Genomic DNA, 175,996 nt, shown 5'->3' on the forward strand with positions numbered 1-175,996 from the left:
TCACAGCAGCTGAGGACCGACCGCATCGTGCGCGCCATGCCCAATGCCGCCGCCGAAATCGGCCGGGCGTTTTATCCTTGGTGGGCAAGCGAAGCGGTGTCGCAAGCAGACCGCCGGGACGTGCAGCATCTGCTGTCCAGCTGTGGCAGGGCGCGTGAAGTGCCAACGCAAGCGGCCTTCAGTTATCTGGCAGCCTTGTCTGGCCCCGGTCCGGCGCTGCCGGCTTTGCTGGGCAGAGCCATGTTGGCTCACGCTAAAGCTCAGGGTTTGGCTGATGACCTCGCGCTCGATGCCGTCTTGCATACGCTGGCCGGTGGCAGTGAGCTGTTGTTGCATGAAGGCACCGACCCGACCGCCATGGTCGATGCGCTGATCGGTTATCAGGGCGTGAGTGCGGCGGCCTTGCAAAGCCTGACCGATAGCGGTTTTGAACAACAAGTGGCGCAAGCCCTGGAAGCCGCCCATCAGGTTGAGTTAAAACCGTTTTCGCAATAAGCCTCGGCCAACTGGAAAACGCCGCGCGCTCCCCCATTTGAACTATAGAGCTATCACCAGTAAGGGCATCAGGATGTACATCGGAGAACTCGCCAATCGCACCGGCACCACACCCAAGGCGCTGCGCCATTACGAAAGCTTGGGCATTTTGCCAACGCCAAAACGACGTGGCCGTTACCGCGACTACAGCGATGAGCATCGTCATTACGTTGAGCTGATCCAGTCGGCCAAGGCGCTGGGGCTGACATTGAAGGAAATTCGCAGCGCTGGGCCGGTCGATCCAAAAGCGCCGTATTCGACTGGCGTTGCCGCCTTGCTGCAGCGCAAACGTCAGGCCTTGCTCGATGACATCCAGCAACGCCAACAATCACTCAAGGCCATCAATCAATGCCTGAACGATTGGCAACGGTGTACTGAAGCTTGACTCTGCCCTTAGGGGCAGACGCCAGACTGACGGTTCATTGTTTGAGGAGTAATGATGATGAGTCGCAAAATACTGGTGTTAAATGGCAACCCGAAAACCGACAGTCTGAGCCGGGCCCTGACCGAGCGCTACGTCAGTGCTGCCAAAGCGCAGCACGACGTGCATCAACTGAATATCGGTGAGATGGATTTCGAGCCGGATCTGATGGAAGGCTATGATCGAGTCCAGCCTTTGGAGACCGATCTGGAAATATTCCAGACGGAATTACAGTGGGCCGATCATTGGGTTGTAGTCGCACCCATCTGGTGGGGTGGTCCTCCGGCGAAATTAAAAGGCTTATTCGACCGGGCACTGCACCCTGGCTTCGGCTTTAAATACCGTCCCAATTCGTTGCTACCTGATCGCCTGTTAACCGGCCGCAGTGCACGCTTGATTCTGACCATGGATACGCCCATCTGGTACGATCGTCTGGTGCTGAAAAAACCGGGTGTGCGGTTGTTGAAAACCGCGACCATGGAGTTTTGTGGTATCAAACCGGTGCGGGTAACCAGCTTTGGTCCGGTGGTGAAATCCACTGAGAAACAACGCCAGCGCTGGCTGGAAAAAGTGGCCCGCCTGGGCGCGGCAGGCCGATAATTTTCAGCCAACACTCAGGCTGGCGCCCAGTAAAGCGATGGCAGCGCCGGCCCAAGGCTCCAGTTTTCGACCCGCCAGTTTCTGGCTGAGTGCGCCACTGGCGAGGCCTGCCAGATGCAACAGGGCGGTGGCCAGAGCAAAGCCGACTGCGTAGCCAACGGCGCTGCCATGGGTAGGCATTTCCAGGCCATGCGCTAAGCCATGAAAGACGGCGAATAAACCACAGCCGGCGGCAGCTAGAACAGTCGGTACGCGTCCGGCCAGTGCCAACGCCAAACCGATGACAACGCTGGACGCGAGAATCATCGGTTCCATGGCCGGCAGGCTCAATCCTGCCATACCCAAAGCGCCGCCAAACAGCAACGCCACTACAAAGCTGGCCGGTACCCAGAAGCGTGCCGAACCACCTAAGTAAGCCGCCCAGATACCCACGGCGATCATTGCCAGCAGATGATCGTAACCACCGAGCGGATGCCCAAAACCGGACGCCAAACTGGCTTCACCATGGCCGCTGTGTGCCAGTGCCAGCGATGGCAAAACCGCGGCTAAAGTCAGACTGATTCGAAGCAGAGTTTTCATGATGTTTCTCCTGGATTTATACAACGGCCTGCGCCGGTGGCAGGGTTTTCGATTCGAGCATGCCTTCGCGCACGATGATGTCGATAACAGCGTCTAAACCTTCGGCTTTTTTGAGGTTGCAGAACACAAAGGGTTTGTCGCCGCGCATTTTTTTGGCATCGCGATCCATGACATCGAGGTCAGCCCCAACCAGCGGCGCCAGGTCGGTTTTATTGATGATCAACAAGTCGGATTTGGTGATGCCCGGTCCGCCTTTGCGCGGAATTTTGTCGCCGGCGGAAACGTCGATCACATAGACGGTGAAGTCGGATAATTCCGGGCTGAAGGTGGCGCTTAAATTGTCGCCGCCGCTTTCTACGAAAACGACATCGAGTGCTCCGTGTCGTGCCACCAGTTCGTCGATGGCCGCCAAATTCATCGACGCATCTTCACGAATGGCGGTGTGTGGGCAGCCGCCGGTTTCGACACCCAAAATGCGATCGGCATCGAGCGCTTCATGGCGCGTTAGAAAGTCGGCGTCTTCGCGGGTGTAGATGTCGTTGGTGACCACGGCGATGTCGTAGTGCTCGCGCAAGGCGGCGCAAAGCGAACGCAACAGAGCGGTTTTCCCGGAGCCGACCGGGCCGCCGACACCGACGCGTAAGGTTTGTTTGTTCTGGCTCATTTTTGTCTCCTTAAGATCGAAACAGTCGACTGTATTGATGTTCGTGTTGTGCACTGGCAATGGCGAGCGCAGGCAAGCCGGCGCCAATGGCGTCGTCGGCTATGCTCTCTGCTGTAGCCAGTGCGGCCGGTATTTCCTGCTGTAATTCGCCGAGTAATTTCTGCGCATCGGTCTGGCCCAAGGGCACCAGTTTTGTTGCTGCTGCGACCTGATTTTCCAGCCAGGCCCAGCTGTAGCCGAACGCGGCCGCCTGAGCGTTAATGCCCCAGCGCGATGCGGCGATGGCAAAGGCGGTGACAAAGCTCAGCTCGGCCGCCGGAGCAAAGGGCAGTGGCATATCCAGATGGCGCAGCAGCCTTGCCAGGGCAGCGCCCATGGCGGTATCGGTCAGCCGTAATTCTTTGGTTTCGCGGCACGCCAGCGCCAGGTCATTCCATTCACTGAGCTGGTCAAGATTGCCAGTTTCGTTGGCGCTCAAAGCGCGCAGCAATAAGGGCAAATCCAACCGCGCCAACGACAGTTTCATCTGCGCCGCGAGATAATCCCGCGTGCTGTCGCGGTCGGTCAGCCAGCCGTTTTCGATGGCGCTTTCCAGACCTTGCGAGAAGGAAAAACCGCCGACCGGTAAACTCAGGCTTGCCAACTGCAACAGTCGTAACAAACTGCCATCAGTGGTGGTGATGACCATGGCTGTAAGCTCCAGATTCAGGATTGAAAACCGCCATCTCTGCTTCGGTGGTTAAACCCAAGCCGTGCAACATGTCTTCCAGTACATGGTCGGGTTGAATGCGTAACCAGCGCTCGCCGACTTCTACCTTGGTGTGGCGATTGCCCAGGTGATAACAGGCGCGGGCGAAGGTTAGCCAGTCGTCGCAACGCGCAATAACGGTGGCTTCCAGTGCGCCTTTTACTTGCAGGTGTCGGCCGCATTCGCTTTTTAATATTTCGCCCACCGCTAAAGGCCGACCACGTTCTAAAAACAAACGCACTTCTTCGCCGCTATCGGCGAATACTCTGAGGCGTCCTTTCTCGCGTTGTTCGAAAGTCAGGGTGATACCGGCTTCTGAATCGACTGGGGTTTGGGTGCCTAAGCGTTCATGGATATTGAGCATTTTTTTGGTCCTGTGGTGATTGGTCCGCCCCGGGCTCGGGTGCGACTTCAGCGACACGCTGTAAATCCTTCCCTGGACGCTCGACGGCAGCATCCCTGCTGCCGACGGTCACTGAAGTCGCACCCGAACCCGTGGCTTTGCCTGTGCTAAAACAAACAATATCGCTGCGCCAATGGCAGCTCGGTCGCCGGTTCGCAGGTCAGCAATTCGCCGTCGGCGCGTACTTCATAGGTTTGCGGATCGACGCTGACATCCGGTTGCCAGTCGTTCAATTTCATATCGCTTTTGCTGATGTTGCGCGTGTTTTTGCAAGCCACTAACGGACGCGTTAAACCTAATTGCTTGCTAATGTCGGCATCGAGTGCTGCCTGGCTGACAAAGGTGATGGAGGTTTGTGCCGCTGCCTGACCATAAGCGCCAAACATCGGCCGGTAGTGCACCGGCTGGGGTGTAGGAATCGACGCATTGGGGTCGCCCATCGGCGCAGCGGCGATCATGCCGCCTTTTAAAATCATCGCCGGTTTAATGCCAAAAAAGGCCGGTTTCCAGAGCACCAGATCGGCCAGTTTTCCCGGTTCGATGGAGCCGACATCTGCGGAGATGCCGTGGGTAATGGCTGGGTTGATGGTGTACTTGGCGACGTAACGACGGGCACGAAAATTATCGCAGCCGAGGTCGAGATCTTCGGCCAGTAAACCGCGTTGTTTTTTCATCTTGTCGGCTGTTTGCCAGGTGCGGGTGATGACTTCACCGACCCGACCCATGGCCTGTGAATCGGACGCGATCATGCTGAAGGCGCCGAGGTCGTGAAACAGATCTTCGGCGGCGATGGTTTCTTTGCGAATGCGTGAATCGGCGAAGGCGACGTCTTCGGGAATGCGCGCATCCAAGTGGTGACACACCATCAACATGTCGAGATGTTCGTCGATGGTGTTGACGGTATAAGGTCGCGTCGGGTTGGTGGACGATGGCAACACATTAGCGCGCGCACAGGCTTTAATAATATCCGGTGCATGACCGCCGCCGGCGCCTTCGGTGTGGTAGGTGTGAATCACTCGGTCTTTGAAAGCGCCGAGGGTGTCATCGACAAAACCGGATTCATTCAGGGTGTCGGTATGAATGGCGACTTGCACGTCGTATTTTTCGGCGACGCTTAAACAGTTGTCGATGGCCGCTGGGGTGGTGCCCCAGTCCTCGTGCAGTTTTAAGCCGCAAGCGCCGGCAATAATTTGCTCTTCCAAAGCCTCCGGTTGGCTGCCGTTACCTTTGCCGAGAAAACCTAAATTCATCGGCATGGTATCGGTGCTTTGCAGCATCTTGCCGAGGTACCAGGGGCCGGGTGTGCAGGTGGTGGCTTTGGTGCCGGTAGCCGGGCCGGTGCCGCCGCCGATCATGGTGGTCACGCCCGACATCAGCGCTTCTTCAATTTGTTGCGGGCAAATAAAATGGATGTGCGCGTCGATGCCGCCAGCGGTGACAATATTGCCTTCACCGGCGATCACTTCGGTGCCGGGGCCGATGATGATATCGACGTCATCCATGATGTCGGGGTTACCGGCTTTGCCGAGCGTTTCGATGCGGCCGCCGCGAATACCGATGTCGGCTTTAACAATGCCCCAGTAATCGAGCACCAGTGCATTGGTGATCACTAGGTCGACCGCCGTGGCGTTGCTTTCCTGGCTCTGGCCCATGCCATCGCGTACGACTTTACCGCCGCCGAATTTTACTTCGTCGCCATAATGACTGTGATCGGCTTCCACCTGTATCCATAAATCGGTATCGCCCAGGCGAACTTTGTCACCCGTCGTCGGGCCAAACATCTGGGCGTAACTTTGACGATCGATCGAACTCATTATTGGGTCTCCTTCGGCAGCGCGCCCATCACTTCTGCGCGAAAACCATGGACAATGCGTTTGCCAACAAAGGGCACTAAAGTGACCGTGCGTGATTGCCCGGGTTCAAAACGCACGGCGGTGCCAGCGGCGATGTCGAGATGAAAACCAAGCGCAGCAGTGCGGTCGAATTGCAGCGCCGGGTTGGTTTCGGCGAAGTGGTAATGCGAGCCAACTTGCACCGGACGGTCGCCGCTGTTTTCGACGGTTAAGGTCAGCCGTTTGCGGCCAACATTCAGTTCGATGTCGCCCTCGGCGACCTGAATTTCTCCGGGAATCATCGGCGTCTCCTCAGGCTATGGGGTGGTGAACGGTGACCAGCTTGGTGCCGTCCGGGAAGGTGGCTTCAACCTGTACTTCATCGATCATCTCGGCGATGCCATCCATCACCTGATCGACACTGAGCAGTTCTTTGCCTTCGCTCATTAATTCGGCCACGGTTTTGCCATCGCGCGCGCCTTCAGCAATGGCTAAACTGATGTAGGCCACGGCTTCGGGGTAATTCAATTTCAGGCCGCGCGCCAGGCGTCGCTCGGCGAGTAAGCCGGCGGTAAAAACCAACAGTTTGTCTTTTTCTCTGGGCAACAATTCCATAACGATTTCCTCGACCTAAACGGTTATTCAGGTATTCCAGACGCGCGGCGGGCAAGCCGGCACGCCAACCAATGCCGGCCGCAAATGCGACCAGCAACGGGTAAATAATTCACGCACCGGTTCCGCCCGGTTTGCCAGGGCGCGCACCGTTATAAAACGGCCCACCTGACTGACACCGGCCAATGCTTCGCGCTGACATAAAGCGCGCAGTTCATCCAGTAATTCGCTGTCTTCGTGTGCAAAAGGGCCGGCGACCAGCAACCCATTGATCGCTTTTTCGCGCAGGCCGGCGCTGCCATAGACGGCATCGCGATTGGCTTGTTGCAAGGCAAAGTGTTCGCGTAAAACCACCTTGCCCGCCTGACGTATTTGCAGTCGTTGTTGCAGTTCGCCCGCTTCCAGATCACGCGCGCTGGCGGGCCAACCCAGGCTGGTGATTTCCCAACCGATAAAGCGTGATTCATTGTCGAGTTCGACGTCGGTATCCAGCCGTGCCCGCGCATTGGGGTAGATGATGTTTTCCTGCGGTAACCATTCCAGAACACCATCGGCGGCAACGCTTAACTGGTTGCGTTGGTATTGCAACGCGCCATCGCTGCGGGCGCGATAAGCGCGGCCGGCACCCGGCGTGGTAATCAACGCATGGGCTTGCGGTTCAACCTTAATGGCGATGCGCAAATCATCGCCCGAGACCAAACCGCCAGGTGGGTGCAGCAGGTAGACGTGAGCGCAGTCGGCGCCTTCCGGGTAGAAGGCTTTTTGTACATAGAGCGGGCCCTGATGCCGGCAGCGCACCAGACGCGTGCCGCGAGTACCACTGGCGAAAGCCAGGCTTAACCAGGCATCCCAATGGCTGGCGACGGCGGCGGTTGGCAAGTCGACACGGCTGTTCATGGTCACACCGCCAAGTGTTGGCGAATGAGCTCGTCGGTTAAATTCGCCATCTGGTCACTGGCGACAATGCGGCCTTTTTCCATCAAGCGAAATTCCTGACCGACGCGTCGGGCGAAGCCGAGTTTCTGCTCTACCAGAATGACCGTCAGGCCGTCCTCGCGTTGCAGGCGCTGAATAACATCACCGATCTGGGCGACGATGTTGGGTTGAATGCCTTCGTTGGGCTCATCGAGGATTAGCACTTTCGGATCGAGCACCAGGGCGCGACCTATCGCCAATTGCTGTTGCTGACCGCCGGATAAATCGCCACCACGGCGGTGCATCATTTCCGCCAGAACCGGAAACAGCTCGAAGATTTTTTCAGGAATTTTCTTGGCTTTATCCGGCCGCGCTTTCAAGCCGATGCGCAGATTTTCTTCCACGCTTAACAGCGGAAAAATATCCCGCCCTTGTGGCACATAACCGATGCCGGTACGTGCGCGGCTTTCAGCCGAACGGTGGTGAATGTATTCACCATTAAAGAGGATTTCGCCACTTTTGATCGGTAATAAACCCATCAGGCACTTCAGCAAGGTGGTTTTACCGACGCCGTTGCGGCCCATGATGCAAGTGCAGGCACCGGGTTTGATGTCGAGGTTCAGATCCCAAAGGATTTGCGTGCCGCCGTACAGTTGGTTGAGGTCGCGAATATCAATCATGCTTCTTCCCCCAGGTACACCTCGATGACATCCGGGTGATTCTGAATCTGGTCCATGGTGCCTTCGGCGAGCACCGAGCCTTGGTGCAACACCGTGACGGTGCGAGCGATGGAGCGCACAAAGGCCATATCGTGTTCGACCACGATGACGGTGCGTTCACCGGCCAGCGAGGTCAGTAGTTCAGCGGTGCGGTCGGTTTCTTCTGCGGTCATGCCAGCAACCGGTTCGTCGATCAGTAGCAGGCGCGGATCGGCCACCAGCAACATGCCGATTTCCAGCCATTGTTTTTGGCCGTGCGACAAGCTGCCCGCCAGCATCATCCGTTGCCCGGTGAGACCAATGGTTTTTAACACTGAGTCGATGCGATCGATGTCCGCAGACGACAGCCGGGCCATCAAGGTGGGCCATAAACCCTTTTGGCTCTTCATCGCCAGTTCGAGGTTGTCGAATACCGTCTGAGCTTCAAAGACGGTTGGCTTCTGGAATTTCCGACCAATACCGAGCTGGGCGACTTCGGCTTCGGAGTGCGCCAGCAAGTCGATGGTCTGGCCGAAAAAAGCGCGGCCGGAATCGCAGGCGGTCTTGCCGGTAATGACATCCATCAGGGTGGTTTTACCGGCGCCGTTCGCACCGATCAGGCAGCGCAATTCGCCGTCGTTTACGTAGAGATTCAAATCGTTCAGCGCTTTAAAACCATCGAAGCTCACGCTTAAACCTTCGACGTACAAAATAACTTGATGCGATACATCGACCGGTACCTGAGTCGGCGCTAAAAACGGCCAGACATGATTGTGGTCGAGCATAGGATGAGCAGTCATGCGGTTGGCTCCTCAGTCGGTTTCGATGGTTTAAAACGGGAGCGCAACTGGCCCACCAGTCCGACCAGACCTTTGGGCAGGAACAAGGTAACCAGCACAAAGAGGCCGCCGAGAATAAACAGCCAGCCGTCAGGCAGGATGGCGGTGAAACGCGTCTTGGCATAGTTGACCAGCAGCGCACCGACGACCGCACCGTACAGCGTGCCGCGACCACCAACGGCCACCCAGACCACCAACTCAATCGACTTCAGCGGTGCAAACTCGCCAGGGTTAATAATGCCGACCTGAGGCACATAGAGCGCCCCGGCGATGCCGGCAATAACGGCGGAATAAACGAATAGACCGACCTTGTAACGCTCGGTGCGATAACCCAGAAAACGCACCCGGTTTTCGCCATCGCGAATGGCTTCAATCACCTTGCCGAAACGCGATTTTAAAATCGCCTGACTGAGCACATAGACCAAACCCAGTATTAGTGCGGTGATGGCAAACAAAGCCACCCGAGTGGTATCGGACTGCAGATCAAAACCGAGCAGGTCTTTAAAGTCGGTCAGGCCATTATTGCCACCAAAGCCCATTTCGTTACGGAAGAAGGCGAGCATCAAGGCGTAGGTCAGTGCCTGGGTTATAATCGACAAATAGACGCCGGTCACGCGCGAATGAAACGCCAGCCAACCGAATACAAAGGCGAGCAGGCCGGGTACAAAAACGACCATCAGCATGGCGAACCAGAATTGATCCATACCCAGCCAGAACCAGGGCAGTTCATCCCAATTCAGGAACACCATAAAGTCGGGCAGGATGGGGTTGCCGTAAACACCACGGTCGCCAATCTGGCGCATTAAATACATGCCCATGGCGTAGCCACCGAGTGCGAAAAAGGCACCGTGGCCCAAACTTAAAATGCCGCAATAGCCCCAGATCACATCGACCGAAAGTGCGAGCAGAGCGTAGCTGAGGTACTTACCCAGTAAGGTGATGGTGTAAGTCGACACATGCAGCGCCGAGCTTTCGGGTATTAACAGATTGCCCAGTGATGCCAGCAAGGTGACGCCAAATAAGATCGCCACGAAGGGCAGGGTTTTACTGCCGGGCGCGCGCCCAAGCGAGAGAAAATGCGTGATGGCATTCATTCAGCAGCCCTCCCGCGTTGTGGGAACAAGCCTTTGGGCCGCTTCTGAATAAACAGAATAATAAACACCAGAACCAGCGTCGTGGCGAGCACCGTCCCGGTAATCGGCTCCAGGAATTTATTGGCAATACCAAGGCTGAACGCGGCCACCAAAGTGCCGTACAAATTGCCCACGCCACCGAACACCACCACCATAAAAGAATCGATGATGTACGACTGACCCAGGTTCGGCCCAACGTTGGTGAGCTGGCTTAATGCCACACCACCAACACCGGCCACACCAGAACCCAGCCCGAAGGTCAGCGCATCGACCCAATCGGTTTTAATGCCCATGGCTTTAGCCATGGCACGGTTTTGTGAGACGGCACGCACCTGCAAGCCGAGTGAGGTTTTTTTCATGATCAGTACCAGCAGCGCAAAGACAATCAGCGCGAAGATCAGGATGAAAAGTCGGTTATAGGTCAGCGATAACGCCGGGTTGATTTGCCAGGAACCACTGAGCCAATCCGGCGCAATCACGCGTCGGTTCAAGGGCGAGAAAACAGTGCGTACCAGTTGTTGCAAAATCAGGCTGATACCGAACGTAGCGAGCAGGGTTTCCAGTGGCCGGCCATGCAAAAAGCGAATGACGCAGCGTTCAATTAAAACGCCGACGCTGCCGGCGACTAAAAACGCCATCGGAATCGCTACCCAGATCGATTGATTAATCGCATTGGGCATCAGTTGTTGCACCACAAAGGTGGTGTAGGCGCCGAGCATCAGCATTTCACCATGCGCCATATTGATCACGCCCATAACGCCGAAAGTGATCGCCAGACCGAAGGCGGCGAGCAATAACACCGAGCCGAGGCTCAGGCCGAAAAACAGCTGGTCGACATAGCTGTAGAAGGTAAATTTCTGCTCGATGCTTTTTAATGATTGTGCTGCGGCGCTTTGCACCGCTGCCGGTGCGTCTTCATCTTCTGCCAAACGCGCCAGTTCATTGCGCACGGTGTTTTGCAAACTGTCGCTGAGTTCATCGATGGCTTGTACGCGCTCGCCCACCGCCTCGCTGCTTTGAGCGGTGTATAAATTCAGCGCGGTATTGAGCGCTTGCTGAACTTTGGCATTCTGTTCGTTGGCACGCAGCGCATCGAGTTGCGCAACGGTGTCGGCGTTGAGTTGGGTCAGTAATTCATAGACGGCGGCTTCGCGAATAGCCGGGTCGGGTGCGGTGAGTTTTAAGCGCGCCAAGGAGTCATTCAGGTAGCGGCGCAGACGATTATTAACGCGTACCTTGGTGACATCCTCTTCACTTAACGAGGCGATAACCTCGCCACTGAGAATGCCGGTAAAGGGCGCCGAGCCGGAAGCGGGATCGGCGGCAACCAGAGTTTGATCGGCATCGCTGTAATAGAGGTTGCCGTTAAACAAGGCATCGAACAATGGCAATAAACGCGGGTCGCCTTCGGCTTCCAACGTCTCCAATAACGACTGGGTTTCAGCCAGGCTGGCTTCGGTCAATTCACCGAGGCGTTGTTCAAACAGCGACTCGGCCAACGCCGAACTGGTCAACAACCAAAGTGCGACCCAAAGGCAAAAACGTCTCACGGCGAAACCTCCAAGTAGAGCAAAAAAGCGGGCGACTGAGTCGCCCGTAAACGAGAGAGTCGGGCTTAAAAACTCAGTAGTTCTGTCCCGAGCAGGTTTCGGTTTCGGTGTTGTAGTTGCCGCAGTGAATCGGGTTGGTCCAGTCGGCGATGAGCATTTTTGAATCCGGCAGGAAGTCGGACCAGGCATCACCGGCGACGACGCCATCGGTGCTCCATACCACTTCGAACTGGCCGTCATCCTGAATCTCACCAATCAATACTGGCTTGCTCAGGTGGTGGTTGGCGTTCATCACCGCCATGCCGCCAGTCAGGTTCGGTACTTCCTGGCCGATCATCGCCGCTTCTACCGCATCCACATCGGTGGTGCCGGCTTGTTCAACCGCTTGCACCCACATTTTGAAACCGATGTAGGTGGCTTCCATGGGGTCGTTGGTGACGCGGCTGTCGTCGCCGGTGAACTCATGCCAGGCGGCAATAAATTCATCGTTGGCATCGCTGTCGACGCTTTGGAAATAGTTCCAGGCAGCCAGGTGGCCGACCAACGGACCGGTGTCGATACCGGACAGTTCTTCTTCACCGACCGAGAAAGCAACCACCGGGATTTCGAAAGAATCGATATTCTGGTTACCCAGTTCGCGATAGAACGGCACGTTGGCATCACCGTTGATGGTAGAAACCACTGCGGTCGGTTTGCCGGCGCTGCCGAATTCTTTGATGTCAGACACAATCGACTGCCAATCGGAATGGCTGAACGGTGTGTAGTTGATCATGATGTCTTCTTCAGCAACGCCATGATCCATCAAATAAGCTTCGAGAATTTTGTTGGTGGTACGCGGATAAACGTAATCGGTACCGGCCAAAACCCAACGCTCAATACCCAGGTCGTTCATCAGATAATCGACCGCAGGAATGGCTTGCTGGTTTGGCGCTGCACCGGTGTAGAAAATGTTTTCGGAAGATTCTTCACCTTCGTACTGAACCGGGTAGAACATCAGGCCGTTCAGTTCTTCGACCACCGGCAATACCGATTTGCGTGATACCGAGGTCCAGGCACCGAAGATGACATCGACTTCTTCTTCGGTCAGCAGTTCGCGTGCTTTTTCGGCAAATAACGGCCAGTCGGATGCCGGGTCAACGACGACGGCTTCCAGCGGACGGCCGAGCAGGCCGCCGGCGGCGTTTTGTTGTTCCACCATCATCAGCACAGTGTCTTTTAAGGTGCTTTCACTGATGGCCATGGTGCCGGACAGTGAATGCAAAACGCCGACTTTAATCGGATCTTCGGCCAGGGCGTTGCCGCCAATGACCGCACTCAAACCCAGCGCCAGGCCGGGCAATAAATGCTTGGTATTCATGTTAGGACTCCCCTTGCTCTTTTTAGGTAGGAAACGGATCAGCGATTCGTTAGAACCCGAGCGTTTTTGTGAACGGGTTCACTGAAGGCATCAGCACAGCCGATGTTGGGCGAGCCGGGCAGGTCGGCCTAGTGGGTGATTGGCGGGGAGGGGTGGGGTATTTGACGTATTGATCTGATTGGACTCAGCATGCCAATGCATGATGCAGTTATAAAAAAACCGGGCATCGCCCGGTTTTATTGGTTTCGATCTCAGCTGTTACTCAGCTTCAGCCGCGGCTTTCTCTTCGGCCAACTGCTGGTAGTAACTGTCGTAATAATGCGAGTAAGGCCCGGGCGGTAACGGCGTATAACCGTAGTTAAATGCCTGCGCATTGGCTTCGCGCGTCAGCGGCAGATAATTGGGCGCGGCGCGTTCAACAGCAGCGTTGATGGCCGACGACAATAAACCGGCCATACCGCCACCGTTGTTTTCACTTTGCGGGGTGTAGCTGAGGTTTTCGCGAGCGGTCCAGAGTTCCACGCCGTTTTTATCGACGATGCGGTATTCAAAATCGACTTCGGTGGTGGTGGAAATCACCACATAACGCGAGGTCCATTCGTGAATGGTGACGTACAGAATGGCGTCGGCACCAAACATACTGGCTAAGTCACTCGAAGCCATTTGATGAATTTCCGCCGGCTCATAGAGGCCTTCGTATTCCAGAATGGTTTTCACCGTGTTCACCGGAAAGACGTAATAGCCTTTTTCGCCGAGCAGTTTTGGCAAGGTGGTGAGCACCGAACTGGGCGCCTGCACATCGACCGATTCATTAACCACCGGTACCACCAGAATGGAGGTGGGTTTGACCGCGTGGTAGGTCGCTAACGGATCGCTGTAGGGAAAGCTGACACAACCGGCAAGCAGGGTGACCAGACTGAGTGCCAATAACAGACGTATTGAACTCATTGGTTGCCTCCCAGATTTTCAATCAGCGAACCCATCAGCGTGCGGCTTTCCGGCCAGGTGTCGTACTCCAGTTGGTAGTACTCTAGCGCTTGCTCGGTGTTGCCCGCCTGCAAATAAAAAGTGCCGGCTTCGGCCAGTAGGCCTGGAGCAGGTGTCTGGCCGCGTGCCATCACTTTGTCGAGAAATTCGACGTGATCGGCGACCACCGCTTCCTGCTGGCTCGGTTCGGTGTAGTAGACGAAGAGGTCTTCTTCGTAGCTGCCCCAGTTGTACAACTGGGTGGATTCGCAGCCGGCCAACAGCAGTGCCGGCACCATTAACCAGAGCGCGCCTTTCATGGCGTGACCTTCAGAATGCGGGTGTCGCCGTCACTGAGAAAGACTTCGCGGTTCAGTTTGCGCTGACCGTTGTACCAGACTTCGACCACATGCCGACCGGTAATGACCCGCACCGCACTGGCCGAACGAGTGCCCGCCAGGTATTGGCTCATGTCGCCGTATTCGATGCCATCGATGACCACCTGATAGCCGTTGGCCGACGTGCCTTCGGGTAATTCAAAGGCGATGCGTGGGCGATCATCAACCGTGGTGGTGACTTGTGTTGGCGACTGAGCACAGGCGGCCAGCATGACAACCGTGACCAGAGCGAGCAGTGCTGCGTTGAATGCTTTCATCAGTTGGCCTCCCGGACTTCCAGTTGATTCAGATCCTGACCAGCGATGGAGCCGGAGATCAGACCGCCATAAGCGCCTTCTTCCAGTTCGCTGTCGCCGAAGGTGCCGTCGATGCGCAACTCGCCAATTTTGTTACCCGGCAAGGTGATGATGCCGCCGGTGGTTTGCGAAGTAACCTGGCGACCCCGGGTCATCACATCGAACACCATGCCCGGACGAATGCCCTGGCTGGCACCGCCGCTGATATAAACCAGACCGTCTTCCACCGCCAGCACATCAGCCGACCAGGGTTTTTCCAGCATCAGCAGGGTGAGTTTTTCCACCGCCGCATTCACTGCCGCGCCAATGGCCTGGTCGTTCAGGCTGCCGTCGTAACTGGCGACCGAACCAAAGCCCATGGTGCTGGCGGTTTCGGTAGACGATGAGCCGGTGCCGGTGACCGATTCGGTGACCTGGCCGGTGCGGGTGTCGACCAAACGCAGGTCAACAGTCGCGGTTGCTTCCTGGCGTTTGGAGGACGACAAAAAGCCGGATTCGCCGGTGGTGGAACGGCCGAATTCAGTCAATGAACCGATCACCAGCGTATCGACGCCAACGATGTTGACGCTCTGGCCAGACAGCTCGGATTCGCGCTCCAGCAAAGCGACATCCGGGCGTTCAAAAACCAGATAGTTGTTCGAGTTGATCAGCGACTGGACAAACATATCGGTGATCTTCTGATCGATGTTATTACCCGCATTGGTGCCGAGCAGGCTGCGGCCATAAGTCGTTTCGTTCGACAGTCGGCCGACGGCGATTTTACGCTTGAGCGCCAGCCGCGTGGGTGCCGCAGCGGCTTGCTGGGCGGCACGCTGTTGTGCGGCGGAAACCGGTGCTTCGACGTCCGTCAGGTTCGGGCTCTGGCTGGCGCAGGCAGCCAAAACCAGTGGCAGCGTCAGTAACAGAAGTTTTTTCATGGAACATTCCTTTCCCAAAAAAGCGCCGCCGGAATGGGGCGCAGAACAAGCGGTAAGCCGCGCCACAATAGCAAAAGCGAGGCGCTTGTGAAGTGACTTTTAGCTAAAGGTATTGGCCAATTGATGCCTCTTTCAACCAATCACCGCCTGGCCCTGCCGAGCCATATAACGGCTGGGCGAACAGCCCAGCAATTTGCGGAACATGGTAATGAAATTGCCCGCGCTTTCGTAACCGAGTTCCAGCGCCACCTGTTTAACGCTGGCGCCACAGGAAAGCTGGCGCAGCGCGATCATCACCATCCACTGTTGGCGCCAGCGGCCGAAGCTGAGCCCGGTATCAGCCTTGATGATGCGCGCCAGGCTGCGTTCGCTCAGGTTCAGCCGCTGCGCCCAAACCTTGATCGGACTGTGATCATCCGGGTGCTCCAGTAACTGGCTGACCAGCGGCTGCAAACGCGGATCACGTGGCATTGGTAAATTGAGCTGTTCGATGGTGGCACTGGAAATTTCGTCCTTGAGCACCGCCAGCAAACGCGCCGCCGCACCCTGGCGCGGATAGGGCACCGGAAAATGCGCCAGCCGGGCCACCACTTCACGCACCAGGGAGGTGATGGCCAGGGTGCAGGGGTGGGAAGGCAGCTCGGTAGTCAGCTTGGATTCCAGAAAGACGTTGTAACCCTCCAACGGGCCGCTGGCCTTGATCGAATGCAGCGCCTGAGGCGGCAGCCACAAGGCGGTGTGCGCCGGTACCAACCAGAGACCGTCTTCCACGTCACAGGTTAAGGCACCTTGCAGCGCGAACAGCAACTGGCCGCGCTCATGGCGATGCGGCTCAAGCTCGAAGCTGACGATGGGCTGCAGCAGCCGGGTACCGAAGACGACTGAGCCGTCAATGTCGTCCGGCGATTGCAGGGCGTCTTTTTGTTCAAAACTCTCGATAAAGGGCATCAGTGAATCGTTATGGCTGAATTGCAAATAATTATGGCTTTATTGCCCAATTTAGCCAGAGCGATATGGATATATAGTGCCTGTGACATTTTGATGATGGCGGTCTGGTGCACCCGGTGGCGCGCCGGATACGCACTTGGAGATGGCTATGACACAGCACAGCGAACCCGCACCAGCCGATAAAACCGAGGGGCGTTTTGCCCGACTGATCAAAGAATGGGTATTGGACCCGGTCACCGTTGAGCAGGTGGCGCCGGTGGCTGATGGTTTTCGTCTGCTCGATCTGAGCATCGACCCGAGCAAGGCGTCGCAGTGGACGCCGGGCGATAAAGTGCAGATCGCCATTGGCTCTGGCCTGGCGGCGCGCACCTACACACCCTTTAACTTGGATAGGGCAACGGGCCGCTTTCAGATTCTGGCGTATCTGCACGATAACGCTGGCCCCGGCTGCGATTGGCTGCGTAACGCCAAACCGGGCGAACAGTACCGTCTGCTCGGGCCGAGAAAATCGCTGAAGGCACCGACCAGCGAAGGCACCTTGCTGTTGATCGGTGACGAAACTTGTTTTGGTTTGGCTGCTGCGTTAACGCATCAGTCGCAATTGCGCTGTTTGTTTGAGGTCGGGCAGGTGGCGAACAGTGAGAAGGTTCTGGATCTGCTGGGTGTGCAATCGTCCGTGCTGGTGCAACGCGAACCGGGCGACAACCACTGGCAGCGAATGCAAAAAGAAATTCTGAAACTGGATCAGCACAGCGGGCATTTTATCTTGGCTGGCAAGGCGTCATCCATTCAGCGCGCTCGAAGCTGGCTGAAAATACATGGCGTCAGCAATCAACGCATGCATGCCAAGGCCTATTGGGCACCGGGTAAAAAGGGGCTGGATTGAACTCAGTTGCGTTGGGTTACAGCGCTGCCGCCAAGCGTTTTAGGTAGCTTTTGGCGAGTTCGGTCTGGCCACGGCTTAACCACTTGATGCAACTGAGCAGTTCCCAGATAAGTCCAGCGTCGCCCTTCTCATAGACTGCAAAATCCTCATGCGCCGGGGCGGGTTGATCGGTGAGGCGTTCGGCGACGATATTGGCTTTGTCGAACAGGACTTGATAAGGCTGGGCGATCTCGAACGGTTCACTTAAATCGGCGCAGTGAATTTCAGCGCTGGTGCAATCGTCGAAGATGTATTTCTTAAAACTGGCGCGTTCATTGTGATCGCCTTCCAGTCGATACAGGATGGTGAAAGCCTGTTCAAAGCGTTGATGGGCTGCGGCACTGCGGCGATGAAAACCGTTGCGGGTGAAGACCATCAGGTCGAGGTCGGAAAGGCGATCGCCAGTGCCTCCGGCCAATGAACCCAGCAGCACGGCCGCGACCACATCGGGTTCCGGTTCGAAGGTCTGCATAAAGTGGTTGAGCAAGCTTTGCTGGTGTGGCAGGTGGCTCAATCCATCGCTGACATCGGTCATTTTTTTGCCTCGGGTAATCACGCTTTCATGACTTTGGTGTAGGCTAACCCTATCAGTGAGTTTATTGCTGTTCCGCTCTGGAAATAACATCACGGCATTTTTATGGATAGACCCCTACAGCGATGGTTGATTGTTGACGACCATCAGATGTTCTCTGAGGCGTTGGCACTGACACTCGCCAGCCTCGATCCGCAATTGAAAGTGACCACGGTTGCTAATGGCGATGCTGCCCTGACCGAGCTGGCAACGAGCGCAGACATCACCCTGGTGCTGCTGGATCTGGACTTGCCGGACCTGCATGGCCAGAGCGTTTGTGAGTTATTGCTGCAGCGTAATCCGGGTTTGGCGGTGTTGGTCTGTTCGGCCAATCCCAGCCCTTTGAGCGCGCAACAATTACGCGCGGCCGGTGCGCGTGGTTACTTGACCAAAGATCAGCCAGCACAGGCATTATTGGCGGCGGCGCGTTCCATTCTCGATGGCGAAAGCTGGGTGACAACACCACAGTTGCGTCAGTTAACCGAACAGCACGATGCCGGCACAGATTTGCTGTCACCGCGTCAGCGTTCGATTTTGCGCTTGATGCAAAGTGGTCAGACGGTGGACGAGATGGCGCAGCAACTGCATCTGAGTGCCAACACCATAAAGACGCATATTCGCCTGATGTACGACAAACTCGATGCGCGCAACCGCAGCGATTGTCTGCGCATCGCCGAACGCCTGGGGCTGCTTTAGGCCGTCTTGGATAAGTTGGCGTCGGTGCGCGCCAGTGCCGACAAAACCTGAGCCAGCTTTTGCGGTTGCACCGGTTTGAATAACACCTCAACACCTTCCCGCTGACGCGTCCGACACTCCAGCGCCGTATTGCCCGACAGAATCACCACCGGTACGTCCGGCTGATGTTCGTGCACGCGGGCAATAACGTTATCGCTGTTGGTCTGGCTGTCGATTTCATCATCGGTGATCAGCAGATCAAAGGACTCACCCGTGGCCAGATGTTGCTCCAGTTCTTCGCCGCTGCGTGCCGTCCAGACATCGCAATCCCAACCCACCAACGTCGTCGACAGCGCATTGAGTACCGTAACTTCATCGTCTACCAGCAATATCCGCAACGCCGGTGGTGGTTGGTGGTTATCGGTCATAGGCTGGGTGGGTTTGATCGCGCTCTGCGATGCCAATGGCAGGTGCAGTTGGAAGCGGCTGCCAAAACCCAGCTGCGATTCCAGTTGCAAATGAATGCCCAGTCGCTGACACAGCCGGGTGACGATCGACAAACCCAGACCAAAACCCTGCACCTTTATTTCGCGGCCATCGGCGATGCGATAAAAGGCTTCAAAGACTCGCGCCTGTTGGTCGGCATCGATGCCCGGACCGCTGTCACCTACGCTCAGTAGACAAAAATGACCGCTTTGTTCGAGCTTAATTTCAACGCCACCCTCGGTGGTGTATTTGAGCGCGTTATCGAGCAGGTTGCTGACAATCTGGCTAAGCATCTGCGGGTTGGTTTCGACCCACATTTCGGTGTCGGTGGCCGTTAACGTCAGGCCTTTGCGTTCCGCCTGAGGTGTGAAGCGTTGCAGCAATGGTTGCATCCAGGCACCCAGATTAAAGGCGACCTTGTCCGGCTTTTGCGTCGGTGCATCCATGGCGGACAAATCGAACAGGTGACTGAGCAGGTCGTTCACGGTATGCAGGCTGTCATCCAGACGCTCGATGATATCCGGGTCGATCGGGCCGTTTTTGTGATCGTTCAGCAAACCGCTATACAGCGCCGCTGCCTGCAAGGGTTGACGTAAATCGTGACTGGCGGTGGCAATAAAACGGTTCTTTTCGGCCACCGCCTGTTCAGCCTCGCGATTGGCCATTTGCAGTTCCACCCGCAAGCGCATGTGTTCCATCTGTTTACGCTGGCTGATCAGGCTCGATAGCGTGAGTACAGCAATGGCTATCGGTCCGATCAGCCAATAACGCCCTTCACTGTTGAGGATAAATTGGGCGGTAAAAGACAATACGGTTGGCGCCAAAAATGCCAGGTAAATAATCGGGTAAGGATAGGCGCCCAGCGTGACCGACGGCATTGCCGAAAACAGCATTAAAATGGACAGCAGGACAAACACCTGGAACTGCGAAGCGGAGCCAAAAAATAACCAGGGCGCTGTCGCCCAGAACAGCCCCCACAGGATTGCCAGATAAAGGTTCTGGGTACGCCAGCGTTTCAACTGTGTCAGATCGGTTGGTGGAGAGCGCTGGAAATGTTGCAGAGCAACAAGGGTAATCACCGAGACAATACCCAGGCAAGCAAACCAGAACACCAATGCCCACAGCGGTGCACTCAGACCAAAGACCAGCACCGGAATCGCCGAAGCCGGGATGGACGACAGCGCTCGTGGTCGCAGTTCTTTGCTGAATTGCTGATAACGAAGCCACTGAATCTGATGTTCAACAGCGTGATTGTGCGACAAAGGCATATGCAGCATGGTTCTGGCCCGGCGAAGGCCCGGATGTTGCCATATCCCGGGCGGGGTTCAAGCGAAAATGACTCTTTATTAGGCGTCATTAGAAACGCTTGAGGCCGGTCCATCTTCACCTGAAAAGGTGATTTTTCCGGGCTTAGTCTGGCTGCAGATCCAGTCGATACAGATGCCAGCGCAACTGAGCGTCGCTGGCACCGGGTACATCGTTGACGCGTTTGACGATGGCGGTGCCGGACCAGATGTTCGTTGAACCATCGTTCGATTCAATATTCAGCTGGATAGGCAGATTGGCGTAAATAGAGCCGGCTGCCCCTTCCATAAAAGTGTCGTCGCCGACGCTTAATTCGATACTGCGGATATCCGCGAATTGTTCAGCAAAGGCGGCAACATTTTGTTGCGGTGGACCGTTTTCACCCCAGCGATCATAAGCACGGCGATAATCGCCACGATTCACATCGGCGTAATATTCACGCACCAGTTCGACGGCGCCGTTCAGGCTGCGGTCGATGACGTCGTTTTCTGTATTGAGGGTTGGCGATTGTGTACAGGCGCCCAGTACCAGTAACAGCGATAACACCAGGCAATAAAACCGCTTCATGGTCAGCTCCGTTATTGAGTCGGCATAACGCAGTGTTGCGGTGTTAGAGCCATAAAAAAAGCCCCGGTTTTTGAGTGACCGGGGCAAGCGTCAAGGGAGAGAGAACGGTTAGCGAATACTGGGGTAACTGAAGCTGATGATGCGGCCTTCGCTGGTGGCGTCATGACACCAGAGTCGCTCGCCATCATCGGTAATGCCATCGGCACAGCGGCTGGCTGCGGCGGCGTTAATTCTGGACGGTGTACCGCCACTGTTCAGTGCGGATTCGGACAGCCCGATCATGCCTTGATCGCTGCTGACCAGGTAAGCGCCCTGGCCTTCGACCCAGGCCATGCCGGCTACGTCGAAAGCAGACTGATCACCGGTAAAGGGATTGGTGGCCGAATCGAACAGTTTGGTGCGACCGTTTGCAGAGGTCGCCCGCTCAATAATGCTGTTGTTGGTGCCGCTGCCGCCTCGACTGGCAACAATCGCAAAGGGATCACCGCTATCGTCATAGGCGGTGGTAACGCTCTGCATGGCGCGGGATTCGTTAAAGTCTGCGACGTTGCTGGAGACGGTAAACCGATTGGCGCTGTTGCTGGTAAAGAGGTCGACGGTAATCAGGGAAACGCCGATCACCGGGCCGGTGCCGTTCCTGCCGACTACATACAAACGTGCGACATTGCTATTGTCGGCTGCATTCACTTGCGCGGCTAAGCCATTGCACTGTCTTAGGCTGGTGGTCGTTCTGATCGTTTCAGTGTCGCTGGCCAGGAACAATTGAATTTTGGCGCCACTGCTCGAGTTATTGGCACAGGCGGCGATCAGATAATCGGTTTTGGTCACTCCGCTCTGAGTCTGTTCGATCCGGAAAGCCTCCATGTCCTGATAACTGTCGAAGCTGGTGAAATCTGTGGTGCTGAATGTGCTGTCACCTCGTTTGGCCTGCAGCAGGCGTGCGTTGCTGGCGAATTGTTGCAGCGCGAAGATGGCATGGTCACTGTCGTTACGCGGTGCACTGATCGCGATCATTATGCCGTTTCCGGCCGACCATTTGGGTCGGTGATGGTTGATAAAACGGTATTGCCACCGTCACCACCAGCGGAATCGGTGGCACCACAGCCAGAGAGAATGGCTGACAGCAAGGCGATGCCGAGCCACAACGGAGTAGAAAATTTCATATTCAGAGTCATCGTTTTAGCCACTCGATTCGTTATTAAATTCCGTTAAGAAATCGCAGTCTTCACCTGAAAAGGTGAACGTTAAAAAGCCTTGAATTGTGATCAGACCTGTCTGGCGCTACGAACACTGTCCGATAACGCCAGTCAGGCTTTGACTGGAGAGCGTTAGCCTCCAGTTCGGCTTAGTTGATGGCCGGTGGGCTGAAGCGGATCAGCCGGCCTTCGCTGGTGGCGTCGTGGCACCAGAGTTTTTCGCCATCCCACGCCAGCGCATCGATGCAGCGATCACCGTCGCCACTGAGTTTTTGGGTGTCGCTAACGATATAGCCGCCGGAACTACTGATGGAGTTGCCAACCAGCCCCTGATCTTCGCTGACCATGTAGAGGCCTTGATCGGGTACCAGGACCAGGTCGGTGACGTTAAAGTTCTCTGTCGCGCCGGTAAACGGGTTGACGGCGCTGTTGTAGTAAAGTGACTTGTTGCCCATCGGCGGTTTTCTTATTTCAATGTAGTTATTGTTGTTGCTCTGTACCGCGTACAGCGGAGCTGTTTGGTAATCGTCGTAGAAATAGCCTTCGATGGCACGAATTGATTCACCGGATGAGCCGGCACTGTATGTATAGGTGTAAGAAGGTGAGACGATCCTGCCGGTTATGGTGCTGGCGAACAAATCGACATTGATATAAAGGTTAGTGATTTTAGGGCTGGTGGTTTCATAAGCCACGCGATATGAAAAACGGTCGTCGCCATTGCTGTAGTTAACCGGGTCAACGGCAACACTGGCGCAACGGGTAGCGTCCGTTGCCAAGGTTGTTCGAATCTGGTTTGGGTCACTGGCTAAGAACAGCGCTACAGCGCCGTCTTGTGCGCAGGCGGCAATGGCGTAATCGGTTCTGGTTTCACCGTCCTGGCTTTGGGTAATTCGCACGGCAGCGATGTCGTTGTACTTGGCGCTGGTCGTCAGTTGCGTCGAGGTAAAGGTACTGTCACCGCGCTGGCCGCTGAGCAGGCGTTGCACGTTGGTGGTGTCGTTGCGAACCAATGCAAAGATACTGGCTCTATTGTCAAAATCCGGAATGGCAATGGACGCCCAAGTATCGGCACCTGCGCTCCAGTTCGGGTCGTTGATGGTGGCGCTGCCGCCAGAACCGTCGGATGATGAATCACAGCCAGTTAATATCAGGGCCGTCAGGGCAGTACCTGCCCAGGCTATTTGAGGAAATTTCATGATCACTCCATCTGGGAAAAAGATGGTGCGATTAAACGAAGTGAAGTGGACAGCGTCTTCACCTGAAAGGGTGATTTAAAACGGGCGATTTTAAAGATGCGGGTTGCCGCACAGTGGCAGTCGAAAAATTGCTCCGGGTGCTGATCACCCGGAGCAAATGACTTGGTTGCAGAAAATCGTTGTGGGGAGCTGCGTCAGGCAGCAGCAACGCTCAACTGATTAATTTTCTCGCCGGCGCTTGTCAGCGCTTTGTCTTTAAACTCGTCACCCATCTTGACGCCTTCGGCGCGAATGTTGGTGATGTTGTCCAGGCCCAACAGAGTGAATACGGCGTGCAGATGGCTTTCGTGATAGTCCAGTCCGGGTGTCTGGCTGTTGCTGTACACGCCACCGCGAGACGATACCAATATCACTTTCTTGCCGGTCACCAGGCCAACCGGGCCGCTCTCGGTATAACTGAATGTACGACCCGCCACGGTGATGTGGTCAATCCAGGTTTTCAGTTGCGACGGCATGCCGAAGTTGTAGAACGGCATGCCGATGACGATGACGTCCGCGGCGAACAATTCATCGAGCAGTGTTTCGGTGAGTGCCAGCTGGGCTTTTTGCTCGGCGCTGAGTTGGTCGGCGGGCATCTGGCTGGCTGACAAGGCACCCAGATCAAGATGGTTGATCGGGTTGGCAACCAGGTCGCGATAGACCACTTTGGCGTTGGCATGGTCTTGCGTCAGCCGCGTCACTACCTGTTGTGACAGTTGGCGGGAAACGGACTGGTCGCCCAGGATGGACGAGTCGAGATGCAGAATGTTCATGGTGGCAAGCTCCTGATTAAGTTGAACGGAGCGCAGCATAACGGTGTTCTTGTTTTGCGATTAGTAGCCTAATATTGGCTTTATTGTTCAGTTTTTGGAACAAAATGGAGCGAGGCCATGTCCATGCAATCGATGCAAGATCTCACCAGCCTGGCGTTGTTCGCGCGGGTGGTGGAGCACGGCGGCTTTACCGCAGCGGCGCGTGCGCTGGGCATGCCGAAATCGACGTTGAGCCGGCGCATCAGCGAATTGGAGCGGCGTCAGGGGGTGCAGTTGTTGCGCCGTTCCACGCGCAAGCTGTCGCTCACTGATGTCGGTCGGGCCTTCTTAGTGCATTGCCAGGAATTGCTCGCTGCGGCCGAAGCGGCTGATCAGGTGACGCAGTTTGTGCAGGAGGTGCCGCGCGGCACCATTCGCGTCAGCGCGCCTTATCAGTTGTCGCATCTGTTGCTGACCCCGCTGGTGCCAGCCTTTATGAAACAGTTTCCAGAAGTGAGGGTGGAGCTGGTGGTCACCAATCAGCCGGTCGATTTGCTGGCCGAACAGATTGATGTGGCGTTCCGCGTGCGCATGCGCATGGAAGATTCAACCTTGGTCGCCCGGCCTTTGGCGTCGGATAAAAGCCACCTCTATGCCCATCCGGATTTAATTGCCCGCTTAGGCGCACCCAAAGATCCCGATGAATTACGCCATTGGCCAACCTTGTCGATGATGTATGGCAACGGCCGCTATCAATTCGACCTGACCGATGCCAATGGCAACCACCTGACAGTTCGCCATAACCCGGTGTTGGTGGGTGACGATATGGGTTTGCTGCGCGAAGCCGCTGGCCAGGGATTGGGTGTGGTGATGCTGCCCGAACAATTGGGTGAATCCTGGGTGCGGCGAGGGCATCTGCAAACTGTATTGCCGGAGTGGACTTTACCGTCGGGCAATCTGCATCTGGTGTATCCGTCGCGGCGTGGTTTGTTGCCAGCGGTGCGTGCTTTTATCGATTATGTGGTTGAACATTATCAGACCAATCCGGCCCTGCCAGAATGTGACTAAGGAGCGTGACTAAGAGGCATGACTAAGGAGTGCGATTAAACGCTCATCCGGTGTGTCGGAAAGTCGTCATTCGATGCATCGCTTTGCATGATTAGTCCTGGAGGCGTCAAAGACTGGTCAGTTTGATGCGCCGATAAAAACGCAGGCATTTTTTCAGCAGATTTTTAAGCCTTTGTTTTACAAGCTGTAATGCCGCTAGAGGTGTCGAAATTGTCCTGTTTCGAAGCCAGTTGGTTTGGACAAAAGACGGTGCGGTTGCGAAGCTGAAGCTTCCTATCCGTTGGTTTATCCGCAGTAAGGGATCTGAACATGCGATTATCTGCGCTGTTAATTGTCTGTATTGTCGTGGCGGGATGCCAAAGCATGCCACCTTTGCCACCACCGACTGAGGTCGATGCCGCAGCCAATGAGTTGCATCTCAACCCCGATCAATACGATGGCTGGCAAGGCCAGGTGGTGGCACTGGAACGGTTGATTCGGGCACAGCGTTATCGTGACGCCGAGGCGTTGTTAGCACCCTGTTTAGACTACGATGCCAGCGATGCCATTGCCGAAGGTGATTGCAGTTCGCTGTTCTTCGATGTGCCCACCACCGACGAAGCTTTTGTTCAGTCGATGCAGCGTTGGATTGAACTGGAACCCGACAATTACAGCGCCTTGCTGATTATGGGTGAGCTGGTTTCAACCCAGGCCTGGAATCTTCGCGGTCATAGTTTTTCCAATCGCGTTCATCCAGATTATTTGTATCAATTCAGACAATTTCAAAATCACAGTCGGCGTTATTTTGAGCGCGCCTTGCAGGTTCGTAGTGATCTGCCTTACGCCTATCGAAAGTTGATCGGCATCTATTCAACTCTGGGTGATGACGGCGACCGTCTGGTTGACGTGACCTACGCCCAGTCACAAAACGTTGTGCCCGGCAGTCTGATGATCGCCAAAGAAATCGTGCATGCCTACCAGCCACGTTGGGGTGGTTCCAACGAACAAATGGATGCCATCTATCAACGCTATGCTCAGCAACAGCCGCGCTTTGAACATCTGCAGGAACTGAGCGACTACATCACCCTGATTAAAGTCGAGGACCTGGACGATGGCGTTGGTGGCCCGGTAGACAGAGATCAGGCCAGGGCGATGTTGTTGTCGATCTACCCCCGCAACGCCCACGATTACAAAGCCAATTTATTAATGGCCAGCCTTGGCGGGCGCAGCGGCGATGAAAATGAACGGCCTTATTTAATAAGGATGTATCAGGATAATCCGTTCAGCGAGACGGCACTCAATATTGGGCATTGCCGGTGCTATGACATGACCCCGGCCGATTCGCTGGCGATTACTGAACGGCACCTGGAGCGCAATCCGGATATGTATTATGGCTGGGCACGACGCGGTGATTATCTGTATAACCACGGCCATTATGAAGAATCATTGCGTCACTACGAACGTGCCCTGGCACTGCGTCCCTGGGCTCCGGAAACGCTGTACGATATTGAGTGGGCGAAACGCAAACTCGGTATGCCGGTCGAGGATTTTGAAACATTTGAATACTTCAAAGAGCTGACGGTCTATACCGTCGGTGGCAGCCTCTATCTGAGCCATTTTATGGACAATGTTGAAGACAATATCCGGCCGCAGATTTCTGCAGCCCAATGGCAGGGTGTTACCCAATTGGCCGAGCAGGAATTGACGCTGGAACGTTTCCAAACCTTGCTGAGCGCTCAGTTGGATAACCTCGAGTGGGATCGCGATACTTGGTACGAGACCAGCCTGTATTTTGCCGATTTTTCCCATGTGGCCGGACATAAATCGAGTAAAGAGCGTGAACGGATCCGGGAGAAATTCAGCGACTTGAGTCAGCCCAGTTCGGTGCGCCAGGTCATGGCATTGAATCAGTTGGTGGTACGGCAGATGGCCATGGAATTTGCACCTAAGCTGGAAGCCTATTTACAAACGGGCGGCACCCTCTAGGTGACTATGAATGTGGGTTATCACCGTGGCCGGCTGATGTCGGCTGCGCTGATTCTGTGTTGCCTGACGGCCTGTCAAAGCAACCCGGTTAAGACCACGCTGACGCCCACCGATGCCTTTGGTCCGATCGACCTGATGGCTCAAACTCAAATGCTGCAAGACCAGATCCGTCAACATAATTATCAAGCCGCCAGCCAACAACTGGCACCTTGTCTGGCCAGTTCAGTCGATGATCCGGCGCTGGAGCTGCGCTGCGCTGAGCTCTACATTGCAATGGCCGTGCTCGATCAAGCTTTTCTGAGCGGTCTAGAACACTGGTTGCAAACAGAACCCACCAATTACCACGCGCGTTTGCTGATGGGTGAAGTTCAGGCGCACGCTGCCTGGGCCGAGCAGGGCCGGCATTACCCGCGCAATACGCCATCATTTTATCGCCAACGTGCGACCGCCTTGCGTTCTTTAGGGCAGTTGCATTTCGAAGTGGCCATGTCACTGCGTCCGGATTTGCCCTACGCCTATGCCGGTGCCATTCATCTGCTCAGCGATGAAGATGAAATGGACAGTGTGGAAAGCGTCTATCAGCGCGCCCGTTTTTGGGTGCCAGCCAGCCTGGTGGTGACCAAAGCCTACCTGGATGCCAACCAGGCCGGCGGTATGAGTGTTTATGGTCGGCTCGATGCGGTAGTGGCGGATTATCGCCACCAGGTCGACGAAAGCACCGCCAATCGGGTGGCCGACTACGCGACCTTTTTGCAGGCCTGGAATACGCCCATGAACGGGGCCTTATTTCAAAGCCCAGACCATGCACTCGGGCAACTGCAATCCTTAGCCGATCAAGGCTATAACTGGCCGCGTTTGCATTGGGCGCTGGCGGATGTGAAGGCGCGTCTGGGGCAGATGAGCGCCGCGCGCGATTCGATGTTAACCGCTGTTGAAGTTGCGCCGTACGACGAGTTTATTTTAGCGACCGCGGCCTGTACCTGCTTTGGTTTGAGTCTGGATGAAGCGATCGCTTTGAATGAACGTTACGTGGGGCGTTATCCAAGCGCATTTTATGGCTGGCGTAATCTGGCGCGCGATTATCTGAATCAGGGCAATTACCAGGCAACCTTAAAGGCTGCGCGACAGGCGCTGACACTACGGCCGCTCGATGCTGAAATGCAGCGTTATCAAGGTGGTGCGCTGACGATGCTGGAGCAACCCGAACCGAGCCAGCCTTCAGTCGATTTTTATCAATCGCTGGTGCTCGACGGCCTGCAATTGGAATTGCAGATGGCACAGGTGCGCAACAATGTTCGGCGCCAGGCCGAAGCGCGCTTGAGCGCCAGTGAATTGAAAGCCTTTGATCGCGCTTTGGTCGATCATCTTAACGGCGCCAGTCTGGCCCCCAGATTGAATGAACAACTGCAAGCCTTGCCGTGGGATCTTGAAACCTGGCATGCCGTCAGTACCTTTTTGTTCGATCAGGCGGGCATTGCTGATGATCTGGACATGGATTATCGCCAGCGGGTTCGATTGCGATTTCCGGTTGATCAGGACGGCCATGCAGTGGCCGACCTAGATCATCTGTTTCGCCAAACGGTGAATGCGCTGGTGCAGGAATTTATTTATCGGCAGAGTCAGGAATTGCCACTGACCAGTGGTGGGATGACCAGTTAATGTGGGCCAGTGGCATGCGCTCTTGTCGATCATTGTTAGCACTCGTTCGAGTTTCTTTTTATGCCGCAATGGCAACAAGTATCGGTACTTTCAGTGCCGATCTGGCTGGCTACTATTATGACGATCAGGCCAGCCTCAGCGAGGAAACCCGACACTTAACTGAGCTGCTTCGGGCTCGTAATTTAAGTGCCGTAGAATCGATGCTGGCGCCCTGTGTAGATCCAGCAGGAATCGATTATTCGACTGAAATTCGCTGTATTCGATGGTACGAGGACAGCGTTGTTCTCGATGAGGATTTTCGCACAGTCATAGAAAACTGGGTTCTGATTGAACCAGAGAACTATCACGCTTTAATGTTCAAATCCCAATTGCTTAATCTGTCGGTCAGCGCAGAGAAAGGATTAAAGTCTGATGAACAAACCCATCCATTACATATCTATCAGGCAGGATTGATTCGCGAGCAAAATCGTGACGTTCTCGAAGCCGCTGTGACTGTTAATCCAAGTCTTCCTTATGCTTATAAAAGGCTGCTACGTAACCTGCTTTGGACGGGTACCAATGAAGAGATTATTCAACTTCGTCATCGGGCGATCGAACAGGTGCCGGGCAGTTTTGCGGTGGCGATGGAGGTACTGACAACTTACCGGCTGCGTTTTGGTGGATCCTTGGAGACGCAGCGAGGTGTTATCCAGACCTACCTGAAAAATGTCGATCGCTATCCGTATCTTTCCAATCTCATCGACTATCACAGAATTATTCGCTCGCAGGATATCCGCGATACTTATGGTCTAGCAGCGGGCCCGGCGCAATCGCTTATCGTACTTAAACCTTTAGTGGAGGAGCGACCTCCCTGGCTGGAGCTGTACATCGAATTGGCCGATATCTACTACCATTTGGATCAGCCGGATAGAGCACGCACTGCGGTGTTGCAAGGGCTGGCGTTGGCACCGGACAACGAGCGCCTGTTGTCCATGTCATTATGTCCGTGTTATGGCTTTAAGATGTCGGAGACCTTGACCGCGGCGGAGCGTTATACCGAGCGCTACCCAACCTCTTTTGACGGCTGGGCGAAGCTGGGTCATATGTACTATGACACTGATGATTTTTTAGCAGCGGGTCGTGCCTATCGCCGTGCTTTGGCTATTCGTCCCTATGATCCTGAAGTTCGGCTGTATCGGTACTGGGCTGCGGAGCAAGCTTATCAGCAACCCCAAAGTTATCTCGACCGGCCGTTCTTTATAAATTTGCTGCTGTACAGCATTCCCAGTTATGAGTTTGCAGATGACCTGGCAGAGCAAGCGCGTTATGCCTTGAAAGATTCAATGACGGGTCGGCGTCTTGCTCAACTGGAGAGCGACATTGATCGCTATTTAAATCGCGAAACGTTCGATCGGCAAGTACGTCGCCAATTGCAAAGGCTGGATTGGAATATTCGGACCTGGGCTGATGTGGCCTATTACTTTGCTGAGCGTGCACACATCGCCGATTATCTGGATGACGATTTTTCGGCTGCGCTTAACGAACGTTTTTCAGCGACCGATACGGATCATGAGGTGCACCAAATTCATGAGATTTATCAGCAAGTCAGCCAGTCCATGTTGGCTGACTTTATTGATCGTTATTGACGCGCTTCAGGCTTCCGCCACCGCCAGCTTCTTCAACGCCATTCCCGCCGCCGCGGTGCGATTATCGACCCCGAGTTTGGTAAACACCTGTTCCAGATGTTTGTTCACCGTGCGCGGACTCAGTTCCAGAATCTGCGCTACTTCACGATTGGTTTTGCCGTTGGCAACCCAGTACAACACCTCCGCTTCACGATCGGTTAAGGGCAGCTCGGCTTTTAACACTTCGGCACCGGATGCTCGTTCGCCGTCGATCAGACGTAACAGTGCTTCGTCTTCTGCCGGGCGAGCGACAAAGCGCAACGACAATGGATAATCCGGGTGTTCCAGTAACAGGCTGTGACCGGGTTCGGGCTGGCGGTTGAGCCAGTCGCTCAGGCGCGGCGCCAGTTCATCGCTGAGCCAGTCTTCGTCAGCGCCGGCGCGCGCAAAGAGCGCGTGAGTCTGGGGTGTCGCCCACCGAATCTGGCCGTCTTTGCCGGCGGTCAGTAAGTTCTGGCCGGTGCGGTCGAGCGCGGTTTGGGCGCTGTTGGTCAGGCGGGCGTTGTTGAGATGGACGCGCATCCGCGCCAGTAATTCATTAGGGTTGATTGGCTTGGTCAGGTAGTCGACGCCACCGCTTTCCAGTCCGCGAACGATGTCGTCGGTGTCGGTCAGGCCGGTCATAAAAATGACCGGAATAGAAGCCAGCGCCGGGTCGGCCTTGAGCGCTTCGCAGGCGGTGAAACCATCCATGTTGGGCATCAGCGCATCCATTAAAATAATGTCCGGGCGGATCCGTTTGGCGATGCTCAGCGCCTGTTTGCCTTCCAGTGCCAGCAGCACTTCCAGGCCAGCATTCTCCAGAGCGTCGTGAATCAGCCCGAGCGCATCGGGTGAGTCGTCCACGACTAACACTATGTCGTTGCGATCGGTCATTTCGGTTCGAACTCCAGGTGTTGCGCCAGCTTATCGAATTGCAGCCGTCCGGCCAGCGTTTCGAACTGTTGTTGCGCTTCGGTTGGAATTAACGTTGCTTCGGCCAATCGTTCCAGGGTGGTCAAGACGCCTCGCCGATGACCGATTTCGGCGTAGGCTTTTAATTCCCGTAGCAGTGGATGGTCGGGTAATGGCATCGGTTTGGTTAACGTCGGTGTCGGGTCAGGCTGGTATTGCTGTACCGGGTCGTCATCCTGCTGGTAGGTCCAGTCGAGTTTCAGGTGCAAGGCGATCTTGTCGAGCAGTCGCTGATTGCTGACCGGCTTGACCAGATAGTCGTCGTAAGCGTTTTGATAGCTCGGGTCGCGCTGGTGTTCCTGTGCATCGGCCGAGAGCATAACGATGGGCGCTTCGATGTCGCGTTCGCGCAGCGCTCGTGCCAGTTCCAGTCCGTTCATGCCCGGCATGGAGACATCGAGCAAAAACAAATCGGGGCTGACTTTGTCGAGCATGGTCAGACAGCTTTCGGCGTCGTGTGCTTCCAGGGTGGTGAAGCCCAGCGGTATTAACAAGTCAGCGAGCAAACCGCGCAGTACCGGATCGTCATCGACCACACACAACGTACGTTGCAAGCCTTCGTAACCGACGATGCGGCGTGGTTGATTGGTGCTGTCGGCTTCGCTGGTGACCCAGGGCAGCATCAGGCTGACATTAAAGCGGCTGCCGGTACCCAGCTCGCTTTCTACGTTTAAATTACCACCCATAATTTCGGTGAGCAGTTTAACGATGGTGAGCCCCAAACCAGTGCCGGGCAGGTTCGGCGTGTCGGCATTTCGGACCCGCTCGAACGGATCGAAAATGCGTTCCAGGGCGGTATCGGGAATGCCGGCGCCGGTGTCGGTAATGGAGAAATCGGCGACCTGATTGCGGTAGTGAATATCCACAGTAACCGAACCCGACTGAGTGTATTTAACGGCGTTGGATAAGAGGTTGATCAAAATCTGCCGCAAGCGTTTTTCGTCGGTGATAACCGTTTTCGGCAGGGGGTCATGACGGATGCAAAAAAATTCGATGCCTTTGGCGTCGGCCTGCATGGCGAACATGGTTTCCAACTGATCAATCAGCTCCGGTAACTGCACTCGGTTGCGGTATAGATCGAGTCGGCCGGCTTCAATTTTTGATACATCGAGCAAGCCTTCGATCAAGTCCGTCAGGTACTGACCGCTGCGCCGGATCGTCGCCAGACCGTGTTGATGACTGGTCGGTGTGTCGTTGCGATCGGCCAGCAACTGGGCATAACCGAGGATGGATTGCAGCGGCGTGCGCAACTCATGACTGAGGCCGGTCAGGTATCGGCTTTTGGCGGCGTTGGCGCGTTCGGCCAGTTCTTTGGCGCGTTGCAACTCTAAATCTGTGCGTTGGTGCGCTTCAATTTCCCGGGTCAGTTTTTGCGTCTGCCGATTGGATTCTTTTTGTGCCACGACGCGACTTTCGTGGGCTAATAAAAACAACCAGGCGATGACACCGGAGACAATCAGCAAGGTGAAAAACAAAGTGCCCATGGTTTGATCAAGCAGCGCAATTTCACCAGGCGTGGTGGGTGACATGCGGCGATTAATCAGTGCCAATAGCGCAGCGGTTAATAAATTGATAATCAGCAGAATGGCGACAAACCGACCCAGGCGTGAGTTCACCCAACGTACCGCTTTGACCGGCAGTAAGACGCGCAGTGAATCGATTAATTGTTGCGACAAACGTGCTTGGGGCTTGCAGCTGTCGAGACAACGCACGTCGAGCGAACAGCACAACGAACAGATCGGTTGCTGGTAAGCCGAACAATAACTCATGTCTTCGACTTCGAAATCGTTCTCGCAAATGCCGCAGGTTAAAGTCTGATGCGTCGCCGTCGTTTTATGCCGCGCCAGCGGAATCAGTTCCGGTGATTGTCGCGCCAGGTAATAACGACCTTTGGTCAGCCACGCGATGGCGGGCACACAAACGAAACAGGTCGCCAGACTGATAAAGTGCGCCAGCGTTGCTGCGACCTCACCGAACAAACCTAAATAGGCCAGCATGCCGAGAGCGGTGGCAATCAACATCGAGCCGGTGCCGACCGGATTGATGTCGTACAGATGGGCGCGCTTGAACTCGACATGCGCCGGGCTTAAACCGAGCGGTTTGTTGATCAGCAAATCGGCCGACAGTGAACACAACCAACTGACCGCGACGATGGCGAAGACGCCGAGAATGGCTTCCAGCGATTGGTAAATACCCAGTTCCATCAGAATCAATGCGATGGTCACGTTGAACACCAACCAGACCACCCGGCCGGGATGGCTGTGCGTTAACCGTGAGAAAAAATTCGACCAGGCGATGGAACCGGCGTAAGCGTTGGTGACGTTAATTTTCATCTGACAGAGGATGACCATCAGCGCGGCCAGAATCAGCGCCATGGCATCGGATTGAGTCAGATAGAAAAACACCGTCTGATACATATGCGTCGGGTCGGATGCGGTTTCTGCCGGTATGCCCTGACGAATGGCAAGAAACGCCAGGAAGGAGCCGAGCAGCATTTTAATGACGCCGAAGAACACCCAGCCGGGACCGGCGAGGATCAACCAGAACCACCAGCGTTTGCGATTGGCGGTGGTTTTTTCCGGCAGAAAGCGCAGGTAATCGACCTGTTCGCCAATCTGTGCGACCAGCGCAAAAAATACCGAAGCGGCGGCGCCGAACAGCAGGATATTGAACTCGCCTGCCGCCGGTAAATCGGCCGGCGCGAACTGAGTCCAGTCGGGTATCGAATGAAAGTCGTGCACGATAACCACCGCCAGCGCCGCGCATTGCAACGCCAGCCAGATCCATTGCGAGCCGGCCTGAAATTTACTGATGGCACGAATGCCGTGGGTGACGATGGGGATTACCGCCACCGCGCAGAGCAAATAGCCAATCGCCAAAGGAATGCCGAGCAAGGCTTTGAGTGCCGACGCCAGAATGGCAGCTTCGATGGCGAAGAAAATAAAGGTGAAGGAGGCGTAGATCAGCGAAGTGATGGTTGAACCCAGGTAACCGAAGCCGGCACCGCGAGTCAGCAGATCGATATCCAGGCCGTGCTTGGCGGAATAGTAGGTGATCGGAAAACCGGTGATAAAGAACAGCGCACAGACCACCAGCATGGCGGCGACGGTGTTGATAAAACCGTAACTCAGGGTCACCGCAGCGGCGATGCCTTCCAGGGCCAAAAAGGCGGTGGCGCCGAGGGCGGTGTGACCGACGCGGTCGATGCTCATGCGCCGGCCTTTGTGGGCGGTAAAACGCAGGGCGTAGTCTTCCAGCGTCTGGTTGGCGACCCATTTGTTGTAGTGCCGGCGTACCTTGAAGATCTTCTGGGAGGCGGTCATGCCATCGGCTCGTTAGCGTTGTTAGGGGGCGCTCCTTGCCCTTTTTTGGTGCGTTATTGGTGGGTCGGCGTGCAAGCCTTTGCCTGGCAAGGCGTAGGCAATCGTTGCTAACAGCCTCTATACCAGTCTAAGACAGTCTTTAGCAGTCTTTGTGCCAGTGCTAAACTCGCCAGCCGTTTGCCCCAGCCCGACTGTTTTTATGCGCATCCTGATGCTCGATAACCACGACTCCTTCACCTACAACCTGGTGCATTACCTTCAGGAGCTGGGTGCGCAGGTGGTGGTGCGGCAAAGCGATGCCATTACCCTGGACGACATCGATGCGCTGGCACCTGATGCGCTGATGATTTCTCCCGGGCCGGGAACGCCCAGCGACGCCGGTATTTCAATGGCGGCCATTGAACATTGCGCTGGCCGTCTGCCGATTCTGGGTGTGTGCCTGGGGCACCAGTGCATCGCTCAACTCTATGGTGCCCGGGTGGTGCACGCGCCCAAGGTCATGCACGGTAAAACCTCAGCGGTTCGACATCAGCAGGCCGGCGTTTTTGCTGGCTTACCGATGCCTTTAACAGTGACGCGTTATCACTCTCTGGTGGTCGATGCCGCCAGCCTGCCGGCCGAACTGGAAGCCACCGCCTGGGTCGATGAAGGCGATAGCGCTATTTTGATGGGACTGCGCCATCGGCGGTGGCCGATCGAAGGCGTGCAGTTTCATCCCGAATCCATTCTGACTCAGGCCGGGCATGATCTGCTGGCCAATTTTCTGCGCCAGATCGAAGCCAAATCCGCCTCGGAGTGAACCTGGCGGATGCGATCTGATATAGTCGGTGGTTATCGATTCGAGCCAGCCAGGAGCCGTCGTCATGGACATCAAAGCCGCGTTAAAACGCATCTCGGAACACGGGCATTTCAGCCAGGATGAAATGCAGGCGGTCATGCGTCAGATCATGACCGGCGAATGCACCGATGCTCAGATCGGCGCCTTCCTGATGGGCTTGCGGATGAAGGGTGAAACCATCGAAGAGATCACCGGTGCGGCGATGGTGATGCGCGAACTCTCGGCCAAGGTTGAGGTCGATGGTGATCATCTGATCGATACCTGCGGCACCGGCGGTGACGGCCAGGATCTGTTTAATGTCTCGACGGCCGCCGCCTTTGTTGCTGCCGCTGCCGGCGTACGAGTCGCCAAACACGGTAATCGTGGTGTCTCGTCCAGTTCCGGCAGTTCCGATTTGCTGGAAGCGGCGGGCATTAATATCAGCCTCACACCGGAGCAGACTGCACGCGCTATCGATTCAGTCGGCGTCGGCTTTATGTTTGCCCCGGCGCACCACTCGGCGATGAAACACGCCATCGGCCCGCGCAAAGAATTGGGCATGCGCACCATCTTCAATTTGATCGGTCCTTTGACCAATCCGGCGGGCGTTAAGCGTCAGGTTATCGGTGTATTCAGCGCCAATCTGTGTGAGCCGCTGGCCAATGTGCTGCATCGTCTGGGCAGTGAGCATGTGTTGGTGGTGCACTCGCGCGATGGTCTCGATGAGTTCAGCATCGGCGGCGCTACCGAAGTGGCGGAGTTGAAAGACGGCACCGTGACCACCTACACCGTGCGCCCGGAAGATGTTGGTTTGGCGACTCAGGGTTTGTCGGGTCTGGCGGTCAGCTCGGCCGAACAAAGTTATCAATTGATTCGCGAAGCGCTGACCGGTGCTGACGATGAAGTCGCTGCCCGCGCTGCCGATTTAATCGCTTTTAATGCCGGCGCTGCCATCTACATTGCCGGTGTTGCGCAAAGCCTGGAAGCCGGTGTGTCGATGGCGCAGGATGCCATTTCCACCGGTTTGGCGTTTGAGAAAATGAAAGAACTGGCGGCCTTTACGGACGCTTTGGCAGGGGCCTGATGAACGACACTCCAACCATCTTAAAAAAGATTCTGGCGCGCAAAACCGAAGAAATTGCCGAGCGTTCGGCGCAGGTCTCAAGCCGCGATCTGGAACAACGCTTTGATGAGCAACCGGCGCCGCGTGGCTTTGCCCGGGCAATGACTGAGCGTGTGCAACGCGGTCAGTCGGCGGTGATTGCCGAGGTGAAAAAAGCCTCGCCATCGAAAGGCGTTTTGCGTGAAAATTTTGACCCGGCGGCCATTGCGCAAAGTTATGAAAAAGGCGGCGCGGCCTGTTTGTCGGTACTCACCGACCGCGATTTTTTCCAGGGTCATGAAGACTATTTAAAAGCCGCGCGCGCGGCCTGCTCACTGCCGGTGATCCGCAAGGATTTTCTGATCGATCCGTATCAAATCACCGAAGCGCGTGCCATCGGTGCCGACTGTGTTTTGCTGATTGTCGCCGCCTTGCAACCGGCGCAATTAAAAGCCCTGCACGACCAGGCGTTGGAGCTGGGTATGGATGTGTTGGTGGAAGTGCACAATGCCGAGGAAATGCGTCAGGCGTTAACTCTGTCGACACCGCTGATCGGTATCAACAACCGCGATCTGCACACCTTTAATTTAACGCTGGATACGACGCTGACGCTGAAAGAGTTGGTCGATGATGGCCGTACTCTGATCACTGAAAGCGGTATTCTCGAAGCCGCCGATGTGCAGTTGATGAAGTCGCACGGCATTCACGGTTTTCTGGTCGGTGAAGCCTTTATGCGCGCCGACGATCCCGGCGCCCGTTTGAACGAATTATTTGGAGTTGCCTGATGCCACCCATCGTTACCATTTTACTGGTTCTGTTTATCGTCATCGTTATCGTACTGAAAGTAACGTCGGCGCGAGGCTCGGAAGTGTCCGAAGAACAGATGGCGAAATACAGCAAGTGGTTGCGAATCTTGGTGCCCTTGGTGTTGATAGCAACGGCGATTCGATACTTTTTCTTTTAATCACGCCATTAAAAAAGGGACGCTGTTTAGCGTCCCTTTTTTTGTCTGCGCTATCAAGCGTCGCTTGGCTTACCTTTGCGATGCGGCGCTTTTGCACGTGGCTTACGCGGCGCGCCTTTTGGCTTATCGCTGCGTGGTTTATCACCGCGTGGCTTATCACTGCGTGGGCGATCAGCGCGCGGTGTTTCTTTGTCATCTTCATGCCAGATGCGCATGTTCAGCGGCCGGCCTTTGACGCGCGTTTTGCGCAGTTGCTCGAAAATTTCTTTCGGCATACCGCTTGGCAGATCAACCAGGGTGTAGTTGTCACGGATCGAAATGTTGTTGATAAAACGACCTTCGATGCCCGCTTCGTTGGCGATGGCGCCGACGATATTACCCGGCTCGGCGCCGTCTTTACGGCCCACATCGAGACGGTATTTCTGCGCATCGTAATCGAGCGGTTTGTCGCGTTTAGGTGCGCGTTCCCCACGTTCACCGCGCTCACGACGCGGACGATCACCACGGTCACCTCTGTCACCACGCTCGGCGCGTTCGCGTTGCGGACGCGGTTTCGGATCTTCAGGAATCTGCAGCGGACGATCTTCCTGCGCCATCATGGTTAAGGCAGCAGCGAGATCGCGCAGGTCGATGCCGTCGCTTTCGGTCCAGCCATCAACCAGGGCGCGGAAGAAACCCAGATCAGCGGTTTCGATGCGGTTTTCCAGATCGGCGCGGAACGCAGCGGCGCGATGTTCACCCAGCTCGGAAGCACTGGGCAGCGGATAAGGTTTGATCACGGCTTTGGTGACGCGTTCGATATCGCGCAGCAAACGACGCTCGCGCGGTTTGACGAACATGATCGCCTTGCCCGAACGGCCAGCACGACCGGTGCGGCCGATGCGGTGAATATAGGTCTGGACATCACCGGGAATATCCCAGTTGATGACGTGACTGATGCGATCAACGTCCAGACCGCGAGCGGCGACGTCGGTGGCAATCAACAAGTCCAGCTTGCCTTTCTTAAACTGGTTGATGATGTCTTCGCGTTGTTTCTGAGCGACATCGCCACTGATGGCAGTACAGGCATGGCCACGCGCCGCGAGTTTTTCGGCGAGGAACTGGCTTTCCACCTTGGTACGCACGAAGAGGATGACGGCGTTCCATTCTTCGACTTCGAGAATACGGGTCAGGGCATCCAGCTTGTCGATTCCGCCCACGTGCCAGACGTACTGGTCAATGTTGCCCAGTGAGGTCTCGTTGGCCTGAATTTCGATGCGCGTCGGGTTTTTCAGGTATTGCTGAGTCAGGCGTTTAACCTGCGGCATCATTGTGGCCGAGAACAAAGCGACCTGTTTTTCCGCCGGGGTGTGTTCGAGAATCCAGTCGATGTCTTCGACAAAACCCATGCGCAGCATTTCGTCGGCTTCGTCCAGCACCAAATGGCGCAGGCTCGACAGGTCGAGTGAATTGCGACGCAGGTGATCCATCACCCGGCCGGGGGTGCCGACAATCACTTGCGGGTTCTGTTTCAGGCCGCGCAGCTGATTGCGCATATCGGCACCGCCGTAAATCGGCAGCACGTGAAAATTGGGCAGGTCTTTGGCGTAAGCCTGGAAGGCTTCGGCAACCTGGATGGCCAGTTCGCGCGTCGGGCACAGCACCAGCGTTTGTGGTTCGCGGGTGTTGGTGTCCATGCGGCTGAGCAGCGGCAGTGCAAAGGCGGCGGTTTTACCGGTACCGGTCTGGGCTAAACCCAGCACATCCTGACCGGCCAAAACGGCGGGAATGGCTTGTTGCTGAATGGGAGTGGGGGTTTCGTAACCCAGGCGGCTCAGAGTTTCGAGCAACGCCGGAGCCAGGCCCAGTTCAGAGAAATGGGGGCTTTCAGTTGTCATGCTATTTTCCTCGAGGTCCGGCCTCGGCCGGATACAGACTGCGACAGGAGCCTGTGTTCGAGGGCGATACAAGGTGGAAACGTATCGGGCACAACCGCCGAAGCGGGATCGACTAACGGGCTCCTTACCAACCCCTGGCGCTGTGACGTTTCGTCGGGCCGGGGGCAAAGGGGCGCGGAGTATAGCGAAGCGCATCGCTGCTGTCTGTTTTTTTGTGCAGCGAGGTGTCAATCAGTGACTACAGGCGTTACAGCTCGCGAATCACATCCTGGTGCGCATCGTCGCGTTGGCGGCCGGTCAATTCTTCGGCCTGGCCGTGCTGCATACGAATCAGACGGTCGGCCTGGTCGAAATACTGATTGTCGTGGCTGATGGCGATGACGGTAATGCCCTCACGTTTCAGCTGCGGCAGGATGTCGCGATAAAAAGTGCGACGGAATTGCGGGTCCTGGTCGGCGGCCCATTCATCGAGCAGCAACACCGAGCGTTGTTCGGCCAGCGCCAGCATCAGTGCCAGGCGTTTTTTCTGGCCTTGTGACAGCTTCAGATGATCGAAGCGATGGTTGTTAAGCGTGACTTTATGGTCGATTTCCAGGCGGCGCAGCCATTCTTCGACCTGCGCTTCATCGGCGGCGGCATCGTCTTTGCCGGTCAGGCGGTGGAACAGATGGAAGTCGGTAAAGACCGAGGCAAAGTGGTGTCGGTAAGCCGCGCGGTTGCTGTCGTCGATAACCTCATCATCGAGCCGGATGGTGCCAGCGGCGGGCTGGTAGAGGCCGGTGATCAGCATCGCCAGCGTCGATTTACCACTGCCGTTACCGCCGATGATAAAAAGCGTTTCGCCGCGTTCGATATGCAGGTTCAGTGGGCCGACGGTAAAACTGCGGCTGTTGTTTTCGGCTGACGTGTCGGCTGAATAGTCGAAACGCACCTGGTCGAATTCAATGCGCTGCCAATCGGTTTTTGAGCGGGCGTCCAGGTCGAACGATTCGCGATATTCGGCCAGCGTCAGGCTGTCGATTTTGTTAAAGGCAACCTGAGCGCTGAGCAAGGTCGGAAAGGCGCCGACCGCTTGCAGCAGCGGTGTGCGCAGATACAGCAGCGTCAGTGAGAAGGTCGCAGCGACGGTGGTGTTGGCCCAACCCAGGCTGTTGGCGAGAAAGAACACCCAGCCGATGGCGGCGAGCATCATGATGTTCGACCAGTTCACCGCGCTCAGATGAAAGGTGTCGGCGCTGATGACGTGGTCGCGGTAGTCGCGCGCGTTGTTGTCGTAATCATCGCTGTAATGACGGTGCGCCCGATGCCGGTTGAGGCGTAATTCTTTGCGCCCGAGCACCAGGGTTTCGAAGTCCTGAAACAGTCGGTCTTCGCTGTGCCGCACCGCTTCCAGATGACGATAAACACGCGCCACCAGCCAACTGCCGGTGATGATGGTCAGCGCTATCCAGGCGGCAGCGGCCAGCAGCAGCGGTGGCGACAGATAGAACAGATAGGCCGAGGCGGCGAGCGTCAGCACCACGCCCTGAAACAGTTCCGGCAGGCGCACAAAAGCGAGCGTAATGGCGCGAATATCGGACGACAGGCTGGCGATGAGTTTCGGGCTGCCGAGGCGGTCGAGTTGCAACACAGAGGTATCGAGAATGCGTTTAACCAACTGGCCGCGAAAGTCGTAAACGAAGTGATGACCCAGGCGCGTCAGCGTCCATTGCGACGCCAGAGTCACTGCCATCAGCACCAGAATCAGCAGCAGAAATTGCGGCAGCAACCACAGGCTGGGTTCGGGGTGGTCGATCAGGCGGGTGTTGATAAAGGCGATAACGGCAACGCCCAGAGCGGCGCTGAGCAGGTTCAGCAAGAGGATGGCGCTGAACGCCAGACGGAAGTGTCGGAATACGATTGCCAATAACTGCATGGACGAGTCGGCCGTCAAAATAGGCGGCGCAGTGTACTCTTTTTGTGACACAGCGAAAATGATTTGCATCCGCGTTATTGTGGTTCGCTGCGTTGCCAAAGTGGTCATTTCCGCCGCGGATGAGTAAGCTACGGAGCCTTTGCAGCCACGGGCAGGGAAAGCCGGGGCCATCAGCGTTTCATCCCAATTCAACAACCGGTATGACCATGATTCCCGAGCATTATCCGACTCAGCCTGAACACCTCTGGCGTCATTTCTACGCCATTACCCAGATTCCCCGTCCGTCCGGCCGCGAAGAAGCGATTCGCGCGCATATTGTCTCTCTGGCCGAACAACACGGTTTTGAGCACGCCGGCGATGCTGCCGGCAATCTGGTGGTTTATGTGCCCGCGTCACCGGGCCACGAAGCCGCACCGACGGTGGTGATTCAAAATCACCTCGATATGGTGACGGTGAAAACCGGCGACAAAGAACACGATTTCGAGAACGATCCGCTGACGCTGCAGGTCGAAGACGGCTGGCTGAAAGCCGATCGTACAACGCTGGGCGCGGATAACGGCCTCGGCGCAGCTGCCGCTTTGGCGGTGATGACCGATGCCAGCGTCGTGCACCCGGCGCTGGAGCTGCTGTTTACCACCGAAGAAGAAACCGGCTTGCACGGTGCTCTTGGCCTGGATGCCGACTTACTGAAAGGCACCCGCCTGATTAACCTCGATACCGAAGAATGGCCGGAAATCTACATCGGCTGCGCCGGTGGTTATGGCTATGCCGCCGGTCGGCAGGTGATGATGAAACGGCCGCGTCCGGGTCTGGTCAGTTACCGCTTGCACCTGAAAGGGCTGACCGGAGGCCATTCCGGCATCCAGATTCATCAGCAACTGGGCAACGCCAACAAACTCCTGGCCGAACTGCTTAAAGACGCCGCTGAGTTGGACTGGCAACTGAGCCGGATGCGTGGCGGCGTGGCGCACAATGTCATCGCCCGCGAAGCCTCGGCCGATCTGTTTTTGAATACCGACCAACTCGATGACTGGCAACGCCTGGCCGATGCCGCCCGCGAACGCTGGCTGAGCTTTTTGCCGGCCAGCGATCATGGCCTGCAATGGAGCCTGGAACCGGTCGAAATCGATGAACCTCTGGTCGCCTCCAGTGCCGATACCCGCACCTTGCTGAACCTGATCAGCGTCATGCCGCACGGCGCCCAGCGTTATAACCTGAATCAGCCAGCTGATCTGGTGGATTTAAGCGTTAACCTGGCCACGGTGTCGCTGCGTGAAGATGAATTCAAAGTGCAAACCAGCCTGCGCTTTTTCAACGCCGACGAAGCCCGGCCGCTGAAACAACATCTGGAAGCGCTGTTTGAAACCTTCGGCATGGTGCCGCAGGTGATTCTGGATTACCCCGGCTGGAACCCGGATTTTGGCAGTGATCTGGTGGCGCGAACCCGCGCTCTGGCAACCAAACAGCTGGACCGCGAACCGCAATTAAAGGCGATTCACGCCGGTCTGGAATGCGGCATTCTGAAGAGTAAAAAACCGGAATTGGACATGGTGTCCTTCGGCCCGACCATCCTCGGCGCCCACAGCCCGGTCGAGCGTTTGGAGATCGCCACGGTGGAACCGTTCTGGGAGTTGTTGAAGGCATTGTTGGCGGATCTGGCGTAAGCCAGATCCTGACGGGAGACGCTTGTTAGCGGAAAACCTAACTGGCGTCTCCCGTCTCCCGTTAAGCGTCTCCCCAAAGCTGAGCCATCGGCTCAGCTTTCCAATCCCTGCACAATAATCGCCAACTGATCGCGCGCCTCGCGGATTTCCTGGATCGCCTCTTCGGCGTCTTCGGGGGTCAGGTGCAGGTAGTCGTAGACCGCCGGGTCGAATTCCTGGGCGGCGCCGGGTAACAGACCGTGTTTTTGCAGCAGATGGTTGGCCAGATAGACCAGTTGGGCGTGATCGGCGTGTGCGCCCTGATAGTGCGGCTCAATCTGATAACGAATCCCCAGGCACACCTCATTGGGCATTTTCCAGTAGTGCAATAAGGCTGCGGCAATCTGATCGCCGGTGATGCCCAGCAGGTGCTGTTCAATATGCTGGTGCGGCAGATGACGGTTGCTTTCCATCATCCGGCAGGTGGCGGAAAAGTGCGGCCGGAAGGCGTGCGCCAGAATCAGGTAACCGAAGTTGTGCAGCAGGCCGGTGAGGTAAACCAGACCAAAGCCAGGCCGGAATTCGCGCGGGATTTTTGCCAGCAGCGAACCACAGGCGGCGGCTACAAACACCGCCCGCGTCCAATAAGACGAAAAACCTTCAGGCTGGTCGTCGGGCATTTCCAGCGTTTTCCCCAGCGCCAGACCGAGCGCCAGGTTCATCACCAGATCGTAACCGAGCACCCGCACGATGGCGTCCTGCACCGACTTGATCGAGCCGGGCGCAGCGTAATAGGAAGAACTCGCCCAACTGACCACCTGAGCTGCCAGGCTGGGGTCTTTTTCGACGATGCGGCTGAGTTTGGTGATGTCGGCATCGGGGTCGGCGCGTAAGCGAATAATCGACTGGGCGGTTTCTGACAGCGGTGGAATTTCCAGCGTTTCAGACAATCGCTGGCGAATGCGCAGCGCGGTGAAACTGGTGACAGCGCGATCGATCTCCACCTGATCGTGCGCGAACACGCCCAGATCATCGGTGTCCGGCAAGGCAGCGGGCAGGTCGACGCACAGATCAAAAATACGGGTGCTGTCTTTGTGTTTCAGTTCAGCGCCGCTGCGGACCCGAATCAATTTATCGCTGTTGCCTGAGTGCACGAAAAAATTTTCGGCGTTAAACAGGCGTTTATCGATCAGCGTTTCGGCGTCCACCAGATCATCGAACGCCGGTAGAGTACTCACCGATAACTTGGCTTTTATACGATCGATATCAGTGGTGGCCAGCGGTTCGAGTTTGCGACCGGTCTGGCGCTGAATTTTTTCCAGATCCAGTAACGTATCGGAGCGAAAAAATACCTGGACCAGGCCAAAGGTATCTCTCAAAAGGGTTACTTCTGCGCGCATGTCTTTGACGCCAGTTGGTCCGGTCTCAGGCTGAATACCGTGTTTGCGAAGGTGTTGTTTTACCAGAAAGGGCAGGTCGGCAAGCTGTGCTTCTGCCATGACTTTCTGCATGGAATGCTTCCTTTTTGTCATCCGTGATCAACAGCCCACAAATATGGTAGCCGTTTGGTGGTTCCGCAACCTTGAAGCTGAGTAAAAAATGATGCGGCGCTGAAAAAGCCGATTTGGTCACACTTGGGCGTAGCGGTCGGCACCCCAGAGCCAGCGCTGCACCAAAGGTTCGACGTGGGATGGGTATTCTGCCGTCAAGCGTTTGGCAAGCTCAGGAATAACCTCGAGCCAATGGCGGTCGCGCTCCAGATCGGCAACGCGAAATTCCAGCGCGCCGGTCTGACGGGTGCCGAGCACCTCGCCGGGGCCGCGCAGTTTAAGGTCTTCTTCGGCGATGCGAAAGCCGTCGCTGGTCGAACGCATCACTTCCAGGCGTTGCTGACCCTGGGCCGACAACGGCGAGCCGAACAGCAGCAGACAATGACTGTCGACGGTGCCGCGGCCGACCCGGCCGCGTAACTGATGCAGTTGCGCCAGGCCCAAGCGCTCCGGGTTTTCGATGATCATCACCGAGGCATTGGGCACATCGACACCGACTTCGATCACCGTGGTGGCGACCAGAATATCCAGCTGCTGATCTTTAAACGCCTGCATGATGCGGTTCTTTTCCGCCGGCTTCATACGGCCATGCAACAGGCCGACGCGGCGGCTGGACAGCGCACGCTGCAAGGCGTCGGCGGTGGCTTCGGCGGCTTCGGCCTGCAGCTCTTCCGACTCCTCGATCAGCGTACACACCCAGTACACCTGACGGCCGTCGCCACAGGCCGCATCGACGCGACGCACTACGGCATCGCGCCGTTCCTGGCTGATCACCGTGGTGGTGACCGGCGTCCGGCCCGGCGGCAGTTCGTCGATGATGGAGACATCGAGGTCGGCGTAAGCGGTCATCGCCAGGGTGCGCGGAATGGGCGTGGCGGTCATGGTTAATTGATGCGGCAGGCCGTGCACCGCTTTTTCCTTCAGCGCCAGCCGTTGATGCACGCCAAAGCGATGTTGTTCGTCGATGATCACCAGGCCCAGCCGCTGATACTGCACCGCTTCCTGAAACAAGGCGTGGGTACCGACTGCCAGTTGCACCCGACCGCTGGCCAGATCGTCGAGCACTTCGCCACGCTGGCGTTTGCCCAGTTTACCGGTCAGCAAACCGCAGCTCAGACCGAGCGGTTCGAGCCAGGCACTGAGGGTGCGAAAGTGCTGCTCGGCGAGCAGTTCGGTTGGTGCCATCATGGCGGCCTGATGCCCGGCTTCGATCGCCTGCAGCGCAGCCAGCACGGCCACCAGCGTTTTGCCCGAACCAACATCGCCCTGCACCAGCCGCAGCATGGGTTTGTTGCTGGCCAGATCGGTTTGAATGTCGGCGAGTACGCGTTGCTGGGCACCGGTCAAGGTGAACGGCAGTTGTTTCAGCAAGCCGCTGACCAGTTGCTGGCTGGGCGGCAGTGGCGTCGCGCCTTCGGCCTGAGTGCGCTGGCGCATCTGCATCAGGCTGAGGTGGTGTGCCAGCAACTCTTCCAGCGCCAGCCGTTGTTGCGCCGGGTGCTGGCCGGAGAGCAACGCTTCGGTATCGCTGTCGGCTTGTGGGTGATGCAAGGTCAGCAGTGCCTCGGTGAGCGAGGGTAATTGCCAGTGACTCAGCCAGTCCGGCGGCAGCCATTCGGGCAGGCCGCCCTGTTGTTTAAGCGCATCGATGGCCTGGCCGACCAGCGCGCGTAAGCGGTTTTGGTTGAGGCCATCGGTGCTTGGGTAGAGCGGCGTCAGGGCGTTATCGAGCGGCGGGAAGTCGCCTTCATCGCGCACCTCGTATTCCGGGTGCATCATCTCCAGGCCAGTGGAACCCTGGCGCACTTCGCCGTAGCAGCGAATGCGGGTGCCGGCGCGTAGGCGGTTTTGCTGGGCTTTGCTGAAGTGGAACAGCCGCAGGCTGAGCAGGCCGGTGCCATCCTGAATCCGGCAGATCAGCGAGCGGCGCCGGCCGAACACCACCTGAGTGCCGCGCACCTCGCCTTCAATCACCACAGCCATGCCAAAACGCAGTCGGCCGATGGGCGTGATGCGAGTGCGATCCTGATATTTATAGGGCAGATGAAACAGCAGATCGCCGACGCTGTTCAGCCCCAGGTTCTGGCATTTTTCCGCCAGTTTGGGGCCGATACCGCTGAGTTTTTCGAGGGGTTGGTCGAGTTGCATCGAGGGAGCCTGGCCGCGCTCAGGCGGCCTCAGGTGTCTTGCACTGACGGATGCAGGTTTCCAGCAGATCGATCGCCTTCGGCCGCGGGAAGCTGGCGCGCCAGGCCAAAGCGATGGTGCGTCGTGGTGCTTTGCCAGCGAAGGGGCGTACCGCAACCTGCTTGTCGTTGTACAAGGCTGAACCGGTGGCCGATTGCGGCAAAATGGTCAGCCCCAGATTGGATGCCACCATGTGCCGCAGCGTTTCCAGCGAGCTGCCATCGGCCATGGTGCGGACGTGGCCTTTGGGGTCGCGCGAGGCCGAAGCGATGTTCGGGCAGGCGGTGAAAATATTGTCGCGGAAGCAGTGGCCTTCGCCGAGCAGTAACAGCGGTTCGGTGATCAGCCGCTCGGCTGGAATGGCTTTTTCTTTGGTCAGCGGATGATCGGCCGGCAGCAGCACTTCGAAGTCTTCATCGAACATCGGCTTGGTCAGCACATCCGGTTCTTTGAACGGCAGGGCGATGATGATGGCGTCGAGCAAACCATCGCGCAGTCGCTGCCGTAAAGTGCCGGTGAAATTTTCTTCGATTTCCAGCGGCATATCCGGCGCCAGTTGACGCAGTTGCGGAATAATGTGCGGCAGCAGGTAAGGACCAACGGTATAGATGACACCCAGTTTCAGCGGGCTGGACAGCTGGTTTTTACCGGCGTGCGCCAGGTCTTCAATCTTGTGGCTTTCTTCGAGCACGCGCTGCGCCTGTTCGACGATGCGCTGGCCGATGGGCGTGACCTGAACGCCGCTCTTGCCGCGTTCAAAGATGGCGACGCCGAGGCGATCTTCGAGCTTTTTGATGGCGACACTTAAGGTCGGTTGCGCAACAAAGCAGCGCTCGGCCGCTTTGCCAAAATGCCGTTCCTGGGCCAGGGCAACGATGTAACGCAGTTCGGTCAAAGTCATGGCAGGGTTGTCCGATGCGGGCCGGCCGGGGGTCGGCGGGTTTAACGAAATCAGGATTGAATAGAATAGGCTTGAATGCCGTTTAAATAGCGCTCAGGCTATTAAGGCGTAAGCTATCGAAAATCGGTTTTTAATACAAGTGGATAATGATATGACAGCGCACCATCTTCTGGCCGGTGTGGGCGATCTGAACCGCCGCGTCGCCCGATGTTTGCTCGAACGTGACCAGCAGGTAGTCGGTCTGCGCCGGCGTGCTGCGGAGCCGGAACTGGGCTTTGAACAACGTTCTGTCGATCTGGCGCAAAATGACTGGCCGGACGTCTCGGCCGCTAGCGTCATCGTCGCGCTGTCGGCCGGTGAACGCACCCCGGCTGGATACCAGCGTGCCTATGTCGAGCCGATCAAGCGCCTGGCGCAGAGTCTGGAGAGCTGGCAGCAACCGCCGCAGCGGGTTCTGGTGGTCAGCTCGAGCCGGGTGTATGGCGTCGATAATGGCGAGGTTCTGGATGAAAACAGCGTGCCGGAACCGTCGGGCTGGGCCGGTGAGACGCTGCTGGAAATGGAACAGCGGCTGGCGGACTTGCCGGTGCCGACCATCGTTGCGCGGCTCAGTGGCATCTATGGTCCGGGGCGCGACTGGTTGCGACGCCAGGCGCGCAAGGCTGACAGCCAGCCACCGGCGCGCAACCACTGGACCAACCGCATTCATATCGAAGATGCCGCTGCGGCGCTGGTGCATCTGGCCCTGGATGTTGCGCAGCCGCAAGACTGCTATCTGGTCAGCGATCGCCAGCCGACGCCGCTGTTCGAGGTGCTCAATTACCTGCGTGAATCGGAAGGATTGCCGCCGGTAACCGAGGTGCCGCCGGTCGGTGGTGGCAAACAATTGCGTTCGGACCGCCTGGCGGACAGCGGTTTTCACTGGCAATACCCGGATTATCGCGCCGGTGGTTATGCCTGAAGATGGCGTCGGACGCGGTGTAGTATAGAGTGGCACCAGGTCACTGAGTCAGCCGCAGGAGGCTTTTCGCATGAGTTCACAACCGGATGGTTACACCGCCTTTAGCGCCTCGGGTGACGCGCCCGGCGTGTTGGTATTACACGCCTGGTGGGGCTTGAACGACGATGTCCGTCGCTACTGCAATGCCCTGGCGCAGGCCGGCTTTAACGCCTTTGCGCCCGATCTGTATCAGGGGCAGGTGGTGACCAGTATCGAAGCGGCCGAGGCTACCAGTGATGCGCTGGATCATACTCAGGCCAGCCTGACTCTGGTTACCGCCGCCGACTGGCTGGCCGAGCAGACCGGCGAGCAGCATAGCGGTGTCGCCGCTGTGGGTTTTTCGTTGGGGGCTTTTCTGGCCTTGGGACTGTCGATCAACCACGCCGACCGGCTGCATTCGGTGGTCAGTTATTACGCCGCCCGGCCGGACGATTACGGCTCGGCGCGGGCCCGATATCTGGCGCATATGGCGCAATCCGATCCCTTTGCCAGCGACGCTGAAGTCGATGCCTGGCAAGCCGCTTTGGCGGCTGCAGAGCGGCCTTTGCTGCTGCATTGTTATCCGCAAACCGGCCACTGGTTCGCCGAACCGTCGCGCCCGGATGCCTATCAGCCGGCCGCAGCAGACTTGGCCTGGCAGCGTACACTGGCGTTTTTGCGCAACCCACAACGGGACTGAAAATACCGCTATTCGGTGCTAGGAATCGCCCGCTTCCACCCGGTTACGACCGGCGTCTTTGGCGCGATACAGCGCCTGGTCGGCGCGCCGGAAAATCTGCGTTAATGGCTGATCGGCCTGACCGCTGGCCCAGCCGATGCTGAGCGTCAGTTGCACCTGCGGCGCTTCATCCAGGCGTAACTGACTGACCGCTTCGCGCACCGCTTCGAGCATGGGCGGCAGTTGCTCGTCGTCGAGGCCGTAGCAAAGCAAAGCGAACTCTTCCCCACCGAGCCTGGCTACCAGCCGTTGATCGTGATCCTTACTCAGCAACTGCGCTTCCAGACAGCGCGCCACTGCCTGCAAAAACAGATCACCGATCGGATGGCCGTGGGTGTCGTTGACCTGTTTAAAGTGATCCAGATCGAAAATAGCAGCATGCAATTGCGCCTGAGTCAGCCGCGCCAGGCGATGATGCAGTTCGCCGAAATCGTCCAGCTGGCGGCGATTGGGCAGGCCGGTCAGCGGATCCGTCAAGGCCATCTGGCGCAGCCGACGATTGCTCTCTGCCAACTGCTGAGTGCGCTCTTCCACCTCCTGTGCCAGCCGATCCGCCTGGGCCGTTTTCAGCTCCAGCGATTCCTGCTCCAGGCGCTGGCGCCGCAGTATGGAATAGCGTAATTGAAAACCGAGCAGCACGAAGAAGCCCAGACAGGTCAGGCCCAGGCCAGCCAGACAGAGGGTGATCAGAGCGTCGGTATAGTCGATCCAATCGAGCCAGGCGAGTAACAGCAGCAAGGCCGAGACCAGCATCGGCGACCAGATCAGCGCGAACAGCCGGGCCCGGCGCGAACCGCCACGCACTTCAAACACCAGCATGGCGACAATCAGCGCCAGGATGACGAACAGCCAATAGATGGCGAACTGCATCAGCCAGGTGCGCTGGCCGAGCAAGGCCAACACCAGACCACCGGCCACTAACACCGCGAGTAAGCCTTTAATAACGCCCGACAAGCGTGGCCGGTGATGGCGTCCGCTGAGCATGGTCGGCGCCATCCAGCCGAAACTGAGCGCCAGCAGGTAGGTCGTTATTGGCCCGGCGATGCGGTTAATCTCAATGGTGTTGGGCCACAGATACTGAAAGCCATAACCAAACACCTGCAGGAAAAACAGCATCGCTGCGATATTGAACAGGCCGAAGGCTAAATAAGCAGGCAACTGAGTTGCGCCGTAAGTCACCAGGCACAGACTGGCCAGGACAATGACGGTGGCGAAGAACACGCCGTTGCGGATGGTGCGTTTTTCCGCCCAGTGCAGATAGGCATCGGGGCGCCATAGCGAGATCGGCAGGCGGATCTGCCGGCTTTCAATCCAACCGCTCAGCGTCCGGGTTTCGCCCGCCTGCAGCAGAACGGGAAACAAATAGCTGGTGTGGGCGATGGGGCGGGAGTCAAAGGGCTGGTGATCGCCGGTGTGCCAGTGCTGGTTGCCACCGATGTTCAAGCTGATGGTATCGAGCGTCGACTCATCGATATGCAGCCACAGCGATGTCGCCTCATCGGTGGCGTTGTGCAACTGAGCGCGAAAGTGCAGGCGCACATCCTGACCGGTAAAACGCGACGCTTCCAGGTCCTGGTGCGCCAGCCAGTCATCGGCCAGAGGCAGCTGACCCGGCGGCTGCACAGCGACTTCCAGATAACCGTCCAGCCATAACCGATCCTCGCCCTGCCACGACAGCGGCGGGGCGTGCTCATCGGCCTGAATCTGGTCGAACAATAGCACCAGCAACAGGCCCACACTGTAGAGCAGACGGTGGTTGGCAAAACAATCAAGCGGTCGCACTGGGGTCACCAGAGTTGCGCTCTCAGCGACGCACCCGATAGCAGGGTACGTATTCGCTGCCCGGCAGTTTCATGCGTTGCTGGCGGACAAAGGCTTCGAGCAAATCATCCAAGGGTTCCAGAATGTCGGCATCGCCGTGTAAATCATAAGGGCCCAGTTCTTCAATCAGTCGAATGCCCTGTTCTTTAACGTTGCCAGCGACGATGCCACTGAAGGCCCGGCGCAAATTAGCGGCCAGCAGATGCACCGGTATGTCTTTGCGCAAATCCAGTTTGGCCATATTGGCGTGCGTCGGTTCGAACGGACGCTGATATTCCAGATCGATATGCAGCTGCCAGTTGAAGTGATAGGCGTCGGTGTGCGAGCGGCGGAACGCCTGTACCTCGGCAATGCCTTGCGCCATTTCACGCGCCGCCTCAGCCGGATCACCGATAATGATCTTGTAGCGCCGCTGAGCGGCATCGCCCAGGGTGCGGCCAATAAAGTCGTTCAATTGCTGGAAATAAGGCTCGGCCGATTTCGGGCCACTGAGCACCAGCGGAAATGGCAAGTCGGCATTTTCCGGGTGTAGCAGAATGCCGAGCAGATAGAGCAACTCTTCAGCCGTGCCGGCACCGCCGGGGAAAATCACGATGCCGTGACCGACGCGGACAAAAGCTTCCAGACGTTTTTCGATGTCCGGCAGGATCACCAGTTCATTGACGATAGGGTTGGGCGCTTCGGCGGCAATGATGCCCGGCTCGGTTAAGCCGAGGTAACGGGCATGACGAATGCGTTGTTTAGCGTGGGCAATGGTGGCGCCTTTCATCGGGCCTTTCATCGCACCCGGACCGCAACCGGTGCAGATGTCCATGCCGCGCAGGCCTAACTCGTGACCAACATCCTTGGTGTATTCGTATTCTTCATGGCCAATGGAATGACCACCCCAGCACACCACCATGCGTGGCTCCTGGGCGGGCACCAGCACGCGGGCGTTGCGCAGCAGGTGAAAGACGTAATCGGTGACGCCTTCGCCGCTGTCGTGATCGAGGCGTTTGCTTTCGATTTCGCTTTGCGTATAGACGATATCGCGCAGCGCCGAGAACAGCATTTCGCGGGTCGAGGCGATCATTTCACCATCGACAAAAGCATCGGCCGGGGCGTTATTCAGGTTAAGGCGGATGCCTCTGTCCTGCTGCACGATCTCGATGGAAAAATCCGGATAGGTTTCCAGAATGGTTTTGGCGTTGTCGCTGTCTGAGCCGGTATTCAAAATGGCCAGGGCGCAGCGACGGAACAATTCGTAGTGGCCGAATTCGACCGATTTAAGCTTGTGGACTTCACGTTGCGACAGCACTTCCAGGCTGCCTTTGGGAGTAACAGAGGCGTTTAGTGTGGCACGTTGCATTCAGTCTTCCTGTGAGCGTACTGCATGGATGGCGATGTTTGGATCGCCCGGTCCTTTAGTCTAGCTCTTGCAACAGCATCTCGCCGAATTTTGCGCGTTCTTGCAGTGCCTGGCGGGCGAGAATTTTCATGGCGTTCGGGTCTTTGATGGTGATCTGACTGGGGTCGGCGTGCTCATCAAAGGCCAGCGCGCGACTCAGCCAGAAGCGAGTCGCAGCTTGCACCACCAATGTGGGCAGGGCGGCTATTTCGTCGCGCTGCAGCGGTCGTTGCTGATGATAAGCCTGCACAAAGGCGAGACTTTGTTGCCAGTCTAATTGGGCGTTGGCATCGAGGCACCAATCGATCAGGCAGACGGCGATATCCAGTGCGTAATGATCGATACCGGCGAAATACCAATCGATAATGCCGGCCAGTTCATCGCCGTCGAACAGGGCGTTGTCGTGGAACAGATCGGCGTGAATCACACCGCGCGGCAGCGTGGTTGGCACCTGATCGACAGTGCGCAAGGCGTCATTCAGCAGAGCCTGGTCGGCGCTGTCGAAACCCGCCGCCAACTGGCTGGCCTGGTGATGAATCCAATCCGCATTGTGGCTATGAATACGCTGGCCGCTGAATTTAGCCGTGCTGACGTGAATATTGGCCAGGGCGCGCGCCAGCGTTTGAGCGTGTTTCGGGCTGGCGCGATGATGCTGGCCGATGACGCGTTCGAACATCACCGCCGGCTTGCCTTTTAACAACGTCAGCAGCTCGCCTTCGGCGGTGCGGAAAGGTTGCGGTACGGCGCAGTCGTCGTCGTGCAGGTGTTCACCGAGCGACAGAAAAAACGGCAGTTCATCAGCCTGCAGTTTCTCAAAAATGGTCAGCACAAAGCGCGACAAGTTGGTATCGATAAAGTAATTGGTGTTTTCCGTGCCCGCCGAAATGCCCTGATGATCGCTGTAGCGACCCAGAGTGTATTGGTCGAGCAGGGTTTCAACATCGGAGCGTGTCAGCTCGGTAAAAACGGACATACCGTACCGTCGGCTGGAATGGGACCGCGAGTATAAACGGCCCAGCGCGCGCGGCCCAGACTTGAAAGCATCATCTGCTTTATCGAGGGCGTCAGGTCCGGCCGTGCGTGTTAACATGCCCGCCGGTCTAATCAAGGAATTTGCTGCTATGGCTGACAACAAAACCGGGCCCGTGGTGCTGGTGGATGGCTCTTCTTATTTGTTCCGCGCCTTCCATGCGCTGCCACCGCTGACCAACTCTGAAGGTCGCCAGACTGGCGCCATCAAAGGCGTGATCTCCATGTTGCGGCGCCTGGTCGATCAGTATCCGGACAGCTGTATCGCCGTCGTTTTCGACGCCAAAGGCCCTACCTTCCGTAACGAGATGTACGAGCAGTACAAGGCCAACCGGCCGCCGATGCCGGAAGAGCTGAGGGAGCAGATTGAACCCATTCATACCCTGGTACGGGCGCTGGGTTTGCCGCTGTTGTCGATCAGCGGCGTGGAAGCCGACGATGTCATCGGCACCCTGGCGCGCGAAGCCACCGAAAAACGCCTGGAGTGCATTGTCAGCACCGGCGATAAAGACATGGCGCAGTTGGTCAGCGAGCACGTCACCCTGATCGACACCATGAAGAACGAAACGCTGGACATTCCCGGCGTGGAAAACAAATACGGTTTCCCGCCGGAACTGATGATCGATTATCTGGCCTTGATGGGCGACAAGGTCGACAACATTCCCGGCGTACCGGGCGTGGGTCAGAAAACTGCCTTGGCGCTGATTCAGGGTCTGGGTGGTTTGGATGATATTTACGCCAACCTCGACAAGATCGCCGAACTCGATTTTCGCGGCGCCAAGACGATGGCGAAGAAGCTCGAAGAACATCGCGAGATGGCCTACCTCAGTTACGATCTGGCGACCATCAAACTGGACGTCGAGCTCGACATCACGCTCGATGCACTGGCCCCAGCCGATCCGGATAACGAAGCGCTGTTGGCGCTCTATCGGCAGTTCGAATTCAAAACCTGGATTCGTGAATTAACCGGCGAAAGCGAAGACCCGGCCGCTGCCAAAGCGGCGCAGAAAACCGCGTCCGGCAGTAGCGCCAAAAAAACCGATGCCCGGCCCAGTCTGGAAGCACCGAAAGAAACCCATTACAGCGTGCTGAGCAACGCTGACGACTTGGAAAAATTCCTCAAACAGGCCGATGACGGCGGTCATTTATCGGTGCTGGCGGTGCGCGAAATCGGCCACTATCACCAGTCCGATCTGGTCGGTCTGGCGCTGGCCGTTAAAGCCGGTGTCGGGGCTTATGTGCCGCTGAAAGCCGAGCAGGGCGAGACCCTCAGCGAAAGCGATTTATGGGACAAGCTGGCGCCGCGCCTGGGCAGTTTTTCGGTGCGCAAAACCGGCTACGATTTTAAATCCTTCTGGCATGTGCTGACGCCGCGTAAGTTAAAGGCCAGTAACCTCGGCCGCGATACTTTATTGATGGCTTTTGTTTACGACAGCACGGTGCGTCGTGATAACCGTCTGAGTAATCATTTCAGCCCGCTCAGTCTGGATAATTTATTTCTGCAATATTTGGCGGAAGAGCCGAAAACCATCGAAGATTTTCTCGGTAAATTCGGCAAGCGTCAGTTACCGATCGCCAGTGCCGACCCGGCGGAAATCGGTCCCTGGTTTGCCGAACGCGCCGACCTGACGTTGCGTTTGGGCGAATGGCTTGATCAGGGCTTGAACAGCCGTGAGTTGACCGGCGTCTACGAACACATCGAACGGCCGCTGTCGAAAGTGCTGGCCGAAGTCGAAGACAATGGCACCCTGCTCGACACCAGCTATATCCGCAAACTCAGTCACGATTTTAAAGAGCGTCTGGCCGAGTTGGAAAAGCAATGTCATGAACTGGCGGGCACTGAATTTAATCTGGGTTCGCCGAAACAGTTGGGCGAGGTGTTGTTCCAGAAAATGGAACTGCCGGTGGTCTCAAAAACCGCCAGCGGCGCGCCCTCGACCAACGAAGAAGTGCTGACCGAACTGTCGCAGCAGGGTTACGAATTACCGACGCTGATTTTGCAGTATCGGCATCTGTCGAAACTGGTTGGCACCTACACCGATCCGCTGCCGGAATCGGTCGAAGATGGCACCGGTCGTTTGCATACGTCTTATAACCAGACCGGCGCGCAAACCGGCCGTTTGTCGTCGACCGATCCGAACCTGCAAAACATCCCGGTGCGCACCGAAGAAGGCCGCTCGATCCGTCGTGGTTTTGTCGCGCCCAAAGGCTGCAAGGTGGTCGCCGCCGACTACTCGCAAATTGAATTGCGCATCATGACGCACCTGTCGCAGGACGAGGCTTTAATCAACGCCTTCCGCGAAGGCCGCGACATTCACCGCGCCACCGCTGCCGAAGTAATGGGTCTCGCCGAAGATGAAGTCAGCAACGAACAGCGCCGCTCGGCCAAGGCGATTAACTTTGGTTTGATTTACGGCATGTCGGCCTTTGGCCTCGCCAAGCAATTAAACATCAGCCGCACCGACGCCCAGACTTATGTGAATACCTACTTCGAGCGCTACCCCGGCGTGCGTCGCTATATGGACGAAACCCGCGCCGAGGCCGCCGAAACCGGCTATGTGGAAACGCTCTACGGTCGTCGTCTGTACCTGCCCGACATCAACGCCGGCAAACAGATGCTGCGCCGCGCCGCTGAACGCACGGCCATCAACGCGCCGATGCAGGGCACCGCCGCCGACATCATCAAACTGGCGATGGTCGATGTCGCCAACTGGCTGCACTCGGGTAAATACCAGGCCAAGATGGTGATGCAGGTGCACGATGAATTGATCTTCGAAGTGCCCGAGGACGAACTCGATGAAGTGTGCGCAGGCATCCGTTTTCGCATGCAGCATTGCGCTCATCTGGATGTGCCCTTGATCGTCGATGTGGGCGTTGGCGATTCCTGGGAAGCGGCGCACTGATCGGTCACAAGGCCCGTCGGCTTCTGTAAGGCTTGACATTTAAGCGATAGGTTAGCAATGTCGTTCCATATTCCAGAATGTGGAACGACATGATGCGACCTGTGGATATTGTTGTCCTGGTTTATCTCTATGTTGAGCAAAATCGGCGCAGCGGTCGGAGTGATTTCGATCCAGAGCTCTGGACCTATCAGAGCCTGGCGGATGCACTGCTGTTACCCAAAAGCAGTCTGTTTAGATCCATCCAGAACGCCGAAGCAGGCCGCTTGCTGAACAACAAACGGCTCAATGAAGCGCGTTTTATTCATTTTCTGATGTACGGCGTTCCGGTTATTTTCCCTGTCACCACCGGCTCGATGGATGTCGGCACACCGACCAGCATGACGGCGAATCTGTTTGGTTCCGAGTATCAGTTGGTTAGTACAACCCCTCATATTTGGCCTAATCCGAATGGGCAGATAAAAGGCATCGCTGTAGAGCCGCTGCATGCCAGCGCGGTCGGGCTTGCCGAACGAGACTCGGACGCGCATCGCCTCTTGGCAGCGGTGGATGGGCTGCGTTTGGGGGGCGCTCGTGAAACTGAAATGGCACTGAGCTTTCTAGCCGCCTTGGAGTCCATTTAATGAACCCGCTTCAGGTATTGCTGTTGCGCGCTGCCATGGAAATGGGTGCAGAGTTAAGAGAGATGGCCGTCTTTGTCGGTGGCGCCACTGTCTTTTTGTACATTGACGATCCTGACCTGGAGCAATTGAGAGCCACCGAAGATGTTGATGTCATCGTCGAAGTGGCGTCTCAGCTCGAATGGCAACAGCTTGAGCGCAAGGTCCGGCAGTTGGGTTTTGAGTCGTCACTGATTGAAGACGACCCGATTTGTCGTTTTCGCAAGGCAGACATTGTGCTGGATATAATGCCTACGCTGGAAGATGTTCTCGGTTTTAGCAACCCTTGGTACCCATTGGCATTTGCACAGGCGAAGTCTGTTGCGTTAACGCCGGATTTGAACATTCGCATCCCACCTGTAGCGTATTTTCTGGCGACTAAATTGGTTGCTTATGAGGGGCGAGGCAAAAACGACCTTATGGCAAGCAAAGATATGGAAGATATTTTTTTGGTTCTGGCTGGGCGCAATTCCATCCAGCAAGAATTTGAAACCTTCCCGACTGATGTAAAGCAGTCCATTAAAGAATCGCTGCAGAAAGTTCAGGAACATGCGGATTTCAATTATGCCCTGGCGGGTAATTTCCCGGGTTCGGTTGCTCGGACTCAGCAGGTTCGCGCTCGGATTAATAATCTGATCAAGCTGGCATAACGTTAATTACCAGGCTTCGGTTAGTTTATTAAAGTTGCCCATGATCAAGATCAAGGTCTTTAGCAGGGTGACGTTTACTCTATGAATGTCCGCTGCGAAGTCAGTGGTTTTGAGCATAAGGTCATTTAATGTCGACTACCTTGCCTTACATTCTCTTAGTCGCCTGGCTGTCGGGCCTGGGCGCCTTTGTGGGCGCTATGATTGCTGGTCTGGAGCGTTTTCGCGAAACCCCGATTAAGCGCGAAGTCATCCACGGCATCATCGCTTTTGGTGGTGGTATCTTGCTCGCCTCGGTGGCCTTTGCGCTAACGCCCGAGGGCATCAAAGAACTGAGCCCGTTGCACCTGGCGTTGGTGTTTATCGCTGGTGGCTGTGTGTTTTGTGGCATGGATATCTGGCTGTCGAAACGGCGTGGTTCGATGGCACAATTAATGGCCATGTTGATGGACTATATTCCCGAGGCCATCAGTCTGGGTGCCGTCTTTGGTTACAACCCGCATTTGGGTTGGTTATTGGCCTTGATGATCGGCATTCAGAATCTTCCGGAAGGCTTTAATGCCTATCGCGAATTGCGCCATAACCGACTGCGCGCCCGGCCGGTTTTGATCATCTTTTTTGGGTTCAGTTTTCTCGGCCCGATAGCCGCCAGTCTGGGTTATTTTCTGCTGCAGGAACGTTCCGTTATCACCGCCAGCATTATGATGTTTGCCGCCGGTGGCATTCTCTATCTGGTGTTCCAGGACATCGCCCCACAAGCTCGCGTACGCCGCCATTGGACACCGCCTTTAGGGGCTGTGTTGGGGTTTGTATTGGGGATGTTGTGTCATCAGGTGTTGCTCTAACCGGCCAGTAATTTAATACCAAAAGCGGTTAAGCAGAGGCCAACGCCCTTTTCGATTTGCGCTTTGATCCTGGTCATTTTGTGACGCAGCGGTGCCCAGCTTAATACTGTGGCGACTAAGGCAAACCAGAGCAGGTGGCAAATCGCGATATAGAGGCCGTAAGCCAGTTCGATGGAGAGCGGTGTCTGCGGCGAAATCACCTGGCTGAAGACGGAGACAATAAACAGCATGGTTTTCGGGTTCAGCGCATTGGTGCCGAACCCCAGCCAGAATGCTTTCACCGGTCGCATGGTCAGGCTGCCAACCTCAATGCTCTGTTCCGCTGGTCGGGGTTGCCCTCGCACCCAGGCGCGGATGTCCGGCCAAAACGCGGCCAAACCCAGCCAGATCAGATAGCTTGCACCCAGATAGCGCAAGGTGGTCAGCAGCCACTGCTGTTCTGCCAGCAAGACGCCCAGCCCAATGAGGGTGTAACTCAGGTGAACGGCAATGCCGCAAGCGATGCCCAGTGCGCCGAACAGTCCAGCCCGGCGGCCGCCTCCGAGTGTCAACCGAGTGATCATGGCGAAGTCGGGGCCGGGGCTGATAACGGCCAATAAGGTGATGACGCCGACGGCAGTGATTTCCCAGAAGCTGATGTCCATAACCTTGAATTAACCTTGCTTATTGGTGAGTAAATCGATATTAGAATCTCCTTTAACGCGATAAAAACGAAAAATAATGGGATAAATGGTGAGCAATACTCACAATAAGCGACGGCTTCCGCCGCTGTCGGCCTTGCCGGCTTTTGAAGCTGCGGCCCGGCACCAAAGCTTTAGTCGAGCGGCTGAAGAGCTGCACCTGACGCACGGTGCGATCAGCCGGGCCGTGGCGCAGATAGAAGACCGCCTGGGCGTCTCCTTATTTCAACGACGCAGTCGTCGTGTCTGGCTGACACCCGCCGGTGAGCGGTTACTGCGAGCGACGTCTGCCGCTCTGGATCAGTTGGGCGAGGCGGTCGAGGGTTTGCAGCTGCACGACAGCGCTTCGCCGCTGTTAACCATCTCCTGTGAACCCAGCCTGGCAATGCGTTGGCTGATGCCACGACTGGGTCGATTCCGCGAAGCTCACCCAGAGCTGAACATCGATTTACGCATGGCCGGAGGTCCTATCGACTTACTGGCGGAGGGCTGTGATTTGGCCATTCGACGTACCGACTTTGGTTTGCCGAGTGACGCTGAGCTAACGCCGCTGTGGTCGGAAGTCGCCGGTCCCGTCTGTGATCCGAATTGCTGGGAGAATTTATTAGAGCGCGATCTGAGCAAGGCCCGGCTGTTGCACAGCCGCACTCGACCAGATGCTTGGGATAGCTGGCAGCGCGCCAGCGGCCATGTATTCACGGCGGCCAGCGAGCAATATTACGATCATTTTTTCTTTGCACTGCAGGCGGCGGCGAATCGCCTGGGCACGGCCATCGGACCTTTACCTCTGGTCTACGATGACCTGATGGCGGGTCGGTTGATTGCCCCTTTCGGCATGGCGTCGACTGGATACGACTATGTACTGATCAGTCTGGAGCGGCCCGAACAAGACAGCCGGATTGAGGCTTTCCACCATTGGTTGATGGCAGAAATCCACGCCATGGAATCCGCTGGGTTGAATCAAGGTGGGCAGCAGCTTTGAGGTTGCGCTAGGCCGACTTCCAGATCAGCGCACCACCGAAGCCAATAAAGGCCGCACCGGTAACGCCATTGGCGGCTGCTTTATAGCCTGCGTTGTTGAATTTTGACGTCAGCGTCCGCGCGCTCCAGGCGTAAAAACTGAGCGCCGTAAAAGAGCAGGCCGCAAAGGTAAATGCCAGTAAGACAGACTGGCCAATCACGTTGCCGTCGTGCGCAATAAATTGCGGAAACAGCGCTGAGTAAAACAGGATGGCTTTGGGGTTTGAGAGCCCGACCAATAGCGCTTCCAGATAGAGTTTTAACCGGCTTTTGGGTGCTTGTACCGAGGACGCTTTTTGGCGCACGCGTTGCCAACTAGCACGAATGAGTTTTATGCCGATCCACACCAGATAGAGCCCGCCGAAAATCTGTACCCAGTGCACGACCGTTGGAAAAACTTCGAATAAAACCACCACGCCGACGCTGGCAATTAACGCATAAAACAGCATGGCGCTGAGGTTGCCGGTGATGGCGATCAGCGCTGAACCGAAAGAATGCTGAGCGCCGTTTCTTAGCGCCAATACCACCGCTGGGCCGGGTGAAAACGTCACCATCAAAGCGACGCTTAAGAAGGCGAGCCAGGTTTGGAGTGGCATTTCTTTGGCTTCCTAAATAGAGGTTAAGGGAACGCGCTGTGGCCGGCTGAATCTTCTGGCGGGACGCTACAAGTACGTCCCTGTAGCTCGGCGGCACACATCCCTGTGTGCCGACGCCCGCCAGAAGATCCAGCCGCCCCCAACGCTGCTTGGGTGGTTTCTATTCAGCTTTGTCCGAACCCACCACCCCCAGGCGTTTCCACCTGCAACTGATCATCCACATTTAACACCGCACTGGCTTTGCCAGCCAGGGTTTCTTCGCTGCCATTGGCGCGAATCACGGTATTGTGACCCAGCTGTCCCGGCTCGCCGCCGTCCATGCCGTAAGGCGGAACTTCACGACGGTTGGAGAGGATGCTGACGTCCATTTTTTCCAGGAAGCGAATGCGTCGGGTCACGCCGTTGCCGCCCTTATGTTGACCTTTGCCGCCGGAGCCTTTGCGAATGCGAAATTCTTCCAGTCGTACCGGGAAACGCCATTCCAGAATTTCCGGATCGGTTAAGCGCGAGTTGGTCATATGGGTGTGCACCGCACTGACGCCATCGGCCTTGGCTGTCGCGCCGCTGCCGCCGCACAGGGTTTCGTAGTATTGGAATTGATCGTTGCCCCAGGTCAGGTTATTCATCGTGCCTTGAGAAGCAGCGGCGACTCCCAATGCACCGAACAAAGCATCGACCGCGACCTGCGAGACTTCCACGTTGCCCGCCACCACCGCGGCCGGGTAAACCGGGTTCAGCATGCAGCCTTCCGGCACGATGATATTCAATGGCCGCAGGCAGCCGCCGTTGAGCGGAATCTGGTCGTTGACCAGGCAGCGGAAGACGTACAAAACCGCCGCGTGAGTGACCGCCAAAGGCGCGTTGAAATTGTGCGGATGCTGGCCGCTGGTGCCGCTGAAATCGATGGTCGCTTCGCGCTTGGTTTTGTCGACCGAGATCGATACCGCGATGGCGGAACCATCGTCCAACGGATACTCGAATGAGCCATCGCTGAGCACGTCGATGACCCGACGCACGCTTTCTTCGGCGTTGAACTGAACGTGGCGCATGTAAGCGCTCACCACCTCCAGGCCATAGTGTTTCACCACAGAATGCAGCGCTTGCATGCCGGCTTCACAGGCCGCTAATTGGGCGCGCAGGTCGGCGATATTGACGTCGATGTTGCGCGCCGGATAACGCGCACCGCTGAACAGCTCGCGCACCAAGGCTTCCTGGAAGGTGCCGCTGTCGACCACCTTGACGTTATCGAGCAGCACGCCTTCCTGGTCGATATGGCTGGAGTCGGACGGCATCGAGCCGGGGCTGGTGCCACCCACATCGGCATGGTGACCGCGCGAGGCGACATAAAATGCCACTTCGCCATCCATAAACACCGGCTTGATGACGGTGATGTCGGGCAGGTGGGTGCCGCCGTTGTAAGGGTCGTTAAGCATGTAGGCGTCACCTTCACGCATCTTGCCGGCGTTCTTGGCGATAACGGTTTTAATCGAATGACTCATCGACCCTAAATGCACCGGCATATGCGGGGCGTTGGCCACCAGTTCACCTTCGGCATCGAAGATGGCGCAACTGAAATCCAGGCGCTCTTTGATGTTTACCGAGGTGGCGGTGTTTTGCAGCACCAGACCCATCTGCTCGGCGATGTGCATATAGAGATTGTTGAAAATCTCCAGCGTAATGGGGTCGGCTTCAGTGGTGTCCGGCGTGGTGCTGCGAGTCGCGGCAACCTGCTCAAGCAGGATGTCGTTGTTCGCGGTCAGCACCGCTTGCCAACCGGGTTCAATCACTAAGGTTGCGGTCTTTTCGATGATCACCGCTGGGCCATTAATAGCAGCGCCAACCTTTAACTGATCGCGTTGATAGAACGGCGCCTGGTACTGCTCGCCGCCGGTGGTCAGGTTATGACTGACCGGTTCTGCCGCAGCGGCCTGGTGCGGTGATGCGCTGGCACCCAGTTCGGTGCCACCGCCGAGCGCTTCGACTTGCAAAGCTTCGATGATCAGAGGCGTCTGTTCGGAGATAAAACCAAAGCGCTGCCGATGCTCGGCTTCGAAGGCGGCCTGAATATCGGCGCGGCTGCCGAATGGCACCAGCAAGGTGGTGTCCGAACCCTGGTATTTCACATGCACCCGGCTGATGGTTGCAATGGCATCAGGCGCAACGCGCTGATCGACCAGCTTTGCGATGCCGTTATCGGCCAGTTCAACTTGCTGCTTATCCAGTCTGGCAACGCTGTCGTCATCGAGCGGCAATTCGACGCTGACTTCACTGAGATCGCGCACATCGGCGAGCCCCATTCCATAGGCAGAAAGCACGCCGGAATAGGGATGCAAAAACACCTTCTTCATGCCCAACGCTTCGGCTACCAGGCAGGCATGTTGACCACCAGCTCCACCGAAGCAGCACAGCACATAATCCTGAATGTCGTAACCGCGTTGAGTGGAAATATGTTTGATGGCGTTGGCCATATTGTCGACGGCGATGGTCAGAAAACCTTCGGCGACTTGCTCGGGCGTGTAGGCCTGGCCGGTCTGCTGTTCGATGCTGGCGGCCATCTCGGTAAAGCCACGACGCACGGCCTCGACATCCAATGGCTGGTCGGCATTGGGGCCGAAGACTTTGGGGAAGTAATCCGGCTGCAGCTTGCCGAGCATGACGTTGCAGTCGGTCACCGTCAGCGGGCCGCCGTTGCGATAACAGGCAGGTCCCGGAAAGGCACCGGCGGAATCCGGGCCGACGCGGAAGCGGCTGCCGTCGAAATTAAGAATGGAACCGCCACCGGCGGCGACGGTGTGAATCGACATCATCGGTGTCTGCAAACGGAAGCCGGCAACCTTGGTCTCAAAAGCGCGTTCGTATTCGCCTTGATAGTGGCAAACGTCCGTCGAGGTGCCGCCCATATCGAAACCGATCAGCTTATCGAAACCAGCCTGGTCAGCAGTTTTTACCATGCCTACTACGCCACCGGCCGGGCCACTCAAAATGGCGTCTTTGCCGTTGAACAATTGCGCATCGGTGAGGCCGCCGTTGGATTGCATAAACATCAAACGGCCGGGTTCGTCGACAAAATCGTCGAGTTCGCTGGCGACCTGATTGACGTAGCTTTTTAAGATCGGCGACAGATAGGCGTCGACCACAGCGGTGTCGCCCCGGCTGACAATTTTCATCAACGGGCTGGCTTCGCTCGACGCGGTGACCTGTGTAAAACCAATCTCGCGTGCCAGGGCCGCAACCTGCTGCTCGTGACTGCCGTTGCGATAGGAATGCATCAATACGATGGCGCAAGCGCGCAGGCCATCATCAAAAGCCGCTTGCAGCACGCTGCGCGCCTGTTCCAGATCGAGCGCTTCTAATACCTGACCTTGCGCATCGAGGCGTTCGTTGAGTTCTTCGACCCGGGCATAAATCATCTGCGGCAGTTCGATATTGATGGCGAACAAATCCGGGCGCGATTGATAACCGATGCGCAACACATCAGCAAAACCGCGCGTGGTTAATAACAAGGTTGGTTCGCCTTTGTGTTCGAGCAAGGCATTGGTGGCGACGGTGGTACCCATCTTGATGGCGTCGATTTGTTCCACTGGAATGCGCGCGCCTTTTTCCAGTCCCATCAGTTCACGAATGCCTTGAATAACGGCATCGCGATATTGCGCCGGGTTGTCGGATAAGAGTTTATGACTGATCAATTCACCGTCGGATTTGCGCGCTACTATGTCGGTGAAGGTGCCGCCACGATCCACCCAGAAAGACCAGGAATTCGTTGCAGGGCTTGGCGTACTCATAGCGAAATATTCTCCGAAAAAATTCTGTTCACGATCAGTTGTTCAGCACCGTCGGTAACCACAAGGCGATCTGCGGGAACACAGTGATCAGCACCACGGCCAAAATCAGTATCAGGAAAAACGGCAGCGCATAACGCGCGACGGTAAAGATGTCTTTGCCGGTCAGCGACTGAATAACAAAGAGGTTAAAACCGACCGGCGGGGTGATCTGCGACATCTCCACGACCAGCACTAAATAGATGCCGAACCAGAGCAAATTAATGCCCGCGGCATCGACCAGCGGCAGGATCACCGAGGTGGTCAGCACCACCACCGAAATGCCATCGAGGAAGCAGCCGAGAATGACAAACAAAATGGTCAGAGCGATCAGCAACATGGCGACCGACAGATCCATGCTGGCCACAAACTCGGCGAGCATCGCCGGAATACGCAGAAAACCCATGGCGGTGGTCAGCAGATGCGCACCGGCGAGAATCAACAGAATCATGCACGACATGCCGGTAGCGCCGATCAGCGATTGGCGAAACAGCGTCCAGTTCAGGTTGCCGCCGAGCTTCGCCAAAATCAGCGAACCGAGCACACCCAGCGTCGCCGCTTCAGTCGCCGTGGCCCAACCCATATAGATGGAACCGATCACGAAGGTGATCAGGGTAGCGATGGATAACAGCCGGCGCGATTGCTTGAGTTTTTCCACAAAGCTCATCGGTTCGCCGAGTGGCGCCGCCTTGGCTTTGTTCAACAAAGACCACAGCACCACATAAGCGATAAACAAAGCCGCCAGCATCAAACCGGGCAGCGCTCCGGCCATAAATAACCGCGACACCGAAACCTCGGCAGAGACGCCGTAGACGATCAAAATAATCGACGGCGGAATTAAAAAGCCGAGCGTGCCAGAACCGGCCAAGGTGCCAATGGCCATCGACTCGTGATAGTCGCGCTTTTTCAGTTCCTGCAAACTGAATTTGCCGACCGTTGCCGTGGTCGCCGCGGACGAACCGGAAACCGCCGCAAACAGACTGCAACCGAGCACATTCACATGCAGCAAACCGCCGGGAATTTTGTCGAGCCAGGGCGCCAGACCGTTGAATAAATCTTCCGATAAACGGGTACGAAACAGTATCTCGCCCATCCAGATAAACAGCGGTAAAGCCGCCAAGGTCCAGGAAGCGCTGCCGCCCCAGGTGGACGTCGATACCACCATGCCGATGGCGAATTGGTCGTTCAGTACCAGCGCCAGCAGGCCGATCAAGAACAGCGAGCCGGCGACCCAGACACCCAGGCTGAGCAGGGTGAACAGGACGACGACCAGAATGATAGAAATAACAATGGGGTCCATTTTCAGCCTCTATTCGGTGCCCTCGCCGTTCGCTTCGGCGAGGATATAGCTGGGTGTTCGACCGCTGATGGCGCGCAGCCAATCTTCAAAAATGGCCAGGCATAACAGCGCCATACCGAACACCATGGAACTTTGCGGAATCCACAAGGGCACCGCGACCATGCCGGTACTGACATCGCCGAAGGCGTAGGTTTCGAGCACAAAACGACTGAAGGCAATGGTCAGATAGAGCGTCAGACCGAGCATCAATGTCAGACCGAAAATTTCCGCAAAGCGGCGCTTGTTGCCGAGACGCTCGAGCAATAACACCACCCGAATATGGGCGTTGTGACGAAAGCTGTAAGCCAGGCCGTAGAACAACACCGAGACCAATAAAAAGCCGGTGAAGTCTTCAGCCGAGGGCACGATGATGCCGAACCAGCGCCCGACAATTTGCGCCAGAATCAGCAGGCCGATACCCGCCAGGCTGGACGCAGCCAGCACCAGACCGAGCGCATAGAGGCCATTGAGCAAACGATTAACCATGGCGTTGGCTCCGAGAAAAAGCGGGGCGCAGTTGATCCAAAAAGGAGTGCACCCTTAAGGGAAATTGGCCGGTCAGCAAAACTGCACTTCCCGGCCGGCGTGTTGCCTTACTGACCGACGATATCGGCGATGGGGTTATCGCTGTCGTAACCCATTTCTTCGAACCATTCGTTGGTCATGGTCTGGCCAACGTTGCCCAGGGTTTCGGTGAGGTCGGCATTGGGGCTGTAAACGGTCATGCCGTTTTCGGCCAGTTCAGCCGTCTTGGCATCGGTTTCGGCGATGGCCATTTCCCAGCCGCGCGTTTCAGCCGCAGCGGCCGCTTCCAGTACCGCTTCTTGAACCTCAGCCGGCAGACGGGCGAAGGCACGAGCATTCACGAACACCATGTTTTTCGGAATCCAGGCGCGAGCGTCCAGGTAGTAATCGGTGTAGTCCCAAGCCTGGCTGGAAACGCCGGTGGTCGGCGAAGTCGCCATCGCTTCGATAATGCCGGTGCTGAACGCCTGCGGAATTTCCGGCGTCTGTACGGTGGTCGGGGTCGCACCCAGCAGTTCGGCCATACGTGACGTTGAAGCGCTGTAGGCGCGCATTCTCATGCCTTCAAAGTCGGCACCGCTGGTGATTTCTTCCTTGCTGTAGAAACCTTGGGGCGGCCACGGCACGGCGTACAACAGTTGCAGACCTTGTTCGGCCAGAGCGGCTTCAACGTCCGGGCGAGTGGCATCCCACAGCGCTTTGGCGCCATCGAAACTGGTGACCAGGAAGGGAATGTTGTCGGCCTGGTAGAGCGGGTTTTCGTTACCCAGCAAGCCCATAAAGACTTCGCCGATCGGTACCTGGCCGGAGCGCACAGCGCGATGAATTTCCGGGTGTTTGACCAGGGAAGCGCCGGAGTGCACGACGATTTCCATCTCGCCATCGGTGGCCGCAGCCACATCTTCAGCGAACTGGCGAATGTTTTGGGTGTGGTGGGTGCCGTCGGCATAAGGCGTTGGCATGTCCCACTTGATGTCGGCCTGGGCGGTGGCCGCAGCCAGAGCGGTGATGGCGCTGAGCGCCAGGGGTTTGATCAGTTGTTTCATGTCCGAATCCTCTCTCATCAGTTGAGTCCGCCGCAGCGAACGAAGGTGCAAAGTGCGATCGTTCAGCGGCGAACCACGACATCAGGACGGTTAACCGCAGTAACGGTCGGCCGGACATGACGGGGCAGCATTGAGTGCAAGGTCATTGGTTTTGACGCCTCTCACGGATCGCTTTTTTTATCGTTATTGGTGATTCCTCGACGGGAATCTTGTTAGTGGTTTAAGGCGTGATTTGCGATTTTTCGTTTTAGTGAGGCCACTATAAACAGCCATAAAATTCAGAGTCAATAAAAATTGAATACAGATTGTATTCAATGGCGCGCAGAGGCAAAGGGCGTCGTTTTTGACGCCCGGTCAGGGCTGAATCTGGATTTAGAGGGAAGCAGCGGCGCGGGCGGCTTGGTCGTAGAGGGTAGAAATCGTGCGCAGTTTTTTCGCCAGGTCGCCGAGTTCTTCGGCGTCAATGCCCAGGTTTTCGAGCCAGTCGAGCAGGCAGTCGTTGCGCACATCGCGGTAGCGCAGGCACAGCGCTTCGCCCTCGTCGGTGGTGTTGTAGAAGGTTTCCTTGCCGACTTTTTTGCTCTCTACCAGGCCCATCTTGCCCAGTTTGCGCAGCGAATAAGACACGGTGTGAGTGTCTTCCACGTTGAGCACGAAGCACACATCGGCGATGCGTTTGGGCCGCTGGCGGTGGTAGACGTTGTGCAGCACCAGAATGTCGATGGGGCTCATTTCTTCGTTGCCCGCCGCGGTCATGCAGTGCACCAGCCAGCGCGAGAAGGTGTTCTCGGCGGTGATCAGGGCGTATTCGAATTCGCTGAGTTCGCTGCTGCGTTCGCTCAGATGGGCGGAGGAAACAATGGACGCCTTGGGCATGAGAAGTTCGACTCGGCAGTGGTGAAACGGAAAGCTGCGATCATAACCGCCGATTTTTGGGCTGTACAACTTGCTCCCGGTGCGGGGGCGGCGTTACTCTGGCGCGGTCTTGTCGGAGTGCCGGGTTGATAACCTGGCTGAGATCGCATCAGCGGGATCCGTGGAACCTGATCGAGTTAAGGCTCGCGAAGGGAACAAGTCGAGGTAGCCATTAGCTTTATTGTGCCGCCTCCGGTTCGCCACAGGTGAACCGCTTGTTTGGGTCCGCGTCGACAAAAACGCCGCCCAAACTGCGTCGTTTTTGTTGGCGCGTACCTTTCATACTGTTATACCCCGGTGCGGTCGCTCCGTCGCTCAACCAGCGAGGAACGACCGAAATGACCTCTTCTCAAAAAACCGATTTGGGCCAGCGCGTCCAAACCATCAGCGCCGCCTCACGTGAACCTTTGCCGGGTTCGCGCCGGGTTTATGTGCCCGGCAGCCGCAGCGATATTCGTGTCGGCATGCGCGCCATCGACCAGACCGACAGCCTGCTCAGCGATGGCAGCCGCCAGCCCAACGAACCGATTTACGTCTACGACAGCGCCGGACCTTATGCCGATCCGGACGTTGAGATCGACTTGCGTCGTGGCCTCGATCCGCTGCGCTTAAGCTGGATCGAAGCGCGTGGCGACAGCGAAGCCTTGACCGCGCCGAGCGTTAAACCGGACAGCGATCAACCTGAAAACCCCCTGCGTTTCGCCCAGAACCGACCGCCACGCCGGGCCAAAGCCGGCCGCAACGTCACTCAATTACATTACGCCCGCCAGGGCATCATCACCCCGGAAATGGAATACATAGCGCTGCGTGAAAACGAAGGTCGGGCGGCGCAGGAAGACGTCGGCCACCAGCATCCGGGCAACAGTCGCGGCGCCAGTCTGCGCGATCCGATTACGCCGGAATTTGTGCGCGAGGAAGTCGCCCGCGGCCGCGCCATTATTCCGGCCAACATCAATCACCCGGAAAGCGAGCCGATGATTATCGGCCGTAATTTCCGCGTGAAGGTGAACGCTAACATCGGTAACTCGGCGGTCACCTCGAGCATCGAAGAGGAAGTCGACAAGCTGGTCTGGGCGACCCGCTGGGGCGCCGATACGGTGATGGACTTATCGACCGGCAACAACATCCACGAAACCCGCGAATGGATACTGCGCAACTCGCCGGTGCCGATCGGCACGGTGCCGCTCTACCAGGCGCTGGAAAAAGTCGGCGGCGTGGCAGAAGACCTCAGTTGGGAAATTTACCGCGATACGTTGATTGAACAGGCCGAGCAGGGCGTCGATTACTTCACCATCCACGCCGGCCTGCGTTTGCATCATGTGCCGCTGACGGTCGATCGGGTGACCGGTATCGTCAGTCGCGGCGGTTCGATCATGGCGAAGTGGTGCCTGGCGCATCATCGCGAGAGTTTTCTCTACACCCACTTCGAGGACATCTGCGCCATCATGCAGGCGTACGACATTGCCTTCAGCCTGGGCGATGGTTTGCGCCCCGGCTCCATTGCCGACGCCAACGACGCCGCCCAGTTCGCCGAACTCGATACTCTGGGTGAGTTAACCCGCATCGCCTGGCAGCACGATGTGCAGGTGATGGTCGAAGGGCCAGGCCACGTGCCGCTGCATCTGATCGAAGAAAATATGCAGCGCCAATTAGCGAGCTGCGACGAAGCGCCGTTCTACACCTTGGGCCCACTGGTTACCGATATCTCGCCCGGTTACGACCATCTGTCGTCGGCCATCGGCGCCGCCCAGATCGGCTGGCACGGTTGCGCCATGCTGTGCTACGTCACGCCCAAAGAGCATCTGGGCCTGCCCGATCGCGACGACGTTAAAGAAGGCCTGATCGCTTACCGCATTGCCGCTCACACCGCCGACCTCGCCAAGGGTTTTCCGGGCGCTCAGCGGCGCGACAACGCCATCAGCCGGGCGCGCTTTGAGTTCCGCTGGGAAGACCAGTTCAACCTGGGTCTCGATCCGGAGCGGGCGCGCGAATTCCACGACCAGACCTTGCCCAAACAGGGCCACAAGGTGGCGCATTTCTGCTCCATGTGCGGCCCCAAATTCTGCTCGATGAAGATCAGCCAGGAAGTGCGCGACGCCGCCCGCGCCGAGCGCATCCCCCTGGCCGAAGACGCTGCCGACGGCATGGCGCGCAAGGCCGAGGAATTTCAGGCCAGCGGCGGCGCGCTTTATCAGCCAGTCGGCGAGGGTGCTGAGCATGACTGAGGCCAGGCCCATCGTCTGGAGCATCGCCGGCAGCGACAGCGGCGGTGGCGCCGGCATTCAGGCTGATGTGGCGACGCTGGTCGATCTGGGAGTGCATCCGTGCACGGTGATCAGTTGCCTTACCGCCCAGAACAGCCTGGGCGTGCAAGCCGTGCAGCCGGTTGAGTCGGAGATGTTCGCGGCTCAGTTGGATGCGCTGGAGGCTGATTTGGCGCCAGCGGCGATCAAGATTGGTTTGCTGGGCTCGGTGCAACAGCTGGAAATCCTTGTGCAGCGTCTGCCCGGTTGGCGGTCACGTTGGCCCGGTTTAACGGTGGTGCTCGATCCGCTGACGATGGCATCGAGCGGCCACAGCCTGGCCGACGCTGAATTGCGCGATGGTCTGAAACAACTGCTGCCGCTGGTCGATCTGGTGACGCCCAACACACCGGAACTGGAACAACTGACCGGCCACCGCATCACGGCAACCGACAGCGCCCACCGCGCAGCCAAAGCACTGATGCAGGCAACCGGCACCCGCGTGCTCGCCAAGGGTGGGCATCTGGATAATGCCGATAGCAGCCTGGATCAGTTGATCAACGCTGAGGGCTGTTGGTGTTACCAGCAGCCGCGCCAGAACGCACCGCACAGCCACGGCACTGGCTGCACGCTGAGCAGCGCCATCGCTGCTTTTTGCGCGCAGAACTGGCCATTCGAAGACGCCGTTCTGCTCGCCAACGCCTATCTGCGTCGGGCGCTGGCGCAGGCGTATCCGACAGGTGCTGGCAGCGGCACTCTGGCGCGGCCGGGTTGGCCGGAAGTCGGCGATTTTGCGCAGGTTTGGTTGGCCGATGATCCTCAGCAACTGGGACCATTTCCCGCCTTGGAAGCACCCATCGGTGTTTATCCGGTGGTCGCGGATATCGATCTGCTCGAAGCGTTGTGCGCCGCTGGTGTGACCACGGTGCAACTGCGCATTAAAAGCGGCGAGGCGACGGTGATCAAAGCCGCCATAGAACGCGCCGTCGCAGCGGGCAAACGTTATGGCGCTCAGGTGTTCATCAACGATCACTGGCAGTGGGCCATCGACGCCGGCGCCTTTGGTGTGCATCTGGGCCAGGAAGACGTTGCCGAGGCAAATCTGCCCGCTATCGCCCGCGCCGGTCTGCGTCTGGGTTTATCGACCCACGGTCACGCCGAGCTGGCGCGGGCGCAGTGCTTGCGGCCGTCCTATCTGGCGCTCGGTCATGTCTTTGCCACCCAGACCAAACAGATGCCGAGTCAACCGCAAGGGTTGAAACGGCTGGCGATTTATCGACGTCAGGTGGACCACCAATGCCCAACCTTGGCCATTGGCGGCATCAAACAACAGCACTTTGCCGAGGTCGCTGCGACCGGCGTGGATGGCGTGGCTTTGGTGACCGCTATCACCGAAGCTGCCGATCCCATCGCGGCCTGGCAGCAACTGAATCAACACTGGCAGGAGGTGTGCCGATGAAACCCATAGCTCTCTTTGTGAACGGCGAGGTGGTGCAACTCGAGGGCGGTACAACGCTGGAAACACTGATGCAAAAACGCTACGGCGAGCGCGACAACATGGCCGTGGCGCTGAACCGAATGGTGGTGCCGCGCGCCGACTGGGCGAGCACCGAACTGAACCAGGCCGACCGCCTGGATGTGTTTCACGCCGTGGCCGGAGGCTAAGCATGCTGACCATCGCCGATACTCAATTTTCCAGCCGACTGCTCACTGGCACCGGCAAATTCAGTCATCCACAGGCCATGATCGAGGCCCTGCAAGCCAGCGGCACCGAACTGGTCACGCTGGCGCTGCGCCGTCTGGAACCGCAGCACAGCGACCATATTTTCCAGCCGCTGAGCCAGGCCGGTTATCGCCTGCTGCCCAACACCTCGGGCGCACGCAGCGCGGAAGAAGCGGTGCAGGCGGCACGGCTGGCGCGTGAAGCGCTGGGCACGCATTGGCTGAAACTGGAGATCCATCCCGACCCGCGCTGGCTGATGCCCGACCCGGTAGAAACCCTGGCCGCAGCCGAGCAACTGGTGCGCGAAGGTTTTGTGGTGCTGCCCTATGTGCACGCCGACCCGGTGCTGTGCAAACGCCTGGAAGAGGTCGGTTGCGCAGCGGTGATGCCGCTGGGCGCGCCCATTGGTTCCAATCGTGGCCTGGAAAGCCGCGCCTTTCTCGACATCATCATCGAACAAAGCCAGGTGCCGGTGATCGTCGATGCCGGTATCGGCCGGCCGTCGCAAGCCGCCGAAGCCATGGAGCGTGGCGCCGATGCGGTGTTGGTGAATACTGCCATCGCCACAGCGGCCGATCCGATTGCGATGGCGGCGGCGTTTCGCCAGGCGGTCGAAGCCGGGCGTTCAGCTTATCTGGCGGGTCTGGCTGGAACGATCGCCAGCGCCGCCGCCTCCAGTCCATTGACCGATTTTCTGGAGACCGACGATGGGCTTCGCTGAGTATTTAAACCACATCGACTGGAACGCCGAACGCTTATCGCTGTACAGCCAGAGCCCGGCGGATGTCGAGCGCGCTCTGGCCGGTGTCGGTGAACCGCTGGCGCGTTTCAAGGCGCTGCTCAGTCCGGCGGCCGGTGAATATCTGGAAAGGCTGGCCCAGCGCAGTCGGGCGCTGACGCTGCAACGTTTTGGCCGCGTGCAGCAGTTATTCGCGCCGCTCTATCTGAGCAACGCCTGCGCCAATGAGTGTCTCTATTGCGGTTTTTCGATGAGCAATCCGATTCGGCGCAAGGTGCTGAAACCGGACGAGATTCGCATTGAAGCCGACGCCCTGCGCGCGCGCGGTTTTCAGCATTTGCTGTTAGTCGCCGGTGAAGCGCCCAAGGTGGCCGGTGTCGATTATTACCATCATGCTTTGCAGGCATTGCAGCCGGATTTTTCCCAACTGAGTCTGGAAGTACAGCCGCTGGCAACCGAGGATTACCACCGCTTGCGCGAGGTTGGTTTGCACGCCGTGCTGGTCTATCAGGAAACCTACGACGCCGCCTGCTATCAGCAATTGCACACCCGTGGCCAAAAGCAGGATTTCGCTTATCGGCTGGATGCGCTCGACCGCGCTGGCAAAGCCGGCGTGCACAAACTCGGTCTGGGGGTGTTGCTCGGCCTGACCGACTGGCGGCTCGACACCTTAAAGTGCGCCCACCATCTGCTCTGGCTGAGCCGGCGCCATTGGCGCAGCCGTTTTTCGCTGTCGTTTCCGCGCCTGCGTCCGGCCGAAGGTGGCTTTAAGGCGCCGGCCCCGGTCAGTGATCGGCAACTGGTACAACTGCTCTGCGCCTGGCGATTGTTGGCGCCGGATCTGGAACTGACGCTGTCGACGCGCGAATCGCCGGCGCTGCGCGATCGGTTGATTGCCTTGGGCGTGACCAGCCTCAGCGCCGCCTCTTCCACCCGGCCCGGCGGCTACGCCGTCGAGCCCGGAACCGCGCTGGAACAATTCAGTACCGACGATCAGCGTCCGGTCGCCGAGGTGGTGCAGTCGTTGCGCAACCAGCATTACCAACCGGTGTGGAGCGACTGGCATCGACGGCTTGGCTAGCTCGCCGATTTCTGGTTTGCTGTTTGTCTAACCATCAACTTTACTGACGTTATTGGCCCGGTTAGGACCGGGCCGATCTTTGGAGTAGGCATGTCGACCCCAGTGCTGATTTGTGACGATTCCAGTTTTGCCCGCAAGCAAGTACAACGTGCTTTGCCACCCGGTTGGGAGGTGACGGTCGAATTTGCCGGCAATGGTGAGGAAGGTTTGGCCGCCATTCGCGAAGGCAAAGGCGAGGTGGTTTTTCTCGATCTGACCATGCCGGTGATGGATGGCTACCAGGTTCTGGAAGTGATCAAAACCGAAGATCTGCCTTCGGTGGTGATTGTGATTTCCGGCGATATCCAGCCTGAAGCCGTCAGCCGCGTGAAAAAAATGGGCGCTTTGGAATTTATTAAAAAACCGGTGGACCAGGCTCAGTTAACCAAGGTGCTGAGCGATTTCGGACTCTATGCGGAGTGATGCATGAGCGATTACCAGTTGGATGACGAACTGCGCGACGCCTTGCGCGAAGTCACCAATGTCGCCATGGGCCGGGCGGCCGATCTGCTGGCACGCCTGCTCGATACCTATGTGGTGCTGCCCATTCCGGTGGTGAATCTGCTGGAGCGGTCGGAGCTGAATATGGCGCTGTCGTCGTTGCGCAGCGTCTCCTCGGTCAGCGCCGTCTGCCAGGGCTTTGTCGGCTCGCGCATCTCCGGCGAAGCCTTGTTGATTTTCAACGACACCAGCTTTTCCGACATCGCAGAATTAACCAGTTACAGCGGCGAAGTCACTCCGGAAATCGAACTGGAATTGCTCATGGACATCGCCAATATTTTGATTGGCGCTTGTCTGAAAGGTCTCGCCGAACAGCTTGATCTGACCTTCAGTCAGGGCCAGCCGGTGTTGCTTGGTCAGCATGTGAATATCGAAGATCTGGTGCGCAATTCCTCGACCGGCTGGCAGCGTGCGCTGACCGTGGAAATTCCCTATCGGCTCGAAGGCCACAGTGTCGATTGCGACTTGTTGCTGCTGTTTACCGAAGACAGCATCAAGGTGCTTGAAGACAAGATTCATTATTTGATGGAGTAAGGATGTCGACCGCAGATTCAAATCTGGCCGAATTTCATTGGCTGATGGATGTGTTGCAGACCATCGACGTCGGTATTCTGGTGGTGCGCCTCGACAACCGCATCCTGGCCTGGAACAGCTTTATGGAGAACCACAGTGGCATCTCTCCGGATGACGCCATCGACCGGGATTTGTTTGAGGTTTTTCCCGACCTGCCGCGCGAATGGTTCGAGCATAAATCGCGCACCGTGGTGCAATTAAAAAACCGTGCTTTCACCACCTGGGAACAACGGCCTTATCTGTTGCGCTTCAAAAATAATCGGCCAATAACCGGCTCGGCCGAGTTTATGTATCAGAACTGCACCTTTATTCCGGTGACCAATATTCGCGGCGAAGTCGAAAGCCTGTGCATCATTATTTATGACGTCACCGACGAGGCGGTGAACAAGCTTGAACAACAACGCACTAATGCTCAGTTGAAGGAATTATCGCGACTCGATGGTCTGACTGGTTTGTACAACCGCAGCTATTGGGAGAAACAACTGGAGCAGGAATTTCGTCGCCAGAAACGCGCGGCGCAGGTTACCTCGCTGGTGATTTTCGACATCGATCACTTCAAACAACTCAACGACATTAATGGCCATCTGGCCGGTGATCTTATGCTGCGCCAGGTTGCCGAGGTGGTGCGTAAAACCATTCGCGCCAGCGATCTTCCCGGCCGTTTTGGCGGCGAAGAATTTGCGTTAATTCTGCCCGACACACCACCGGATGATGCGGTGCGTTTAGCCGAACGGCTGCGCGAACAGGTGGAAGCGCTGGTGGTTGAAGACGAGCAGTCAGGTCCGTTGCAGGTGACCATCAGTCTGGGCGTGGCCGGCTGGCACAGCCGCTATGAGCGTTATCAGGATTGGATGATCGAAGCCGATCAGGCCTTGTACCGCTCCAAAGCTGCGGGCCGTAACTGCGTTACTCTGGCCTAGTTGCTGTGCCGGCGAGTAAGTCGGCACGGCGGGCATGACGCACCGTCCAGTGCGGCGGCAGCCAGCCACTTTGCTGATAACGCCGAAACCGATCATCCACCAGCCAGATATCCCCACGATCACTTTCATTACGCACACAGCGACCGGCTGCCTGTAAGACTTTGTGCAGGCCTGGAAAACGATACGCAAAATCGAAACCGGGCTGGCCGTCGGCATCGAGCGCGCCGCGAATGCGATCGTTCAGATCGTTCACCTGCGGCAAACCCGGGCCGACGACCAAGACGCCAGTCAGCGCATCACCCGGTAAATCCACGCCTTCGCCGAGCACGCCACCGAGCGGTGCCAACACCATTAAACCGCGTTCGGTGCGCAGCCGATCCAGCAATGCCAAGCGTTCCAACAAAGTGGTGTCGCGGCGCTGGGCGATGACGCCCGGGTCGTTCGCCAATTGCGCTTCGCAATCGGCCAGTTGGCGGTAGCTGGAAAAGAACACCAGCGCATTGCCGGGCGTGCTTTTTCGGAACGCCTGAATCAGTGGCACGACTTGTTGCGGCAAGGTTTGGCGATCGCGAAAGCGGGTCGAAACATCGGTGACTAAGGTGACCTGAAATTGCTCAGGTTTGAATGGTGACTCCAGCGCCAGTGGTACGGCCTCGGCCAAACCGGTCATCGTCTGGCTGTAATGCCAGGGCGCGAGCGTGGCGCTGAACGCTGCGACGGAGTTGACCAGCCGGTGTTTTTCACCGAGCAACCGTGATGGATTCAGGCACAGCGTTTCGACGCCGCGCTCGGCCGGTTTGCCGGGCGTATAACGCCAGCAAAAATCGCGCGGGTCGGAGAGTTCGTGAATGCGAATAAAACGACCGGCGTCGAAGATCAATCGTTGCCATTCCGGCGGCGGTTCCCAGAACGGTGATTCGCGCAACAGCCGGGCGCTGGTTTGCAGCCAGGTGCGCAAAGTCTGCACCAATGCCTCCGGTGTCTGATCCGACAAACCCGGATTTTCCGGCTGACAACGTCGCAACGCATCGCGTACTGGCTTCAGCGATTTCTTGATGCCATCCGGCGCTTTTTGCTGCACCGCTTCGATGACTGCACCCGTTAATTCGGCGCTGTACATGGCGCGGCCACGGTCGATCAGGTTGTGACTTTCATCGATCAGCACGGCAACTTGGTTGTCGATTTCTTTTAGCAGGTACGGCTGCACCGCCGTGGTGTCGTACAGATAATTGATATCGCCCACCACCAGATCGGCCCAGAGTGCCCAATCCTGACTCAGGTAATAAGGACAGATTTGTTCGGCTTCGCCCAGTTCTTTAAGCGTTGTTGCATCCCAACGATTGCGTTCGAACAGCCGTTCGCGCAAGCGCTGGCGTTTGCCGAAATAGTCGTTGGCATAAGGGCAAAGCGCGCCGTCGCAGGGTGTGTCCGGGCTCAGGCAGAGACGGTCCTTGGCGTGCAGATTGACGGTGTTGAGCCGGCCTTCGTCGATCTTTAATTGTTCGACGGTTTCCAGCACCAGTGGCTGGCCGGTGGTTTTCATCGTCAGGTAATAGACGCCCTGATGATGGCTTTCGCCGAGCGCTTTTAACGCCGGAAATAAAGCCGCCAAAGTTTTACCGGTACCCGTTGGCGCTTCGATTAAGGTTTGTCGATGCGTGGCCTGCGCTTTATAGACGGTCTCGGCCATCTGGCGCTGTACCGGGCGCATGGTGGCGAAGGGAAAACTCAGTTGGCTTAAAGCTGCGTCGCGTTCGCGCCGGTGTTCGAGCAAGCGTTGCAGCCAGGCGTCGTAGCGCGCCAGTGCCGCCATCAGTTGATCGACCAGTTCCAGGCGCGAGTGCGTTTCGTCCTGCGGCCATTCCTGTTGCGTCTGGCTGTGAATGTAGCTGAGCCGGACAGTCCAGTGATCGGGCTCACTATGCTGCAAGGCCCACAGGCCCGCATAGAGTTGCGCCTGCAAACGGTTCAGGGCGCGGCTCGATTCCGGTAATTCTTCCGGCGGTACACGGCAGCTTTTTATTTCTTCGATGCCGCCGGGCCAGACGCCGTCGATGCGGCCGCCGACCACCAGATCAAACTCCGGCTGTTGCCACAACAGTTCGACCTTTTGTTCGGGGCGATAATCCGGCTGCCGACGTTTCTGCGCCAGGCCGTGAATTTCCCGACCTTCGAGCGCGCTGGGCGTCACTCTGAAACCCGAGACCAGATCGCCTTCGGCCAGACAAAAATCGGCCAGGGCGCGAATGGAAACTTTAAATCTCACCCGCTTATTCATAGCGGATATACCAGACTTCGGCGGCGATGCCGGCCTGTTCGAACACCGCCAACCAGTCACGCTGGTTATCCTGCAGGCGATCACCGGGACCTTTGACTTCGATAAAACGGCCGCCGTTTTTGGTGAACTGAAACAGATCTGGGAAGCCGGCGCGATGACGTTTTAGGTCGAGCCAGAGGTGTCTGAAGATGGCCAGCCAGTGATCCCAGGGCAGGGCATCGAAGGCGCGCAGTACTAATTCTTTATCGAGTGCGCCCCAGTGCACGAACGGATTCTGCCGGCCGACTTTGGCGTCCCAGTTTTCGGTGATTAATTGTCGGGCCAGAGCCTCGGTCAATTCGCCATAAAGTTGTTGAGTGCTGGTGCCGCGCCGGGTTAGAAAATCCGGCTCGTATAAATCCGCCGGTGCTTGTTGAAACGGGTGGTGAAAAGCGCCGGCGACTGGCTGAAAAATCCATTGCCAGTGAATCAGACCGAACACGCCCAGCGGCAATAAATTTTCTAACCAGTAGGCATCGTCGAGCCGAGCGCAGACTTGCTGTTCGACGCTGCCTTCGCCTTGCGGCCATGAATGGTTTTTTTCGCTTAACACCGGTGCCGGAATCGGCTCGATTTTGAGCTTGAGTTTTTTCGCCAGGCGCGGCGCAAATCGGCTGATAAATCGCGCTTCGGTGGCGTCTTTGGGGTCAAGGCGAATGGCGTCGAGTTCTTCCTGAGCGGCGACAAAACGCTCGGCTTTGTAGTGAATCCGGCAGCGCCGTTCACGCGCTGGCGGCTGGTCGTTGGTCTGAAATAATTTCAGTGCCAGTTCCGGTTCGCCCCATTGTTCCAGCCGAAAACCCAAGCGGTTGGCGAGGCGGTCGGCGCGAGGTTTGGCGCTGCCCAGCCAATCGATTTGCAGAATGGGTTCGGCGAGCTCTGCCAGAGCGTCAACATCGCCCGCTTCACGTGCTTCATAAACGGCGCTTTTTAATTCGCCGATCAACAGGTGATGGTGCAGTTCGTCGCTGTGTTCGAACCAGCGGTTGGCTTTGCCGAGCGGATAATCTTCGTACTGAAACAGGCCCAGGTCGGAGAGCACAAAGTCGGTGAGGCTTTGGTATTCGTTGCCGAAATAGAGCAGTTGCAGGCGGCGCAGGGTTAGCCAATGTTGCGGTTGGATAAGGCGTTCATCTAACTGCCAGTCGCTTGCGCAACGAACTTCTTCCCAGTCTGCTAACTCGACCAGTAATTCGTTTTTGGGACGTTTAGGATTGGGAACCCAATCGAGTTTGCGCAATTCGGCCAGCGTTAATAATTGTGCGACTTCGCCGGCACTGAGTTCTGGGTCGGCGTCGAGCAGTTTGGCCTCGGTGAGTTCCTCGACGGCTACATCGAGATCGGGAATTTCCGCGTAGCTGAGTTTGCTTTGTCGGAAGGTTGGGCCTTTGCGGGTGTAGAGCCGGACCAGTAAACGGGCGCTGGGTAGCGACAGGTTTTGGTAGGCGGCAATAAAGTCGCGGTCCTCGTCGGCCAGTAGGTCGTCGTAGCGCTCGACCACGGTGGCCAGCAGACGGTCGAAGTTGTCCTTGTAGTAGCCGGTTGGCAGGTCGGGTTGTGGGACCGGTTGCTGTTGCATAGGGCGGAAATTCTGTTCAGTGGTGCTTGGCTTTTATGAGTGCGACGCCTTCCGGGGCCGCTGTAAATACATCCCTGTACGCTAGACGGCAGCATCCATGCTGCCGACACCCCTACAGGAGTCGTACTCATCAAAGCCGGTACGTTTGGTGGTGCTGGCTCGGGCAGATCTGGCGCCTGATGAGGGCCGCTGTGAATACGTCCCTGTAAGCTTGACGGCAGCATCCATGCTGCCGACACCCTCATCAGGCGCCAGTTCTACCCGGCCGGTGCGTTGGTTGCGTAATCGTTAGTCGGCTTTGGCGCGTTGTAAAAAAGTTTCCAGAATCAATTGCGCCGCAATGCTATCCACCTGTGCCTGCCGTGCCTTGCTTAAACTTTTGCCGCGTTCGCCCAGTTGAGCGCGGGCTTCGCGGCTGGATAAGCGTTCGTCGATGGCTTCGGCCGGCAGGCCATAACGGCCGTGCAGGCGCTTGCGGAATTTGTTGGCGCGGGTGCCCATCTCGCTGTCGCTGCCGTCCATATGGTAGGGAATGCCGACCACGAAGCCGGCTGGCTTCCATTCTTTGACCAAGGCATCGATGTCATCCCAGTTGGGAATGCCGTCGCGCGCGCGCAGCGGTGGCAGCGGGCTGGCCGTTTGGGTCAGATGCTGGCCTGCGGCGACGCCGATCCAGGCGAGGCCGAAGTCGAAGCCCAGCCAGCGGCCGTCGTTACTCATGAGTCCTGCCGGCCGAAGCGGTTGTCGGTGCGGAACTGCCAGGTGCGGATGATTTCCAACTGGTCGTATTCCTGGCGCATCTCCAGCGTAAATGGCTCAAACGGCGCGGCTAAATGCACGATGCGCTGCGCGGCCTGGTCGAGCACGGCATGGCCGGAGCTGCGCGTCACACTGACATTCGCCAGGCTGCCGTCGGCGCGAATGGTCACCGCCAAACGGACGTTGCCGGTCAGGCGTTGCTGGCGCGCCGCCTGGGGGTAGTTCTGGTTGCCGATGCGTTCAATCTCTTCCAGCCAGCCGTAGACGTAGGCGGCATCGAGTGACTGGCGCGCGGAAACGGCGGTCAGCGTGCGGGTGCGCGGTGCCTTGGCCAGGTTCTGACGGCTTTCATCGAGCATGGCGCGCAGCGTGGCGATGTCGCTGACCTGGCTGACCAGCAAGGCGGAATCGCTGGCCTGGCTGGGGTCGGTGATGGCTTCTTCGCTGGGTTGATTGTTGATGCTGCGTTCGCTGTCGCCCGTTGTGGTCACCAGGGCGCGTTGGGCGTCCTGCTGGGCAAAGCTGATTTGCTGCACTTCCGGTGTGGTGCGGAAAATCTGGTTGTCTTCGATCTCGGCCTGTTCGGTCGAGGTCAACTGGGCTTTGTCTTCCTGGGTGCCGCTGCCTTGCTGGTTGGCGTCGGCCAGGAAGTCGGCTTCATCCAAAGGTGTGCTGGTGTCGCTGGCGTGTTGCGCCAGCGTCACATCCAGCGTCGGCGGCAACTGGTGCGGTTCGGGATTGCTAAAGCCAATGCCGAAAATCACCAGCGCATGCAGGCCAACCGCCACGAAGAGCGTAAAACTGAGGCGATCGACGGCGCCGACGCTGACCGCCATCAGTTCAGGCCTCGCTTCGCGGCGATCACGTCCATCAGTTTGCCGGCGATGTCGGTGTCGAAGGCGTTGTCGATTTCGCGGATGCAGGTCGGGCTGGTGACGTTGATTTCGGTGACGTAGTCGCCGATGACGTCGAGACCGACAAAGATCAGCCCGCGCTTTTTCAGCTCCGGTCCGATGTGCGCGGCAATGGCGCGATCGCGCTCACTCAGCGGCTGGGCACGGCCGGTACCGCCAGCGGCCAGATTGCCCCGGGTTTCGCCTTTGGCCGGCAGACGTGCCAGGCAGTAGTCGATGGGCTCGCCGTCGATCATCAGGATGCGTTTGTCGCCGTCCTTGATTTCCGGCAGGTATTTTTGCGCCATCGTCTGTTGCTGGCCGTGCTCGGTCAGGGTTTCGATGATCACCGAGACGTTGGGATCGTCGGCTTTCAGGCGGAAGATGGAGCTGCCGCCCATGCCGTCGAGCGGCTTGAAGATGACGTCGCCGTGTTGCTGGTGGAAGGCTTTCAGCCGAGCCGCATCGCGAGTGATCAGATGCGGCGGCGTAAAGTCGGCAAAGGCGGTGGCGTAGAACTTCTCATTGCAGTCGCGCAGCGCTTGCGGCTTGTTGACGATCAGCACGCCTTCCTGTTCAGCGCGTTCGAGCATATAGGTGGCGTAGATGTATTCGTTGTCGAACGGCGGGTCTTTGCGCATCAGGATGACGTCGAGGTCGGCCAGGGCGGTGGTGGTCGCCTCACCCAGATCGTAAAAATGCTCAGGATTGCGGTGCACCTGTAATGGCTGTGTCGTCGCCATGGGTTTACCGTTGTCCAGATAGAGATCGGTCATCGTCATATAGTGGATGTTCCAGCCTCGGTCCTGGGCGGCCCAAAGCATGGCCAGGGTGCTGTCCTTCTTGTAGGTCACGGCTTCGATGGGGTCCATGACGACGCCGATGTTCAGACTCATCTGTAGGTTTGCCTTAAGCGTTAATGTGAGGGCTATGGTAATGGATGCCGTCGATGGCAAAAACAACTGCGTGCTTTTGCCTTTCTCAGGCGGTACTGCTTTGCTGTCAGGGCGCGCTGGCGCGGCCTTCATATAGCGAAAGCGGACGATCTGTGATACAAGAATTGACGGTTTTAGCCGCGCTTTAGCGACACTTTCTGCCACCGCTTTGACGGCAGAAAGGGGGTGTTGAGCCCGCTTGAATGCGCCGAATCGACAACGTCAGGCAACAGTCGCCCTGGGATGATGCCATGGATTACAGCTACGAGAGTCTGACGGTCATGGTCATCGATGACTCCAAAACCATTCGCTTCAGTGTCAGCCGGGTGTTGCTGGACGCTGGTTGCCAGGTGGTGACCGCTACCGATGGTTTTGACGCGCTGGCCAAAATTGCCGATTCCAAACCGGACATTATTTTTCTGGATGTAATGATGCCGCGGCTCGATGGGTATCAGACCTGTGCGCTGATCAAGAACAACAGCCGGTTCCGCGAAACGCCGGTGATTATGTTGTCGAGCAAAGACGGTTTGTACGATCAGGCGCAGGGCAAGATTGTTGGCTGTGATCATTACCTGACCAAGCCCTGTGCCGATGCGGATTTATTGCAGGCCATTCGCGATTACGTTCAATAACGAAGATACTAACCTCTGTACCCGCGGGCCGGTGCCCGCATCGATCGAATCAATAGGAAACTCATGGCACGTGTTCTGATAGTAGACGATTCCCCAACTGAGACGTATGCCTTCCAGGGCATGTTGGAAAAGCACGGCTATGAGGTGCTAACCGCCGATAATGGCGCCGATGGCGTTGCCCTGGCGCGCCAGGAATTGCCGGATGTGGTGTTGATGGACATCGTCATGCCCGGTCTCAATGGTTTCCAGGCCACGCGCCAGCTCACCAAGGGCAGCGACACTGCCCATATCCCCGTCATCATCGTCACCACCAAAGATCAGGAAACCGACCGCGTCTGGGGCAAACGCCAGGGCGCCAGTGGTTATCTGGTTAAGCCGGTGACCGAAGATCAGTTGGCTGCCGTTATTGCCGGTGCGCTGACTGGTAACACCCAGGACTGATTGCGCCACCATGGCGGACCAGACGCCCCTGCAGCTGTTGCGTGATATGGCGCAGCGCTGTCACCTTCAGGCCGCCGGCCTGCCCGAAGGCACCGATATGGATGCCGCCTGGCACGGCATCGGTTTTCGCCTCGGGCAGCAGTCACTGGTGGTGGCCATGTCCGAAGTCAGTGAAATTCTCCAGGCGCCGCCAACCACTCGCCTGCCCAATGTGCAGCCCTGGGTTTTGGGGGTTGCCAATGTGCGCGGCCGCTTGATTCCGCTGCTCGATCTGAACCGTTTTTTCGGTTTCAGTGATGCCGGTCCGAGCCGGATCGGTAAGCCGGTGCTGGTGATGGAGCAGGGTGAGCAGACCGACGGCCTGCTGGTCGAGGCGCTCGATGGCGTGCAGCATTTCGACGACACCGATTTCAGCGCTGCGTTACCTGAAGTCGATGAGCGCTTAAAACCTTTTGTTCGCGGCCAATACCGACGTGATCAGCGCAGCTGGGCGCTGATTAGCCTGGCAGCGCTCTATGCCGATCAGCGTTTTCAGGCGGTGGCGCTGTCGTGAAGGTAATGAGCTATCTGCCCCGTCCGTGCCAGCCGCTTAGCCATTCTGAGGCCCGATGATGAAGCATAACTCCGGCAATGTTCTGGCCATTCTCAGCACCAACCGTCAGTTGGGTCTGCTGCTGGTGGCTTTGCTGGTGGTGATTCTCAGCTTGGTGGCTTTGGTGGTGCAGAACTTCCGGCTTAATCGTTTTGATCAGGATCTGCTCGATCAGGTCGGCGAAATGCGCGTGCTGTCGCAGGAGATTGCCAAGAATGCGTCGGAAGCTTCGGCCGGCCAGGCCGATGCCTTTGCCTTGCTGCAGCGCGCCCGTGATAACTTCCAGGCGCGTTACGACTATGTGCTCGACGGCGATGACAGCACCGAAACGCCCGCGCTGATTGAGCACGCCGCCAACATCGATACCGACCAGCTGGCGCGGGTCTGGGGACCGGTCAGCGACAACGCCAGCCGCATTATTGAATCGCGCGAGACCATTCTGAACCTGCTGGCCACCGCCGAGGTGCTGGCAGCGCGGGTGCCGGAAATGCAGGTCGAGTATGACGAAGTGGTCGATATTATGTTGCGCGGCGACGCCGAACCGGCGCAGGTGGCGCTGGCGACCCGACAAATCTGGCTGGCCGAACGCATCATGCGCTCGATCAACCGCGTGCGGGTGGGCGGCGAAGGTGCGGTGGTTGCGGCCGATACCTTCGAACGCGATGCCGCCCGCTTTCAGCAGGTGCTGAACGGCATGCGCGTTGGCAGTGACCGGCCGCGTATTGTTCGGGTTGACGATCCGGCGGCGCGGGAAACGCTCGATGAGATCGGCCGCTTGTTTGATCGGGTGTCGCTGTCGGTCAATGAGATCATCGCCACCTCGCCGCAGTTGTTTGCGGTGCGAGCGTCGGCGGCGGCCATCTTTATCGATTCTCAACGTTTGCTGGAAGAAACCTCAGCACTGGCGGCGCGCATTCAGCAGGAAGCCAATCAGCGTCCGCTCAGCAGTACCTGGCTGCTTTACGGCCTGGGCGTGCTGGCCCTGGTGCTGGTGATGCTGGCGGTCTTTGTTATCGTGCGCGACACCCAGCGTGACTTGCGCGAAACCGCAGCGGCTAACGAACAGAACCAGAACGCCATTCTGCGTCTGCTCGATGAGTTGACCGATCTGGCCGATGGCGATCTGACCACCCAGGCGTCGGTGACCGAAGACTTTACCGGCGCCATTGCCGACTCCATCAACTTCGCCATCGACCAGATGCGCCAATTGGTCTCATCCATTAATTCCACCGCCGTGGAAGTGTCGTCAGCGGCCCAGCAGACGCAGGCCACGGCCATGCATCTGGCGGAAGCGTCCGATCATCAGGCGCATGAAATTGCCGGCGCTTCGGCGGCGGTCAACGAGATGGCGGCGTCGATCGATCAGGTATCGGCCAATGCGCTGGAATCGGCTGGTGTGGCCGAGCGTTCGGTGGGCATCGCCAAGAAAGGCGCCGATGGCGTTCAGGCGACCATCAGCGGCATGGACAACATTCGCGAGCAGATACAGGACACCTCCAAGCGCATCAAGCGGCTGGGCGAGTCGTCGCAGGAGATTGGCGATATCGTCTCGCTGATCAACGACATCGCCGACCAGACCAACATCTTGGCGCTCAATGCCGCCATTCAGGCCTCGATGGCCGGTGACTCCGGCCGTGGTTTCGCCATCGTCGCCGATGAAGTGCAGCGCCTGGCCGAACGTTCCTCGGCGGCCACCCGCCAGATCGAAGCGCTGGTGACGACGATCCAAAACGACACCAATGAGGCGGTGATCTCCATGGAACAGACCGTTGCCGAAGTGGTGCGTGGCGCCAACCTGGCACAAGACGCCGGCGTTGCGCTCGAGGAAATTGAAGCGGTATCGCGCAATCTGGCTGACCTGATTCAGACCATCTCCAATGCCGCGCGCCAGCAGGCGTCGTCGGCCGGGCATATCTCCAATACCATGAACGTAATTCAGGAAATCACCTCTCAGACATCCGCCGGAACCAACGCCACCGCGCGTTCCATTGGTAATCTGGCGCAGCTGGCGCGCGATCTGCGTTCCTCGGTCGCCGGCTTTAAGCTGCCGGCGGCAGAGGAATACCCCGAGGTGCCCTTCCTGCCGGCGCTGGATGATGATGGCACGGTGCGCTGATTGCATTGCCGGCGGTGCTCACAAAACGCCATCGCGCATTACAGCCAGCGCAACTGGCGCCGATAACCCAGTGTCGAACCGAGCCAATCGGGTTGAATTGGGCAGAGCGCTGAACTTGAGTCAGAATACCGGCTTAAGTGCGAACAAGACGCTCGCCTGGCACGGACGCCAGGCGGCTGAAACAGGCTTTACCACCGCTAAGTCTGCCTGCGTCGATAGGCGGATAATCGATACGCAATACAAGGGGTAACGGCATGGTCGAGCGCCGTGATTACATAGCATTGGAATGGGTTCGGGGGGAGATCGACAAGACCCTGCGAACGGCCACGGACGCGCTGCAAAGCCATCTCGATACACCCGATCCCGCTGCCTTACAGACCAGCGCCGCGGCCTTGCACCAGATCAGCGGTTCGCTGCAGATGGTGGAATGCCACAGCGCCTCGCTGTTGGCTGAAGAACTGGAACACCTGAACCAGGCCTTGCTTGATGACGAAGTCGAGTCAACCTCGGACGCGGTGCAAAGGCTGCTCGATGCCAGCGCTCAATTGCCGGTTTATCTCGATCGTCTGGCGCAAGGCCAGGACGACAGCCGGGCACTGATCTTACCCGCCGTTAATCAGCTGCGCGCTGCGCGCGGCGAAGACGAACTCAGCGAAGCTGCGCTGTTTCATCCGGACCTGGATGCGGCCAATGTCACCAGCGACCACTCCGGCATCGAACTGTTCCGGCAAAACAATGTGCTGCAACTGGTGCGCAAGCTGCGGCAGATGTACGAACTGGCGCTGCTTGGCTGGCTGCGTGAGCTGGATGTCGAGGCCAACCTGAGTTATCTCGGCAAGGCGGTTTCGCGCTTGGCGCTGCTGACCGAGAAAACCCCGGTTGCTGCGTTGTGGCGCATCAGTGATGTCTTTACCTCGGCACTGGCGTCCGGCCGATTGGCGCGCAGCGCTGCGGTGGTCGAGTTATTACGCCAGCTCGACACCGAACTCAAACACCTGCTGGAAAACCCGGTGGAAGTGGTCGGCCTGCCGCCGGATGACGACCTGCTGAAAGAACTGCTCTATCAACTGGCTCAGGCCGACAGCGAACAATCAGCCTCGGCCGCAGCGCCGTCCGCCGATGCAGAGCCGTCAGCCGAAGCAGAGCCTGCGCCAGAGCCGACCGCAACAGCCCCAGCAGCGGCTCAGACCGCCAATGAAAACCGCCCGTCCGGGCTGAGCCCGGCCCAGGACGCCATCATTCAGGACGCCAGCGCTGGCCTGGAACGCGTTAAGGACGCGCTGGCAGAATTTGCCCAATCACGTTGGGACACCGCAACACTGGCCACCATTCCGGCCGAGATGGGCTCGCTGCGTTCCGACCTCGACGAAGTGCCATTGCCGGAAGCCGATGAAGTGCTGCGCTGCATCGATGGCTATATCAGCCAGCAGCTGATGGTCGACGACGAGGTGCCCGAGGCCACCGATATGGACGCCCTGGCCGATGCCATCATCGGCGTCCAGTACTACCTGGAGCAGCTGGCGCGTGAAGGCGCGGCTGATGTCGGTCTGCTGGAAAATGCCGCCGAAGCCATTACCTCCCTGGGCTTTCCGGCCGACTTGCAGGCCGCCACGGGCAGTGATCTGGATGAGGATCTCGATGGCGTATTCAGCGCCATGGAAGCGGACGACGATTTCAGCTCGGTGCTCGATGATCTGGACGGCTTTAACGCGGCGTCGGAGCACGAAGAACCCGATGCTCTCACCAGCCTGGAAATGGACGCCGGCGATGTGCGCGGCCGGGCCGACGACAAAGACAGCTCAGAGGATGACAGCGACGAGGACGCCGAAGCGCTGGATATCGACGGCATCGACAGCTGGTTGGCCGAAGCGGAATCGAGCTTTGCCACCGATCCGGCACTGGATGATATCGACGGTGATGACAGCGATGACGAAACCGCCGCCGACGAAGCCGCCCTGGAACAGATGGGCAGCGGCCCGTTGGATGCTACCGCCGAGGCTGAATCCGAACCGCTGGACGCTGAGACAGAGACAGAAGGCAGTAACTACGACGCCGCCGACTTCGATAATCTGCTCAGCGAAGACGGCGACGATTCCGGCGACGATGACAGCAGCCTGGACCGCGTTGACGAACTCGACGAAGCCGGCGTGGCCAATCTGCTGAACGACGATGGCGAAGACCTTGATGACCTCGCCGATCTTGATGCCCTGCTGGATAACGATGATGACGACGAAGACGCCATCAGCGCCGACGAACTCGATGAAATAGCGGCCCTGGCCGCCGCCGCTCTGGACGACGAGGATGAGGACGAGGAACTCGACCTCAGCGAGGCCATCGATAACGCCTTCGAAGTCGACGACGAAGAGCTGGCGCTGGAAGACCTGCCGCTGACCGACCTTGAGTTGGCCAACCTGGGTAACAGCGATGACGACCTGAGCTCGATCGATACTCCCGATCCGAGCCTGACCGACCTCGACCCACGCGATCTGGAACCGACCGATCTGGACCCCAGCGACCTGGATGGCCTGGCGCTGGAACGCGCCATTGATGCCGACCTGGTTGCCGCCGATATCGTCGACATCTTTATCGAAGAAGTTGGCGAAGTGCTCGATACACTGGCCGAGCATTACCCGCGTTATCGCGATCAGGCCGACGACAGCGAAGCCCTGGGCGAACTGCGCGGCGCCTTCTATACCCTGAAAAGCAGCGGCGAACTGGCCGGCGCTGAAGTCATCGGCGAGACTGCCTGGGCGGTGGAAAACATGCTCAGCCGCTTGATCGACGGCACTATTTCGCGCAGTGATGACCTGTTGCAGGTGCTCGAAGGCGTGATCGACGAACTGCCGGCGCTGGTGGCCGCCTATCAACAACGCCAGACGCCCGATGCTCGCCGCGCCGACGATCTGGCCGACAAAGCACATCTGCTGGCGCGCGGTCAGCCGGTCGACTGGAACGCCAGCGGCGACGACGCCGAACCAGACGTTGATGAAAACGATCAACCCGCCGAATCCGATGACGAACTGCTGGCCGTGTTCCAGCAGGAGCTGGACGAACACCTGGAATTTGTCGAGCACTTCTTGGAAGAGGCCGATACCGATCAGCCGGTGCCGGAGCGCTTGCATCGTGCGCTGCATACCATCAAAGGCTCGGCGCGCATGGCCAGCGTCGACGCTGTCGCCGATCTGGTACTGCCGCTGGAACAGCGGGTGCGCGAACTGCACGAACAACGTCAGCCGCTCAATGCGCAGATGATTGAACTGCTTAACGAAGGCGTGCGGCGTCTGCGGGCTGCGGCTGACGGTCGCAGTGAGCCGGATGATCTGGACTTTATCGACCGGGTGGTGCGCGCCAGCGGCCCGGCGACCGAGCTGGAAGCAGAGTTTGACGCAGAAGCAGCCACTGACGCCGAAGCGCCGGCTGAGCCGCCGACCACCGACCTCAATTCACTGCTGATGTCCAAAGGCGTCGATACGCTGCTCGAAGCGCCGCGCACCTTTCAGCAGTGGCAGACGGATGGCGAACCCGGCGAGGCGGTGGCAACGCTGGGCCATGAATTGAACCGGCTGTCGGAACAGGGGCGCGACCTGAATCTGCCGCCGGTGGTGGAAATGAGTCGCGGCCTGGCCTTGATGATCGAAATGGCGCTGGCCGGTGAAGTCGAGCCCGATGATGATTTCTTTGCGCTGGCCCAGCGTGGTCAGGAAAAACTGATCGAACAGCTGGATCAGTTGGCCGCCGGTCAGGATGTCTCGGTCGACAGCGATTTTGTCACCCAGCTGCGCCGCTACCGGGCCGATGCCGATCCGCTGAATCAACCGCCACAGCGCTTGACGCCGATGGACACCATGATCCGTCACGACCTGATTCCCGAAGCTGGCGATCAGCCGCCCGCCGATGCGGGCGCAGCAACGCCCGACCTCAGCGAGGCCGAAGAGGTGTTCCGGGTCAGCGGCGACAGCGAACTGGTGGATATCTTCCTCGAAGAAGCGCGCGATCTGGTCGACAGCATGCAGACGGCGCTGGAACAGTGGGAAGCCGACACCACCAATACGTTGGCGGTGGAAGGCCTGCAGCGCGATCTGCACACCCTGAAAGGCGGCGCCAGCCTGGCCGAGATCGAACCGGTGTCGGAGCTCGCGCACGAGATGGAATCGATGTACGAGGGCCTTAGTCAGGGAAAGTTGCAGCCCAGCAAGAGATTGCTGGGACTGATGCAACGCAGCCAGGATCAACTGGCGACGATGATCCAGCAGATCACCACGAGTCGGAGCTGCCGGTCGGCGAAGAGCTTGATGGAGACGATTCGTCAACACAGCAAAGCGACGCCGAGCCGGACGAAACCGAAGTCGAAGCCGACGACGAAGAAGCCGACGACGGCGCCACTGGCCGAAGCTGATGTCAGTGCGCACACCGCTGTGTCTGTTGCGCCTGGAGTAACGGGCTCGGCCGATGAGGTCGACCTGGATATTCTCGACATCTTTGTCGATGAAGCGGCTGAGTTACTGGTCGAAATCGAACAGCTGCTCGAAGCCTGGCAGGCCGATACCAGTCATGCTGAAGCGCCGGCGGAGCTGATGCGGGTGCTGCACACCCTCAAAGGTGGCGCCCATCTGGCCAAGCTGAAACGCCTGGCTGATCTGTGCCATGAGTTCGAGACCGAGGTGGCTCAGGCCGAAGCCGACCCGACCCAGCTTAATGACGCCTTCTTCGCCGCCATGCTGGCGCGCCAGGATCGGTTGGTGCAGGGCGTCGACAGCATGCGCACCCTGCTCAGTCGCGATGACAGCCCGCACGATTTCGGTCCCAGCGTTATGCCGCAGGCGGCGGAGACCTCGCCCCGCCTGGACACCACTTCCGACGTCGCGGCTGCGCCTGCGACGCGCGCCCCCAGCCAGGACAGCATCAAGGTCAACGCCGATCTACTCGAGCGGCTGGTGAATCTGGCCGGCGAATCCTCCATTGTGCGGGCGCGGCTGGAACAGGAAGTCAGCGATTTCCAATTCACCCTGACCGATATGGACGCCACGCTGGAGCGGCTGCGTGAGCAGGTGCGGCATCTGGATATGGAAACCGAGGCGCAGGTGCTGTTCCGTCAGGAGCGCGCCATCGACAAGGGCGATGCCGACTTCGATCCGCTGGAAATGGATCGCTATTCGCACATTCAGCAGTTGTCGCGCTCGCTGCTCGAAGCCAGTTCCGACCTCAGCGACCTGAAAGACACTTTGGTCGATAAAAGCCGCGATACCGAAACCTTATTGCAGCAGCAGGGCCGGCTGCATTCGGAACTGCAAGAAGGTCTGATGCAAACGCGGCTGGTGCCGTTCAGCCGATTGGTGCCGCGGCTGCGGCGCATGGTGCGGCAGCTGTCTTCCGAGTTGGAGAAGGAAGTCGAATTCAGCGTCGCCAATGCCGAAGGCGAGGTCGACCGGACGGTGCTGGAGCGGATGATTTCGCCGCTGGAACACATGCTGCGCAACGCCGTCGATCACGGCATCGAAACACCGCAGCAGCGCCGCGATGCTGGCAAAGCAGCGCAGGGGCAGATTGAATTAAGCCTGGCGCGCGAAGGTGCCGATGTCGTGCTGCGGCTGAGCGACGATGGCGCCGGTCTCGATGTTGAGCGCATTCGCCAGCGTGCCGAGCAAATGGGGCTGATCAGCAAAGACACGGCGCTGGATGATCACGCCATTATCCAGCAGATTCTCGAACCGGGGTTTTCCACCGCCGAAGCGCTGACCCAGGTGTCCGGTCGCGGCGTTGGCATGGATGTGGTGCACGCCGAAGTCAAACAGCTCGGCGGCAGCATGAGCATCGCTGGCCGGCCGGGCGAAGGCAGTCAGTTCACCATCCGGCTGCCCTTTACGGTGTCGGTCAATCGCGCCCTGATGGTGCGTATCGGCAACGATTTTTATGCCTTACCGCTGAGCACCATCGAGGGCATCGTCCGGGTGCCGGCGCAACAGCTGGATGCCATGGCGCACGGGGAACAGTCCGGTTTCGATTACGCCGGTACCCGTTACCAAACGCTCTATCTCGGTGCTTTGCTCGATGCCGGTCAGATCGCTGAGCTCAGCGCCGACAGCACAGCGGTGCCTTTGATCCTGGTGCCCGGCAGCGATTCGACCCAGCCGGTGGCGCTTTATGTGGATCAGTTGCTGGGCTCACGCGAGATCGTGGTAAAAACTCTGGGCCCGCAATTCAGCGCCCTGGCCGGCGTCTCCGGCGCCACCATTCTCGGCGATGGCTCGGTGGTGGTGATTCTCGATCCGGCGGCGCTGTTGCGGCATCGTCCGGTTGATGCCTCCCAGTTGGCGCCGTTGCTGCGCCGCAGCGCCAAAAACACCACGCCGACATCAGCAGGCCAGACGTTGAACATTCTGGTGGTCGACGATTCGGTCACGGTGCGCAAGGTCACCAGTCGGTTGCTGGAGCGTCAGGGCTGGCATGTCTGGCTGGCCAAAGACGGTCTGGAAGCGATTCAGTTGCTCCAGGAACAGCCGGTCGATGTGATGCTGCTGGATATCGAAATGCCCAATATGGATGGTTTCGAAGTCGCCCAGCAGGTGCGTCACGATGAGCGTCTGCACAAGCTGCCGATCATCATGATCACCTCGCGCACCGGCGCTAAACATCGCCAGCGTGCCCTGTCGATTGGCGTCAATGAATACCTGGGCAAACCCTTTCAGGAAGATGTGCTGCTCGACTGTATTGCGCGCCTGTGTGCGCCGGTAACCCGTGATGACGACTGAATTTGAGTCACCGCCCGGTGATGAACGGCTGGCGACTTTCTGGGTGCCGATGCAGCAAAAAAGCCTGGTGGTGCCGCAGGTGGCCATTGCTGAAGTCATCGCCAATGCCGATCTTAAGCCCGACCGTGAAGCACCGGACTGGTTGCTGGGCTGGCTCGATTGGCGCGCTCAGTCGGTACCGGTTATCAGCTATGAAATGGCCAACGGCCAAACCCTGGCCGCCGATTCAGCCGGCACTCGCCTGGCGATATTCAATGTCTTATCCGCACAGAACGAAGCGCTTTTTTTCGGGCTGCGCATTCAGGGCATACCGCGGCTGCTGCGATTGAGTGAGGCCGAAGTGCGCGAAGACAGCCTGGCGCATCGGGCGCCGATGCAACGCATGGCGGTGATCACTCAGCTGGGCAAAGCCAGTATTCCGGATCTGCAGGCGTTGGCGGAATTAGCGGCGACGCTGCGCCGCTGATTGGATCGGCACCGGCGCGTTGTTGTCTGTCGGCTGCGACGATGCCTGCTGTTGCATGGCTTCATTGATGCGGTGTTCCAGCCGCAGCTTGTAGCGCAGATAGTGAATGCTCTGCGCCTGACCATTGGGCAGACTGGCGATAACCCGGTCGGACAGAGTCAAGTCGGTAATGTGCAGTGGACCAGGGGCGCCGGGGTCACGCGAACGCCGCACCTGATCGGCGACCTGAGTGAAGAATTCATCGCCCAGTTCCTGGCTGGAAAATTCCTGATCGTTACACAACACCAGATATTCCGGGCTGCCATCCGGCCCCAATTCCATCACCGCCGGCACATGGGTGTCGTACTTGGCTTCCATCAGGGTCGAGGTGCGCATTCGTTTCATGCTGGGAATACCGCTCGGCAAGAGCGTCATTTCGTAGCACTGAATGGGCGTGGTACCCGGCGGCAAATCGCTGTCGTGGGCGTACAAACGATGCTCGGTCACCTTCAGAAAACGCAGCAGCGAGGCCAGCAAACTGGTCTTGCTGAGCACCGCCTGGCGGAAGCAAAACAGTGAGCCGTTTTCGTCGATGACATAGACCGTCGCGATGCGTTTGCTCACCTGATAAACCAGAGTAACGCCTTCCTCTTCCTGCTGATCGATCACCGCACGCAGGCGGTTTTTATCGGTTTCGAAATGGCGGTCCGGCAACAGGCGGCTGCGTCTTGGTTGTTCCTGACCGAGCCAGTCGATCAACTCATCCTCGGTATCGAAACTCAGGCTGTTGAGCTGACGTTTGTTGATGGTCAGCGCCTGATACTGCTCACCCAGGTTGTAGAGAAAACGCACTGGCTGGCGGCGGGCCACGTCGTACAGCGCTGAAACCGCATCCTCGAACAAATCCTGGATGCGTTTAGCGATGGCCGACGGTCGGGTCTGGTTATGACAGAAGGATTCCAGCAACGGCCGGTGCACGTATTTCTGCCGCGCCAGCAGCGACAGCAAAAAATGAATCGACTGGGGCAGCGCATCGACCTGATCGAAATGTTCCACCACCACTTCGCCCCAGGAATTGATCACCACCATGTCGATGCTGGCGACCAGATTTTCGCGCAGCGAACTGAAATCGAGGCTGTTGGAGCGCGCGGAGATTTTTTGCAGGCCGCGCCGGGTCAGATGCTGCAGCGGATCGCAACCGAGGTTGGAAAACAGCAGCACGCGTTCCACCTGCGCCGGTCTGTAGAAGCTCGACTGCGGCACCGGCGGCATACCCAGCGGCAGCGATTGGCGCAGGTCGGCGAGCGTCTTGCGCACTTCAAAATTGGTCACCGCACTGTATTGCGAGAACACCGGTATGTGCAGGTGAGCAGCCAGCAGGCCGTTGAGGTGACACCACAGCATGGTCTCCAGCAGACCACTGGATTTTTTCAGGGTGCTGCCGATCTGGCCGTTGGGTAACTGACTGTGCGCCACCCAGTAAGACGGCTTGCCTTTACGCGGGCCAACTTCCTTGATGCGGATTTTTTCGTGGCTCAGGTCGACTTCGTGACCGAAACTGATGAAGTCAATTTTGCCGCGCCGGCGATCAAAAGCAGCGTGCAGTTTGCGGCTGAGAATCAGCAGATCCTGCTGACTCATCATATGGTTGCTTTCATGCTCGGCGGCAAATTTGGTCAGGAAACGATAGGACCGCGTCAGCTCGTTAATCAGCAGTTTGCGTTCGGCCATGATGTCCTGAATCGGCCAACCGGTGTGACCGTCCAGATAAGCCAGGTAATCGCTTTGCCAGCCCCACTCCTTGGTCAGTTCCGCCATCAGAGCGCGACGCCAGGTGCTCGACTTGGCCGGTTTCGACAGCGGTATGCCGGCTTTGAAATAGAAACAACGGCGGATCAGTTCCAGCCGACTGGTTTCATTTTGCTCGCTTAAATAGCGTTCGATGCGCCGGTACAGCATGACGTAGGGATCGAGCTCATTGAGTTCGACGGAGCCATGATGAATGGCGCTTTTATACTGGTGCGCCAGGCTGGTGACCTGGGGAAATTCGCGCGCATAGACTTCCAGCAACAGCAATTTGAGCACCGACTTGTGCGGTGAATCGATGCCTTTGTACAGCTGCCACATGCCGGCGCCGATAAACTCGCCCGCCGGCAGCGAGGGCAGCGCGCCGAAATCGATCGACTCTTCCAGCCGGGCGACGCCGCGACCGCGAAATTCCCTGACCAGGGTTTCGTAACGATCTTCCTGATCGGACGGTACAAACCACCAGGCCGGCGGCGCGCCAGCCAGCAATTGGCCAGTACGATAGAATTCATCGAGCAACAAAAAATGCTGGGTGGAGCCGCAGTTTTCGCCGGTCAGCGAGCGCTGATCGCCGGCTTCGAACTGCTGGGAGTTCATCAAAAAGAAGTGCACTTCCAGATTAAAGCCTTCGGCCCAGAGGCTGATCATCTCGGCTTTGGTTTCCAGCAGATCGATCTGGCGCGGCGTCAAATCGGGCCGGTAGCACAGCCAGATATCCAGGTCGGAACTGGTCGATTGCGCCACTGAGCCAGACGAGCCCATCAGATAGAGGCCGGAAATTTGCGGATTCAGGGCACGGGCGGTGCCAGGTCGGGCGGAGAAGTTGATCGCCTGCAGCAGATTCAGTGTGCCCTGGGTGGGCTGGTATTGAATCACGCCGGTGGGCACGTCCGGTTCGACAAAATAGCCCGGTGAGCCGCGCAGATGGGTGTGAAACAGCAGCGGCAGCAGTTCCAGGCATTGTTTCTGTTTGGTCTGCAGGCTTTCGCGCAGGCGCGTCAAACGGCCCTCGTTGATGGCCAGAAAGCGATCGCGATAGGTGCGCAAAGATTGTTGGGCGGGCGCCGGGGCGGCCTGAGCTTTTTTGACCACAACTGAGCTCGAATACGCGGCAGACAGTCCTCCAGTGTAATTCATTTTTTGCGTTTGAACCGAGGCCGTCGTCTCATTCGTGGTCGCAATGTTATACTTTGCGGTCCAAACGGCCGGCGAGCACCGTTAGACTTTCGCGCCGGGCCAAGTCTGGCTTTGTGAACGGCAAGCAGTGGGACCAAGATGCACGCAGAACAACAAAAGCGCATCCTGGTGGTGGACGACGACGAAGATATCCGCAATCTGCTCAAGGAGTATCTTGAGAAGAATGGCTTTGTGGTCGTCACCGCCGCCGATGGGCAGCAAATGCGCCAGTACTGGCCGCATGAACGACTGGATCTGATCGTTCTCGATATCATGATGCCGGGTGACGATGGCTTCACCCTGTGCAAGGAAGTGCGCGCTCGCTCGCGCGTTCCCATCATTATGTTGACCGCCGGTTCCGACGAGACCGATCGCATTATCGGTCTGGAACTGGGCGCCGATGATTACGTTGGCAAACCCTTTAATCCGCGTGAATTGCTGGCGCGCATCAAGGCGGTGTTGCGGCGCTATGACGAAACCCCGGACAGTTCGCCGCTCGATGCCCGTCAGCGGCTGCGCTTTGGTCGGTGGCTGCTCGATCTGACCAACCGCGAACTCACCGACCCGGACGGTACCGCCCATTCGCTCAATGGTGCCGACTTCAATTTATTGCGGCTCTTTGTCAGCCGGCCGGGCGAGGTGCTCAGTCGTGATGATCTGAGCAACGAGCTGCGCGGCCGCGATTCGTCACCCTTCGATCGCTCCATTGACGTTCAGGTCAGCCGCCTGCGTTCGCGCCTGCACGATGATGGCAAGTCACCGCAGTTGATCAAAACCGTGCGCGGTGCCGGCTATATCCTGACGGTGCCGGTCTCGCCTGAATAATGCCGCGCTTCAGCTTCACCTCTTTATACAGCCGCCTGCTGGCGCTGATGGTGCTGGGTTTGATCAGCGCCTTCAGTTTCAGTAACTACGTCTGGCTGTATTTTCTCGAAGGTCAGCGCCAGCAACAGGGCGAATCGATGGCGCGCGATATGGCGTTTTCGGTGGGTTCGACCATGGAATTTATCCGCGCCTATCCACGCGACTATCGGCATCTGATCATCAACCAGTTGCGCGATATGGGCGGCTCGCGCTTTCTGGTGTCGGTGAACGACAACTTTATTCCGGTCGAACCGATTCGCGACAGCCTGGCCAAGCAGCAGTTTCTCGATCAGTTTCAGCGCTCCATTGAAGAAAAACTCGGTCAGCGGCTGGCTGATCTGAGCGTCGAATTTGCCGATCCGCGTTTGCTGAATGTCTATGAAGCCGACATCCGCCTGGTCGATCTGCCGCCGCGCTGGGCGCAGAACACCCTGATTCTGGAGCCCGATCCGCCGCCGGTACTGGTGGCGCAAGTGCCGGTAGGAGAAGGCGAATGGCTGTATCTGGCGGGTTTGTTGCCCGATCCGTATTTTCTGTCCGAGACCAAATACCTCGATCAGGGGCAGCTGTTTTTCCTGACCATCTTATTGATCGTGCTGGTGACCATCGCCTGGTTTGTGGTGCGCTGGATGACCCGGCCGCTGTCGGATCTGGCCGCAGCGGCGCGCCAACTGGGTACCGATATCCATCTGGCACCGCTGGATGAAAAGGGCACTCGTGAAGTGAAGGAGACCGCGCGCGCCTTTAACCTGATGCAGGAGCGCGTGCTGCGTTTCGTCGACGATCGCGAACGGCTGTTTTCGGCCATCTCACACGACCTGAAAACCCCCATCACCCGACTGCGTTTGCGCGCCGAAATGATGGATGACGATAACAAGGTCAAACCCAGCATGATCAAGGATCTGGAAGAACTGGAGGCCATGGTCAAGGGCGCGCTGGATTTGGGGCGCAGCACCGATGTGCACGAAAACACCCATCCCATCGACATCAACCAGATGGTCAATACGCTCAAGGATGATCTGGCCTTGCTCGGTTACCCGCTGGAAATTCGCGGCCTGGCGCGCTGGCCGTTTTACGGCAAACCGCTGGCGCTGAAACGCTGTCTGTCGAACCTGGTCCACAACGCCGCTTTTTATGGCACTCAGGTGAAGCTGGAGATTGTCGACAGCCGACAGGAGCTGAAAATCTATGTGGTCGATAACGGCCCGGGTATTCCTGAAAGCGAGATCGACAAGGTGTTCGAACCCTATGTGCGTCTGGAAACCTCGCGCAACCGCAACACCGGCGGCGCCGGTCTGGGCTTGAGCATCGCGCGCAATATTGCCCACGCTCACGGCGGTCAGTTGAAACTGCGCAACCGCATCAGTTCGGGTCTGGAAGCGGCGGTGTTGTTGCCAAGACGATGACGGGTCGGCTGAAACTGAGTGGCTGGTCGCGCTCGCGGCAAGCCGTTATAGTGCTGCAAGTTGAACATTTGGTCAGAAAATTCACGAGGACTCTATGCCTACTCCCCATATCAATGCCAATGCTGGTGATTTCGCAGAAACCGTGCTGATGCCGGGCGATCCGCTGCGCGCCCAATACATCGCCGAAAACTTCCTCGACGGCGCCAAGCGTGTCACCGATGTGCGCTCCATGTTCGGTTACACCGGCACCTTTGACGGCAAGCCGGTGTCGGTGATGGGCTCAGGCATGGGCGTGCCATCAATTTCCATCTACGCCAAAGAACTGATCACCGAATACGGTGTGAAAAACCTGATTCGTGTTGGCACCTGCGGCGGTATTGGCGATGACATCAAGCTGCGCGACGTCATCATCGCCAGCGGCGCCAGTACCGATACCGGCGTCAACCGCACCCGTCTACTGGGTTACGACTTCGCTGCCACGGCCAGCTATGCATTGCTCGAAGCGGCGGTGGCGAGCGCGCGCAACGCCGGCGTCGAAGCTCAGGTCGGCAATGTGTTTACTTCCGATCTGTTCTACTCGCCCGAAGAAGCGCTGATCCCGACGCTGCGCAAGATGGGCATTCTGGCGGTGGAAATGGAAGTGGCTGGCCTGTACGGCGTGGCTGCTGAATACGGCGCTAAGGCGCTGGGCATTATGACCGTCAGCGATCACATTGTGCGTGGTGAAGCGACCAGCTCGGACGAGCGCCAGACCACCTTCAATGAAATGATCCAGATCGCCCTCAAAGCAGCCGTGAGTCTGTAATGATGGCAGCTCCTGGTGATCTGAAAGCGGCGGCCAAGGCGGCTGCGGCCAACGCTTACGTGCCCTACAGCGAGTTTCCGGTCGGTGCTGCGCTGCGTACTGCCGACGGCCGCATCTTCAGCGGCTGCAATGTGGAAAACCGCTCCTATCCGCTGGGCATGTGCGGCGAACGTACCGCCATTGGTACGGCGGCGTCGGCGGGTGTGCGGCCTGGCGAAATCCTCGAACTGGTGGTTTATATGCCGGGCAACAATCTGTTTTCGCCCTGCGGTGGCTGCCGTCAGGTGATCGCTGAATTTATGCCTGCCGATGGCAAAATCTGGGCGACCAACGACGTCGATGGTCTGCGCGAATGGACCGCCACTGAACTGCTGCCGGACGGTTTCAGCTTTGAAGGTCTGGGCTGACCGAGCGGTCAAAAAGCGGAAATAAAACTACAACTTAAACGTTTAGGCCCGGTCGATCGCCGGGCCTTTTTCGTCATTAAATTTCTTTTCCACCTGAAACCGTTTTCCGTGCTTGTGCCCCCTCTTGGCGCCGGTATAGTCGGCGCTACCGGTCGGTCAGATTCCCCCCTTGAGAAGAGCCAGCATACTGGCCACGGAGCGCCCGACCGGTGCCTATCAGCTAACTTTCTTCAGGAAATAAAATGAAGCCGCAGGTAACACCATGAAGCAACAGCCCGATCGAAATCTGGGCATGGAGTTGGTGCGGGTGACTGAGGCGGCGGCCCTTTCCGCATCGCGCTTTATGGGCGCGGGCGATAAGGAGGCCGGCGACGGCGCTGCCGTGGACGCTATGCGTGCTGTACTGCAAACAGTCAGCATGGATGGCGTCGTAGTCATCGGCGAGGGCGAGAAAGACGAAGCGCCTATGCTCTATAACGGGGAAAGCGTCGGTACCGGCGCCGAACCCAAACTCGACATCGCTGTCGATCCGGTCGAAGGCACCCGCCTGCTGGCCACCGGCCGTCCCAATTCCATTGCTGTGGTTGCTGCCACCGAACGTGGCGCCATGTGGGATCCGGGCCCTTCTTTCTATATGAACAAGATCGTCGTCGGTGAAGACGCCCGCGACGCCATCGACATCACCCAATCGGTTGCTCGCAACCTGTATTCCATCGCTGAAGCGTTGCAGCGCAAGGTCAACGAAGTCACCGTTTTCGTGCTCGACCGGCCGCGCCACAAAAGCCTGATCGAAGAAATCCGTGCTGCCGGTGCGCGCGTGCAACTGCACACCGATGGCGATGTGATGGGCGCGCTGATGGCAGCCATTCCCGGCACCGGCGTCGATGTGCTGATGGGCATTGGCGGCACCCCCGAAGGGGTGATTTCCGCCGCTGCGGTAAAAGCGCTGAACGGTGGCATGGAAGGCGTGCGTTCGCCGCAATTAGAAAGCGAAAGACGCAAGCTGGTGGAACTGGATATCGATCTCGACCAAGTGGTGCGGCTCGATGATCTGATCGCTGCCGACGATGCCTTCTTTGCCGCCACCGGCATTACCGGCGGTCCGTTTTTGGATGGCGTGCATTACGATCGTGACGGTGGCATCACCACTCACTCAATCGTTATTCGTGCCGAGTCCGGTTCGCTGCGTTTTATCAAGGGCATTCACCGGTTGAAACGGTCGATCGAGTTCGGTCGGCCGTCGAAGCAAAGCTTCCAGGCGATGGTGGATATCGCCGCCAAGTAATGGCGTAACGAAGCAGCGGGAACCTTGGTTCCCGCTGCTTTGCTGTTCAGCGCCGATGCAACACCATGCCAGCATGATGTAACACATCAGAGTCCACAAAATCGCCATCGGCGGTAAAGCCGGTATCGTCCCAGTAATCGATATGATTGCCACGCACTTCGTAGCGGCCTTCATAGGCGCGCTCGCGTGCACCTCGCGCTTCGATATAGCGGCCATTGGGCAATAACTCGTGGCGAATAAAGCCATCTGCGGTCATCCACATGCCCGAGTAAGGGTGAGAGGGATTGTTATTAGACGGGCTCATCAAGTGCTCCTGTTGTCGTCTTTAGGTCGTTAAAAACCGGACGCAGATTAAAACGCTGGATTGTCGAGGAGTATCCCGTTAATACTGGACGTACTGGTTAGCAATGCTTATCAAAGGTTATGGATTTAAACCTGTTAACGAGCTTTATCGCCGTCGCTGAAGCCGGCAATTTCCGAGCTGCGGCGGACCGTTTGGGGGTGACGCGCTCGGCGGTCAGTCAGTCGGTGCAGCGGTTGGAGGAGGCGTTGCGGCAGCCCTTGTTCCGGCGTACTACTCGCAGTGTGCGGCTGACCGACGAAGGTGAGCGTCTGCTGCGCGCCGTTTCCAGCCCGCTCGGTGACATCAGTTCGGCGCTGCAGGCGACGCTCGATGTGCCGGGCTCGCCGCAAGGGCTGTTAAGAGTCACCGCCACCTCCATTGCCGAGCGTTTTTTGTCCGGGCCTTTGATTGCTGGTTTCGCTGAAGCCAATCCGGGCATCAGTCTGGATGTCACCGTTTCGGATGAGGAATTTGATATTGTCGCCGCGGGCTTTGACGCTGGCGTCCGTCTGGGTGAGGTGATTGAGCAGGATATGGTGGCGGTGCCGCTGACCGGGGATCAGCGGCAAGTGACTGTAGCGGCGCCCTCTTATGTCGCGCGTTATGGCCGGCCGGAGCATCCGCGCGAGCTGACCGATCATCGCTGTATCGGCTGGCGACCGAGGCCGGAGACAGCGCCTTATCGTTGGGAATTTGAACGCGACGGCCGCGCTTTCAATGTGCAGGTGTCGCCGCAGGTGACCACCAACGACATGCTGCTGATCGTGCGTACCGCCCTGGTCGGCGGTGGCATCGCCTTCGGTATGGAAGAAACCTTCTTGCCGTACATTGAACGCGGCGAACTGATCACCTTGCTCGACGACTGGCTGCCGCCCTTTAACGGTTTCTATCTGTACTACCCCAGCCGCCGTCTGGTGACACCGAAACTGCGGGCGTTAATTGATCACGTTCGTGCCTTTAACCAAGACTGATATGCACTCACCAGCGATCATTGATCAAAGCCGTCAACACGTGGTCGCGCCACTGGCCGTTAATGAATAAATAATCTTTCGCCAGACCTTCGCGTTCGAAGCCGAGTTTTTCCAGCACCCGGCCGCTGGCGACATTCCAGGGTTGGTAGTTAGCCATCAGTCGATGCAGGTTGAGGGTATCGAAGGCGTAACCGACCACGGCGACCAAGGCTTCGGTCATCAATCCCTGTCCCTGGTGTGCCTGGGCGGTACGGTAGCCCAGATGGGCCGCCTGAAAGGCGCCGCGCACCACATTGGTCAGACCCAGATCCAGCACCAACTCGCCGTCTTTAAAACCATAAAACCGGTAGCCGCGGCCTTGTTTCCACAGGCGTTTCTGCGCCTTAAGCCGGGCTCTTGTCAGACCCACTCTGGCTGGCAAATCGCCGCCCCCTTGGGCAAAATGATCGGCGTTTTGTTGATAGTAACGATGCAGTGCGCGACCGCGAATCCCCGCCGGGCCGGTCACTGTCAGGCGCGGTGTTTGCAGTTTGACAGCCATAAAAGCGTTCCTTGTACGAAGCTTATCAACGATCAGAATTCAGCCTTCGGTTGGCCATCCATGATGACCACTGAACCTCACTCCCCAGTCGAATAAGCGAGTCTACCCTATGTGGAATACGCCTGACCTCTGTGATGATCATCCCGATGCCGTTCAGGTACTCGAACCTTTGTTCCAGGATTTTGGCGGCAAGCCGGCGTTCTTTGGTCAAGTGGTGACCGTGCATTGTTACGAAGATAATTCCCGGGTCAAAGAACTGGCCGGCACCGACGGCGATGGCAAGGTGATGGTGGTCGATGGCGGTGCGTCGTTGCGCCGAGCTTTGATCGGCGATCAGATCGCGCTCGATGCGGTGAATCATGGCTGGCAGGGCGTGGTAATCAACGGTTGCGCGCGCGATATTCACGAACTGCGCCGTATGCCGATTGGTGTGCGGGCGCTGGCCAGCATACCCGTACGCACCGAGAAAAAAGGCCTCGGCGACGTCGATGTACCGGTCGAATTTGCCGGTGTCACCATTGAGTCAGGCATGTGGTTGTACGCCGATGAAACCGGCATCCTGGTCAGCAAACAGAAATTGTTCTGATGGTTACCGAGTGGTCCTATGAACTGACTTCGCCCGACGCCATCAACGTCAAACCCTGGCCCGCCGATGTGCCGTTGCGCTTTGACGAAGTCGAAGTGAAGCAGGGCGAACTCAATCGCTTTTTGTATCAGTGGATTGGCCAGCACTGGAACTGGTTTATGAAGCTGGACTGGTCGCTGGAGCAATGGCGTGAACACACCGAACGGCCGGAGCATCGCATCTGGCTGTTAACGGTGCGCGGCACCCCCGCCGGCTATGTGGAGATGGAGCGCCAGGATGGTAACCAGGTTGAGTTTATTTCCGTGGGTCTGGCCAAACCCTTTATCGGTCAGGGCCTGGGTGGGCCGATGTTATCTGAAGCTTTGAAGGTTGCCTTCGAGTGGACCGATGGCGAGGGTCGTCGCCCCGAGCGCATCTGGTTACACACCTGTTCCGACGATCATCCCAGCGCGCGCAATAACTACGAAGCGCGTGGTTTTAAGCTGTTCAAGACCGAAGAATTTCCGGATCCCTAGGCAGCTTGCATGGTCATCGTCTGGTATCTGGCTCTGGTTCGACCGGAGGATTTGCAGCCCAAGGCCTGGCCGGCCAGGGCGGTGCCGTATTTTGCCGAAGCGGAACACAACAGGAATGGCTCGTCCAGCATAAGCCGTTTTTTTGGTTTGACGCTATGACGCTTTGACATCATGATGTTAATTCATTGCATCGTCTGGAGAGCGCCATGAGCGAGATATCGAAGCGTTCCACGGTTTATTTTGACCCTCAGCTGCACGCTGCCTTGCGGTTGAAGGCCGCCCATACGCACCGTTCCTTGTCGGACCTCGTCAACGATGCCGTTCGTGCGGCTCTAGCTGAGGATCAGGAAGATTTGGCGGCATTCGAGGACCGAGTAGCCGAGCCAACCATGAGCTACGAGGCTTTGCTGGATGACCTGAAGGCACATGGCAAGCTATAAGCTGGTTGTCAGGAAGTCAGTCGCCAAAGACCTTCGGTCCATTCCCAACAAGGATGTCGCCCGCCTTCTGCAACGTCTTGAGGAGTTGAGGGAGAACCCCCGGCCGATCGGCAGCGAAAAACTGTCAGGACAAGAACGTTACCGAATCCGGCAGGGTGTTTACCGGATCATCTATGAAGTGACGGACGAGCTGCTTGTGGTAACGGTTGTGAAAGTTGGCCACCGCCGGCATGTCTATAAGCGCAACTAATCGGATAATCGGCAGCCTCAATTGCTCACGAGACCTGCCGCCTCGCCTTGCTTTGCTGAATCCACAAGCCCGCAACGATCAAACCCAGGCCGCCAAAGGTCAGCCATTGCAGCGGTTCACCGAGCACGAAGTGGATTAAAAACAGGCTGATAAAGGGCGATAGAAAAATCAGTGTGCCGATGCGACTGGCGTTGTTGGTGTGGTGCATTGCCAGCTGCCAGAACACGAAAGTGATGCCCATCTCGAACACCCCAACATAGGCCAGGCTGGCGGTTACCTGCCATTGGTCCAGGGCTGGCAAACCATCGCGCCACAGCATCCACAGCACCAGTATTGGCAGGGCGTAAACAAAGTTCTGGAACAAACCAATGATCGGCGGACGCTCATCGCGGGTATTCACCAGCCAGTAGCCCGCCCAGAGCAGCGTCGACGCCAACGCCAGAAACAGACCGAAATAATCCAGCGACCCACTGACGTTTTGCCCGGCAATGGAAATAAACACCACGCCGGAATAACCGAGCAACATGCCGATTAAATCCCAGCGCGTCAGTTTGTGACCGAGAAAGGGCACCGACAACAAACCCAGAGTAATCGCCCAGGTGTAATTCACCGGCTGCGCTACTTGTGCCGGCAAGCGGTCGTAGGCTTCGAACAGGACTGCGTAGTAGATAACCGGATTAATTAACCCCAGGCGAAAGGCGGCGTTGCGATCGGACCAAAGCCGTTTTATGGCCGTTGATAATTCGCCGCGTATCGCCAACGTCGCCATCAGCGCGGCAACAGAAAACAGCGCCGCGCCGGCCATTAATTGGCTGACGCTGACGTGCTGCAAGGCAACTTTAAAAGCGGTGGCGACGGTGGACCAGAGCAGGACAGCGATCAGGGCGTAACCCAGAGCGCGGCGTTCGGATGACATGCAACAACCTCGGCGATCAACAACGGCGAGCCAGACTAAGCGCGAAGCTCGCTGGCTGCAACGTTGTCAGTGTGCGTCGATCAGAATTGCCACTCCACATACCAGCCGCCGGACAGGCTGTTGTAGTTGCTCAGGTCTTCACGCAGTTTCCAGGTGAACATCCAACCGACATTGGGGCCGGAGGCGGAGTTGGTTTTGATGTTGATATTGGTCTGGGCGTAATCCCTGGCTTCATACTCCCGGCCGTTGTCGAGCGTCGTGCTAAAGGGCTGCGCATCGACGTAATAGAGGCTGGTTTCGACGGTGATGTCGCGGTTATCGAACAGCCGATAACCGATGCCGACACCGAATACGTCGTAGCGACTGCTGTCGTTGTGGACGTAGTGGTTGTTGTTGGCAATGCCGGCGCGTTCTTCGCCCCAGAAGGTCGATACGCCGATGCGGTTATCGACCCACAAACCCAATCCCCAGCGGTTGGTGCTCAGCGCCAGTTCGTCCGGGTCGGCCGAGTTATTGCCGTCCCAGGTGTAGAACAGGGTGAAGTCCAGGTTGTCGTAAGGGTCGTCTTTTTCTTTGCGCTCAATGCGCAAATCGCCGTGGGTTCCGGGAGCGGGCGTGACCGGACCGAAATCGCTCTGATCGAGGCGGAAATAGAACTGGCCATTCATGGTCAGGCTGACGCGGTCGTCTTTGTAGGTGAATGACTGGTCGCCTTCGAAGCCATCGAAGTTCAGCCGATAGCCGTTCAGTCGTTGCGGGTCGTCAGCCTGCAACTGGCTGCGTAAATCACTGGCGGCCTGGGTTTCAATACGACGTTTGCAGGCAGCCGCTTCATTGGCGTTGCTGCATTCTGCGCTGTATTCACCGTCGATGGTTTCGATGCGTCCATTAAGTGGTTCGGGTTCAGCAGCACCGTCGTCCGACGCCACCGCGATGGCCGCCCAGCGAGCGTCGACACGGCAACCCGGTTGGGCATTCAGCGCGTCGGCCGGCAGCCGTTCGTCGGTGCGCGAGCGCAATTCGATGCGTCTAGCCTGGGGCCGGCTTTCAGCCAGAAAGGCCGCTTCAAAATCGGCCAGTGCTTCGGCTTCCGCCTGGTTAAAGGCGATGTCACACGCCTCGGCAACGGTCGCTGCGCGCGCTGTGGCACTGGCGTTAAAGGGGCCTTCTTCGGCCATCAACCCTGGACTGATAACCAGGGCTGAAAGCGCAATCAACAGCGGGCGCATGTTCTATCCTCTTCGGGTTCTGATGCTCAAGGTGAGCACCATAATAACAGCGGATCGGTGAGTGACAGTGCTGGTGGTCATCTTTGGCGCAGCGATGGCCATCAATGGTCTGCTTTTCCAAGCCGCTCAGGCTGCTGTTAAAGTAGCCTCGCTCTGGTCCCAGGAACTCAAAATGTCTGATCTGATCGTGTCACTGCAGCAACTACCGGCCCCTCCTGCCTTGCCGGAGGGTTATCAAATACAGCCTGCTCAGGCCTGGGACCGGGAGCTGATTGTCGATTGGGTGCGCCGTGAATTCGGCGCCGGCTGGGCCAGTGAAGTGGCCAATGGTTTAAGCGGCCATCCCAGCCGGGTATTGATTGCGCGCCGTGGTGCGCAATTGCTCGGCTTTGCCTGTTTCGATGTTACGTTTCCCGGCTTCTTTGGCCCGACCGGTGTTAACGAAGCGGCGCGCGGACTGGGTTTGGGCAAGGCCTTATTGGTGGAAGCGCTGCACCGCCTAAAGCAGCGCGGTTATGTGTACGGCTTTATTGGCGATGCCGGACCGGTGGATTTCTACCGCAAAGCGGTGGGCGCGGTGCTCGTCCCTGAACCACTGGCCGGCGCTTACACCGATCCGTTAGAACCGCATTAACGCCCGCTGTGACTGCGCATGATCTTGGCGACCAACACTAGGGCGGTCAGCAATAACAAGCCGGCGTTGAACGGATGCAGCGCCAGAAGCCAGCCCAGGCCGGCTTCCTGTCCGATTGCCATGGTCAGCACCTGCAGCAGGTAGAGTAATGCCATCAGGCTGGCCCACCAGCGCAGCGCCCGCACCGGCTGCTGCCACCAACTGGCAATCAGAATCCAGCTCACCGGCACGATCAACAGCATGCCCAGACTGGCGTGTGCGTCCCACCAGGCGGGTTGCTGAAACAGACCCAGGCCCGCCAGCAGCAGTTGACCCAGCATCAATAACGGCAGGCTGATCGCGGCCAGTTTAAAGGGGTTGGGCGCGAGTTTTTCGCTACGAGAGTTGAAGCTTGCAGTCATCTTCAGGCCTCCCCGGTCAGAGCGGTCTGGGTTTGCCAGGCCTGGATCTGCTGAACATAGCTCTGGCAGGCCAGCGCCAGCTCTGCATCGCTTAGGCGATCAGCCTGAAAGAGCACAAAGGGCTCAGCCCAGGGCAAGCCACAACGGCGGGCGGTCGCCTGCAGCGGTGTCAGCAGGGTCGATAAGGGAAAACCATTCTGACCCTCGGGTTGATAAGCCTCAGGGGTGTTACCGGCGGTGACCGCCAGCATGATTGGCGTGCCTTCGAAGTGTCGGCCTTCTTCCTGATAAGCCAGATAAAACAGTCGCGTCAGCACCTGATCCTGCCAGCTCTGCAGTAAAGGCGGAGTGGAATACCATTGAATGGGGAACTGCAGCACGAGTCGATCGGTGGCCAGTAGACGAGCCACCTCATGGTCGACATCAAGATTGCCATCGGCATAGCGCTTCTGCATATCCACGCCGTCGACATCGGGCAGCCGGTTTGCCGCGGCGAGTAAGGCGGTATTGGCGCGTGATGGCAGGTAGCGGGAATGGAACATCAGCACAGTGGTCTGAGACATCAGGGTGTCCTCCTTTGGGTTGTGGAGAGCACCTTGACGCTGACTAGGTTATTTATCTAACGGATAAAATATATAATTAATTATTCATTCTATAGATATATCAACGATGAACCTGAGAAGTGTCGATCTGAATTTGCTGGTGATTCTCAATGCCCTGCTGGAAGAACGCCATGTCAGCCGTGCGGCCCAACGCCTGCACCTGTCGCAGCCGGCGACGTCCAGCGCTTTGGAGCGTTGCCGGCATCTGTTCGATGACGCCTTGCTGATTCGCGGTCGTGGTGAAATGCGGCTTACCATCAAAGCTGAAGCCTTACGTCAGCCGCTGCACCGTCTGCTGCAGGACACCGAACAACTGCTGCAGCCGGAGCCCACCGAATTGCACCAGCTCAGCCAGCGCATTCGGCTGTGCACGGCCGATATTCCGGCATCCCAGGTGATTGGCCCGCTGTATCGACAGCTTGAACGTCAGGCACCGAATCTCGATCTGGTGGTGCAGCCCTGGCATGGTGCCGATGCCGCTCTGGATGCCCTGGCGCGTGGTGAAACGGATCTGGCGTTGTCGGTGTTTCCCAGCGTTGGTGTGAGCTTTCGTCGAGTGGAATTGATGCAGCAGCAATACTGCGTCGCCATGCGCGCCCAGCACCCTGCGGCGGCAAATTTTGATCTGGATGCCTGGCTCGATTACCCGCACATCCTGGTGTCCGGCCGTGGCGAAACCCAGGGTGCTTTGGATCAGGCGTTGCAGGCTATAGGGCGCCGTCGTCGGGTGGGTTTGGTGGTGCCGAACTTTCAGGCGGTTCCTGCCATGCTGCGCGATTCGGACTTGATCTGTATGTTGCCGCGAGGCTGCCTCAATGATGATGCGGTTGGACTGGCCGTGTTCGAGCCACCGATAGCAGTCGAAGGGTTTCCATTGCATCTGGCCTGGCATCGTCGCAGCGATCAGGATCGTGCCGTTCAGTTTGTTCGTGAGTCGCTGCAGTCGGTGTTAAGGGAGTTATAAAAAAGCCCTCACAAGGAGGGCAAGAACGAAGACGGCGTTGCGCTGTGCGATGACCACCAGAACAACGCCATGCAGGATTACTTACTCTTTAACGCCACCCTGAGTCAGGCCAGCAATAAACTGCTTCGATGCCAGCATAAAGGCGATGATGGTTGGCCCCATCATGATCAGAATGCCGGCGAACATCATGTGCCATTGAATGGCGAATTGCTGATTAAAGCGTTGCAGACCGAGGGTTAACGGATAGTTGGCTTCGCTTTGCAAAAAGATCAGCGGCAGGAAGTATTCGTTCCACGCCTGCACAAACGTCAGCAAGGCGATGGTGGCAATGGCCGGGCGCACCAATGGAAAAATAATGCGCCGATAGACGGTGAAGGGCAGTGCGCCATCCATCTTGGCGGCCTCTTCCAGTTCGGTGGAAATATTCTTCATAAAGCTGACCAGAATAAAGACCGCCACCGGCATCATGCTGGCGCTCTGTACCAGAATCACCCCGAGCAGGGTGTCGAGTAAACCCAGTCCGCGCACGATGTCGAACAGCGGCGCCAATGCCAGCCGAATCGGAATAATCACCCCGACCAGAAACAGCATAAAAATAAAGGTGCTGCCGCGAAATGGCATACGCGCCAACACAAAGGCCGTGGTGCTGGCGCAGAAGGTCACCAGTATCACCGAACTGATGGAAATGATTGCCGAGTTCAAAAAATACTGCGCGAAATTGGCGTTGACCCAGGCTTTGGCAAAGTTGCTCCAGGTGACCGGATCGGGCAGGCCGAAGGGTTCGCGAAATACCTGGCCGACGTTGGGTTTTAACGAGTTCAAAACCGCAGCGCCGAACGGCACCAAAACCACGACCACCCAGGCCAGCATGATTAACTGAACCACTAACTGTTCGCGTTTGTTGAGTTTGAAAATCTTATCCATGCGTCACCCTCAACTGCTGCGCAGATTCTTCAGCGCCAGGAAGATGGCGGCCGGTAAAATTAACAACGCCGTCATCAGGCCAATGGCTGCGGCCATGCCGAAGTTGGTGTCGGTGGTATCGGCGTTGCCGCCGAAGGCGGTGCGGAACAGGAAGGTGCCCATGATGTCGGTTGAACGCAGCGGGCCGGCTTCCGGTCCCATGATCAGCAGTACGTAGTCGGCGTTGTTGAACACATCGACCATGACGATGACGGTGATCAACACAAAGGCCGGGCCGAGCACTGGCAGCACCACATTGCGGATCGATTGCCAGCGGTTGGCGCCGTCGAGCATCGAAGCTTCGAGCAGGTCGGAACGCACCGCCAGAATGCCTGACAGAATCAACATGATGGCAAAACCCATGCGGTGCCAGGTGTAGAACATCGCCATGGTAATAAGGGCGGTATCCTGATCACCTAAAAACGGAATGGCGCTGTCGACCAGGCCGGTTTGCACCAGAAAAGCGTTGAGCGGACCGCGTGGATGCACGAACAAATCAAGCAGATAGGCTACGGCTGCACCGGCCATCGGGTAGGGCAAAAAGAACAATACCTGATAGGTTTTCCGGCCCCAGGTTTTGAAGCTTAACAGCAACGCCAGAGCGGTGCCGATGATCAGAAACGAGCCGATAATAACGATGAAAAAAATCACGTTTTGCACCAGCGCATTGAGCATCTGGTCGCGGTAATAATCCTGCGTCAGCACCTTGGCAAAATTGTCAAAGCCGACAAATTCTTTCGGGCCAATGCCCGGCCATTTCACCAGGCTCAGTGAGAACAGCGCCATCAGCGGAATAAAATTAAAAATGCCGTAGAGCAGCACGCCAGGCGTTAATAAGAGGGTGCGCTGAATTTTTTCCAGGGCGGTATAGCTGAGCCAGGAGCGGGATTGGAAATCCGTTGTTGGGTCAGAGTCAGAGTGTCGCGTCATGATTGAAAGTCACACGGGCAGAAGGTCGGGGAAGAGCAGGGGGCGGGTCGATAATCGACCCGCCTCGATGACCGGCAAGCCCGGTCAGGTTAGCGCAACGATCACAGTGCGCAGTGGTCAGCACCGATGTAACCGGCGTTGTTCAGACCGCTCTGGATATGCTCGGCCAGTTCGCGGGCAGTGATTTCACCCGCCAGCAGTTGCTGCATGCCTTCGGAAACCAGCGGACGATAACCCGGATCAACGCTGATCAGCGCATCGTGGAAGAACGGCTGAGCCGCCAAAGAGTTGCTGGAAATCATTTCCGCTGCGGCCTGAACGCGGGCGTTGTTCACATCCACAGGATGGTTGGAGGCAGGAACCGCTTCGACCATGTCGGCGAACAGCTGGGCGAACATCGGCGTGGTGTAGAACTCCATCACTTTCTTGACGGCGTCGATGTCGTCCGAATTCGGGTTGTACGCCAGGTGCGCATCGGTAAAGCCGTACACCTTGTTGGCATTACCCGGAATGGCCATAAAGCCCAGCTCCAGGCTCGGGTCGATCTGGTACATCGGTGACGCCGGGGTGGCGGACCAGATGCCGTCGATCATCATCGCCGAAGTGCCCAGAGCAACGCCGGTACGCATGGCGCCGTAGTCGTCGGCCAGCGGGTTGGGGTTCAGGTAGCCAGCGTCCTGCCAGGATTTGAAGCGTTCCATGGCATCGACGTAGATGTCGTCGGTAAAGCAGGCTTCGCCGGCGACCACTTGCTGTGCCCAGTCATCGCTGGTCATACCGGCGAGAATGGTTTCGTGCAGTACCTGGTTCAGGTACCAGCCATCGCGACCGTCAACGTGCATTGGCACGATGCCCTGATCTTTCAGCTCAGCAAAGGCGGCTTCCAGTTCGTCCAGGGTGGTCGGCGCGCCATCGAAGACGGCCTTGTTGTAGAGGATGGATTCCATCTGCATGACAAAAGGCACGCCATAGACCTGACCATCGCTGCCGGTGGCGCCGGCCAGAGCGGCTTCGCCGAAGGCACTCATATCGAGACCCAGCTCAGACACCGGAGCGGCAACGCCGGCATCAATCCAGGGCTGCATCCAGGCCGAACCGGCTTTGGCGTGGTACAGGTCTGGGCGATTGGTCTGCATGTCGATACGCAGTTTGGATTCGATGTCCTCGGTATAAACGTTCAGGTTGACCTGCACGCCGGGAATCAGATTTTTTTCATTGATGTAGTCGAACAGGGCTTCGTCCTGAACGCGCCAGGTATAGAGTTCCACGACGGTGTCTTCAGCGAAAGCCAGCTGGCTGGTTGCCAGCGTCGCTGCAGCGGTGGCTAGTGCCAGGGAGTGCTTAATGAGTTTCATACGAACCTCGTTTGTTGTTATGTCAAAATGGGCCATGCGAAATGGTAAGCCCAATATAGTACCAATGATAGGACCAGGCAATACCAAGCAGCTATGCTGGCTTTTTTTGCCGACGTTCTCCGCTAACTCCTTGTTTTTCTGTCGTTTTTGCGTCGTTTTACCAACCCAGGGAGGTATCGCGGCCCTGAACGCCCAGCTGGGCAAGTAAGGCCATCCAGTGTTCGGCGCGGGCTTCGAAATCGGCAAATTCGCCGTTCTGGTTAGAGCCCCAGGCGACTTCCGCCAGGCCCAGCAAGCGTGGAAACCACATAAATTCGGCTTGTTCCGGGCTGGTGATGACTTCGCTCCACAGGCAGGCCTGAACGCCCTGGATATTCCCGGTGGCGGCGTCCGACAGTCCGGCGCTGGGGTTGTAGTGCCAGACGGCGCTCAGATCGACGGTGCCAGCCCAGTAATAACCCGGATCTTCCGGACGATCGCTGACCGCCAGGTCGAAATAGCAGTGCTGCGCCGGTGTCATCACCACCGGATGACCGGCTTCGGCCGCAGCCTGACCGGCCTCGACGCCCTGCCAGGAGAGAATCCAGGTGTTCGCGCTGACGGCATGACCGGTGCGGATCTCCTCCCAACCCATGGCGGTTTTGCCATGCGCCTGAACCGCTTGTTCCAGCTCGGCCATAAAGACGCCGTGCAGCTCTTCCGGCTTGCGCTGCTGCTGTTGCGCCCAGCTTTTTGCCGCCGGAGAACCAAGCCAGGCGCCTTGCGGCACCTCGTCGGAACCGAGATGAAACAGCGGGCCGTCGAAGAGTTCGCACCATTCGTCGATGAGGGTGCGAATCACCGTCTGAGTGGCGGGCAGTGCTGGGTTAATGACGTTGTCGTTATGGTGTTGAACGCTGCGATAGACCGATTGATCCTCGGCCTCGACCAGCTCAGGCAGCGCCTTGAGCAACGCCCGACAATGGCCTGGCACATCCATTTCCGGCACCACGGTGATCCCCAGTTCCCTGGCGCGCTGAACGGTGGCGCGAATCTCATCGGCGCTGTAGCAGCCGCCATAAGGCTGGGCGCCAGTGCCCATTTGCGGTGGCAGGGCCTGGTCCGGCCCTCGCCAGGCGGCGATCTGCTCGATTTGTGGATAGGCTTTGCTGGGCACGCGCCAGCCGTCGTCGTCGGTGAGGTGCCAATGGAAGTGATTGAGTTGGAACAGCGCCAACAGATCGAGCCACTGTTGAATCGGCTCGGCCGCGAAGAAGTGGCGCACCACATCCAGATGCACGCCGCGATAACCAAATCGTGGCGTGCCGGCCAGTTCAACAGCGGGCAGCGAACCGGCCAGAGGCCACTGCAGCAGATACTGCATCAGATAGGCCTGACCGGCCTGGAAACCGGCGTCGTCGCGATAAGCCAGGTCGATGCCGTTGCCGGTAATTTGCAGATGAAAGTCGCTGACCAGGTCGGGTTTGTGCTGCCCAATAATCGTCAAGCCGGTCGCTGACAGCGTCGGCACCGACGCTGCCTTAAGTCGGCCGTACAGGCGCTGCAGCCAGGCAGAGTTCCAGCGTTCGCCGGCGAAATTCAACGCGGTTGGGCAAGGCAGTAGGCTGGGCTCAAGCTTGAAATGCTCCGGCTGTGGCAGCAGCACCAGCTTGCCTTCTGGCATTGGCTGCGCTGGGAAGGTGCTGCGTTCGGCTTCGCCCGGCAATATCACCTCGGCGCGCTGCTTGCCCGCTTGCAGATAAACCCCATCGGGCCGGTCGGTCAGTTTGCGCAGGCTGCCGGCACCGGCAAAACGGATGCGCAGTGGCTTGGTTCCGTCCCAGGCGTTGTCCAACTGCAGCCGATGCCAATCGCCCTGGCACTCGACCAGCTGGGCGCCTTCGATGCAGGCTGCATCGACCGGGTGCAGCAGGCTGAAACACAGTTCCGTCGCGGTGAATTCGACGGCCTGGACCGGCCAGTACAGGCTGACTTGGTAGCCCTCGGCGGTCGGTCGAATGTCGGCGGTGGCGTTGAGCGTCATTAGCGTTGTCCTCAGTCCGGTTGCTGGCGTTGCAAAACCCAAAGGTATTATATTGGTATTGTTGCGGCTAGTGAAAGGTTGTAATCTAGCTGTCTAACAGCCGACTTCGATTTTGGCGTCGGAATAAGAATGACACGCGAATACAGGAAGCTTCGATTCGATGACCACGGGAACTTCGTTGCCGACGTTTTATATGGGCATTGATGGTGGTGGCACCGCTTGTCGGGTGCGTCTGACGGACGCCGACGGCCGGGTTCTGGCACAGGCCCGCAGCGGCAGTGCCAATGTGTTTCAAAGCGCTGAGGTGAGTTGGCAATCGATCGATGCTGCCACCAGTGAGGTGCTTGCCCAGGCCGGACTGTCCGCCGAGACGCGCCAGCAGATCGTGGTCGCAGCGGGTTTGGCCGGGTCCGAATTCGCCTCCGCCGCCGAGCAATTTCTGCAGCGTGATCATGGCTTTGCCCACTTCGATTTATTCAACGATGGTCAGATTGCCTGCGTCGGCGCTCATGGTGGTGCCGATGGCACCTTGCTGATCGTCGGTACCGGTATCATCGGTTTTAATTACAGTGGCGGTGACTGGCGCCGCGTCTCGGGCTGGGGGTTTCCGCTCGACGATGCCGCCAGTGGCGCCTGGCTCGGTTTGCAAGCGATGCGCCGGGCCTTGGCGCAGCGCGATGGTCTGGCGCCCACCTCTGCATTGACCGAGGCCGTCTGGGCGCGTTTTGAGGGTTCCGACAGTGGTCTTATTGGCTGGGCCCAAAAAGCCCGCTCGGTCGATTACGGTGAGTTGGCGCCCTTAGTCGTGCGTTGTTTTGAACAAGGCGATGTCCATGCCCAGGCCATTGTTGACGAGCAAACCCGGGTGCTCGATCAGTTATTGGACGCCTTGCAGCAGCCAGCGCAGCCGTTGGTTGTGCAGGGTGGTTTGGCTGACTTTGTGTCGGCGCATCTGGCGGCCCGGCATCGCGAGCGTTTGCGTGAACCTCAGGGTGATGCGCTCGACGGCGCGCTGCGCCTGGCTCGACGTTCGAACCCGTCCTCGCAACGACAAGGGAGTGCACGCTGATGTCATCCATACCGGTACGTGGCGATCGGGAACTGATTGCCTTTCTGACCCCGGATCCGAATCAGGCCGGGTCGCTCTATACCCAATTAGCGCGTTCGCTGAGCCAGGCCATTCATGAAGGTCTGCTCAAGGACGGCGACTATTTATTGCCGCAACGCGAACTGGCCGAAGCGCTGGGCGTGTCGCGGGTGACGGTACGCAAGGCGATTGAAACCCTGGTCAGCGAAGGTCTGCTGCGCCAGCGTCAGGGCGCCGGTACCGTGGTCACTTCCGGTGGCAAGCAGTCGATTCACAAGAATTTGTCGGTGCTCAACAGCTTTACCGAAGACATGGCCATGCGCGGTATGCGGCCCTCGTCGCGTTGGGTCAGCCGGCAGACGTTGCAGTCCTCACCGCGCGAGGCGATGGCGTTGAATCTGTCACCCGGTGCGCGCATCGGTCGTTTTACCCGGGTGCGTTTTGCCAGCGAAACGCCGATGGCCTATGAGATTGCTACGGTGCCAACCAGCATCATCGGCGACGCCGAAAAAGTCGGCGATTCGCTCTATCAGGCACTCGATAGGGTCCGCGCCCGGCCGGTGCGCGCGCTGCAAACCATGACCGCGCACAACGCCGACGCCGAGGTGGCGCGTTATCTGAAAATTGCTCCCGGTGATGCGGTGCTGTACATCGAGCGCCAGGGTTTTGATGCCAACAACCGGCCGGTGGAATTTACCCGCTCCTGGTATCGCGGCGACATCTACGACTTTGTGACCGAACTGTCGGTCAGTACTGATTAAACGCCTGCCGGCGGAAGGACAGCTTATGCACACGGCCTTGATTGCACCCAGTCTCTTTGATGGCGTCACACGCCATGGTCCCTCGGCCTTGCTGATTGACGGCGAGACGGTGCGCGGGCGGGTGGCGGTGTCTGAGGTGCCGTCGCAGTATCAGCGTGAAGAACTGAACCAGGGCGTGCTGACGCCGGGCCTGCTGGATTTGCAGGTTAATGGCGGCGGCGGCGTGCTGTTTAACAACCAGCCCGATGCCGACGCCCTGGCCGCCATGGCGCAAGGTCATGCCAGTGCTGGTGTTGCACGCATTCTGGCAACGCTGATCAGTGACCGCCTGGCGGTGACTGAAGCCGGTGTTGCTGCGGCGGTCGAAGCGGCCAAGGATCTGCATTCGGGCATTCTCGGCGTGCATGTCGAAGGTCCTTTTTTCAGCCAGGAACGCAATGGCGTACACCATCCCAACTGGCTGCGCCGACTCGATGACGCCGACTGGGCCTGGCTGGAACAGGCCGCCAAGGTGCCGGCCATCATCACCGTGGCGCCCGAGCAGATCGACCCGATTGATATTCAGCGCATGGTGGCGCTTGGGCTGAACGTCAGCGCCGGTCACACCAATGCGCTGCACGATGAAGTGCGCCGGGCCCTCGATGCCGGTTTGTCGGGTTTTACTCATTTGTATAACGCCATGCGACCGCTGACTGGCCGTGAACCAGGCGTGGTCGGTACCGCTCTGGCCGATCAAGAAAGTTGGTGCGGCATCATCGCCGATGGCATTCATGTGCACCCGACGTCGGTGCAGCTGGCGTTGCACGCCAAGCCGCGCGGCAAGCTCTACTTAGTGTCCGATGCCATGGCGACGCTGGGCGCGCAAAGCAAAACCTTCGAGCTCTACGGCGAACAGATTCACGAAGAAAACGGCCGTCTGGTTAACGCTGCCGGTCGTTTGGCGGGCAGTGCCATCTCCTTGGTCGATGCGGTGCGTTATTGCGTGCGCACCCTGAAATTATCGCTCGACGAAGCGGTCGCCATGGCCAGTCGTTATCCGGCCGAATACCTGGGCATCGACGATCGCTTTGGCAGCTTGCACGAAGGCCGGGTCGCCGATGTCAGCTGGTTCGATGACGACCTTAACGTCCAGGGACTTTGGCGCGCCGGTAAACGGCTGTACTGATTCAATAGCGCACGGAATTCGACGCTCTTATGCAGATTGTTATCCTTGATACGCCCGAAGCGGTCGCCCAGTATGGCGCCGATCAATTCGTTGCCCGTTTGCAGAAAAAACCGCAGGCGGTGCTTGGCCTGGCGACTGGTTCGACACCGATTGCGCTGTACCGTGAACTGATTCGCCGTTATCAGGCCGGCGAGGTCAGTTTTGCTCAGGCGCGTTCGTTTAATCTGGATGAATATCTGGGTTTGAGTGGCGAGCATCCGCAAAGTTATCGCCACTTTATGAATCATGAATTATTCAGCCAGATCGACATCGATCCGGCCAATACCCAGGTACCCGACGGTGCTGCCAAAGATCCGCTGGCCGCCTGCGACGCTTACGAAAAAGCGATCAAAGACGCCGGCGGCATCGACCTGCAATTGCTCGGCATCGGCCGCAACGGCCATATCGGTTTTAACGAACCCAGCTCCAGCCTGGCGTCACGCACCCGGGTAAAAACCCTGACGCCGGATACCGTCGAAGCCAACAAACGCTTCTTCAAAGCCGACGAATTCCAACCCAACCTCGCCATCACCATGGGCATCGGCACCATCATGGAAGCGCGGCATATTTTGTTGCTGGCGACCGGTGAGTCCAAGGCTGAGGCGATCCGCGAAGCGGTCGAAGGCCCGGTTGCAGCACGCTGCCCAGCCTCCATTTTGCAGATGCATCCGCGTGCCACCCTGGTACTCGATCGCGCCGCGGCCAAAGGTTTAAAAGACGTCGATTTTTACGAATATATCGAGCGTGAGAACCAGCGTTTGCTGGGCGGATGAGCATCGCTTCGCTGTGATAAAGTGATGCCTCACTTCGCTGTACCGGGTTATCCATGTCTGTTCTCGTTCTGATGAGTGGCTCCGAAAGCCGACTCGATGCCATCGCCCAGGATTTCGCCGACCAGGGGTTTAACGAACCGGTCTGGACTGCTGCCGATGATTACGATCCGGCGGCGGTGGCAATGATCGTCGCCTGGAAACCCGACTCACTCGATTGGTCGACCTTTAATAAGCCTCTGGTGCAAAGCTTTGGCGCTGGCGTCGATCATCTGCTCAGCGCGGGCTTGCCGACCGACTGGCCGGTGGCGCGCTTTATGAGCCAGAGTCTGAAAGACCGAATGGCGCGTTACGTCGGCGCCCAACTCAATAACTGGCAACTCGATATGCCGCGCCTGCTGCGCGCCGAAGATGCGCGCCATTGGGCCTGGCACAACGGCACCTATGGCGAGCGCGTTTTGGTGCTGGGTATGGGTGAACTCGGTCAGACCGTGGCTCGGGCTTTGTTGGCGCAGGGTTACAGCGTCGATGGCTGGAGTCGCTCCGGCCGTGCCATCGACGGTTTGCAAGCGCTGACTGGGGATGCCGGTTTAAGCGCAGGCCTGGCGCGTTGTGATTATCTGATCAACCTCTTGCCGCTGACCGAAGCCACGCGCGGCTTTTTAAACGCCGACCTGTTTCGACGCTGCAAACGCCACCCGGTGGTGATGAATGTCGGTCGCGGCGGCAGTCTGGTTGATGCCGACCTGCTGGCGGCTATCGACGGCGGCCAGCTCAGTGGTGCCATCCTTGATGTCTTTAACACCGAGCCTTTGCCGGCTGATCACGACTTCTGGTCGCATCCGCTGGTGCGGGTTACGCCCCATATCGCCTCGACCAGTGAGCCGTCTGAAGTGATAGCGCTGGCTATTGAAAACCTCAAACGACATCGGGCTGGTGAAGCGCCGTTGTTTCCGGTGGATTTGTCGCGGGAATACTGACTCCAAGCAGCCATTTCGTTCAGTGCCGCCAGGGCCCGAACAGGGCTTCAAGCTGGCACGCTGCAAGTACGTCCCTGTACGCTCGACGGTCGCCCCCGATGTGTCGGACCACCCTGGCGACCGACGGCCAACTTGAAGCCCTGTTCGGACCCAGGCTCTATCCGTGCTGAGCGTGACTGTATTTTCCAGTGACCTTACTCAACGGCGCTGGCACCTTCTTCTAAGCTGCCAATACCACTTTTCCATTCAGACATTCCGCCTCTAATCTTTCCCACCAGGCACCAATCCCAACTTGGTCTAGGCTACCTGTGAATCTGGTGAGCCAGCGCTTGACACCGTGTTAAGCCGAACGTATGTTTCAAACGCTCGTTTGAACCCCTTTCCGACCTGCTGCTGCCGCAGCCGGTCTGGCCGATACCGGCCCTGTTATCGATTAGAGGTGACACCATGCCAGAATACAAAGCGCCCTTGCGTGATATGCAATTCGTCCTGCACGAAGTGCTCGACAGTGAAGCTCATTACCAGGCCATCGGTGCTGAAGACGCCAGTCGCGATATGGTCGACGCCATCATGGGCGAAGCCGCCAAGTTCTGTGAAGAAGTTCTGGCACCGCTGAATCAGGTTGGCGACAAAGAAGGCTGCACCTGGAAGGATGGTGTGGTTACGACGCCGACCGGCTTTAAAGAAGCCTATCAGCAGTGGACTGAAAACGGCTGGCCGTCACTGTCGAACCCGGTGGAATACGGCGGTCAGGGTATGCCGGATTCCATCGGCAATATGGTTTCCGAGATGGTCTCCACCGCGAACTGGGCCTGGGGCATGTATCCAGGGTTGTCGCATGGTGCGATGAACACCCTGGAACTGCACGGCACCGATGAGCAGAAAGACACCTACTTGACCAAGCTGGTGTCCGGCGAATGGACCGGCACCATGTGTCTGACCGAACCGCATTGCGGTTCTGACCTGGGTACGCTGAAATCCAAAGCCGAACCCCAAGCCGACGGTACCTATGCCATTTCCGGCACCAAGATTTTTATCTCCGCCGGTGAGCACGACATGGTCGACAACATCGTCCACATCGTCTTGGCGCGCCTGCCCGATGCACCGGAAGGCACCAAAGGCATTTCGCTGTTTATCGTGCCTAAGGTGCTGCCGGACGGTACCCGCAATGCTGTTGAGTGTGGCTCCATCGAACACAAGATGGGCATCCACGGCAACGCCACCTGCGTGATGAACTTCGATGCCGCCAAAGGCTTCCTGATCGGCCCGCCGAACCAGGGCCTGAAATGCATGTTCACCTTTATGAACTTCGCCCGTCTGGGTACGGCCATGCAGGGTGTGGCCTCGGCAGAACTGTCGTTCCAGGGTGCTCTGGCTTACGCCAAAGATCGTCTGGCGATGCGCAGTCTGTCTGGCCCGAAAGCGCCGGAAAAAGCCGCTGACCCGATCATCGTCCATCCGGATGTACGTCGCATGCTGTTGACCCAGAAAGCCTTCGCCGAAGGCGGCCGTGCCATGCTGATGCACGCCAGCCAGCTGGTCGATACCGTCAAGCGCAGCCAGGACGAAGATACCCGTAAAGACGCCGACGATCTGCTCAGCTTCTTAACGCCCATCGCCAAAGCCTTCCTCACCGAAGTCGGCACCGAAGCCGCCAACCATGGTGTGCAGGTGTTCGGTGGTCACGGCTACATTCAGGAATGGGGCATGGAGCAGATCGTGCGCGATAACCGCATTGCTCAGCTCTATGAAGGCACCACTGGCATTCAGGCGCTCGACCTGCTGGGTCGTAAAGTGCTGATGAGCCAGGGTGAGATGCTGAAGAAATTCACCAAGATCGTGCACAAGTTCTGCAAAGCAAGCTCTGGTAAAGGCGCGCTGAAACCCATCGTTGCTCGTTTGGCGGAAGCCAATAAAGAGTGGGGCGACATGACCATGAAACTGGGCATGAAGGCGATGAAAAACCGCGAAGAAGTCGGCGGTGCGGCGGTCGATTACCTGATGTATTCCGGCTATATCACGCTCGGTTACTACTGGGCGCTGATGGCGGAAAAAGCGCAGCAGGCGATTGATGCCGGCAGCAGCGAAGTGGATTTCTACAACGCCAAGATCAAGACCGCGACCTTCTATTTCGAGCGCATTCTGCCGCGCATCGAAAGCCACAAGCAGGCGATGCTGGCGGGTGTTGATAGCATGATGGATCTGGACGAGGAACATTTCGCGTTCTGATTGTCTGCTGTTCTGGTAAATCGTGGTAAAGGGCCGGTCCGTGCCAGCGGGTCGCCTTATCCGGGGTCGCTGTGAATACGTCCCTGTAAGCTAGGCGGCGGCCGTCCATGGCCGCCGACTCCCCCGGATAAGGCAACCCGCCGTCCCGGACCTCCTGTTGTGCTCTGCGCTGTTAACCAAAATCCAAATAAAAAGGTTCATCACCATGGCGGAATACAAAGCACCCATTCAAGACATGCAGTTTGTGCTCAACGATGTCTTCAAGGCCGACGAACTTTGGGCCAGCATGCCGACCACGCAAGAAGTCACGCCCGATCTGGTCTCGGCCATTCTCGAAGAAGGCGCCAAGCTGTGTGAGAACGAGCTGTTTCCAATCAACCGCAACGGCGATGAAGAAGGCTGTAGCTGGAACAATGGCGAGGTAACGACGCCGACCGGTTTCAAAGACGCCTACGCCACCTACGCCGAAAGTGGCTGGGTGGGCCTGGGTGGCGATCCGGAATTTGGCGGTCAGGGCATGCCCAAGATGTTGACGGTGATGTTCGAAGAAATGGTCTACGCCGCCAACACCTCCTTCGCGCTTTATCCGGTGTTGAGTGCTGGTGCGAGTCTGTGTCTGCTGCGCCACGCCAGCGATGAACTGAAACAAACCTATTTGCCGCCGCTGTACGAAGGCCGCTGGAGCGGTTCCATGTGCCTGACCGAACCGCATTGCGGCACCGACCTGGGCATCATGAAAAGCAAAGCCGTGCCCAACGACGACGGCAGCTACAACATCACCGGTACCAAGATTTTTATCACTGGTGGTGAACACGATCTAACCGAAAACATCATCCATCTGGTGCTCGCCAAACTGCCCGATGCACCGGCCGGCTCCAAAGGCATTTCACTCTTTGTGGTGCCCAAGTTTCTGGTGAATGACGATGGCTCAGTCGGTGAGCGTAATGCTCTGGCCTGTGGTTCCATTGAACACAAGATGGGCATTAAAGGGTCGGCTACCTGCGTGATGAATTTCGATGGCGCTCAGGGTTGGCTGGTCGGTGAAGCCAACAAAGGGTTGGCGGCCATGTTCACCATGATGAATTACGAGCGACTGTCGATTGGCTTGCAGGGCGTCGGCCTCGGTGAAGTGTCTTATCAATCGGCGGTGGCCTACGCCAAAGACCGTATTCAAAGTCGCTCGCCTGCCGGTGCTGTGCAGCCAGATGCAGCGGCCGATCCGATCATCGTGCATCCGGATGTGCGTCGTATGTTGCTGACCCAACGCGCCTATAACGAAGGCGGTCGAGCTTTCGCCGCTTACGTCGGCATGTGGCTCGATATCGCCAAGGGTCACCCGGATGAAGCCGAACGCAAAAAAGCAGATGGCTTGGTTGCATTGCTGACGCCGGTTGCCAAAGCCTACTTCACCGATCGCGGTTTGGACGCGACGATTTTGGGTCAGCAAGTCTTCGGTGGTCACGGCTATATTCGCGAATGGGGCATGGAGCAATTCGTGCGCGATGCGCGCATTGCGCAAATTTACGAAGGCACTAATGGCATTCAGGCATTGGATCTTGCTGGCCGAAAAGTGGCTTCAAACGGTGGTCAGTGGTTTGAATTATTCCGTGCCGAAGTTCAAACAGCGATCGACGCAACAAGCGATGAGCAATTTGCGCAACCCTTGCGTGATGCTCTGGAAAAACTCAGCGATGCCACCGACTTTTTATTACAGGCAGCCGCCGCCGATGCCAACGCCGTCGGCGCGGCCAGTTGTGATTATCTGAATCTTTTTGGCCTTACCGCTTACGCCATGATGTGGACCAAAATGGCGAACGCGGCGGCTAACAAAGACGACGACTTCCATCGCGCCAAGCGCGCTACCGCGGCTTTCTTTATGCAGCGCTTGTTGCCGGAAACTGCGGCCTATCACGCCAAAGTGACAGCGGGCAGTGAATCGCTGATGACTCCGTCCGCCGAGCTGTTTTAGGTAACGCTTCTCAACCACTAACGCAGTTGATTCGAATCCGACGTTCTGTGGTCAGAGCGTCGGATTTTTTTTTTGCATTTTCTCCGACGCTTTTTCAAAGCTTGGCTAAACTTCATTGAATATAGGCAATCGCTAATGTAATTCCGTGGTCTGCCGATCATGTAATAACGCATAACCGCAAGGGAAAGACGTTTCGACTTAACAAAGAAAGGAATCAAGTCATAGCGATACCAGCATGTGTGACTTCAGTGTGAGGAACGGAATATGAAGTTTGTTAAAAATTGGTCGATCAAGAATAAGATTCGTGTGCCCCTGGTTATGGTCGGTGCCTTTTTATTGTGGATGTCCTGGTCGTCCTATGAGGCCACGTCATCGGTGGGTGAGCAGGTTCACGACTTTGATGTTGAGTATCTGCCGTCCATTTCGCTGGTACTGAACGCCGATAGGGATCTGTATCAGAGTCTGGTTGCACTGCGTGAAATTATGGATCGACGTCAGACGTTAAGTGCCTCACGCCTTGAAGAACTGAATCAGGAACGCTTGGAAAACCACCAACAGACGCTGGATCGCGGGTTGGAAGCTATCGAGCGTATGGGCGCTAATATTGCTGCGGGCCACGCTGAAGAGTTTGTGCAAAAAATGGACGCTTGGTTGCAGCATTCCAATGCACTGGTGGCCGGCCAAGTTCAGGTTGAAAATATGGAGCTGTTCGAATCCCCTCGAACTCTGCTCGACAACCTCGGTGCGCGGGTGGACGAATTAGCCAGCGAATCATCAACCCTGGCCAGCTCCATTGTTAACCGTCAAATCATTGCCCAATTGGTACAGCTGGCCATTCTGGTGGTTATCTTCGTCGCTGCGGGCTTCCTGGCTCCTTACTTCCTGGTTAAACCGATCGAAGTACTGCGCGATCGCATGCGCGATATTGGCCAGGGCGAAGGCGATTTAACCGCCCGCCTGGCGGTGGAAAGCAAAGACGAACTGGGCCAGGTGGCGGGTGCTTTTAACGGCGTGATCGAGAAATTGCAGAAGTCGATCACGGTGGTGAAGCAAGTGAATTTCCATCTCGAACAAAGTACCGAATCATTGCGTGAAGCTGCGGGCAACAACATCCGCATGGCCGATCAACAACACGAAACGGTCGATCAGGTGGTGACTGCGGTTGAAGAAATGCACGGTGCGGCGCGTGAAATTGCCTCCAACTCCAACAACGGTGCCGACGCTGCTACCGAAGCCAACAATTCGGTGGAAACCGGTGTGCGGGTATCGCGTGAATCGAACAAGCGCGTAGCGCAATTGTCTGAACGCCTCAATCGTTCGTCCGAGGCCGTTGGTCGTTTGGCCGATGAAGCCGTGAACATTGGTACGGTGCTGGATGTGATTCGCGGCATCGCCGAACAGACCAACCTGCTGGCATTGAACGCGGCCATCGAAGCGGCGCGTGCCGGTGAACAGGGTCGTGGCTTTGCGGTGGTTGCCGACGAAGTGCGCGCCCTGGCGAGCAAAACTCAGCAGTCGACCGAAGACATTCAGGGCCGTATCGAAACCTTGCAAGGCGGTGTCGACGAAGCGGTCGAGGCGATGAAGAGCGGTATCGAAATGCTTGATGCGACCGTCGGTGACGTGGCCAGTGCGGCAGAGTCTTTCGAGACCATTCAGGGCGCTATTACTCGCATTACTGATATGTCGATGCAGATTGCCACCGCGACCGAAGAGCAGACTCACGTCGTCGAAGAGATCAACAAGAACCTGCAGTTGATCTCGGAGTTCTCCAGCGAAGGTACTGAGCAGTCACGCGGCCTGAGCAATCTTGCTGAAAAACTCAAAGGCCATACCGATGAACTGACCTCGGTCGTCGGCAGCTTTAGGGTTTAACTGCTGCAACTGAGCGGCGCTGCCTGATAATCCACAGGCGGCGTTTCGCTCCAGCGAGTCCAATCCTCACGTCTCTCAAAGGGTGATTGCAACGCCGCCAGGTATTGTTGCAGGGAAGCATAGCTTCCCTTTTTTGCGTCTTCGATAACCGTCTGGGCCAGATGAGTGCGCAACACCGAAACCGGATTGCGAGCCTGGGCCAGCGTCATGCCCTGGTCAGCTTCCTGCCGCCGCCGTTCGGCCAGAGCGCTGCGCCAACGCTGAAAACCAACGCGATCGACAAATTCATCATCGAGCTGTGCCCAATCATCCGGTGCTTTATCAGCCAGGGCTCTGAAGCTGTGGTGATAGTCACGACGCTCGCTGGCCAGAATATGCATCCAGTCGCTGATCAGGTTTTGGTCATTGTCTGTCACTTGTGCGAGGCCAAGTCGTTCACCCATCAACGTTAGAAAGTGCTCGTTGTAAGTATCGGCGAAGCGATTCAATCCCGCTTTCAAGTCGCTCGAACTGACCTGTGATGACAACGCCTGCGCCAGGCATTGCAAATTCCAGAAGGCGACTTCCGGCTGACGATGAAAGGCGTAGCGACCCTGGGCGTCGGTGTGATTGCAGATGAAGTCCGGGATGGTGGCATCGAGAAAAGCGTAAGGGCCGTAGTCGAAGGTTTCGCCAAGGATGCTCATGTTGTCGGTGTTCATCACTCCATGACAAAAACCATAAGCCATCCAATGAGCGATCAGCTTAGCGGTTCGTTCAACCACCTCGGTAAAAAACTCAGCGGCGTTGCTGCACTGCGGAAAATGATGAGTCAGGCAATGCTCGACCAGTTTGGCAACCTGCTCTGGCTGATTGCTGTAGGCAAACCACTCGAAGTGTCCGAAACGAATATGGCTGGGCGTTACCCGGGTCAGCATGGCGGCGGTTTCCCGCTGCTCGCGTTGTACCGGTTCGTCGGAACCGATCAAAGCCAGGGCTCGGGTGGTGGGAATGCCCAGCGCGTGCATGGCTTCGCTGGCGAGCAATTCGCGGATGGATGAACGCAAGACGGCGCGGCCATCGCCGAAGCGACTGAAGGGCGTTTTGCCAGCGCCTTTAAGATGAAACTCCCAGGCGCGCCCATCCGCATCGGACCATTCGCCGAGTAATAAACCCCGGCCATCGCCCAACTCCGGATTCCAGACGCCAAACTGATGGCCGCCGTATTTCTCGGCCAGGGGGTCGGTTCCGGCCAACAAGCCCGCACCAGAAAAAGCCTTTAAGGCGTCGGCATCCGGTTCGATCGGCAGATCCAGTTGTGCGGCCAAAGCGGCATTCCAGCACACCCAATGTGGATTCGCGACCGGCGTCGGCATTACCCGTTCAAAGGTGCCGGGCAGTTCGCGTGGGTAGCGGCTGTCGAAGGCGGGAGCGGATTCGGAGTTTGGACGGGGCATGAGGACGTCGCTGCACAGGATGTTCTCCCATCATGGGTGGCGGCGAGGCTGATCTCAATGGTTGTTGAAACAAGGGGGAAAAGTAGAAAGAGTAACAAGGGCAAGGAAGGAGTGGCCTACCGTGGCCGGCTCAGCTGCCCACTGAGTGTTCCGTCGGTTGTCCAGATAACCGGGTATAAGTGGTATCACGTCCTGTAGAGAGCGCAGTCCGGCGCTCGCGGTTCGTCCTAAACCTGGTGCCAGTATCTGTGTAGTCGAGGTTTCGCTATAGCCGTCTTTACAGACAACCTTTGTAAGAGATCTCCTACAAAGCACTCTTGGCAATCCGCCGCTGAAGGAGCAAAACCGATACAATGCGCACTCGCTATCGACCTGAACGAACTCTATGTCTATCGCCGAGTCCACCACCGCCTTTGTGTTGAGTCGCCACTGGAGCGAAATCGACCAGGGATTGCAGCTGCGTTACTGGCTCAAAACCGAAGCGGGTATTGAGTGCTGGACACTCGACGGTTTTGAGTCGGTCTGTTTCATCCCCGATGCGCAGTTCGATGCCTGGCAGCGAGTGTGGAACCAGTTGGATGTCAAGGTCCGCCTCGGTGACGCTGGCAGGCTTAAGTCGTTGGATGGTGAGCCGGTGCTGGCTGTCTATACCAAGACCTTTTCTGAACAACGCCGCTGGGTGCGGCGTGGTCGTGATCAGCAACTGCGTGCCTGGGAAGACGACATCCAGCCGGCCGATCGGTTTTTAATGGAGCGGTTGATTACCGCTGGTCTGGAACGTCGTGGCGATCGTGCCCGTCCGGCCGAATTTAAACCCAATTTATCGGTGGTCTCGCTGGATATCGAAACCGCCTGGTTTGTGCCTGGTCGCTGCCCGGACCTGTACAGCATTGCCGTGGTTGCGGCCGATGCCAGCGCCGTCTGGGTGGTCGATCGCGGCCAAAGCAAAACCGATCCGCGGCCCGATGATTTTCATTGGGTGGCCAGCGAAGCCGACTGTCTGCGTGCCTTTATCGACTGGATACAGGCCTACGATCCGGATGTATTGGTGGGCTGGAGCGTGGTCGATTTTGACCTCAGCGTGTTGCAGCAACACGCCGACCGGCTGGGTATAGAAATGAATCTGGGTCGGGCGCAGACACCGGTGCATTGGTTCTCGACCGGAGGCAATCGTCAGCGCATCGAAATTGAAGGCCGGCAGGTGGTTGATGGCCCCGGCACGCTGCGTTCGGCGGCCTGGTATCTGGAAAGTTTTTCGCTCGAATTCGTGGCGCAAAGTTTGCTGGGACGCGGCAAGGCGATTGAAGACAGCGACGATCGCGTCGGTGAAATTGAACGGCTGTATCGCGACGCCCCGCTTGACCTCTACACCTACAACCGCGAAGACGCCCAACTGGTGCTCGACATTTTCGACACCGCCGGCCTGTGGCATTTCTTAATTGAGCGCGCCGAATTAACGGGCCTCACCCTGGATAAAATTGGTGGCAGCGCTGCCGCCTTCAGCCATGTGTATTTGCCCCGGCTGCATCGTGCCGGTCGCGTTGCACCCTCGGTCGGTGAACAGTCACTCACCGATGCCAGCCCGGGTGGCTTTGTGATGGACAGTCGTCCCGGTCTTTATGACGACGTCCTGGTGCTCGATTTTAAAAGCCTGTACCCCAGTATTATTCGTACTTTTTTGATCGATCCACTCGGTCTGCATCGCGGCCTGGAAAGTGACCAAGCCGACACTGTGGCCGGTTTTCTCGAGGCGCGCTATCACCGTACCGATCATCTGTTGCCCGGTATTATCGACCATCTTTGGGCCGCGCGTGATGTCGCCAAGGCGGCGAATAATGCGTCCATGTCGCAAGCCATCAAGATTTTGATGAACTCCTTTTACGGCGTGCTCGGCAGTCCGCAGTGTCGGTTTTTTGATCCGCGTCTGGCGAGCTCCATTACCAAGCGCGGCCACTGGATTTTGAATCGCAGCCGCGACTTTATCGAAGCGCGCGGTTACAGCGTCATCTACGGCGATACCGATTCGGTCTTCGTCTGGGCCGCTGGCCATAACGACCCGCAAGCGCTGGGCCGTGAATTGGCCAGCGATCTTAACGACTGGTGGCGCGAACAACTGCGTGCTGATTTTCAGCTCGAATGCCATCTGGAAATGGAATTCGAAACCCACTATCGCCGCTTTTTAATGCCGACCATTCGTGGCCTCGATACCGGTTCCAAAAAACGTTACGCCGGTTTGATCGAACAGAACGGTGAACAAAAACTGGTGTTTAAAGGGCTCGAAGCGGTGCGCTCGGATTGGACGCCACTGGCCAAACAATTTCAGGAAGAACTCTATCGGAGGGTGTTTCTGGGGCGGGATTATCGTGGCTTTGTGCGTCAGGAAGTCGCAGCGCTCAAGGCCGGTGAGCGCGATGATCGTCTGATCTACCGACGCCGGCTGCGACGCTCTCTGGACAGCTACGAAAAACAAAAACCGCCGCACGTTCAGGCCGCCTTGAAGCGACGCGCCGAGCAACCCAGCTGGCATGGTCGTGAAATCCGCTATCTGATGACCATCAATGGCGTAGAACCGGATCCTTTTATCCGCTCACCGATTGATTACCAGCACTATATCGAACGCCAGCTGGAACCCATTGCCGATGGCATTCTGCACTTTGTCGGCACCAGCTTTACTGAGTTGGTCGATGAACAGTTGAGTCTGTTTTAGTCGTTACAGAGCGACGCTTCGATACGGCTTTGTTTGGGTCGGGAGCTCATCTTGCAGGCGTCGAACAAAGCCCGCCAGATAATCGGTAATTCCCGGTAACCATTGAGCGTAAAAGGCTTAACGAAGGTCGCGGCCAGCACCAGTAATAAGGGTTTATTGCGTACCGCCCAGTTGTTGCCATAAATGAAATGGATATAGAAAAAATTGCGGTAGATATAGCCGCTTTTCCAATTCAGTTCAGTGACATCCACCATGTCCAGTTGACGTCGCAAAATGGCTTTATTGGCGAGCTTAATTTGATAGCCGGCACGGCGAATGCGCAGGCTGTAATCGACGTCATCGAGAAAAATAAAATACCTTGGGTCGGGCCAGCCAATGGCTTTGACGACGTCACGATGAATAAACAAACCTTCGAAAGTGGCGAAGGCGAGCGACAGATTTTCCGGGACTGAGTCTGAGTTGGGGTACAGATCTTCAATGCTGTCGCGGCGCGGATTGGCGGTCCACCAACGTTCCAGGTCGTAAATCAGCCCGGCACGTTCGACCAGCTGGCCATTTCTGTCTTCGCGCAGACAGGCCATGACCGGATCATTCTGGGCCAGCAGTTGCGCCAGGCAATCGGCCTTGGGCACAACATCATCGTCCATCAGCCATAGCTGATCGGCACCGTCACGATAAGCCGCCTCAACGCCAATGGAGAAACCACCGGCGCCGCCCAGGTTGTCGATCATCGACAGGTGATGCAGGCGTAATGGTCCGCGATAATTATTGAGAAATTCCGTCGTGCCATCGGTGCTGGCGTTATTGACGACATAGACGTCATCGACGTGTCGCGTTTGCATGGCTAATGCATCCAGAGTGTCCTGTAACAGCGACAGGCGATTAAAGGTGACCAGCACGACAGCTACTTCAGTCATAGAATTAACGTCCAATATAGTGAGTATGTCGGGTGAAATTGCCGCGCCAGCTGTCAAATAATCCGCGCAATACCAAGGCTAGATTTCTGGGGCTGGGTCGGGTCAGGCTGTAGAACCAGAGTTGTTTGGCGACAAACAACAAAGCATTAATCCAGCCGTGGTAACGACGGGCATTGGCAAAGCCGTTCCGGCTTTGGCAATAGATTTTTATCCGGCTTCGACCGTCGTTGAAATGCAGTCTTCCGAACAGCATTTTCTCACCGACGCCACCTTGGTAAGGGTGGAAAAATGGCACTTCACTGAGAGTGGCAATCCGCGCGCCGGCCGCCTGAGCGCGCAAGCGGTATTCGATGTCATCCCCCCAGATAAAAAATTCCCGCCGTGGCAGGCCGATTTTTTGCACCAGCTGGCGTTTCAATAACACGCCATTAAAGGGAATCAGCACATCGGGCAGCACACCTTCGGTGGCACGTTGGCTGGCTTCGTTCCAATGCTGTAGTGATTGAAGTTCGCCGGCCAGACGAATCGGAAAACTCAGCTGCTGTGTTTCGTCGACAACCAAGGGGCCATAAAAATCGAACGCTTGGTAGTAGCGGAGCAATTGTTCAAGGCAGTTTTCGGGTGGGTAGCCATCATCGTCCATCAGCCAGATAGCATCGGCTGACTGAGACAGGGCGGCCTGAATGCCACGATAAAATCCGCCGGCGCCGCCGGTGTTAGTGGCCAGGCGAAGGTAGTGGCTGTTTGGTTCATCCAGCCAGCCGGCTTGTTGCAATGCCTCGGTGGTGCCGTCCGTGCTGGCATTGTCGACGATGATAATGCTGTCTAAAGGTCGGCTTTGCCGGCGAATATGACGCAGGCAATTCAACAACGCATCCTTGCGGTTGAAGGTCACCACAACAGCACAGATACGCAGCGTCATTGGTGATAAAAAGTTTGTAATGGCTGGTGGTTGGCGAGCGCTTCAATAACCCGGTCAGATACTTCCAGTGCTTCGCGCACTGTTACGTCCATATCAAGGTATCGATAGGTGCCCAGACGGCCGACAAAGGTAACGCCGGTTTCGGCATTGGCAGCCAGCAGATAGTCATTGAGCATCTGTTTATCAGTCGCCATGCGCTTGGGGTAATAAGGCACATCGTCAGGCCCGCACTCGCGACTGTATTCGCGATAGCAAAGGGTGTCCTCATGGTTTTCCCAGGGGCTGAAATGTTTGTGCTCGGTGATGCGGGTGTAGGGGTATTCGGCATCGCAATAATTGACGACGGCGTTACCTTGGTAGTCACCTTTGGCGGTGATTTTTTCGAAATCCAGAGTGCGATATCCCAGCCGCCCGAGGCGATGGTCAAACCAGGCGTCGAGAGGTCCCGACCAGAAGACGTGATCGACATTGTCTGCCATGGCCGGTTCGAAATCGGTGTTCAGGCTGACGCTGATATTGGCGTGATCAAGCAGGTTGGCGACCAGTTGGGTATAGCCTTCAGCCGGCATACCCTGATAACGATGGTTGAAATAATTGTCATCGTAATTAAAGCGAACCGGCAGTCGTTTCAGAATGCTGGCCGGGAGTTCGCTGGGTTCACAGCCCCATTGTTTCTTGGTGTAGCCATAGAAAAAAGCCTGATACAGATCGCGGCCAATAAACTTCAATGCCTGCTGTTCAAAGTTGGCAGGCTGATCAATACGGCTATCGCTCTGCTCGGCAATAAAGTCTTTGGCCTGTTGCGGATTGAAATTCTGGTCAAAAAACTGATTGATGGTGTGCAGGTTAATGGGCAGTGAGTAAATCTTGTTGTTACTGACTGCTTTAACGCGGTTGACATAAGGTTTGAATTCCGCAAAGCGGTTGACGTACTCCCAGGTGCGTTGATCGTCGGTATGGAAAATATGTGGCCCGTATTTATGCACCATGATGCCGCTTTGTTGATCGCGTTCGGTATGGCAATTACCGGCCAGATGGTCACGTCGTTCAATGATGCTGATACGATGCCCGGCCTGCGCCAGTTGTCGTCCGATGACCGCATTGGAAAAGCCGGCACCTACCATCAGAAAATGTTTCATCGATCCAGCCTCACTCAATGACCGGTGTTGAAATAAGCGTCCCAGTAATTCTCCGGGACATTCAGCTTGAGTTTGTTCAGCTGGCGGAAGCGCCAGAGAAAACGCACTGAGTAGGTAACAAACACCAGACATTGTTTGCACAGCACCGATAAGCGGCGTTCGCTGCGATAGCCTTTAAAGGTACTGGGATCAAAAAACAGCAGATTGCGGAAGCGACCGGCGCCAGCCAGCGTCGAGTCGTTCATGGCAACGGGATAGGGTTTGCCGTCGGCCAGGTTGCGACGACGCAACAGCGGCAGATAACCAAAACCGCAGACGACGACCTTGAGTTTGTCGATAACATTGCGTTTGCGGGTCACGGCTTTGTCGTTGGACAACAGGCCGGAAACATCCTGCATCGGGAAATGACTCATGGTGCGTTGGTGGATTGCCGCCAGACGGTCGGCGTCAAGGAAGTAGTCATCGTTCAGGCGGGTCACTTCCTGTAAGCCCCATAAAACCATCGATGAACGGTAGTGATCGCCGAGCATCAGGAACTTCACAAACAGGCGCGCGATAGACAGCAGCATTGGCACCGCCTGAGTTTTTTCCTGACTCAGAAAACGCATATAACAGGCGTTGCGAATCTCGTAGATAAATTGCCAGCTGAAGGGTTTTTTATCGAAGTCTTCGTGCCATAAAAAGGCGTGCGGCAAGGTCACCGATGGCACACCCTGATAGTCGAGCATTCGACCGACCAGAATGTCGTCGCTCTTGATAAACATATTAGGCAGATAGGGCGTTTCCTTGACGGGTAGTATCGTGCCCCACCAGCCGGTAAAACCGACCTGATGAACGCTGTTGAGCTTTTTCAGCGAGCGCTGGCGTTTGGCATTCAGTCCACTGTTGTGTGGATAGATGCGATAGAACCAGCTGTAGTCGGGCGTGCCGCCTTGTTCCCAAACCCTCCAGGGTTTACTGGCGCTCATCATCATCACGCCGAGCGCTACCGGATCTTTAGTCAGACTGGAAAAAACCAGAGCGCGATACAGCAGCTCCGGATAGATTTCGACGTCGTCATCCATAAACAGAATGCGGCTGGCGTCGATACGTTTGGCATAGTTCAGCGAGCGCATAAAACCGCCGGTACCACCGAGGTTATCCTGGCTGATCAGATGCACGCCCGATGGCAGGTCTTCTTTGCTGAGCGTGCGGCCGTTGTCGACCACCACAATATCCAGATTTAACCGACCCAGTTCCGGACATCTGGCCAACTTGTCCAGGTTGGGCAGTAAATATTGTTCGCGCTTAAAGGTGGTGACGCCGATCACCAGTTTGCTGTTGGGTTCGGGAATCTGGGTAGCCACCCAGGCCAGATCGCAGATTTCCAAGCGGGTCAGACCGGTGCTGATATGGACAAAAAAGTAGCCACTTTCGTGACGCAACTTAATATCCGGCGATACTCGGTTTTCGCTGTCGCTGACCGCCCAGTTCAGTACCAGGGTGTTGGTGCCTAGGGCGTCGACAAAATAGACCTGAATATGGCCGTCACCGATCACCCGGGAGACGCGCAACTGGATGGCCTGAATGTCGGTAAAGCGGGCGAAGTGATGATTGGGGAAACAGTGCGCCAGTTGATTCAGGCTGATGTCTCGTTGCGGCGGAATATTCAGACCACGACTGCCACGAATCAGTGGCCGGAAAGACTCGGCGGCAAAGAGCACGCGCTTGTCGATGTGCTCAACGTTGAACTCAAAATGTTGCAGGCGGGTCATACCGCACGGTCCTCTTTGATGGAGCCATGTACCATGCGGATGATTCGATTGCAGGAGCGCAGTGCCAGTTGTTCGTCGTGTGTTGCCATCACCAGAATGCCGGCGGCATCGACGTAACTTTTCAGCCGCGCTTCGGCTTTGTCGCGAAAGTGTTCGTCACCCACACTCATCCATTCGTCCATCAACAGAATGTCCGCGGGCACGCTGGTAGAAATGGCGAAGGCCAAACGCAGCACCATGCCGCTGGAATAGGTGCGTACCGGCATGTAGATAAAGTCGCCCAGTTCACTGAAATCGACGATGCTGTCGGTCAGCGCCTCAGTCTGCTGTTTGTTTTTGCCCATAAAGAGCAGGCGCATCTGGATGTTTTCCAGACCGGTCAACTCCGCATCCATACCGAGCATCGAATCGAGCAGGCTGGTGACCCGCCCGTTGATGACAACCTCACCGCAGACCGGCGTGTAGACTCCGGCAAGCACGCGCAGCAAGGTGGTTTTGCCGCTGCCGTTGTGGCCCAACAGCGCGACCTTCTCGCCTTGTTCTATGCTCAGGTTGATGTTGTTCAGGGCTTCAATTTCGACGCGGTCTTTGTCGCCTTTGAGAATGCGACCACCGGCCGCCGACAGCAGCGTTCGCTTGAATGAGCGGTCGTCGGACTCGTAAATCGGGAAGCGAATATGCGCCTGGCGCAGAGCGATGTTCATGCGTTTTCTCATAGCCAGTACACCAGTCGATGGCCGCTGCGCTTGAGCAGATAGACGGCCAGCAACATCAACAGCAGCGCGCTGCCCAACGCAAAACCCCAGTCGTGAATCGCCGGTGCCTGGCCGATCACCGGGGCGCGAATCAGATCGACATAGATGGCCAGCGGATTGAGTTCGGCGATCAGTCGACGCTGACCGGACAATTGATCGGGATGCCAGACGATGGGCGTGACGAAGAAGAAGAGGTTCATCAGGCTGGTCAACACCGGCTGCATATCGCGAAAGCGGGTGCAGAAAAAACCGATGATCAGGCCCATGAAAAAGCAGTTGATGGTGATCAGAGCCAGGCCGGGAATAAGCAGCAAGATGTTCAGGTTGACGGGCCGACCGAGAATCACAAACAGCACCGGAATTATGGCCAGGTTGTGCCCCAGGATGATCAGCTGACGGTATTGAACTCTGAGGATGAATAAGGACAAGGGCAGCTTCATGTTGCGCAGGTAATGCGCCGAATGCTGGAAGATTTCACCGAACTCGATCAGTTGCGCCGAGATAAAACCCCAGGCGATCAACCCCAGGCTGAGGTGCGGCAGGAAATTTTTCAGTTCGACGTTAAAGATGCCGCCGTACAGCGGACCCATGGCCGCAATGGTGACCGCCATGCTGATGGTCAGCCACAGCGGGCCGAGTACCGACCGTCGATAGCGCGCCAGGATGTCGTTCCAGCCCAGCGCCATCCAGATGCGGAACAGACGCAGTGCATTAACAAAGTCGTCCAGCGGAAAGCGCAGCGTTCCGGCGACTTGAGAATTCAGATAGGGGTAAAACAAGGGTTACTACTCGGTAAGGTTATTATGAAGATACTTGGCTTGTTTAAAGAGTTTGTAAGGTATCAGATTTTGCGTTTATGTCAGCATTAGTGGCGTTTTATGTGACTTTTGTCTCAAAAAATATTTAAAAGGTATCATTAATAAATACCAATGCAGTCGATGTGATGCTTGATCAGCGAGCGGTGTTGGGCCGTGAGAGCTCTGCTTCGGCACACCGATGATTCGGCACACCGATGGTTCGGCACACCGATGGTTCGGCAGCGCAGTCAGTTGTGATCCGTAGCGCTGTTTGATCCACAGCACCTGGATGAAGGTCGCAGACAAGTCATAACGCCGGCCTTATAATGCCGCGCCATGCCGAATCGAAACTCTCCCCGTCGTCCTTCATCTTCCAAGTCATCTTCACCCGACAGCCGCTGGCGTCGCTGGCGCTGGCGAATATTGCAGGCCTGTCTGATTGGCCTGGCGGTGTTGATTGCCTGGATGTTTTATCTCAATGCCGTGGTGCGCGAACGCTTTGAAGGCCAGCGCTTCACCATTCCGGCGCGTGTCTACAGTGAAGCTCAGGAACTCTACGCCGGTGCGCCGCTCAGTGCGGACCAGGCGCAGGCGTTGCTCGAGCAACTGGGTTACCGCACCTCCAGCCGCATCGATCAACCCGGGCGTTATCAGCGCAGCGGCCAGACCTTACGCGTTCATACCCGGGGGTTTAATTTCTGGGATGAAGTCGAGCCGTCGCGCATTCTGGTGCTGGATTTCAGCGGCGATTCGCTGCACAGCATTCGCGATATCAGTAACGATCCGATTCTGCTGGCGCGATTGGATCCGCTCTTTATCGGTCAGGTCTATCCGGGCAATCGCGAAGATCGTTTGCTGATGCCATTGCAGGTGATGCCGCCGACGCTGGTGGCTGGCTTGATCGTGGTTGAAGATCGTCACTTCTTTGAACACCACGGCGTGTCCATTACCGGCATCGCGCGTGCGTTGTGGGCCAATGTGACCTCCGGCTCCATCGAACAGGGCGGCAGTACGCTGACCCAGCAGCTGGTCAAAAATCTCTATCTGTCGCCGGAGCAAACCTTGTGGCGCAAAGGCAACGAAGCGCTGATGGCGTTGTTGATGGAGTGGCATTACGACAAAGCCACCATCCTTGAGGCCTATTTGAACGAGGTTTATATCGGCCAGCAGGGACAGCGTTCGGTCAATGGCTTTGGCCTGGGCGCGCAGTTTTTCTTTGGCACGCCACTGCCCGCCTTGGATTTGCATCAGCAGGCGATGCTGGTTGGCTTGATCAAGGGGCCGTCCTATTACAACCCAAGACGCAATCCCGAGCGCGCTTTAGAGCGTCGTAATCTGGTGCTGCGACTGTGGTATGAAAGCGGCATCATCGAGCAGCTCGATTACCAGCAGGCGATCAATCAACCGCTCGATATCAGCACCGCGCCCGGTCAGGCCAGCTATCCGGCCTTTATGGATCTGGTGCGCCGGCAATTGGCCGAAGGCTATCGCAAAGAAGACTTGCTGGCCGAAGGGCTGACGGTGTTCACCACGCTGAACCCTCTGGCGCAATCGGGCCTGGAGCGCGCGGTTGAGCGACGTTTGCCGGCCATTGAAGCGGCCGCGGGTCCGGGTGAAGCCCTGGAGACGGCGGCGCTGGTATCGCGTCCATCCACCGGTGATGTGCTCGCCATGCTGGGTGGTCGCCGTCCGGAAGTCGCCGGTTTTAACCGCGCTTTGGATGCGCGTCGCTCGGTGGGCTCCTTGATGAAACCCGCGGTTTATCTGGCTGCCCTGGAGCAGGGTTATACGCTGGCAACGCCGGTCAGCGATGCCGAAGTCACCGTCTCCGGCGCCGACGGCAAACTCTGGCAGCCGCGCAATTACGATAAAGAAAGCCACGGCTCGCCGTTGTTGGTCGATGCGCTGTCGAACAGCTATAACCAGGCGACGGCGCGGCTCGGTATGGAAGTTGGTCTGGCCAAGGTGTTCGATGTGATCGACCGACTCGGCATCGATGAAGCCCCGCCGCCGGTGCCGTCGGTGATGCTGGGCGCGCATGGTTTGTCGCCCTATCAGGTGGCGCAGTTCTATCAGACCATTTCCGGCAACGGTTTCTATACGCCCTTGAACGCTATTCGTGCCGTGGTGCATCCGCAACAGGGTGTGTTGCAGCGCTTTGATTTAAGCGTCGAGCAGCGGTTCGATCCGGAACAGGTGTTCCTGTTGCAGGATGCCTTGCATCAGGTCACCCTCACCGGCACCGCTCGGTCGTTGCAATGGCGCTTGCCGCAGAACTGGTGGCTGGCCGGCAAGACCGGCACCACCGACGACAACCGCGATGCCTGGTTTGCCGGCTACAGTGGCGATCGCCAGGCGGTGGTTTGGGTCGGTCGCGATAACAATGCGCCGATGGCCCTGACTGGCTCGTCCGGTGCCTTGCCGATCTGGGCGGAACTGATGACCGAACTGGCACCGTTGCAAGAGCGACGGGGTCAGCCGGCCCGAGTGGAATATTTGCACGTCAATGAGCGTGGTGCCGTGGTACCGGCACGTTGTGACGGGGCCCGTTCCCTGGCGTTTATTAAAGGCTCCGAGCCTGAACCCCAGCGTCGCTGCAATGCCGATGTACCCGGCAGCGACCCGAGCGAAAGCGATGAGGAGAAACCGTCAATATGGGAACGTCTGTTCAGTTAATGCGTCTGTCTTTGCTGGCCGTTCTGGTGCTGGCTGGCTGTGTCAGCCAGCCCGGTCCGAGTGATCGCATGATCCAGCAGGAGCGACGACTGACACCAGATCTTGATGAACAACCCACAGCGCCGCAACCACGCTCAGCGGTCGATAACCTGCGCCTCCAGGCGCAGGCCGCCCAGGCCAATCGTGACTGGGATAAAGCGGCTGCTTTGCTGGAGCGCGCCCTGCGTTTGGACAGTCGTGAAGCGGATTTGTACGCCGAAATCGCCGAGGTTCGTTTGGGCCAGGGCCGCTTTGCCGCCGCCGAACAGATCGCCTTGCGCGGTTTGACCGTCAATTCCGGTAACGAAGAACGCAGCGCCCGGCTGTGGCACGCCATCGCTCAGGCTCGATCAGGGCAGGGGAATGTGGCAGGTGCACGCCAGGCGAGAGCCCAGGCGTGCGAGTTTGGGAGGTGTGACTAGAGGCGCATTGCTCCTCGGAAGACGCTGAACGGGAGCGGTGCACCGCTCCCGTTCAGCGTTAAGCGCTTGCCAAATACGGCAACCGCCCTTCATCCACGCCAAAACAGGCCACGGTCGAGGCGTCACTCTGCTCCTTCAGCACCGGCGTTTCCGCACTGCAGCGTTCATTGGCGAACTGGCAGCGACCGTGGAAAGCGCAGCCTGATGGCGGGTTCAGCGGTGACGGCAATTCACCGGTCAGGCGAATCTTGTCGATGCGTTTTTCCGGTTCGATGCGCGGCGTCGACGACAACAAGGCTCGGGTATAAGGGTGCTGCGGGTTACCGAAAATCTGCTCGGTCGAGCCGTATTCCACCACTTTCCCCAGATACATCACCATCACTTCATCGGCAATGTGTTCGACCACCGAAAGATCGTGCGAGATAAACACATAGGCCAGGCCCAGTTCATCCTGCAAATCCATCATCAGGTTCAGCACTTGCGCCTGTACCGACACATCGAGCGCGGATACCGGTTCGTCGGCGACCACCACTTTCGGGTTCATCATCAAACCACGGGCAATGGCGATACGCTGCCGCTGGCCGCCGGAAAACATGTGCGGATAGCGATCATAGTGTTCCGGACGCAGACCGACTTTCTGCAGCAGAGCAATGGCTTTTTCCTTGCGTTCAGCCTTGCTAAGCCGGGTGTTGATCACCAGTGGCTCTTCCAGAATGGTGCCGACTTTCTTACGCGGGTTCAGCGAGCCATAAGGGTTCTGGAAGATGATCTGGATGCGCTGGCGCAGTTCTTTGCGTTGGGCTTTATCGAGCTTGAGCAGATCCTGGCCGTCGAATTCCAGCGCGCCTTCGGTCGGCGTCTCGATCATCGTCAGCAGGCGTGCCAGCGTCGATTTACCGCAGCCGGATTCACCGACCACGGCCAGTGTCTTGCCCGCTTCAACCGAGAAGTTGACGCCATCGAGCGCCTTGACGGTGCCCTTGGGCTTCATCACGCCCTGGCTGACGCTGTAATGCTGTTTCAGACCCAGCCCCTGCATGATGGGGCGGGTGCTTTGGGTGTCCGTCATGCGGCGGGCCTCCCGTTATCATCCAATGGGAAGAAGCACTTGGCCTGGCGACCTTCGGGGCCAACATAACCAGGTTCTTCGTTGCGGCAACGCTCGGTGGCGTACGGGCAGCGCGGGTTCAACAGACAGCCGCTGGGGCGGTCGTTGGCGCCGGGTACCACACCGGGCAGCGCTTGCAGGCGGTCGCTGCCACTGGCCGATTCGGGCAAGGAGCGCATCAGCGCCTGGGTGTACGGATGCCGCGGTGCCTTGAAGATTTCGCTGGCCGGTCCCGTTTCGACAATCTGACCGGCGTACATCACCACCACGCGATCGGCCGCTTCTGCGACCAAGGCCAGATCGTGGGTGATGAGGATCAGACCCATCTGTTTTTCGCGCTGCAACTTCAGCAACAGCTCGATGATCTGCGCCTGAATGGTGACATCCAAGGCGGTGGTTGGTTCATCGGCGATCAGCAGTTTGGGGTCGCAGGCGATGGCCATGGCGATCATCACGCGCTGGCTCATACCGCCCGAGAGCTGATGCGGGAAGTTGTTGATGCGGCTTTCCGGTGCCGGAATGCCGACCTGGCGCAGCAGGTCGATGGCTTTTTCGCGGCGCTCGGCCGTGGTGCCACCCTGATGCACTTCAATGGCTTCCATAATCTGATTGCCCACGGTGAACGCCGGGTTCAGCGAGGTCATCGGGTCCTGGAAGATCATCGAAATATCGGCGCCGGTAATTTTGCGGCGCTGCTTTTCACTCAGAGTCAGCAGGTTGGTGCCTTTAAAGCTGAGGCCTTCGGCGCTCACTTTGCCGGGAAAATCGATCAGGCCCATCAGTGCCAACGACGACACACTCTTGCCCGAGCCGGACTCACCGACAATGCCGACGACTTCGCCCGCATCGACCTGATAACTGATGCGATCGACCGCCGTGAAAGGCTTCTTACCGGTGCCGAAGGTAACGCTGAGCTGATCGACCGACAGCAGGTTGTTAGCGTGATCTGTCACTGCGGTCTCCTATTGTTTGAGTTTGGGATCGAGGGCATCGCGCAAGCCATCGCCCATCAAATTGAATGCCAGTACCGTCAGCAGAATCACCAGGCCGGGGAAGGTCACAACCCACCAGGCGCTTTGGATAAATTCGCGCGCCGTGGCCAGCATGGAGCCCCATTCCGGCAGCGGCGGCTGAGCGCCCAGACCGAGGAAGCCGAGTGCGGCCATATCGAGAATGGCGTTGGAAAAGCCCAGCGTGGCCTGAACGATCAAGGGTGCCAGGCAGTTGGGCAGGATGGTGATAAACATCAGCCGCAACGACGATGCCCCGGCGACGCGCGATGACACCACATAATCCTTATTGATTTCACTGAGCACTGACGCCCGCGTTAAGCGGACATAGTGCGGCAGATACACCAGCGACAGCGCCAGACCGGAGTTGACGATGCTCGGTCCAAGGATGGCAACCACGGCAATGGCCAACAGCAGCGGCGGCATGGACAGCAGCACGTCGGCGACGCGCATCACCGCGCTATCGATGGCGCCACCGAAGAAACCCGCCGCGAGGCCAAGGCAGATGCCCATGGCCAGCGACAGGGTGACAATCACCAGGCCGATCAGCAGCGACAGACGGGCGCCGTGAATCAGGCGCGACAGAATATCGCGGCCGACGCCGTCGGTACCGAGCAGAAACTGGCTGGTGCCGCCGTCAGTCCAGGACGGGGGCGTGAGAATAAAGTCGCGGAACTGTTCGTGCGGGTGATGCGGTGCCACAAAGTCGGCAAAGATCGCCAGCAGCACAATGACCAGGATAAATCCCAGGCCCGCCAGAGCACCTCTGTTGCTGGAAAAGTAAGACCAGAATTCGGCCAGCGGCGAAACCGGTTTGGTAGCAAGTGTTTGGGTCATGACCGGCTCCTTATTTGCTGTGGCGGACGCGCGGGTTGACCACGCCGTACATCAGATCAACCAGCAGGTTGATGACAATGATCAGCGTTGCGATCAACAGCAGGCCGCCCTGAACGATCGGGTAATCGCGTCGGTTGATGGCTTCGATCAGCCATTTACCGATGCCCGGCCAGGCGAAGATGGTTTCGGTCAGAATGGCGCCGGAGAGCAGCATACCCACCTGCAAACCCATGACCGTGATCACCGGAATCAGCGCATTGCGCAAGGCGTGTTTGGCAACGATGCGGCCTTTGCTCAGGCCTTTGGCGCGGGCGGTGCGGATGTAGTCTTCACCGAGCACTTCAAGCATGGACGAACGCGTCATCCGCGCAATCACCGCCATGGGAATGGTGCCCAGCACAATGGCCGGCAGCAGCAGATGTTGCAGCGCCGAGGCGAAAGCCCCTTTGGCCGGCGATAACAGAGTGTCGATCAACATAAAGCCGGTGACGTCCTCGACCCAGAACATCACGTCCATACGACCGGATACCGGCGTCCAGCCGAGGGTGACCGAGAACAATAGAATCAGCAGCAGACCCCACCAGAAGATGGGCATCGAATAGCCGGCCAGAGAAATGGTCATCACCGTATGGTCGAGCCAGCCGCCGCGACGGATGGCCGCCAGAATGCCCAGCGTCAGGCCGACGACGACAGCGAAGACGCCAGCGCAGAAAGTCAGTTCCAGTGTGGCTGGAAAACGGGCCATAAATTCACTCAGCACCGGTTTGCCGGTGACATAGGACGTGCCCAGATCGCCCTGGAGGATGTTACCAATGTAGATGAAGTACTGTTGCCAGAGCGGCTTGTTAAGGCCGAGCATGGCTTCCAGTTCGGCGCGTTTCTCGGGAGAAACACCGCGTTCGCCACCCATGATGGTGACGACATCGCCAGGGATCAGGTGGATCAGGGCGAAGGCGAACAAAGACACCCCGATAAAGGTTGGGATCACCATCCCCAGGCGTCGGAAAAAGAAATGCAGCATGTGGCTAACCTGAAACGAGAAAGGGCGGCAGTATAACTGCCGCCCTGAGAAGGTCTGTCATTATTGTTGACCGGTCTTATTCAGACTCGGCCAGGCTCACACCATAGAAACGGTGTACGCCAAACGGGCTCATCTTGTAGCCCTGAACAGCGGGGCTCATCGGCTCATAAACAACAGAGTGAGCAACGGTGATCCACGGCGCTTCTTCTTTGAACACCAACTGAGCTTGTTCGTACAGCGCAGTGCGTTGTTCAGGATCAGCAACACGCAGAGCGTCGTTCACCAGAGTGTTGAACTCTTGGTTGCACCAGAATGCGATGTTGCCACCGGTCGCCGCAGCCTGGCAGCCGAGCAGGGTGTTCAGGAAGTTATCCGGATCACCATTGTCGCCTGTCCAGCCCAGCATGGCGGTTTGGTGGTCGCCATTGGAAGTACGGTCGAGGTATTCACCCCATTCGTAAGAAACGATCTCAGCGTCAACACCAACAGCGGCCCAGTCAGCCTGGATCAGTTCCGCCATACGGCGAGCGTTGGGGTTGTAAGGACGCTGTACCGGCATCGCCCAGATGTCGGTGGAGAAACCGTTCGGGTAGCCGGCTTCAGCCAGCAACTCACGGGCGCGCTCCGGATCGTATTCGTAGTCGACAACGTCGTCGTTATAAGACCACATGGTCGGCGGGATCGGGTTCTTGGCAGTTTCGCCAGCGCCCTGATAAACCGCTTCCAGGATGGACTCTTTGTTGGTGGCCATGTTCAGAGCCTGACGCACCAGCTTGTTGTCGAACGGCGGTTTTTCGGTGTTGAACGCCAGGTAACCCACGTTCAGGCCCGGAGCGGACATGACGTTGATGTTCGGGTCGTCCTGCATTTCAGCGATGTCGGCCGGGTTCGGGAATACCATGTGGTGGCACTCGCCTGACTTCAGCTTGGCATAACGCACGCTGGCGTCCGGAGTGATGGAGAACACCAGACGATCGATCTCAGCCGGGCCTTCCCAGTAAGTCGGGTTGGCGGTGTAACGGATAACGGCGTCTTGCTGGTAATCGGTCAGCATGAACGGACCGGTGCCAATCGGCAGTTGGTCAACCTGTTCCGGCGTACCGGCTTCCATCATGGCGTCGGCGTATTCAGCCGAACCGATGGAGGCGAAGTCCATCGCCATGTTGGCCAGGAAAGGCGCGTTCGGAGCGCTCAGTTGGAAGACAACAGTCATGTCGTCCGGAGCGGTCAGCGATTCGATGGCATCAGCCATGCCCATGTAACCGAAGTAGGAGTAATCCTGATTGGACACGCCGTGGTACGGGTGGCTTTCGTCCATTTGACGGTTGAAGCTCCACAGCACGTCTTCAGCGTTGAAGTCGCGGCTCGGCTCGAAACCATGGTTAGTGTGGAACTTAACGCCTTCACGCAGGTGGAAGGTGTAAGTCAGGCCGTCGTCGGAAATGTCCCAGCTTTCAGCCAGGCCCGGAACGACTGCGGTACCACCGCGCTCGAACTCAACCAGACGGTTGAACATGGTGCGACCAGCAGCATCGAAGGTGGTACCGGAGGTGTAGAACGCCGGGTTAAAGCCTTCAGGACTGGCTTCTGAGCAATAAACAAAGGTGGTGGCTTCGGCGACCTGTTGGTCGTCAGAGCTGCTGAACCACCAAACAGCGGCGGCCAGAATAGCGATGACTACCACAAGAATGGGTATGCCTTTTTTCATTATTATGACTCTCCTAGATGGATGAACAGCCCACGATGGGCTTTGAGCAAGTCGGACCCCGGTGAGGACGGCGCCCATGAACCAAAGCCAACAGCAAAAACAGGGCCACCATATGAGTGGGCCGTTTTAGCGTGTTATAAGCTTATAACTGGTTCAAATTGGTGCGTGAGAATAAAACAAGCCTCACAATAGGGCAAACGCACTGCTGCGGCCAGTGATCGCCGTTATTAGGCTCGTTCAGGGCAATAATGAAGCGCTTTTGGAGTCTGACAAGATTCTGTCAGTAAAAGCTGCGCCTTGTCTGTGGCTTAGTAATGGAGCGGTGCAGTTAATTATGCTAGAAATTCGAATCTGGCTTAAGAGTTGCTTGGCCCGCCTTGGACAACCGGCGAACGGGGCGGCCAACGGATGGCGTCGCTATGATGAAAAGCGGTGGCTCCAGAGTGTGTTGCATCGACCTGGGGCTTTGCGCACTATCCTTGCGCCAGAAATGAACAATAAACCATCCTCTCTCGAAGGACCTTCTGGCGAGCAGATCCTTGCCAGTCCAAGTGAGAGACCGACCAGGAGAATCAGATGGGTCAGGCAACCGCCCCGCTGTTGGCCACCGATATCCATAAGCAATTTGGTGATGTCGAAGTCCTTAAAGGCATTTCATTGGAAGCGGACAAGGGCGACGTTATCTCTGTTATCGGCTCGTCCGGTTCCGGTAAAAGTACGTTTCTACGTTGTATGAACATGCTGGAAATCCCCACTTCCGGCGAGTTGCGGGTTCATGGTGACAGCGTCCGTTTCAAAACCAATCGTCACGGTCTGCGCGAACCGGCTGATATCCGCCAGGTTGAACGCATCCGCTCACAGCTGTCGATGGTGTTTCAGAGTTTTAATCTCTGGTCACATATGACCGTTATGCAGAATATTGTTGAAGCGCCGATTCATGTGCTCGGCGTCAGCCGCGCTGAAGCCACGGCGCGCGCTGAAGAACATCTGAATCGGGTCGGTCTTTATGACCGCCGCGATTATTATCCAGCCCATATGTCTGGTGGTCAGCAGCAACGTGCCGCCATCGCCCGGGCGCTGGCGATGAACCCCGAAGTGATGCTGTTTGATGAACCCACCTCGGCACTCGACCCTGAGTTGGTCGGTGAAGTGCTCAAGGTGATGCGTGGTTTGGCTGAGGAAGGTCGCACCATGGTGGTGGTGACCCATGAAATGGCCTTCGCCCGGGATGTGTCGAATAAGGTGATGTTTTTGCACCAGGGCCGGATTGAAGAAGAGGGCGATCCGCAGGAAGTCTTCAAGAACCCCAAATCCGAACGCTTCAAACAGTTTATATCCCCGAGTTACTGAGCCACTTCAGCTCAGCAATCGAAGGGCTAGGCCTGTCCTGTGCGGATGGGTGAATAACAGCCGTAAACCGAGAGAGCGCAAGCGCCCACAAGGCGTTTTGTTTTAACGACGAAGGTCAGCCATCACTGACCGAATGATAACAACTGGAGTCAACGAGAATGAAAAAAGCACTGATGACAGTGGCCGCTATGCTGGCCCTGAGCACAACGGTATTTGCAGAAGATTACGACGTGATTCGTGTGGGTGTGGATGCGCCTTATCCGCCGTTCGAATACCGCGATACCAACGGTGAGCTGACTGGTTTCGAAATCGAACTGGGCAACGCTGTGTGCAACGAAATCACCGGTCAGGATTGCGAATGGGTTATTCAAGCCTGGGACGGTATTATTCCGGGCCTGCTGGCGCGTAAATACGACATGATCTTCTCGTCCATGTCGATTAACCCTGAGCGTGCCGAGCGCGTTCTGTTCTCCGATCCGTACTACACCACGCCGTCCGCTTTCTTTGCGGTTGATGGCAATGGTTTCGATGCTGAAAACACCGCCGGCACTCGCATCGGTGTACAGCGCGCCACCATTCAGGACACCTACCTGACGGAATTGCACGGCGACGCTGAAATCGTTCGCTACACCACGGCTGATGATGTTTTGGTTGACCTCGAAGGCGGCCGTCTGGATGCCATGTTCATCGACGTCCTGGCCGGTCAAGGTCTGCTTGAAGGCACCGATGGCATCAGCCAGGTCAGCGAAGACTTCTCCGAGCCGGCCAGCATCCTCGGCGAAGGCGTTGGTGCTGCATTCCGCAAGCGTGATACTGCGCTGGAAGAAGCCGTCAGCGAAGCACTGGAGAAGTTCAAAAACGATGGCACCTATGACGCCATCATGGAGAAATACTTCGACTCCAACATCAAAATCTAAGCGCTAGCTTGGAAGAGGGCCTGGCCGGATGCCGGGCCCTTAGCCGGTTTACGTTTGGCGTGGATGAATACCAAACGCAAGCCGACTCGTTTTTTATCGGGCCTGAATAACAAAAATTAAGCCCGACACTGAGACCACAGAGCACACACTATGCTGGATCTACACGGTTATGGCCCGTCCATCTTCAAAGGCGCCATTCTGACCATTGAGTTGGCGTTTCTATCCTTATTGATCGCCGTTATTTTGGGGTTGCTGGGCGCGAGCGGAAAGCTCTCGGCAAAGCGACCCCTGCGTTGGTTGTCGACGCTCTACACCACCGTTATTCGCGGTGTCCCCGATCTGGTGTTGATGATGCTGATTTATTTCGGCGGCCAGATCGGCATTAACGCCCTGTCTGATTGGGTTTACGAAATCAGTGGTGGCCAATTAGATATTTTCTTCCAGGTCAATCCCTTCGTCGCCGGCGTTGCCACCATCGGTTTTATTTTTGGTGCCTATATGAGTGAAACCTTCCGCGGTGCTTTTATGGCCGTGGAAAACGGTCAGATTGAAGCCGGCAAAGCCTACGGTATGACCGGATGGCAGGTCTTCAGTCGCATCATGTTTCCGCAGATGATGCGCCACGCTTTGCCGGGCCTGGGCAATAACTGGCAGGTGCTGTTAAAAACCACGGCTCTGGTCAGCGTGATTGGCCTGGCGGACATGGTGAACCTGGCCACCGCAGCAGCCAAAACGGTCCGCGAACCCTTCATCTTTTTTGTGCCGGTTGCTCTGGTCTATCTCGCCTTGACCTCTGTATCGGAATGGGTCTTCCTTCAACTAAAACGCCGCTACAGCGTCGGCGTGGTGGAGGGCTGATCGATGGAATTTCTGGATGCATTGCTTGAGTACTTCAAAATATTCACACCCACCACCCTGGAACATTATTGGGATGGTTTGGTTAATACCGTTCAACTGGTGTTTCTGTCGCTGATCATAGGTTTGTGTCTGGCGGTACCGCTGGCCATTATGCGCACCTCAAAAAAATGGTGGATCAACTGGCCGGTGTGGTGTTTCACCTATGTGTTTCGCGGCACGCCACTGTTGATTCAGCTCTATATGATTTACTACGGCGTGACCTTGATTGACGGCATACAGGAGTCGGTATTCTGGGTGATTTTCGAACGCGCTTTTTATCCTTGTCTGATCGCCTTCACGCTCAACACCGCCGCCTATACCACCGAGATTTTCCGTGGCGCCATCGAAGCCACGCCGCGTGGTGAAATTGAAGCAGCCAAGGCCTACGGCATGAGTTCGGCCAAGCGCATGCGGCGCATCGTTTTGCCCAGTGCGTTCCGCCGTGCGATTCCGGCTTACAGTAACGAGGTGGTGTTTATGCTGCACTCCAGCGCCATCGCCTCGACGGTGACCATCATCGACCTGACCGGTGCCGCCCGCGATATTTATGCGCGCTTTTACGCACCCTTCCAGGCGTACATCTTTGTTGCGCTGATTTATCTGTGCCTGACGTTCACCATCTTCTATTTCTTCAAGCAGTTGGAAAAACGCTTGCTCGGTCATTTACGGCCGCGTTAAGGGTAACGACAGACAGGCCGCATCGCGGCCTTTTTTAATAGAGGTCAATTGTGTTCGGTTCCTACGAAAATTTTCTGGAACATTGCCTGGCGACCGCCGATGCTGAGGTCAATGCCAATTTCGAAATTCTCAGCGCCGGCACCGAGGTAGCGCTGCTCGACAGCGGCGTATTGCGCGTTGAACCCAACACCGCCTGCGATACCTCTTTGGTAATTTCCTGTGGTGTGCACGGCAATGAAACCGCGCCGATTGAAATAGTCCGCGACATCGTCCGCGATGTACTCGAAGAAGAACAGAAAGTCGGCCAGCGAGTGCTTTTTATTCTCGGTAATCCCTGGGCGATGCAAGCAGCCAAACGTTTTACCGATGTGAATATGAACCGGCTTTTTGCCGGCGATTGGCAGCAGTACGACACCGGCTTAAAAGAAGTAAAACGGGCGGCGAAACTTGAAGCCTTTGTCGCTAACTTTTACGCCAGCGAACCGGTCACGGTAAAGCAGCGTTATCACTACGATTTGCACACCGCCATTCGCGGCAGCCAACGCGAACGCTTTGCGGTTTATCCTTTCGTGCCAGGCCGAACCCTGCCAGCGAATCAGCAGGCTTTTTTGTCGCGTTCGGATATTGAAACCGTGCTGTTGCAGAACGAAGAGGGCAATACCTTTTCATCCTTCTCATCACTGAAATACGGCGCCGAGAGTTTCACGCTGGAACTGGGTCAGGTGAAGCCCTTTGGCGAGAACGATTTAAAGCGTTACAGCGGTATCGACTATGCGCTGCGCGAATTGATTGCCGGTGAACCATTGCCAGCCGAACCCAAGCGGCCGGTTACGCAATTCGAGGTGTGTCACTCTATTGAAGTGACCAGCGATCAGTGGGAGTTTTTTGTGCCCGACGATGCGCTGAACTTCACCGAATATGAACCGGGCACTTTGATTTGGCGCGATGGCGAACGTGAATACCGGGTCGGTGAACAACCCGAATGCATCGTCTTCCCGAACCCCAAAGTACCGGTCGGCCAGCGCGCTGGTTTAATGCTGCGTGCGCTGTCTTAATAACGCAGAGTCACAGCAGCCAGAACGGCACCAACGGCGGCACCAGAAAGGCGGTAATCACCCCGGTTAAACTCATCGCCAGGCCAGCAAAGGCACCGCAGGTAATCGACTTTTCGAACGCCTGAGCGGTGCCAAAACCATGCGCGGTTACCCCCAGCACAAAGCCATATAAGGCATGGTCGTGCAGACGGCACAGCCGCATCAGCGCCGGCAGAATCAGGGTGCCAACGGCACCGGCCAGCAACACCAAACCGGCCGCCAGCGAGCCGCTGCCGCCCAGGCTGTCGGCCATACCGATGGCGATGGGCGTGGTGATCGACTTAGCGCTCATACTGAGCGCCAGCACTTCATCGCCGGTTATCCACCACGCCAACACCACCGCACTGGCCGACGCCACCAAAGCACCGCTGAAACAGGCCAGCAATAACGGCACTGCCATCTTGCGAATCAGCGCCATGTTCTCGTGCAACGGCACTGCCAGGGCAACCGTAGCCGGGCCGAGCAGAAAATGAATAAAACGGGTGTCCTGCTGGTACTGGGGGTAATCCCAGCCGAGCAGGGTGATAGCACCCATCAAACTGAAAATACTGATAATGACCGGATGCAGCAGAGCATTGCGCCCGGCCTTGATATACAACTGCTCAGCCGCCAGATAGACGCCCACGGTCATACTGATGGCCAGCAAGGTTTGAATAGAAGCAATCATGCGCCGGGTGCCTTCAGCAGTTTAAACAGCCCGATCATCACCAAGGCAGCCGCCACCGTGCTGATGGTGATGATCAGAATCATCCACAGGCCGTTGCTCATCAGCCGGTCCCAATGTTGAATCAGGCCGACCCCGGCGGGCACAAACAGCAAGGTGAGGTAACGGATCAGCGAACGGCTGGCATCGGCCAGGCCTTCGGGCACACGGCGATAAATCGTCAGGCTGATCCACAACAGCAAGAGCCCAACCACATTGCCCGGCACCGGCCAGCCAATGGCTGCGGTAATCAGCTCACCGGCCAGCCAGTAAACCATCAGTATGAGAAACCCGAACAACATAGCGCACCTCCCGCAGTCGCTGCTTATTGTGCCTCAAGTTGTGGCTGAATCGCTGCGTTTGGGCCCAGCAAATGCGCGAAGACAGTGTTGCGCCTTATAGCCCTGGCGGCATCAGGGCCTGTATAATGGACGGTTATGAGTAAAGCCAAGAAAAAGCCGCAACCCGGCAGCAGTACCATTGCCCAGAACAAGAAGGCACGCCACGACTACGAGATCGCCGAAAAAGTCGATGCGGGCCTGCAACTGATGGGCTGGGAAGTGAAAAGCCTGCGCGAAGGCAAAGCGCAACTGGTCGACAGCTACGTCATCTTCAAAGACGACGAAGCCTGGCTGATTGGTGCCCACTTCACGCCGCTGAACACCGCCTCCACTCACGTGATCGCGGATCCAACGCGCACCCGCAAACTGCTGATGCACCGCCGTGAAATCGACAAGCTGAGAGGCCAGTCCGAACAGCAGGGTTACACCGTGGTGTGCCTGTCACTGTTCTGGAAGCGCAACAAAGTGAAAGCCGACATCGCCCTGGTGAAAGGCAAGAAACTCCACGACAAGCGCGCCACCATGAAAGAGCGCGACTGGAACCGTCAGAAAGAACGGGTGATGAAAGCCTACAACACCTGATTCCGCCAACGCGGCCTGCTTTGGCTGTGTAATGATAGGTGTGTTGAAAGATGGGTGTTTTGAAAGAAAGTGGCGTGCTAGACTGCGCCACCTCGCGCTTTCCAGGGTAACCAAACCCTTGAAATCCGCGACCGTCGGCAGCATTAAGCCGACACCACCGGAACTTTCGGTGAACCGTTTTCGGGGGCGACATGGCTTCGACGCGGGTTACAAAGTTCAAGGTGCATGCCGAGATGGTAGCGAATCTCGTTAAACCAAAGCTGCAAACTCATAGTTGCAAACGATGACAACTACGAAGGTTACGCTCTAGCAGCCTAATCCTTCAAAACTGGACCCCTTAACCGGTCCGGCAGTCACTGGGCTGTGCCTGAACGGCTCAACTGACTGTCAAAAATTCAGGATCGCAGTGAAGGTTGTCTGGGCCGGAGCTGTTAAACAAACATCCCAGGCTCCCCGAGTCGCACCTGTCCTTCGGTAACGGCAAGGGTAAATTAAAGAAGAGACTAAGCATGTAGGACCGAGAATGGAGGACTTGCGGACGCGGGTTCGATCCCCGCCGCCTCCACCAACACAAAAAAAAGGGCCCGCCCCAAAAGGTGGGCCCTTTTTTTTTTGTGTTCATGAAACGCGGGGATCGTTCGCTAAAGCGTCGGGTTCGACAAATCGGCAGGACAGCCGATTTGGACGCTTGCTCTGCAAGCGCCCCCGCAGGGGGTGAGGCCCAAGGATGGGCCGAATCCTGCCCGCCGCCGGCCCGAAACCTCCTATCGAGCCCATCCACCAAACCAGTCGGGTTCGACAAATCGGCACTAATGATTTGGGCCGCGCACCGCTGATCTGCTAGTCCAGTCGCATATCATCTCAAAAGCGGACACAAACGCGCCTCTTAGGCTTGAACTCAATCACAGAAAAGCGCCATCCTGGCTATGTACTAGCGAACATCCGACAACTGAAGCTTTTGGTGTGCTCTGTATCCGGCTGGGCGGTAGCGTGTTGCGGTTCCAATAGTGGGGAAAGAACCGCTAATTTTCTTAATCATAGTCACAATCGAAATAAGGTTTTTCATCGGCATTCCATCATCTCTATGCGTAATGGATGGTTTTAGAGTACTAGCAGTAACTCTGACTCTGTTGAGTATTTGGAAAATAAAAAATTTTAAGCAAAAATCACATAACTATAAATGGTTGTATAGAAAAGTTAATTGTAATGAGGCTGCTACAGAATACGTTCGCTGAATGACAAATCTACCACGAGGATATCCATGCATAAGTAAGTCGAAGCCGTCTATGGTGATGCTTCAATTTCGGCAGTATTCATGGGTTTGAAATCTAGCTATTTCTAGCAGGGTTCCACTCTTTTCATTTTTGGTTTAACTTTCTAAATAGAATGTTCTCTATAAGTTAATTTATCTTTAAATAGACAATAGCCAAGTGACCTTTTATGAGAAAATTTCTTTGGAAATAAAATGGATTTTACTTCGTCGATTGAACTGCATTTTGACAAATTCGGAAGATGGGTGACTCTACCTTCCTGGGCAGAATATTTTGTTAGAGTTGGCAAGCATATTGATTTACCCTCAAATATCCATGAATCATATACTAATGTTATTGCTATCATAGTTCCAACAAGGGCATTTGGGGCTGCGTTAACTTGTTTGGGGTCGGTAATTAATAATTCTCAAAGCCAATTTTATCCCTTGTCAAAAGGTGATCATTTTGAGGTTTTAGCAGGCGCCCCTTCCGGAACGCCGGTTCTATACTTTCAGAGTGAAAGAAAAGGTATGAAAGGGGTCCTGAAAGGTTCTGAAAAATATCATGGTCTATTGTACCTTAGAGTTCAGGTTCAGTCTGAAAAAGGTGGGTCGCTAACCCATCTTGTTGACAAAAATAATTCCTATCGAGTGCAATTTTCTAAACACTCGGGGGAACTGCCATCCAAGCAAAAAAAAACAAATTCTGATTTAAAGAACGAACTCATTAACTTTCTTTTCTGGAAGGATGAAGACTCTGGTATAAAAGCGTTCGGGAAGCCCTCTTGTAAGATTATTGGATCTAAAAAAAGGCTTGAGAATGAAGTATGTAAGACGCCTTTAGATTTCTATGTAAATGGAAAACACTATATTTCAGGAAGCTTGCAAGACATTCTCCGAATTGATCAGTTTAGTACCGCCACTCAGCTACATCGATCAATGCTGTTACCGACCGACTCTTTTAATAAAGAAGTGTTAAACATGAAAATGACTACTGTCTTTGATGGCGCACTTGGTTTTTTGAATTTGAGTAGTAGTTTAAGTGGCTGTAATCAAGTTGTCATTCTTGATCGTGCTGATAATAATTTTAATGATGCAATTGGGGCTATTAATTCGAGAATATCTCAAAATAGTAGCAGCAGTGAAATGGCACTTCCTGAGTGCAATCCCCCTCCTGGTGTGGAAGTTGTCGCATTTAGGGAGAAAGTTAAATGACACATCTTGATGTTATAGGCGCTACTGATGTCTACGAAAATATTTCTAAGTGCAAAATAATTCGCCATAGAGTAAATCATGCAGCTTTAGCAGACTTTTCTTTTTTGTTGCGAAATTTTATTAATTCGCTAGGGGATGAAATAGCAGATGAATTTTGGCGACAAACTCTCGGTCCTATACGCCAGCTTGGGTTTGCTTTATGTTCTACACCATTGCCCTTTCGTATTGCGTCAAAGGCCTTAAGGATTGATTGGTCAGAAATATATAAGAAGAGAGCCCTCTGTAAGCAGAAGTATCCTGATATGTATGAAGAGTTTGAAGTTGTTATTAAACAGTTGGATAGCTTGAGTATCGATTATAAATCTCCGTTTCTTGAGCCTCTTGAGAAAATTTCTTATGAAAGTAAGCAGTTTGGTCTGACTCACAGTAATTCTCGCATCAATGGTGAGGTCATAAATTACCTAAACGAAACCGAGGCTTTCAAAAATGCTATTGTTGCAAGCACATCGCAGCTTCGTAATAAGTTTCTTTACAGTACGTTAGTTGTTATTGGTCCATGTGGTTGGTTCCCTGAACACATTTTTTTAGCGCCATGTGCCGATTTTATTCATGTAATAGTGCCAAGTTGGATTAAGGATTCTTGGGAGCCGGCTCCTCTATTTCTACATGGCTCTGATAGTGCTAGTGGAAATATTCGTAGTCACAATGTTGGAAAGATGCCTGTTGTTATTAGTGGTTCAGATATAGTTGAAAAGCCTCATAATAGTTTACTACCTGAAGATGTAATTCCTCCTTTTCCACCTTGTCGTGGTATCACTCAATTCTTTAAGGAGAATTTAGGAGACGATGACGAAGTCGTACCGGCTTGTTTGTGTTATCTGAACGGATGGCGAGCAGTTTTCATTGCAACTGATAGTGGTCACTCATCGCTTGTTATTGATACGTCTGAAATAGAGAAACCCATAATAAAGCACGTCCCGGCAAGTGAATTGAAGTCAGGTGATTATATAGTTCTACGAACATCTGGGGGTGGGGATTATGTCGCAATGCTTGCTGATCGAATTATGGGTGAAATGTATAGCATACGTCGATCTGAGCAATCTGAATGGAAGAAAAAAATAGTATCTAATGCAATTGAAAAATATGGAGTTGAGAGCAGGTGGGAGCTATCGAAGTATATTAGCGTTGATTTAGAATCGCAAGGATCAGCTCAGGTGCGCCCAGCCAACATACATTATTGGCTCTCATCTAAGTGCATTAGGCCGCGAAAGTTTGAAGATTTTTTTGCGGTCCTTTCATTTGCTGGGATTGAGGAGCGGGCACTAGAGCTATGGTCAGCGATGGGAGACATTGATAATGCTCATCGACGAGCAGGTTACATCATAAGACGAATGCTTTTGAATAAAATTAAAACAACATCCTTGGAATCACTGGAACGCGATGGTGAAATGCACTTTAAACTAAAGGATGAAGATGGTGGTTCCATTTCTGCATTTCATATTACGGATATAGTCACTGACAATTATAAAGTTTCTTATGACCAAATTGGGGTTTTGATGGAAATAGGGTACTAGTTATGGCGCGAATGATACCTTCCTTTATTCCGGAATCTTGTCGTAGTCCAGGTGAAAGAGAAATCTTTGAGCTCCTATTAGATGACCCTGATACAAAAGATTGGATTGTACTTCATTCTCTAGATATTGCTCATCATCGGCGGCAAGTCACTGGTGAGGTAGACTTTGTAATTGTTATTCCTAAATTTGGCGTTCTTTGTCTTGAAGTGAAAGCTTCTAATTCGGTTCGCCGAGAAGATGGTCTATGGTATTACGGTAAAGAGGAAAGGGGTGATCCCCGCGGTCCCTTTAAACAATCTTCTGAAGGTATGCACAGTCTACGCCAGCATGTAGTACGAAGTGATCATAAACTTTCTCGTGTGCCATTTTGGTCAGCAGTTGCTTTTCCATCGATTGAGTTCACCGTGACGTCCGATGAGTGGCACTCGTGGCAGGTCATCGATGCTACGAAATTATGTAAGTCTTCGCTTCCGAAACTGGTGTTAGGAATTATGCGGAATGCTAGGTTATTACTTGATTCGCAGCCTTCGGTGCGCTGGTTCAATGATGAAGACCGTTTTCCGAATAAACAACAAGCTGCTGCTATTGCTAGAATACTTCGCCCGAACTTTGAGTTTTTAGAGAAAGCTACTGATCGGCAGGCTCGAAAGCATGCGGAAATCCTGCGCTATACCGAAGAGCAGTTTATAGCACTTGATGCAATGACTGATAACGAAAGAGTTCTATTTTCTGGACCTGCAGGCACAGGGAAGACTCTTCTAGCTCTCGAAGCGACACGACGAGCGGCAGATTCAGGAAAAAAAGTTCTGTTTATTTGTTTTAACCGGCTTCTTGGGCGATGGGTATCGAGCCAAGCTATTGCTCAGCGCGAAAATGTTACTGTGAGGACGTTACACCAGCACCTACTAAGCGTGGCTGGAATCCCTTTACCTATTGATGTAGATGACACCTTTTGGAAAGTAGACTTACCTGACGCTGCTGTCGCCAAGCTACTTGAATCAAACTCGGCCGAAGCCCAGTTCGACGTACTAATAGTTGATGAACTTCAAGACTTATTAAACTATTCATACCTTGATGTTTTTGATTTAACACTAAAAGGTAGTTTGAAACAAGGTAGCTGGATGTTCTTTGGCGATTTTGAACGGCAGATGTTGTACGGTCAGGATCGAGATCTTATAGATAGACTATTCCGAGAGAGGTTGGGGACATTTGCTAGATTTTCTCTTCGAGTTAATTGTAGGAACACTCCACGCATTGCGACGCTATCCTATCTTTTAGGAAGGCTGTCACCAGGCTATTCGCGTATTCTTCGCCCAGATGATCGGGTAGAACCTACGATAATGTACTACTCTACCCGGTCTCAGCAACAGAAGCAGCTTGTGAACATCCTCGACCAATTAGATCGTGATAATTATCCGAGACGCGACATCGTAATTCTTTCTCCGAAAGTGGGAATTCGTTCCGCTTCTGCATCGATCACCGATAAACGTTGGGCTAATAATATTGCTCCTTATGATGGGGCAGTTTCTGACAGCATACGGTATACAACCATACATAGCTTTAAAGGCCTTGATGCACCAGTGATAGTAATAACTGATATAGAAAAGTTGGAGGGAGACATTTTTTCATCCCTTTTTTACGTTGCAACGACACGGGCCTTAGAAAGGCTTTATATCATGGTTCACGAGACCGCGAAGCCGCATATTATTCAATCGTTATTGAATCCTAGTGCTAAAGGTAAACCGGAGTGTTAAATGACAGATCAAATTGAGAACCGTGGAGTAATTCTTCGGGCGCTTCGTGAGGAGTTGGTAGGGCCATGTCCGATTGGAGATGAGATAGACTGTAGCTCAGTAATTAAGTTAGATGATATAGAAGCTGCTTATAGATCATACTGCCAATTAGGGTCTGGTGAAGAAATCCTCCAGCGTGATTCACCAACAAAACGGTATGGGGTGGGAGTCCTGTATCCGATGAATGTGGCGATGGGTCCTGCAGAGTCCAATGAGGATTCTCTAGTTGAAGAGCAAGATAATGATGATGTGCCTCAACCATCTATAAAAGATGTGTTAGCTACATCGGCCGTCCGCGATTACGAGACTATGATGGCAAGAAATGAGCCCCTTCACTCTGATACGGACCTAGATGACTTTGATTTATCATCAGCGAATACATATAAGCCTAGTAGTATGGCAGTGAGTCTTCTTATTCGACTACCTAAAGATGCAGAGCTGGTGGTAACTGCAACAGGGGGGAGGTATGAAAACAAGCCTGTAACGCTTGCTGGGCGCGATAGAGAATGGTGGCTACGTTCACCAGTTCGTCTGACAAGTCGATTTCGGCGTACTAGTTTTCCTTCTCTACATGCGGAATACATAACTGCTCATGTGAATAAGAAGGAGAATATTGAAGACCTAAATGTACATGTTGAAGTTTTTGCTAGACCATATCCACCGAATGCAGATGATTTTCTTGTCACTGTCTGTCTAGTCAATCGTGAGCAGTCAGCCGGGCGTTTGGATTTGCAATCGCTTTTCCAGTGCCACATGAATGTGGAAGTTCAAGGAGAGGGCTCTACCGACCCTATAATCCTTCCATATCCCACGGCAGAACCCTCGGATAGTGAAGAGCGTTCACAAGAGTTACTTTATAGAGGAAAATTAACGTTCGGTGTTGGACACGGATGTGCGGCTGATTGGGAGTGTGCAAATAAGGGTCCACATCATGCTATTCGTGTTTCGGCTGAGTGCTTACCCACATTTGAAACACCGAATATTACGCCAGACATACGCAATGAGTATGGACAACCATTGGGTGCATCCATGCGATTGCTCGCGGGACTTGAGTCTGGAACAGAAGGTTTTGAGGAGCTCAGCGAGATTGTAAGTGAATATGAGCGCTGGATTACTGAGCAAGAATCGCGAATAGTTGGGCTAAGCGCTCGACTGCAGGGCACTGCGAAATCCCATATAGAAGCATGTAAGCATGCCGCGCTTCGGATGCGTGATGGATTATCGCTCATTCAAAATGATGCCCAGATTAGGCAGGCATTTCAGCTTGCGAATCTTGCTATGCTTATTCAGCAAATGCAGTCACGGCGCGAAGCTCGTTTTGCGTCATTCGATCATGCTAGTTCAATGCTTGTGTTCAAGGAGCCTTATGAAGCTCTTGATTTGTATTCAGAAAATGCTAAGGAGTGCAGGTGGCGAGCATTCCAAATTGCTTTCATACTAACATCGTTACGTTCAACCGCCGATGGTGGGGATCTTGACCGGGAGCGTGTTGAGTTAATATGGTTTCCTACTGGAGGTGGTAAAACCGAAGCTTATCTTGGGCTAGCAGCATTTAGTATTTTTCTTCGTCGCTTACGTAACTCAGACGATACCGGGGTGCAGGCTTTAATGCGTTACACTCTTCGGCTTCTAACTGCTCAGCAGTTTCAGCGTGCATCACGCCTTATATGTGCAATGGAGTATATACGTCGGAAGAACCTAGCTGAATTAGGCAGCTCGGAGATTTCCATTGGTGTTTGGTTGGGCGGGGACACTACACCAAATACCCGGGATGAAGCACTAACTGTGTTCCGTAGTTTGGCAAAAGGTGACAACGCTAAAGAAAATAAATTTGTGCTTGATAGATGCCCTTGGTGTGGGGCACAAATGGGGCCGGTAAATCTTATAGTTCGTGGTCGGGGACGCCGGGGAGTTCCAAAAGTTATTGGATATTCACGGCTAGGGAATACTGTAGCCTATGCTTGTCCAGACAGGAGCTGTGAATTTCATGATTCCCTTCCTCTTTATGTGGTGGACGAAGACATATATGAAAAACGGCCGGCACTTTTAATTGGAACAGTAGATAAGTTTGCAATGCTAGCTTGGCGACCACAGGCCAGAGCACTTTTTGGCATTGCAGAAAACGGGACGAGAAATTATTCTCCGCCCGGACTTATAATTCAGGATGAATTGCATCTGATTTCGGGTCCTCTCGGGTCAATGGTTGGTCTCTATGAATCAATCATTGAAGAACTCTGTACTGATCGACGCGGAAAATTACCAGTTCGACCAAAGATCGTCAGTTCAACGGCAACCATTCGCAATTATGATGAACAGGTGCTTAGCTTGTATGCGCGCAAAAAAACTAGTTTGTTCCCTCCTCCTGGGCTTGATGCGGATGACTCATTCTTTGCAAAAGTGGCTTATCGGATTGATGGTAGTTTGGAACGTGGGCGCATATATGTAGGTGTTCATGCCCCGGGTTTAGGTTCGCTACAAACTGTCCAAGTTCGAACTTTTTCTGCTTTGCTACAAGCTCCTCATCCACTGGGTGTATCTGATAGAGATCCATGGTGGACGTTGCTTCTTTTTTTCAACAGTTTACGCGAACTCGGAACTACATTGACACTTTTTCAATCGGATATTCCTGATTTTTTAAAGGGTGCATTAAGGCAACGCCTTGATATTGGGTTTAGGGATATTCGACAAATTAGAAAGATCATGGAACTCACTGGCCGTCTCCCAGGTGATGAAGTTTCTAAAGCTATAACGGAACTAGAAGTTCCCACTGATTCACAACAAGGTCAATCGGTAGACGTGTGTTTGTCTTCAAACATTATTGAAGTGGGTGTAGATATCGACCGTTTATCACTTATGTCGATAGTCGGTCAGCCAAAAACAACTTCGCAGTATATTCAGGTAACTGGCCGTGTTGGAAGAAAGCAGGATCGTCCGGGGCTTGTGGTTACAATATATGCGGCATCTAAGCCGCGAGATCGATCTCATTTTGAAAAATTCCGTAGCTATCATGAACGACTTTATTCGCAAGTAGAACCTACAAGTGTGACTCCGTTTTCACGCCCTGCACTTGATCGAGCAGTTCATGCGGTTATGGCTAGTTATGTTAGGCAGTTCGGAGATTCTGACCAAGCAGAAAGTCCTTCTCCATTCCCCACGGCACTAATCGATTCGATAGCTGATCTTCTCAACCGCCGGGCTGAGATTGTCGATCCAGGTGAACTTGACTCGCTTCGTACGATATTTAGTCGGAGAGCAAATGAGTGGCAGCGTTGGCAGCGCTTGAACTGGGACGGGACATTGAGTTTGCAAGACGTACCATTGATGCGACCTGCTGGGGCTTATGTAGCACCTGATAAAGCTCGAGTTTCCTGGGCTACGCCTCTGTCACTTCGAAATGTGGATGCTGAGTGTCAGGTTGAAATAACACAGCTCTATATGCTGAACGAAATGGAGGACAGTCGAGATGCCTAGGGGACCTGTTCGGCGTGGTCAACTTATTTCTCCGTTTGGACCAGGGGCAATGATGGTCTTGCCTGATGGGGTCTCCGTCATCTGCGCGGGACTAGACCATTGGTTCAAACATGAATCTGGGGATAATGGAAACATAATCCAGGAAGAATACCTGGTAGATGAATGGCGGTTAGCGGAACGCCTTAACGTAGAAAATTTCTATCTACCTCCAGATCATCGACGTACACGCAGACACGACCCGCAGACGAATAGCTACCTTACAATTCCATTTCTTCGGTTTCCTCAGTGGCACTATTGCAGCCGTTGTGGGTTGATGCGTAAATTGTCATTAATTACGAAAGGTCGTTTGAAGTGCGCGGAATGCCAAGCTCGAGGATGGACTAGTTACATTGTTCAGGTGCCTTTCGTCGCGATGTGTGATTCTGGACACATACAGGATTTTCCTTGGGTTGAATGGGTGTATCGATCATCGAATCCGCCGGTGACTGCTCCCTCGATGAGACTCCTTTCTAGTGGAGGTATGACACTGGCAGGGCAGAAGGTGAAAGTTGATGGAGGGCCCGAGCGAACGCTTGCTGGAATCACTAATGCAAGTCCTGACGGCAATAGTACGGAGTTAAGTAGGACACTTGACAGTAATAAAACCCTATTTCTTTGCTCTGGCGCTCGTCCTTGGCTTGGAACTGAACATGGTGAGGGTTGCTGTAGGCCTCTTCGTGGTACGCTCCGAAGTGCTGCAAACGTTTATTTTGCACAGGTGCACAGCTCGATATATCTACCCCGAAGTGATGACAGTGCTGTGGCCGAGGTCATTTCTCTTATAGAGGCACCACCTATAAGCACCTTTGTCGGTATCTTTCAGGGTATGGGTATTATCCCTGAACCAGGCCAGTTGAGAGAGCAATTCCCGGAACTGTTAGCTGCTTTCCTTGATCGTCAGGTGAAGTTAGCCATTGATATAGTATGTAGTGCTACGCTTGAAAAAAATCGAAAAAGTCGGGTTGTCGACGACGATGTAGAAACTGGATTCCGACGTCAGGAGCATGATGTTCTAATTGCCGCTGCGGACTTTGATCAATTAGTACTTAAACCAGCTAATCTTAACAAATACGACTCAGGTTTTTCTCAGTATTTTTCGAGCGTAACGTTGGTTCATAAACTCAGAGAGACCCGAGCATTTAGTGGTTTCACAAGGGTGTTTGCTGATACTGAAAGTGATATGAGTTACTTGCAAGGGATGTTGCGTCTAAGTCCGCCTGATAAGAAATGGTTACCTGCTAATGTGGTTTATGGTGAAGGCATCTTTCTTACTCTTGATGAACAACGTTTGCGACGATGGGAAGGGAAGCCTGAGGTGCAGAAGCGAGTTCAGCCACTCATTGCTCGCTACCATGCTCTATGCCAATCTCGCCGTCTCCACAGTCGAAATATTGGGCCCAGATACGTTCTCCTTCATACAATCTCCCACTTACTTATCAATAGGTTGACATTCGAATGTGGTTATAGCTCAGCAGCGCTCAGGGAAAGACTATATGTATCTGAGAATCCTGGTGCACCGATGGCTGGAATACTGATTTATACGGCAGCAGGCGATTCTGAAGGCACTCTTGGGGGGCTTGTTCGAATGGGTAAGCCTGGTCGATTAGAGCCATTACTTAAGCGAACGCTTGCTAGTGCGCAATGGTGTTCCGCGGATCCAGTATGTATGGAGATGGGGCAGCGAGGTGGCCAAGGTCCCGACTCTTTAAATTTAGCTGCTTGTCATGGATGTAGCCTCGTACCGGAAACAGCATGCGAAGAATTTAACCGCCTCCTTGATCGAGGGCTCGTTATAGGCCCATTCGCCCAGTCGGATATCGGATTTTTTAATATAGCTGAGAAAGAAACCTGAATGAAAATACCAATTATTTCTTTCTTTACTGGGGGCGGTTTCTTGGACATCGGATTCAAGCAAGCTGGTTTCTCAATATGCTGGACAAATGAAAATAATCCTTCATTCATATCGGGCTATGAGTATGGCATGTCAACTTGGCTTTCATCGCTTGATGTGCGAGGTGAAAATGCTGCTATTACTAATACAGACAGTATTTGCGATCTTACTGCCAAAAACGTCTTAAAGGAGGCGTTTTCTGGCCCACGACCGGCCATATTCGGTGTTATAGGTGGCCCTCCATGTCCTGATTTCAGTAATGGAGGTAACCATGCTGGAGGGGAAGGGCCTAGAGGAGCACTTACAAGTGTTTTTACCGATATGATTTGTGATATCAAACCAGGTTTTTTCATAATTGAAAATGTTTCAGGTCTTTACAGGTTTAAAAAACATAGATTTTTTTTAGAGGAGAAAATATCTCAGTTGCGTAAGAGTGGTTACATTGTTGACTATAAGGTTCTTAACGCACTTGAGCTAGGAGTGCCCCAAGATAGGGAGCGCTTGTTTGTTGTCGGATTTAAAAAGACATTAGTAAAACATGTAGAAAAGGACTTAAGTGAGAGAAAGGAGGGGTGGTTCCCTTGGCCAGTTGTAGATGCCTATACAGGAGCAAAGATGCTGTCTTGGCCAACTATTATCCCATTTGGTGATGAGCCTAAGAAACCTAGTGATGTGCCACTTGAGCTCACAGTTTTCCCTGCTCTTTTAGGGCGTGATGATCCCGAGAAATTACCTAATGGGAGTGAGTTTTTTAATCCATATTCTCATAGATTCAATACAGTTTCAGAAGGTGATGTCAGACGTAAATCATTTAAAAGGCTTCATCGTTATCGATTCAGCCCAACAGCATGGTATGGGAATCAAGAAGTTCACCTTCATCCTTCGAAGGCTCGACGCTTATCTGTGCGAGAAACTCTTCGTATACAGTCCGTTCCGGATAAGTATGAATTACCGACGGATATGTCGCTTTCTTCTAAATTTAAAATGATATGTAACGGTGTTCCCTGCACTATGGCATTTCATCTTGCAATGTCTGTGAAGTCATTTCTTAGTCGTGCTAATGTATGAATCTAGCGTTAAAATTTTGCTTCTTTTGGGGCCGCATCGTTTAGGAATCTGTTGTATAGTGTTTTTTTGGGCAGACTATTTTTTACCACTCTTAAATCACAGTTTTTCAATCTGCTATGGACATTTATAGTAAAGCACGGTTCAGAAATACGTATCGCTCTTCTGTTGAAAGTGAGGGCATTATTTTTACGTTTCCGATGAAGTCTTATGGATGTTATTGAGGGATGATTGGAATAAGGGCAGTGTTTTGAGTGCGTTAGTCTGTCAGGTTCTTAAAAAGCTCCGGTCCAAAGTTTAAGCTTCACATTTTTTCCTTCCGTTTATCTCACCCCTATTAATTCCAAGCTTTCACCGTCCCTCTTTGTAACCTCCCCTCCCATAAACCTTTAGTGCTATCCCAAAAACTTGTTCGGCTCAGAAGCGCTACGCCGTCTGGTGCCCCTGAAAACCACTAACATTTTCAATAGCGTTTGTCGGCTATGAGTATTCTGCGCTTACGGCCGTTTTGCTCTCTACAAGTATAAGAGCCTGGATGACGCAGCTATTGGAGCATCTTTCATAGGAGGAGGTTAGGGTGAGTATCTTGTTGATTTTGAGTATTAGATAGCATGATACATTTCATGGAAGCTTTTATGACTATCTACTTTCAAATATCCTTTAAGTGGATTTTTTTTATCCAATTCATGAACCGAAGGGACAGTTCGCTTCATCGTCCCAAGTATTGCTACTTCAGCTCCTGAATGGATGTTGTCTTTCCAAAAACATTTCACTTCACTGTAATAGAGATTAACGTTATCGCTTACTCCTTGCACTCAAGAAGTCACGGCAGTTCATTCAATCTCTTTCCGGTCCTGATGGACCTCGACTCTAACCAATAGGGTGCCTGCCATTGGGCGTGGTTAAGGAGAAATGCAAACAGGACACACACAGCACTGAACACTAAAATGCCCCTCCAACCAGCCCCCAACAAAAAACCATGAAACCCGACATCATCGAAAACCTCCAATTCCTAATTTCCTCAGCACAACAACGAAACCTCGAACAAGGCATTCAGACATTCAACTACTACATCGAAGAGTTGACCCGCACGAATTACGGACCGCAGGTCTGTGAATATTTATATAACGAGCTTTCCAGCATGCAGCGTTTTGCTGAGTTCAACGATCGAGAATGGCAAGCTGTACTTGCGATATTCAAAGCCATCGAGTCGTGCCGCTAAGCCAAGCAACCCTTTTCTACCCAGCTTCCCATCCCCCTATCTTTCAACCCCCTAACACCCCCGGCCTAAACCCCAACCCTTGCATACATAATTAAATACTTTTATAAAGTATTTATGTATAACCCTGATACCAACACCCCCCAACCTGCCAGCACGCAGGACGTCAAACAGCTGAACGCTCGTTTGGTGCGCAATGCGCTGCGCCAGCAGCGCTGTGCCACGGTGCGCGAACTGGCCGGCCAGACTGGTTTGAGTACGGTTACCGTCGGCAGCGTGTTGAAGGCGCAGCTAGAGCAGGGGCAGGTGTTCGAGGATGAACCGCTGGCTTCGAGTGGTGGGCGGCCGTCGCGTCGTTATTGTTTTAACGAGCGGCATCAGTTGGTGCTGATTGCTTTTAGCCGGGAAGTCGAGGGTGAGGATGCCTTGTGTGTGCGCATTCTCGATCTATACGGGCAGAGCGTAGCGGCGTTCGATCATCCTTTGTTGTCTCCAACGCCCGAGGCTCTGGAGCAGATCATCGCTGAGCATCTGGCCGACTATCCAGCCGTGGCGGCGATTGGTTTTGGTCTGCCGGGCGTTGAGTATGAAGGCGCTATCGTCACTCTGGATTACGCGGCCTTTATCGGTGTGCCTTTGGTAGCGCGTTTCGAGCAGCGTTTTGGTTTGCCTGTTTTGTTCGAAAATGATGTTAACGCGGCTGTGCTGGGGCGAGGGCAGTTGGCGGATGCGCCGCCGAGCGAGGTTTATCTGTATTTCCCGCGCAAGTATGGCCCCGGTGCGGGTATCCGTATTGATGGTGAGCTGGTTAAAGGGCGCAATCATTTTGCGGGCGAGCTGAATCTGTTGCCGCTTGATATTTCTTGGGAGGCACTGGCCGACGCTGCGGATGACGCCTTTGTCGAGGCCACTGCTAAGGTGGTGTTGTGCTTAACCGCCATTTTGAACCCCGATTCCATGGTGCTGTATCGCGAAGATTTTTCCGCTGCGGGCCTGGCGCAAATCGAACAAAAATGTCGCGCGCGCTTACCGCAAAACATCACTCCGCAACTGAGTTTGTCGAAAGATTTCAGCGCCGATTACCAAACCGGGCTGGCAACTTTGACGCTTAATCTGGTCCTCAATTAAGAGATTTATTTATGGCTACGCTGTTATTGCTGTTGATCTATGTCGCCTTTATCAGCCTGGGTTTGCCGGATGCTTTGCTCGGTGCCGGCTGGCCGGTGATGCAGCCGGAATTGGGTGTGCCTTTCAGTGCCGCCGGTTTGCTGCAGCTGATTATTTCTGGCGGCACTATTGTGTCTTCAATGTTTGCCGGTCAACTGTTGGCCCGTTTCGGTACCGGCAAGTTGACCGCCTTCAGCGTTGCTTTAACCGCCATCGCTTTATTTGGTTTTGCTGCCGCTCCGGCCTTTGGCTGGCTGATTTTGATGGCGGTGCCTTTGGGCCTGGGCGCCGGTGCTGTGGATGCTGCGTTGAATGCCTATGTCGCTAACCATTATGCGTCGCGGCATATGAGCTGGTTGCACAGTTTCTGGGGCGTGGGTGCACTCGGCGGGCCTTTGTTGTTGTCCATTCTGTTCGCCGAGCAGCTGGGTTGGCGGCTCGGTTACAGCAGCATTGCGGTGTTCCAGGTGGTGTTGGTGATCGTGCTGTTGCTGGCCATACCGCTGTGGAGTCGGGTTAAGGTTCGGCGGGATGTCGATCAGCCATCCAATGAGTCCGAACGGCCGCTGTCGTTAAGCAACGCCTTACGGATTAAAGGCGTCGGGCTCGCCATGGTGGTGTTTCTGTTTTACTGCGGGCTGGAGTTGACCATGGGTTTGTGGGGCGCATCCTACCTTTATCAAACACGGGGTTTGGCCGCAGCGGATGCCGCTTATTGGGTATCGATCTTTTACGCCAGCATCACCCTCGGCCGTTTCGCGACTGGCTTTGGCAGTTATCGGTTTTCCAACCTGGCGATGATTCGGGCCGGGTCGTTGGTAATAGCAGTGGGCGTGCTGATGATGTGGTTGCCGCTGTCGCTGCCGTTTTCGCTCTGTGGCTATGTGCTGATCGGCCTGGGCTGTGCGCCGATCTTCCCGTGCATGTTGCATGAAACGCCGGCGCGCTTTGGGCAGGCCAGTTCCCAGTCGATTATGGGTTATCAGATGGCCTTTGCTTATATCGGCGCGACTGCCTTGCCGCCTTTGTTTGGACTGGTGGCGGGTATGACGTCCATCAGCTACTTGCCGTATTTTTTGGTCGTCTATGGCCTTTCTATCTTGTTCGGTTCGGAAGCGCTGCGCCGTCTGGTGCCACCGAAAACCGCTGGCCTTGTTCGATAGCCTTTTCGGCTGTGAGTTCTTCAGAAATTAATCGGCCAGAATTTGTTTAAGTTGATTAAACGAATCCTGTGTCAATTTCAAAAGATCGGGCTCATCTTGCTCAGCCAACCAACGAGCGTAAGCGGTTCTAAAAATCAGAGCGCCAGTGTTGGCGGCGAGATGTGCTTCCGCGTCGCTTGTTCCTCGTTCCTTCAACGCATCCGCCATGGCTTGGGTGAACTTCGCAAACTTCAGCAATTCCCGTTCTTGGAGCGGCGGATTGGCTTCAATCACCGATTGGCGCTGACGGGTGATGTCATGTCGTTCTTGAAACATGGGCGCCAGGGCTTCCATGGCGGACATGACTGTGTCGATGGGGGTTGCGCTATTCGGCGCCGCTTCGATGGCCTGCACGCAGGTTTCGAGCAGGCCATCTTGCATGCCAAATAGCACCTCTCGCTTATCAGCGAAATGCCGGAAGAAGGTGCGCTCCGTGAGCCCCGTCCGTGCAGCTATCTCCGTTACCGTGGTTTGGTCATAACCACGCTCTTGGTACAGATCCAGCGCAGCTTGCTCAAGCCTGCCCCGGGCATTGGGTTCCCACCGACTCATTCTTTTATAGCCTTGATGACAGTCATTGACATGACTCATTTTGTATCGCATTTTAGGTCATGTCAGCAACTGACATAACCTGATTGGAGCAGGGTGACCGCGGTCGCTTGCTCAATGGAGACCGACAATGACCTTTTATCTTATGGCAATCATCATGACGGGCGCCGCTATTCTGCTCGGCATGCGCTTCCTATTCGCCGGTGGTTCTTTGCTCAAGGAGTGGGGCCTGGAGGCGACCACGGGATCGCTTATTTTATGCCGCCGGATTGGCGCGCTTTATTTTGGCGTCGCCCTCTTGTTCTTCTTTGGTCGTCATGCGGCCCCTTCCGATTTCCGCAGTGCGGTCTGTTTGATTGCCGCTGGAATAACCGCCGTTCTTTCGGGGCTTGGGCTCTTTGAGTTTCTGTCGGGGCGGGTCCGCCCGGGTATTTTCGCTTCTGTCGTTGCTGAGGCGGTGGTGACGGTTGGTTTTATTTGGGTGTGGTTGGGCGAGTGATGACGGCCAAAGGAGTTAATTGCAGATGAAGACGATTCAGTATGACCATTACGGCGCCCCAGGCGTTCTTCGCTTAGGCGAACGACCAATCCCGGAAGCGGGGAAAGGACAGGTGCTGGTGAAGGTCAAAGCGGCTTCGGTCAATCCGATGGATTGGAAGATCCGTCGGGGCGAGATGAAGTTTATGTCCGGATCCCGCTTTCCTCGTGGCCTGGGACATGATTTCGCCGGTGTGGTCGAAGCACTTGGTGCTGATGTGGATCGGGTTAAGGTGGGCGATGAAGTGTTCGGCGTCAGCGCCATCCGTCAAGCGGGCGCCTTTGCCGAGTACCTGGCGGTAGACGAGAAAAGCCTTTGGCTTAAACCGCCTTCGGTCACCTTCGAGCAAGCCGCTGCCCTAACCGTGGTGGGCATAACCGCTTGGACTGGGCTGATGGAAAAGGCAAAGCTCAGCGCTGGTCAGTCGGTCTTTATCAGTGGCTGTCTGGGCGGGGTTGGTCGTTCGGCGGTGCAGCTTGCACAGTTGGTTGGCGCCAGGATCGTCGGCAGTTGCAGTGCGTCAACGCGCGAGCAGGCGGTGGCTTTGGGTGTGGACGAGGTGGTCGATTATCGCGCCTTCGATGTCACGCACTATCGCCATCGTTTCGATGTCGTCTTCGACGCGGCGGGTGCTTTGTCGCTCCGCCAGTGTGGTGCGATGCTCAAAGCTGGCGGCAAGTCGCTGCACATTGTCCCCACGCCTGCCAAGCTGCTGGGCTGTCTGTTGTCATCGAGACATCACCTGGTGTTCGGCCAACCGAACCCGCAAAGCATGGGTGGTATCGGCAAGGCCATGGAGCAGGGCAAGCTCGTCGCGGCGCTTGGTCAGGTCGTGCCGCTCACTGAGGCGATCCCGGCGATCGTCGAACTTGAAACAACCGGCCTGCCTAAGGGAAAGCTGGTGATCGTTGCTAATACATAGCCAATTGCTCGCTTGAGCCTGCGTTTCCGTACTCTGCTCTGCAGGCTCTTTGTTTGCTCGCAAATCTCGCCTTCGCCATCGAAGTCAGTCCTCGGTAGACCATTTCTCTAAAAAATCCAGCTCATTCCCCAATTATGTTGTTTTCGACCGATGATCGATCGGGAAAAAGTTCAAATGTTGACCGTTTAGTTGGTAATTTCCGTTGCCGTTTTCGCTTAAAACTGTCAATCTATTTTGTGACATAATTCATATTTCGTTTGCTCAAATTGCCAACTTATTAACGGAACTAAAGGATTCTGTGCATTCAAAGGGGAGTTGTTTGCAGATGGGTTGGCGTTGTAACAGCCGTTTGAAACTGTTGGTCAAGGTTTGGTTATGCCTTTTGGTCGGCAGTGGGCTCTGGTGTTCTGCGCTCGCCGAAGTGCCTTCTGCGCAGGAGCCGATACCCGACCAGGTTCAGCCTGGCGGTGCGCGCCCGGAATCCTCTCCCCGTATACCACCGGAACCGGTTAGTCCGGTTTTGGAAATCCCGCCTGTCGTTGAACGACCACTGGCGGTCGATGAAGGCGAACGTATTGTTGTCTCGCGCTTTGAGCTGGTTAACGCCAGAGACCTGCCCGAATACGACATCGCCCTGTCAGAACTTGAGGCACTGGTGGAGGCGGCCCGCATGGAGCGGCCCGAAGGCTTCACCATTGGTCAGTTGGAGGCGGTCACCGACCGCATCGTCAACTACTACCGCAGCCGTGGATTGATACTGGCGCAAGCGATTTTGCCAGTGCAGACGGTGACGGAGGGAGTCGTGAAGCTTGAGGTGTTAGAAGGTCGCCTGGGCCGCGTTCTGGCGGAAGGGAATCAGTTGTATTCCGAGGCCACACTGCAGCGTCCGTTTCGGCGTTTAATTGGCGAGCCGGTCAGCCAGCAGGAAGCCGAATCGGCCCTGTTGGTATTAACCGATTTCCCCGGCCTGACCGCCTTTGGCATGTTCCAGCCCGGACAGCGAGTGGGTGAAACCAACATGTTGATTCGGGTGCCCAATGAACAGCGTTTTACCGGCACTGTACGTGCTGATAACCACGGCTCCGACACCACCGGCGTTTGGCGCGGCCGCGCCAGTGCGCAATGGAATAACCCGACCGGTAACGCCGACCAGCTGGGGCTGACGCTGCAGCATTCGGTGCTGCCGGCCAACAGCCTTTTTGCTGAACTCAATTATCAGATTGTGATTGACCGCGATTGGCGCGCCAGTGCCTACGTTAACCGCAACACCTTTTCGGTCGGCGGCGACTTTGAAAACCTGGAAATCGGCGGCGATTCCAGCCAAATCGGCCTGGGTGCCGAACGCATATGGCAGCGCAGCCGGGAGCGTAATCTTTCCACTCGGGTTGAGCTGGCTTCAAAGCAGGCGACGACCGAACGCTTCGGCCAACAAGCCAACAAGGACCAACTGACGGTGATGACCCTGGCGGCCGATTACGATTCGGTCGATACCCGTTATGGCGGTTTGAATTACGCCGGCGTGGAAATCACCACCGGTTTTAATGACCTCCTGGGTGCCATGGGCGACTCCGCCAGTGCCGAAGAACTGCCCAGCGATGAGCGCCCCAGCCGGCGTGGTGCCAGTGGCGATTACGCCGAAGGCGGTTTCTTCAAAACGCTGCTGTTCTATTCTCGTTTGCAGAATATCACCGACAATTCATCGATTTTAGCGCGCAGCGAATTCCAGTACTCGTCCAACTTGCTGGTGCCGATGGAACAATATGCCGTGGGTGGCGCCGACCATGTGCGCGGCTATCCGTCGTCTTATGCGTTGTACGACACCGGCGGTCTGTTATCGCTGGAATACATTGTCCAGGCGCCAAAGATTGGCGATCTGGATGCCTTCGGCGGTTGGCGCTGGCGCGACCTGCTGCAGTTATCGGTGTTCTACGATCACAGCACCGGCAAGAAAAATGATCCGTTATTGAGCGAAGTCGATGGTTGGTTCCAGCTATCGACCCTGGGTGTGGGCGTCCGTTTTGGCATTCCCGATCAACTGACATCGCGTCTGCAATTCGCGGTGCCCGTGATCGATGGCAGCGAAAACGATGATGAGGAGGCACAGCCACGGCTGTGGTTTGACCTTGCCTGGAATTTTTGAGCGCACCCGTTTTCCCCGTGCTGCCCTGGCAACGGCCATTCTGGCAGCAACGGCTTCGCTTGGCCGCGCCGGCCCGACCGGTGGTGAAGTCGTCGCCGGCAGCGGCAGTATTTCCCAGCCCGACGCCAGCACCACCAATGTGCAGCAGAACTCCGACAAGCTGGTGGTGGAATGGCAAAGCTTCGATGTCGATACCGGCGAAGCGGTCAACTTCTTCCAGCCGTCCTCCGATGCCCTGGTGCTCAACCAGATTCTGAACGGCGATGTCAGCGTGATTCGCGGCCAGATCAACGCCAACGGCCAGGTGATTCTGGTCAACCCCAACGGTGTGTATTTTGGCTCAACGGCCCAGTTGAGCGTCGGTTCACTGGTGGCATCCGGCCATGCTATTGCCACCGACGATTTCCTCGATGGCGAACTGAATTTTGAGCGCCAGGATGGTACCGCTGGCAGCGTCATCAACCACGGCACCATTGAAGCCGCGACCGGCGGCAGCGTCACCTTGCTCGGCAGCCGGGTAGAAAACCACGGTTATATAGTTGCCCATGCCGGGCGCATTAACCTGGCCGTTGGCGATCGCATTGCGCTGGATTTCGATGGCGATGGACTGATGCGTTTTTCCGTCGACGCAGCCTTGCTGGAAAATTTCAGCGGTGCTGACAGCGCCATCACCAACAGCGGCGACTTGCTCGCCAACGGCGGCACCATCGTTCTGGAAGGTCAGGTCGCCCAGGATATTTTTGCTCAGGTCGTCAACAACGAAGGCATCATCAAAGCCGGTCGTATCGACAACAGCGGCGGTGTGATCAGTCTGGTCGGTCGCGGTGGCCGCGATAGCTCAGTGGTCAACTCTGGCCAGATTGATGCCTCGGCTTTGGATGCCAACAGCGATGGCGGCCAGATCACCCTGCACGCCGAAGATTCAACCTTGCTGGTTCAGGATGGCAGCCGCATTTCCGCCGACTCTAACAACCAGCAAGGCGGCCAGGTTCATTTACTGGGCGATCAAATTGCCCTGACCGGCGATGCCGAAGTCGATGCCAGTGGCGAACTCGGCGGCGGCGAAATCCTTATCGGTGGCGATTATCAAGGTAAGAACCCGGACATTCCCAATGCCGAAAAAGTCATTGTCGGTTCGGGCGTTTTGCTGAACGCCGATGCTAACCGGCAAGGTGATGGCGGCCGCATTATTGTTTGGGCTGATAACTGGACGCGCTTTGGTGGTTCGCTCTCGGCACGCGGTGGTAGCGAAGGCGGTGACGGCGGTTTTGCCGAGGTGTCGGGTAAACAGAATCTGGCGTATTTCGGCATGGCCGATTTGAGTGCAGCGTTGGGCAAATTCGGTGTGCTGCTGCTCGATCCGGAAAACATCACTATTGTAGCGACTGACCCCGGCGCTAACGACGACGATTTGGCGCTCGATAACGGCAATATGACGTTTGATGATCAAGTTGGCGGCGATTTTGAAATCAGCGCCCAGACCATCAATGAGCAATCCGCAGATGTGGTGTTGAAAGCGGACGCCGACATTACTCAGAACGAGTTCGCCGACATCAATATCACCAACCCCGGAACCAGCATCACTCTGGAGGCGGGCGACGACATTACCTTGAATGCGGGCATTACCACCAATGGTGGCGATATCTCATTGTTCGCGAATTCTGCAACCGCCGGAAGTGGTGGTGCCAGCGGTAACGGCGCAGTGTCGGTTTCGTCGTCGGGGCTGACCAGTGGTGGTGGCGACATCAATCTGTCGGGCAATGCATTGACGATCTCCGGCGACGTTGATGCCTCTGGCGGTGCCGGGACAGGGGCTGTCAGCATGTCAGCGGATGGCGATATTTCGCTTGGTGCTGATGTGACATCGGGTGGTACACAGACATTCAACGGCGCACTGAAATTAACCGCTGATGTTGAACTGAATGCCGATGACGACGACATCGAATTCACCTCTACAATTAATGATACCAGCAGTGAACGCTTAACGGTCGATGCCGGTACCGGCGCAGTCAACTTTGATGGTGCCATTGGTGATGAAAATGCCTTAACCAGCCTGACGGTCACTGGTGCGACGATAACGCTGTCAACGCATGTTGAAACCGCCGGGATGCAGACCTATACCGGCGCAGTCGTCTTGGCGGGCAATGTTGAGCTGACGACCGCTGACAGCAACATCACCTTCAACGGCACCATTGATGGCGATAGCGACGGTGGCAATGGCAGAGAATCGCTGACGCTGACCACCGGGCTTGGTGGCACGGCGATCTTCCACGATACGGTAGGCAGTGCCGACAGCCTGGCGAGCTTGACCGCTAACAACGCCGTCAGCCTGGGTGCCGACATCACCACCTTTGGTGCCCAGACGTACAACGGCGCCGTAACCCTGGCAGACACGGGAACTGATGCGGTCTTACTGACCAGCAGCGATAACAACATCACCCTTAGCAGCACCGTCGATGGTGCGGCGGACGGTGCACAAGAGCTGACAGTCGATACCGCTAATGGTTTGGCCCGCTTTGAAGGTGAGGTGGGTGGTCTGCACAGCCTGGCAAGCTTGACCATTAACCATCAAGCCAGTTTGGGTGCGGACATTACCACCACCGGTGCCCAGAGCTTCAGCGGTGCGGTGACGCTAGCTGAGGATGTCACTCTCAATACCACGAACGACAACATCACCTTTAGCAGCACTATCGACAGTGAAGCCAGCGAAGACAACACCCTGACGCTGAATGCTGGCAACGGCACGGTCACCCTGAGTGATACCGTCGGTGGTAGCGCCGATGGCGAACTGGGCGCACTGGACGCCAGCCAGGCCACTGGTTCTATCATCATTGGTGGCGATGTCACTACCAGTGGCACACAGAGTTACGCTGGAGCGGTCACGCTCGATGGCGATCGCACCTTCACAGGTACCAACATTCAGTTCGGCAGCAGCGTCGCCGGTAATGGTGACGATGACGACAGTCTCGATATCAATGGCAACCTGGATTTGGATGGCGCAGTTAGTGGCGTCACTACACTGGATGTCAGCGGTACCTCGAACCTCGCCGACGACGTTACGACCTCTGGCAAGCAAACCTATACCGGCGCGGTCACGCTCAGTGATGACGTTAATCTGAACGCCGACGATGACGCCATCATGTTTGGTTCCACCATTAGCGGCAGCGGTCATGCTCTGGACGTTGATGCAGGCACCTCGACCGTCACCTTCGGCAACGACGCCACTGGTGTTGAAGATGAATCGGTCAGCGTTGGCAGCTTGTCGGTTACGGCCAACGCCATTCACATCAACGACAACATTAGCACCGACATCGCCAACACTGGCGCTCAGTCTTATACCGGTGCGGTCACGCTGAACGACGATGTAACGCTGACAACTGACAACAGCGCCATCACCTTCAACAGCACCATCGACAGTGAAGCGACTGAAGAAAATACCCTGGACCTGGATGCTGGCACTGGCACAGTCACCCTGAGCGGTACCCTCGGTGGCGGCACCGATGGTGAGTTGGGCAGTGTGGATGCCAGTGGGTCGAATGGCTCCATCGTTCTTGGTGGTGATGTCACCACCACAGGCACGCAACAATATGGCGGTGCCGTTACGCTCGATGGTGATCGCACCTTCACCGGTACCAACATTCAGTTCGGCAGCAGCGTCGCCGGTAATGGTGGCGATGACGACAGTCTCGATATTGCCGGTGATCTGGATTTGGATGGCGCAGTTAGTGGCGTCACTACACTGGATGTCAGTGGTACCTCGAACCTCGCAGCCGACGTTACGACCTCTGGCAAGCAAACCTACACCGGCGCGGTCACATTAAGCGGTGACCGTACTCTGACCACGGGTACGGACATTCAGTTCGTCAGCACCGTGGCGGGTGACGGTGGCGATAACGACAGTCTCGATATTGTCGGTAATTTGGATCTGGATG

The 175,996-nt window shown here is 56.4% G+C and carries 150 protein-coding genes, 1 other RNA gene and 1 riboswitch (1 of these 152 running past the window's edge); of the genes, 78 read left to right on the plus strand and 73 right to left on the minus strand.

Annotated features, from left to right (window positions below):
* The 3 genes from ABMA60_RS03635 to ABMA60_RS03645 form a co-directional block, all read left to right on the plus strand.
* A protein-coding gene (locus ABMA60_RS03635) for a pyrroline-5-carboxylate reductase family protein (protein ID WP_392798848.1) crosses the window boundary here: on the plus strand, positions 1-495 show its 3' portion. Its footprint begins 306 nt before the window's first position; only the last 495 of its 801 coding nucleotides appear in the window; its start codon lies off the left edge, out of view; the stop codon is at positions 493-495.
* 73 nt (positions 496-568) lie between these two features.
* On the plus strand, positions 569-919 hold the full coding sequence (locus tag ABMA60_RS03640) for a MerR family transcriptional regulator (protein WP_392798851.1): 351 nt from the start codon (positions 569-571) through the stop codon (positions 917-919).
* A 57-nt stretch (positions 920-976) separates the two neighbouring features.
* Positions 977-1,555, plus strand: a complete 579-nt coding sequence (locus tag ABMA60_RS03645; protein ID WP_392798853.1) for an NAD(P)H-dependent oxidoreductase — start codon at positions 977-979, stop codon at positions 1,553-1,555.
* Positions 1,556-1,558: 3 nt separating this feature from the next.
* On the opposite strand, the gene ABMA60_RS03650 is transcribed toward ABMA60_RS03645, so the two are convergent.
* The 18 genes from ABMA60_RS03650 to ABMA60_RS03735 form a co-directional block, all read right to left on the minus strand.
* A complete protein-coding gene (locus tag ABMA60_RS03650) occupies positions 1,559-2,134 on the minus strand; it encodes a HupE/UreJ family protein (RefSeq protein ID WP_392798856.1) in 576 nt (191 codons plus the stop codon).
* Between the two features lie 16 nt (positions 2,135-2,150).
* Positions 2,151-2,798, minus strand: coding sequence for an urease accessory protein UreG (gene ureG, locus ABMA60_RS03655; protein ID WP_392798858.1), 648 nt, complete (start codon positions 2,796-2,798; stop codon positions 2,151-2,153).
* Positions 2,799-2,808: 10 nt separating this feature from the next.
* On the minus strand, positions 2,809-3,486 hold the full coding sequence (locus ABMA60_RS03660; RefSeq protein ID WP_392798860.1) for an urease accessory protein UreF: 678 nt from the start codon (positions 3,484-3,486) through the stop codon (positions 2,809-2,811).
* Positions 3,467-3,910, minus strand: a complete 444-nt coding sequence (ureE, locus tag ABMA60_RS03665; protein ID WP_392798863.1) for an urease accessory protein UreE — start codon at positions 3,908-3,910, stop codon at positions 3,467-3,469. Before ureE ends, ABMA60_RS03660 begins: the two co-directional genes overlap by 20 nt.
* Before the next feature lie 146 nt (positions 3,911-4,056).
* Complete coding sequence (ureC, locus tag ABMA60_RS03670) at positions 4,057-5,763, minus strand: urease subunit alpha (RefSeq protein ID WP_392798865.1); 1,707 nt, start codon at positions 5,761-5,763, stop codon at positions 4,057-4,059.
* Positions 5,763-6,083: an urease subunit beta gene (locus ABMA60_RS03675; RefSeq protein WP_392798867.1), complete on the minus strand. Its 321-nt coding sequence runs from the start codon at positions 6,081-6,083 to the stop codon at positions 5,763-5,765. The genes ureC and ABMA60_RS03675 overlap by 1 nt, the downstream gene beginning before the upstream one ends.
* Before the next feature lie 10 nt (positions 6,084-6,093).
* Positions 6,094-6,396 carry an urease subunit gamma gene (gene ureA, locus ABMA60_RS03680; RefSeq protein ID WP_392798871.1) on the minus strand — a complete coding sequence of 101 codons (303 nt, stop codon included), beginning with the start codon at positions 6,394-6,396 and terminating at the stop codon, positions 6,094-6,096.
* A gap of 27 nt (positions 6,397-6,423) precedes the next feature.
* Entirely contained in the window at positions 6,424-7,290 is an 867-nt protein-coding gene (locus ABMA60_RS03685; RefSeq protein WP_392798874.1) for an urease accessory protein UreD, read from the minus strand.
* Between the two features lie 2 nt (positions 7,291-7,292).
* Positions 7,293-7,988 carry an urea ABC transporter ATP-binding subunit UrtE gene (gene urtE, locus ABMA60_RS03690; protein ID WP_392798877.1) on the minus strand — a complete coding sequence of 232 codons (696 nt, stop codon included), beginning with the start codon at positions 7,986-7,988 and terminating at the stop codon, positions 7,293-7,295.
* On the minus strand, positions 7,985-8,806 hold the full coding sequence (urtD, locus tag ABMA60_RS03695; protein ID WP_392798880.1) for an urea ABC transporter ATP-binding protein UrtD: 822 nt from the start codon (positions 8,804-8,806) through the stop codon (positions 7,985-7,987). The genes urtE and urtD overlap by 4 nt, the downstream gene beginning before the upstream one ends.
* Entirely contained in the window at positions 8,803-9,939 is a 1,137-nt protein-coding gene (gene urtC / locus ABMA60_RS03700; protein ID WP_392798883.1) for an urea ABC transporter permease subunit UrtC, read from the minus strand. Before urtC ends, urtD begins: the two co-directional genes overlap by 4 nt.
* Positions 9,936-11,528 carry an urea ABC transporter permease subunit UrtB gene (urtB, locus tag ABMA60_RS03705; protein ID WP_392798885.1) on the minus strand — a complete coding sequence of 531 codons (1,593 nt, stop codon included), beginning with the start codon at positions 11,526-11,528 and terminating at the stop codon, positions 9,936-9,938. The genes urtC and urtB overlap by 4 nt, the downstream gene beginning before the upstream one ends.
* Positions 11,529-11,601: 73 nt before the next feature.
* Complete coding sequence (gene urtA / locus ABMA60_RS03710; protein WP_392798887.1) at positions 11,602-12,885, minus strand: urea ABC transporter substrate-binding protein; 1,284 nt, start codon at positions 12,883-12,885, stop codon at positions 11,602-11,604.
* A gap of 258 nt (positions 12,886-13,143) precedes the next feature.
* Positions 13,144-13,833 (minus strand): DUF799 domain-containing protein, encoded by a 690-nt coding sequence (locus ABMA60_RS03715; protein WP_392798890.1) that lies wholly within the window; start codon positions 13,831-13,833, stop codon positions 13,144-13,146.
* Positions 13,830-14,171 carry a DUF4810 domain-containing protein gene (locus tag ABMA60_RS03720; protein ID WP_392798893.1) on the minus strand — a complete coding sequence of 114 codons (342 nt, stop codon included), beginning with the start codon at positions 14,169-14,171 and terminating at the stop codon, positions 13,830-13,832. The genes ABMA60_RS03715 and ABMA60_RS03720 overlap by 4 nt, the downstream gene beginning before the upstream one ends.
* Positions 14,168-14,506: a hypothetical protein gene (locus tag ABMA60_RS03725; RefSeq protein ID WP_392798895.1), complete on the minus strand. Its 339-nt coding sequence runs from the start codon at positions 14,504-14,506 to the stop codon at positions 14,168-14,170. The genes ABMA60_RS03720 and ABMA60_RS03725 overlap by 4 nt, the downstream gene beginning before the upstream one ends.
* Positions 14,506-15,462 carry a CsgG/HfaB family protein gene (locus ABMA60_RS03730; protein WP_392798898.1) on the minus strand — a complete coding sequence of 319 codons (957 nt, stop codon included), beginning with the start codon at positions 15,460-15,462 and terminating at the stop codon, positions 14,506-14,508. Before ABMA60_RS03730 ends, ABMA60_RS03725 begins: the two co-directional genes overlap by 1 nt.
* Before the next feature lie 132 nt (positions 15,463-15,594).
* A complete protein-coding gene (locus ABMA60_RS03735; RefSeq protein ID WP_392798901.1) occupies positions 15,595-16,410 on the minus strand; it encodes an AraC family transcriptional regulator in 816 nt (271 codons plus the stop codon).
* A gap of 148 nt (positions 16,411-16,558) precedes the next feature.
* Between ABMA60_RS03735 and ABMA60_RS03740 the strand changes: the two genes are divergently transcribed.
* The gene (locus ABMA60_RS03740) at positions 16,559-17,296 is read left to right on the plus strand and encodes a siderophore-interacting protein (protein ID WP_392798904.1); all 738 of its coding nucleotides are present in this window, start codon (positions 16,559-16,561) and stop codon (positions 17,294-17,296) included.
* A gap of 16 nt (positions 17,297-17,312) precedes the next feature.
* Here ABMA60_RS03740 and ABMA60_RS03745 read toward each other — a convergent pair whose 3' ends face one another.
* Complete coding sequence (locus tag ABMA60_RS03745; RefSeq protein ID WP_392798907.1) at positions 17,313-17,870, minus strand: nucleotidyltransferase domain-containing protein; 558 nt, start codon at positions 17,868-17,870, stop codon at positions 17,313-17,315.
* Positions 17,871-17,972: 102 nt separating this feature from the next.
* Here ABMA60_RS03745 and ABMA60_RS03750 point away from each other — a divergent pair, with 102 nt between their 5' ends.
* Positions 17,973-18,602 carry a DNA-binding response regulator gene (locus ABMA60_RS03750; protein ID WP_392798910.1) on the plus strand — a complete coding sequence of 210 codons (630 nt, stop codon included), beginning with the start codon at positions 17,973-17,975 and terminating at the stop codon, positions 18,600-18,602.
* Here the strand turns inward: ABMA60_RS03750 and ABMA60_RS03755 are convergent.
* From ABMA60_RS03755 to ABMA60_RS03780, 6 genes are all read right to left on the minus strand, one after another.
* Entirely contained in the window at positions 18,599-20,344 is a 1,746-nt protein-coding gene (locus tag ABMA60_RS03755; RefSeq protein ID WP_392798913.1) for an ATP-binding protein, read from the minus strand. The genes ABMA60_RS03750 and ABMA60_RS03755 overlap by 4 nt on opposite strands.
* Before the next feature lie 133 nt (positions 20,345-20,477).
* The gene (locus ABMA60_RS03760) at positions 20,478-20,939 is read right to left on the minus strand and encodes a hypothetical protein (RefSeq protein ID WP_392798916.1); all 462 of its coding nucleotides are present in this window, start codon (positions 20,937-20,939) and stop codon (positions 20,478-20,480) included.
* Between the two features lie 108 nt (positions 20,940-21,047).
* Positions 21,048-21,953, minus strand: coding sequence for a hypothetical protein (locus ABMA60_RS03765; RefSeq protein WP_392798919.1), 906 nt, complete (start codon positions 21,951-21,953; stop codon positions 21,048-21,050).
* Entirely contained in the window at positions 21,953-22,102 is a 150-nt protein-coding gene (locus ABMA60_RS03770; protein WP_392798922.1) for a hypothetical protein, read from the minus strand. Before ABMA60_RS03770 ends, ABMA60_RS03765 begins: the two co-directional genes overlap by 1 nt.
* Positions 22,103-22,284: 182 nt before the next feature.
* Positions 22,285-23,331 (minus strand): hypothetical protein, encoded by a 1,047-nt coding sequence (locus ABMA60_RS03775; protein WP_392798925.1) that lies wholly within the window; start codon positions 23,329-23,331, stop codon positions 22,285-22,287.
* Positions 23,332-23,525: 194 nt separating this feature from the next.
* Entirely contained in the window at positions 23,526-24,143 is a 618-nt protein-coding gene (locus ABMA60_RS03780; protein ID WP_392798927.1) for an FMN-dependent NADH-azoreductase, read from the minus strand.
* 117 nt (positions 24,144-24,260) lie between these two features.
* On the opposite strand from ABMA60_RS03780, the gene ABMA60_RS03785 reads away from it, so the two are divergent.
* From ABMA60_RS03785 to ABMA60_RS03800, 4 genes are all read left to right on the plus strand, one after another.
* Positions 24,261-25,190: a LysR substrate-binding domain-containing protein gene (locus tag ABMA60_RS03785; RefSeq protein ID WP_392798930.1), complete on the plus strand. Its 930-nt coding sequence runs from the start codon at positions 24,261-24,263 to the stop codon at positions 25,188-25,190.
* 363 nt (positions 25,191-25,553) lie between these two features.
* Positions 25,554-27,155, plus strand: coding sequence for a tetratricopeptide repeat protein (locus ABMA60_RS03790; RefSeq protein WP_392798933.1), 1,602 nt, complete (start codon positions 25,554-25,556; stop codon positions 27,153-27,155).
* Positions 27,156-28,814 (plus strand): hypothetical protein, encoded by a 1,659-nt coding sequence (locus tag ABMA60_RS03795; protein ID WP_392798936.1) that lies wholly within the window; start codon positions 27,156-27,158, stop codon positions 28,812-28,814. It abuts the gene before it with no gap.
* Positions 28,814-30,439 carry a hypothetical protein gene (locus tag ABMA60_RS03800; protein ID WP_392798938.1) on the plus strand — a complete coding sequence of 542 codons (1,626 nt, stop codon included), beginning with the start codon at positions 28,814-28,816 and terminating at the stop codon, positions 30,437-30,439. Before ABMA60_RS03795 ends, ABMA60_RS03800 begins: the two co-directional genes overlap by 1 nt.
* A gap of 6 nt (positions 30,440-30,445) precedes the next feature.
* Here the strand turns inward: ABMA60_RS03800 and ABMA60_RS03805 are convergent, their stop codons facing one another.
* Complete coding sequence (locus ABMA60_RS03805; protein WP_392798941.1) at positions 30,446-31,354, minus strand: response regulator; 909 nt, start codon at positions 31,352-31,354, stop codon at positions 30,446-30,448.
* The gene (locus ABMA60_RS03810) at positions 31,351-34,755 is read right to left on the minus strand and encodes an ATP-binding protein (protein WP_392798943.1); all 3,405 of its coding nucleotides are present in this window, start codon (positions 34,753-34,755) and stop codon (positions 31,351-31,353) included. The genes ABMA60_RS03805 and ABMA60_RS03810 overlap by 4 nt, the downstream gene beginning before the upstream one ends.
* 199 nt (positions 34,756-34,954) lie before the next feature.
* Between ABMA60_RS03810 and ABMA60_RS03815 the strand changes: the two genes are divergently transcribed.
* The 4 genes from ABMA60_RS03815 (at position 34,955) to ABMA60_RS03830 (ending at position 37,638) form a co-directional block, all read left to right on the plus strand.
* Positions 34,955-35,554, plus strand: a complete 600-nt coding sequence (locus ABMA60_RS03815; RefSeq protein ID WP_392798946.1) for an anthranilate synthase component II — start codon at positions 34,955-34,957, stop codon at positions 35,552-35,554.
* 64 nt (positions 35,555-35,618) lie between these two features.
* Positions 35,619-36,656: an anthranilate phosphoribosyltransferase gene (trpD, locus tag ABMA60_RS03820; RefSeq protein WP_392798949.1), complete on the plus strand. Its 1,038-nt coding sequence runs from the start codon at positions 35,619-35,621 to the stop codon at positions 36,654-36,656.
* Positions 36,656-37,459, plus strand: coding sequence for an indole-3-glycerol phosphate synthase TrpC (gene trpC / locus ABMA60_RS03825; RefSeq protein ID WP_392798952.1), 804 nt, complete (start codon positions 36,656-36,658; stop codon positions 37,457-37,459). The genes trpD and trpC overlap by 1 nt, the downstream gene beginning before the upstream one ends.
* The gene (locus tag ABMA60_RS03830; RefSeq protein WP_392798955.1) at positions 37,459-37,638 is read left to right on the plus strand and encodes a hypothetical protein; all 180 of its coding nucleotides are present in this window, start codon (positions 37,459-37,461) and stop codon (positions 37,636-37,638) included. Before trpC ends, ABMA60_RS03830 begins: the two co-directional genes overlap by 1 nt.
* A gap of 53 nt (positions 37,639-37,691) precedes the next feature.
* Here the strand turns inward: ABMA60_RS03830 and ABMA60_RS03835 are convergent, their stop codons facing one another.
* Both ABMA60_RS03835 and ABMA60_RS03840 read right to left on the minus strand, forming a co-directional pair.
* Positions 37,692-39,515: a DEAD/DEAH box helicase gene (locus ABMA60_RS03835; protein WP_392798958.1), complete on the minus strand. Its 1,824-nt coding sequence runs from the start codon at positions 39,513-39,515 to the stop codon at positions 37,692-37,694.
* 247 nt (positions 39,516-39,762) lie between these two features.
* Complete coding sequence (locus ABMA60_RS03840) at positions 39,763-41,430, minus strand: multidrug ABC transporter permease/ATP-binding protein (RefSeq protein ID WP_392798961.1); 1,668 nt, start codon at positions 41,428-41,430, stop codon at positions 39,763-39,765.
* A gap of 200 nt (positions 41,431-41,630) precedes the next feature.
* Here ABMA60_RS03840 and pepD point away from each other — a divergent pair, with 200 nt between their 5' ends.
* Complete coding sequence (pepD, locus tag ABMA60_RS03845) at positions 41,631-43,094, plus strand: beta-Ala-His dipeptidase (protein ID WP_392798964.1); 1,464 nt, start codon at positions 41,631-41,633, stop codon at positions 43,092-43,094.
* 92 nt (positions 43,095-43,186) lie between these two features.
* On the opposite strand, the gene ABMA60_RS03850 is transcribed toward pepD, so the two are convergent.
* From ABMA60_RS03850 to ABMA60_RS03860, 3 genes are all read right to left on the minus strand, one after another.
* Entirely contained in the window at positions 43,187-44,584 is a 1,398-nt protein-coding gene (locus tag ABMA60_RS03850; RefSeq protein ID WP_392798967.1) for an HDOD domain-containing protein, read from the minus strand.
* Positions 44,585-44,701: 117 nt separating this feature from the next.
* A complete protein-coding gene (recG, locus tag ABMA60_RS03855; RefSeq protein ID WP_392800406.1) occupies positions 44,702-46,804 on the minus strand; it encodes an ATP-dependent DNA helicase RecG in 2,103 nt (700 codons plus the stop codon).
* A complete protein-coding gene (locus ABMA60_RS03860) occupies positions 46,791-47,711 on the minus strand; it encodes a hydrogen peroxide-inducible genes activator (RefSeq protein ID WP_392798970.1) in 921 nt (306 codons plus the stop codon). Before ABMA60_RS03860 ends, recG begins: the two co-directional genes overlap by 14 nt.
* A gap of 151 nt (positions 47,712-47,862) precedes the next feature.
* On the opposite strand from ABMA60_RS03860, the gene ABMA60_RS03865 reads away from it, so the two are divergent.
* The gene (locus ABMA60_RS03865) at positions 47,863-48,672 is read left to right on the plus strand and encodes a hypothetical protein (RefSeq protein ID WP_392798973.1); all 810 of its coding nucleotides are present in this window, start codon (positions 47,863-47,865) and stop codon (positions 48,670-48,672) included.
* A gap of 70 nt (positions 48,673-48,742) precedes the next feature.
* Complete coding sequence (locus ABMA60_RS03870; RefSeq protein ID WP_392798976.1) at positions 48,743-49,390, plus strand: dienelactone hydrolase family protein; 648 nt, start codon at positions 48,743-48,745, stop codon at positions 49,388-49,390.
* Between the two features lie 18 nt (positions 49,391-49,408).
* On the opposite strand, the gene ABMA60_RS03875 is transcribed toward ABMA60_RS03870, so the two are convergent.
* From ABMA60_RS03875 to ABMA60_RS03885, 3 genes are read right to left on the minus strand one after another with little or no spacing between them, the layout of a single operon-like run.
* Positions 49,409-51,211 (minus strand): diguanylate cyclase, encoded by a 1,803-nt coding sequence (locus ABMA60_RS03875; RefSeq protein ID WP_392798979.1) that lies wholly within the window; start codon positions 51,209-51,211, stop codon positions 49,409-49,411.
* Positions 51,212-51,233: 22 nt separating this feature from the next.
* Positions 51,234-52,598, minus strand: a complete 1,365-nt coding sequence (gene ppnN, locus ABMA60_RS03880) for a nucleotide 5'-monophosphate nucleosidase PpnN (protein WP_392798983.1) — start codon at positions 52,596-52,598, stop codon at positions 51,234-51,236.
* 55 nt (positions 52,599-52,653) lie between these two features.
* Positions 52,654-53,610: a homoserine kinase gene (locus ABMA60_RS03885; RefSeq protein ID WP_392798986.1), complete on the minus strand. Its 957-nt coding sequence runs from the start codon at positions 53,608-53,610 to the stop codon at positions 52,654-52,656.
* 148 nt (positions 53,611-53,758) lie between these two features.
* Here ABMA60_RS03885 and polA point away from each other — a divergent pair, with 148 nt between their 5' ends.
* The 4 genes from polA (at position 53,759) to ABMA60_RS03905 (ending at position 58,717) form a co-directional block, all read left to right on the plus strand.
* On the plus strand, positions 53,759-56,569 hold the full coding sequence (gene polA / locus ABMA60_RS03890; protein WP_392798989.1) for a DNA polymerase I: 2,811 nt from the start codon (positions 53,759-53,761) through the stop codon (positions 56,567-56,569).
* 101 nt (positions 56,570-56,670) lie between these two features.
* Positions 56,671-57,189: a hypothetical protein gene (locus tag ABMA60_RS03895; RefSeq protein ID WP_392798992.1), complete on the plus strand. Its 519-nt coding sequence runs from the start codon at positions 56,671-56,673 to the stop codon at positions 57,187-57,189.
* Positions 57,189-57,875, plus strand: a complete 687-nt coding sequence (locus ABMA60_RS03900) for a hypothetical protein (protein WP_392798995.1) — start codon at positions 57,189-57,191, stop codon at positions 57,873-57,875. Before ABMA60_RS03895 ends, ABMA60_RS03900 begins: the two co-directional genes overlap by 1 nt.
* A gap of 128 nt (positions 57,876-58,003) precedes the next feature.
* Positions 58,004-58,717 (plus strand): ZIP family metal transporter, encoded by a 714-nt coding sequence (locus tag ABMA60_RS03905; protein WP_392798998.1) that lies wholly within the window; start codon positions 58,004-58,006, stop codon positions 58,715-58,717.
* Here the strand turns inward: ABMA60_RS03905 and ABMA60_RS03910 are convergent.
* On the minus strand, positions 58,714-59,361 hold the full coding sequence (locus tag ABMA60_RS03910) for a LysE family translocator (RefSeq protein ID WP_392799001.1): 648 nt from the start codon (positions 59,359-59,361) through the stop codon (positions 58,714-58,716). The genes ABMA60_RS03905 and ABMA60_RS03910 overlap by 4 nt on opposite strands.
* An 85-nt stretch (positions 59,362-59,446) precedes the next feature.
* Here ABMA60_RS03910 and ABMA60_RS03915 point away from each other — a divergent pair, with 85 nt between their 5' ends.
* Entirely contained in the window at positions 59,447-60,379 is a 933-nt protein-coding gene (locus tag ABMA60_RS03915; protein WP_392799004.1) for a LysR substrate-binding domain-containing protein, read from the plus strand.
* A gap of 7 nt (positions 60,380-60,386) precedes the next feature.
* Here ABMA60_RS03915 and ABMA60_RS03920 read toward each other — a convergent pair whose 3' ends face one another.
* The 6 genes from ABMA60_RS03920 to ABMA60_RS03945 all read right to left on the minus strand — a co-directional run bounded on the left by ABMA60_RS03920 (position 60,387) and on the right by ABMA60_RS03945 (position 68,617).
* Entirely contained in the window at positions 60,387-61,013 is a 627-nt protein-coding gene (locus tag ABMA60_RS03920) for a LysE family translocator (protein ID WP_392799007.1), read from the minus strand.
* 164 nt (positions 61,014-61,177) lie between these two features.
* On the minus strand, positions 61,178-64,795 hold the full coding sequence (locus ABMA60_RS03925) for a hydantoinase B/oxoprolinase family protein (RefSeq protein ID WP_392799010.1): 3,618 nt from the start codon (positions 64,793-64,795) through the stop codon (positions 61,178-61,180).
* A 34-nt stretch (positions 64,796-64,829) separates the two neighbouring features.
* Positions 64,830-66,131, minus strand: coding sequence for a TRAP transporter large permease (locus ABMA60_RS03930; RefSeq protein WP_392799013.1), 1,302 nt, complete (start codon positions 66,129-66,131; stop codon positions 64,830-64,832).
* A 9-nt stretch (positions 66,132-66,140) separates the two neighbouring features.
* Positions 66,141-66,656, minus strand: a complete 516-nt coding sequence (locus tag ABMA60_RS03935) for a TRAP transporter small permease (protein WP_392799017.1) — start codon at positions 66,654-66,656, stop codon at positions 66,141-66,143.
* 107 nt (positions 66,657-66,763) lie between these two features.
* Complete coding sequence (locus ABMA60_RS03940; RefSeq protein WP_392799020.1) at positions 66,764-67,741, minus strand: TRAP transporter substrate-binding protein; 978 nt, start codon at positions 67,739-67,741, stop codon at positions 66,764-66,766.
* Positions 67,742-68,113: 372 nt separating this feature from the next.
* Entirely contained in the window at positions 68,114-68,617 is a 504-nt protein-coding gene (locus ABMA60_RS03945) for a winged helix DNA-binding protein (RefSeq protein ID WP_392799023.1), read from the minus strand.
* 103 nt (positions 68,618-68,720) lie between these two features.
* A riboswitch (TPP riboswitch) is annotated at positions 68,721-68,828 on the plus strand.
* Between the two features lie 166 nt (positions 68,829-68,994).
* On the opposite strand from ABMA60_RS03945, the gene thiC reads away from it, so the two are divergent.
* From thiC to ABMA60_RS03985, 8 genes are all read left to right on the plus strand, one after another.
* Positions 68,995-70,881 (plus strand): phosphomethylpyrimidine synthase ThiC, encoded by a 1,887-nt coding sequence (gene thiC, locus ABMA60_RS03950; RefSeq protein ID WP_392799025.1) that lies wholly within the window; start codon positions 68,995-68,997, stop codon positions 70,879-70,881.
* On the plus strand, positions 70,874-72,358 hold the full coding sequence (gene thiE / locus ABMA60_RS03955) for a thiamine phosphate synthase (protein ID WP_392799028.1): 1,485 nt from the start codon (positions 70,874-70,876) through the stop codon (positions 72,356-72,358). Before thiC ends, thiE begins: the two co-directional genes overlap by 8 nt.
* Positions 72,355-72,564, plus strand: coding sequence for a sulfur carrier protein ThiS (thiS, locus tag ABMA60_RS03960; RefSeq protein ID WP_392799031.1), 210 nt, complete (start codon positions 72,355-72,357; stop codon positions 72,562-72,564). The genes thiE and thiS overlap by 4 nt, the downstream gene beginning before the upstream one ends.
* 2 nt (positions 72,565-72,566) lie before the next feature.
* Complete coding sequence (locus ABMA60_RS03965; protein WP_392799034.1) at positions 72,567-73,343, plus strand: thiazole synthase; 777 nt, start codon at positions 72,567-72,569, stop codon at positions 73,341-73,343.
* Positions 73,330-74,442 (plus strand): 2-iminoacetate synthase ThiH, encoded by a 1,113-nt coding sequence (thiH, locus tag ABMA60_RS03970; protein ID WP_392799037.1) that lies wholly within the window; start codon positions 73,330-73,332, stop codon positions 74,440-74,442. Before ABMA60_RS03965 ends, thiH begins: the two co-directional genes overlap by 14 nt.
* 90 nt (positions 74,443-74,532) lie before the next feature.
* Complete coding sequence (locus ABMA60_RS03975; protein WP_392799041.1) at positions 74,533-74,904, plus strand: response regulator; 372 nt, start codon at positions 74,533-74,535, stop codon at positions 74,902-74,904.
* 3 nt (positions 74,905-74,907) lie between these two features.
* On the plus strand, positions 74,908-75,516 hold the full coding sequence (locus ABMA60_RS03980; protein ID WP_392799044.1) for a histidine kinase: 609 nt from the start codon (positions 74,908-74,910) through the stop codon (positions 75,514-75,516).
* Positions 75,517-75,518: 2 nt separating this feature from the next.
* Positions 75,519-76,475, plus strand: coding sequence for a diguanylate cyclase (locus ABMA60_RS03985; RefSeq protein ID WP_392799047.1), 957 nt, complete (start codon positions 75,519-75,521; stop codon positions 76,473-76,475).
* Here the strand turns inward: ABMA60_RS03985 and ABMA60_RS03990 are convergent.
* The 5 genes from ABMA60_RS03990 to gshB all read right to left on the minus strand — a co-directional run bounded on the left by ABMA60_RS03990 (position 76,462) and on the right by gshB (position 82,919).
* Positions 76,462-78,741, minus strand: a complete 2,280-nt coding sequence (locus ABMA60_RS03990) for a helicase C-terminal domain-containing protein (RefSeq protein WP_392799050.1) — start codon at positions 78,739-78,741, stop codon at positions 76,462-76,464. The genes ABMA60_RS03985 and ABMA60_RS03990 overlap by 14 nt on opposite strands.
* 4 nt (positions 78,742-78,745) lie before the next feature.
* Entirely contained in the window at positions 78,746-80,371 is a 1,626-nt protein-coding gene (locus ABMA60_RS03995) for a VRR-NUC domain-containing protein (protein WP_392799053.1), read from the minus strand.
* 288 nt (positions 80,372-80,659) lie between these two features.
* Positions 80,660-81,091, minus strand: coding sequence for a Holliday junction resolvase RuvX (gene ruvX / locus ABMA60_RS04000; RefSeq protein ID WP_392799056.1), 432 nt, complete (start codon positions 81,089-81,091; stop codon positions 80,660-80,662).
* A complete protein-coding gene (locus ABMA60_RS04005) occupies positions 81,088-81,966 on the minus strand; it encodes an energy transducer TonB (protein ID WP_392799059.1) in 879 nt (292 codons plus the stop codon). Before ABMA60_RS04005 ends, ruvX begins: the two co-directional genes overlap by 4 nt.
* Positions 81,966-82,919 (minus strand): glutathione synthase, encoded by a 954-nt coding sequence (gene gshB / locus ABMA60_RS04010; RefSeq protein ID WP_392799062.1) that lies wholly within the window; start codon positions 82,917-82,919, stop codon positions 81,966-81,968. Before gshB ends, ABMA60_RS04005 begins: the two co-directional genes overlap by 1 nt.
* Before the next feature lie 290 nt (positions 82,920-83,209).
* Here gshB and ABMA60_RS04015 point away from each other — a divergent pair, with 290 nt between their 5' ends.
* The 6 genes from ABMA60_RS04015 (at position 83,210) to ABMA60_RS04040 (ending at position 93,954) form a co-directional block, all read left to right on the plus strand.
* A complete protein-coding gene (locus tag ABMA60_RS04015; RefSeq protein ID WP_392800408.1) occupies positions 83,210-83,590 on the plus strand; it encodes a PleD family two-component system response regulator in 381 nt (126 codons plus the stop codon).
* A gap of 63 nt (positions 83,591-83,653) precedes the next feature.
* A complete protein-coding gene (gene pilH / locus ABMA60_RS04020; RefSeq protein WP_392799065.1) occupies positions 83,654-84,031 on the plus strand; it encodes a twitching motility response regulator PilH in 378 nt (125 codons plus the stop codon).
* 10 nt (positions 84,032-84,041) lie between these two features.
* Positions 84,042-84,584, plus strand: a complete 543-nt coding sequence (locus ABMA60_RS04025) for a chemotaxis protein CheW (protein WP_392799068.1) — start codon at positions 84,042-84,044, stop codon at positions 84,582-84,584.
* Positions 84,585-84,642: 58 nt separating this feature from the next.
* A complete protein-coding gene (locus ABMA60_RS04030; protein WP_392800411.1) occupies positions 84,643-86,739 on the plus strand; it encodes a methyl-accepting chemotaxis protein in 2,097 nt (698 codons plus the stop codon).
* Between the two features lie 254 nt (positions 86,740-86,993).
* Entirely contained in the window at positions 86,994-93,488 is a 6,495-nt protein-coding gene (locus ABMA60_RS04035; protein WP_392799070.1) for an Hpt domain-containing protein, read from the plus strand.
* Positions 93,478-93,954 (plus strand): chemotaxis protein CheW, encoded by a 477-nt coding sequence (locus tag ABMA60_RS04040; RefSeq protein WP_392799073.1) that lies wholly within the window; start codon positions 93,478-93,480, stop codon positions 93,952-93,954. Before ABMA60_RS04035 ends, ABMA60_RS04040 begins: the two co-directional genes overlap by 11 nt.
* On the opposite strand, the gene ABMA60_RS04045 is transcribed toward ABMA60_RS04040, so the two are convergent.
* A complete protein-coding gene (locus tag ABMA60_RS04045) occupies positions 93,931-96,831 on the minus strand; it encodes a class I adenylate cyclase (RefSeq protein WP_392799076.1) in 2,901 nt (966 codons plus the stop codon). The genes ABMA60_RS04040 and ABMA60_RS04045 overlap by 24 nt on opposite strands.
* Positions 96,832-97,014: 183 nt before the next feature.
* Between ABMA60_RS04045 and ABMA60_RS04050 the strand changes: the two genes are divergently transcribed.
* The 5 genes from ABMA60_RS04050 to glpX all read left to right on the plus strand — a co-directional run bounded on the left by ABMA60_RS04050 (position 97,015) and on the right by glpX (position 101,682).
* A complete protein-coding gene (locus ABMA60_RS04050; protein WP_392799079.1) occupies positions 97,015-97,740 on the plus strand; it encodes a response regulator in 726 nt (241 codons plus the stop codon).
* Positions 97,740-99,185 (plus strand): ATP-binding protein, encoded by a 1,446-nt coding sequence (locus ABMA60_RS04055; protein ID WP_392799081.1) that lies wholly within the window; start codon positions 97,740-97,742, stop codon positions 99,183-99,185. Before ABMA60_RS04050 ends, ABMA60_RS04055 begins: the two co-directional genes overlap by 1 nt.
* Before the next feature lie 94 nt (positions 99,186-99,279).
* The gene (gene deoD, locus ABMA60_RS04060) at positions 99,280-99,990 is read left to right on the plus strand and encodes a purine-nucleoside phosphorylase (RefSeq protein ID WP_392799084.1); all 711 of its coding nucleotides are present in this window, start codon (positions 99,280-99,282) and stop codon (positions 99,988-99,990) included.
* Positions 99,990-100,397, plus strand: coding sequence for a cytidine deaminase (gene cdd / locus ABMA60_RS04065; RefSeq protein ID WP_392799087.1), 408 nt, complete (start codon positions 99,990-99,992; stop codon positions 100,395-100,397). Before deoD ends, cdd begins: the two co-directional genes overlap by 1 nt.
* Before the next feature lie 262 nt (positions 100,398-100,659).
* Positions 100,660-101,682, plus strand: coding sequence for a class II fructose-bisphosphatase (glpX, locus tag ABMA60_RS04070; protein WP_392799090.1), 1,023 nt, complete (start codon positions 100,660-100,662; stop codon positions 101,680-101,682).
* 46 nt (positions 101,683-101,728) lie between these two features.
* On the opposite strand, the gene ABMA60_RS04075 is transcribed toward glpX, so the two are convergent.
* Positions 101,729-101,986, minus strand: a complete 258-nt coding sequence (locus ABMA60_RS04075) for an Atu4866 domain-containing protein (RefSeq protein ID WP_392799093.1) — start codon at positions 101,984-101,986, stop codon at positions 101,729-101,731.
* Positions 101,987-102,105: 119 nt separating this feature from the next.
* On the opposite strand from ABMA60_RS04075, the gene ABMA60_RS04080 reads away from it, so the two are divergent.
* On the plus strand, positions 102,106-102,996 hold the full coding sequence (locus ABMA60_RS04080) for a LysR family transcriptional regulator (protein WP_392799096.1): 891 nt from the start codon (positions 102,106-102,108) through the stop codon (positions 102,994-102,996).
* A gap of 7 nt (positions 102,997-103,003) precedes the next feature.
* On the opposite strand, the gene ABMA60_RS04085 is transcribed toward ABMA60_RS04080, so the two are convergent.
* Positions 103,004-103,537, minus strand: coding sequence for a GNAT family N-acetyltransferase (locus ABMA60_RS04085; RefSeq protein WP_392799099.1), 534 nt, complete (start codon positions 103,535-103,537; stop codon positions 103,004-103,006).
* Between the two features lie 109 nt (positions 103,538-103,646).
* Between ABMA60_RS04085 and rraA the strand changes: the two genes are divergently transcribed.
* From rraA to ABMA60_RS04105, 4 genes are all read left to right on the plus strand, one after another.
* Positions 103,647-104,123 (plus strand): ribonuclease E activity regulator RraA, encoded by a 477-nt coding sequence (rraA, locus tag ABMA60_RS04090; protein ID WP_392799102.1) that lies wholly within the window; start codon positions 103,647-103,649, stop codon positions 104,121-104,123.
* Positions 104,123-104,638: a GNAT family N-acetyltransferase gene (locus tag ABMA60_RS04095; protein WP_392799105.1), complete on the plus strand. Its 516-nt coding sequence runs from the start codon at positions 104,123-104,125 to the stop codon at positions 104,636-104,638. Before rraA ends, ABMA60_RS04095 begins: the two co-directional genes overlap by 1 nt.
* Before the next feature lie 206 nt (positions 104,639-104,844).
* A complete protein-coding gene (locus ABMA60_RS04100) occupies positions 104,845-105,078 on the plus strand; it encodes a hypothetical protein (protein ID WP_392799108.1) in 234 nt (77 codons plus the stop codon).
* Positions 105,065-105,328, plus strand: a complete 264-nt coding sequence (locus ABMA60_RS04105; protein ID WP_392799111.1) for a type II toxin-antitoxin system RelE/ParE family toxin — start codon at positions 105,065-105,067, stop codon at positions 105,326-105,328. Before ABMA60_RS04100 ends, ABMA60_RS04105 begins: the two co-directional genes overlap by 14 nt.
* A gap of 25 nt (positions 105,329-105,353) precedes the next feature.
* Here ABMA60_RS04105 and ABMA60_RS04110 read toward each other — a convergent pair whose 3' ends face one another.
* Both ABMA60_RS04110 and ABMA60_RS04115 read right to left on the minus strand, forming a co-directional pair.
* Positions 105,354-106,244, minus strand: coding sequence for a DMT family transporter (locus tag ABMA60_RS04110; RefSeq protein ID WP_392799115.1), 891 nt, complete (start codon positions 106,242-106,244; stop codon positions 105,354-105,356).
* An 80-nt stretch (positions 106,245-106,324) separates the two neighbouring features.
* A complete protein-coding gene (locus tag ABMA60_RS04115; RefSeq protein WP_392799118.1) occupies positions 106,325-107,473 on the minus strand; it encodes a hypothetical protein in 1,149 nt (382 codons plus the stop codon).
* A gap of 172 nt (positions 107,474-107,645) precedes the next feature.
* Between ABMA60_RS04115 and ABMA60_RS04120 the strand changes: the two genes are divergently transcribed.
* The gene (locus ABMA60_RS04120; RefSeq protein WP_392799120.1) at positions 107,646-108,107 is read left to right on the plus strand and encodes a GNAT family N-acetyltransferase; all 462 of its coding nucleotides are present in this window, start codon (positions 107,646-107,648) and stop codon (positions 108,105-108,107) included.
* Here the strand turns inward: ABMA60_RS04120 and ABMA60_RS04125 are convergent.
* Together ABMA60_RS04125 and ABMA60_RS04130 are read right to left on the minus strand one after the other, a co-directional pair.
* Complete coding sequence (locus tag ABMA60_RS04125) at positions 108,104-108,508, minus strand: DUF6220 domain-containing protein (protein WP_392799123.1); 405 nt, start codon at positions 108,506-108,508, stop codon at positions 108,104-108,106. The genes ABMA60_RS04120 and ABMA60_RS04125 overlap by 4 nt on opposite strands.
* A 2-nt stretch (positions 108,509-108,510) precedes the next feature.
* Positions 108,511-109,071, minus strand: coding sequence for an NAD(P)H-dependent oxidoreductase (locus ABMA60_RS04130; RefSeq protein WP_392799125.1), 561 nt, complete (start codon positions 109,069-109,071; stop codon positions 108,511-108,513).
* A 106-nt stretch (positions 109,072-109,177) separates the two neighbouring features.
* Here ABMA60_RS04130 and ABMA60_RS04135 point away from each other — a divergent pair, with 106 nt between their 5' ends.
* Entirely contained in the window at positions 109,178-110,074 is an 897-nt protein-coding gene (locus ABMA60_RS04135) for a LysR family transcriptional regulator (RefSeq protein ID WP_392799128.1), read from the plus strand.
* An 81-nt stretch (positions 110,075-110,155) separates the two neighbouring features.
* Here the strand turns inward: ABMA60_RS04135 and ABMA60_RS04140 are convergent, their stop codons facing one another.
* From ABMA60_RS04140 to ABMA60_RS04155, 4 genes are all read right to left on the minus strand, one after another.
* Positions 110,156-110,998: a carbohydrate ABC transporter permease gene (locus ABMA60_RS04140; RefSeq protein ID WP_392799131.1), complete on the minus strand. Its 843-nt coding sequence runs from the start codon at positions 110,996-110,998 to the stop codon at positions 110,156-110,158.
* Positions 110,999-111,007: 9 nt separating this feature from the next.
* On the minus strand, positions 111,008-111,967 hold the full coding sequence (locus tag ABMA60_RS04145) for a carbohydrate ABC transporter permease (RefSeq protein ID WP_392799134.1): 960 nt from the start codon (positions 111,965-111,967) through the stop codon (positions 111,008-111,010).
* Between the two features lie 101 nt (positions 111,968-112,068).
* On the minus strand, positions 112,069-113,322 hold the full coding sequence (locus tag ABMA60_RS04150; protein ID WP_392799136.1) for an ABC transporter substrate-binding protein: 1,254 nt from the start codon (positions 113,320-113,322) through the stop codon (positions 112,069-112,071).
* Positions 113,323-113,479: 157 nt separating this feature from the next.
* Positions 113,480-115,345: a beta-N-acetylhexosaminidase gene (locus ABMA60_RS04155; RefSeq protein WP_392799139.1), complete on the minus strand. Its 1,866-nt coding sequence runs from the start codon at positions 115,343-115,345 to the stop codon at positions 113,480-113,482.
* Between the two features lie 160 nt (positions 115,346-115,505).
* Between ABMA60_RS04155 and ABMA60_RS04160 the strand changes: the two genes are divergently transcribed.
* The 8 genes from ABMA60_RS04160 to ABMA60_RS04195 all read left to right on the plus strand — a co-directional run bounded on the left by ABMA60_RS04160 (position 115,506) and on the right by ABMA60_RS04195 (position 126,220).
* The gene (locus ABMA60_RS04160) at positions 115,506-116,414 is read left to right on the plus strand and encodes a BadF/BadG/BcrA/BcrD ATPase family protein (RefSeq protein ID WP_392799142.1); all 909 of its coding nucleotides are present in this window, start codon (positions 115,506-115,508) and stop codon (positions 116,412-116,414) included.
* Complete coding sequence (locus ABMA60_RS04165; protein ID WP_392799145.1) at positions 116,414-117,193, plus strand: GntR family transcriptional regulator; 780 nt, start codon at positions 116,414-116,416, stop codon at positions 117,191-117,193. Before ABMA60_RS04160 ends, ABMA60_RS04165 begins: the two co-directional genes overlap by 1 nt.
* Before the next feature lie 25 nt (positions 117,194-117,218).
* Positions 117,219-118,358, plus strand: a complete 1,140-nt coding sequence (nagA, locus tag ABMA60_RS04170) for an N-acetylglucosamine-6-phosphate deacetylase (protein ID WP_392799148.1) — start codon at positions 117,219-117,221, stop codon at positions 118,356-118,358.
* 29 nt (positions 118,359-118,387) lie between these two features.
* Entirely contained in the window at positions 118,388-119,170 is a 783-nt protein-coding gene (gene nagB / locus ABMA60_RS04175) for a glucosamine-6-phosphate deaminase (protein ID WP_392799151.1), read from the plus strand.
* Between the two features lie 53 nt (positions 119,171-119,223).
* Positions 119,224-120,147, plus strand: a complete 924-nt coding sequence (locus ABMA60_RS04180) for a 2-hydroxyacid dehydrogenase (protein WP_392799154.1) — start codon at positions 119,224-119,226, stop codon at positions 120,145-120,147.
* A gap of 447 nt (positions 120,148-120,594) precedes the next feature.
* A complete protein-coding gene (locus tag ABMA60_RS04185) occupies positions 120,595-122,376 on the plus strand; it encodes an acyl-CoA dehydrogenase C-terminal domain-containing protein (RefSeq protein WP_392799157.1) in 1,782 nt (593 codons plus the stop codon).
* Between the two features lie 205 nt (positions 122,377-122,581).
* Complete coding sequence (locus ABMA60_RS04190; RefSeq protein WP_392799160.1) at positions 122,582-124,345, plus strand: acyl-CoA dehydrogenase C-terminal domain-containing protein; 1,764 nt, start codon at positions 122,582-122,584, stop codon at positions 124,343-124,345.
* A gap of 264 nt (positions 124,346-124,609) precedes the next feature.
* Positions 124,610-126,220: a methyl-accepting chemotaxis protein gene (locus ABMA60_RS04195; protein WP_392799163.1), complete on the plus strand. Its 1,611-nt coding sequence runs from the start codon at positions 124,610-124,612 to the stop codon at positions 126,218-126,220.
* Here the strand turns inward: ABMA60_RS04195 and ABMA60_RS04200 are convergent.
* On the minus strand, positions 126,217-127,656 hold the full coding sequence (locus ABMA60_RS04200; protein WP_392799166.1) for a YdiU family protein: 1,440 nt from the start codon (positions 127,654-127,656) through the stop codon (positions 126,217-126,219). The two genes, ABMA60_RS04195 and ABMA60_RS04200, sit on opposite strands and share 4 nt — an antisense overlap.
* A 385-nt stretch (positions 127,657-128,041) precedes the next feature.
* Here ABMA60_RS04200 and ABMA60_RS04205 point away from each other — a divergent pair, with 385 nt between their 5' ends.
* Positions 128,042-130,363, plus strand: a complete 2,322-nt coding sequence (locus ABMA60_RS04205; RefSeq protein ID WP_392799170.1) for a DNA polymerase II — start codon at positions 128,042-128,044, stop codon at positions 130,361-130,363.
* Here ABMA60_RS04205 and ABMA60_RS04210 read toward each other — a convergent pair.
* Genes ABMA60_RS04210 through ABMA60_RS04235 form a run of 6 tightly spaced genes read right to left on the minus strand, consistent with a single transcriptional unit; the run spans position 130,360 to position 136,629 of the window.
* Positions 130,360-131,280 (minus strand): glycosyltransferase, encoded by a 921-nt coding sequence (locus tag ABMA60_RS04210; protein ID WP_392799173.1) that lies wholly within the window; start codon positions 131,278-131,280, stop codon positions 130,360-130,362. The two genes, ABMA60_RS04205 and ABMA60_RS04210, sit on opposite strands and share 4 nt — an antisense overlap.
* Before the next feature lie 4 nt (positions 131,281-131,284).
* Positions 131,285-132,202, minus strand: coding sequence for a glycosyltransferase family 2 protein (locus ABMA60_RS04215; protein ID WP_392799175.1), 918 nt, complete (start codon positions 132,200-132,202; stop codon positions 131,285-131,287).
* Positions 132,199-133,341, minus strand: a complete 1,143-nt coding sequence (glf, locus tag ABMA60_RS04220; protein WP_392799177.1) for a UDP-galactopyranose mutase — start codon at positions 133,339-133,341, stop codon at positions 132,199-132,201. The genes ABMA60_RS04215 and glf overlap by 4 nt, the downstream gene beginning before the upstream one ends.
* A gap of 14 nt (positions 133,342-133,355) precedes the next feature.
* Positions 133,356-135,095 (minus strand): glycosyltransferase, encoded by a 1,740-nt coding sequence (locus ABMA60_RS04225; protein ID WP_392799179.1) that lies wholly within the window; start codon positions 135,093-135,095, stop codon positions 133,356-133,358.
* Complete coding sequence (locus ABMA60_RS04230; RefSeq protein WP_392799181.1) at positions 135,092-135,799, minus strand: ABC transporter ATP-binding protein; 708 nt, start codon at positions 135,797-135,799, stop codon at positions 135,092-135,094. The genes ABMA60_RS04225 and ABMA60_RS04230 overlap by 4 nt, the downstream gene beginning before the upstream one ends.
* An 8-nt stretch (positions 135,800-135,807) precedes the next feature.
* Complete coding sequence (locus ABMA60_RS04235) at positions 135,808-136,629, minus strand: ABC transporter permease (RefSeq protein ID WP_392799184.1); 822 nt, start codon at positions 136,627-136,629, stop codon at positions 135,808-135,810.
* 354 nt (positions 136,630-136,983) lie between these two features.
* On the opposite strand from ABMA60_RS04235, the gene mrcB reads away from it, so the two are divergent.
* On the plus strand, positions 136,984-139,323 hold the full coding sequence (gene mrcB / locus ABMA60_RS04240) for a penicillin-binding protein 1B (protein ID WP_392799187.1): 2,340 nt from the start codon (positions 136,984-136,986) through the stop codon (positions 139,321-139,323).
* Positions 139,302-139,784, plus strand: a complete 483-nt coding sequence (locus ABMA60_RS04245) for a tetratricopeptide repeat protein (protein WP_392799189.1) — start codon at positions 139,302-139,304, stop codon at positions 139,782-139,784. The genes mrcB and ABMA60_RS04245 overlap by 22 nt, the downstream gene beginning before the upstream one ends.
* A gap of 58 nt (positions 139,785-139,842) precedes the next feature.
* Here ABMA60_RS04245 and ABMA60_RS04250 read toward each other — a convergent pair whose 3' ends face one another.
* The 5 genes from ABMA60_RS04250 to ABMA60_RS04270 form a co-directional block, all read right to left on the minus strand.
* On the minus strand, positions 139,843-140,853 hold the full coding sequence (locus ABMA60_RS04250) for a peptide ABC transporter ATP-binding protein (protein ID WP_392799192.1): 1,011 nt from the start codon (positions 140,851-140,853) through the stop codon (positions 139,843-139,845).
* A complete protein-coding gene (gene dppD / locus ABMA60_RS04255; RefSeq protein ID WP_392799195.1) occupies positions 140,850-141,845 on the minus strand; it encodes a dipeptide ABC transporter ATP-binding protein in 996 nt (331 codons plus the stop codon). Before dppD ends, ABMA60_RS04250 begins: the two co-directional genes overlap by 4 nt.
* Positions 141,846-141,854: 9 nt before the next feature.
* Positions 141,855-142,739, minus strand: coding sequence for a dipeptide ABC transporter permease DppC (gene dppC / locus ABMA60_RS04260; protein ID WP_392799198.1), 885 nt, complete (start codon positions 142,737-142,739; stop codon positions 141,855-141,857).
* A gap of 10 nt (positions 142,740-142,749) precedes the next feature.
* Positions 142,750-143,760, minus strand: coding sequence for an ABC transporter permease subunit (locus tag ABMA60_RS04265; RefSeq protein ID WP_392799201.1), 1,011 nt, complete (start codon positions 143,758-143,760; stop codon positions 142,750-142,752).
* Positions 143,761-143,836: 76 nt separating this feature from the next.
* Complete coding sequence (locus tag ABMA60_RS04270; RefSeq protein ID WP_392799208.1) at positions 143,837-145,468, minus strand: ABC transporter substrate-binding protein; 1,632 nt, start codon at positions 145,466-145,468, stop codon at positions 143,837-143,839.
* A gap of 576 nt (positions 145,469-146,044) precedes the next feature.
* On the opposite strand from ABMA60_RS04270, the gene ABMA60_RS04275 reads away from it, so the two are divergent.
* The 5 genes from ABMA60_RS04275 (at position 146,045) to astE (ending at position 150,365) form a co-directional block, all read left to right on the plus strand.
* Entirely contained in the window at positions 146,045-146,818 is a 774-nt protein-coding gene (locus ABMA60_RS04275) for an ABC transporter ATP-binding protein (protein WP_392799211.1), read from the plus strand.
* A gap of 158 nt (positions 146,819-146,976) precedes the next feature.
* A complete protein-coding gene (locus tag ABMA60_RS04280; RefSeq protein ID WP_392799214.1) occupies positions 146,977-147,735 on the plus strand; it encodes a transporter substrate-binding domain-containing protein in 759 nt (252 codons plus the stop codon).
* 150 nt (positions 147,736-147,885) lie between these two features.
* Positions 147,886-148,593, plus strand: coding sequence for an ABC transporter permease (locus tag ABMA60_RS04285; protein WP_392799218.1), 708 nt, complete (start codon positions 147,886-147,888; stop codon positions 148,591-148,593).
* A 3-nt stretch (positions 148,594-148,596) separates the two neighbouring features.
* Positions 148,597-149,310 carry an ABC transporter permease gene (locus ABMA60_RS04290; protein WP_392799221.1) on the plus strand — a complete coding sequence of 238 codons (714 nt, stop codon included), beginning with the start codon at positions 148,597-148,599 and terminating at the stop codon, positions 149,308-149,310.
* 50 nt (positions 149,311-149,360) lie between these two features.
* Positions 149,361-150,365, plus strand: coding sequence for a succinylglutamate desuccinylase (astE, locus tag ABMA60_RS04295; protein ID WP_392799224.1), 1,005 nt, complete (start codon positions 149,361-149,363; stop codon positions 150,363-150,365).
* A gap of 10 nt (positions 150,366-150,375) precedes the next feature.
* Here the strand turns inward: astE and ABMA60_RS04300 are convergent, their stop codons facing one another.
* Entirely contained in the window at positions 150,376-151,071 is a 696-nt protein-coding gene (locus ABMA60_RS04300) for an LrgB family protein (RefSeq protein ID WP_392799227.1), read from the minus strand.
* A complete protein-coding gene (locus ABMA60_RS04305; RefSeq protein WP_392799230.1) occupies positions 151,068-151,409 on the minus strand; it encodes a CidA/LrgA family protein in 342 nt (113 codons plus the stop codon). Before ABMA60_RS04305 ends, ABMA60_RS04300 begins: the two co-directional genes overlap by 4 nt.
* A 135-nt stretch (positions 151,410-151,544) precedes the next feature.
* Between ABMA60_RS04305 and smpB the strand changes: the two genes are divergently transcribed.
* The 11 genes from smpB to ABMA60_RS04360 all read left to right on the plus strand — a co-directional run bounded on the left by smpB (position 151,545) and on the right by ABMA60_RS04360 (position 167,876).
* On the plus strand, positions 151,545-152,030 hold the full coding sequence (smpB, locus tag ABMA60_RS04310) for an SsrA-binding protein SmpB (RefSeq protein ID WP_392799233.1): 486 nt from the start codon (positions 151,545-151,547) through the stop codon (positions 152,028-152,030).
* A gap of 182 nt (positions 152,031-152,212) precedes the next feature.
* Positions 152,213-152,598, plus strand: a transfer-messenger RNA (tmRNA) gene (ssrA, locus tag ABMA60_RS04315).
* Positions 152,599-153,495: 897 nt separating this feature from the next.
* Positions 153,496-154,494 (plus strand): hypothetical protein, encoded by a 999-nt coding sequence (locus tag ABMA60_RS04320; protein ID WP_392799236.1) that lies wholly within the window; start codon positions 153,496-153,498, stop codon positions 154,492-154,494.
* Positions 154,491-156,068, plus strand: a complete 1,578-nt coding sequence (locus tag ABMA60_RS04325; protein ID WP_392799239.1) for a hypothetical protein — start codon at positions 154,491-154,493, stop codon at positions 156,066-156,068. The genes ABMA60_RS04320 and ABMA60_RS04325 overlap by 4 nt, the downstream gene beginning before the upstream one ends.
* 2 nt (positions 156,069-156,070) lie before the next feature.
* Entirely contained in the window at positions 156,071-157,822 is a 1,752-nt protein-coding gene (locus ABMA60_RS04330; protein WP_392799242.1) for an NERD domain-containing protein, read from the plus strand.
* Positions 157,823-161,332 carry a helicase-related protein gene (locus ABMA60_RS04335; RefSeq protein ID WP_392799245.1) on the plus strand — a complete coding sequence of 1,170 codons (3,510 nt, stop codon included), beginning with the start codon at positions 157,823-157,825 and terminating at the stop codon, positions 161,330-161,332. It abuts the gene before it with no gap.
* Entirely contained in the window at positions 161,325-163,223 is a 1,899-nt protein-coding gene (drmB, locus tag ABMA60_RS04340) for a DrmB family protein (protein ID WP_392799248.1), read from the plus strand. Before ABMA60_RS04335 ends, drmB begins: the two co-directional genes overlap by 8 nt.
* Positions 163,224-164,330: a DNA cytosine methyltransferase gene (locus ABMA60_RS04345; protein ID WP_392799251.1), complete on the plus strand. Its 1,107-nt coding sequence runs from the start codon at positions 163,224-163,226 to the stop codon at positions 164,328-164,330. It abuts the gene before it with no gap.
* A 976-nt stretch (positions 164,331-165,306) separates the two neighbouring features.
* Entirely contained in the window at positions 165,307-165,549 is a 243-nt protein-coding gene (locus tag ABMA60_RS04350; RefSeq protein ID WP_392799253.1) for a hypothetical protein, read from the plus strand.
* A gap of 114 nt (positions 165,550-165,663) precedes the next feature.
* Entirely contained in the window at positions 165,664-166,674 is a 1,011-nt protein-coding gene (locus ABMA60_RS04355) for an ROK family protein (protein ID WP_392799256.1), read from the plus strand.
* 11 nt (positions 166,675-166,685) lie between these two features.
* A complete protein-coding gene (locus tag ABMA60_RS04360; RefSeq protein ID WP_392799259.1) occupies positions 166,686-167,876 on the plus strand; it encodes an MFS transporter in 1,191 nt (396 codons plus the stop codon).
* 27 nt (positions 167,877-167,903) lie between these two features.
* On the opposite strand, the gene ABMA60_RS04365 is transcribed toward ABMA60_RS04360, so the two are convergent.
* Positions 167,904-168,506: a TetR/AcrR family transcriptional regulator gene (locus ABMA60_RS04365; RefSeq protein ID WP_392799262.1), complete on the minus strand. Its 603-nt coding sequence runs from the start codon at positions 168,504-168,506 to the stop codon at positions 167,904-167,906.
* Positions 168,507-168,594: 88 nt separating this feature from the next.
* On the opposite strand from ABMA60_RS04365, the gene ABMA60_RS04370 reads away from it, so the two are divergent.
* The 4 genes from ABMA60_RS04370 to ABMA60_RS04385 form a co-directional block, all read left to right on the plus strand.
* Positions 168,595-168,963 carry a hypothetical protein gene (locus ABMA60_RS04370; protein ID WP_392799265.1) on the plus strand — a complete coding sequence of 123 codons (369 nt, stop codon included), beginning with the start codon at positions 168,595-168,597 and terminating at the stop codon, positions 168,961-168,963.
* Positions 168,964-168,988: 25 nt separating this feature from the next.
* Positions 168,989-169,924 (plus strand): NADP-dependent oxidoreductase, encoded by a 936-nt coding sequence (locus ABMA60_RS04375; protein WP_392799268.1) that lies wholly within the window; start codon positions 168,989-168,991, stop codon positions 169,922-169,924.
* 520 nt (positions 169,925-170,444) lie between these two features.
* Positions 170,445-172,064: a ShlB/FhaC/HecB family hemolysin secretion/activation protein gene (locus tag ABMA60_RS04380; protein ID WP_392799270.1), complete on the plus strand. Its 1,620-nt coding sequence runs from the start codon at positions 170,445-170,447 to the stop codon at positions 172,062-172,064.
* On the plus strand, positions 172,042-175,996 hold a 3,955-nt coding region (locus ABMA60_RS04385), incomplete at its 3' end, for a beta strand repeat-containing protein (protein WP_392799273.1). The genes ABMA60_RS04380 and ABMA60_RS04385, both read left to right, overlap by 23 nt.

Source organism: Saccharospirillum sp. HFRX-2, assembly GCF_043196805.1.
GTDB lineage: Bacteria > Pseudomonadota > Gammaproteobacteria > Pseudomonadales > Natronospirillaceae > Saccharospirillum.

What these genes read in the sequence shown, in the direction of transcription:
- ABMA60_RS03640 (WP_392798851.1), top strand. Translation starts at nt 569, where the DNA reads ATGTACATCGGAGAACTCGCCAATCGCACCGGCACCACACCCAAGGCG.
- ABMA60_RS03645 (WP_392798853.1), top strand. Translation starts at nt 977, where the DNA reads ATGAGTCGCAAAATACTGGTGTTAAATGGCAACCCGAAAACCGACAGT.
- ABMA60_RS03650 (WP_392798856.1), bottom strand. Translation starts at nt 2,134, where the DNA reads ATGAAAACTCTGCTTCGAATCAGTCTGACTTTAGCCGCGGTTTTGCCA.
- ureG (WP_392798858.1), bottom strand. Translation starts at nt 2,798, where the DNA reads ATGAGCCAGAACAAACAAACCTTACGCGTCGGTGTCGGCGGCCCGGTC.
- ABMA60_RS03660 (WP_392798860.1), bottom strand. Translation starts at nt 3,486, where the DNA reads ATGGTCATCACCACCACTGATGGCAGTTTGTTACGACTGTTGCAGTTG.
- ureE (WP_392798863.1), bottom strand. Translation starts at nt 3,910, where the DNA reads ATGCTCAATATCCATGAACGCTTAGGCACCCAAACCCCAGTCGATTCA.
- ureC (WP_392798865.1), bottom strand. Translation starts at nt 5,763, where the DNA reads ATGAGTTCGATCGATCGTCAAAGTTACGCCCAGATGTTTGGCCCGACG.
- ABMA60_RS03675 (WP_392798867.1), bottom strand. Translation starts at nt 6,083, where the DNA reads ATGATTCCCGGAGAAATTCAGGTCGCCGAGGGCGACATCGAACTGAAT.
- ureA (WP_392798871.1), bottom strand. Translation starts at nt 6,396, where the DNA reads ATGGAATTGTTGCCCAGAGAAAAAGACAAACTGTTGGTTTTTACCGCC.
- ABMA60_RS03685 (WP_392798874.1), bottom strand. Translation starts at nt 7,290, where the DNA reads ATGAACAGCCGTGTCGACTTGCCAACCGCCGCCGTCGCCAGCCATTGG.
- urtE (WP_392798877.1), bottom strand. Translation starts at nt 7,988, where the DNA reads ATGATTGATATTCGCGACCTCAACCAACTGTACGGCGGCACGCAAATC.
- urtD (WP_392798880.1), bottom strand. Translation starts at nt 8,806, where the DNA reads ATGACTGCTCATCCTATGCTCGACCACAATCATGTCTGGCCGTTTTTA.
- urtC (WP_392798883.1), bottom strand. Translation starts at nt 9,939, where the DNA reads ATGAATGCCATCACGCATTTTCTCTCGCTTGGGCGCGCGCCCGGCAGT.
- urtA (WP_392798887.1), bottom strand. Translation starts at nt 12,885, where the DNA reads ATGAATACCAAGCATTTATTGCCCGGCCTGGCGCTGGGTTTGAGTGCG.
- ABMA60_RS03715 (WP_392798890.1), bottom strand. Translation starts at nt 13,833, where the DNA reads ATGAGTTCAATACGTCTGTTATTGGCACTCAGTCTGGTCACCCTGCTT.
- ABMA60_RS03720 (WP_392798893.1), bottom strand. Translation starts at nt 14,171, where the DNA reads ATGAAAGGCGCGCTCTGGTTAATGGTGCCGGCACTGCTGTTGGCCGGC.
- ABMA60_RS03725 (WP_392798895.1), bottom strand. Translation starts at nt 14,506, where the DNA reads ATGAAAGCATTCAACGCAGCACTGCTCGCTCTGGTCACGGTTGTCATG.
- ABMA60_RS03730 (WP_392798898.1), bottom strand. Translation starts at nt 15,462, where the DNA reads ATGAAAAAACTTCTGTTACTGACGCTGCCACTGGTTTTGGCTGCCTGC.
- ABMA60_RS03735 (WP_392798901.1), bottom strand. Translation starts at nt 16,410, where the DNA reads ATGCCCTTTATCGAGAGTTTTGAACAAAAAGACGCCCTGCAATCGCCG.
- ABMA60_RS03740 (WP_392798904.1), top strand. Translation starts at nt 16,559, where the DNA reads ATGACACAGCACAGCGAACCCGCACCAGCCGATAAAACCGAGGGGCGT.
- ABMA60_RS03745 (WP_392798907.1), bottom strand. Translation starts at nt 17,870, where the DNA reads ATGACCGATGTCAGCGATGGATTGAGCCACCTGCCACACCAGCAAAGC.
- ABMA60_RS03750 (WP_392798910.1), top strand. Translation starts at nt 17,973, where the DNA reads ATGGATAGACCCCTACAGCGATGGTTGATTGTTGACGACCATCAGATG.
- ABMA60_RS03755 (WP_392798913.1), bottom strand. Translation starts at nt 20,344, where the DNA reads ATGCTGCATATGCCTTTGTCGCACAATCACGCTGTTGAACATCAGATT.
- ABMA60_RS03760 (WP_392798916.1), bottom strand. Translation starts at nt 20,939, where the DNA reads ATGAAGCGGTTTTATTGCCTGGTGTTATCGCTGTTACTGGTACTGGGC.
- ABMA60_RS03765 (WP_392798919.1), bottom strand. Translation starts at nt 21,953, where the DNA reads ATGATCGCGATCAGTGCACCGCGTAACGACAGTGACCATGCCATCTTC.
- ABMA60_RS03770 (WP_392798922.1), bottom strand. Translation starts at nt 22,102, where the DNA reads ATGAAATTTTCTACTCCGTTGTGGCTCGGCATCGCCTTGCTGTCAGCC.
- ABMA60_RS03775 (WP_392798925.1), bottom strand. Translation starts at nt 23,331, where the DNA reads ATGAAATTTCCTCAAATAGCCTGGGCAGGTACTGCCCTGACGGCCCTG.
- ABMA60_RS03780 (WP_392798927.1), bottom strand. Translation starts at nt 24,143, where the DNA reads ATGAACATTCTGCATCTCGACTCGTCCATCCTGGGCGACCAGTCCGTT.
- ABMA60_RS03785 (WP_392798930.1), top strand. Translation starts at nt 24,261, where the DNA reads ATGTCCATGCAATCGATGCAAGATCTCACCAGCCTGGCGTTGTTCGCG.
- ABMA60_RS03790 (WP_392798933.1), top strand. Translation starts at nt 25,554, where the DNA reads ATGCCACCTTTGCCACCACCGACTGAGGTCGATGCCGCAGCCAATGAG.
- ABMA60_RS03800 (WP_392798938.1), top strand. Translation starts at nt 28,814, where the DNA reads ATGTGGGCCAGTGGCATGCGCTCTTGTCGATCATTGTTAGCACTCGTT.
- ABMA60_RS03805 (WP_392798941.1), bottom strand. Translation starts at nt 31,354, where the DNA reads ATGACCGATCGCAACGACATAGTGTTAGTCGTGGACGACTCACCCGAT.
- ABMA60_RS03810 (WP_392798943.1), bottom strand. Translation starts at nt 34,755, where the DNA reads ATGACCGCCTCCCAGAAGATCTTCAAGGTACGCCGGCACTACAACAAA.
- ABMA60_RS03815 (WP_392798946.1), top strand. Translation starts at nt 34,955, where the DNA reads ATGCGCATCCTGATGCTCGATAACCACGACTCCTTCACCTACAACCTG.
- trpD (WP_392798949.1), top strand. Translation starts at nt 35,619, where the DNA reads ATGGACATCAAAGCCGCGTTAAAACGCATCTCGGAACACGGGCATTTC.
- trpC (WP_392798952.1), top strand. Translation starts at nt 36,656, where the DNA reads ATGAACGACACTCCAACCATCTTAAAAAAGATTCTGGCGCGCAAAACC.
- ABMA60_RS03830 (WP_392798955.1), top strand. Translation starts at nt 37,459, where the DNA reads ATGCCACCCATCGTTACCATTTTACTGGTTCTGTTTATCGTCATCGTT.
- ABMA60_RS03835 (WP_392798958.1), bottom strand. Translation starts at nt 39,515, where the DNA reads ATGACAACTGAAAGCCCCCATTTCTCTGAACTGGGCCTGGCTCCGGCG.
- ABMA60_RS03840 (WP_392798961.1), bottom strand. Translation starts at nt 41,430, where the DNA reads ATGCAGTTATTGGCAATCGTATTCCGACACTTCCGTCTGGCGTTCAGC.
- pepD (WP_392798964.1), top strand. Translation starts at nt 41,631, where the DNA reads ATGACCATGATTCCCGAGCATTATCCGACTCAGCCTGAACACCTCTGG.
- ABMA60_RS03850 (WP_392798967.1), bottom strand. Translation starts at nt 44,584, where the DNA reads ATGCAGAAAGTCATGGCAGAAGCACAGCTTGCCGACCTGCCCTTTCTG.
- ABMA60_RS03860 (WP_392798970.1), bottom strand. Translation starts at nt 47,711, where the DNA reads ATGACTTTGACCGAACTGCGTTACATCGTTGCCCTGGCCCAGGAACGG.
- ABMA60_RS03865 (WP_392798973.1), top strand. Translation starts at nt 47,863, where the DNA reads ATGACAGCGCACCATCTTCTGGCCGGTGTGGGCGATCTGAACCGCCGC.
- ABMA60_RS03870 (WP_392798976.1), top strand. Translation starts at nt 48,743, where the DNA reads ATGAGTTCACAACCGGATGGTTACACCGCCTTTAGCGCCTCGGGTGAC.
- ppnN (WP_392798983.1), bottom strand. Translation starts at nt 52,598, where the DNA reads ATGCAACGTGCCACACTAAACGCCTCTGTTACTCCCAAAGGCAGCCTG.
- ABMA60_RS03885 (WP_392798986.1), bottom strand. Translation starts at nt 53,610, where the DNA reads ATGTCCGTTTTTACCGAGCTGACACGCTCCGATGTTGAAACCCTGCTC.
- polA (WP_392798989.1), top strand. Translation starts at nt 53,759, where the DNA reads ATGGCTGACAACAAAACCGGGCCCGTGGTGCTGGTGGATGGCTCTTCT.
- ABMA60_RS03900 (WP_392798995.1), top strand. Translation starts at nt 57,189, where the DNA reads ATGAACCCGCTTCAGGTATTGCTGTTGCGCGCTGCCATGGAAATGGGT.
- ABMA60_RS03905 (WP_392798998.1), top strand. Translation starts at nt 58,004, where the DNA reads ATGTCGACTACCTTGCCTTACATTCTCTTAGTCGCCTGGCTGTCGGGC.
- ABMA60_RS03910 (WP_392799001.1), bottom strand. Translation starts at nt 59,361, where the DNA reads ATGGACATCAGCTTCTGGGAAATCACTGCCGTCGGCGTCATCACCTTA.
- ABMA60_RS03915 (WP_392799004.1), top strand. Translation starts at nt 59,447, where the DNA reads ATGGTGAGCAATACTCACAATAAGCGACGGCTTCCGCCGCTGTCGGCC.
- ABMA60_RS03920 (WP_392799007.1), bottom strand. Translation starts at nt 61,013, where the DNA reads ATGCCACTCCAAACCTGGCTCGCCTTCTTAAGCGTCGCTTTGATGGTG.
- ABMA60_RS03925 (WP_392799010.1), bottom strand. Translation starts at nt 64,795, where the DNA reads ATGAGTACGCCAAGCCCTGCAACGAATTCCTGGTCTTTCTGGGTGGAT.
- ABMA60_RS03930 (WP_392799013.1), bottom strand. Translation starts at nt 66,131, where the DNA reads ATGGACCCCATTGTTATTTCTATCATTCTGGTCGTCGTCCTGTTCACC.
- ABMA60_RS03935 (WP_392799017.1), bottom strand. Translation starts at nt 66,656, where the DNA reads ATGGTTAATCGTTTGCTCAATGGCCTCTATGCGCTCGGTCTGGTGCTG.
- ABMA60_RS03940 (WP_392799020.1), bottom strand. Translation starts at nt 67,741, where the DNA reads ATGAAACAACTGATCAAACCCCTGGCGCTCAGCGCCATCACCGCTCTG.
- ABMA60_RS03945 (WP_392799023.1), bottom strand. Translation starts at nt 68,617, where the DNA reads ATGCCCAAGGCGTCCATTGTTTCCTCCGCCCATCTGAGCGAACGCAGC.
- thiC (WP_392799025.1), top strand. Translation starts at nt 68,995, where the DNA reads ATGACCTCTTCTCAAAAAACCGATTTGGGCCAGCGCGTCCAAACCATC.
- thiE (WP_392799028.1), top strand. Translation starts at nt 70,874, where the DNA reads ATGACTGAGGCCAGGCCCATCGTCTGGAGCATCGCCGGCAGCGACAGC.
- thiS (WP_392799031.1), top strand. Translation starts at nt 72,355, where the DNA reads ATGAAACCCATAGCTCTCTTTGTGAACGGCGAGGTGGTGCAACTCGAG.
- ABMA60_RS03965 (WP_392799034.1), top strand. Translation starts at nt 72,567, where the DNA reads ATGCTGACCATCGCCGATACTCAATTTTCCAGCCGACTGCTCACTGGC.
- thiH (WP_392799037.1), top strand. Translation starts at nt 73,330, where the DNA reads ATGGGCTTCGCTGAGTATTTAAACCACATCGACTGGAACGCCGAACGC.
- ABMA60_RS03975 (WP_392799041.1), top strand. Translation starts at nt 74,533, where the DNA reads ATGTCGACCCCAGTGCTGATTTGTGACGATTCCAGTTTTGCCCGCAAG.
- ABMA60_RS03980 (WP_392799044.1), top strand. Translation starts at nt 74,908, where the DNA reads ATGAGCGATTACCAGTTGGATGACGAACTGCGCGACGCCTTGCGCGAA.
- ABMA60_RS03985 (WP_392799047.1), top strand. Translation starts at nt 75,519, where the DNA reads ATGTCGACCGCAGATTCAAATCTGGCCGAATTTCATTGGCTGATGGAT.
- ABMA60_RS03995 (WP_392799053.1), bottom strand. Translation starts at nt 80,371, where the DNA reads ATGCAACAGCAACCGGTCCCACAACCCGACCTGCCAACCGGCTACTAC.
- ruvX (WP_392799056.1), bottom strand. Translation starts at nt 81,091, where the DNA reads ATGAGTAACGACGGCCGCTGGCTGGGCTTCGACTTCGGCCTCGCCTGG.
- ABMA60_RS04005 (WP_392799059.1), bottom strand. Translation starts at nt 81,966, where the DNA reads ATGGCGGTCAGCGTCGGCGCCGTCGATCGCCTCAGTTTTACGCTCTTC.
- gshB (WP_392799062.1), bottom strand. Translation starts at nt 82,919, where the DNA reads ATGAGTCTGAACATCGGCGTCGTCATGGACCCCATCGAAGCCGTGACC.
- ABMA60_RS04015 (WP_392800408.1), top strand. Translation starts at nt 83,210, where the DNA reads ATGGATTACAGCTACGAGAGTCTGACGGTCATGGTCATCGATGACTCC.
- pilH (WP_392799065.1), top strand. Translation starts at nt 83,654, where the DNA reads ATGGCACGTGTTCTGATAGTAGACGATTCCCCAACTGAGACGTATGCC.
- ABMA60_RS04025 (WP_392799068.1), top strand. Translation starts at nt 84,042, where the DNA reads ATGGCGGACCAGACGCCCCTGCAGCTGTTGCGTGATATGGCGCAGCGC.
- ABMA60_RS04030 (WP_392800411.1), top strand. Translation starts at nt 84,643, where the DNA reads ATGAAGCATAACTCCGGCAATGTTCTGGCCATTCTCAGCACCAACCGT.
- ABMA60_RS04035 (WP_392799070.1), top strand. Translation starts at nt 86,994, where the DNA reads ATGGTCGAGCGCCGTGATTACATAGCATTGGAATGGGTTCGGGGGGAG.
- ABMA60_RS04040 (WP_392799073.1), top strand. Translation starts at nt 93,478, where the DNA reads ATGACGACTGAATTTGAGTCACCGCCCGGTGATGAACGGCTGGCGACT.
- ABMA60_RS04050 (WP_392799079.1), top strand. Translation starts at nt 97,015, where the DNA reads ATGCACGCAGAACAACAAAAGCGCATCCTGGTGGTGGACGACGACGAA.
- ABMA60_RS04055 (WP_392799081.1), top strand. Translation starts at nt 97,740, where the DNA reads ATGCCGCGCTTCAGCTTCACCTCTTTATACAGCCGCCTGCTGGCGCTG.
- deoD (WP_392799084.1), top strand. Translation starts at nt 99,280, where the DNA reads ATGCCTACTCCCCATATCAATGCCAATGCTGGTGATTTCGCAGAAACC.
- cdd (WP_392799087.1), top strand. Translation starts at nt 99,990, where the DNA reads ATGATGGCAGCTCCTGGTGATCTGAAAGCGGCGGCCAAGGCGGCTGCG.
- glpX (WP_392799090.1), top strand. Translation starts at nt 100,660, where the DNA reads ATGAAGCAACAGCCCGATCGAAATCTGGGCATGGAGTTGGTGCGGGTG.
- ABMA60_RS04075 (WP_392799093.1), bottom strand. Translation starts at nt 101,986, where the DNA reads ATGAGCCCGTCTAATAACAATCCCTCTCACCCTTACTCGGGCATGTGG.
- ABMA60_RS04080 (WP_392799096.1), top strand. Translation starts at nt 102,106, where the DNA reads ATGGATTTAAACCTGTTAACGAGCTTTATCGCCGTCGCTGAAGCCGGC.
- ABMA60_RS04085 (WP_392799099.1), bottom strand. Translation starts at nt 103,537, where the DNA reads ATGGCTGTCAAACTGCAAACACCGCGCCTGACAGTGACCGGCCCGGCG.
- rraA (WP_392799102.1), top strand. Translation starts at nt 103,647, where the DNA reads ATGTGGAATACGCCTGACCTCTGTGATGATCATCCCGATGCCGTTCAG.
- ABMA60_RS04095 (WP_392799105.1), top strand. Translation starts at nt 104,123, where the DNA reads ATGGTTACCGAGTGGTCCTATGAACTGACTTCGCCCGACGCCATCAAC.
- ABMA60_RS04100 (WP_392799108.1), top strand. Translation starts at nt 104,845, where the DNA reads ATGAGCGAGATATCGAAGCGTTCCACGGTTTATTTTGACCCTCAGCTG.
- ABMA60_RS04105 (WP_392799111.1), top strand. Translation starts at nt 105,065, where the DNA reads ATGGCAAGCTATAAGCTGGTTGTCAGGAAGTCAGTCGCCAAAGACCTT.
- ABMA60_RS04110 (WP_392799115.1), bottom strand. Translation starts at nt 106,244, where the DNA reads ATGTCATCCGAACGCCGCGCTCTGGGTTACGCCCTGATCGCTGTCCTG.
- ABMA60_RS04115 (WP_392799118.1), bottom strand. Translation starts at nt 107,473, where the DNA reads ATGCGCCCGCTGTTGATTGCGCTTTCAGCCCTGGTTATCAGTCCAGGG.
- ABMA60_RS04120 (WP_392799120.1), top strand. Translation starts at nt 107,646, where the DNA reads ATGTCTGATCTGATCGTGTCACTGCAGCAACTACCGGCCCCTCCTGCC.
- ABMA60_RS04125 (WP_392799123.1), bottom strand. Translation starts at nt 108,508, where the DNA reads ATGACTGCAAGCTTCAACTCTCGTAGCGAAAAACTCGCGCCCAACCCC.
- ABMA60_RS04130 (WP_392799125.1), bottom strand. Translation starts at nt 109,071, where the DNA reads ATGTCTCAGACCACTGTGCTGATGTTCCATTCCCGCTACCTGCCATCA.
- ABMA60_RS04135 (WP_392799128.1), top strand. Translation starts at nt 109,178, where the DNA reads ATGAACCTGAGAAGTGTCGATCTGAATTTGCTGGTGATTCTCAATGCC.
- ABMA60_RS04140 (WP_392799131.1), bottom strand. Translation starts at nt 110,998, where the DNA reads ATGGATAAGATTTTCAAACTCAACAAACGCGAACAGTTAGTGGTTCAG.
- ABMA60_RS04145 (WP_392799134.1), bottom strand. Translation starts at nt 111,967, where the DNA reads ATGACGCGACACTCTGACTCTGACCCAACAACGGATTTCCAATCCCGC.
- ABMA60_RS04150 (WP_392799136.1), bottom strand. Translation starts at nt 113,322, where the DNA reads ATGAAACTCATTAAGCACTCCCTGGCACTAGCCACCGCTGCAGCGACG.
- ABMA60_RS04155 (WP_392799139.1), bottom strand. Translation starts at nt 115,345, where the DNA reads ATGACGCTCAACGCCACCGCCGACATTCGACCGACCGCCGAGGGCTAC.
- ABMA60_RS04160 (WP_392799142.1), top strand. Translation starts at nt 115,506, where the DNA reads ATGACCACGGGAACTTCGTTGCCGACGTTTTATATGGGCATTGATGGT.
- ABMA60_RS04165 (WP_392799145.1), top strand. Translation starts at nt 116,414, where the DNA reads ATGTCATCCATACCGGTACGTGGCGATCGGGAACTGATTGCCTTTCTG.
- nagA (WP_392799148.1), top strand. Translation starts at nt 117,219, where the DNA reads ATGCACACGGCCTTGATTGCACCCAGTCTCTTTGATGGCGTCACACGC.
- nagB (WP_392799151.1), top strand. Translation starts at nt 118,388, where the DNA reads ATGCAGATTGTTATCCTTGATACGCCCGAAGCGGTCGCCCAGTATGGC.
- ABMA60_RS04180 (WP_392799154.1), top strand. Translation starts at nt 119,224, where the DNA reads ATGTCTGTTCTCGTTCTGATGAGTGGCTCCGAAAGCCGACTCGATGCC.
- ABMA60_RS04185 (WP_392799157.1), top strand. Translation starts at nt 120,595, where the DNA reads ATGCCAGAATACAAAGCGCCCTTGCGTGATATGCAATTCGTCCTGCAC.
- ABMA60_RS04190 (WP_392799160.1), top strand. Translation starts at nt 122,582, where the DNA reads ATGGCGGAATACAAAGCACCCATTCAAGACATGCAGTTTGTGCTCAAC.
- ABMA60_RS04195 (WP_392799163.1), top strand. Translation starts at nt 124,610, where the DNA reads ATGAAGTTTGTTAAAAATTGGTCGATCAAGAATAAGATTCGTGTGCCC.
- ABMA60_RS04200 (WP_392799166.1), bottom strand. Translation starts at nt 127,656, where the DNA reads ATGCCCCGTCCAAACTCCGAATCCGCTCCCGCCTTCGACAGCCGCTAC.
- ABMA60_RS04205 (WP_392799170.1), top strand. Translation starts at nt 128,042, where the DNA reads ATGTCTATCGCCGAGTCCACCACCGCCTTTGTGTTGAGTCGCCACTGG.
- ABMA60_RS04210 (WP_392799173.1), bottom strand. Translation starts at nt 131,280, where the DNA reads ATGACTGAAGTAGCTGTCGTGCTGGTCACCTTTAATCGCCTGTCGCTG.
- ABMA60_RS04215 (WP_392799175.1), bottom strand. Translation starts at nt 132,202, where the DNA reads ATGACGCTGCGTATCTGTGCTGTTGTGGTGACCTTCAACCGCAAGGAT.
- glf (WP_392799177.1), bottom strand. Translation starts at nt 133,341, where the DNA reads ATGAAACATTTTCTGATGGTAGGTGCCGGCTTTTCCAATGCGGTCATC.
- ABMA60_RS04225 (WP_392799179.1), bottom strand. Translation starts at nt 135,095, where the DNA reads ATGACCCGCCTGCAACATTTTGAGTTCAACGTTGAGCACATCGACAAG.
- ABMA60_RS04230 (WP_392799181.1), bottom strand. Translation starts at nt 135,799, where the DNA reads ATGAACATCGCTCTGCGCCAGGCGCATATTCGCTTCCCGATTTACGAG.
- mrcB (WP_392799187.1), top strand. Translation starts at nt 136,984, where the DNA reads ATGCCGAATCGAAACTCTCCCCGTCGTCCTTCATCTTCCAAGTCATCT.
- ABMA60_RS04245 (WP_392799189.1), top strand. Translation starts at nt 139,302, where the DNA reads ATGGGAACGTCTGTTCAGTTAATGCGTCTGTCTTTGCTGGCCGTTCTG.
- ABMA60_RS04250 (WP_392799192.1), bottom strand. Translation starts at nt 140,853, where the DNA reads ATGACGGACACCCAAAGCACCCGCCCCATCATGCAGGGGCTGGGTCTG.
- dppC (WP_392799198.1), bottom strand. Translation starts at nt 142,739, where the DNA reads ATGACCCAAACACTTGCTACCAAACCGGTTTCGCCGCTGGCCGAATTC.
- ABMA60_RS04265 (WP_392799201.1), bottom strand. Translation starts at nt 143,760, where the DNA reads ATGCTGCATTTCTTTTTCCGACGCCTGGGGATGGTGATCCCAACCTTT.
- ABMA60_RS04270 (WP_392799208.1), bottom strand. Translation starts at nt 145,468, where the DNA reads ATGAAAAAAGGCATACCCATTCTTGTGGTAGTCATCGCTATTCTGGCC.
- ABMA60_RS04275 (WP_392799211.1), top strand. Translation starts at nt 146,045, where the DNA reads ATGGGTCAGGCAACCGCCCCGCTGTTGGCCACCGATATCCATAAGCAA.
- ABMA60_RS04280 (WP_392799214.1), top strand. Translation starts at nt 146,977, where the DNA reads ATGAAAAAAGCACTGATGACAGTGGCCGCTATGCTGGCCCTGAGCACA.
- ABMA60_RS04285 (WP_392799218.1), top strand. Translation starts at nt 147,886, where the DNA reads ATGCTGGATCTACACGGTTATGGCCCGTCCATCTTCAAAGGCGCCATT.
- ABMA60_RS04290 (WP_392799221.1), top strand. Translation starts at nt 148,597, where the DNA reads ATGGAATTTCTGGATGCATTGCTTGAGTACTTCAAAATATTCACACCC.
- ABMA60_RS04300 (WP_392799227.1), bottom strand. Translation starts at nt 151,071, where the DNA reads ATGATTGCTTCTATTCAAACCTTGCTGGCCATCAGTATGACCGTGGGC.
- ABMA60_RS04305 (WP_392799230.1), bottom strand. Translation starts at nt 151,409, where the DNA reads ATGTTGTTCGGGTTTCTCATACTGATGGTTTACTGGCTGGCCGGTGAG.
- smpB (WP_392799233.1), top strand. Translation starts at nt 151,545, where the DNA reads ATGAGTAAAGCCAAGAAAAAGCCGCAACCCGGCAGCAGTACCATTGCC.
- ABMA60_RS04320 (WP_392799236.1), top strand. Translation starts at nt 153,496, where the DNA reads ATGGATTTTACTTCGTCGATTGAACTGCATTTTGACAAATTCGGAAGA.
- ABMA60_RS04325 (WP_392799239.1), top strand. Translation starts at nt 154,491, where the DNA reads ATGACACATCTTGATGTTATAGGCGCTACTGATGTCTACGAAAATATT.
- ABMA60_RS04330 (WP_392799242.1), top strand. Translation starts at nt 156,071, where the DNA reads ATGGCGCGAATGATACCTTCCTTTATTCCGGAATCTTGTCGTAGTCCA.
- ABMA60_RS04335 (WP_392799245.1), top strand. Translation starts at nt 157,823, where the DNA reads ATGACAGATCAAATTGAGAACCGTGGAGTAATTCTTCGGGCGCTTCGT.
- drmB (WP_392799248.1), top strand. Translation starts at nt 161,325, where the DNA reads ATGCCTAGGGGACCTGTTCGGCGTGGTCAACTTATTTCTCCGTTTGGA.
- ABMA60_RS04345 (WP_392799251.1), top strand. Translation starts at nt 163,224, where the DNA reads ATGAAAATACCAATTATTTCTTTCTTTACTGGGGGCGGTTTCTTGGAC.
- ABMA60_RS04350 (WP_392799253.1), top strand. Translation starts at nt 165,307, where the DNA reads ATGAAACCCGACATCATCGAAAACCTCCAATTCCTAATTTCCTCAGCA.
- ABMA60_RS04355 (WP_392799256.1), top strand. Translation starts at nt 165,664, where the DNA reads ATGTATAACCCTGATACCAACACCCCCCAACCTGCCAGCACGCAGGAC.
- ABMA60_RS04360 (WP_392799259.1), top strand. Translation starts at nt 166,686, where the DNA reads ATGGCTACGCTGTTATTGCTGTTGATCTATGTCGCCTTTATCAGCCTG.
- ABMA60_RS04365 (WP_392799262.1), bottom strand. Translation starts at nt 168,506, where the DNA reads ATGAGTCATGTCAATGACTGTCATCAAGGCTATAAAAGAATGAGTCGG.
- ABMA60_RS04370 (WP_392799265.1), top strand. Translation starts at nt 168,595, where the DNA reads ATGACCTTTTATCTTATGGCAATCATCATGACGGGCGCCGCTATTCTG.
- ABMA60_RS04375 (WP_392799268.1), top strand. Translation starts at nt 168,989, where the DNA reads ATGAAGACGATTCAGTATGACCATTACGGCGCCCCAGGCGTTCTTCGC.